The 195,192-nt window shown below is 70.7% G+C and carries 165 protein-coding genes, 1 tRNA gene, 7 pseudogenes and 1 riboswitch (1 of these 174 only partly in view); of the genes and pseudogenes, 81 read left to right on the forward strand and 92 right to left on the reverse strand.

Annotated features, from left to right (window positions below):
- Together ACFY1E_RS26420 and ACFY1E_RS26425 are read right to left on the reverse strand one after the other, a co-directional pair.
- Nucleotides 1-143: the 5' end (the start) of a fic family toxin-antitoxin system, toxin component gene (locus tag ACFY1E_RS26420; protein WP_389079970.1), read on the reverse strand. The gene continues 235 nt to the left of window position 1, outside the view; 143 of the gene's 378 nt are visible here — the first part of the coding sequence; the start codon lies at nucleotides 141-143; its stop codon lies off the left edge, out of view.
- Nucleotides 143-382 carry a hypothetical protein gene (locus ACFY1E_RS26425; protein WP_389079971.1) on the reverse strand — a complete coding sequence of 80 codons (240 nt, stop codon included), beginning with the start codon at nucleotides 380-382 and terminating at the stop codon, nucleotides 143-145. Before ACFY1E_RS26425 ends, ACFY1E_RS26420 begins: the two co-directional genes overlap by 1 nt.
- Before the next feature lie 151 nt (nucleotides 383-533).
- On the opposite strand from ACFY1E_RS26425, the gene ligA reads away from it, so the two are divergent.
- Together ligA and ACFY1E_RS26435 are read left to right on the forward strand one after the other, a co-directional pair.
- Nucleotides 534-2,618, forward strand: coding sequence for an NAD-dependent DNA ligase LigA (gene ligA, locus ACFY1E_RS26430; protein WP_389079972.1), 2,085 nt, complete (start codon nucleotides 534-536; stop codon nucleotides 2,616-2,618).
- Between the two features lie 508 nt (nucleotides 2,619-3,126).
- Nucleotides 3,127-3,693, forward strand: a complete 567-nt coding sequence (locus ACFY1E_RS26435; RefSeq protein ID WP_389080189.1) for a dihydrofolate reductase family protein — start codon at nucleotides 3,127-3,129, stop codon at nucleotides 3,691-3,693.
- 39 nt (nucleotides 3,694-3,732) lie between these two features.
- Here the strand turns inward: ACFY1E_RS26435 and ACFY1E_RS26440 are convergent, their stop codons facing one another.
- The 3 genes from ACFY1E_RS26440 to ACFY1E_RS26450 form a co-directional block, all read right to left on the reverse strand.
- The gene (locus ACFY1E_RS26440; RefSeq protein ID WP_389079974.1) at nucleotides 3,733-4,266 is read right to left on the reverse strand and encodes a hypothetical protein; all 534 of its coding nucleotides are present in this window, start codon (nucleotides 4,264-4,266) and stop codon (nucleotides 3,733-3,735) included.
- Between the two features lie 199 nt (nucleotides 4,267-4,465).
- Nucleotides 4,466-4,831, reverse strand: a complete 366-nt coding sequence (locus tag ACFY1E_RS26445; protein ID WP_389079975.1) for a hypothetical protein — start codon at nucleotides 4,829-4,831, stop codon at nucleotides 4,466-4,468.
- A 96-nt stretch (nucleotides 4,832-4,927) separates the two neighbouring features.
- Nucleotides 4,928-6,679 (reverse strand): sialidase family protein, encoded by a 1,752-nt coding sequence (locus ACFY1E_RS26450; RefSeq protein ID WP_389079976.1) that lies wholly within the window; start codon nucleotides 6,677-6,679, stop codon nucleotides 4,928-4,930.
- Between the two features lie 398 nt (nucleotides 6,680-7,077).
- Between ACFY1E_RS26450 and ACFY1E_RS26455 the strand changes: the two genes are divergently transcribed.
- Nucleotides 7,078-7,866 (forward strand): DeoR/GlpR family DNA-binding transcription regulator, encoded by a 789-nt coding sequence (locus tag ACFY1E_RS26455; RefSeq protein ID WP_389079978.1) that lies wholly within the window; start codon nucleotides 7,078-7,080, stop codon nucleotides 7,864-7,866.
- A gap of 149 nt (nucleotides 7,867-8,015) precedes the next feature.
- Here the strand turns inward: ACFY1E_RS26455 and ACFY1E_RS26460 are convergent, their stop codons facing one another.
- Nucleotides 8,016-8,249, reverse strand: a complete 234-nt coding sequence (locus tag ACFY1E_RS26460; protein WP_389079979.1) for an ABC transporter permease subunit — start codon at nucleotides 8,247-8,249, stop codon at nucleotides 8,016-8,018.
- A gap of 950 nt (nucleotides 8,250-9,199) precedes the next feature.
- Here ACFY1E_RS26460 and ACFY1E_RS26465 point away from each other — a divergent pair.
- Entirely contained in the window at nucleotides 9,200-9,700 is a 501-nt protein-coding gene (locus ACFY1E_RS26465) for a GNAT family N-acetyltransferase (protein WP_389079980.1), read from the forward strand.
- A 438-nt stretch (nucleotides 9,701-10,138) separates the two neighbouring features.
- Here the strand turns inward: ACFY1E_RS26465 and ACFY1E_RS26470 are convergent, their stop codons facing one another.
- The 6 genes and pseudogenes from ACFY1E_RS26470 to ACFY1E_RS26495 all read right to left on the reverse strand — a co-directional run bounded on the left by ACFY1E_RS26470 (nucleotide 10,139) and on the right by ACFY1E_RS26495 (nucleotide 16,713).
- Nucleotides 10,139-10,699, reverse strand: a complete 561-nt coding sequence (locus tag ACFY1E_RS26470; protein WP_389079981.1) for a CGNR zinc finger domain-containing protein — start codon at nucleotides 10,697-10,699, stop codon at nucleotides 10,139-10,141.
- Nucleotides 10,700-10,734: 35 nt separating this feature from the next.
- Nucleotides 10,735-11,928 (reverse strand): MalY/PatB family protein, encoded by a 1,194-nt coding sequence (locus ACFY1E_RS26475; RefSeq protein WP_389079982.1) that lies wholly within the window; start codon nucleotides 11,926-11,928, stop codon nucleotides 10,735-10,737.
- The gene (locus ACFY1E_RS26480) at nucleotides 11,925-12,392 is read right to left on the reverse strand and encodes a DinB family protein (protein ID WP_389079983.1); all 468 of its coding nucleotides are present in this window, start codon (nucleotides 12,390-12,392) and stop codon (nucleotides 11,925-11,927) included. Before ACFY1E_RS26480 ends, ACFY1E_RS26475 begins: the two co-directional genes overlap by 4 nt.
- 661 nt (nucleotides 12,393-13,053) lie before the next feature.
- Nucleotides 13,054-13,876 (reverse strand): annotated as a pseudogene (trpC, locus tag ACFY1E_RS26485) (indole-3-glycerol phosphate synthase TrpC).
- A 150-nt stretch (nucleotides 13,877-14,026) separates the two neighbouring features.
- A pseudogene (locus ACFY1E_RS26490) lies at nucleotides 14,027-15,229 on the reverse strand (RNA-guided endonuclease InsQ/TnpB family protein).
- A 191-nt stretch (nucleotides 15,230-15,420) separates the two neighbouring features.
- The gene (locus ACFY1E_RS26495; protein ID WP_389079985.1) at nucleotides 15,421-16,713 is read right to left on the reverse strand and encodes a ferric reductase-like transmembrane domain-containing protein; all 1,293 of its coding nucleotides are present in this window, start codon (nucleotides 16,711-16,713) and stop codon (nucleotides 15,421-15,423) included.
- Nucleotides 16,714-16,955: 242 nt separating this feature from the next.
- On the opposite strand from ACFY1E_RS26495, the gene ACFY1E_RS26500 reads away from it, so the two are divergent.
- Entirely contained in the window at nucleotides 16,956-17,948 is a 993-nt protein-coding gene (locus tag ACFY1E_RS26500) for a LacI family DNA-binding transcriptional regulator (protein ID WP_389079986.1), read from the forward strand.
- 144 nt (nucleotides 17,949-18,092) lie between these two features.
- A complete protein-coding gene (locus tag ACFY1E_RS26505; protein ID WP_389079988.1) occupies nucleotides 18,093-19,199 on the forward strand; it encodes a ricin-type beta-trefoil lectin domain protein in 1,107 nt (368 codons plus the stop codon).
- Nucleotides 19,200-19,446: 247 nt separating this feature from the next.
- Here the strand turns inward: ACFY1E_RS26505 and ACFY1E_RS26510 are convergent, their stop codons facing one another.
- The 7 genes from ACFY1E_RS26510 to ACFY1E_RS26540 form a co-directional block, all read right to left on the reverse strand.
- On the reverse strand, nucleotides 19,447-19,641 hold the full coding sequence (locus ACFY1E_RS26510; protein ID WP_389079989.1) for a hypothetical protein: 195 nt from the start codon (nucleotides 19,639-19,641) through the stop codon (nucleotides 19,447-19,449).
- Between the two features lie 213 nt (nucleotides 19,642-19,854).
- On the reverse strand, nucleotides 19,855-21,114 hold the full coding sequence (locus ACFY1E_RS26515; protein WP_389079991.1) for an MFS transporter: 1,260 nt from the start codon (nucleotides 21,112-21,114) through the stop codon (nucleotides 19,855-19,857).
- Nucleotides 21,105-21,605 carry a MarR family winged helix-turn-helix transcriptional regulator gene (locus tag ACFY1E_RS26520; protein WP_389079992.1) on the reverse strand — a complete coding sequence of 167 codons (501 nt, stop codon included), beginning with the start codon at nucleotides 21,603-21,605 and terminating at the stop codon, nucleotides 21,105-21,107. The genes ACFY1E_RS26515 and ACFY1E_RS26520 overlap by 10 nt, the downstream gene beginning before the upstream one ends.
- 261 nt (nucleotides 21,606-21,866) lie before the next feature.
- Nucleotides 21,867-22,925, reverse strand: a complete 1,059-nt coding sequence (locus ACFY1E_RS26525) for an alpha/beta hydrolase (RefSeq protein WP_389079994.1) — start codon at nucleotides 22,923-22,925, stop codon at nucleotides 21,867-21,869.
- A gap of 739 nt (nucleotides 22,926-23,664) precedes the next feature.
- A complete protein-coding gene (locus tag ACFY1E_RS26530) occupies nucleotides 23,665-24,105 on the reverse strand; it encodes a VOC family protein (RefSeq protein ID WP_389079995.1) in 441 nt (146 codons plus the stop codon).
- A gap of 267 nt (nucleotides 24,106-24,372) precedes the next feature.
- Entirely contained in the window at nucleotides 24,373-25,527 is a 1,155-nt protein-coding gene (locus ACFY1E_RS26535) for an AI-2E family transporter (RefSeq protein WP_389080190.1), read from the reverse strand.
- Nucleotides 25,528-25,904: 377 nt separating this feature from the next.
- Complete coding sequence (locus ACFY1E_RS26540) at nucleotides 25,905-26,732, reverse strand: methyltransferase domain-containing protein (RefSeq protein ID WP_389079997.1); 828 nt, start codon at nucleotides 26,730-26,732, stop codon at nucleotides 25,905-25,907.
- Between the two features lie 384 nt (nucleotides 26,733-27,116).
- Between ACFY1E_RS26540 and ACFY1E_RS26545 the strand changes: the two genes are divergently transcribed.
- Nucleotides 27,117-28,094 carry an L-threonylcarbamoyladenylate synthase gene (locus ACFY1E_RS26545; RefSeq protein ID WP_389079998.1) on the forward strand — a complete coding sequence of 326 codons (978 nt, stop codon included), beginning with the start codon at nucleotides 27,117-27,119 and terminating at the stop codon, nucleotides 28,092-28,094.
- 91 nt (nucleotides 28,095-28,185) lie between these two features.
- Here ACFY1E_RS26545 and ACFY1E_RS26550 read toward each other — a convergent pair whose 3' ends face one another.
- Nucleotides 28,186-28,830 (reverse strand): carbonic anhydrase, encoded by a 645-nt coding sequence (locus ACFY1E_RS26550; protein WP_389080000.1) that lies wholly within the window; start codon nucleotides 28,828-28,830, stop codon nucleotides 28,186-28,188.
- 439 nt (nucleotides 28,831-29,269) lie between these two features.
- On the opposite strand from ACFY1E_RS26550, the gene ACFY1E_RS26555 reads away from it, so the two are divergent.
- Both ACFY1E_RS26555 and ACFY1E_RS26560 read left to right on the forward strand, forming a co-directional pair.
- Complete coding sequence (locus ACFY1E_RS26555; RefSeq protein ID WP_389080001.1) at nucleotides 29,270-30,787, forward strand: lysyl oxidase family protein; 1,518 nt, start codon at nucleotides 29,270-29,272, stop codon at nucleotides 30,785-30,787.
- Nucleotides 30,788-30,979: 192 nt separating this feature from the next.
- The gene (locus ACFY1E_RS26560) at nucleotides 30,980-31,957 is read left to right on the forward strand and encodes a hypothetical protein (RefSeq protein ID WP_389080002.1); all 978 of its coding nucleotides are present in this window, start codon (nucleotides 30,980-30,982) and stop codon (nucleotides 31,955-31,957) included.
- Between the two features lie 95 nt (nucleotides 31,958-32,052).
- Here the strand turns inward: ACFY1E_RS26560 and ACFY1E_RS26565 are convergent, their stop codons facing one another.
- From ACFY1E_RS26565 to ACFY1E_RS26575, 3 genes are all read right to left on the reverse strand, one after another.
- Entirely contained in the window at nucleotides 32,053-33,021 is a 969-nt protein-coding gene (locus ACFY1E_RS26565) for an alpha/beta fold hydrolase (RefSeq protein ID WP_389080003.1), read from the reverse strand.
- A gap of 610 nt (nucleotides 33,022-33,631) precedes the next feature.
- Complete coding sequence (gene dctA, locus ACFY1E_RS26570; protein WP_389080005.1) at nucleotides 33,632-35,029, reverse strand: C4-dicarboxylate transporter DctA; 1,398 nt, start codon at nucleotides 35,027-35,029, stop codon at nucleotides 33,632-33,634.
- Nucleotides 35,026-36,144, reverse strand: a complete 1,119-nt coding sequence (locus tag ACFY1E_RS26575) for a PrpF domain-containing protein (RefSeq protein ID WP_389080006.1) — start codon at nucleotides 36,142-36,144, stop codon at nucleotides 35,026-35,028. Before ACFY1E_RS26575 ends, dctA begins: the two co-directional genes overlap by 4 nt.
- A 146-nt stretch (nucleotides 36,145-36,290) precedes the next feature.
- Here ACFY1E_RS26575 and ACFY1E_RS26580 point away from each other — a divergent pair, with 146 nt between their 5' ends.
- Both ACFY1E_RS26580 and ACFY1E_RS26585 read left to right on the forward strand, forming a co-directional pair.
- Nucleotides 36,291-37,196, forward strand: coding sequence for a LysR family transcriptional regulator (locus ACFY1E_RS26580; protein ID WP_389080008.1), 906 nt, complete (start codon nucleotides 36,291-36,293; stop codon nucleotides 37,194-37,196).
- The gene (locus ACFY1E_RS26585; protein WP_389080009.1) at nucleotides 37,193-37,603 is read left to right on the forward strand and encodes a substrate-binding domain-containing protein; all 411 of its coding nucleotides are present in this window, start codon (nucleotides 37,193-37,195) and stop codon (nucleotides 37,601-37,603) included. Before ACFY1E_RS26580 ends, ACFY1E_RS26585 begins: the two co-directional genes overlap by 4 nt.
- Before the next feature lie 15 nt (nucleotides 37,604-37,618).
- Here ACFY1E_RS26585 and ACFY1E_RS26590 read toward each other — a convergent pair whose 3' ends face one another.
- Entirely contained in the window at nucleotides 37,619-37,942 is a 324-nt protein-coding gene (locus ACFY1E_RS26590; RefSeq protein ID WP_389080011.1) for a hypothetical protein, read from the reverse strand.
- A gap of 154 nt (nucleotides 37,943-38,096) precedes the next feature.
- Nucleotides 38,097-38,855: a helix-turn-helix domain-containing protein gene (locus ACFY1E_RS26595; RefSeq protein WP_389080012.1), complete on the reverse strand. Its 759-nt coding sequence runs from the start codon at nucleotides 38,853-38,855 to the stop codon at nucleotides 38,097-38,099.
- An 87-nt stretch (nucleotides 38,856-38,942) separates the two neighbouring features.
- On the opposite strand from ACFY1E_RS26595, the gene ACFY1E_RS26600 reads away from it, so the two are divergent.
- Together ACFY1E_RS26600 and ACFY1E_RS26605 are read left to right on the forward strand one after the other, a co-directional pair.
- The gene (locus tag ACFY1E_RS26600) at nucleotides 38,943-39,917 is read left to right on the forward strand and encodes an LLM class flavin-dependent oxidoreductase (RefSeq protein WP_389080014.1); all 975 of its coding nucleotides are present in this window, start codon (nucleotides 38,943-38,945) and stop codon (nucleotides 39,915-39,917) included.
- 371 nt (nucleotides 39,918-40,288) lie between these two features.
- Nucleotides 40,289-41,074: a class I SAM-dependent methyltransferase gene (locus tag ACFY1E_RS26605; protein ID WP_389080015.1), complete on the forward strand. Its 786-nt coding sequence runs from the start codon at nucleotides 40,289-40,291 to the stop codon at nucleotides 41,072-41,074.
- A 67-nt stretch (nucleotides 41,075-41,141) separates the two neighbouring features.
- On the opposite strand, the gene ACFY1E_RS26610 is transcribed toward ACFY1E_RS26605, so the two are convergent.
- A complete protein-coding gene (locus ACFY1E_RS26610) occupies nucleotides 41,142-42,200 on the reverse strand; it encodes a VWA domain-containing protein (RefSeq protein ID WP_389080017.1) in 1,059 nt (352 codons plus the stop codon).
- Between the two features lie 574 nt (nucleotides 42,201-42,774).
- Between ACFY1E_RS26610 and ACFY1E_RS26615 the strand changes: the two genes are divergently transcribed.
- On the forward strand, nucleotides 42,775-46,848 hold the full coding sequence (locus ACFY1E_RS26615) for a beta-galactosidase (RefSeq protein WP_389080018.1): 4,074 nt from the start codon (nucleotides 42,775-42,777) through the stop codon (nucleotides 46,846-46,848).
- A 66-nt stretch (nucleotides 46,849-46,914) separates the two neighbouring features.
- On the opposite strand, the gene ACFY1E_RS26620 is transcribed toward ACFY1E_RS26615, so the two are convergent.
- Complete coding sequence (locus ACFY1E_RS26620) at nucleotides 46,915-50,322, reverse strand: lectin (protein ID WP_389080020.1); 3,408 nt, start codon at nucleotides 50,320-50,322, stop codon at nucleotides 46,915-46,917.
- Nucleotides 50,323-50,587: 265 nt separating this feature from the next.
- Nucleotides 50,588-50,664 (reverse strand) — tRNA-Trp (locus tag ACFY1E_RS26625).
- A gap of 115 nt (nucleotides 50,665-50,779) precedes the next feature.
- On the opposite strand from ACFY1E_RS26625, the gene ACFY1E_RS26630 reads away from it, so the two are divergent.
- A complete protein-coding gene (locus tag ACFY1E_RS26630; RefSeq protein WP_389080021.1) occupies nucleotides 50,780-52,246 on the forward strand; it encodes an amidase in 1,467 nt (488 codons plus the stop codon).
- Nucleotides 52,247-52,282: 36 nt separating this feature from the next.
- Here the strand turns inward: ACFY1E_RS26630 and ACFY1E_RS26635 are convergent, their stop codons facing one another.
- Nucleotides 52,283-53,569 (reverse strand): NRAMP family divalent metal transporter, encoded by a 1,287-nt coding sequence (locus ACFY1E_RS26635; RefSeq protein WP_389080023.1) that lies wholly within the window; start codon nucleotides 53,567-53,569, stop codon nucleotides 52,283-52,285.
- Nucleotides 53,566-54,912 carry a magnesium transporter MgtE N-terminal domain-containing protein gene (locus ACFY1E_RS26640; protein WP_389080024.1) on the reverse strand — a complete coding sequence of 449 codons (1,347 nt, stop codon included), beginning with the start codon at nucleotides 54,910-54,912 and terminating at the stop codon, nucleotides 53,566-53,568. The genes ACFY1E_RS26635 and ACFY1E_RS26640 overlap by 4 nt, the downstream gene beginning before the upstream one ends.
- A gap of 320 nt (nucleotides 54,913-55,232) precedes the next feature.
- A riboswitch (M-box (ykoK) riboswitch) is annotated at nucleotides 55,233-55,413 on the reverse strand.
- Nucleotides 55,414-55,622: 209 nt separating this feature from the next.
- Here ACFY1E_RS26640 and ACFY1E_RS26645 point away from each other — a divergent pair.
- The gene (locus ACFY1E_RS26645; protein WP_389080026.1) at nucleotides 55,623-56,285 is read left to right on the forward strand and encodes a hypothetical protein; all 663 of its coding nucleotides are present in this window, start codon (nucleotides 55,623-55,625) and stop codon (nucleotides 56,283-56,285) included.
- Between the two features lie 254 nt (nucleotides 56,286-56,539).
- Here the strand turns inward: ACFY1E_RS26645 and ACFY1E_RS26650 are convergent.
- Together ACFY1E_RS26650 and ACFY1E_RS26655 are read right to left on the reverse strand one after the other, a co-directional pair.
- Nucleotides 56,540-56,665 (reverse strand): annotated as a pseudogene (locus ACFY1E_RS26650) (winged helix-turn-helix domain-containing protein); the annotation flags it as partial.
- A gap of 8 nt (nucleotides 56,666-56,673) precedes the next feature.
- Nucleotides 56,674-58,110, reverse strand: coding sequence for a PQQ-binding-like beta-propeller repeat protein (locus ACFY1E_RS26655; protein WP_389080027.1), 1,437 nt, complete (start codon nucleotides 58,108-58,110; stop codon nucleotides 56,674-56,676).
- A 275-nt stretch (nucleotides 58,111-58,385) separates the two neighbouring features.
- On the opposite strand from ACFY1E_RS26655, the gene ACFY1E_RS26660 reads away from it, so the two are divergent.
- From ACFY1E_RS26660 to pepN, 3 genes are all read left to right on the forward strand, one after another.
- Entirely contained in the window at nucleotides 58,386-58,676 is a 291-nt protein-coding gene (locus ACFY1E_RS26660) for a hypothetical protein (RefSeq protein ID WP_389080028.1), read from the forward strand.
- An 8-nt stretch (nucleotides 58,677-58,684) separates the two neighbouring features.
- Nucleotides 58,685-60,556, forward strand: a complete 1,872-nt coding sequence (locus ACFY1E_RS26665; protein ID WP_389080030.1) for a phosphatidylglycerol lysyltransferase domain-containing protein — start codon at nucleotides 58,685-58,687, stop codon at nucleotides 60,554-60,556.
- 163 nt (nucleotides 60,557-60,719) lie between these two features.
- Entirely contained in the window at nucleotides 60,720-63,155 is a 2,436-nt protein-coding gene (gene pepN, locus ACFY1E_RS26670; RefSeq protein ID WP_389080031.1) for an aminopeptidase N, read from the forward strand.
- Nucleotides 63,156-63,251: 96 nt separating this feature from the next.
- On the opposite strand, the gene ACFY1E_RS26675 is transcribed toward pepN, so the two are convergent.
- The gene (locus ACFY1E_RS26675) at nucleotides 63,252-64,130 is read right to left on the reverse strand and encodes a lysozyme (RefSeq protein ID WP_389080033.1); all 879 of its coding nucleotides are present in this window, start codon (nucleotides 64,128-64,130) and stop codon (nucleotides 63,252-63,254) included.
- Between the two features lie 115 nt (nucleotides 64,131-64,245).
- On the opposite strand from ACFY1E_RS26675, the gene ACFY1E_RS26680 reads away from it, so the two are divergent.
- The 3 genes from ACFY1E_RS26680 (at nucleotide 64,246) to ACFY1E_RS26690 (ending at nucleotide 67,141) form a co-directional block, all read left to right on the forward strand.
- Nucleotides 64,246-65,139 carry a PfkB family carbohydrate kinase gene (locus tag ACFY1E_RS26680; RefSeq protein WP_389080034.1) on the forward strand — a complete coding sequence of 298 codons (894 nt, stop codon included), beginning with the start codon at nucleotides 64,246-64,248 and terminating at the stop codon, nucleotides 65,137-65,139.
- Nucleotides 65,140-65,405: 266 nt separating this feature from the next.
- The gene (locus ACFY1E_RS26685) at nucleotides 65,406-66,674 is read left to right on the forward strand and encodes an MFS transporter (RefSeq protein ID WP_389080036.1); all 1,269 of its coding nucleotides are present in this window, start codon (nucleotides 65,406-65,408) and stop codon (nucleotides 66,672-66,674) included.
- Between the two features lie 146 nt (nucleotides 66,675-66,820).
- Nucleotides 66,821-67,141, forward strand: coding sequence for a GNAT family N-acetyltransferase (locus ACFY1E_RS26690; protein ID WP_389080192.1), 321 nt, complete (start codon nucleotides 66,821-66,823; stop codon nucleotides 67,139-67,141).
- A 366-nt stretch (nucleotides 67,142-67,507) separates the two neighbouring features.
- On the opposite strand, the gene ACFY1E_RS26695 is transcribed toward ACFY1E_RS26690, so the two are convergent.
- The 4 genes from ACFY1E_RS26695 to ACFY1E_RS26710 form a co-directional block, all read right to left on the reverse strand.
- Entirely contained in the window at nucleotides 67,508-67,948 is a 441-nt protein-coding gene (locus tag ACFY1E_RS26695) for an OsmC family protein (protein ID WP_389080037.1), read from the reverse strand.
- A 117-nt stretch (nucleotides 67,949-68,065) separates the two neighbouring features.
- Nucleotides 68,066-68,362 (reverse strand): hypothetical protein, encoded by a 297-nt coding sequence (locus ACFY1E_RS26700; protein ID WP_389080039.1) that lies wholly within the window; start codon nucleotides 68,360-68,362, stop codon nucleotides 68,066-68,068.
- Nucleotides 68,363-68,525: 163 nt separating this feature from the next.
- Nucleotides 68,526-69,026 carry a cysteine dioxygenase gene (locus ACFY1E_RS26705; protein WP_389080041.1) on the reverse strand — a complete coding sequence of 167 codons (501 nt, stop codon included), beginning with the start codon at nucleotides 69,024-69,026 and terminating at the stop codon, nucleotides 68,526-68,528.
- 44 nt (nucleotides 69,027-69,070) lie between these two features.
- Entirely contained in the window at nucleotides 69,071-69,961 is an 891-nt protein-coding gene (locus tag ACFY1E_RS26710) for an amidohydrolase (protein ID WP_389080042.1), read from the reverse strand.
- A gap of 148 nt (nucleotides 69,962-70,109) precedes the next feature.
- On the opposite strand from ACFY1E_RS26710, the gene ACFY1E_RS26715 reads away from it, so the two are divergent.
- Together ACFY1E_RS26715 and ACFY1E_RS26720 are read left to right on the forward strand one after the other, a co-directional pair.
- On the forward strand, nucleotides 70,110-71,114 hold the full coding sequence (locus ACFY1E_RS26715; protein ID WP_389080044.1) for a LacI family DNA-binding transcriptional regulator: 1,005 nt from the start codon (nucleotides 70,110-70,112) through the stop codon (nucleotides 71,112-71,114).
- 33 nt (nucleotides 71,115-71,147) lie between these two features.
- Nucleotides 71,148-71,936 carry an SGNH/GDSL hydrolase family protein gene (locus ACFY1E_RS26720; RefSeq protein ID WP_389080045.1) on the forward strand — a complete coding sequence of 263 codons (789 nt, stop codon included), beginning with the start codon at nucleotides 71,148-71,150 and terminating at the stop codon, nucleotides 71,934-71,936.
- A gap of 16 nt (nucleotides 71,937-71,952) precedes the next feature.
- Here the strand turns inward: ACFY1E_RS26720 and ACFY1E_RS26725 are convergent, their stop codons facing one another.
- Nucleotides 71,953-73,611: a hypothetical protein gene (locus tag ACFY1E_RS26725; RefSeq protein ID WP_389080047.1), complete on the reverse strand. Its 1,659-nt coding sequence runs from the start codon at nucleotides 73,609-73,611 to the stop codon at nucleotides 71,953-71,955.
- Between the two features lie 180 nt (nucleotides 73,612-73,791).
- On the opposite strand from ACFY1E_RS26725, the gene ACFY1E_RS26730 reads away from it, so the two are divergent.
- Nucleotides 73,792-75,012, forward strand: coding sequence for a chitinase (locus ACFY1E_RS26730; RefSeq protein WP_389080048.1), 1,221 nt, complete (start codon nucleotides 73,792-73,794; stop codon nucleotides 75,010-75,012).
- 39 nt (nucleotides 75,013-75,051) lie between these two features.
- Here ACFY1E_RS26730 and ACFY1E_RS26735 read toward each other — a convergent pair whose 3' ends face one another.
- Nucleotides 75,052-75,732, reverse strand: a complete 681-nt coding sequence (locus ACFY1E_RS26735) for a dienelactone hydrolase family protein (protein ID WP_389080049.1) — start codon at nucleotides 75,730-75,732, stop codon at nucleotides 75,052-75,054.
- A 219-nt stretch (nucleotides 75,733-75,951) separates the two neighbouring features.
- Between ACFY1E_RS26735 and ACFY1E_RS26740 the strand changes: the two genes are divergently transcribed.
- Nucleotides 75,952-76,674, forward strand: a complete 723-nt coding sequence (locus ACFY1E_RS26740) for an FAD binding domain-containing protein (RefSeq protein WP_389080051.1) — start codon at nucleotides 75,952-75,954, stop codon at nucleotides 76,672-76,674.
- Between the two features lie 2 nt (nucleotides 76,675-76,676).
- Here ACFY1E_RS26740 and ACFY1E_RS26745 read toward each other — a convergent pair whose 3' ends face one another.
- Together ACFY1E_RS26745 and ACFY1E_RS26750 are read right to left on the reverse strand one after the other, a co-directional pair.
- Nucleotides 76,677-77,360, reverse strand: coding sequence for a hypothetical protein (locus ACFY1E_RS26745; protein WP_389080052.1), 684 nt, complete (start codon nucleotides 77,358-77,360; stop codon nucleotides 76,677-76,679).
- Between the two features lie 123 nt (nucleotides 77,361-77,483).
- Nucleotides 77,484-78,224: a GntR family transcriptional regulator gene (locus tag ACFY1E_RS26750; RefSeq protein ID WP_389080054.1), complete on the reverse strand. Its 741-nt coding sequence runs from the start codon at nucleotides 78,222-78,224 to the stop codon at nucleotides 77,484-77,486.
- 214 nt (nucleotides 78,225-78,438) lie between these two features.
- Between ACFY1E_RS26750 and ACFY1E_RS26755 the strand changes: the two genes are divergently transcribed.
- The 6 genes from ACFY1E_RS26755 (at nucleotide 78,439) to ACFY1E_RS26780 (ending at nucleotide 84,481) form a co-directional block, all read left to right on the forward strand.
- Nucleotides 78,439-79,590, forward strand: a complete 1,152-nt coding sequence (locus ACFY1E_RS26755; protein WP_389080055.1) for an ABC transporter substrate-binding protein — start codon at nucleotides 78,439-78,441, stop codon at nucleotides 79,588-79,590.
- Nucleotides 79,587-80,489, forward strand: coding sequence for an ABC transporter permease (locus ACFY1E_RS26760; protein WP_389080056.1), 903 nt, complete (start codon nucleotides 79,587-79,589; stop codon nucleotides 80,487-80,489). The genes ACFY1E_RS26755 and ACFY1E_RS26760 overlap by 4 nt, the downstream gene beginning before the upstream one ends.
- Nucleotides 80,474-81,292, forward strand: a complete 819-nt coding sequence (locus ACFY1E_RS26765; protein ID WP_389080057.1) for an ABC transporter permease — start codon at nucleotides 80,474-80,476, stop codon at nucleotides 81,290-81,292. The genes ACFY1E_RS26760 and ACFY1E_RS26765 overlap by 16 nt, the downstream gene beginning before the upstream one ends.
- A gap of 3 nt (nucleotides 81,293-81,295) precedes the next feature.
- Nucleotides 81,296-82,372, forward strand: a complete 1,077-nt coding sequence (locus tag ACFY1E_RS26770) for an ABC transporter ATP-binding protein (protein WP_389080059.1) — start codon at nucleotides 81,296-81,298, stop codon at nucleotides 82,370-82,372.
- Nucleotides 82,373-82,425: 53 nt separating this feature from the next.
- Nucleotides 82,426-83,892: an HAD-IA family hydrolase gene (locus ACFY1E_RS26775; protein ID WP_389080060.1), complete on the forward strand. Its 1,467-nt coding sequence runs from the start codon at nucleotides 82,426-82,428 to the stop codon at nucleotides 83,890-83,892.
- A gap of 121 nt (nucleotides 83,893-84,013) precedes the next feature.
- On the forward strand, nucleotides 84,014-84,481 hold the full coding sequence (locus ACFY1E_RS26780; protein ID WP_389080062.1) for a hypothetical protein: 468 nt from the start codon (nucleotides 84,014-84,016) through the stop codon (nucleotides 84,479-84,481).
- A 2-nt stretch (nucleotides 84,482-84,483) separates the two neighbouring features.
- On the opposite strand, the gene ACFY1E_RS26785 is transcribed toward ACFY1E_RS26780, so the two are convergent.
- The 7 genes from ACFY1E_RS26785 to ACFY1E_RS26815 all read right to left on the reverse strand — a co-directional run bounded on the left by ACFY1E_RS26785 (nucleotide 84,484) and on the right by ACFY1E_RS26815 (nucleotide 92,239).
- Nucleotides 84,484-85,479, reverse strand: a complete 996-nt coding sequence (locus ACFY1E_RS26785) for an MASE1 domain-containing protein (protein WP_389080063.1) — start codon at nucleotides 85,477-85,479, stop codon at nucleotides 84,484-84,486.
- A gap of 50 nt (nucleotides 85,480-85,529) precedes the next feature.
- Nucleotides 85,530-86,360: a PP2C family protein-serine/threonine phosphatase gene (locus tag ACFY1E_RS26790; RefSeq protein WP_389080065.1), complete on the reverse strand. Its 831-nt coding sequence runs from the start codon at nucleotides 86,358-86,360 to the stop codon at nucleotides 85,530-85,532.
- 159 nt (nucleotides 86,361-86,519) lie between these two features.
- Nucleotides 86,520-88,160, reverse strand: coding sequence for a phosphoglucomutase (alpha-D-glucose-1,6-bisphosphate-dependent) (pgm, locus tag ACFY1E_RS26795; RefSeq protein WP_389080066.1), 1,641 nt, complete (start codon nucleotides 88,158-88,160; stop codon nucleotides 86,520-86,522).
- 81 nt (nucleotides 88,161-88,241) lie between these two features.
- Nucleotides 88,242-89,432, reverse strand: a complete 1,191-nt coding sequence (locus ACFY1E_RS26800; RefSeq protein ID WP_389080068.1) for a serine hydrolase domain-containing protein — start codon at nucleotides 89,430-89,432, stop codon at nucleotides 88,242-88,244.
- A gap of 91 nt (nucleotides 89,433-89,523) precedes the next feature.
- Nucleotides 89,524-91,110, reverse strand: a complete 1,587-nt coding sequence (locus ACFY1E_RS26805) for a protein kinase (RefSeq protein ID WP_389080069.1) — start codon at nucleotides 91,108-91,110, stop codon at nucleotides 89,524-89,526.
- Between the two features lie 115 nt (nucleotides 91,111-91,225).
- Nucleotides 91,226-91,699, reverse strand: coding sequence for a carboxymuconolactone decarboxylase family protein (locus tag ACFY1E_RS26810; RefSeq protein ID WP_389080071.1), 474 nt, complete (start codon nucleotides 91,697-91,699; stop codon nucleotides 91,226-91,228).
- Between the two features lie 87 nt (nucleotides 91,700-91,786).
- A complete protein-coding gene (locus ACFY1E_RS26815) occupies nucleotides 91,787-92,239 on the reverse strand; it encodes a flavodoxin family protein (protein ID WP_389080072.1) in 453 nt (150 codons plus the stop codon).
- A gap of 51 nt (nucleotides 92,240-92,290) precedes the next feature.
- Between ACFY1E_RS26815 and ACFY1E_RS26820 the strand changes: the two are divergent.
- Nucleotides 92,291-92,643, forward strand: a pseudogene (locus ACFY1E_RS26820) (antibiotic biosynthesis monooxygenase family protein).
- A 15-nt stretch (nucleotides 92,644-92,658) separates the two neighbouring features.
- Here the strand turns inward: ACFY1E_RS26820 and ACFY1E_RS26825 are convergent.
- Together ACFY1E_RS26825 and ACFY1E_RS26830 are read right to left on the reverse strand one after the other, a co-directional pair.
- Nucleotides 92,659-93,540 (reverse strand): YegS/Rv2252/BmrU family lipid kinase, encoded by an 882-nt coding sequence (locus tag ACFY1E_RS26825; protein WP_389080074.1) that lies wholly within the window; start codon nucleotides 93,538-93,540, stop codon nucleotides 92,659-92,661.
- 51 nt (nucleotides 93,541-93,591) lie between these two features.
- On the reverse strand, nucleotides 93,592-95,190 hold the full coding sequence (locus tag ACFY1E_RS26830) for an FAD-binding oxidoreductase (protein WP_389080075.1): 1,599 nt from the start codon (nucleotides 95,188-95,190) through the stop codon (nucleotides 93,592-93,594).
- Between the two features lie 95 nt (nucleotides 95,191-95,285).
- Between ACFY1E_RS26830 and ACFY1E_RS26835 the strand changes: the two genes are divergently transcribed.
- The 4 genes from ACFY1E_RS26835 (at nucleotide 95,286) to ACFY1E_RS26850 (ending at nucleotide 99,358) form a co-directional block, all read left to right on the forward strand.
- Nucleotides 95,286-95,885 carry a TetR/AcrR family transcriptional regulator gene (locus tag ACFY1E_RS26835; RefSeq protein ID WP_389080077.1) on the forward strand — a complete coding sequence of 200 codons (600 nt, stop codon included), beginning with the start codon at nucleotides 95,286-95,288 and terminating at the stop codon, nucleotides 95,883-95,885.
- Nucleotides 95,882-97,459 (forward strand): glycerol-3-phosphate dehydrogenase/oxidase, encoded by a 1,578-nt coding sequence (locus ACFY1E_RS26840; protein WP_389080078.1) that lies wholly within the window; start codon nucleotides 95,882-95,884, stop codon nucleotides 97,457-97,459. Before ACFY1E_RS26835 ends, ACFY1E_RS26840 begins: the two co-directional genes overlap by 4 nt.
- Before the next feature lie 101 nt (nucleotides 97,460-97,560).
- Nucleotides 97,561-97,842 (forward strand): hypothetical protein, encoded by a 282-nt coding sequence (locus tag ACFY1E_RS26845; protein ID WP_389080080.1) that lies wholly within the window; start codon nucleotides 97,561-97,563, stop codon nucleotides 97,840-97,842.
- A 226-nt stretch (nucleotides 97,843-98,068) separates the two neighbouring features.
- Nucleotides 98,069-99,358 carry an MFS transporter gene (locus ACFY1E_RS26850; protein ID WP_389080081.1) on the forward strand — a complete coding sequence of 430 codons (1,290 nt, stop codon included), beginning with the start codon at nucleotides 98,069-98,071 and terminating at the stop codon, nucleotides 99,356-99,358.
- Between the two features lie 45 nt (nucleotides 99,359-99,403).
- On the opposite strand, the gene ACFY1E_RS26855 is transcribed toward ACFY1E_RS26850, so the two are convergent.
- Nucleotides 99,404-101,521 (reverse strand): DUF1996 domain-containing protein, encoded by a 2,118-nt coding sequence (locus ACFY1E_RS26855; protein ID WP_389080083.1) that lies wholly within the window; start codon nucleotides 101,519-101,521, stop codon nucleotides 99,404-99,406.
- 171 nt (nucleotides 101,522-101,692) lie between these two features.
- Here ACFY1E_RS26855 and ACFY1E_RS26860 point away from each other — a divergent pair, with 171 nt between their 5' ends.
- Entirely contained in the window at nucleotides 101,693-102,508 is an 816-nt protein-coding gene (locus ACFY1E_RS26860) for a class I SAM-dependent methyltransferase (RefSeq protein WP_389080084.1), read from the forward strand.
- Nucleotides 102,509-102,702: 194 nt separating this feature from the next.
- Here the strand turns inward: ACFY1E_RS26860 and ACFY1E_RS26865 are convergent, their stop codons facing one another.
- Nucleotides 102,703-103,482 (reverse strand): maleylpyruvate isomerase family mycothiol-dependent enzyme, encoded by a 780-nt coding sequence (locus ACFY1E_RS26865; protein WP_389080086.1) that lies wholly within the window; start codon nucleotides 103,480-103,482, stop codon nucleotides 102,703-102,705.
- A 347-nt stretch (nucleotides 103,483-103,829) separates the two neighbouring features.
- Between ACFY1E_RS26865 and ACFY1E_RS26870 the strand changes: the two are divergent.
- From ACFY1E_RS26870 to ACFY1E_RS26880, 3 genes and pseudogenes are all read left to right on the forward strand, one after another.
- Nucleotides 103,830-104,708 (forward strand): annotated as a pseudogene (locus ACFY1E_RS26870) (chitinase); the annotation flags it as partial.
- Nucleotides 104,709-104,780: 72 nt separating this feature from the next.
- A pseudogene (locus ACFY1E_RS26875) lies at nucleotides 104,781-105,287 on the forward strand (1,4-beta-xylanase); the annotation flags it as partial.
- Between the two features lie 147 nt (nucleotides 105,288-105,434).
- Complete coding sequence (locus tag ACFY1E_RS26880; RefSeq protein WP_389080087.1) at nucleotides 105,435-107,165, forward strand: dolichyl-phosphate-mannose--protein mannosyltransferase; 1,731 nt, start codon at nucleotides 105,435-105,437, stop codon at nucleotides 107,163-107,165.
- A gap of 24 nt (nucleotides 107,166-107,189) precedes the next feature.
- On the opposite strand, the gene ACFY1E_RS26885 is transcribed toward ACFY1E_RS26880, so the two are convergent.
- Together ACFY1E_RS26885 and ACFY1E_RS26890 are read right to left on the reverse strand one after the other, a co-directional pair.
- Nucleotides 107,190-107,822 (reverse strand): GNAT family N-acetyltransferase, encoded by a 633-nt coding sequence (locus ACFY1E_RS26885; RefSeq protein WP_389080088.1) that lies wholly within the window; start codon nucleotides 107,820-107,822, stop codon nucleotides 107,190-107,192.
- Nucleotides 107,819-108,112 carry a hypothetical protein gene (locus ACFY1E_RS26890; protein WP_389080089.1) on the reverse strand — a complete coding sequence of 98 codons (294 nt, stop codon included), beginning with the start codon at nucleotides 108,110-108,112 and terminating at the stop codon, nucleotides 107,819-107,821. Before ACFY1E_RS26890 ends, ACFY1E_RS26885 begins: the two co-directional genes overlap by 4 nt.
- A gap of 234 nt (nucleotides 108,113-108,346) precedes the next feature.
- On the opposite strand from ACFY1E_RS26890, the gene ACFY1E_RS26895 reads away from it, so the two are divergent.
- From ACFY1E_RS26895 to ACFY1E_RS26920, 6 genes are all read left to right on the forward strand, one after another.
- Complete coding sequence (locus ACFY1E_RS26895) at nucleotides 108,347-110,881, forward strand: SpoIIE family protein phosphatase (RefSeq protein ID WP_389080091.1); 2,535 nt, start codon at nucleotides 108,347-108,349, stop codon at nucleotides 110,879-110,881.
- Nucleotides 110,882-110,984: 103 nt separating this feature from the next.
- A complete protein-coding gene (locus ACFY1E_RS26900; RefSeq protein WP_389080092.1) occupies nucleotides 110,985-113,789 on the forward strand; it encodes a SpoIIE family protein phosphatase in 2,805 nt (934 codons plus the stop codon).
- Between the two features lie 150 nt (nucleotides 113,790-113,939).
- The gene (locus tag ACFY1E_RS26905) at nucleotides 113,940-114,788 is read left to right on the forward strand and encodes a chitosanase (RefSeq protein ID WP_389080094.1); all 849 of its coding nucleotides are present in this window, start codon (nucleotides 113,940-113,942) and stop codon (nucleotides 114,786-114,788) included.
- A 473-nt stretch (nucleotides 114,789-115,261) separates the two neighbouring features.
- Complete coding sequence (locus tag ACFY1E_RS26910) at nucleotides 115,262-116,626, forward strand: FAD-dependent oxidoreductase (protein ID WP_389080095.1); 1,365 nt, start codon at nucleotides 115,262-115,264, stop codon at nucleotides 116,624-116,626.
- Nucleotides 116,627-116,771: 145 nt separating this feature from the next.
- Nucleotides 116,772-117,950: an FAD-dependent oxidoreductase gene (locus tag ACFY1E_RS26915; protein WP_389080096.1), complete on the forward strand. Its 1,179-nt coding sequence runs from the start codon at nucleotides 116,772-116,774 to the stop codon at nucleotides 117,948-117,950.
- A gap of 72 nt (nucleotides 117,951-118,022) precedes the next feature.
- Nucleotides 118,023-118,988: a DUF1152 domain-containing protein gene (locus ACFY1E_RS26920; RefSeq protein ID WP_389080097.1), complete on the forward strand. Its 966-nt coding sequence runs from the start codon at nucleotides 118,023-118,025 to the stop codon at nucleotides 118,986-118,988.
- A gap of 26 nt (nucleotides 118,989-119,014) precedes the next feature.
- Here the strand turns inward: ACFY1E_RS26920 and ACFY1E_RS26925 are convergent, their stop codons facing one another.
- Nucleotides 119,015-120,028 (reverse strand): hypothetical protein, encoded by a 1,014-nt coding sequence (locus ACFY1E_RS26925; RefSeq protein WP_389080098.1) that lies wholly within the window; start codon nucleotides 120,026-120,028, stop codon nucleotides 119,015-119,017.
- Nucleotides 120,025-120,393, reverse strand: a complete 369-nt coding sequence (locus ACFY1E_RS26930) for a PadR family transcriptional regulator (protein WP_389080193.1) — start codon at nucleotides 120,391-120,393, stop codon at nucleotides 120,025-120,027. The genes ACFY1E_RS26925 and ACFY1E_RS26930 overlap by 4 nt, the downstream gene beginning before the upstream one ends.
- 304 nt (nucleotides 120,394-120,697) lie before the next feature.
- Here ACFY1E_RS26930 and ACFY1E_RS26935 point away from each other — a divergent pair, with 304 nt between their 5' ends.
- A complete protein-coding gene (locus ACFY1E_RS26935) occupies nucleotides 120,698-121,849 on the forward strand; it encodes a hypothetical protein (protein ID WP_389080100.1) in 1,152 nt (383 codons plus the stop codon).
- 118 nt (nucleotides 121,850-121,967) lie between these two features.
- On the opposite strand, the gene ACFY1E_RS26940 is transcribed toward ACFY1E_RS26935, so the two are convergent.
- Nucleotides 121,968-123,005 carry a hypothetical protein gene (locus tag ACFY1E_RS26940; protein ID WP_389080101.1) on the reverse strand — a complete coding sequence of 346 codons (1,038 nt, stop codon included), beginning with the start codon at nucleotides 123,003-123,005 and terminating at the stop codon, nucleotides 121,968-121,970.
- A gap of 239 nt (nucleotides 123,006-123,244) precedes the next feature.
- On the opposite strand from ACFY1E_RS26940, the gene ACFY1E_RS26945 reads away from it, so the two are divergent.
- The 3 genes from ACFY1E_RS26945 to tgmB all read left to right on the forward strand — a co-directional run bounded on the left by ACFY1E_RS26945 (nucleotide 123,245) and on the right by tgmB (nucleotide 124,869).
- The gene (locus ACFY1E_RS26945) at nucleotides 123,245-123,535 is read left to right on the forward strand and encodes a YkvA family protein (protein ID WP_389080102.1); all 291 of its coding nucleotides are present in this window, start codon (nucleotides 123,245-123,247) and stop codon (nucleotides 123,533-123,535) included.
- 132 nt (nucleotides 123,536-123,667) lie between these two features.
- Complete coding sequence (tgmA, locus tag ACFY1E_RS26950; protein ID WP_099933570.1) at nucleotides 123,668-123,859, forward strand: putative ATP-grasp-modified RiPP; 192 nt, start codon at nucleotides 123,668-123,670, stop codon at nucleotides 123,857-123,859.
- A gap of 17 nt (nucleotides 123,860-123,876) precedes the next feature.
- On the forward strand, nucleotides 123,877-124,869 hold the full coding sequence (tgmB, locus tag ACFY1E_RS26955; RefSeq protein WP_389080104.1) for an ATP-grasp ribosomal peptide maturase: 993 nt from the start codon (nucleotides 123,877-123,879) through the stop codon (nucleotides 124,867-124,869).
- A gap of 9 nt (nucleotides 124,870-124,878) precedes the next feature.
- Here tgmB and ACFY1E_RS26960 read toward each other — a convergent pair whose 3' ends face one another.
- Together ACFY1E_RS26960 and ACFY1E_RS26965 are read right to left on the reverse strand one after the other, a co-directional pair.
- Nucleotides 124,879-125,097, reverse strand: coding sequence for a hypothetical protein (locus ACFY1E_RS26960; protein ID WP_115911561.1), 219 nt, complete (start codon nucleotides 125,095-125,097; stop codon nucleotides 124,879-124,881).
- A 153-nt stretch (nucleotides 125,098-125,250) separates the two neighbouring features.
- The gene (locus ACFY1E_RS26965) at nucleotides 125,251-125,490 is read right to left on the reverse strand and encodes a DUF5133 domain-containing protein (RefSeq protein ID WP_389080105.1); all 240 of its coding nucleotides are present in this window, start codon (nucleotides 125,488-125,490) and stop codon (nucleotides 125,251-125,253) included.
- Nucleotides 125,491-125,659: 169 nt separating this feature from the next.
- On the opposite strand from ACFY1E_RS26965, the gene ACFY1E_RS26970 reads away from it, so the two are divergent.
- Nucleotides 125,660-125,995, forward strand: coding sequence for a hypothetical protein (locus ACFY1E_RS26970; RefSeq protein WP_351482556.1), 336 nt, complete (start codon nucleotides 125,660-125,662; stop codon nucleotides 125,993-125,995).
- Between the two features lie 29 nt (nucleotides 125,996-126,024).
- Here ACFY1E_RS26970 and ACFY1E_RS26975 read toward each other — a convergent pair.
- Nucleotides 126,025-126,237 (reverse strand): annotated as a pseudogene (locus ACFY1E_RS26975) (ABC transporter ATP-binding protein); the annotation flags it as partial.
- A 76-nt stretch (nucleotides 126,238-126,313) separates the two neighbouring features.
- Nucleotides 126,314-127,171, reverse strand: a complete 858-nt coding sequence (locus ACFY1E_RS26980; protein ID WP_389080107.1) for an aldo/keto reductase — start codon at nucleotides 127,169-127,171, stop codon at nucleotides 126,314-126,316.
- Between the two features lie 259 nt (nucleotides 127,172-127,430).
- Between ACFY1E_RS26980 and ACFY1E_RS26985 the strand changes: the two genes are divergently transcribed.
- Nucleotides 127,431-128,324 carry a Gfo/Idh/MocA family protein gene (locus ACFY1E_RS26985; RefSeq protein WP_389080108.1) on the forward strand — a complete coding sequence of 298 codons (894 nt, stop codon included), beginning with the start codon at nucleotides 127,431-127,433 and terminating at the stop codon, nucleotides 128,322-128,324.
- Between the two features lie 130 nt (nucleotides 128,325-128,454).
- Here the strand turns inward: ACFY1E_RS26985 and ACFY1E_RS26990 are convergent, their stop codons facing one another.
- Both ACFY1E_RS26990 and ACFY1E_RS26995 read right to left on the reverse strand, forming a co-directional pair.
- On the reverse strand, nucleotides 128,455-129,099 hold the full coding sequence (locus tag ACFY1E_RS26990) for an AAA family ATPase (protein ID WP_389080110.1): 645 nt from the start codon (nucleotides 129,097-129,099) through the stop codon (nucleotides 128,455-128,457).
- Nucleotides 129,092-129,421, reverse strand: coding sequence for a hypothetical protein (locus tag ACFY1E_RS26995; protein WP_389080195.1), 330 nt, complete (start codon nucleotides 129,419-129,421; stop codon nucleotides 129,092-129,094). The genes ACFY1E_RS26990 and ACFY1E_RS26995 overlap by 8 nt, the downstream gene beginning before the upstream one ends.
- A 198-nt stretch (nucleotides 129,422-129,619) precedes the next feature.
- On the opposite strand from ACFY1E_RS26995, the gene ACFY1E_RS27000 reads away from it, so the two are divergent.
- Nucleotides 129,620-130,642: a PP2C family protein-serine/threonine phosphatase gene (locus ACFY1E_RS27000; RefSeq protein WP_389080196.1), complete on the forward strand. Its 1,023-nt coding sequence runs from the start codon at nucleotides 129,620-129,622 to the stop codon at nucleotides 130,640-130,642.
- On the opposite strand, the gene ACFY1E_RS27005 is transcribed toward ACFY1E_RS27000, so the two are convergent.
- Complete coding sequence (locus ACFY1E_RS27005) at nucleotides 130,614-132,875, reverse strand: MMPL family transporter (RefSeq protein WP_389080111.1); 2,262 nt, start codon at nucleotides 132,873-132,875, stop codon at nucleotides 130,614-130,616. The two genes, ACFY1E_RS27000 and ACFY1E_RS27005, sit on opposite strands and share 29 nt — an antisense overlap.
- Nucleotides 132,876-133,004: 129 nt before the next feature.
- Here ACFY1E_RS27005 and ACFY1E_RS27010 point away from each other — a divergent pair, with 129 nt between their 5' ends.
- Nucleotides 133,005-133,211, forward strand: coding sequence for a hypothetical protein (locus ACFY1E_RS27010; RefSeq protein WP_389080113.1), 207 nt, complete (start codon nucleotides 133,005-133,007; stop codon nucleotides 133,209-133,211).
- Between the two features lie 10 nt (nucleotides 133,212-133,221).
- Here ACFY1E_RS27010 and ACFY1E_RS27015 read toward each other — a convergent pair whose 3' ends face one another.
- Nucleotides 133,222-134,352: a sulfite oxidase gene (locus ACFY1E_RS27015; RefSeq protein WP_389080114.1), complete on the reverse strand. Its 1,131-nt coding sequence runs from the start codon at nucleotides 134,350-134,352 to the stop codon at nucleotides 133,222-133,224.
- 218 nt (nucleotides 134,353-134,570) lie between these two features.
- Between ACFY1E_RS27015 and sthA the strand changes: the two genes are divergently transcribed.
- Nucleotides 134,571-135,974, forward strand: coding sequence for a Si-specific NAD(P)(+) transhydrogenase (sthA, locus tag ACFY1E_RS27020; protein WP_389080116.1), 1,404 nt, complete (start codon nucleotides 134,571-134,573; stop codon nucleotides 135,972-135,974).
- 10 nt (nucleotides 135,975-135,984) lie between these two features.
- Here sthA and ACFY1E_RS27025 read toward each other — a convergent pair whose 3' ends face one another.
- Complete coding sequence (locus tag ACFY1E_RS27025) at nucleotides 135,985-136,488, reverse strand: DUF5709 domain-containing protein (RefSeq protein WP_389080117.1); 504 nt, start codon at nucleotides 136,486-136,488, stop codon at nucleotides 135,985-135,987.
- A gap of 349 nt (nucleotides 136,489-136,837) precedes the next feature.
- On the opposite strand from ACFY1E_RS27025, the gene ACFY1E_RS27030 reads away from it, so the two are divergent.
- Nucleotides 136,838-138,310: an APC family permease gene (locus ACFY1E_RS27030; RefSeq protein ID WP_389080119.1), complete on the forward strand. Its 1,473-nt coding sequence runs from the start codon at nucleotides 136,838-136,840 to the stop codon at nucleotides 138,308-138,310.
- An 11-nt stretch (nucleotides 138,311-138,321) separates the two neighbouring features.
- Complete coding sequence (locus ACFY1E_RS27035; RefSeq protein WP_389080120.1) at nucleotides 138,322-139,281, forward strand: hypothetical protein; 960 nt, start codon at nucleotides 138,322-138,324, stop codon at nucleotides 139,279-139,281.
- A 21-nt stretch (nucleotides 139,282-139,302) separates the two neighbouring features.
- On the opposite strand, the gene ACFY1E_RS27040 is transcribed toward ACFY1E_RS27035, so the two are convergent.
- From ACFY1E_RS27040 to ACFY1E_RS27060, 5 genes are all read right to left on the reverse strand, one after another.
- Nucleotides 139,303-140,460, reverse strand: a complete 1,158-nt coding sequence (locus ACFY1E_RS27040) for a HoxN/HupN/NixA family nickel/cobalt transporter (protein WP_389080122.1) — start codon at nucleotides 140,458-140,460, stop codon at nucleotides 139,303-139,305.
- A gap of 87 nt (nucleotides 140,461-140,547) precedes the next feature.
- Nucleotides 140,548-141,402 (reverse strand): proteasome subunit beta, encoded by an 855-nt coding sequence (gene prcB, locus ACFY1E_RS27045; RefSeq protein ID WP_389080123.1) that lies wholly within the window; start codon nucleotides 141,400-141,402, stop codon nucleotides 140,548-140,550.
- A 376-nt stretch (nucleotides 141,403-141,778) separates the two neighbouring features.
- Complete coding sequence (locus ACFY1E_RS27050; RefSeq protein WP_389080125.1) at nucleotides 141,779-144,115, reverse strand: glycoside hydrolase family 65 protein; 2,337 nt, start codon at nucleotides 144,113-144,115, stop codon at nucleotides 141,779-141,781.
- A complete protein-coding gene (locus ACFY1E_RS27055; protein WP_389080126.1) occupies nucleotides 144,112-144,852 on the reverse strand; it encodes an HAD family hydrolase in 741 nt (246 codons plus the stop codon). Before ACFY1E_RS27055 ends, ACFY1E_RS27050 begins: the two co-directional genes overlap by 4 nt.
- A 54-nt stretch (nucleotides 144,853-144,906) precedes the next feature.
- Entirely contained in the window at nucleotides 144,907-145,302 is a 396-nt protein-coding gene (locus ACFY1E_RS27060) for a YybH family protein (RefSeq protein WP_389080128.1), read from the reverse strand.
- A gap of 101 nt (nucleotides 145,303-145,403) precedes the next feature.
- Between ACFY1E_RS27060 and ACFY1E_RS27065 the strand changes: the two genes are divergently transcribed.
- Nucleotides 145,404-146,057, forward strand: a complete 654-nt coding sequence (locus ACFY1E_RS27065; protein ID WP_389080129.1) for a nucleoside/nucleotide kinase family protein — start codon at nucleotides 145,404-145,406, stop codon at nucleotides 146,055-146,057.
- Here the strand turns inward: ACFY1E_RS27065 and ACFY1E_RS27070 are convergent.
- From ACFY1E_RS27070 to ACFY1E_RS27095, 6 genes are all read right to left on the reverse strand, one after another.
- A complete protein-coding gene (locus ACFY1E_RS27070; protein WP_389080131.1) occupies nucleotides 146,047-147,879 on the reverse strand; it encodes a hypothetical protein in 1,833 nt (610 codons plus the stop codon). The genes ACFY1E_RS27065 and ACFY1E_RS27070 overlap by 11 nt on opposite strands.
- Before the next feature lie 13 nt (nucleotides 147,880-147,892).
- A complete protein-coding gene (locus tag ACFY1E_RS27075; protein ID WP_389080132.1) occupies nucleotides 147,893-149,599 on the reverse strand; it encodes a hypothetical protein in 1,707 nt (568 codons plus the stop codon).
- A gap of 2 nt (nucleotides 149,600-149,601) precedes the next feature.
- Nucleotides 149,602-150,504, reverse strand: a complete 903-nt coding sequence (locus ACFY1E_RS27080; RefSeq protein WP_030937935.1) for a carbohydrate ABC transporter permease — start codon at nucleotides 150,502-150,504, stop codon at nucleotides 149,602-149,604.
- A complete protein-coding gene (locus ACFY1E_RS27085; RefSeq protein ID WP_389080134.1) occupies nucleotides 150,501-151,412 on the reverse strand; it encodes a carbohydrate ABC transporter permease in 912 nt (303 codons plus the stop codon). Before ACFY1E_RS27085 ends, ACFY1E_RS27080 begins: the two co-directional genes overlap by 4 nt.
- Nucleotides 151,413-151,527: 115 nt before the next feature.
- Nucleotides 151,528-152,859: an ABC transporter substrate-binding protein gene (locus ACFY1E_RS27090; protein ID WP_389080135.1), complete on the reverse strand. Its 1,332-nt coding sequence runs from the start codon at nucleotides 152,857-152,859 to the stop codon at nucleotides 151,528-151,530.
- A gap of 281 nt (nucleotides 152,860-153,140) precedes the next feature.
- Nucleotides 153,141-154,274: an ROK family transcriptional regulator gene (locus tag ACFY1E_RS27095; RefSeq protein ID WP_389080136.1), complete on the reverse strand. Its 1,134-nt coding sequence runs from the start codon at nucleotides 154,272-154,274 to the stop codon at nucleotides 153,141-153,143.
- Nucleotides 154,275-154,602: 328 nt separating this feature from the next.
- Here ACFY1E_RS27095 and ACFY1E_RS27100 point away from each other — a divergent pair, with 328 nt between their 5' ends.
- The 7 genes from ACFY1E_RS27100 (at nucleotide 154,603) to ACFY1E_RS27130 (ending at nucleotide 164,329) form a co-directional block, all read left to right on the forward strand.
- On the forward strand, nucleotides 154,603-155,502 hold the full coding sequence (locus ACFY1E_RS27100; protein ID WP_389080138.1) for an N-acetylglucosamine kinase: 900 nt from the start codon (nucleotides 154,603-154,605) through the stop codon (nucleotides 155,500-155,502).
- 200 nt (nucleotides 155,503-155,702) lie between these two features.
- Complete coding sequence (locus ACFY1E_RS27105; RefSeq protein WP_389080139.1) at nucleotides 155,703-157,628, forward strand: phosphatase PAP2 family protein; 1,926 nt, start codon at nucleotides 155,703-155,705, stop codon at nucleotides 157,626-157,628.
- A gap of 42 nt (nucleotides 157,629-157,670) precedes the next feature.
- Entirely contained in the window at nucleotides 157,671-159,404 is a 1,734-nt protein-coding gene (locus tag ACFY1E_RS27110; protein WP_389080141.1) for an ArnT family glycosyltransferase, read from the forward strand.
- 89 nt (nucleotides 159,405-159,493) lie between these two features.
- The gene (locus tag ACFY1E_RS27115) at nucleotides 159,494-160,417 is read left to right on the forward strand and encodes a MurR/RpiR family transcriptional regulator (RefSeq protein ID WP_389080142.1); all 924 of its coding nucleotides are present in this window, start codon (nucleotides 159,494-159,496) and stop codon (nucleotides 160,415-160,417) included.
- 412 nt (nucleotides 160,418-160,829) lie between these two features.
- A complete protein-coding gene (locus ACFY1E_RS27120) occupies nucleotides 160,830-161,204 on the forward strand; it encodes a hypothetical protein (RefSeq protein ID WP_389080143.1) in 375 nt (124 codons plus the stop codon).
- Between the two features lie 58 nt (nucleotides 161,205-161,262).
- On the forward strand, nucleotides 161,263-161,829 hold the full coding sequence (locus ACFY1E_RS27125) for an antibiotic biosynthesis monooxygenase (protein ID WP_389080145.1): 567 nt from the start codon (nucleotides 161,263-161,265) through the stop codon (nucleotides 161,827-161,829).
- A 202-nt stretch (nucleotides 161,830-162,031) separates the two neighbouring features.
- Entirely contained in the window at nucleotides 162,032-164,329 is a 2,298-nt protein-coding gene (locus tag ACFY1E_RS27130) for a SpoIIE family protein phosphatase (RefSeq protein WP_389080198.1), read from the forward strand.
- A 20-nt stretch (nucleotides 164,330-164,349) separates the two neighbouring features.
- On the opposite strand, the gene ACFY1E_RS27135 is transcribed toward ACFY1E_RS27130, so the two are convergent.
- Nucleotides 164,350-165,036, reverse strand: coding sequence for a peptidoglycan-binding protein (locus tag ACFY1E_RS27135; protein ID WP_389080146.1), 687 nt, complete (start codon nucleotides 165,034-165,036; stop codon nucleotides 164,350-164,352).
- A gap of 194 nt (nucleotides 165,037-165,230) precedes the next feature.
- Here ACFY1E_RS27135 and ACFY1E_RS27140 point away from each other — a divergent pair, with 194 nt between their 5' ends.
- Together ACFY1E_RS27140 and ACFY1E_RS27145 are read left to right on the forward strand one after the other, a co-directional pair.
- Nucleotides 165,231-165,896, forward strand: a complete 666-nt coding sequence (locus ACFY1E_RS27140) for a TetR family transcriptional regulator (protein ID WP_389080199.1) — start codon at nucleotides 165,231-165,233, stop codon at nucleotides 165,894-165,896.
- A 154-nt stretch (nucleotides 165,897-166,050) separates the two neighbouring features.
- Nucleotides 166,051-166,464 (forward strand): zinc ribbon domain-containing protein, encoded by a 414-nt coding sequence (locus ACFY1E_RS27145; protein WP_344401428.1) that lies wholly within the window; start codon nucleotides 166,051-166,053, stop codon nucleotides 166,462-166,464.
- A gap of 7 nt (nucleotides 166,465-166,471) precedes the next feature.
- Here ACFY1E_RS27145 and ACFY1E_RS27150 read toward each other — a convergent pair whose 3' ends face one another.
- Entirely contained in the window at nucleotides 166,472-167,815 is a 1,344-nt protein-coding gene (locus ACFY1E_RS27150) for a Gfo/Idh/MocA family protein (protein WP_389080148.1), read from the reverse strand.
- A gap of 188 nt (nucleotides 167,816-168,003) precedes the next feature.
- Here ACFY1E_RS27150 and ACFY1E_RS27155 point away from each other — a divergent pair, with 188 nt between their 5' ends.
- Nucleotides 168,004-170,781, forward strand: a complete 2,778-nt coding sequence (locus ACFY1E_RS27155; RefSeq protein WP_389080149.1) for a hypothetical protein — start codon at nucleotides 168,004-168,006, stop codon at nucleotides 170,779-170,781.
- Nucleotides 170,782-170,845: 64 nt separating this feature from the next.
- Here ACFY1E_RS27155 and ACFY1E_RS27160 read toward each other — a convergent pair whose 3' ends face one another.
- From ACFY1E_RS27160 to ACFY1E_RS27170, 3 genes are read right to left on the reverse strand one after another with little or no spacing between them, the layout of a single operon-like run.
- Entirely contained in the window at nucleotides 170,846-171,232 is a 387-nt protein-coding gene (locus tag ACFY1E_RS27160; protein WP_389080151.1) for a PPOX class F420-dependent oxidoreductase, read from the reverse strand.
- Between the two features lie 23 nt (nucleotides 171,233-171,255).
- Nucleotides 171,256-171,999 carry a type 1 glutamine amidotransferase domain-containing protein gene (locus tag ACFY1E_RS27165; protein WP_389080152.1) on the reverse strand — a complete coding sequence of 248 codons (744 nt, stop codon included), beginning with the start codon at nucleotides 171,997-171,999 and terminating at the stop codon, nucleotides 171,256-171,258.
- Between the two features lie 42 nt (nucleotides 172,000-172,041).
- Nucleotides 172,042-173,241: a MalY/PatB family protein gene (locus ACFY1E_RS27170; protein ID WP_389080154.1), complete on the reverse strand. Its 1,200-nt coding sequence runs from the start codon at nucleotides 173,239-173,241 to the stop codon at nucleotides 172,042-172,044.
- A gap of 159 nt (nucleotides 173,242-173,400) precedes the next feature.
- On the opposite strand from ACFY1E_RS27170, the gene ACFY1E_RS27175 reads away from it, so the two are divergent.
- Nucleotides 173,401-174,231 carry an SAM-dependent methyltransferase gene (locus ACFY1E_RS27175; protein WP_389080155.1) on the forward strand — a complete coding sequence of 277 codons (831 nt, stop codon included), beginning with the start codon at nucleotides 173,401-173,403 and terminating at the stop codon, nucleotides 174,229-174,231.
- A 115-nt stretch (nucleotides 174,232-174,346) separates the two neighbouring features.
- Nucleotides 174,347-175,729: a S1 family peptidase gene (locus ACFY1E_RS27180; protein ID WP_389080157.1), complete on the forward strand. Its 1,383-nt coding sequence runs from the start codon at nucleotides 174,347-174,349 to the stop codon at nucleotides 175,727-175,729.
- A gap of 4 nt (nucleotides 175,730-175,733) precedes the next feature.
- Here ACFY1E_RS27180 and ACFY1E_RS27185 read toward each other — a convergent pair whose 3' ends face one another.
- The 3 genes from ACFY1E_RS27185 to ACFY1E_RS27195 form a co-directional block, all read right to left on the reverse strand.
- Entirely contained in the window at nucleotides 175,734-176,567 is an 834-nt protein-coding gene (locus tag ACFY1E_RS27185; RefSeq protein WP_389080158.1) for an EamA family transporter, read from the reverse strand.
- A 62-nt stretch (nucleotides 176,568-176,629) separates the two neighbouring features.
- Complete coding sequence (locus ACFY1E_RS27190; protein ID WP_389080204.1) at nucleotides 176,630-176,794, reverse strand: hypothetical protein; 165 nt, start codon at nucleotides 176,792-176,794, stop codon at nucleotides 176,630-176,632.
- A 111-nt stretch (nucleotides 176,795-176,905) separates the two neighbouring features.
- Nucleotides 176,906-178,066 carry an ROK family protein gene (locus tag ACFY1E_RS27195; protein ID WP_389080160.1) on the reverse strand — a complete coding sequence of 387 codons (1,161 nt, stop codon included), beginning with the start codon at nucleotides 178,064-178,066 and terminating at the stop codon, nucleotides 176,906-176,908.
- A 166-nt stretch (nucleotides 178,067-178,232) separates the two neighbouring features.
- Between ACFY1E_RS27195 and ACFY1E_RS27200 the strand changes: the two genes are divergently transcribed.
- The 4 genes from ACFY1E_RS27200 to ACFY1E_RS27215 are packed head-to-tail and all read left to right on the forward strand — an operon-like array spanning nucleotide 178,233 to nucleotide 182,724.
- The gene (locus ACFY1E_RS27200) at nucleotides 178,233-179,198 is read left to right on the forward strand and encodes a carbohydrate ABC transporter permease (protein WP_389080161.1); all 966 of its coding nucleotides are present in this window, start codon (nucleotides 178,233-178,235) and stop codon (nucleotides 179,196-179,198) included.
- A gap of 19 nt (nucleotides 179,199-179,217) precedes the next feature.
- The gene (locus ACFY1E_RS27205) at nucleotides 179,218-180,135 is read left to right on the forward strand and encodes a carbohydrate ABC transporter permease (RefSeq protein WP_389080163.1); all 918 of its coding nucleotides are present in this window, start codon (nucleotides 179,218-179,220) and stop codon (nucleotides 180,133-180,135) included.
- Nucleotides 180,136-180,145: 10 nt separating this feature from the next.
- On the forward strand, nucleotides 180,146-181,495 hold the full coding sequence (locus ACFY1E_RS27210) for an ABC transporter substrate-binding protein (RefSeq protein WP_389080164.1): 1,350 nt from the start codon (nucleotides 180,146-180,148) through the stop codon (nucleotides 181,493-181,495).
- A gap of 29 nt (nucleotides 181,496-181,524) precedes the next feature.
- Nucleotides 181,525-182,724, forward strand: coding sequence for a Gfo/Idh/MocA family protein (locus ACFY1E_RS27215; RefSeq protein ID WP_389080166.1), 1,200 nt, complete (start codon nucleotides 181,525-181,527; stop codon nucleotides 182,722-182,724).
- A 26-nt stretch (nucleotides 182,725-182,750) separates the two neighbouring features.
- Here the strand turns inward: ACFY1E_RS27215 and ACFY1E_RS27220 are convergent, their stop codons facing one another.
- Both ACFY1E_RS27220 and ACFY1E_RS27225 read right to left on the reverse strand, forming a co-directional pair.
- Entirely contained in the window at nucleotides 182,751-183,449 is a 699-nt protein-coding gene (locus tag ACFY1E_RS27220; RefSeq protein WP_389080167.1) for a L,D-transpeptidase family protein, read from the reverse strand.
- Between the two features lie 200 nt (nucleotides 183,450-183,649).
- The gene (locus ACFY1E_RS27225) at nucleotides 183,650-184,447 is read right to left on the reverse strand and encodes an SDR family NAD(P)-dependent oxidoreductase (protein WP_389080169.1); all 798 of its coding nucleotides are present in this window, start codon (nucleotides 184,445-184,447) and stop codon (nucleotides 183,650-183,652) included.
- A 49-nt stretch (nucleotides 184,448-184,496) separates the two neighbouring features.
- On the opposite strand from ACFY1E_RS27225, the gene ACFY1E_RS27230 reads away from it, so the two are divergent.
- Nucleotides 184,497-185,033, forward strand: coding sequence for a hypothetical protein (locus tag ACFY1E_RS27230; protein WP_389080170.1), 537 nt, complete (start codon nucleotides 184,497-184,499; stop codon nucleotides 185,031-185,033).
- 2 nt (nucleotides 185,034-185,035) lie between these two features.
- Here ACFY1E_RS27230 and ACFY1E_RS27235 read toward each other — a convergent pair whose 3' ends face one another.
- The 4 genes from ACFY1E_RS27235 to ACFY1E_RS27250 form a co-directional block, all read right to left on the reverse strand.
- On the reverse strand, nucleotides 185,036-185,950 hold the full coding sequence (locus ACFY1E_RS27235; protein WP_389080172.1) for an SDR family oxidoreductase: 915 nt from the start codon (nucleotides 185,948-185,950) through the stop codon (nucleotides 185,036-185,038).
- A gap of 75 nt (nucleotides 185,951-186,025) precedes the next feature.
- Complete coding sequence (locus ACFY1E_RS27240) at nucleotides 186,026-186,400, reverse strand: DUF4180 domain-containing protein (protein ID WP_389080173.1); 375 nt, start codon at nucleotides 186,398-186,400, stop codon at nucleotides 186,026-186,028.
- Between the two features lie 20 nt (nucleotides 186,401-186,420).
- Nucleotides 186,421-187,050 carry an MBL fold metallo-hydrolase gene (locus tag ACFY1E_RS27245; RefSeq protein WP_389080175.1) on the reverse strand — a complete coding sequence of 210 codons (630 nt, stop codon included), beginning with the start codon at nucleotides 187,048-187,050 and terminating at the stop codon, nucleotides 186,421-186,423.
- Nucleotides 187,050-188,135, reverse strand: a complete 1,086-nt coding sequence (locus ACFY1E_RS27250) for an S-(hydroxymethyl)mycothiol dehydrogenase (RefSeq protein ID WP_389080176.1) — start codon at nucleotides 188,133-188,135, stop codon at nucleotides 187,050-187,052. Before ACFY1E_RS27250 ends, ACFY1E_RS27245 begins: the two co-directional genes overlap by 1 nt.
- A gap of 142 nt (nucleotides 188,136-188,277) precedes the next feature.
- Between ACFY1E_RS27250 and ACFY1E_RS27255 the strand changes: the two genes are divergently transcribed.
- Nucleotides 188,278-190,032 carry an ABC transporter ATP-binding protein gene (locus ACFY1E_RS27255; RefSeq protein ID WP_389080178.1) on the forward strand — a complete coding sequence of 585 codons (1,755 nt, stop codon included), beginning with the start codon at nucleotides 188,278-188,280 and terminating at the stop codon, nucleotides 190,030-190,032.
- Nucleotides 190,033-190,118: 86 nt separating this feature from the next.
- Here the strand turns inward: ACFY1E_RS27255 and ACFY1E_RS27260 are convergent, their stop codons facing one another.
- Complete coding sequence (locus ACFY1E_RS27260) at nucleotides 190,119-190,961, reverse strand: (2Fe-2S)-binding protein (protein ID WP_389080179.1); 843 nt, start codon at nucleotides 190,959-190,961, stop codon at nucleotides 190,119-190,121.
- Nucleotides 190,962-191,135: 174 nt separating this feature from the next.
- On the opposite strand from ACFY1E_RS27260, the gene ACFY1E_RS27265 reads away from it, so the two are divergent.
- Genes ACFY1E_RS27265 through ACFY1E_RS27280 form a run of 4 tightly spaced genes read left to right on the forward strand, consistent with a single transcriptional unit; the run spans nucleotide 191,136 to nucleotide 195,033 of the window.
- Entirely contained in the window at nucleotides 191,136-192,128 is a 993-nt protein-coding gene (locus tag ACFY1E_RS27265) for a FecCD family ABC transporter permease (protein WP_389080181.1), read from the forward strand.
- The gene (locus ACFY1E_RS27270) at nucleotides 192,125-193,174 is read left to right on the forward strand and encodes a FecCD family ABC transporter permease (protein WP_389080183.1); all 1,050 of its coding nucleotides are present in this window, start codon (nucleotides 192,125-192,127) and stop codon (nucleotides 193,172-193,174) included. The genes ACFY1E_RS27265 and ACFY1E_RS27270 overlap by 4 nt, the downstream gene beginning before the upstream one ends.
- Complete coding sequence (locus tag ACFY1E_RS27275; protein ID WP_389080184.1) at nucleotides 193,171-193,980, forward strand: ABC transporter ATP-binding protein; 810 nt, start codon at nucleotides 193,171-193,173, stop codon at nucleotides 193,978-193,980. The genes ACFY1E_RS27270 and ACFY1E_RS27275 overlap by 4 nt, the downstream gene beginning before the upstream one ends.
- 33 nt (nucleotides 193,981-194,013) lie before the next feature.
- Nucleotides 194,014-195,033 carry an ABC transporter substrate-binding protein gene (locus tag ACFY1E_RS27280; RefSeq protein WP_389080186.1) on the forward strand — a complete coding sequence of 340 codons (1,020 nt, stop codon included), beginning with the start codon at nucleotides 194,014-194,016 and terminating at the stop codon, nucleotides 195,031-195,033.
- Nucleotides 195,034-195,192 lie beyond the last annotated feature (159 nt).

Below are 195,192 nucleotides of genomic sequence, written 5' to 3' on the forward strand. Positions count from 1 at the left end.
TCGTAGACGGGAGTTTCCAGCAGTTCGGCTCGGTGGCAGGCGACGGCGGCCACGGGTACCCCGTAGTCGTCGGGGGCGGGATCCGCCGCGCCTGCGACCTCCGCGACCTGCAGGATCCAGGGGACGTCGATATACAGGTCCATTACGCGGCGTGTGCCCCCGAGGAGCGCCGGTCGGCGTCCTCGGCCTCGTCGAAGACCGCCTGGTGCTCGTCGAGGAAGCGCCTGGCCGCATCCAGGCCTCGCTGTCGCATTCCGCCGACGTCCTCCCGCACGAGAGCAGCGATGTAATCGCCGACGCTCATGCCGCGGTCCTTGGCCCGGGCTGTGGCGAGCTCCGCAATCTCGTCGTCGACCCGCCAGCCCCTCTGTGTCTTCGCCATCCGCCGATGGTAACAGGTGGTACCAGGGCGTGACGGCCTTCCTGGCGTAGGGGGCGAGGGTGGCCTGCAGGCGCGATGCGCGATCGGACATCCGTCGGGGACCGTCCCGCCGCATCGGGCGATGTCAGTGGTGGCAGGCAGGATGAAAGGCATGACAACACCTGCAGCTGTGATCACGGATCGAGCCGCCTACGCGCAGGCGGTCGAGGACGCGGTGAAGGCGTCGGCCGCCTACTACGGGGGCGGCTCCTCTCCCCTGGACGACGACGCCTACGACAGGCTGGTGCGTGGCATCGCCGCATGGGAGGCCGAACATCCTGACGGGGTGCTGCCGGATTCGCCGACGGGGAAGGTCGCCGGCGGTGCCGTGGAGGGCGATGTGCCGCACACGGTGGCGATGTTGAGCCTGGACAACGTGTTCTCGCCGGAGGAATTCACCTCCTGGGCCGCCTCTCTGGCCCGGCGCATAGGCCACGAGGTCGAGCGGTTCAGTGTCGAGCCGAAGCTGGACGGGCTCGCGGTCGCCGCCCGCTACACCGGCGGCCGCCTGAGACAGCTGATCACCCGCGGGGACGGGACGGCCGGGGAGGACGTCTCGCACGCGATCGGCACCATCGAGGGCCTGCCGACCGAACTCGCCGAGCCGGTCACCGTGGAAGTCCGGGGCGAGGTCCTGATGACGACCGCCCAGTTCGAGCACGCCAACGAGGTGCGTACCGCGCACGGCGGGCAGCCGTTCGCCAACCCACGCGGCGCCTCTGCGGGTACGCTGCGCGCCAAGGAGCGCGCCTACAGCGTGCCGATGACGTTCTTCGGCTACGGCCTGCTGCCCATGGCCGACACCGAGACCGAACTCGCCGCGCGGCTGGCCGCGAGCGCGCACAGCGACCTGATGGCGCAGGCCGTCGTGTTCGGGATCAACACCACCGCTGCCACGGCGGTGCCCGGCGTCACCGCCGAGACCGTGGAGCAGGTGCTGGCCCGGGTGCAGGAGATCGCCGCGCTGCGGGCGGAGTTGCCGTTCGGGATCGACGGGATCGTCATCAAGGCCGACCTGGCCGCAGATCAGCAGACCGCAGGGTCGGGTTCGCGCGCTCCGCGGTGGGCGATCGCCTACAAGCTGCCGGCCGTCGAGAAGATCACACGGCTCCTCGAGGTGGAGTGGAACGTCGGCCGCACCGGCATCATCGCCCCGCGCGCCGTCCTGGAGCCGGTGGAGATCGACGGCGCCACCATCACCTACGCCACTCTCCACAACCCGGCCGACATCACCCGCCGCGACCTGCGGCTGGGCGACCACGTCATGGTCCACCGGGCCGGCGACGTCATCCCCCGCATCGAAGCCCCGGTCGCCCACCTGCGCACCGGCGACGAACAGCCCATCGTCTTCCCCGAGGTGTGCCCGCGCTGCGGATCCGCCATCGACACGAGCCAGGAACGCTGGCGGTGCGAACAGGGCCGCAACTGCCACCTCGTCGCGTCTCTCTCCTATGCGGCCGGCCGGGACCAGCTCGACATCGAAGGCCTGGGCGCCACCCGCGTGGTCCAACTCGTCGAGGCGGGCCTGGTCACCGATCTCGCCGACCTGTTCACCCTCACCCGCGACCAGCTCCTCGCGCTGGAGCGGATGGGCGAGACCAGCACCGACAACCTCCTCGCCGCGATCGACACGGCCAAGGGGCAACCGCTGTCGCGAGTGCTGTGCGCGCTCGGGGTGCGCGGCACCGGCCGTTCCATGTCCCGCCGCATCGCCCGGTACTTCGCCACCATGGACCACATCCGCGCCGCAGACGCGGAAACGATGCAGCAGGTCGAGGGCATCGGCACCGAGAAGGCCCCCTCGATCGTCGCCGAACTGGCCGAACTCGCCTCGCTCATCGACAAGCTCGCCGCCGCCGGGGTGAACATGAGCGAGCCCGGTGCCACCCCGCCCGCGTCGACCACCGGGGACACCGGCGCCGACGGGAGCGGGGATGCGGCAGGCGGGCCGCTGACCGGCATGACCGTCGTGGTCACCGGCGCGATGACCGGCGTGCTGGAGAAGCTCAGCCGCAACCAGATGAACGAGCTCATCGAGCGCGCGGGCGGCCGCTCTTCCTCCAGTGTCTCCAAGAAGACCACCCTGGTGGTCGCCGGCGACGGCGCCGGATCCAAGCGCACCAAGGCCGAAACCCTCGGCGTCCGCCTGGCGACCCCGGATGAGTTCGCCGACCTCGTCGCCGACTTCGTCGACTGAGGTCTCCGGCAGGTGTGCCCCAGCTCACCATCACAGAGGCAACAGGCCGGGAACACTTCAAGGTGATTGACCGTTAATCCAGACGTGACTGCGGAGGGGACAGTGTCCCCGGGCCTCACCCATAGCCCATGGGGACGATCGTCCGGCTGAAGCCCCATGGAGCCCTCCGCCGAGAGGCGACCGCCCTCCGCACGTCACCACTTACGGCCCCGGCTGGCCTCCCCCGTCCAGCCGGGGCTTTCCCGTGCCTGTGGTTGTCCCCCGCGAGGACGCGCGACCCGTGACCTCGGGCTGCACCGCGGCCTGCGGAAACTCCGCCACGTCTTGAGTCACCCGAAGGGGGGTCGGCACCCAGGGGACCGGCTTACGTGCGCTTGCCCGTGTCGGCGGAGTACACCACGCTGAGCCCCGAGCACGAGGACTGCCGGCGAGCTCAGATCGCGCACCGATGAGTTTCCCGCGCCGCACCGGTCTGTACGCCGGACACCCATGGACGGAAGGCTGGGCCATGCGCAAACTGTTCTACGGCATGAACCTGACTCTGGACGGCTACATCGCCGCGCCCGGCGACGACATCGGCTGGAGCGGACCGCCGAGCGACGAGCTGTTCCAGTGGTGGCTCGACCACGAGCAGGCGAGTGGCCTGTCGCTGTACGGGCGCAAGCTGTGGGAGACGATGAGCTCCTACTGGCCGACCGGCGACCAGCAGCCGGGCGCCACCCCGGCGCAGATCGAATTCGCGCGGAACTGGCGGGACACGCCGAAAGTGGTGTTCTCCTCGACGATCGACAAGGTCGACTGGAACAGCCGCCTGGTCACCGGCGACGCGATCGCCGAGATCACCCGGCTCAAGGCCGAGGACGGCGGCCCGATGAGCATCGGCGGCGCAACGCTCGCCGGGGCGGCCATGCGCGCCGGGTTGATCGACGAGTATGCGATCGCCACGCATCCGGTCCTGGTGGGCGGCGGCACGCCGTTCTTCACCTCCCTGGACGGCTGGGTGAACCTGAACCTGGTGGAGACGCGGACGTTTCCCGGCGGCGTGGTCCTGACCAGGTACGAGACGAGGCGCTGAGCAGCAGCACCCAACACGCTTCAGCCGATCCACGGATCGTCATTGGTCTGCCGTGGACCGGCAGTCGTTCCACAGGGTGGCGAGGCGGGCCGGGATCTGGGGGATGCCGGCACACCCCCGGGAATTGGCGGGGAAACTGTCGCTGGCCACGTAGCGCCAGCCGACGCCCGGGCGATCGGTGAAGTACTTCATCGCAGCTCCGTCATCCTGCAGGGCGACCTGCTCCGCCTCCGTGCTGCCGGGAGTCAGCTGGAAGCGGGTTCCGGCGTAGAACGTCCCGTTGCAACTGCCGTAGTAGAACGTGCCCTTGACCGGGGCGATGTGGGTGAGAGGCGGTTGAGCCTGTCTGCGGTAGGTCGCCGTGACGCTGAGCTTGAGGGCAGGCGACGCCAGCAGGGATCGGCAGCCGTGAGCCCGGGCCGGAGAGCCGGCGGCTGTGTGCCCGGCCGACCGACTCGCCGCCGGGGACGCCACGGCCGAGGAAGCAGGCATGTGCGCCGCGCTCGGAATGCTGCTGGTCGCGGTGCCGTGCTGCGTGCAACTCGTGAGCAGGGCCGCCGCGGCAGCGGCCATCCCCAGAGTCGCACCGCGATACAGAGAACAGTTCCGGCGTGTCATTTCGAACCCACCCCTCTCAAGACGTTCGCACAGGTCCGGGATGACGCAACTCGGATACGGTCTTCCGGTCTTGGGCACAAGGACGCTGCGCCGTGCACCGCGGTTTCATCAGGTCCACGTGGGCTCACGGACCGGACCTCGATCCCGCCGCAGCTCAGGTGGCCGGAGCCGTCAGGTACGTCAGGTACACACCTCCCCCGCAGTCGGGCATCTTCCGTAGGGTCCAGCGGCCGTCGAACGTCGCGGAGGAGAAGTTCGACTCGGCGTCGTCCTCCTCCACCTCGCCGCCCTGCGGCGTGTATCCGGCCTCGGGAAGCTGCTTCTGCAGGAAGGCCAGCGTGCGGTCGAAGCCACTCCTGACGACCATGGCGACGACGAGCCGCTCGCCGGAGCGACGCTCCGTCGAGGTCACGAGCGCGCCATCGGGCACCGGAAGGTTCGCCGGGAAGTCCTTGGGCATCGGCAGTGAGGCGGCAGTGGGGCACCCGCCCGGCGTGGTGACGATCGGCGTCGCGGCCAAGGGCCCTGCATTCCTTGTCGGCGCCGAGCACCCGGTGACGGCCGCCAGACCGAGGACGGCGCCGGTCAGTGCGCCAGCCAGAGGCCAGGACTTCACCTACTTACCTCCTGTGGGCTTCTGGCGCTTGCCGACGACCGTGGCGTCGTACGCGCCGTACAGGGTGTTGCCGGAGGTCTGGCGGGCGATGGAGGCCAGTGCGTCGTAGTTCTGCGCGCCGCCGCCGGCGCAGGCGCCGGTGCAGCCGTCGGCGTAGGCGGCGAGCACACGGCCCCGGGCGTCGATGGTGATGTCGTCGAAGTCCAGGAGATTGCGGTCCTTGCCACAGGTGGTGCCACCTGTGCAGATCGATCCCTTCTGGACCGGGTCGATGGGGGTGGCGTCCACGGTGACCCAGGACTGTCCGCCGTCGTAGGTCGTGGCCACGTACAGGTGCCAGACGCCCTTGAAGGTGCCCGCATCCTGGTAGTCGCCGCCGGTGGTGGTGCCCAGGAAGGCGAAGGCGGCGCGGTTGTCGTCGCCTGCGGTCACGGCCGGGAAGACGATGTTCTTTATGCCGAGGGACGCCCCGACGTTCTGGTCGTACAGCCACGTCCTGCCCTTGTCGTGGCTGACGGCGATGCGTGCGGTGCCGTCGCTGTTCTGGTAGCCCATGTAGACGGTCCCGCCGGCGCCGATCCCCACGCTCGGGTCGGAGTCAACGGGGGAGCTGGAGGGGTTCTTGCGGACGGTCCAGGTAAGCCCGTTGTCCTCGGAGACGGCCACGGCCTGGTTGCCGCCGCAACCCTTGTTCGGCACGTACACCGTGCCGTCCGGTGCGACCTTCACATGCCCGTGCAGGCCGCCGCAGTCCAGCAGCGAGTACATCGGAACGGCCGGCCCATACGTCAGACCGCCGTCCCGGCTGACCGCGCAGGAGGCGTCGGCGATGTCCTGGGAGCAGTAGTAGACGGCGTTCGGATACGACGTGAGAGGGCCAGGCCCGCCTGGGGCGAAGGAGCCGCCGCCGATGCTCTGGTGGTCGACACCGGAGTTGATGCCGGAGCCGCCCGTCGGCGTCCACGTTTCGCCGTCGTCGTCGGTGTAGCAGGTCAGGGCGGTCTTTCCGGCCAGCTGCGACTCGAAGGTGCGGTGGGTGGCCGGATCGGTGAACAAGATCGGGTCGAGGCTGGTCGTGCTGCCCTGGGGACATCCATTGGCCGCATTCGCGCTCTTGTCCTGCCAGGTGGCGACGCCGGCGCTGTCATAGGTGACCTTGAGCGTCGAGGTGTACGCCTGGAACATCGCGGCCCCGGTGGCGCGGTCGACGCCGATCGAGGGTTCACCGGCCTCGTGGGCGTGCGCGAGGCTGTCGGGTGCCGAGGAGTTCGCATAGGTGGGGGGTACTGCTGTACTCGGTGGCGGGTCGACCGGGTTGGCGACCAGGCTCGCGGTGCCGGTGAAGCTGTCACCGAGTGGCGCGTACGGCACCACGCGGACCATGTACGACGCCGCCACCGCGGGCAACAGCAGGCGCTCGGGGTCGCTGGTGGAGGCCGCCGCGGCCACTGCGTGGCCGTTTGCGTCGAGGACGTACAGGTCGAAGTCGGCGGCAGTGTTGGGCCACTTGACATCGATGCGCAGGCTGTGACCGGTGTCGTAGCCGGGGGGCACCGACACCTTCAGGGCGTAGTCGTCGCAGAGTTGCGGGCTACCGCAGCTCACCGTCCCGGTGGTGCCGGAGACATTGGGGACGGCGAAGGGACCGGCGCTCCACGAAATCGTGGGTGCTGTGTCGCTGACCGTTCCGGAGGGCGGGGTGGCGGCCTCGGCCGACACGCTCGGCAGAGTGCCGACGACGAGCGCCAGCACCCCGAGGACGACACGCCCCCGCGACCGCGAGTGACGCTGAGGACAGAGTGCGGAGCGGAGAGCCACAAGCACCTCAAGGGTTCCGAGTCGGACGAAGGGCGATCGTGTGCGGTGGTACGGGAGGGGCCTTTGTCTGCTCTACGGGGAGGCGTGCGACGTCCGTCGCGAGAATTCGAACTGTTTCCCACGGCCTCGGCGTACTCAAGGGTGATCGCGCTGAAGACGCCGATGGCCCGCCCGGTCTCCGATTGCGGTCGGCGGGTGGCGAAGGAGCAGGAAGTGCTGGAAAAGGTGCAGCCTTTTGCTCGTTTGGCGTCCGTAAAACACCGATTCATGCGCTGTGATTTCATGGAGGTGCGCACATCGTGGCGTACACCGCTGAAAGAGAGTTGTGAGACATGGCGGCACCGCAGGCCCGGTGGAGCGCGCTGCTCGAGATGCTGACGCGCGACGGGCGGATCGAAGTCGAGCCGGCTGCGGAGGAGTTGGGAGTCTCCGCTGCGACCATCAGGCGCGACCTCGACGAGTTGGCCCGCCAGCAGATGGTCACCCGCACCCACGGCGGAGCGGTGATCAACGCCATCGCCTATGACCTGCCGCTGCGCTACAAGGCCGCGCGCAACGCTCCGGAGAAGGAGCGGATCGCGCACGCGGCCGCCTCGCTGGTGAAGGCCGGCGCGGTGGTGGGGTTGAACGGCGGCACCACGACCACCGAGGTGGCGCGGGCGCTGGCCACCCGCGCCGACCTGAGTTCCGGCGGCGCGGAGACAGCGGTCACGGTGGTGACCAACGCTCTGAACATCGCGAACGAGTTGGTCGTACGGCGCCATGTGAAGCTCGTGGTGACCGGCGGAGTGGCCCGGCCGGCGTCCTATGAGCTGATCGGGCCGCTGGCCACCGAACTGCTCGCCGAGATCGCGCTGGACCAGGTCTTCCTCGGGGTGGATGCCATCGACGTTGCCCACGGGGCGACCGCGCACCACGAGGGCGAGGCCAGCATCAACCGGGCGCTGGCCCGCCGCGCACAGCAGGTCATCGCGGTCGCCGACGCCTCCAAGCTGGACCGCCGGGCCTTCGCCCGCATCTGCCCGGTGGAGGACATCGACGTCCTGGTGACCGACAAGACCGCCTCGGACCGGTTGACCGAGTCGTTCACGGCGGCCGGGGTCGAGGTCATCCGCGCCTGACTCCGCACGCCGCTCCCGTGATGGTCAAGGTGCAGATCCCGACGTTATCCCCGGACCCAGCCCGCCGTCAGTCCGGCCACGAGGTGGCGCTCCACGAAGACGAACCACACGACCACCGGCACGATCGCGATGATCGAATTGGCGGACAGCTACTGCCACTGCTCCTGGTACGAGGTGACGAAGCCAGGAATCGCCCTGGTCAGGGTCGTTCGGTTGCTGGACGAGGTGACGGCGAGGGCCACCACGTACTCGTTCCACGCGCCGATGAAGGTGTACACGAGCGCCGTCACCAGACCGGGCATCGCGATCGGCAGGACGACACGGGCCGCTGCCCGTCGATCGGTGGCGGCCTTTGCCGACTCTGGTACGCGGCGGCCGCTCATCGTTGAGCCGCGGCCAGGGGACGCGAGGTTCTGGGAACTGCAGTTCGGCTGTGTAGTCCACTCCGCATCGGAGGTCCTCTTCCCGTGGCCCGTCGGCCTCCACCGGGTCTGCATGGCTCGCCTGGTGGGCTGGACTCAGCCCGACGGTGCGCTGGTCGAACCGCACCTTGCGCTTTGGGTGCATCTCCAGATGATCACGCCTCATCGATGTCGTTCGGCCAGGCGGACCCGACGTCTACATAACCGAGCTCCTGTTGTGGAGCCGTGCCCTGCCGGATGTGTGCGCCACGGCGAGGGTGTCCGCCGAGGGCACCGCCCGGTCGACCCACGGCACGGTGTGGGCCTCCGCCGAGTTGCAGGAGACCCTGCACGACGGCGCCGAGCGCGGCGGATCGTCCTGTGCCGTGAGCCGGGCGCGACCGGGCACCGGCTTCCCCGTCCAGCCCGACGGCTTCCTGATCGCCGGGCTGCCCGGGGTCGAGCGTGAGTTCGCCAGGACCAAGCACGTCGACCTGCCGGGGACGGCCCGGGCACGGTCGTCTGCGACTCCTTCACCGGTGAGCGTGCCGGCGACCTGGGGATGGACCTTGCCGGGCTGCTCAGCGCCCACGGCTGAGTGCGCCCCTGTGCCAGGTCCGGCCGACCGTAGGCCGGCACCCCATGGCACAGGGGGCGAGAGCCCGCTACGCCGGTAAGGAACTCCGCCGTGTGGGGGTTCGAGACCTCGACCTCCCCCACCGCTCGACCTGCGTCGGTCCAGGCGGCGCATCCCAACTGACTCCCTGGGGAGGGCTCTTGTAGGCGTACGAGGGCGAAGACTGTTTCATGCTCGTCGGGACAGACGGCCGGGCCGAGCGGCGCTTGCAGGCCCCACGCCCTCCGGCGCCGGTCTGAGAAGCCACCGCCGGGCATCGGGGATCGGACCGGGGCGCCCATGCGATGCTCACGTCATGACTGATCAACCCGAGGTTGCCATCGCCCGCTGGCCAGGTCAGGCCCCTTCAGCCCAGGATGGTCCGGCAGATCTGCTGGCGGCCTACCATCTGCAGACGCAGGCCGAGAAGGGTGAGGCCGTCACCGGTGTCGACGGGTTGCCGGATCGCTACCGGGCAGAGATCACGGATCCGCAGACCGTGTTCGTAGACGATGTCGTGCTGCTGGCGTTGAGCGGGCGCACCGCGGTGGGCTGCCTGGTGGTGACCGACTCCGGTGACGGACGGTCCGAGGTCAAGAGGCTCTGGACGGACCCGGCGTTCCGGGGGCAGGGCATCGCGTCCAGACTGGTCGGCGCCGCGCTCGTTCATGCCGCGGAAAGCGGCGTCAGCGCGGTGCGGCTCTCGGTGTGGAAGTGGCGGACGGGCGCGATCTCCCTGTACGAGCGGCTCGGATTCACCGTCACCGAGTCGTGGGACGAGCGGGACCAACTGGTTTGCATGGAACGAGCCGTGTGAGTGTCACAGCCATTCATTGATGGCTGCCTCGTGGTCCACCGGGGGACAGTGCTGGGCGGAGCGCGCGGCGTGGGCTGCTCCGCCTACGGCGGCGGTGTGTGGCCGGGGTATCGGCTGGACGGGGCTGTGCAGGCGGACTCGGCCTTTGAGGAGAGTGTGATGTGACGGAGGCGCCAGGTGGTGATGTCGTTCCTCCAGCGCTCGTGGTGGCGACGACGCACCAGGTGGTCGGCAGGGTTCGGTGCGGTGGTCGTTGAGCGTGGCCGGCTGGCGGTAGGTCCCGCCAGAAGGCACCGGCCATGGCGCTGGCAGTCGATGACCACGCTCATGAGCAGGCGCCTGGCCGGACGGCGTTGACGCACCGCACGGCCTTGTCGTTCACACTCCCGGTACGGCAGGGGCTCCTACCTACCGGGCGACAGGCGATGCTCGGGGCGGTCAGCGTGCTGTCCCCTGCCGCCGCTTGCGGTAGTTGGCCACCTTGTGCCGGTTCCCGCACTCGGTCATGCCGCACCAGCGGCGGTTGGCGGACCGCGACAGGTCCACGAACAGCCGGGTGCAGTCCTCGTTGAGGCATTCCCGCACGCGAGTGAAGTCGGTGCCGCCCAGAAGTTCCACCGCGTCCCGTGCCACCGCGCCGAGCGCCTCGTCGATGCCTCCGGTACGTCTCAGGCGACCGTCCTCGTCGAGTTGGAGCCTCGGCAGCGGCAGCCGGGCCGCCTCGTTCACCTCGGCGAGGGCTTCCCGCACCTCGCTGTCCGCGGGCGGTGTCAGGGGCCATGCGCCAACCAGTTCGTACACCGCTTCCCTGAGACGGCACATTCTCGACAGGGCGCGTGCGTCCAGAAGGTCGGGCGCGTCGAGCAGTCCGGCCTGGAGGATCCAGCGTCGCAGGTCGTCGGGGGAACGCAGCAGTTCGGTGCGTCGGCTTCGTCGCCAGAGCAGTGTGCCCGCGAGGTCCAGGCAGAGCCTTCCGCTGACGAAGACGAAATCATCCACGCGGCCATGGTGCCAGGTGGCGTCCGACACCGACGTCACCCCTCCCGCCCGCCCAGTGCGTCGACGACCCGGCCCAGGATCTCGTCCAGCACCTGCTGCGAGGTGGCGAAGTTCAGCCGCACGAACCCCTCGGCGTCCGGACCGAAGGGCACGCCGCCGTCGAGCAGGACCCGGCCGTCCCTGAGGACCTTCTCCACCGGCGGTTCGTCCAGGCCGAGCGGCCGTGTGTCCAGCCATGCCAGGTACGTGGCCTCGGGCAGGTGGTGGCGGATCAGCGGGAGCCGGTCGCGTACCACGTCGCGGACGCGCCGACGATTGCGGTCCAGCACGGTCAGGAGATCGCGCTGCCAGTCGTCGCCGTGCTCCCATGCGGCCAGGGTGGCGACGACACCGAGGGGTGAGACGGTGCCGTACAGGTCGGGCGGTTGTGCGTCCCGCAGCGCGAGGAGGCGGTCCGGGCCGTAGTGCGTGACGGCGCAGCGGATGGCCGCCAGGTTGAACGCCTTGGTCGCGGAGGTCAGGGTCACGGTGCGGCGCGCGGCGTCGTCGGACAGGCTCGCGAAGGGGATGTGCCGGTGGGGGGCGTAGGTCAGCTCGGCGTGGATCTCGTCGCTGATGACGAGCAGATCGTGTCGTCGCGCGATGGCCGCGATCTCGCCGAGTTCGTCGGGCGTCAGCACCCGGCCGGTGGGGTTGTGGGGGTTGACCAGGACGAGTGCCTTGCAGTTGGACCGCTTCACCGCGGTGTCCAGGGCGGCGAAGTCCATCCGCCAGCCGTCGTCGGTGTCGTTCATCGGGATGGGCACGATCCGGCGGTTCATCGTCCGCAACGTCGCCAGGAACGGTGGGTAGTTGGGAATGTGCACCGCCACCGCGTCCCCGTCCGAGGTCGCGAGGTGAAGGACGAGTTGCAGGCACTGGATGAGGTCGGTCTGCTCGCGCACGCGGTGGGCCGACGCGGCCCATCCGTGGCGCTCGGCCATCCGCTTGGCGAAGGCAGAGCGCAGCGGGCTGCCGTCCGGCCAGTCCGGGTAACCGAGGTCATGGCGGTCGACGGCCTCGTGCAGCGCGGCCACCACCGGCGGCGGGGTGGGGAAGTCCATGTCGGCCACCCATGCCGGCAGGACGTCTCGCTCCGGGCGGTGCCATTTCACGCTGCCGCGAAGGCGCAGCCGGTCGAGCTCGAGGTCGTCGAAGCCGGGGATCCCCGGAGTGGTTGCGGGCCTCATGCCGGGGCCCCCGCTCGCAGCAGGTCGCGGGTGATCTGCACCTGCCCGTGATGCTGGGCCAGTTCCTCCAGTACGTGAAGCTGGACGCCCTGCACGCTCAGGGGACGGTCCGGTCCCTCGGAGTCGTCAGAGGGTGTGTTGCGCGGCGGTTGCGACGGCAGCACCTCGCGGAGGTCTGCTTGCAGGCGGTCGAAGAGCGCGTCGACCTGCGTCCGCAGATGCTGCACGTCCCCCTTCGCCGTGAACTCGGACGCACGGTCGCGGTCGATGCGGCGCCCCGCGATCACGTGGCCCAGCCAGTAGTCGGCCACGGCAACGCAGTGGTACGCGATGGCGTACGGGGAGTTGGCGCCGGGCAGGTGCGGCGCCGTGTTGCCCAGGTCATCACCCAGTTCTTCCAGCGCGCCGAGCATGCCGTCGAAGGCTCGGCGAAGAAAGTACAGGTACTCGTCGTGCTCGTGCACAGCGCCTCCTATCGCTCAGGAATCCAGCATCTGCAGAGAAATGACACCTGTCAAGATGGTGTCTCCCCGACAGATCAATGTGCCTTATGCGCCGTAAATTGAGGGTTCTAGGGTGAAAGTCGAGCTGACGAGGCACCTATGTAACCATGTTGAGCGGTGTCTCCGAGTCGCGGACTTCTCCATCGGCGGCGACCCCGTTCCCGTCTCGCTGCCGCGTCCGTGCGCGCTGCCACGTGCGCGAGCCGCTCGCCGGGGTGCCACCGCGACCAGTCGGCGGTGGGCAGGCCTTCGAGCACGAGCCCTGGTCGCGCTCATTCCGATCGTCTTCGCGGCCGACGCGGAACTCGCTGTGCGGATCCGCCGCTACCGATCCGACGTCCACGCCAGGTTCGCCACCACCGACGTCGACTCCGTGTGAGCCTGGGCACGTGGCCCCGTCGCGTGGTGTGAAGGCGGACAAGGCGCCCGAGCAAGGCGCGACAGTCGGCCGTCAGACGCCTCGGGCGAGTGTCCCGGGCGGGGTGACGCAGCGGCCGAACTCTCCCGACCGACCTCGCCCCGCGATACCGGCTGACGACAGCCACCCGCTCCCGCTGCGGACACAGAACCGCAGCCCGCGCAGGAGCAGGAGCCCGAGCCGGAATCAGTTCAGCGGCTCGGTTCAGCAGTTGCGGGCGTGCCGACCGTGCCGTACGCCGTTACGCCCCGGCCGCCTCGATGAACTGGCGCACGGCGGTGCGCGGGTCGCCCGAGCGGACCAGCGCCTCGCCGACCAGGACCACGTCGGCTCCCCAAGCGCGGTACTCCGCGACGTCCTCGGGGCCGGCCACTCCCGATTCCGCGACCCTGACCGTGCCTTCCGGAATGGTCGTCACCAGGTCGGCGAACACTTTGCGATCCACGTCCAGCGTGGTCAGGTCCCGCGCGTTGATGCCGAGGAGTTCGGCTCCTGCTGCAGCGGCACGCCGAACCTCCTCGGCGGTGTGTGCCTCCACGAGCGGTGTGAGACCCAGCTCCTTGCACAACCCCATCATGTCGGCGAGTTGGCCGTCGTCGAGTGACACAACCATGAGGAGTGCGAGGTCGGCGCCGTGTGCGCGGGCTTCCCACAGCTGGTAGGGGTCGACGATGAAGTCCTTGCGCAGAACGGGAACGTCGACCCGGGCACGCACGGCGTCCAGATCGGCAAGCGAGCCGCCGAAACGCCTGCGCTCGGTCAGCACGCTGATCGCGGCGGCACCGCCGGCTGCGTACTGGGCCGCGAGGGAGGCAGGGTCGGGGATGTCTGCCAGCGCACCCTTGCTGGGGCTCTTTCGCTTCACCTCGGCGATGATGGACACCCCGGGCGCCCGGAAAGCAGGCAGCGGGTCGAGCGCGGGTTCCGCGTCCGCCACCCGCGACCGCAGCTCAGCCAGCGGCGTCGCGCGCTTGCGCTCCTCCAGATCTTCGCGAACTCCCGCGAGGATGCCGTCAAGAACGCTCATCGTTTCTCCCTGTGTCGATTGATCTTCTCCAAGTCGTGCTCAGAGAACAGTCTCACTCGGATCGATCATGGTGTCCGCACGGGCCGGCCGTGGGGCGCAGAAGTTGAACTTCTCGCGGTTGACGCTCGCCCTCCTGAAGGAGGGAGGTTCTTACGGCTCGCGCCGTGAGACTTCCTGCTTCGTCGCCGACTGCCCGCCCGGAGTTCTCCGTTGAGGTCTTACACCAGCTCCACAGGCCGACACCGCCCGTCCGGCGGCCAGCAGGTTCCGTGCGGCGTTCACGTCCCGGTCGTGAGTCGTGCCGCACTCGCACGTCCAGGTGCGCACGTGCAGCGGCATCTTGTCGGCCAAGGTGCCACAGACGGAGCACTACTTGGAGGAGGGGAACAACCGGTCCACCGCGATCACTTCCCTCCCGTACCAGGCCGCCTTGTACTCCAGAAGGCTGCGGAACTGCGCCCATGCCGCGTCACTGATGGCGCGGGCGAGTTTCCGGTTCTTGACCATGTTGCGCACGGTCAGGTCCTCGATCACGATCGTTTGGTTCTCACGAACGAGTCGGGTGGTCAGCTTGTGCAGGCCGTCACGCCTGCGGTCGGCGATCCGGGCGTGGATCTTCGCGACCCTGGCGCGGGCCTTGCGCCGATTGGCCCCCTCCCCCTTGGCCTTGCGGGCAAGGTCCCGCTGGGACCTGGCCAAACGGGTACGGTCACGGCGCTCGTGCCGGGGGTTGGCGACTTTCTCTCCGGTGGAAAGGGTCAGCAGGTGGTCCAGTCCGACATCGACACCGACCGCCGCGTCCGTGGCCGCCAGCGGCCTGACCGTCGCATCCTCGCACAGCATCGAGACGAACCAGCGCCCGGCGCCGTCCTGCGACACGGTCACGGTGGACGGCTTCGCCCCCTCGGGCAGCGGACGCGACCACACGATGTCGAGGGGGCCGGACATCTTCGCCAAGGTCAGCCTGCCGTCCCTGAACCGGAAGCCGGAGGTGGTGTATTCGGCGAACTTCCGGGACTTCTTGCGCGACTTGAAGCGCGGGTACTTGGCGCGCTTCCCGAAGAAGTGCGTGAACGCGGTCTGCAAGTGCCGTAAGCACTGCTGCAGCGGCACCGACGACACATCATTGAGGAACGCCAGTTCCTCGGTCTTCTTCCACGCCGTCAGCATCGCCGAGGTGGCGTTGTAGTTGACCTGTTCCTGACGCGCCCACGCCTGCGTCCGGGCCGCGAGCGCCATGTTGTAGACCTTCCGCACGCACCCGAACGTGCGCGACAGCTCGGCCGCCTGCGCGTCGGTCGGGTAGAAGCGGTACTTGAAAGCCCGCTTCACGCACGTTGTGGTCACGCTCACAAACTAGTGAGGCCATACGTAGAGACCAAACCTGCCGGACAGAGCACTGCGATCCGCCCTGCCGGCGAATCGCAGCCCCCTGCCCTGCTCCGCAGGAGTCCGTTTCCTCTCCGCCCTGAAGGACGGAGTATCCACGGAGGAAACCCGATGAAGCGCCCAACGTGTTCAGCCGATACCGCCGTGCGGGCGGCTCAGGCCAGACCGAACCGCTCGGCGTGGACTTGCCGCTGGGGAACCTGCAGCGTGCGCAGGGAGCTGAGCACGGCCGCGGTCATCGCAGGCGGGCCGCAGACGTACACGTCGCGTTCGGTCATGTCGGGAACCAGGGCATGGAGACTGTCCGGCTCGAACGGAGAACTCCCCTCTGCCGTGCGCCCGGTGAGCAGGTGCAGCTTGCCACCGCGGGCGGCGATCAGGTCTCGTACCTCATCGGCCAGCACGGCTTCGTTCTCGCTGCGCACACGGTAGAGCACGACGACATCACCGGACGGCTCCTCCTCCAGCAGGGCTCGAACCGGTGTGATTCCCACTCCTCCGGCGATCAGCAGCACGCCGGGCCGCGTTCGGTGCAACGAGGTGAAAGCCCCGTACGGCCCCTCGACGAACGCCCGGCTCCCGACCTGGAGGTGCCGCAGACCTGCACTGGCACTGCCGACCGCCTTGGCGGTCAGACGCAACGTACGGCCGTCGGGTGCCGCCGACAGCGAGAACGGGTTCGCGAGCCACCAGCGGTTGTGCCCGGGGAACCGCCAGATGCAGAACTGACCGGCCCGCGCGGGCAGCCTGTCGAGGTGGCGGCCGGTCACATGCACCGACACCACGTCGTCCGACTCCGGCACCACCGCCGCGACCTCGAACCGGTGATAGGCGTTGCGCCACAGGGGCATGATGATCCGCCCCGTGACCAGGGCACCGAACGCGAACAGCCACAGGGTCCACCAGTAGATCTTCGCGAACGCGGAAGAGCTGAAGGTCGTGGTCTCCTGCAGTTGATGGACGAACGCCAGCCCCAACGCCACGTACAGCAGCAGGTGCAGGCCGTGCCAGATCTCGTATCTCAGCCGCTGCCTCACATACCGGGCGGAGACCGCGGCGACCACGACGACGATCGCCGCGGCGCACATTCCGAGCAGGGAGGCGGGCACTCCGGCCAGCGAGAAGAACGTCTTCGTCATCGACGTGTCACCGAGCCTCGCGAAGCCCAGCACGATGAGCACGGCGTGGGTGAGGATGGCCCAGAGCAAGGTGAAGCCGACCCACCGGTGCCACACGGTCATCCGGTCCATGCCGATACGCCGGTCGAGCCACGGCAGTCGGGCCACCAGCAGCAGCTGGAACAGCATCTGCACGGCGGCGTGCAGGCCGAAGAACTTGGCGACGGTGAGCACCCCGTTCTGGCCGGTCCCGGCGGTGAGGAACAAGACCTCGACGATCACCAAGTTGAGGATGACAAACGTCCACAGCGCCCGCCGCGCCGCAACCACCGGAGGTATGGTGCTCCGCCGCACCTGCGAAATCGTTGCCTCCACCGCTTCCCCTCTTGTCCCTGTGACGCACTTGCGCCATGCACGCAGGTATGGAGGACCCGGGGTCCTCACCCGGCGGCCGTCCCGGCCGCCGTCGCTGGGTACGCTGAGCGATTAACGGCTTAACCACAAGCCATCACAGGGCTGTTGAGGTACACATGACGAGCTCGCGTGTGTGGCGGCGTCCCACACTCGGCGCCGTGGCCGCACGAGCCGGGGTTTCCACCGCCACGGTGTCGAACGCGCTCAACGGCACCGGCCGGCTCTCCGAGCAGACCAGGCAACGCGTGCTCGCCGCGGCCCGCGAACTCGGATACGCCCCGGCCAGTACGGCCCGCGCCCTGGCCCGCGGCAGCACCGGGATCCTCGGTCTGACCATGACGACGTTCGGCGACCTGCCCGTCCCGTACACAGAGATCCCGTACTACGCGCAGCTGGCGCTGGGCGCCATGGCGGCGGCCCACGAACGCGGCTACCTGCTCACGGTGATGCCGAGTTCGATGTCCCCGTGGATGTGGCTCAACACGCCGATGGACGGCGTCATCCACGTCGGACCGCGTGCCGAGGACCCGGTGCGTGCCATTCTGCGCGAACGTGGCATACCGATGATCAGTGAAGGCCGCCCGCCCGAGGTCAGTTGGCGCGACGCCTGGGTGGAGGCCGACCACGGAGCGGGTCTTCGTCTGCTGCTCGACCACCTTGTGCAGTCCGGCGCCAGGCGGGTCGCGCTCTCCCTGCCCGTTCATGACGACGCGTACCCGCATCTGATCGCGGACGCCTACCGGTCCTGGTGCGACGAACACGCAGCGCCCGTCCTCGTGGAGGAATTCGCCTCACTGCCCGACTACTTCACGACCGAACAGAACGCGGTCAGCCGGCTGCTCCGTCACGATCCACGGCCCGACGCCGTCATCGGCGTCTACTCCGACTCCGGCCACAACATCCTCGCCGCCGCCCGGCAGTTCGGTCTGCGGGTGCCGCGAGACCTGCTGGTCGCGTGTGTCAGCGAGGATCCCGACTACGCGACGACCACTCCGCCCCTCACCACCGTCAGCCTCTGTCCGGACCAAGTGGGCGCCGAGGCAGTCGATTTGCTGATCGCTGTCATCAACGCCCGTAGCGGCGTGGCCCGGTGCAGACTCGTCGAACCGATGTTGAACCCGCGCCGCTCCACACGGTATCCGGCGCGGTAATACATGGGATGTCAACAGAGAGAATGAGCCGACACGCAGCTCTTCCATGCCACATATCCCAGATTTCTGAGCATTCATGGGATGTCCCGGTCGGGATCGTGGTAGCCATACGGGTGCGCTTTTCACTCGCAGAAGGGACGCTGCATGAAAAGATCCTGGTTACTCCCGCTGATCGCACTTGTCGCTGTCGCACTCGGGTTGACGGCGGCAGGCGTGGCCCCCGCCTCCGCCGCCTCCAACACGCCCTTGCGGCTCATGCCGTTGGGCGACTCGATCACCTGGGGCGTGGGCAGCAGTACGGGCAACGGCTATCGCGGGCCGTTGTGGAACGAGCTCGCCGCTGACGGCCACCCACTCGACTTCGTGGGCACGGGGCGGAACGGTTCGATGTCCGACCCCGACAACGAAGGCCACTCCGGATACCGCATCGACCAGATCGCCGCACTCGCCGATGCCTCGCTGACCCGCTACCGGCCCAACGTCGTGACGCTGCACATCGGTACCAACGACCTCCAAGGGGCCTCCGAGGTCAACACCGCCATCTCACGGCTGAGGTCGCTGGTCAACCAGATCACCGCCGACGTGCCCGACGCAACCGTCCTCGTCGCCTCCCTGGTCGTGTCGACCAGCAGCTCGGAGGAACAGTTCCGGGGCACGTACAACCAGGCCACCCGGCAGATCGTCAGCGACGCCCAGGCCGCGGGCAAACACGTCGCATTCGTCGACATGAGCAGCCTCACCACGGCCGACCTGGCCGACCCGCTGCACCCCAACGACTCGGGCTACCAGAAGATGGCCGACGCCTTCCACCGCGGCATCCAGTCCGCGGACGGCGCCGGCTGGCTGAGGAACCCCGCACCTGCCCCTGCGCGCGTGCAGTCCGGCATCGCGGGCAAGTGCCTGGACGTCAACGGCGCCAACACCGCTGACGGGACCGCCGTACAGATCTGGAGCTGCGGCGACAGCGCCAACCAGCTCTGGTCCGCCTACACCGACGGCACCCTGCGCTCCTTGGGCAAGTGCCTCGACGCCGCCGGCGGGGCCACCGCCAACGGCACCAAGGTGCAGCTCTGGACCTGCCACGGCGGTGCCAACCAGATCTGGCAGCCCTACAACGGCGGCTACCGCAACCCCGCCTCCGGCCGCTGCCTGGACGTTCCGGGCTTCTCCAGCACCGACGGCACACAGCTCCAGCTGTGGGACTGCAACGGCGGCTCCAACCAGAAGTGGACCACTCTGACCGCCGGATGACCCCCGCTCCCGGGATCCGGGCCGTGTCAGGGCTCAGATCCCGGGAGAACATCGGTGGCGGGCACCGCCCGGTGTGCGGACCGACATGGTCGAGGTCAGCACTCGGGTCGCCCCCGCTGAGGTTGTTCATCCACCGAGCGGGTCATGCCGTCAAACGCCGGAGGGACGTGGTCTGGCGCTTCGTGCTGTGTGGAGTGCGTCAGCGGTGTCCATGGAGCGTGGGTGGCGGAGCCCGGTGTCGATCTTGTCACGGCGCGGAGCCGTGCTGAGCGGGATGCTCGAGAGCATCCGCCAGCCCCTCCAGATACGACCGGGCGGGAACGTACGTCTCGCGCGTCCACCACCACAGCAGTCCCGTCAGGGCGTCTCGATACGTGACGTACAGCGTGTCGTGCGCACTGGACGAGAACACCGGGATCCACTCCCGCTGCCACATGGTCACGTCGCCCTACCAGGCGCCCCACCGCGTACCTCCGTGTCGACCTCCGCTTGCACCGCCATCTGCGAGGTAATGGCCCACCACCCGGCTCAGCCCTCATCCGAACCGCCCTCCAGACAGCCTTCGCCAACGTCGCGCGAGTACTACCTCAATCCGGTGACGGCGGTTCAGGACTGCCGCCCGCCAAACGTGCCACGCCAGCCCTGTGGAGCAGGCTCACGAGTTGGCCGGGGCCGGCTCGGCAGGAGAGGGGGGTGCGGAGAAGCGGCGCAGGTCTGCCGTCGTGGCGCCCACCACGGCCACTGCCCCGAGGCAGAGCAGGCCACCGCTGACGAGTGCTGCTGCTCCGGACGTGACATCCGCGACGATGCCGCCGCGCATATTGCCCATGTCCGGCCCGGCCTGCCCGACGATCTGTTCGGCTGCGCTGACGCGGCCGAGTAGTTCGTGGGGGGTGTGCGTCTGGACGACGGTGCTCCGGGAGACGACGGAGACGGTGTCGGCGGCGCCGGCGATGACGAGGAAGGCCAAACCGACCCATGGATCGGGTGACATGCCGAACAGCGTCAACGCTCCGCCCCAGGTGGCGGATCCGCCGAGCATGACCAGGCCGGGGCGCGGGAGACGGATGAAGGTTCCCGAGAAGAGTGACGCTGCAACGCCGCCGACGGCTATGGCCGTGAGGAACAGGCCGAGGGTGCGTGGGTTGCCGCCGAACCGTTCTGCGTTGATCAAGGGGAACAGGCTGACGGGCATCGACAGCACGGTGGCGGCCAGGTCTGTGAGCAGGGCTGCGCGAATGACAGGGGTGCGTCCCAAGAAGGCCAGGCCGTCCAGTACTCCCCGCAGACCGGGCCGTGCCGGCTCGTCTCCGGGGTCTATCTGCGGCAAGCCGAAGGCGCCGTAGAACGCGGCGACGAACGTCAAGGTGTCGATCAGGTAGCAGACGCTGACTCCCAGTCCGCCGACGATCAATCCGGCGAGCGTGGGGCCGAGCAGCATGGCGCTCTGGAAGGCGATGCGTCTCAACGCCAGCCCTGCTGCCAGTTGGTGCTTGGGCAGCAGATGCGGAATGAGGGTGCGCGAGGCCGGGCCGCCGCCTGCGCCGAAGCAGGACTGGAGCGCGACCAGCCCCAGGACGCCGGAGGCAGAAGCGTGCCCGAGGAAGCCCTGAAGCGCGAGGAGAAGCGAACACACGGCTTGTCCGCTGCTCGTGAGCAGATAGAACTTCCGGCGGTCCACTCGGTCGACGAGCGAGCCGGCGAACAGTCCGAGCGCGACGATCGGAATTGCCTGCGCCAGCCCGACGGCGCCGGTCCAGGCGGGGCTCTTCGTCAGCTGCCAGACCTGGAACATGACGGCGACGAGCGTCATCTGACCGCCGAAACCGGACAGGGTCTGGCCGAGCCACAACCGCCGGAACGGTGGTGACGACCGTAACGGACTCACGTCGATCAGCGTGCGTTTCAGCCCCATGCGGGATCCTCGGCCAGTTTCTCGGCGATCCGGTCGTGGAAGCTCTTACTCTGCAGAGCCCGCTCGATATCGGTGACCACCTGGGAGAGCGGGTAGGGAATCTCGGCTTCCAGGTCAGCGACGGCAGCCTCGGTGGCCCGCCATTCCGCTGCCAGGCGGTCCACAACGCGCCGGGCCTTGTCGGTGAGCGTCACCTGCCTGGTGCGTGCATCGTCGCCCACGACGGTCTGGACCCAGCCTGCCGTACGCATCGCTGCGACCTTCTGGCTGAGTGCCGAGTGCGTGCGCTGCACCGACTCGGCCAGTTCCGCGATGGTCATGGGTCCGCAAGCGTGCAGCCGGAGCAACTCCATGACGAAGCTGGGCTTAAGCCCCTCGATCTGCTGCTCGGAGTAGATCCGGGCGATGTCGGCGTCCATGGACGCCTGGAGCAACCGTACGGGCCGCCAGACGCTTTGCTGCGTCGGGTCGAGCGCATGGGTGTCGGCCATGCGGCACACCATAGCCGCATTTATATAAGTGCTGTTACGTCTTTGTACTGTCTGCGCAACGCAAGCTCGTCGACGTCTCCTCTCGCCCGCTGGTGCCACAGGCACCGGCTCGCCGCCGTCCTGGCCTGGGTGGGCCTGCTGATCGCGAGGCCGCAGCCGGCCATCGAGCCCGGGACGGCTTGGCAGCGGCCGCGCAAGATGCTGCCGCCTCGGCCCGCGCGCCTGCCGTTCCGACAGCTATGGCCAGCAGTTGTGGGGTGTTCAGTGCGGTGCGGACAGCCATTGGTTGAGCCACCCGAATGCCGCGGGGTACTCCGCCGACCAGGTGTTGTAGTTGTGCCCGCCGCTGGGCAGCACCAGGGTGCGGACCTCCACCGGGGTGGCCCTGGCGGTCGCCTGGAACGACTCGATGTACGACAGCGGACTGAGCCGGTCCTGCCGCGAGGTCGCCAGGAAGAGCCTGACGTGGGCCTTGGTGTGCCGCACCAGGTACATCGGGCTGTTGAGCCTGCGCACGGCCGGGTCCGGCAGGACAGACGCGTCGCCGGTCAGCGGATCGGGGTCAAGAGCGGCGCCCGCCCCGAAGACCTTCGGGAACTGCAGGGGCAGTTTGGCGGCGCAGAACCCGCCGGTCGAGAAACCCATCAGGCCCCAGGCCCGCGGGCCCGGCAGCGTGCGGAATTTGTGGCTGACGAGGTCCGGAACGTCGGCCGCCATCCAGGTCGCCACCTTGCGGTTGCGCAGGTCGCTGCAGTCGGTGTCCACGCTGCCCGGGTTGACCACCGGCATCACGAGGATGAAGGGGTGCACCTTGTTCTGCTTGAGCAGATCCTCGAAGGCGCCCGGCATACCGCCGTGCTCCAGCCAGGACTCGGGCGATCCCGGGACACCGTGGAGCAGCATGATGACCGGGAACCGCTTTTTCGCGTAGGCGGCCTCGTCGTACTGCGGCGGCGTCCACACGAGCACCTCACCGGACAGCGCGGATCGTCGGCCGTGGAAATACGTGTCCAGTACGCCGCCCTTGGTGCTCTTGCTGAACTTCGCCCGGTGGACCGGAGGCCCGGGCATCGCGACCGCGTTGGTGTTCGTGTTGCCGAGCAGGTCGTCCCAGGACGCGTACAGGCCGTAGCTGTTGTTGATCCAGGTGGCCACGACGCTGATGGCCGTGAGCTGACACAGGCCGATCATGACGGCGTGCACAAGCCAGCGCAGCGCTCTGGGCCCGCGCACCTTCGGCCACAGCGCAATCGCGCCGACCATCATCACGACCGTCGCGACGATGAGGACAGCGAAGAATGACGTGCTGGTCAGAGACACAACCACCTCCCGTTACCACCTTGCCCACAACCCATTGAGCAAGAGGGATCTTCACGATCAACGGTTCCTTCCCATCACGCGGCGATCGGTGACCGCAGTCGCCGTCAGTCCGGCGGCCTGGCCAGCTCCTTGGACGCGTCGCGGGGATGGCAGGCCCCAGGCGGGAGTTGTGCCCGCGGCGAGCGTCATCGGCAGGGACCAGGTGACGGTGGTCCGGCTGCGGGTCTGGAGGTTCCTCGGCAGTCGGCGCAGCGGGCTCGTGACGGCCGCCACTGTCCGTGCGGTCGGCACGGCTGCCCGGTTCTCAGGCCGGGACCGCCCCCACCGCGCGGGACAACGGCATCGGCAGAGCGACGCTCTCCAGCAGCCCCAGGTACCGACGTCGTCCGGCCCCGCGAGCCTGCCGATCGCGACCGTGACGGTCGGCAATCCGCCGGCGACGAGCGCGGCCTACCTGTGTGGCGGAGCCTCGGAGTAGTGGCGAGTCCCGGCGGATTCGGCCAAAGGGCCGGTGTCCGGCCGGCACAACCGGCCGTGCGGCCGAGACAGCCGGTCGCCGCGCCCCGATGGTGGACGGCAAGTACACGTCGAACACCGCATCCCTCGGGGAGACCGCCCGATGAGCACCTGCTCCTCAGTCCTGACCGGCACCGGTCAGCTCTCACAGCAGAAGGCAGACGACTACCGGTGTCTCGCGTTCCTGACGTGCGCGGGGTTCCGTCCTGATCGGGCGGCCATCTCAGCGCAGTTGCTCGGCCAGTCCGACGATGATGCCCTCCGGACCGCGGACGTAGCAGAGCAGATAGCTGTCCTCGAAACGGGCGATCTCGCCGACGAGTTCGGCGCCATGAGGGCGCAGGCGGGCCACGGTGTCCTCGATGTCGTCGACGGCGAACATGACGCGGTGCGTGCCCACGATGTTGTGCGGTCGATTGCGCGGCCCGGCGCTGATCGCTGCGGGGCTGTGGTATTTCGCCAGCTCGAGCCGGCTGTGACCGTCCGGGGTGCGGAGCATCGCGATGTCGCAGCGGACGCCGTCGAGTCCTGTGCACTGGTCGGCGACGGGCCCCTTGATCTCCGCCCTGCCCTCCAACTCCATACCGAGCTCCACGAAGAACGCGATGGCGGCATCCATGTCCTCGACGACGATGCCGACGTTGTCCATCCGCTGAATCGCCATGCTGTTTTCTCCTTCTTCCTCGGGCGCCCGGTGGTGGCCGCTGATATCCCTGGGACGAAGCCGATGACACGTTCTCGACATCCGCAGACTGCCGAACTCATAGCCGCTGGAGAAGGTCAACGAGGCAGTGAAGAACCACCTTCTCCACCACGGCGGCTGCCTCTGGGTCTTCTCGGCGATCAGCGCCTCACCGGGCGCCAAGGCCCCGCGCCAAGGCCCTCTATCCGTGGCACCACGGGAAACAACACGCTGCTTCTCTACGAGCCCTCAGGCGCCCGCCCCTCTCCGCTCCGCCCACGGGCCGCGCAGTTCAATGCAGACCGCCCACGCCACCGACACCATCGGCACCGCCACGACCGCGCCGACCACTCCGGCCAGGACGCCGCCGGCAATCACCGAGAGGGCCACCACCACCGGATGCAGCCGCACCGCCCAGCTCATCACCAACGGATGCAGCACATGGCCCTCGATCTGGCCCACGACGACGATCAGCGCCAGCACCACGATCGCGATGACCGGGCCGCGCGACGCCAGGGCCACCACCGTGGCCACCCCCAACGCAATCGGTGACCCCACCAGCGGGACGAACGCGGCAAAGAACTCCAGCAACGTCAGGGGCAGCGCCAACGGCACCCGCAGGACGAACAGGGCGATACCGACCAGCACCGCATTGGTGGCCGCCACAATCACGATGCCCCGCGTGTACCCGGCAAAGGTCCGCCACGCCGCACCACCCGCACGGCCGAACGCATCCCGAGCCCGCCGCGGCAGTCCGCCCTGAAACCAGGACCACAAGCGGTCACCGGAATGAATGAAGAACACCGAACAAAAGAGCGCAAGCGCCCCAACCGTCAGCACCTCGACCAGCCGCCCGGCTCCGCTCACCGCACCGCTGACCAGAGCCGAACGATGCTCGGACACAAAAGAACCCACCTTGCCCTGAAGATCCGACATCACGGTGGGATTCACATGGAAAGGAGCCCCCTGCAGCCACCGCTCGATGCGCCCCACTCCCCCGCCGAACTCCCGCCCCAGCCGGTCCCACTCACTCGCCACCAGTTCACCCACGAGCGCCAGCAGCCCAAGGACCGCCATCAGGCTGCCCACGACACCCACCACCACCGCCGGCACCCTCGGCAGCCACCGCGCCAGCAGATCCACGAGCGGGCGCAGGACTGACGTCACCACCAGAGCAAGAAACAGCGCCACAGCCACCAGCTGCAAACGCCCCAACATCACAAAGCCCGCATACGCGACCACCCCCACCACCAACAGCCGCCACCCATACGCAGCCGCCACCCTCAGCCCCCGGCCCACCACCACACCCTCGCCGGCCCCCTGGCCTGCCGTCCGCGCCCTGCGGGCACGCGCCACCGACCCCACCCCCCGCGCCGGCCGACTCCCGAGCACCACAAACCGCAACCGGCCCCGGCCGCGACGGCCGCCACCACCGCCATCCGGATACCGACGCGACCAGCGCACGGCACCACCCACCCGCACATCACCACCTCACCTCGCCAAAAGCACGCAGCCATGTGTCCCCCCGGCGGCCACCTTCTCAATCGCCGGTGCTCTCACGGACCAGCCCGGACGGGGTGGGAGCCGCCGCCGCTGCGAGGCGATGCGGCAAAGCGGGAGGCGGTGCCGTGGCGCGGCACCGCAGCAGAACGTTCGGCAAATGTGCCTCGGCGAGCATGTCGTCGTGACTCGGACCGGACACGGCAAGGTCATGACACCGCGGTCAGTCGGTACGGGGCACCCATGGCAGCAGCCGGCGGTTCAGAGATCGGTCCCTGACCTCACCCGGCGCGCCGTCCGACACGCAGGACGCTCAGATAGCGGCGTGGTGCCCGGTCCCCCATCCGCGTGCGGATGCGCTCGGCGACAGCGTCCAGCAGGGGCTCACGGACCTCCCGGTCGAGCTTGCGGTACAGCGACAGCGAGCGAAGGAGGTCGGCGAAGCCGTCCCCGGTCAACCACTGAACCGTCGGATACCAGCGCACCATGGTCGGGCCGAACAGTTCTCCGGGATCCTCGACCAGGCCCCACCCCTCGTCGGTGGCTCGCACGTCGTTCTCCAGCGGCGGATGTCCCCAGTCGGGGTTCCCCGGAGAGAACCGGTCGTGCAGATCGGCGGTCTCGGCATACACCTCCGGCTCTCCCGGCCGTCGGACCACGACGTGGCCCAGCAGCGCCATCCAGCCTCCGGGCGAGACCACCTCGTGCGCCCGCCGCCAGCCGACCGACGGATCGACCCAGTGCCACGACGACGCAGCGACCAGGGCGTCGAAGCGTCGGCCACGGTCGTCCCACTCCTCGAACCGCGAGGTCTCCACCTCGACATCGGGAAACGAGGCGACCCGGCGGCGAGCGAGTGCGGCCAGTTCTGCGCCCGGCTCGACGGCGGTCACCGAGCAGCCCAGCGCTGCCAGCGATCGCGTGGCCTGACCGCTGCCGCAGCCCACCTCCAGCACCGACGACCTCTCATCCATGCCGGTGATGGCGACCAGGTCCGCGAACAACTCGTCCGGGTATCCCGGCCGGACCCGGTCGTAGAGCTCCGCCACCTCGTTGAACACCCGGCCGAGGCCGTAGGGATCCGGACGCGTCTTCGGGTCATCAGTCACGAGCGCACAACGTAGGAGGTCCGCCCTGCAAGACGCCACCGGTTTACCTCCAGCCGCAGAGACGCAGCCGCCGGTCGCTGAGTAAGGATCGGTGCACAGGCGGTCGGGGGTGCGGCTGCTCGGAACGTTGGCGCTGCCGAGTCGTTGAGCACCAGGCACGGTTGCCAGTCTGCTCCTGTCTCGCGTACGCCTGGCGTAACCCGGCCGACCGGGTGGGGTCCCGTCGGTTCTACGCTGAAGCCGGTCCGTCTTGGCGGTGCCCCCGGTGCCACCGTGACGGCCCTGGTAGGCCCGCGCCCACGCGATGCCGTCAGCCGAGGACATCGCCGTGGGCCGACTCGACCGTGGAATGTGTGAGATCCGAACAGTGAAAGGATTGCCGTGGTGACGGCGAGAACCCGTGACATCGAGAAGGCAGCCGGTGTGCTGCGCGCCGGAGGGCTCGTGGCCTTCCCGACCGAGACGGTCTACGGTCTGGGCGCCAACGCCGAGGACTCCGCCGCCGTCGCGCGCATCTTCCAGGTCAAGGGGCGCCCGCCCTCTCACCCGCTGATCGTCCACCTCGCCGACGCTCAGCACCTGGACGACTGGGTCCAGGCCGTGCCCGCGACCGCCCGCCTGCTGGCCGAACACTTCTGGCCGGGGCCTCTCACGCTGGTTCTGCGTCGTGGTCCCAGGGTGCCCCTCGAAGCGACCGGTGGCCTCGAGACGGTGGCCGTGCGCGTGCCCGACCACCCCGTCGCACTCGCGCTGCTGTCAGCCTTCGGCGGCGGTGTCACGGCCCCGTCCGCCAATCGCTTCGGCCAGGTCAGCCCCACCGCGGCGCCCCACGTTCGGGCGGAGCTCGGGGATGCTGTCGACTTCGTGCTGGACGGCGGCCCCTGCGAGGTCGGCGTCGAGTCGACCATCGTGGACGCCACCGGCGAGATCCCGAGCATCCTGCGGCCCGGCGGGGTGACCCGCGAGGACCTCGAATCGGTGCTGGGGCACCCGCTGGCGGTTCACTCGTCGAGCAGCGTCCGGGTGCCGGGCCAGCACCCGTCCCACTATGCGCCGCGTGCGCGGGTCGTCCTCGTCGAGCCCGAGAAGGTCGTCGCCGAGGCGGAGATGGCGCAGGAGCTGGGGCACCAGGTCGGGGTCTTCCTTCCTCCCTCCATCGCCGACACTCCGGTCAAGGCGCACGCCGTCGTAGCCCTCCCGGCCTCGACGGCCGCCTACGCCCGCGGCTTGTACGGGTTCCTGCGCGACCTCGACCAGCGGGGATGCGACCTCATCGTCGCCTCCTTGCCGGTGGAGGAGGGGATGGGACTGGCGATCGCCAACCGTCTGCGCCGCGCGGCGGGGCCCCGCACCACCGCGTGAACAGGACAGACGCCCGTTGGCCATGGCCGTGCCCGCCCTGAGCGAAGGGTCCCGACCAGGCTCGCCAATGATCATTGGCGCCTGCCGGGGTTCAGGATGCGGTGGGGACGGCCGCCGTCTCCAATCCGCGGGCCGCGACGAGCTGCGCGCTGCCGTCAGCCAGGCGGTAGCACAGGCCCACGACGGCGGCCTGGCCGGCGGCGACCTTCTCGGCCAGCACCCGGGAGCGGTCCAGCAGCAGGTCGACGGTGTGCCTTATGTGCTCCGCGAGGATCTCCTCCGGCTCCACCCGTCCGGCGGCCCGCGCCGCCAGGACGCTGGGGGTCACCCGCTCCACGACATCACGGACGTACCCGGCCGGTGTCATACCGTCCTCCAGCGCGGCGCACGCCGCACCCACCGCACCGCAGGAGTCGTGACCGAGCACCACCACCAGCGGGCAGCCCAGTACGTCCACGCCGTATTCGATGCTGCCCAGCACCTCCGCACCCGCGACGTGACCTGCGGTGCGCACCACGAACAGGTCGCCCAGGCCACGGTCGAAGATGATCTCGGCGGCCAGCCGGGAGTCGGAACACCCGAACAGCACGGCGAAGGGCTGCTGGGACGGGGCGATCTCGGCTCGGCGGGTGGCGTCCTGGTTCGGGTGCTCGGGTGCACCGGCGACGAAGCGCTGGTTACCGGCCAGCAGCAGCTCGAAGGCGTCGCGGGGTGTCGGCGTCTTGGTCTCGGTCATGACCGCAGCCTACGATCCGGCACCACTGATCGCGCCACGCGGTCCCACCCCGGTTGACAGGGCGGGCCAAGTGGCCGCCTGCTCCCAGCGGCCGCTGCCGCGTGCGGCGAGTCGGTCGCGCCGGTCCTGGTCGGCCATGTCGGTCAGGCATACCGCGATCCGGTTCAGCGAGGGGCCGAGGGCGCGTGGCGGCCAGGACTTCACCCAGCGGTGAGTTGCCGGTCAGCAGCAGGTCCAAGCCACGGTCCTGCTACTCCAGTGCGCGGCGCACCCCAGCGACCGAGCTGACAGCAGCAACCTGCCTGGATTCAGAGCGATTTTCGACCGCCAGGCAACCCGGGTCAGCTTTTCAACCTTTTCACAGATGGCACACAAGCACCTCCTTCCGTGCCTGCCAGACGTGCACGACTCGTCCCGACCAGACGCAGAAAGAGCACTCATGACCAGACACCACCCCATCGCCTTACGGCGTTCGGCGATCATCGCCGCCGCCGCCCTCACCGTCGGCGCCGCCGGAGCCCTCGCCGCGCCCGGAGCGGGAGCAGCGACACCGACGGGTACGCCGAAGCTCCAACTGATCGCCGCCTCCCCCTCGGTGACCGTCAATCGCTACGAGGGCGAGCCTGGGATCTACCTGGACCTCGGCACCTACATCACAGTCGACGGGGGCCCGCTCGAGATGCGGGTGACACGCAAGTCCTACAACGACCCCGTCGTCGCAACACAGGTGATCCACTCCGGCGGCCGAACGGTGACCAAGACCCTGCCGGCAGGCCTGGTGAAGGACTTCTCGGGCCTCCCCGACTTCCTGAAGGTCAGCATCAGCGACGCTTCGGGCGCGAAGGTGGCCGACACCGCTCAGTCGTTCTGCCCGAACAACCGGGCGGGCCGGGTACGGCCGGACGCCCCGGCCACCTCGAAGTACCCCACCGGATGCTCCGACAACCCGTTCGCGCTCGGCGGGGTGTGGGGTGTCGAGAAGGGCTGGGCGGCGGCCACGTCTCCGGGCTTCCGCGGGAACAACCCCATCGACCTGCCTGCCGGCGTGTACACCGCGAAGGTGTCGGTGGCGAAGAAGTACCGCGACCTGTTCGGAATGGCGGACAAGACCGTGACCGTCAAGATGACGGTCCGCCAGAACTCCGGCGGGGGCCAGGGCCTGGCCGGCGTGAAGCACGGGCAGAAGAACGCGTCGAAGAACCTGAAGCCGGCCGCGAAACGTCCGGTCGGCACGGCGAGCGTTCCCGCCGATGTACCCAAGCCCGACCTGCGTGCCCTCCCCGCGTACGGCATCGCCATCACCGACGGCGGCGACGGCGGAGTCGGTGCCGCCCCCGGCAAGGACTACCTCGCCTTCAGTGCCACCGTATGGAACGGTGGTCCCTCGCCGCTGGTCGTGGACGGCTTCCGCAAGCCCGGCGCGGAGAAGATGGACGCGTACCAGTACTTCTACGACGCCAAGGGCAAGCAGGTCGGGTACACGCCCACCGGCACCATGGAGTGGGACCCGCGGGAGGGCCACCAGCACTGGCACTTCAGCGACTTCGCCAGCTACCGGCTGCTCGGCGCGGACAAGAGAGAGATCGTCCGCAGCGGCAAGGAGGCGTTCTGCCTGGCCAACACCGACGCCATCGACTACACGGTCAAGAACGCCAACTGGCACCCGTACAACACCGACCTCGCCACCGCCTGCGGTGAGGAGACTGCCGTCTCGGTGCGCGAGGTGCTGGACGTCGGCAACGGCGACACCTACAGCCAGTACCGGCCCGGTCAGTCCTTCGACGTCTCGGACCTGCCGAACGGCACGTACTACATCCAGGTCATCGCCAACCCCGACAACCGGCTCAAGGAGCAGAGCACGGCCAACAACGTCACGTACCGCAAGGTCATCCTCGGCGGCACGCCGGGTGCCCGCACGGTGACGGTGCCGAAGTACGGCCTCATCGACGCTCCCTGACCACCGGCGGGCGGAGGCACGCGCCTCCGCCCGCTCGGCAGCGACCCCGAGCGGGCAGGCAGCCGGGCGCCATCGTGTGCTCGACGCTGAGAGGCAATACGTCGGACGGCGATTCCCGGCGGGCTGCCACATGAACGGGTCACCTGAAAAGCGTTCGCCGCCCGTCGTACGGCGGGGCTAGCCTCGCTGATCATGGGAGCACGAGCGCAGTACGTGGTGGTCGAGAACGGCGCCTGGCAGCGGTACTACTCGCACTGGGCCGCCGGCCGGGTGGTCGAGGACCTGCTGCCCGGTCCGGCCGCGGCGACACGCTGCTTCCGCGCCAACCGGGAGATCGACGAGTGGCTCGACGACGTGTGGTGCGAGGGCGCCGCACTCGTCGACCACGACCGCCGGATCCTGTGGTGGTTCGCCTTCGCCGACAGCTGGGCCGACCACATCGCCGCCCGGGCCGTACTGGCCCGGACATGGCCCGGCTGGGACGTCCGCTTCGCGCACGACGGCATGGGTGATCTGACCCACCACCTGGGCCTCGGCAGAGACCTGACCCGTGAACCGGGCTGGTTCGAGACCTTCGAGCCGACCGGGTTCGCGGCCACCGAATACACCGAGCCCTGCTCCGTCGTCTCTCTGCGCCTGCCCGACGGAAGCGTGCGCGCCTGGGGCAGCGACTGGGAGCCCGTCGAGCACCTCGCCGGCGGACCCGGCCTCATCGACCTGGCCGCCGCGTGCCCGCCCACCCCCACACTCACCGACATGCCCTACGGCGGCGTCCACTTCGACCCGCGGACCCGCACCGTCTCGCTGTGGGCCGTGCAGAACGTGGCCGGTATCCACAACTGGCCGTTGCCGGGCTGGGAGAACTGGGCCCTGGACTTCCGCGGCGACGACCACACCCGGCAAGCCGCGCTGCTCCCCGCGGACTTCCCCTTCCCTCAGCCCCCGCTCGCGGCCGCGCTGCGCAGACTCGGCGCCGGCCTCAGCACCCCACCGCCCGACAACGGCGCGCTCCTTGCCCGCGCCGCGGGTGCGCCTGGTCCGGAGGGCACCGTCCCCGTGGTGAACCCGGCCGCGCTGGTACCGCACGAACCGGCCGATCCCACCGCGGCCGAACTGGCCGCGGTGCACACGGCGCTCGATGCACTGGTCGCAGGAGCGGAGGCTGACTGACCTCAGTCCTCATGGGCTGCCCCTGGGCCCCACCGGACGGCACCGCAACCATCTCTGGCCGACCAGACGGGGCGGTGATTCCCAAGCACCGTATTTCACGGGGGACTTCCCTCTTGCCCTGTAGCAGGGTGCGGGCGGGCCAGGGCTTCCACGGCTGCCGCGACCGCACGGGGGCTGGAGATCATGGTCAGGTGGCGGGCTCGGGGGATGAGGGTGGGCGGCGGGGCACCGATACGCCGCGCAGTCTGCTGCGGGGTCTGCCTGCTGAATACATCGTCCTCGGCGCCGAACACCACCGACTTGGGGATGCCGACGGCCGCGAGCCGCGCCACCTGGCTCGCGGGGAGGCCGGGCACACCCTCGCCGAGCATGCTCCACAGTGCGGCCTCAGCGCCCTGCACCCGCAGCGGCCGACGCCACTGATCCAGTCCGGCGGCGTCGAGAGGTGGGCAGGCCGGCCCGCACTGGGCGTCGTAGAAGGAGCGGATCAGCCAGTCGGCGCCGAGTCCAAGGCGCAACAGGCTGGTGCGATAGGGGTCGATCAGCAGGTATTTGAGGGCCGGTGGCGGGCCGGCGCCGGTGTCCAGGGCATCCCCGTCGAGCAGCATCACGCTCCCGATCCGCCCAGGAGCGCGCAGTGCTGCCTCCGCCACGACTGCGGCTCCGCTGGAATGGCCCACCAGCAGGGGGCGCTGCCCCGGCCCACCGAGGTGCATGGCGCTGAGGAAGCCGAGCAGCTGCTCTGTGAAGTGGCTGACGGTATACGGTCCGCGGCGTTCGCTGTAGCCGTCTCCGGTCAGGTCCAGCGCGTAGACCCGATGATCGCGCGCGAGCAGCGGTGCCAGTCGTGACCAGGTGTCCACCTGCTCGAAGGCGCCGTGGACGAGGACAACCGGCGAACCAGTCGTGCCCCAGGTCTGGTAACGGGTACGGACATCGGCCGCCTGAACGTATCGCAGCCCTCCCGGAGGCGCGGCACGTCGTGCGGTGAAGGCGTTGTAGGCGAACGAGGCCGTGGTGACGACTGCGAGCAGTACGGCGCAGCCGAGCGCCAAGCGTCTCAACCACCTCCTGAGCCGCGGCCGGCGCGCCGCGGGCGTGCGCTGCACGGCGTCGGAATCCGGCGGCGCGGGCTCGGTCCGCCCGGCCAGAGAGTCGGCATCCACGCGAGTTCCCATTCTGTCTTCAGGCCGGCAATCCCGACGGCCGGCACGGTCATGGACGACGCGGACGCCGTTCAGGCAGACGGCCGTCGCCCTGCCCACAGCATCGCCCTGTCCAGAAACGGGATCATCCACCGAGGGTCGTCATCACACATACTCCCGTCGGGGTAGGAACCAGCCCGGGCGAAGCCGAGTGCCCCAGGCCGTGGGGCGTCTCCGGGGGTGAGTGGCATGGTCGCCGTACGGCACCGAGCGGCCCTCGGCGGCGGCCCAGTCGTTCGCTCGCCAGTACCTGTCTCGTCGGTGTCGCGCGCCGACGGCACCTGCAGCACCGCCCGGCCCGCGACCCGGCCGGCACCGCCCATCCTGGAGTTGCTGACTCAACTTCTGCACTCCCATGCCCAGTTCGGCCCTGCACCATGCTCAGCCCGCCAGAGTCCCGGTTGCAGAGGTCGAGACGTGGGAGGGCGGGCCCGGAACCTCTGCTCCGGGCCCGCCCTCCCACGCGGCGTCAGCTTGCGGCGGGGACCGGGTCGCGGGTGGGTGCGGGCGTCTCCTTCATGTCGGGCTCGGCGGTCACCGCAGGAGGAGCAGGGACGGGGGCGTACGGGATTTCGCCGCGCAGGACGGCTTTGGCACGCGCCTCGTCGAGCTCGCCCTCCCAGTGCGCGACGGCCAGGGTGGCGACGCCGTTGCCGACCAGGCTGGTCAGGGCGCGGGCTTCGGACATGAACCGGTCGATGCCGAAGATCAGCGCCAGGGCGGCCACCGGCACGTGCGGGACGGCGCTGAGGGTGGCGGCCAGGGCGATGAAGCCGGATCCGGTGACGCCTGCGGCGCCCTTGGAGGTGAGCAGCATGACGGCGAGCATGGTCAGCTGCTGGGTGAGGCTGAGATCGATGCCGAGGGCCTGGGCGAGGAAGACCGAGCCCATGGTCAGATAGATGGCGGTGCCGTCGAGGTTGAAGGAGTACCCGGCGGGCAGCGTGATGCCGACGACCGGTTTCGAGGCGCCCGCGTGCTGGAGCTTGGCCATCATGCGCGGCAGGACGGGCTCGGTGGAGGACGTGCCCAGGACGATCAGCAGCTCCTCCTTGATGTACCGCAGGAAGGGCAGCAGCCGCAGTCCGTTCAGACGCATCACGGTCCCGAGGACCACCAGGACGAAGAAGAGCGCAGTCAGCCAGAACGAGCCGACGAGCAGGGCCAGATGGCGCAGGGTGCCCAGGCCGTAGTTGCCGATGGTGAAGGCCATGGAGCCGAACGCGCCGATGGGGGCGAGCCGCATGATCCAGCGGATGAGCGTGAACAGGACCGTGGAGAACTTCTCGATGCCCCGGGCGATGCCCAGGCCGGCCTCTCCACTTGCGTGCAGCCCGAAGCCGAACAGCACCGACACCAGGAGTACCGGCAGGATCTCGTTGCCGGTCAGGGCGCCGACCAGGGTGGCCGGGATGATGGCGAGGACGAACTCGGCGAAGCCCTCGTGGGCTGTGGTCGCCTCGGGGGGCAGACCCTTCGCGGACAGGGTCGAGAGGTCGATGTGCAGACCGCTGCCGGGCTTGACGATGTTGACGACGACCAGGCCGGTCACCATGGCGACCGTGGTCAGCACCTCGAAGTAGACCAGAGCCTTCAGGCTCACGCGGCCGACCGCGCGGGCGTTGCCCATGGAGGCGATGCCGTGGACGACGGTACAGAAGATGATGGGTGCGATGAGCATCTTCACCAGTGCGATGAAGCCGTCGCCGAGGGGCTTGAGTTCAGCGCCCACGGAGGGCCACAGCCCGCCCACGGCGGCGCCGAGGAGGACGCCGATCAGGCACTGGATGTAGAGGTGGGACAGCATGCGGCGGATGCGGCCAGGTGGTGCGGTGACGGAACCCGGGGCGGCGTCGTTGCGGCTCATGCGGGGCGTCCTTCCAGGACGGGAACGAGGAGTTCGGCTCGGGCGATGCGCCGGGCGGCGCGGTGCAGCAGCACCGTGGGGGACGCGCCGTCCGGTGCGGGGACGGCTCGGGTGGTGATCACGCCGGCGGGGGTGCCCAGGCGGAGTGTGCCGTCGGCGGTCTGCCGGGCGACGCGGTGGGCGAGGGTGCCGGGGGTGGCGGCGGCCGTGGCGAGGGCCACGGCGGAGGTCAGGCCGATCGCCGGGTGCGGCGCGTGCATGGAGACCATGCGCACGGCCAGGTCGTACTCGTCCTGGTTGACGAGTGTGCCCTGTGTGGTGCGGTAGGGGGCAGGTCGGGCGACGATGCCCACCTTCGGCACCGCGTGGCTGATGGGATCGCCCTCGCGGGCCAGGCCCATGGCCAGCGCTGCCTGGCGGCGCAGCAGGGTCAGCGCGGGCACTGCGGTGGCGAATGTGGTGAGGGATTCCGTGCCGAAGAGGCCGAACGCCTTGGCCTCGAACAGCGCGGCCGGCGCGCCGGCGTCCACCAGTGATGCCTCGACGGGGCCGTCCGGGCCGGTCAGTTCGTCCAGTGGCCGGCCGGTCGGCAGAGCGCGGCCGGTCGTCGAGCCCGCCGGGTCCTGGAACCCGAGCAGGACCGGCACCCCCGGCGCCGAGGTGCCCGGCACCACGGCCGCCCCCTGCTCCGGCGCCACGCCCGCGGGGGTCGGGATTGTGCCGGTGAGGCGGGCCCCGGTGTTGACGTTGAGCATGCGGACGGTGGTGGTGTCCGACGCGATCGGCACGAGATCGTGGTGGACGGCGTACAGGGCCACGGCGGTGGCGCAGTTGCCGCAGTTGCTGGCCCACTCCACGCGCTCGTCGCCGATCCCGACCTGTGCGAAGGCGTACTCGACGTCCACACCGGGTCGGCTCGACGGCTGTACGACCGCGGCCTTGGAGGTGGTGGAGGAGGCGCCGCCCACTCCGTCGATCTGACGGGGGTCGGCCGCGTTGAACGCGGCGAGCAGCACGGCATCGACGTCCACGCCCGTGGCGACCACGTCGCGGTGGTCGAAGATCCAGCACTTGCTGGTTCCTCCGCGGATCATCTCGCCCTGCAGACGCAGCACAACCGACTCCTCACAGACGTGGAAAGGGAAGTCCACCGACGGCCTCGCCGTGCGTGGTGTCCTCCACGGTGGGTTACGACAGCGTGAAGTACAATCTCGGAAATCTGCATGGCTATTAAGCTGAAGTGAACGCTGGTGGTGGTGGCATGCTCGACGTCCGGCGCATCCTGCTGTTCACGGAGGTCGCCCGGCGCGGCTCGGTGACCGCGACGGCCCGCGCCCTCAACTACACCCCGTCAGCGGTGTCGCAGCAGATCAGCCGCCTTGAAACGGAGGCGGGACAGCCCCTGCTGGAACGGCACGCGCGGGGCGTCACCCTCACCGACGCCGGGCGGGCGCTGGCCGAACGGGGGCACCGGATCGAACGGGAGCTGCGGGCCGCGGAGAACGAACTCGCCGACTACGCAGGACTGCGCGCGGGCACGCTGCGCATCGGCACCTTCCCCACCGTCGGCGCCTCGCTCCTCCCGCAGGCCGTGATCGCCTTCCGGGACGCGCATCCCGACGTACGGCTGACCGTCCGCAGCGCCCGTATCGCCGGACTCTGGACCATGCTGGAGAACCGGGAGATCGAGATGTCGCTGATGTGGGACTACGACTGGAGCCGAATCGACCGGGAGGACATCGTCGTCACCCCGCTCCTCGATGACCCGCCGGCCCTTCTCGTCAGCGACCACCATCCCCTCGCCGGCCGTGCCGCCGCCTCACTCGCCGACTTCGCGGACGACCCCTGGATCACCCGCGCCGACCATCACCCGGTGGCCGAGGCCCTCGTCCGCGGCTGCCGCGCCGTCGGCTTCGAGCCCCACATCGCCTACGAGGCCCACGACTACCAGGAAGCCCAGGCCATGGTCGCCGCCGGCATCGGCGTCGCCCTCGCCCCCACCCTGGCCCTGGAGGGCACCCGCCCCGGCGTCAACGTCCTGCCCCTCCAGCCACCGGCCCCCATCCGCCGCATCCTCCTGGTCCGCATGGCCGACCACTCCCCCACCCCCGCCGCCCTGACCTTCGCCGAACTCCTCCGCGACGCCGCTGCGGCGCGGGGCCTATGACCCCCGCGAGGCCGTTGGGGTGGGTGCGCGGTTGGCGGCAGGAAAAGCCCCGCAACAGCTGCACGACCGGTCGACGTCGCCGCCGCAGATGCGCTGCGTCAGCGCCGTGCAGAGCGGCGACCTCAGGCCGACAGCATCCGCCCCCTCCCTGGAGGACTCACCGCGCAGGACGGTGCCACGGCAGCCGGCGCCCTCAACACCTTTTTCGCGCCGGGGTTTCGGCTCCCGATGCGATCTCCGTGGTCGGTTTCGACGACAGCCGACTGGCCCGCCTGCCCCACGTCGACCTCACCACGATCACCCAGGGCATTTCCTGCATGACCGAACTCGCCGTCACCCACATCCCCGAACGCCTGGAACCATATGGCAACACCTTGCGCAGGCACCGCATCCGCCAGAATCAGTGACGCCGAAAGTTCCTCTCAGACGCCCCAACCATAGGCGTCGTTTGTCGAGAGCTCCCGCCAGAACGTCGGCTCGATTTGAGCTGACACCCCCGCGGCTTCGAACATCGGCCTGATCTCGGGTCCCTGCTCCTGGAAAAACGACTCGAAGCTCTGCCGGTCGGGCCACTCGTCGAGCACCATCACGCTGCCGCCGTCCTCAGAGCCGTAGAAGCGGTGCGCAATGAGGCCATGCCGCTTCGCGGCTTCGAGGACGGCCTCCATCTTCTCCGTGTTGGCTGAGGCGTACTGCTCCAGCCCCTTCGGATCCCCGGCGACCACCAAAGTCAGGATCACAGACATGACTTCTCCTACTCTTCACTCGCACACTCGGCACCGGGATTTTTACAGCAAATAATCGCCAATTCCGTCAAACACACCGCACCCCGGGACATCCGGCACTGGTACCGCCACCCCGCCCACTCCGAACAGACAACGCGCCCACGACCCGGGGGACCTAATCCGAAGCAGCAGCGGCGCCCGCGGCGGCCACCGAAAGCGCCTCGGCCGTCGCTGCGTCGGCGGGCAGGAAAGCCTCGAGCTTCAGCTCGGCGAGTGTGACGTCAACGGCGGTCGCAAAGGTGGTCACGGTCGTGATCAAGTGCAGCTCGCCGTAGGAAGTCTGCAGATGGAGCGGAACTGCAAAACCGAGTAGCCCGGCGGACGGATCGAGTTGAGGAACGTATCCGGTGAGTTCGGCGCGCAGCTCCTCGAGATGGCCGAGGCGGGCCAGGATGTGACGCGCCCATTCGGCGAGATTACGGATGCGGGGAGCAAGGCCGTCGGGATGCAGCGCGAGGCGGTAAATGTTCGTGCCCGGGCCGAACAGCTCGGGGCTCACCCCCTCGGTGATCCGATCGAATGCGGAATTCGCGGCGATCAGGTCACCATTGCGGTCCACCACCAGCGCCGGATACGGCAGATGCCCGCGCAGGATGTGATCGATCGCCGTGCGCACGGGAGCCAGCACGGGGTCGTCGAGTGCGCTTTCGGGGTAGGCGGGCGCATACCCGGCGGCCAGCAACAGCTCATTGCGCTCCCGCAGAGGCAGTTCCAGTGACTCGGCCAGACGTACGACCATTTTCCGGCCGGGGACCGACCTGCCCGATTCGATGAAGCTGAGATGGCGCTGGGTGGTGCCCGCCCGAAGCGCCAGGTCGAGTTGGCTGAGATGCCGGCGGGTACGACGTTCGCGAAGCGCACGGGGGAAGTCCACGGCCCTGTTCTAACGGTGGCGGCGGCTCCCTGGCCATTCCCCGCAGGGAATTGTGGCCTCTCGCACCGGTCGCCGACGATCGCCGGCATGGACATCGGCGTACTGCTTCCGACCGGAACCGCCCAGTGGGCCCCGGCCGACGACCCTCGCGAGCTCGTCGCTTTCGGCCGCCAGGCCGAACGCCTGGGCTTCTCCTCGCTCTTCGTCAACGACTCCCTGATCAGCCCGCGCATCGAGGCGCTCACGATGTTGGCCGCGCTCGCCCCGACGACCGAGACCGTGACGCTGGGTACGGCTGCACTGATGCCGTTCCTGCGGCGGCCGATCCAGGCCGCGCAGTCGCTTGGCTCGATCGACGTGTTGTCCGGTGGTCGGCTCACCGTGACCGTCGGTGCCGGCTTTCCCGGCCGCTTCGGACGGCCCCTCTACACGCTGTCCGAGCTGCCGTGGGAAAGGCGCTTCGCCCGCCTGGACGAGACCGTCGCGCTGTGGCGGGCCCTGTGGAACGGCGCCGGCTCCTTCCACGGCGAGATCCTCCGGTTCGATGACATCCCGCCCACGACCAGGCCGTATCAGGCCGGCGGCCCGCCGATCTGGCTCGGCGGGGCGACACCCGCGGCACTGTCTCGCACCGGACGGATGTACGACGGCTGGCTGCCCTACCCGCCCGATCCCGCCGACTACGCATCCCGTCTTCGCCACGTCCACCAGGCGGCGGCCGACGCCGGGCGGGCCGCCGAGGACATCACCCCCGCACTGTTCGTCTCCATATGGTTGGACGACGACACCGAGAGGGGCCGTCGAGCACTGGGCGCCTATGCACGAGCCACCTACGGCATGCCGTTGACTGAGTTGGAGAGGTTCCAGGCCGTTGTCACCGGCTCCGCCCACCACGTGGTCCAGAGCCTGGGGCTGTACGCCGCCGGCGGCGTCCGGCACATCGTCGTACGACTCGGCGCCCTGGACCTGCACTCCCAGCGTGACCAACTCGAACGGCTCGCAGACCTGATCCCCGCCGTCCAGAAGACAGCGGATCACGCCGCCGCCCCGGAGGCCTCCTGAGCCTGGCAGGGGGCCGTTCTCAGGCCCGGCAGTCCAGAGGCTCGCCATCCAGGCCACCATGGTCCGGCCGGTTCACGGCACGTGCGGCCACAGCGACCACCTGCTCGCCGCCAGCACAGAAGCTCCCCCCGCTTCGCTCCGTGGCACCGCTGGAAAACTCGCCGAAATAGTCTCCCCGCCGCAGCCGTGCATGGCCTCTTTCCGGCCGTTCACGGGGGGCTGAGCGGACGCAGAGCAAGGGCCCGGAGTGGGTGCTTGCCGGCGTCCCTCGGGGCCCCCGGCAGCCCATTCCCCGTCGTCGACACATATCGCCTGACCTGGTCACTTCTGATCCTCGCTCCTACGATCGACGTCGGTCGAAAGGGGGCCGGATGGACTGGACCGTACGCACCGTCGAGGACCTTCTCGCGCTCTTGGACGGGTTCTTCGCATCTGATTCCGAGGCCGGCCGCCTGGCGACGGGCGACGGCAAGGGCTTTTGGGACCGCTTCTATGCCGACCGGTCAAGGCCGGTCCCGTTCTTCGTGTCCAAACCGGACGAGAACCTGGCCACCTACCTCGACCAGGGCCTGATCGCTCCCGGCCGGGTCCTGGACCTGGGATGCGGGCCGGGCCGCAATGCCGTGTACCTCGCCTCGCACGGCTTCGAGGTGGACGCCGTCGACCTCTCCCCGGTGGCCGTCGCATGGGGCGAGGACCGGGCCCACGAGGCCGGAGTCGATGTCCGCTTCCTGTGCGGCGACGCCTTCGCGCTCCCCACCACCGAGTTGAGCGGCCCATACGACCTGGTCGTCGACTCAGGGTGCTTCCACCACCTACCGCCGCACCGCCGCGTCAGCTACCTGGCCCTCCTCGACCGCGTCCTCGCACCTGGCGGCCACCTCGCACTCACCAGCTTCGCCGCCGGCGAGGGGGGAATGGGCTCGGAACTCACCGACGCGGATCTCTACCGTGAACGCGAGCTGCAGGGCGGCCTCGCCTACACACCCGAGTCGCTGCGCTGGATCTTCTCTGACCTGGTGGAGGTGGAACTGCGCCGCATGCGGGAGGAACCGCCCGAGTCCGCGCTGTTCGGCGTCACCTTCCTGTGGACCGCGTTGTTCCGTCGGGATGCGGCCGCGTCAGGCCACGTTCGCACTGTTGACGACCGCGAGTAGGCGCCCGTCCACCCTGGGGTCCGAAGGCGAACTCGTCCTCGGACCCCGGGTTCTTGCCCGTGTGGTTTCAGAGCATGATGAGGAGACGTGTCTTCGGCTTGAGCTTCCTGTTCACCGAACGGCTCTGCACGTATACCTCCAGCTTGGGATTGTTCCCCGCCTTCACGGAGACGGTCCCCTGGATACCCGTGCCGAACAGCAGGGTGCGCGCCGCGTCGCCCGTGTAGGCGCGGTCGGTGTCCTTTTCGACCACGATGACTTCCTTGTTCAGCTGAACTTGAGCCCGGGCGCCCAGCTGGTAGTAACAAGAACCCCGTTCGTACGTCACGCCTGGGTGGGAGTTGACGAAGGGGCGGATCTCGACCTCCTGGTCGACCTTCAGGAGCCGGTATTTGTTCGCCGGAATCGGTTCGAGGTTCGCCCGGACCTCGTCCACTGATATGTCCTGACCCACGGCGAAAAGGTTCTTCGTGCCGCGCACGCCTTGCTCTCGTCCTCGGAGGAAGCTGGTGGCGGCAGCACGCACGGTGCCGATCGCCTCCTCGACGCCCTTCTGGGAATCCGCATCCCAGATGGCGATGTTCCCGGCCGGGAAACCGTAGTTCTGGGCGGTCCGCTTGGCCAGGGAGTTCGGAACGAGGATCGCGGACGTCCAGTGGCCCGGGAGCCCGCCCATCTTCGCCGTGATTTTGTCGAGCCAGGGGCCGAGGATGGTCATGTCGCCGTCGTGCCGCCGGTCGCCCCCGGATGCGTTCTCCTCGCCGTCCGTCACCACGATCTGGAGGAAGCTGTGTTCGCCGTATTCCTCCCAGATATGTCCGAGGTCGTCCAAGGACTTGAGCGAAGCCTCGATGAGGGCCGTGGCGCCATTGTTGACCCGGTACAGACCCCGCATGGACGGCAGATGCTTCACGTCCATGTCCCAGACCAAATTCTCCACCTTGTGGTCGAAGGAGTAGAGGCTGATCCTGGTTTCGTGGCCGAGGCTGTCCGATTCGGCTTTCAGTCCCGCCACGAACTCGTCCACGACGCGGATGAGTTGACTTTCGTGCGGACGCATGGAACCCGAACAGTCCACCACCAGCGCGACGTGGTTCACCTTGTGCTGGATCTTGTTTGCGGACATGCTTCTGCTCCCCCTCCGAGCTGCCCCGAATGATGCTTTCACTCTATGGGGAGGCACTGACAACGGCCTTTCCCGCAGGACGGGGCCCGGACAGGCTGCCGCCGCAACGCCCATCAGCCTCCCCGTCTTCTACGCCTCGGTCCTGGACGCCGATGCCGAAGGGGGCGACCCCTTCGCCCGCGTGACGGTCCCGGCGTTCCGGGTACCGACGTGGACGCACGCCACGAACGGCTACTGGCTCAGGCTGCCCGGCCTTCACCACAGGAGACGCGGCCTTCGCACCCGTCCCTGCCGTTGCACGACAGCCCCCATGACGAGCCGTCAACACCGAACCGTGCGTACGGATTTCATGCCACCACAGCCATCGCAACCGTGTGCTCCCGCCCCATTGTGTCGCGTCTTGCGTGGCTCTACTGTTCGACTTTGCCTGAGTCTGTTTGATGCTGATTGCTCAGGCGGTATGGAGGCCGCAGTGCGAAGTGATCGGTTCGGTTCAGAGGCTGCGAGACCAGGCCGCGGCCGGTGGTGGAGGGCGGTCCTCGCGACAGCCGCGACCATCACCCTGGCGGCGGGCATGACCGCACCCGCGGCGGCGCAGGACAGGGGCGGGCAGGCCCCCGCCGCCGCGTCTGCCGCAAGTCCACCGACGCACACGGTGAAGCTCGACGGCTATTCGTTCCTCGTCGACGGCAAGCGCACCTATCTGTGGTCCGGCGAGTTCCACTACTTCCGGCTCCCGAGTCCTGATCTGTGGCGCGACATCTTCCAGAAGATGAAGGCCGCCGGGTTCAACTCCACCTCGCTGTACTTCGACTGGGGCTACCACTCGCCGAAGCCGGGCGTGTACGACTTCAGTGGGGTGCGTGACGTCGACAAGCTGCTCGACATGGCGCAGGACGCAGGGCTCTATGTGATCGCCCGCCCGGCCCCGTACATCAACGCGGAGGTCGACAGCGGCGGTCTGCCCGGCTGGATGACGACCAAGGCCGGTCACAACCGCAGTGACGACCCGCAGTTCCTGAAGTACGCGGACGAGTGGCTGACGCAGATCGACCGGATCATCGCCCGGCACCAACTGACCAACGGGACCGGGTCGGTGATCGCCTACCAGGTCGAGAACGAGTACTACAACGGCTCGGCGACCGGCCGCTCCTATATGCAGCACCTGGAGGACAAGGCCCGCGCCGACGGCATCACCGTGCCGCTCACCGGCAACAACAACGGCACCTTCAACTCTGGTGCGGGCGCCCTGGACGTCGACGGCCCGGACTCGTACCCGCAGGGATTCAACTGCTCGAATCCCTCGAAGTGGAACGGCGTCCCCGACATCAGTTACGACCACCCGGACGGCAAGCCGCTGTACTCGCCCGAGTTCCAGGGCGGCGCCTTCGACCCCTGGGGCGGGCCTGGCTACGACAAGTGCGCGCAGCTGATCAACGACCAGTTCGCCAACGTGTTCTACAAGCAGAACATAGCCGTCGGTGCGACCGCCCAGAGCTTCTACATGACCTACGGCGGCACCAACTGGGGCTGGCTGGGCATGCCGGAGAACTACACGTCCTACGACTACGGCGCCGCGATCCGCGAGAACCGTCAGCTCGATCCGAAGTACTACGAGGACAAGCTCATCGGGTACTTCACGCAGTCGGTCGCCCCGCTGAGCAAGACCGAGGCGATCAGGGCCACACCTCCGGACGACTCCGCGGTCGTCGACACGGCCCGGATGAACCCGGACACCAAGACGCAGTTCCACGTCCTGCGGCACGGCAACTCCACGTCCACGGCGGTCGACAAGACCCATGTCTCGCTGGACTTCAACGCCCAGCCCTCCGGGGACACCACGTACACCTGGGACGACCCCGACTCCGCGTTGCAGTACACCGGTTCGTGGTCGCACGTGGCCGACACGAGTTACACCGGGGGCGACTACAAGCACACCGAGTCGTTCTCCAACAAGGCCGGCGACTCGCTCACCGTCCCCTTCGACGGCACCGCGATCCGCTGGATCGGTTCGAAGACCGACAACCACGGCAACGCCGACGTCTACCTCGACGGCACCAAGGTGGCCACGGTCGACGACTCCGGCGGCGAGAACCAGGCGGTGATCTTCCAGAAGACCGGTCTGACGGCCGGGTCGCACACGCTGAAGATCGTCGTCGCCGGGAACCACGGCTCGGGATCCACGGACAACTACGTGGCCATCGACGCCATCGACGTGCCGACGGGTGCCGCCGCCGCGGAGCCGACGTACCCGGTCGTGCCCCAGCAGCCGGGCACCGCGATCACCCTCGACGGACGCGACTCCCACGTGATCACCGCCAACTACCGGCTCGGCGAAGCCCAGTTGCAGTACTCGACCTCGGAGATCATGACCAGCGCGGCCATCGGGAACCGGGAAGTCGCCGTGCTCTACGGCGACCCGGGCAGCGACGGCGAGACCGTGCTGCGCTACTCCTCCGAGCCCACCGTGACCACCAGCGGCGGCACGGCCACCACCACCTGGGACAAGGACACCGGTGACCTGCGGCTGAACTACACGCACAAGGGCCTGCTCCGCATCAGCATCAGCGGCGGCGGAAAGCCCCCGCTCCTGCTGCTCGTGGGCGACAAGGCCACCGCCAACACCTTCTGGCGTCAGGACACTGCCAGCGGCCCGGTCCTCGTCCGCGGCACCCACCTGCTGCGGACGGCAACCAGCCTGGACGGCGGGCGCACCCTGGCGCTCACCGGCGACAACGCCGACGACAAGAACATCGAGGTGTTCACCTCTGCCGACCATGTGACCTGGAACGGCAGGACGCTGAAGACCAAGGCCACCGACACGAACAGCCTCACCGGGACGATCCCCGTGGCCGCCCCGGTAGACCTGCCGTCCCTGACGAGCTGGAAGCACGCCGAGGAGTCCCCCGAAGCGGCCCCCGCCTTCGACGACACCAGCTGGCAGGTCGCCGACAAGACCACCACCAACAGCGTCTCCGGCGTCAACTCGCTGCCGGTGCTCTACGCCGACGACTACGGCTTCCACACCGGAAATACCTGGTACCGCGGCCGCTTCCACGCCACCGGCAAGGAGACCGGCATCCACCTGGTCTCGGACTCCGGAGGAGACGCGCAGGCCTTCTCCGCCTGGCTCAATGGCACCTTCCTGGGCAGCTCCACCACAGGCAGCGCCGACTTCACCTTCCCCGCCGGGGCGGTGAAGGCGAAGGGCGACAACATCCTCTCCGTGCTCACCGTGAACATGGGACACGAGGAGGACTACAACTCGACCAACGGCAACAAGACCGCACGCGGCCTGACCAGCGCCTCCCTCGTCGGGGCGCCGCTGACCTCCGTCACCTGGCGGCTGCAGGGCGTACGAGGCGGCGAGGACCTGCAGGACACCGTGCGCGGCCCGCTCTCGACGGGTGGCCTGTACGGGGAGCGCGCCGGCTGGTCCCTGCCCGGCTACCCGGACGGCAAGTGGAGCCGGGTATCGCTGCCGACGACCGACACCCGTCCCGGAGTCTCCTGGTACCGGACCGACGCGACACTGGACCTGCCGCGCGGCCAGGACACCTCACTGGGGCTGACGTTCACCGACGACCCGTCCCGCCAGTACCGCGCGACGATCTTCGTGAACGGCTGGCAGGTCGGCAACTACGTCAACTACCTCGGCCCCCAGCACACCTTCCCGGTCCCCAACGGAATCCTCAACCCGAACGGCCGCAACAGCATCGCCATCGCCGTGTGGAACCTGGACGGCAGCACCGGCGGGCTGGGCAAGGTCTCACTCACCGATTACGGCAGCTACGCCTCGTCCCGGCGTGTCGCGCAGAACGACAGCCCGCGCTACGACCGCAAGAAGTACGCCATGCCCGAGCGTCCGGGAGCAGTTGTCGCCCTGGACGTGCCGGACACCGCTCAGCCGGGCCAGGCCTTCACGGCCGTGGCCACGGTGCGGGTGCCGGAGGACCGGCCTTCCGCCTCCCAGCTGACGGCCTCGCTCTCCGCGCCCGACGGCTGGAACGTCAGCGCCCCGAGCCCCGCTTCGGTCAAGCGCGTACAGCCCGGCGGGTCGGCCGCCTTCACCTGGAAGGTCCAGCCGCCGACCGGGACGCTTCCGTCCGCCTCGGCGCTCACGGCGACGGTGCACTACCGGCAGAGCGGACGGCAGGCCGCAGGCGGTGACGAGCGCATCGTCGGCGGAATCCCGCCCGCCCCGTCGGCCGGCAAGAGCGCGGTGAGCGACCTGCCGTTCCTGTCGTCCACCAACGGCTGGGGTCCGGTGGAGCGCGACAGCAGCGTCGGCGAACAGGCCGCAGGGGACGGCCGTCCGATCACCATCAACGGGGTTCGCTACACCAAGGGCCTGGGCACCAACTCGGTCAGCGACGTCCAGCTCTATCTCGCCGGAAACTGCTCGCGGTTGACGGCGGACGTCGGCGTCGACGACGAAACGGGAGGTGCGGGAACGGTCACGTTCTCCGTGATCGCCGACGGCAAGACCTTGGTGACCACGCCGACGATCCACGGCAAGGAGGCCGCGGTGCCGATCGACGTCGACGTCAGCGGCGCCCAAGTGGTCGACCTCAAGGTCGGCGACGCCGGCGACGGAAACGGCAACGACCACGGCGACTGGGCGACGCCGACACTGACGTGCGGTTAGCGTAGGGGCCGCTTCCCGGGCGGATGCCCGGGAAGCGGCCCCTGCATGATCAGTGCCGCCAGGCCCTTATTGTCCGAAGCCGTAGGCGAACAGGTGATCCGCGCCCGTCGCACCCGTCACCGGCAGCGTGATCGATGCCACCTGCTTGGACGCATCAAGCGGGACCTTCGTGGCGAAGGCGTAGGTCTTGACGCTGTCCCGGCCTCCGCTCGCGGTGTTGCGGTACGACGTCGTGACGACCGTAGTGTCGCCCTCGATCGGTGTGCCGGACCCGCCGTTCAGTGTCCAGTCCGAGAAGCCGACCGTCGCCTTCGAGGTGGTGCCGTCGGTGTAGGTGACGGTCAGCGTGCCCGAGATGCCGTCGCTGGGCGCGTTGGTCGCCGCGCCGAGCAGGCCCAGCGACGCGCCCGAGGTGCCGGCCGGCATCGGGATGGTCTGGCCGGCCATCTCCAGGTTGTCCAGCTGACCGGATGTCACGGTCGGCCAGGTGTAGGAGATGCCGTCGACGGTGACGGTCGAGCCGCTCGTGACACCCGCCGCTGACAGGGCGTTCTGCGAGTACGCCCAGCCGTCGTTGTCGAAGCCGCCCGAGAAGGTGGCGCCGTCGGGATAGATGCCCTCGTTGGTGTTGTACGGCCACAGCGCACCGGCCTTGGCCACGGCCACGCGGAGGCTTGCCCCGCTCAGCGTCGCGCCGGTGCTGTGGTCGGTCAGCGCGAAGGTGACCGGGTAGGTTCCCTCGCTCGTGCCGGCCGTCACATGGATCTTCGCCTCGCCACTGCCCGAGGCGGGCACGGTCAGCGATCCGGACGACGTGTCCAGCGTGACGGCGGAGGGCGCCGTGGCCTTCCAGTCGACCGTGACGGCCTTGCTGCCGAGGTTCGTCAGGTCGAGGGTGCCGTCACCGGACGCGCCCGGCTGAAGCACCAGACCGTCGCTGGAGGGGCCGGTCGCGGCCAGCACCCGGCTGCCACCCGTGGTGTCGGACGGCGGTGCCGCCGACGGGTCGGACGCCCAGGAGGTGTTGGGCTGGGTGCCGAGGGTGAAGTCGATGCTCCCCGCACCCTTGAACTGCCCGTACGTCAGCCAGGAGGTCTTCCATTCCTTGCCCTTGACGTTGAGGGACTGCACGTACGGCGCGTCGGGCGCGGCCTGCGGTGCGTTGATCCGCACCGTCCTGCCGCCGGAGAGGGCCGCCTGGGCCACCGGGAAGGCCGGGCTGCCGAGCGCCAGGGTGTCCGTACCCGGGGTCTCGGGGTACATGCCCAGCTCCGACCAGACGTACCAGGAGCTCATGGCGCCGAGGTCGTCGTTGCCGAAGGAGCCGACCGGGGCGTTGAAGTACAGCTTCTGCTGGGCTTCGCGTACGGCTGCCTGGGTCTTCCACGGCTGGCCCGTGTAGTCGTACTCCCAGGGGATCTCCACGCTGGGCTCGTTGCTCAGGTCGGCGTCGGTGTTGCCGGGGTTGGTGATGTTGTCGAGGAGGCTGTCCAGGAAGGACGAGTACGCCTTGGGGCCGCCGCGTGCCTGGATGAGCTGCTGCAGGTTGAACGGGACCATGGGGGTGTACTGGGCGGAGGTGCCCTCCACGAAGCCGTTGGAGGTGCCGGGGGTGAATCCGCCCGCGAACTGGCCGTCCTTGTTCTTGGCCTGCAGATAGCCGGTCTGCGGGTTGAAGACGTTCATCCAGTCCTGGGCCCGGCTGGCGAACTTCTCGTAGACGTCCGTCCTGCCCAGGGACTTCGCGAACGCGGCCAGCGCGTAGTCGGCGGAGTCGTACTCCAGTTGAGTGGAGACCGGGCCGTAGAAGTTGCAGCAGCCGTAGTCGTTCTCGTCCAGCGGGAGATAGCCCTTCGCGTCCCGTACGGCCTCGCCCGGGCGGTCGTTGTTGGGGGCGGTGGCCTCGTGCTGGAGAGCGGCCAGCGCCTTGTCCGTGTCGAAGCTCGTCGCGCCGAAGGCGTACGCGCCGGCGATGATGCCGGCGGCCGGGTCGCCGACCATCACGTAGCTCTCGCCGTTGTTCGAGGCCCACTTGGGCAGCAGGCCGGTCTGGTCGTAGCCGTTGAGCATCGAGGTGACGACGTCACTCGCGACCTTGGGCTCCACCATCGCCATCAGCTGGGTCTGGGAGCGGTAGGTGTCCCAGCCCGAGTAGTTGGCGTACTGGGCCCTCTGGCCCTTGGCCAGTCTGTGGACCTGGTTGTCCATGCCCATGTACTGGCCGTTGGCGTCGGAGAAGACGTTCGGGTGCAGCAGCGCGTGGTAGAGGGCGGTGTAGAACTGCGTCTGCTGGTCGGAGGTTCCGCCGCCGATCTGGAGTTTGTCGAGCACCGCGTTCCAGGCCTGGTGGTTGGCCTGCTGGACGGCGTCGAGGTTCCAGGTGTCGATCTCGGTGGCGAGGTTGTCCGCCGCGTTGGCGTCGCTCGTGTACGAGATGCCGACCTTCGCGCTCACCGTGGGGTCGGCGGAGGTGTCGAAGGTCAGGTACATGCCGTTCGCGCCCGTCGTGGGGGGCTGGGCCGCCCGGGTCGTGGCCGACGACCGGCGTGCGGTACTGGCGCTCGGTGCCGGGGACGGTGTGCCGGAGGCCTTGCCGCTGCTCCCGTGGATCGTGGGAGCCGGCTTCGCCGGGACGGTGAAGTGCCTCTCCTTCAGAGGGGCCGTCCGGGAGGTCTGCGGGGTCTGCCGGACCTTGCCCGCCTTCAGCGACCTCGCGTCGGGGTTGATGGTGGTGCCGACCCAGGTGCCGCTCTCGGTGAACGGCTGGTCGAACTTGATGTCGAAGTGCAGCGTGTACCGGTTCTTCGCGCCACAGAAGTGACCGCTGTCGATCGCGCCGCTGATCTCCCGGTCGTTCACCACCTGGACCCGGGTGCCGTCCACCTGCGTGGCACCGCCGCTGAGCTTGAACAGCAGGTTCGCCTGCCGGCCGGCGGGGAAGGTGAAGCGGCCGAGACCTGCGCGGGTGGTGTCGGTCAGCTCCGTCTTGACACCGTTCGCGTCGGTGACCTTGTAGGAGCCGATGCCCGCCTGCTCGTCGCTGTGGCTGAAGCCGACGGACGTGTCCCCGAGGCTGCCGGACAGCGCGCCGGTCACCGGCAGGATGGGCAGGTCACCCGCGACCGGGCAGCCGGGGCCCGAAACATGGGTGAGGCTGAAGCCCGAGATCTTGCTGTCGTTGTACTCGTAGCCGCCGCCGTCGGGGCGGTGGGGCGTCGTGTCGGGGCCCCACTGCACCATCCCCGCCGGCATGTCGGGGCCGGGGAAGGTGTCCACGGCACCGGAGGTGCCGATGAGGGGGTTGACGAGGGACGCCGGATCCTTCACGAAGGCCGGCGTCGCGGTGCTCGCGGCATCGGCGCTGCCCACTGCCGAAAGCGGCAGGGCGACCATGCCCAGCACGCAGACTGCCGCCAGGCGCTGACGGCGTCTCTTTCGATCACGTGGCGCAGCTGAACGTGGGGGTCTCACCATCGGTTGCCTCCGCAGCAGTTCGTGCTTCGCACATCAGGTGTCGGCGCTCCGGGAAGGACGCAGCGTCGACGGCAGACAACGTTGTCGGGCACTTTTCTCCATGCGACCTGACAACGTTGCCATCCACGAGTGTCGAGTGAAACGCCTGAGCTGATGGGATGTCAACGAGGCCAACCGGACTTTCTGAGGGAGGAGTTGGCTGATGATCCGACCCGCCGTGGCCGGGGTCGCGTCGCGGCCGAGCTGGACGCGCCGACATGATCAGTGGCAGGGGAGGCAGGATTTGAACCTGCGGCATCCGGTTTTGGAGACCGGCGCTCTGGCCAGCTGAGCTACACCCCTTCGGTGGACGACAGCTTGGCAGGACCAGCAGGTCCATCACCAATGGTTTTCCGCTGACTGCCTTGCGCAGAACGGCATTTCATGGCCTCTCCCAGACACCGATACGGTCCGATTCATGGAGTGGAATTTACTGACGGCCGAAGAACTCACGGCTGCCCTGCGTGCCGGTGAAGTGACCTCGGTGGAACTGACCGACGAGGCGATCGCCCGTATTGAGCGGGACGACAAGGCGGTCAACGCGATCTGTGTGCCGGACTTCGAACGTGCGCAGGCCGCAGCGCGCGACGCGGACCAGGCCCGCGCCCGAGGTGAGGACCGGCCGCTGCTCGGCATTCCGGTGACGGTCAAGGAGTCCTACAACGTCGCCGGACTGCCCACGACCTGGGGCATGCCGCACCACCGGGACTACATACCGGTCGAGGACGCGGTGCAGGTGTCGCGGCTCAGAGCCGCGGGCGCGGTGGTGCTCGGCAAGACCAATGTGCCCCTGGGACTCCAGGACATACAGAGCTTCAACGAGGTCTACGGCACCACCAACAACCCGTGGGACCACGGCCGTACGGCGGGTGGGTCCTCCGGCGGATCGTCGGCGGCCCTGGCGGCCGGGTTCGGCGCACTGTCCATCGGCTCCGACATCGGCGGCTCGTTGCGCACCCCCGCCCACTTCTGCGGTGTCTACGCGCACAAGCCGACACTGGGGCTGGCGGCGAACCGGGGCATGGTCCCGCCGCCCGGGCCGGCGCTGCCGGTCGACCAGGACCTCGCCGTCGTCGGTCCGATGGCGCGCAGCGCCCGCGACCTCACGCTTCTGCTCGACGTGATGGCCGGCCCGGACCCGCTGACGCAGGGTGTGGCGTACGGCCTGAGGCTGCCGCCCGCACGCCACGAGCGGCTCCGCGACTTCCGGGTCCTGGTCCTGGAGGAGCATCCGTTCATTCCGTCGGGGTCCGCCGTGCGGGCGGGCGTCAACCGGGTGGCCGACGCGCTCGCCGACGGCGGTGCCCGCGTCGAACGGCACAGTCCGCTGCTGCCCGATCTGGCCGAAGCAGCGGTGGTCTACATGCAGTTGTGGTTCTCGGGTGCCGTCGCACGTTTTCCCGACGAGGTGTACGAGCAGCTGCGGGCCGTGGTCGCCGGGCTGAGCGCGGACGACCGGAGTCTCCATGCGGAGCGGCTGCGCGGCATGGTCTTCAGCCACCGTGACTGGGTGAAGGCGGACAGCCGTCGCGAACTCCACCGGCACGGCTGGCGGCAGCTCTTCGCCGAGTTCGACGCAGTGGTGTGTCCCATCACGCCCACCCCCGCGTTCCCGCACGACCACCACCCCGATCTGATGGGTCGCCGGCTCGACATCGACGGCGTCGAGTACCCGTACCTGGACCAACTCGTCTGGGCCGGTCTGGCCACCATGCCCGGACTGCCCGCCACCGCCGTACCCGCGGGCCGGTCCCCCGAGGGTCTGCCGGTGGGCGTGCAGCTCATCGGCCCGATGTTCGAGGACCGCACCCCGCTGCGGCTGGCCGAACTGCTCGAGCCGAAGCTCGGCGGCTTCCAGGCACCGAATCAGTCCGAAAGCTCGTAGTCCCGGAGCGCGACGCCTGATGCCCCAGGAGGGGCGTCAGGCGAGGCCGAACCAGCCGAGCACTGTCTGCACCAGAAGGATGGTGGACATGGCGGCGACGCCGACGACCACGGCGGTGGCCGCGATGCGGTAGCGAGGGCCGTTGGCGGCAGGGCCGAGGACGGAGCGGCGGTTGGTCAGCACCAGGAGGTACACCAGGACGATGGGGCTGATCAGGCCCTGGAGGACCTGGGTGCCGATGAGGAGTTGGATGACGTCGACGGGTGTCATGGCGACCGTGGCGCCGAGCACGATCTGGGCGGTGAACAGGCCCAGGAAGAGCGGGGCGTCGCGGAAGCTGCGGGAGACGGAGCGTTCCACACCGGCGGCCTCGCCGATGGCGTAGCTGGCGGAGAGCGGGACCACGGCCCCGGCCAGGGCGGAGGCGCCGATCAGGCCGAGGGCGAAGAGGAGTTCCGCGTTCTGGCCGGCGACCGGTTTGAGGGCCTCGGCGGCCTGGGCGGCGGAGTTCAGCGGACCGGTTCCGCCGATGGCCGAGGCGGTGGCGATGATGATGGTCAGGCTGATGATGCAGGCGAAGACCGCGCCGAGGACGGCGTCGGCGCGGATGAGGGGGTAGTCGGCGGGCTTGGCACCCCGGTCGACGACGCCTGCGGCGGCGTAGAACTGCATGTACGGGCTGACCGTCGTACCGATCAACGCGACCGCCAGCAGGATGAAGTCCTTGCTCGGCTCGACGTGCGGGACCACCAGGTGGTGGCCCACGGCGCCCCAGTCGGGGTGGCCGAGGATCATCGCGATCGGGTAGGCGAAGAACGCCAGCGACATGATCAGGAAGATGCGTTCGGCCCAGTGGTAGGAGCCGAACAGCACCAGGGCCCAGAGGAGGATCGCGGCGGGTGGGATGACCGCCCATTTGGGGACGCCGAGCAGTTCGAAGGCGGCGCCGATCCCCGCGAACTCGCTCACCACCAGGCCGGTGTTGGCCAGCAGCAGGCAGAACACGGCCAGCGCGCTCAGACGGAGGCTGAACTGCTCGCGGATCAGGGCGCCGAGGCCCTTGCCGGTGTGGGCGCCGAGGCGTACGGCCATCTCCTGCACCATGACCAGGGCGATGGTGACCAGCACCATGAAGAACAGGGTGCCGTAGGTGAACTGGGCGCCCGCCGAGGCGTAGGTGGCGATGCCGGCGGCGTCGTTGCCGGCGTTCGCGGCGACCAGGCCGGGGCCGGCGATCGCCGCGACCAGGGTGATGCGCCGCCAGCCGGTGCGGCGCGTGGGGGTTTCCGGGGTGGCGAGGGTGGTGTCGAGGTCGCGGGTCACTGCAGGAACCTCCGGAAGTGCAGGCGCCCGCGTTCGGGCAGCAGGGCGTCGAGCAGGTCGTCGGCCAGGATCCGGCCGATCGGGCGGTCGCCGTCGTCGACCACCAGGAGGGAGGAGGCACGTGCCGCGACCAGCTGGTCGGCGGCGTCGGACAGCGGGGTGTCCGCCTGCACGGTGACGGGCGGGCCGAACTGGGCCCGCCAGGTCACCAGGTCGGCGACCGGGGAGGTGTCCTCGGCCACCGCAAGGTCGAAGAGGGGGATGTCGCACAGGACCCGGCCCTCGTCGTCGACGACGGCGACGGCGTCGATCTCGGTGCGGTGCTCGACCTGTTCGGCCAGCAGTGCCCGCATGTCGGCGACGGTCGCATCGCGGTGGGCGGTGACCAGCAGGGTGGTCATGGCGCCGCCCGCCGTGCCCTCGCGGTGGGTCAGCAACCTCCGCAGCTCGGCCGCCTCCCCCTTCGGCATACGGGTCAGCAGCGCCTCGCGCTCCTCGCCGGTGAGGTCGCGCAGGGCGTCGGTGGCCTCGTCCGGCTCCATCTCGTCGACCAGCCTGGCGGCGTGCTCCGGCTTGGCCTCGCGCAGCAGGTTCTCCAGTTCGGCCGGTTCCATCTCCTCCAGTGCGTCGGCGGCCTGCTCCGGATCCAGCCAGCCGAGCAGTTGCTGGCGTTCGGCACGGCCGAGGTCTTCGAGGATGTCGGCCAGATCGGCCGGACGCAGCCGGTGCAGTGCGGTCCTGGAGGCGCGCAGCCGCACCTCGGGCGGCCCTTCGGTGGCCTGTTCGGCGAAGGGAGCCACCGCCTGCCAGTCCAGCACCCGCTCCGGCGTCGGCCTCGCCTGCCAGCGGCGAGGGCCGAGCCGGCGCAGCAGGGTGGGCAGGGAGACGTCCACCCCGACCAGGACGACCTGGTCGACCAGGGGCGCCAGATACAGGTCCGCGGCGCGGGTGACCTGGACCCCGTCCACGTCGACCAGCTGGTGGTCGAGGACGTCCTTGGCCAGCAGCACCTCGCCCGGACGGCGGGCGAAGTCACGCAGATCGACCCGCGCGGTGCGCAACTGTACGTGCCCGGCCTGGAACTTGCCGACCGCGTCGGCGGGCAGGAAGGTCCGCCGTCGGCCGATGCGCAGGATCAGCCCGGTGACGGGCGGGTAGGGCTCGGGCCCGTACAGCCGGGCGACGACGTCGACGACGCGCCCGACCTCCTCGCCGGACTGGTTGGTGACCGGGCCTCCGACGAGCCCGGCGAGCGACACCAGTGACGTACGGACCGCCTTGGACGCGGTGGCACGGCGTTCCAGAGTGACCCGCCGGTCGCGCAGGCGGGCCGAGGTGGACATGAGCAGAGTGTGGGCAGCCAAGAGGAACACCCCCTTGCCCCACCATGGCGGGGCACCGGGCAGCCCTGGGCAGCACGGTCCCTCCTGAACCGTCGGCGCACAGCACGACGACGGCACGGCTGCGCTCGGCCCGGCAGGGCCGATGTGCGGCGGCAGTCAGGGAAGGACGGGCTGTCCGAGGCCACGGAAGGACAGCGCGGACAACACGGAGAAGGGCCGACTATGGCCCGGACTACTGTCCATCTCGCCTCCTCCCGGTTCCGGCCGCGCAACGGGCGTCGCAGCCGTACGGCAAGGGGCAACCGGGAGCACTCGGCTCCGCCGCACCCCAACTCGTCAGAGCTTTGGCACTCCACGGCGTGATCCCCCGCGAATCGGGCGGGGGAAGCCACTTGGGGTCACCCCTTGGGCCGGGGAGACCTGTCCTGATCCGGAGCGTCTCTCGACGGGTGGGATCAGTGGCCTGTGTCCGTGAAGACGCCTCACCGAACGAGGTGTCTGGTCAAACCGCTCCCAGAATACGCCTGTCGCTACGCGACTTGCCCGCCTATGACCGGCCCTTGACCATGCCTGTGACCTGTCGCGAGCAGATCGAATGAGACGGATCACGTACGTCACACCCCGCCTCCCCGGCGAAACCCTACACACTGTAGGGTGCAGGCTGCCCGTCGATTCGGCCCGGCGGCAGTGAGTCGAGGACGGGGGAATCCGTGAAAGAGCCCGACACTCCGTCGGCGGTGGGTGAAGCCGCCTTCGAGGAGATCCTGGACCAGGCCCTGGACTCGCCCGAGCTCTCGGAGGCGATCGGCTGTGCCGTCACAGGGGCGACCCGCGGGCGACTTCGCGCCGAGGCCCTGCAGGCGCGAGCGCCCATAGCCGGCGCTGCCGCCGTCGAGTACGACCGCTATCTGCGGCTGTGGACCTCCGCCGTCGAGGGCGACCACGAGCAAAGGCTCGATGATGACTCGCCCCGTGCTGCACACGAGGAAGGCGGCGGACTGCTGGCGACGCTGGCGGTCCTGGTGCCGAGCCTCGGAGCCGTTGCCGCGGGTGTGTTCCTGCTGACCGGGTTCAGTCTGCATGCCCTGGACGCCCGCCCGCACTTGGGCGACGGGCTCATCGCGGTGGGCGTGGTCGCCGCCGCCGTCGCGGCAGGGGCGACTCTGGGCGATCTGGCGTGGCTGCTGACGACGGCGGCCCGCAACCGCGCACCCGCCGAGGGCGCGGAGCCGCCCGATCGGGACGCCGCGGTGCGCCAGGCGCAGGAAGCCTGGCAACTGGCCCTGCTGGAGCGGGGACTGCTCCCCTTCCTGCTCGGCCGACTGGACACGGCGGGCCCGCCCGAAGCCGGGAACCCCGACCAGCAGGGGTGACCCATGCCGGGGGTGTCTCGGCCGGGCGGCACGATCTGCGCGGCGGTGGCGTGGCTGCCTGGAGTAGATCTCCAGCGATCAGCGGGCCCTCGCCGTTGGCCGCATCGGGCGCTTCGGTCCGTGCCCCGGCCGGGCCCGTCCGCCGGTCACGGGCCGCAGCCGGACGCGGACGTCCAAACCACCGCCGGGAGCGGCGTGGAGGGGTGATCTCACCACCGGAGGCGTGGACGAGGTGGCGGACGATGGGCAGACCGATGGGCGAAGTCCCACACGTGGGCGAGAATGTCCGCCTTCGACACGACCTGGCCCGCGTGCAGCGCGAGATGCTCCAGGACCGCGAACTCCTTTGCGGTGAGCACCACTTCGGTTCCGGCCCGCGGTCGTCGGTCTACGCTCCGGAGAGCGCGCTGACGCCGGTCCGGGTGCCGAGGTAGACATGGTCGCCGGAGAGCACGGGCGAGGCGAAGTTCGGCAGGTCGCCCACCGCGAAGTGCTGCCGGACCCGGCCGGTGTCCGGATCGAGGGCGTACAGCGTGCCCGTCTCGAAGTCGGTGACCCAGACCGCGCCGCCGCCGATCACGGGCGAGCCCGCCCGCTGCAGGGCCGTCCGCCACCCGGTGGTCATCGTGCCGTCCGCCCGGACCGTCAGCTGCAGCAGCCCGTCGGAGCACGGCACGTAGACGGTGCTGCCGGTGAAGGCCGCCCCTCCGTACGCCGGGCAGGCTCGGGTCTGCGCGAGCTGCCCGCCGATGCCGCCGAGGTGGTCGGCGGCCAGCAGATAGGCGGTGCCGCTCTTGCCGACCGTCAGGACGAAGCGGCCGATCCGCACCGGGGTGAGGGAACCCAGGTCGGCATCGGCCGCGTTGTCACGGCCCCAGTCGGAGGGGGCGAAGTAGTCGGTACGGTGCAGACCGGCAGAAAGTGCCAGGACGGAGTCCGTTCCGTCGTAGCTCCCGCCGGTGGACTCGCCGTTGCCGACGGACACCAGGAGCCGTCCGCCGTCGACAACTGGTCCGCCCGGCGCCCAGATGCCGCCCATGCGCTGCGTGGGCACGGTGTACGAGGCGACGGGACCTGCGCCGGTGACCGAGACCGAGACCACGGAGCCCCGGTAGGACCCGCAGTCGCCGTACAGCCCGCCGTACGCGATGTACACCCGGCCCGCCAGCAGGGCGAGCGCGGCACGCTGCTGATGCGCCGAGCGGTCGCCGGCCGGGGGCTCCACCTCGCGGTCCACCTTCTCCTGGCCCGTCCCCAGGTCCAGCCCCACCAGGCGGTGCCGCCCACCTGCGGTCTCGGCGACGGCGAAGACGAGCCCCGTGGAGGCGTCGTAGACGGGCGTGCCGGTGATGCCCAGCGGGTCGATGTTTCCGCACCCCAGACCCGATTGCGGCTGCGGTGTGCCCAGGTGGCGGTGCCACAGGACGCGGCCGGTGTCCTGAGCGAGGGCGTAGACGGTGTCGTTCTCGGTGGCGGCGACCACCTTGCCGCGCACCACGAGCGGCTGGCCGTACACCGCGCCGTCGAGCCGGGCCGTCCAGGCCGACCGGAGCGTACCGAGCGCCGGTGTGCTCGGGGCGTACCCGCTGCGCAGTCCGTCGCGGTGGTACGTCGTCCAGTCGGACTGCCCGGCGGGCGCCGCCGACCGGCTCTGCGAGGGCAGCGAACGCGGGGCCGGTACGGGGCTGTCGTCCCCCGTCGAACACCCGGCGGCCAGCAGACCGCCGCACAGCACCACCGCCGCGAGCCGCCGCACCATCACCGTCGCCCCTTCCGCCGCAGAGGAGACCGGGACGTGTCCCCTCTCCTCCACTGTGCCCGGCACACGCGCGAGGTCGTCACAGGAACCCGCGTCCCGCGGGACAGCGCGTTTCGCCAAGAGAGCACCAAGGGGCGGTCAAGGTGTCCGGCACACCTGTCCGCACAGACAACCCCCGGCCGCCGCCTGCCATCCTCAACTACGCGAAGGTGAACAGGTCGGCCACCGGGGCCGGCCATCTTTCGCCGTCCCGACCGCAGCTCGGCAGTCCTACAAGATGTAGGGTGCTCTCGCCCTACAAGGCGTAGGGCGGGGTGGACGGCATGCACGCGGGAAGAGAGATGAACAAAGTACCGCGCACCGATCATGGTGGCCGGCCAGGGGGATGCGTACGGCACCCTCAGGAGCTGCGCTCCGACCGTGAGACGGCCGAGGCCCGGGCCGAGATCGGCGACCCGCCCTGCGAGACCGCACCCGGCGCGCTCGGCCGTACGCCGGTGAGGGACCTCGCCGAGGCCGCCTCCGGCTGGCGTTCGTTCGGACTACGCGGTACAAGGGGTCGGGCACGCGACGGCCCTGCCCCGTACCCCGTCCCCACCCGTACCGCTCCCACCGCCCACTCCCCAAGGTGACCCCAGTCATGACCGCCCAGCAGCAGTCGGCCCTGATCCCCCGCCGGCGCTCCGCCCCCGAACCACCGCCCGCCCCCTCCCGGCTGCGGGCGCGGGCAGCCGCATTCACCGTCTGGTATCTGCGGCTGATCGCCCTCCTCAACATCGCGGCGGTCGTCTCCGTGCCGTTCCGGCGCGAGGTGGACGAGCACAACACCGGCCGGATCTACGCCTCCCATACGGCTCACCGGTTCCACGCGCACCATGCGGGTGAGTACTTCACGCCGTACCTGGCCACCGCCGGCCTGGTCTCGGCCGCGCTCGCGATCTTCCTGTCGCTGGTGATGCGGCGCAGGAAGCGGGCCGCCTGGACGGTCAACATGGCCCTTGCCGGGCCGCTCTTCGCACTGTACGTCGTCGCACTCACCCAGGACCCGTTCCGGAGGCACGTCTTCAACTGGGGGTCGGCCCTGCTCACCGGCCTGTTCGTGGCCGCGCTGCTGATCGGACGCCGGGAGTTCGAGGCGGTCGGGGACCCGTCCAACCCGAAGCTGGCGCTCGCCTTCGGAGCGGGTGGCATCCTGGTCAGCGGCACCATCGGCACGCTGCTGGTCGGCGCGACCAACAAACTCCACGGTGCCACGCTGTTCGACAAGGTCGCGTACACGCTGCTGCGTGGCATCAGCGTCGGCCCGCTCGCCGACCGCGTGCATGCCGTGCAGGCGCCCCGCTGGGTGGACGTCATCGTCAACATCATGGTCGCGGCGACCTTCTGCCTCGTCCTGTACGTCTTCTTCCGCTCGCCCCGCGGCCGGGACCTGCTCGGGGCGGAGGACGAGGAGCGGCTGCGCGCGCTGCTCGACCGGCACGGCGACCGCGACTCCCTCGGCTACTTCGTGCTCCGCCGGGACAAGGCGGTCATCTGGTCGCCGACCGGCAAGGCCGCCGTCGCCTACCGCGTGGTCGGGGGCGTCACCCTCGCCTCCGGCGACCCGATCGGCGACCCGGAGGCATGGCCCGGCGCCATCGACGCCTGGCTCGCAGAGGCCCGCCGGCACGCCTGGACGCCCGCGGTGATGGGTGCGAGCGAGGAGGCCGGCACGATCTACGCCCGGCACGGCCTGGACGCCCTCGAACTCGGCGACGAGGCCATCGTGGACGTCGCCGACTTCACCCTCGAGGGCCGCGCCATGCGCGTCGTGCGTCAGGCGCACAACCGGGTGCGGCGAGCCGGGTACACCGTGCGCATGCGCCGCCACGCGGACATTCCCGACGACGAGATGGCCACGCTGGTCGAACGCGCCGACCAATGGCGCGACGGCGCCACCGAGCGCGGCTTCTCCATGGCGCTCGGCCGGCTCGGCGACCCCGGCGACGGAAACTGCGTGATGCTGGAGTGCCACGACGCCGAGGGCGAGTTGCGGGCGCTGCTGAGCTTCGTGCCCTGGGGCGAGCACGGGCTGTCCCTCGACCTCATGCGCCGCGACCGGGACGGCGAGAACGGCCTCATGGAGTTCATGGTCGTCGAGCTGCTGCTGCGCGCAAAGGAGTTGGATGTACGACGGGTGTCGCTGAACTTCGCCATGTTCCGCGCCGTCTTCGAGCGCGGCGCACGTCTCGGCGCCGGGCCGGTGCTACGGCTGTGGCGCTCGATCCTCACCTTCTTCTCCCGCTGGTGGCAGATCGAGTCCCTCTACCGCGCCAACGCCAAGTACCGGCCGGTCTGGGAGCCCCGCTTCCTGCTGTTCGAGAAGACGGCGGACCTGCCGCGCATCGGCATCGCCAGCGCCTGCGCGGAGGGCTTCCTCACCCCGCCACGCCTGCCCCAGTTCCGCAGGAGCCAGCCCGCTGCAGCAGTGCGTCAGCACGCTGACTCGGCAGGAGGAGCAGGCGCTGCCTGACCTCCTCGGCGAGCAGCAGTGAGGGCGCGGGCGACCGGCACCGGCCGCCCGCGCCCTCCGCCAATTGCCCGGCACCCGGCGCCCGTTCGGCGCGCCGGAAAACCCTGCGCGCGCAGCCGCCGTCCGGCATACGCTGACGCCCGCTGTCTGCCGAGGAGGATGCATGGGGATCCGAAGCCTGACCCGTGGCGAAGCCGAGCACCGGGCCGCGCTGTTGACCGTCGAGCGGTACGACGTGGACGTCGACCTCACGGCGCTGCCCGACGGACCCGAGGTGCGGTGCGTGTCCACCGTGACCTTCACCTGCCACCAGCCGGGCGCCGAGAGCTTCGTGGACTGCGCGGCACAGGTCGTCGGCGCCACCCTCAACGGCACCGCTCTCACCCCCGGCGATGACGGCCGTATCCCCCTGCCCGATCTGGCCGGGCACAACGTGCTGCGCGTGGAGAGCGTCCAGGCCGACACGGCCGCGGGCGAGGGCGTGCACAAGGCGACCGACCCCGCCGACGGCGAGGTCTATGTGTGGATGAGCTTCGAACCGGACGAGGCCCGGTTCGTCTGGGCATGCTTCGACCAGCCCGATCTCAAGGCCCCGCACGCCTTCACCGTCACGGCCCCCGCCGCCTGGACCGTCACCAGCAACTCCGGCGAGGCACGCGTCAAGGAGCTGGGGACGGCCCGCCGCTGGACCTTCCCGGACACGCCGCCGCTGTCCACGTACAACACCGTGGTCAACGCGGGCCCCTTCCACGAGATCCGCCGCGAGGCCGACGGCCACGACCTCGGTCTGTACGCGCGCCGCTCGCTCGCCGAGATCCTCGACCGTGACGCCGACGAGATCTTCACCCTCACCCGACAGGGTCTCGCCTTCTACGGCGAGGCCTTCGCGATGCCGTTCCCGCAGCGCAGGTACGACCAGGTGTTCGTGCCCGAGTTCGGCGGGGCGATGGAGAACTACGGCTGCGTGACCTGGTCGGACGTGTTCCTGCGGAGGGCTGTGCCGACGCCGGCCGAGCGGGAGCTGCTCGCCAAGGTGCTGCTGCACGAGATGGCACACATGTGGTTCGGCAACATCGTCACCATGCGCTGGTGGGACGACCTCTGGCTGAACGAGGCATTCGCGGAGTTCGCCTGCCACTGGGCCGCCGAGGGCGCCACCCGCTACACCGACGCCTGGGCGGGGCACCTGGTGAGCGACAAACTCAAGGCCTATCTGGCCGACCAGGGCCCGGTCTCCCACCCGATCCACCAGCCCATCCACGATGTCGCACAGGCCGCGTCGATCTTCGACAACATCACCTATCCCAAGGGTGCCTCGGTCCTGCAGCAGCTCATGACGTATGTGGGCGAAGAGAGCTTCCGGGCCGGTATGGCCGCCTACTTCGCCCGCCATGCGTGGGGCAACACCACGCTCCAGGACCTGATCGACTCCCTCGGCAAGGCAAGCGGACGAGACCTGGACGGCTGGCGCACCGCCTGGCTGGCGACGGCCGGCACCGACCGATTCTGGCTGGAGCGCGACGGCGGGAACGTCACCCTGGTGACCGCCGGCACCCCACGCCCCCAGGTTCTGGCGGTGGGCGCGTACGCCCGGAACGGACAGGCGCTGGAGCGCACGGCGCTGGAACGCATCGAGGTGACACAACCCCGTACCCCTGTCGCCGGCCTGCCTCCCGCGCCGGACGTCCTGCTGATCAACGACGACGACCTGACCTTCGCCACGGCCCGCCCCGACCCCACGACCCGGGACGCCCTCTTCCGTTCGGCCGCGGAGCTGCCCACGGCCATCTCCCGGGGTGTGGCCGCCGCCACCGTGTGGGACATGCTGACCACGGGCGAGGCCACAGCCATGGAAGCCGGGCAGTGCATCACCGCGGTCCTTGCGGCCGAGACCTCGGACGCCGTGATCGAGCCGTATCTGACCCTCGCCGCGAACATCGCCGAACTGTGGGCGCCGCCCGGCGAACGGGCGGAGCTGACGGCGGCGGTGGCCAGAACCTGTCGGGACCTGGCCGCGGACCCCGGCCGCCGCCAGGTCGCCCTGCGCGGGCTGGCCCGTACCGCCACGACCGACGAAGACCTCGCCTGGCTGCGCGAACAGGCGGGCGACGACGTCGACCTGCACTGGCGCGCGCTCGTCCGCGCGGCCGAACTGGGCGGGGACGTCTCGTCCGAGGCCGCCCTCCTGCTGGAACGCGACCCGGACCCCGACGCCTGGACCCGCGCCCTCACCGTGCGGGCCGCGGTGCCCGACGCCGCCGCCAAGGCCGAGGTCTGGCAGAAGCTCGTCGTCGACCGCACCGTCCCCGTCTCCGCGGTCGGCCAGGTGGCGGCGGCCTTCTGGCGTCCCGCCCAGGACGACCTCCTCAGCCCCTACACGCAGCGCTATCTGGAGGTGATCCCCCATCTGCACCAGGGTGGGATGATCCCGGCGATGGGGTTCACGAGCCACCTGTTCCCGCCCCACGCCATCGACTCGGGCTACATCGAGACCGCCCAGCAGATCTCCGCCGAGGCGGCCCCGGTGGTCCGCAACACACTCCTGGAACGCTCGGACACGGTACGCCGCATGCTGCGTTCGCGTTCCCGCAGGCCCTGACCGTTCCTGCGGGACGCCCCGACCGTACAGGCCCGGCCGCATCTCCCTGCGGCCGCGCCTGAGCGGACGGTCAACCCCTGCCGGTACGGGGAACGGTCAGTCGTCGGCCCGGTGAGCTGCCGCGAACTCCCGCAGTTTGTCCGCGGGGGCGTTGAACCTGTCGTGGTCGCCGACGGTCGGCCCGGACGACGTGTACTGCCACATCATGTACGTCGACCAGCCCGCCGGAAGTTCGCCCACCGTCGAGCCGTACCGGGCGACCCACAGGGGGTTGGTGGAGCCGAAGCCCTTGTAGCCGCCCGTGCAGTTGTTCCACCAGTTCGTGGCCGTGTAGATCACCGCGGTGCGGCCGGTGCGGGCCTTGTAGCGGTTCAGGAAGGCACGGATCCAGGCCACCATGCCGCTCCTGGTCTTGCCGTAACAGGCGTCGCCGTAGGGGTTCCACTCGATGTCGAGGGCACCGGGCAGGGTCCGGCCGTCGGCGGACCAGCGCCCGCCGTGGTCGACGAAGTAGTCGGCCTGGGCGGTACCGCTGCTGGAGTCCGGGGTGGCGAAGTGGTACGCCCCGCGGACCATGCCGACGCGATAGGCGCCGTCGTACTGCTGGGCGAAGTAGGGGTTCTGGTAGGACGTCCCCTCGGTGGCCTTCGTGTAGGACCAGCGGGTGCCGCTGCTCCACAAGGCGGACCAGGCGACGTCGCCCTGGTAGCTGGAGACGTCGACGCCTTCGGTCTGGCCGGCCTGCAGGGGCGGGGGGTCAGGATCGGGGTCGTGGTGGGCGCCCATTCCTTCGTACTTTCCGACGCCCATTCCCATGTAGGCGCCGCCGCGCACGGGCGGATCGGGCCAGGGTCCGGCCGCCGAGTACGCGGGCGGCATGGCGGGCAGGGTGAGGAGGAGGCCGGTCAGGGCAGCGATGAGACGCCAGCGCGAGCGGCCGTGCTGAGGACGGAAGCAGCTTGGCACGCAACCCATCTGACCCCGGGGGGCGCCGCACCGCACGCCATGTACCGCCCAATGAAGGCATTCCAGGCGTCGGAGTACTCCAATGGGTGTGACCGCATGCCCCTGCAGGAGGAGGTACTGGGTGGTGTCCGCGACCAGGGGACGTCCTCAAGGGCTGTTCGTCGGTTTGTGCACGCTGGACGTCATTCAGCTGGTGGACCATGCGCCGGCTTCGAACGAGAAACTGACGGCTCGTGAGCAGGTCGTCGCGGCAGGCGGTCCGGCGGCGAACGCGGCCGCGGCCTTCAGCCACCTGGGTGGCACGGCCCGGCTGCTCACCGCGATCGGCTCCCATCCGCTGGGGCTCGGGATCAAGGAAGACCTCGGCGGCCTGGGCGTGGCCGTGTCGGACCTGGCGGCGGAGTCGGCCGAGCCGCCGGCCGTGTCGTCCGTTCTGGTGACTGCGTCCAGCGGGGACCGCGCCGTCGCCTCGACCAACGCCAAGGGCCACCGGCTCACCCCACCCGACGATCTCGACGTGCTGGTGGCCGCCTGCGACATCGCAGAGTTCGACGGCCACCACATGGACCTGGCCTTGACCGCCGCCCGGCTCGCGCGTACCGCCGGCCGTCCGACCGTCTTCGACGGGGGCAGCTGGAAGGACGGCACGCAGAACCTGCTGCCTTTCATCGACGTGGCCGTCTGCTCGGCCGACTTCCGGCCGCCCGGCGCGAGCACGCCGACGGACACGCTGCGGTTCCTTCGGGAGCACGGGGTCGTCTGGTCGGCGGTCAGCCGTGGAGGGCGGTCGATCATGTGGGCGGGCCCCCACAGCGGTGGGACGGTGGACGTGCCCGCGGTCCGTGTGGCGGACACACTGGGGGCAGGTGACGTGCTGCACGGGGCGCTCGCTCATCACCTCGCCGTTCAGGGACCTCTGACGTCGGAGGGCTTCGTGCAGGCACTGCGGGGTGCGGCCGCGGTGGCCTCGCGGGCGTGTGCGTCGTTCGGCACGCGCGCCTGGATGCAGGGCGGTTGAGGCCACAGCCATTCGCCGGGCACCCTGCCCCACTTGTGGTTGAAATTTCAAACCCAGATCGGCTCATCCATCGCATGGATGCTCCGGATACGGAATTCGGATCGCGTCAAGGATGGCGGCCAGGCTCCGGAGGGGCCCATAGTCGTCCCAATCCGCCACCCGGCTGTCCGGACCAGCCGTCGTCGTGCGGCCGTCCCCTGCATGCCGAGCGCAGATGGCGCCCCTGACGAGCATGCCCGCTTCCGTACACCCTGCCTGGAGTCGCCATGCCCGGTTCCGTCCCGCCGCCCGCTGCCGCCGCGGCCGAAGACGCCGCTCCGTCACCCGTGGCCGTATCGGGTCCGGCCCATCGGCTGCGGGTGACCCTGCTGATGGCGGGCAGTTGTCTGCCGATCCTGGGTGCGGTGCTCATCGCGCCGGTGCTGCCGAAGATGCAGGACCACTTCGGATCCGTTCCGGGCGCCAAGGCGCTGGTGCCCCTCGCGCTGACCGTCCCGGCGCTGGCGCTGGCGCTGCTGGCCCCGTTCGCCGGGGTGATCGTGGACCGGCTGGGCCGCAAGCGTCTGCTGATCGTGGCGACCGTCCTGTACGCGCTGTTCGGCACGGCGCCGCTGTGGCTGGACTCGCTGGGCGGCATCATCGCCAGCCGTGCCCTGGTCGGAGTCGCCGAGGCCGCGATCATGACCTGCTGCACGACTCTGATCGGCGACTACTACAGCGGTCACCGGCGGGTGAAGTACCTCGCGCTGCAGACCATGTGCGCCTCCGCGTCGGCCACCGTCTTCTTCGTGCTGGGCGGCGCCGCCGGATCGGCGGGCTGGCGCGTGCCCTTCTGGGTGTACGCCGTCAGCCTGGCGCTCGCCCCGCTGATGGCGACCGCCCTGCCCGACCCGGCTGCACGTCCGGCTACCGTCGAGGCACCGGCCGCGCCGGAGGTCCGGCGGCCTTTCCCCTGGCGGCAGTTGCGGGGCAGCTGTGTCCTGACCTTCTTCGGTGCGATGATCTTCTACACCGTGCCGGTGGAGATGTCGTACCTGCTGGACGACCTCGGGACGAAGAACTCCGGTGTGATCGGCCTCGCCACGGCGCTCGCCAGTGCCGCGACCGTGGGTGGGGCGATCACCTTCGCCCGCCTCGGGCGGTCCCCGGACGGGATGCTGCCGGCCGTTCTCGCCGTCTGCGGGGTCGGCTTCGGGGTGATGTTCATGGCGGGCAACGCGCCGCTGCTGGTCGCCGGCGCGGTGATCAACTGTGTGGGCACGGGCATGCTGCTGCCCGCCCTTCTCACCGGCGCCATGTCCCGGCTGGCCTTCGAGGACCGCGGTCGCGGCACGGGACTGTGGACGGCGGCCTTCTTCGCCGGTGAGTTCGTCTGCCCGCTGGTGCTGCTCGCCGTGGAGTCGGCGGTCGGCAGCCTCGCCGGCGCGGTGGGCGTACTGGGGCTGGCCGCCGCTCTCGTCGCGGCGGGACTGCTGGCGGCCCGCCGCCGCGCGCCCGCCGCCGAGTCCGGGGCGCTGCCGGAGTCACTGGCCTGAGAAGCTGTGTCTGATCCGTCATGCCATATTCGTGCTTGAAAGTGGCTCTGACCGGATAAGTAATGGTCTGAGGTCGTTGGACTCTCGATGCCAGGCAATCGAGTCGACAGGCAAGTACGCGTGGGCCAGGGTTCACCTCATGTCTGATCTCTCCTCACCGTGGTTGCCGACCGGCTACCGGAGCCGGCGACGAGATGGTCGGCGCGGTGCTGTCGCTGGACGTCCCGGGTACCGGCGAGGGATACGTCGAGCGGGTCGCGGTACGACGCGACTACCGCAACCGGGGGATCGCCCGCATGCTCTTGCGGGAAGCGTTCCGCACCTTCTACCGCCAGGGGAAGCGGACCTGCACGCTCTCGACACACTCGGGCACCGGTGCGCTGTCGCTGTATGAGCGGATAGGCATGACGGTCCGGCGCAGTTCCACGGTCTACAGCAAGGCGCTCGTCTCAGGTCAGTCGAAGTAGGCCGGTCTTATGGTGACGTCATGGAAGGGGACAGGGAGCCCCGGCTGCGGCTGGTCGTCGTCGCGGGCGATGACTCGGGGCCGCGATTGTGCCGGGGGTGCGGCGGTCCGCTCATGCCCTGGGCGAAGGTGACGGCTGTGTTCTGCTCGTCGGCTTGTCGTTCACGGCACTGTGAGGATTCAAGAGTCTGTGGAACACCTCCACCGGCAGAGTCAGCGTCCACCGCCCGCTGCAACGGCAAGCAGGCCGGCGTCCCGTTCGGACCGAACGAGTACAGCAACGTCGCCTCGCACCGAGCCTGGATCAGGAGAGGTCACCGGGGTGTGAGCCATGCCGGTCACATCGCCCCAGACCCCTGAGGTGTGGTCAGGCCTCCTCGAGCGACACGGTGACGGGCGTGCCGGTCTCGACCGTGCGGCTGACCGTGCAGAGCCGGTCGTGAGAGGTCTTGACGGCCCGGGGAAGAATCGCGCGGGCCCGATCCGCGCCCTCGCCGTCCGGGAAAGCGACGGAGAAGGTGACCCGGAGATCGGTCATCCGGTTGCCGAGCTCGTCATTGATCTTGTTGCCGGTCACCGCGACGGAGAACCTGGTCGGCTCGGCGTGGCGGCTGGTGGCGATGTCGACGTCGACCGCCGTGCAGCCGCCGAGCGCGGCGAGCAGCAACTCGACCGGGGTGAATTCGTCTTCCCCGTGCGGTTCGGAACCGGTCCCGAAGCTGATCGTGCCACCGCGGGCGTTCGTCGCCAGGAAGTGTCCGGTGCTGGTTCGCTCGACGGTGACGGAGCGCAGGGAGTCTTCGGTCATGACGACGACACTAAGTGCTCCGCCGATTGATTGCAGGGGCATTGAGGGGGCGGTCGGGAAGAGGAACTGCCCTCTTCCCGACCGCCCTGTGGGTGGTGGCGGCCCTGCCGCCGATGGTCAGACGCAGAGAAGGACGATCAGGCCATTGCACTCGTTGTCGCCGTCGTCACCACCACCATGGCCACGGTGACCTCTTCCTTCACCGTGGCCGTGTGCCGAGGTCCGCTCGGCAGCGGTCGTCTTTGCGGTGAGCTGCGCGGTGGGCGTCGCGTCAGCGGCGGAAGCGGCGGTCGCCGCTCCGGCCACGCAGGCAATGCCCAGCACGGCACTCACCGCGAATATTCGCGGAAGTCGGAAAGCGATCTTGTTGGCGCGGCCGAGGCGAGTGGGGCTGTTCCCCTGTGTTGTGTTCATGCAGTCACCTTGCACACCCCTGCGGCCAATTTCGCTCCGAGCGCGGCCAATTGGGTGAGCCAGGCGGAATCGGACACCTCCGCGGGTCCCGCGGCGCTTCCAGGGCGCTCCTGCGGAAGTACGAACTCGCCGTCCGGGGGCGGGACTTGCGCGACGACCCCTCTCAGGCGACGGGAGCGTCCAGGGGGCGCAGCTCGTCCGCGTACGAGACGGAGATGCGGCGCATCAGGCCGTCCTCGGAGATGTCGTACTGGCCCAGCCGCCACAGCGGCGGAGAGTAGGCGTGGATCGAGACGGCGTCGTCGGTGGCGCCGGTGAGCCGGTGGATGTGCTCGGGGCCGAAGCAGAAGGCGGTGCCGGCCTCGACGGTGACGCGCAGATGGCTGCCGCCGATGCGCGGGGTGGACTCCTCGAGTGCGCCCTGTACGACGCTGACGGCGCCGGCGGAGAGGTCGTGGTCGTGCCAGCCGGTGTCGTTCTGCCGGGTCCAGCACAGCAGCCAGACGTCGACGTAGGCGTCGCGGTACAGGGAGGCGTAGTGCCGCTCGTGGTCGGAAAAGGCCACGTGGGCGCGCCAGAGGTCCGGGCGGGCGGCGAGGTCCGTCACGAGTGCCCTCAGTTCGTGCTTGTCGAGGGTCCGCTCCGGCAGGGACTCGTACGTCATGGGTGGCTCCTTTCGGGGCTGCTCGGGGCTCGGGGCACGGTGGTTCAGGTGCGGCCGTGCAGCAGGCGGGCCGGGTTGACGGTGCGCAGGGCGTGGACGGCGGCGTCCGCGCCGAGGTCGGGGACGACGGGCGGTGCGTAGGGGCGGTCGCTGCCGTTGACGACCACGTCGATGCCGACGGCGCGGACGAGGGCGTCAACGGCGCGGGTGCCGTAGGAGGAGGTCTCGTAGAACACGTCGAAGTCGATCTCGCCGCGTCCGCCGCCGCGCGCGGCGAGCCGTTCGCCGTGCAGGGGTGCGAGGCCCGCGAGGGCGGCGAAGCAGACCCGCAGGGCCGGGTGGCGGGCGCGGCCGAAGGCGCGGAAGGCGAACCAGGAGGCGTGCAACTGCTGCACGTACGGGACCAGGGCCGGCCACCACGGCGGGGTGCCGTCGGCGGGCGGGGCCGCGCCGGGGTGGACGAAGAGGGGCTTGTCGTGGCGGGTGAGGACGTCGAGGAGGGGTGCGCAGTGCACCCAGCCCGCCGCGTCGAGGAGGGCGGTGGCGGGGAGTTGGAGGCCGACACAGCCGCGCCCCAGTTCGTGTTCCACCGCTTCCGGGTCCGGTGCCGTCAGGCAGGGGGAGGCCCAGACGGCGAAGGGGGCCGGGAGGGCGAGGGCGCCGTCGTGGAAAGCGGCCAGCAGGGGTACGGCCTCGGCGGGCGGCAGATGTTCGATGCCGAGGGGGCTGGAGAGCGACACCAGGGCCAGGTCGAGACCGTCGGTGGCGGCGAGGCGGGCGCGGGCCTCGGGGTCGTGGTCGGCGGGGTTCACTGCGTAGGGCGGTTCGCCGGCCAGGTGCAGGGTCCAGTCGTCGAGATACGGGGGCGTCGTACGGGAACGCAGCAGCTCGATGAGGGCGGGCGGCCAGATGTGCTGGTGGACGTCGGTGGGCACGCGGCGATCCTCGCTGGGGAGAGCGATGTTAAGCGATTCACTGATGCGGTTAACTTAACCGCTTAACAAGAAGCCGTGTCAACGGTGCCGAGGCGTCGAGCGGAGCGATGCGACCACAAGGCGCAGCCGCCCCGGTAGGCTTCCCGGCATGGCCAGGCCCAACAAGCGCACCACCCTCCGGGAGGTGGCCGAGGCCACGGGCCTCTCCACCGCAGCCGTCTCCTATGCCCTGCGCGGCACACACGTCTCCAAGGAGACCGAGGAACGGGTGCGCAGGGCCGCGGCCGAGCTCGGCTACGAGGCCGACCCGATCGCCCGCGCCCTGGCCAGCGGCCGTACCAGCATGGTCGGCGTCCTCGCGGGCGACCTCCAGGACCTGTGGCAGCAGCAGCTGATGGCGGCCATCGGCCGGGAACTCCTGGCCGGCGACCGCTATGCGCTGATCCTGGACGCGGGCGGCGACCCCGACCGCGAGCTGGTCCTCGCCAAGCAGCTGCGCGACCAGCGGGTCGACGCGCTGCTGGTGTCTCCGGTGGATCCTTCGGCGCAGGGCTGGGCCGCGATCGCGGACGCGCTGCCGGTGGTGGCCGTCGGCGACTCGCTGAGCCGGGCCCGCACGGCCGGGCAGGTCATCTTCGACAACCGGGCCGGCATCGACACCGTACTGGAGTATCTGCACGGGCTGGGCCACCGCCGGGTGACCGTCCTGACGCCGACCCGGCCGAGCACACCGGACCGGCCTGCCGACGTGTACGTGGGCGAGGCGGCCGACCGGCTCGGGCTGCGGGCCGAACTGGTGCCCTGTCCGCAGGAGTTGGGCGAGGCGACGGCGGTGGCGCGGCGCGTGCTGCAGGGTGCGCACTCGCCGACGGCGGTGTTCTGCTTCTCGGACTCGCTGGCGTACGGGGTGTACGCGGCCGCGGCGGAGGACTCGCTGGAGGTGGGCCGGGACGTCTCCGTGGTCGGCTTCGACGACCATCCGGTGTCGCGGGTGCTCACGCCGCCGCTGACCACGGTGGACTGGGGGCTGAGCGAGATCGCGGCTCAGGCTGCACGGCTGACGGTCGCGGCGATCGAGGGCAGGCGGGTGCGCAGGAAGCGGGTGCTGTGTGCCCCGCGGATGCGGGAGCGCGGGTCGACCGTGCGGGTCTGAACCCCGGATGAACCGAAGATAGACTCACGCGGCATGACCGTTTCCCACCCGTATCTGCGCTACGTCGCGATCGGCGACAGCCTGACCGAGGGCATCGGCGATCCGGGTCCGGCGGGCGGGCACCGCGGCTGGGCCGACCGGTTCGCCGAGATCCTCGCGCAGCAGCAACCGGGACTCACGTACGCCAATCTCGCCGTCCGCGGCAAGACCAGCGCGCAGATCAGGGCCGATCAGCTCGGTCCGGCGCTCGCGCTGCAGCCGGATGTGGTGACGGTGACGGCGGGCATGAACGATGTCGTACGGCCGCGCTACGACCCGGAGGCGGTCGCCGCGAACATCGAGGACACGTTCGCCCGGCTGACCGCCTCGGGCGCGCGCGTCGCCACCATGACCTTCCCGGACCTGGGCAAGGTGTCACCGGTCGCGCGCCGGGTACGGCCTCGCATTCTCGACCTCAACGGGCGGCTGCGGGCGCTGGCGGCACGGCACGGGGTTGCCGTCCTGGACGTCTTCCCGCATGCGTTCACGGCCGACCCGCGGCTGTGGAGCGACGACCGGCTGCATGCGAGTCCGATCGGACACGCCCGGATCGCCGCCGGCATGGCCCACACGTTCGGTCTGCCGGACCACGAGGACTGGGCCGACCCGCTGCCTCCGCTCTCCCCGGTCCCGGTGCTGCGTGCCGTGGGGGCCGATGTGCGCTGGGCTGTGGACCATGTCGGGCCGTGGCTGTGGCGGCGGCTGCGCGGCCATGTGCCGGGGGACGGCTTCACGGCGAAGAGACCCGAGCCGACCCCGGTGACGCCGCAGCGAGTCGCCTGAACCCGGCCGTAGGGCACTAATGCGAGCGGGTCTCCAGCCGGCAGCAGCAGGAGGCCTCGATGGGTACGTCCGCCGTTGCCGTGGCGATCTTCAGCTGCTGGGCCACGATCTGTGCCTCGCCGTCCTTGCCGAGCCGTACGAGGCACTCGTGGAAGCCGTGCAGTGCCCAGACGTTGGCGGGGTGCTGCTGGGCGCGCGGCAGGGTGTCGTCGAGGCCCAGGTCGGCCCGGTAGACGGCTTCGGCCTCCGCCACCAGGCCCTGTTCGAGGAGGAGTGCTCCGTAGGCGTGCCGGGTGGGCTGCATCCAGCCCCAGGGTTCGTCGTAGGGAAGGCTGTCGTCCAGCTCGATCGACCGGCGCAGGGCCGCGAACGCGGCGTCGTGGTTGCCCTTGCGGTACTCCAGCTCTCCGTCCAGCATCGCCGCGGCGATCGCGAGGATGTCCGCGCAGGTGTTGTTGAACAGCATGCGGGTCTCGGGGACCCGGGCGACCGCGTCATGGAAGAGCCGCCGCTCGGCCTCGGCCTCCTTGATCCGGCCCGTGGCGGAGAACGCCACACCGCGCGCGTAGTGCAGCATCGCCGTGCTCACGCAGTAGAGGCGCCTGTCGGCGGGCATCGGAAGGGCGAGGATGTCGTCCCAGCGGCCGAAGCGGATGAGCACGTGCACCCGCATCGCGAGGAAGCTCTCCACCCAGTCGGCCATGGGCGGGCTCTCGATCCGCAGCAGTTCCTCGGGCACGGCCGCCTCGAGCCGGTGCACCGTGTCGATGGCGTCCCGGTAGCGGCCGAGGAACATCGCTCCGTAGATCTTGAAGTGGAGGTTGTGGCACCGGTACAGGGTGTAGAAGTTCAGCGCCCCCGCCCGGGCGTGGAACTTCTCGTCGGCTTCGATCGCCGTGGTGTTGTCGGAGACGACCCGGCGGTAGTCGCCGCAGAGCACTTCCAGATGCGACGGCATGTGCTGCAGATGTCCGGCGTCCGGCATCAGACCGCGCAGCCGGTCACCGGCCGGCAGGGCGGTCTCGGGGGTCGGGGACATCTCCATCAGGTGGATGTACATGTGCAGCAGGCCCGGGTGGTGCGCGCCCGCCTCGGTGGCGAGCGCCTGCTCCAGCACCGCCCTGGCCTCGGTGGTGCGCGCACCGAGGGCCGGTGTGCCGGTGCGGATGTCCCACAGCTGCCAGGGCGTGAGGTTCATCAGGGCGTCGGCGTACAGGGTGGCCACGTCGAGGTCGCCGGGGGCCAGTCGGTGGACGGCCCGCATGCTGTCGGCGTAGGCGGTGTTCCACACCGAACACTCCTCGACGGCCGGGGCCCGCTCCTGCGGATAGCGGGAGCGCAGGGCGTCGATGAGCGCCTGCTCGACCGGGGCGGCCCCGGCGGCCTTGGCGTGTGCGCGCTGCACCGCGGCGTGGGTGCGCTCCACCGTCCGGGCCAGGTCCTTCTCGTCGAAGAACTCCCAGGGCTTGTTGTAGTTGGGGCCGAGCGCATAGGCCACGCCCCAGTCGGCCATGGCGCAGTCGGGATCCGCCGCGGCGGCGGCCTCGAAACAGCGCACGGCTTCCTCGTGGTTGAAGGCGAACGTCCAGTTCAGTCCACGGTCGAACCACATCTGCGCCTCTGACGACGAGGTCGTCACGCGTCGGCCGTGGCTCCCGAGGTCGTAGTAGTTCACAGATGACGAATTACCGCACACCGGCCATACCGCACAAGACCCACCCACTCGCCTGACAGGTACAACGCAAAGAAATCGCATGGTCTAGACCAAGAAGCTGTTTGGTCTAGTCCAAAGCATGGACGCGGTCACGGTCCGGCAGGAAGCTGGGGCACTCCCCCACCCCATCGGAGGCACACCGTGAGACGTCTTCGTGCATGCCTGGGCGCAGCCGCCGCCGTCGGACTCACCGCCGCAGGAACCACAGCCCTGGTAGCGGGCCACGCGTCGGGCGCGACCGCCGCACTCGGCAACCGCTGGTACGCGGCGGCCCCGTACCTGATGCCCCTGGACAACGATCCGCCGGATCCGGCCGCCATCATGGACGCCACGGGCCTCAAGGCCTTCCAGCTCGCCTTCGTCCTCGCCCCCAACGGCGGCGGCTGTTCCCCGACATGGGGCGGCACCGCCCCCGTCTCCTCGGACACGGCCGTCCAGTCCGTCATCAACACGATCCGCGGCAAGGGCGGCGACGTGTCCGTCTCCATCGGCGGGTACGGCGGCACGAAGCTGGGCCAGGTGTGCTCGGACGCGGCGGCGACGGCGGCCGCGTACCAGCAGGTCATCACCAAGTACGGCCTCCACGCGATCGACTTCGACCTGGAGGAGCCGGAGTACGAGAACACCGCGGCGATCAAGAACGAGATCGGCGCCGCGAAGATACTCCAGCAGAACAACCCCGGCCTGTACGTCTCCGTCACCACGGCCGGCACGGCCGACGGCACCGGCTGGTTCGGCAAGCAGATGCTGCTGGAGGCGAAGTCGCAGGGCTTCACCCCGAACAACTTCTCCATCATGCCCTTCGACGGCGGCTTCAACGGCGCGGCTTCGCAGACCAGCGCGCTCACCAACTTCAACGCCATCCTCCGGTCGACGTTCGGCTGGGACCAGGCGACCGCCTACGCCCACGAGGGCTTCTCCGGGATGAACGGGCGCAGCGACACCGGCGAGATCTTCACCCAGGCCGACTTCCAGACCGTGCTGGACTACGCCACCAGCCACAACATGGACCGCTTCACCTTCTGGTCCCTCAACCGCGACCGGCAGTGCAGCCCGCCCGACAACGGCGGGCGCACCTCCGGCACTTGCTCCAGCGTGGCGCAGAACTCCTGGGACTTCGCCAAGTACTCGGTGAAGTTCGCGGGCGCCACCCCGCCGGACTCCACTCCCACTCCCACGCCGACCCCGACGCCCACGCCGACACCCACCGCGTGCAAGACCGCCTGGAGTTCGAGCGCCGTCTACACCGCCGGCGACGAGGTCTCCTACAACAAGCACAACTGGAAGGCCAAGTGGTGGACCCAGAACGAGACGCCGGCCGCCACCGACTGGGGACCCTGGCAGGACGAGGGGGCCTGCTGAGCATCGTCCCCGGCTGAACCGGCCTGCGGCGCCGTCCTCCTACAGGTCGACGGCGCCGTCCGCCGCGCAAGCCCTCGCGGCCAGCCCCTCGGCCTCCGGGTCCGGCCGCAGCATCCCGGCGACGATCTCGGCCGTGGCCCGGTGCCAGTCTCCACTGCGGCGGAGCATCGCATGGTCGCCGCCCCGGACCAGTACCAGACCGGCCCGGGCCCCGGCCTCCCTCGCCCGGCGCACGTAGTCCGCCGACTCGGCGGGCGATGTCACACGGTCGCGGTCACCGTGCAGGACCAGCAGGCGCACACCGCCGAGGTGGCGGGCGGAGTCCACGGGCGGACACCAGGGCGCCAGCGCCAGCACGCCGCGCACCAGCGGATGCGACGCGGCCCGCAGAGCCGCCCTGGCCCCCATCGAGTGCCCTACGAGGACGGTGGGCACCGTTCCCGCCAGCCGCTGGAGTTCGTCCAGCGCCCGCAGTGCGTCGTGGGCGGGATCGGCGTCGTTCCAGCCCTGGTGCCGGTAGCGGACCTGCCCGAGCAGGACGTTTGGGGGCGAGGCCGCTCCGGCCGCCCGCAGGACCGGAAGCATACGGAGCGCGGCCGGCTGCCAGGGGTGCGCCGCCCGGCGGCTCAGCTCGTGGCCGCCGTGCAGCGTCACGATCGCCGCGGCCACATCTTCGGGCGGCGCGTGCCGCACGATCAGCGCGGACTCGTTGCGCTGCACTGCCCCACGGTTCCTCACCAGTACCGCACCTCTCCGCTCCGGACGCCTCATCCTCTCCCGAAGCTCCGGGGCGGCGCCGCGCAGGGGGCGCACGCACTAGATCAGTGAGCCCTGTACGCGCCTCCACGCAGGTGGGGAAAATGCGGCAGGTCGGTGCTCTCGTCGCCGGGAACGCCGTGCAACTGAGCTCCAAGTCGTAGAGAAAGCAGGTCGGCTCCCGTGCTGCTACGTCTTCCCGAGTCCGTGTCCGAAGCGCAGGAGTGCCTCGCCGAGGGAGCCGTACCCGTCGGCGGGGCGACACTGATCTGGGCCGACTGGCAACGCGACGGGTTTCCCGAGCAGGCCGTGTCGCTGCGCAGGCTGCCGGAGGCCAATGTGATCGGGCGCGGGGCGCTGGGCGGCGCCGTCGTGCTGAACACCGTCGACGAGCGCGTTCCCGAGGTGCTGCACCGTGCAGCTGCCGCGGTGGGGACGGGAGCCGTGCGCCGGACGGCCACCGTCGGCGGCAACCTCGTCGGCAGCACGCTGCGCTGTCTGCTGCCGGCCGCGCTGGTGCTGGGGTCCTGGGCGACGGTGCTCGACGGCGACGGGATCTACGAGACCGACCTCGCCGAAGTCCTCGCCAAGCACCACCTCCTGCTCAGCCTGCACTGGCGTGAACCACGCGTCAGCAGTTACCGGAAACTGCCCGGCGAGGCGGGTGGGCAACCGCCGCTCGTGGTCGCCGCCGCGGTGCACACGGATGACGGCGGGCTCAACCGCCTCCACGTCGCCGTCCGCGACGGCTACGACGTGCTCACGGCCGACGTCCCCTGCCACGAGGGGATCGAAGAGGCGATCCGCGCGCTGGGGGACACACCGGTCGGCACGCTCCACACGGCCGCGTGGCGAACCGCGCGTCAACACGTCGCCGATCTGCTGGCGCGCCCTGCCGGCTGCTGACGTCAAGCCGTCACGGGCATGGACTCAGTGGCACGCCGTGCCTTGATGACGAGCACCAGCGCGGCAACGGCCGATCCGGCGCCGACCGGTGCGATCGGCCACCATGGCGGTGAGGCCTCCCGTATCGCCGAGAAGAACACGAGGAACAGACAGACGACCAGGCCGACAACGACACCGGAGGCGCTTGCCTCAATACGCTTCCCCAGGTCGAGGCGGGCTCGTCGGCCCCGGTTCATCAGGCGTGCCAGAAGCGCGGTGACCACAACCACCACGTACCCCATGGCCAGGGGATACAGCATCAGCGGCACAACGAAGAAGAAGCCGTCTCCTTTCCAGGCGCTGTGGACCAGGTATCCGTTGATCTCCACGACCTTGTTGTGCCACAGGCCCAGCCGCACCTTCTGGCCCTCGGTGAAGGAGGGGCCGTCGCCGTCCAGGGACACCGTCCTGGTGTCACCGTCCACCCGCAGACCCACCTCACGACTGGACCAGGTGACCTGCTCGGTGCAGTTCGTGTCCTGGCCGGCGCCGGAGCAGCCTTCGTGCGAGCGCCACCCGGCCTCCACCACAACCGCGTCCACGGTGTCCAGCCCTCCGGTCCCGCGCGCGACGGCGATCGCGGTCTCCTCACAGGTCCGCACCGCGAAGAAGACGACGAGCAGGACCATCACGCAGCGAAACAGCATGAGCCCGACGCGCCCGCGGGTTGATGTGTTCCCTCGCGCCTCCGTCGTCTCTGCCATGGCCCCCCCCGCTTCAGGTTCTCGCATCATGCCCCTGGGCGCGGCAGGCAACACCCTGCCGGGGTCTCACTCCGCCGTCTTGCGGGCCAGTGCGTTGTTGTCTATCGAGTTGTGCACGCTGAAGCTCACGGCGTCCGAGCGGTAGCGGTCGTCGGACCACTCAACCGGGCGTCCCTCGCGGGTGGTCGTGACGCGGCGGACGCGCAGCAGGGGGCTGGTGCGGCGGATGCCGAGGAGCTCGGCGTCCTGTGCGCTCGCCGCGACCGCGTCGATGACGTGCTCACCGTAGGCGAAGACCAGGCCCGTGCTGTCGTACAGGAGTTGGGTGACGGACGGGGCGTACGGGTCGAGCGCCTCGACGGCGGGTGAGATCCAGTCGGCGTACACGGTGCGCTCGACGAGGACCGGTTCGCCGTCCAGGCCGCGGACCCGCAGGACGTGCAACACCCGTGCTCCCTCGCGGAGTTGGAGACGGGCGGCGTCCTGCGCGGTGGCCGGCAGGTACTCCTGGGCCACGACCCGGCCGGTGGCCTCGCGGCCCATGGCGCGGGCCCACTGGGCGAAGCTGCGCAGTTCGGCGAAGCTCTGGCTGCGGCGGGAGGCCAGGACGACCCGGCGGGCGCCCTGGCGGGAGCCGATCAGGCCCTCGGCGGTCAGCGCGGCGACGGCCTGGCGGACGGTGCCGCGCGAGACGCCGTAGTGCGCGGCGAGCTCCGTCTCGGCGGGCAGCCGGCTGCCGACCGTGTACTCCTCACGGTCGATCGCCCGCCGAAGCTCGTCGGCGATCTCCTCGTGTCGTGTCGCCACCGTATCCCTCCGAGTCAGCTGCTGTGCACAGCGTGACCAGCCTAATCGAGACAGGCGGGTGATCGCGCTTGCCCCGAACTGTGCAGGGAATGGGAGGTCACAATTTCGCCACTGTTTACGAAGTGGTCACCACAGGCGGCCTTACTGAGGCCAACTTGTTCAGACAAGTTCTCTGCCTTGTGCGTCCTCCCCTGCGCCCCCTTCTGGAGTCACCGTGTCCCAGCCGAGAACAGCCGCCCTGGCCGGCTCCCTCGCCGTCGTAGCCGCACTCGCCCTGAGCGCCTGCGGCGCCGCTCCCGACAACGCGTCGACCACCGCGGACGGCAAGAACGCCGCCACCGCCACCTCCGCCGCCGACTTCGGCGGCATGGACGCCCTGGTGAAGGCCGCCAAGAAGGAGGGCACGCTGCACGCCATCGCGCTGCCCCGCGACTGGGCCAACTACGGCGCCCTGATCGACGGCTTCACGAAGAAGTACGGCATCAAGATCACGGTGGAGAACCCGGACGGCACCAGCCAGGAAGAGATCACCGCCGTCACCTCCCGCAAGGGCCAGGACCGCGCCCCGGACGTCCTCGACCTCGGCAGCTCCTTCGCCCTCAGCGCCGCCCAGCAGGGCCTGCTCGCGCCGTACAAGGTGGCCTCGTACGCCGACCTCCCCGCCGGGCAGAAGGACCCCCAGGCTCGCTGGTACAACGACTACGGCGGCTACATCTCCATCGGCTGCGACGCCAAGCGGGTCAAGACCTGTCCGACCACCTTCAAGGACCTGCTGAAGCCTCAGTACAAGGGGCAGGTCGCGCTCAACGGCAACCCCACCAAGTCGGGTTCGGCCTTCGGCGGCGTGTACGCGGCCGCGGTCGCGAACGGCGGCTCATTCGACAACATCCAGCCCGGCCTGGACTTCTTCGCCAAGCTGAAGAAGAACGGCAACTACACGCCCGTCGAGTCCACTCCGGCGACCGTCGAGAAGGGCGAGACGCCGATCAGCATCGACTGGGACTACCTCAACGCCGGTTACGCCGACGAGTTCAAGTCCAAGGGCGTCGACTGGAAGGTGGCGGTCCCGTCCGACGGTCAGTTCTCCCAGTACTACTCGCAGGCCATCAACAAGGACGCCCCGCACCCGGCGGCCGCCCGCCTGTGGCAGGAGTACCTGTACAGCGCCGAGGGCCAGAACCTGTGGCTCAAGGGCTACGCGCGCCCGGCGCTGATGCCGGCCATGGAGAAGGCCGGCACCCTCGACAAGGAGGCCGCGGCCAGGCTGCCGAAGGTCTCCGGTACGCCCTCCTTCCCGTCCGAGGCCCAGCAGGGCAAGGCCAAGACGGTCATCGCGCAGGGCTGGGCGAAGGCCGTCTCCGGATGACGGCCACCCTCACAGGCGTGGACGTGGCGCCGCCGCTCACCTCGGTGAAGCGGCGGCGCCGGGTCCCCGGCTGGCTCGCCGTCGTCCCGCTGCTCGTGTTCGTCGCGGTCGCCTTCGGGGTGCCCGCGATCGCCATGCTGAACGGCGCGTTCAGCGTCAAGGACCAGGCCACCGGGGCCAGTTCGTACAGCACCGAGAACCTCACGGCCTCTCTGCAGGGCGCCTATCTGACGGCCCTGCTCGGCAGCGTCAAGCTGTCCGCCGTCTCGGCCGCCATCGGAACCGTCCTCGGGCTGCCGCTCGCGCAGGTCGTGGTGACCTCGCGGTTCCGTGCGCTGCGGGAGGCAGTGCTCACCGCGTCGGGGGTGCTCGCCAACTTCGGCGGTGTCCCGCTGGCCTTCGCGTTCGTCGCCACCCTGGGCAACGCTGGTGTGCTGACCAAGCACCTGCACCTCGCGGACAAGGGCTGGGACCTCTACAGCTTCCGGGGCCTGGTCATCGTCTACCTGTACTTCCTGATCCCGCTCATGGTCCTCACCATCACCCCCGCCCTGGAGGGTCTGCGCTCCCAGTGGCGTGAGGCCGCCCAGAACAACGGCGCCACTGCCCTTCAGTACTGGCGACACGTCGCCCTGCCCGTGCTGCTGCCGTCGCTGCTCGGCGGGTTCGTGCTGCTCTTCGGCAGTGCGTTCGCCGCGTACGCCACCGCCGCGGCCATGGTGGGCAGTTCGGTCCCGTTGGTCACCCTGCAGATCGCCGACGCCATCTCCGGCAACGTGCTGGTCGGCCAGGAGAACGTGGCCCTCGCCCTCAGCCTCGACATGGTCCTGGTCGCAGGGCTCGTCATGGCCGTGTACCTGCCCCTGCAACGACGGAGCGCGCGATGGCTCGACGCCTGAACCCGTGGCGGTGGGTCGTCCTCGGCCTCGCCGCCCTGTACTTCCTCGTCCCGCTCGCCGCGTCCGTGATCTTCACGGTCGATGTGCCGGGACAGGGCGTCACCTTCGACGCCTACAGCCAGATCGTCTCCACCGACGGTTTCGGCTCCAGCCTGCTGCTCTCGCTGGAGCTGGCGGCCGCCACCATCGCGATCGTGCTGCTGCTCATGGTCCCGGCCATGGTCGCGCTCAGGCTCGCCGCGCCCCGGCTGCGGCCGGTCGTCGAGGTGGTGTGCTCGCTGCCGCTGGTCGTGCCGCCGATCGCGTTCGTCGCCGGAATCGCCACGGTGCTGAAGTGGGGCCCCGAATACCTCTCGCGCACCCCGCTGTTCGAGACGTTCGTGGCCGTGCAGAACCCGAGCTTCCCGTTCGTGCTCGTCCTCGCGTACGTCGTGATGGCGTTGCCGTTCGTGTACCGGGCGCTGGATTCCGGGCTGCGCGCCATCGATGTGCGCACCCTCGTCGAGGCCGCCCGCAGCTGCGGGGCCCCTTGGCCGCAGGCGCTGGTCCGAGCGGTTCTGCCCAATCTGCGCGGGGCGCTGCTGAACGCCTCGTTCCTCACACTCGCGCTGGTGCTCGGCGAGTTCACCGTGGCCCAGCTGCTCGGCTTCCAGCCCTTCGCCGTGTGGATCTACAGCGTCGGCGGCTCGCAGGCCCAGCTGTCCGTCGCCGTCTCCGTGCTCAGCCTGCTCGTCACCTGGGCCCTGCTGCTCGCGCTCGCCGGTGTCGGCGGGCGGACCCGTACCTCTTCCTCCAGGGGTTGAACCATGACCGCCACCACGCTTGAGAAGACAGCCGTCGAAAAGGCCGCCACGGTCGAATTCCGGGGACTGCGCCGCGAGTTCGGGGCGACCGTCGCCCTGGACGGGCTCGACCTGACCGTGCAGCCGGGAGAGTTCCTGGCGCTGCTGGGCCCGTCCGGCTGCGGCAAGACCACCGCGCTGCGCATGCTCGCCGGGTTCGAACACCCCGACTCCGGCGAGGTGCTGGTCGACGGCGAGGACGTCACCCATGTGCCGGCCCACCGCCGGGACGCCGGGATGGTCTTCCAGTCGTACAGCCTCTTCCCCCATCTCAGCGCGCTCGACAACGTCGCCTTCGGGCTGCGGATGCGCAAGGTGCGTACGGCCGAACGCCGCTCCCGCGCCGCCGAGTTGCTGGAGCTGGTCGGGCTCGCCGACAAGGGCGACCGGTTCCCGCACCAGCTCTCCGGCGGCCAGCAGCAGCGCATCGCGCTCGCCCGCGCCCTTGCGCTGCGCCCCCGGGTGCTGCTGCTCGACGAGCCGCTGTCCGCGCTGGACGCCAAGGTGCGGCTGACGCTGCGCGAGGAGATCCGGCGGCTGCAACAGGAGCTCGGCATCACCACCCTGTTCGTGACGCACGATCAGGAGGAGGCCCTGTCCGTGGCCGACCGGGTCGCCGTGATGCGGGCCGGCCGGCTCGAACAGTGCGCGGAACCAGCCGAGTTGTACGGCCGTCCGGCCACCGCCTTCGTCGCCGAGTTCGTCGGCACGATGAGCCGGATCCCCGGGCGGCTGTCCGGTTCGACGGTGGACGTCCTGGGCCTGCGGCTGCCCGCGGAGGGAACCCTTCCCGCGGCGGCGGAGGTGGATGTGCTGGTGCGGCCCGAGGCCGTGCACGTCACCGCGGACGCCACCGGTGACGCCCGGGTGATCGCCACCGCGTTCCTCGGCGCCGCCACCCGCATCACCGTACGCCTGGCCGACGGCACCGAGGTCAAGGCCGATCTGCCCACCCACGAGGCCGCCGCGCTGGGAGCCGGAGCCACCGTACGGGTCTCGCTGCCCGAGCGCCCGGTGCTGGTCGCCGAGCGGGCGGCGTGAGACACCGGACACTCCCCCCGCAGCACATCCCCCCACATGAAAGAAGAGACCCCGTGACCCGACCCCCGCTCCAGGCCGTCCTGTTCGACATGGACGGCACGCTCGTCGACACCGAGCGGCTGTGGTGGGAGGCGGTGCAGTACGTGGCCACGGGCCTCGGCCGGCCGCTGACCGAGGCCGACCAGCCGGAGGTGCTCGGCAGGCCGGTCGAGCACACCGCCGCCTGGCTGGGCGGGCTCACGGGCACAGCGGATCTCGCCGACCGGCTGCACTCCGAGTTCGCCGACCGCGTGCGCACCGGCATCGTGCCGCGTCCTGGCGCGATAGGCCTCCTCGACGCCCTGGCACGGGAGGGCGTGCCGACGGCCCTGGTCACAGCCTCGCCCCGCACGGTGGCCGACAGTGTCCTGGCCGTGCTCGGCACCGACCGCTTCCATGTCTCCGTCACCGCGGACGACACCGAGCACACCAAGCCCGCCCCCGACCCCTACCTGGCGGCCTGCCGCGCCCTGAGTGTCGACCCGGCGCGCTGTGTGGCCGTCGAGGACACCCCGACGGGGGTCAGCTCCGCGGAGGCCGCCGGGTGCACGGTGCTGGCGGTGCCGTCGCTGGCGCCGATCGACGCGGCTCCCGGGCGGACGGTCGTGACCAGCCTGGAGGAGGTGACCCCGGACCGGCTGCGGGCCCTGGTGGTCCCCCGGCTGCGGGTGCTGAGCTGGAACCTCTGGCTCGGCGGTGCCGAGGTCGACGACCACCGCGCCAAACAGCTCAAGGTCATCCTGGACACGGAGGCCGACGTCGTGGGCCTGCAGGAGACGGCCGGTACGGCGGCCCGGGAACTCGCCGACGCGCTGGGCTGGCACCATCACCAGGCCGGCGAGAACCTCGGCATCATCAGCCGCCACCCGATCACGGCCCGCCTCGGCGACCCCGACGTCGGCTTCTACGGGGCGGCCGGCGCCCGCATCCGCATCGGCCGCGCCCAGGAGGTGGACGTATGGACGGCGCATCTGCACTACACGCCGTACGGCCCGTACGAAGCGGCCTTCGACGGGCTGGGAGCGGCCGAGCTGATCGCCCATGAAGACGTACGGCTGGCCCAGATGCGGGAGGCCCTGCGCCGGATCGCGGAGTCGGCGGACGAGACGACCCCCGTGATCCTGACCGGTGATTTCAACTGCCCCTCCCATCTGGACTGGCCCGATGTGGCCTGGCCGGTGACGAGGGCGGCCGAGGAGGCGGGGCTGCGCGACTCCTACCGCGAGGCCCATCCCGATCCGGTCCGCGCACCGGGCCACACCTGGTCGCCGGTCCACACCCGCAACGAGGACGACGTCACCCGCCCGGAACCGCAGGACCGCATCGACTACGTCCTCCACAACGGCCACGGCCTCGAAGTCGTCGACTCCCGCACCGTCGTCAGCGGCGTCCCGCGCGCATGGCCGGACGTCGCGGGCAACGACTGGCCCTCGGACCATGCGGCGGTCCTCACCACGTTCGCCCTCAACCACCGGGAGTGACGCATCGAGAGCCCTGTCGTTGCTCCATCCGAGTGGTGTATTCCTGCCCGCAGTCGTAGCGTCGGAACGAGTCCTGGCGTCACAGCGTCATAGCGGTAGGAGACGGCAGCGGGGAGCGGACATGCGCAGGCACACACTGAGTACGGCGGTGACGCTCTGTTTCGCGGCCTCGCTCGCGGCGGCCGCGAGCGCGCCCTCCGAGGCCCGGCCGGCGTCCCCGCCGGCCTCGCAGACCGCACGGCAGCAGGCCAGGGTCCCCGTGCTCGTCGACTGTCTCTTCCACCCGGAAGTACGCCCCACCGACTTCATCCTCGCCTGCGGTGACGGCAACAGCCGCCTGGCCGCGCTGCACTGGTCCAAGTGGGGCGCGGGTTCGGCGAAGGCCGAGGGCGTCAACATCGTCAACGACTGCAAGCCGTACTGCGCGGCGGGCAGGTTCCACTCCTATCCCGTGGTCGTGCGGCTCGACCGGGCGCAGCCCTGGAAGAAGCACCCGCACCTGCGGCACTACAGCCGGATGACCCTCGAATACCCCGCCGGCAGGCCGGACACGTTCGCGCCGACGGTGACGTATCCCCTGTGGAACTGAGGTCAGTGCCGGTCGTCCAGCTCCATGGGCGGACGGCTCTGCGGGTTCTCCCCCGCGGTGAGGTGTTCCAGGACCTCGACCAGTTCCTGGCAGGCCTGCTCCACCGACCGCCTGGTGTTCAGCTGCTCGGTGATCACGGCTGACAGGAGCAGCGCGGTCAGCGCCATCGCGCCGTTGAAGGCCTGGAGTTTGATCATCACTTCGACGCCGGTCAGCCGGGCGAAGGGCCCGACCTGGTCCGTCGCCGCGATGGTGGCCATCACGGAGGCGAAGAGGGCGCACAGCATGCTGCCCGCGAGCTGGAAGCGCAGTGCCGCCCAGATCAGGAGCGGGTAGACCAGGAAGAGCAGGCCCACGGAGCTGTGCATCGCGAAGGGGACGAGGACGCAGGTGATGAGGGCCAGGGCCACGGCCTCCTTCCAGCGCCGCGCGCAGCGGTGGCGGCGCACGTCGTACAGCACCAGCAGGACCGGGGTGACGATCAGGACGCCCATGGCATCGCCGGCCCACCACGCCGACCAGACCAGCCAGAAGCCGTCCGTGGCGAGTTTGCCGGTCAGGACGAGCAGGCCGGCGCCGGCGGTCGCGCTGATCAGCGTGGCGGTGAGCGCGGCCAGGAACACCAGCGCGAAGCCGTCCCGCAGCCGGGCGAGGTCGGTGCGGAAGCCGACCTTGCACAGCAGGTAGTACGCGCAGACTGGGGCGGCGGTGTTGCCCACGAGGGTGCCGGTCACGGCGGGCTGGACCGAGCTGATGGACAGGACGACGAGGAGCGCGCCGAGCGCGATGCCGGGCCAGATGCGCAGGCCGAAGAGGAGCAGACAGGCCACCGCGACGCCCGTGGGCGGCCAGATGGGTGTGACGACGGCACCCTCCACGACCAGCTGCCGCAGAAGTCCCAGCCGCCCGGCGGCGAAGTAGCAGGCAGCGACCGCCAGCGTCTGGAGGGCGCGGACGGCCGGTCGGCGCAGATCGGGGATACCCACCACAGCTGACATCAGACACCGGTGCCACCCGCTCGGCGAGGCGGGAGGCGCCGGGTCCGGCCCTATGGCTGAATGCCGGGACCGTCGTGGGTGACGACGAGTACGGCCGCGTCGTCCTCGTGGCCGACCCGCTCGGCGATCTTCATCACGCCGGCGGCGAGGACGTCGGCCTCCATTCCGGCCACCGCGGCACTGCCCGCGAGCTGCACCACCCGGGCGAGGCCCTCGTCGACGCTCAGCGAGGGTCCTTCCACCACGCCGTCCGTCAGCAGGACCAGCACCCCGCCGGTGGTGAGCCGGTGGCGGGTCACGGGGTACTGCATGCCTGCCGCGATGCCGAGGGGTGGTCCGCCCTCGTCCTCGGCGATGCCGCACTGTCCGTCGGCCGTGGCCCAGATGTGCGGGATGTGTCCGGCGCGGGCGCTCTCCAGGACGCCGGTGGTGGGGTCGAGCCGTATGAAGGTGCAGGTGGCGAAGAGGTCGGTGCCCAGGGACAGGAGCAGGTCGTTGGTGCGGGTGAGGAGTTCGCCGGGCTCGCCGGTGACGGAGGCGAGTGCGCGCAGGCCGACCCGGACCTGTCCCATGAAGGCGGCCGCCTCGGTGTTGTGGCCCTGGACGTCGCCGATGGACAGTCCGATGCGGCCGTCGGGCATCGTGAAGGCGTCGTACCAGTCGCCGCCCACGTTGAGGCCCTGGCAGGCCGGTGCGTAGCGGACGGCCAGGCGGTAGCGGCAGGCGGCGGGCAGGTCGCGGGGCAGCATGCCGCGTTGCAGGGCGAGGGCAAGCTCCACCCGGGAGCGCTGCAGCTCCGCGAGTTCGCGTGCCTGGGCGGTCAGCGACCCGAGTCGGGCAAGCAATTCGTCGCCGTCCTCTGTCGGACGCTCGAGGGACATTGATCACTCCGGCGGGACCGTGGGCCATGGCCCCTTCGGGGCAAATCCCCAGATTATGCGTATGACGGGATGTTCGCGACATGGCGGTCGGCGAAGTCCGCCGTGCGGCTTCGCCGACCGCCCTGCCACCCTCAGGTACCCCGCGCTGCGGCGTCCGGCTCAGCCGCCGAGGGCCGCCATGACGACGTCCTTGGCCTCCTCCTGCACCTGGCGCAGATGGTCGGGGCCGCGGAACGACTCGGCGTAGATCTTGTACACGTCCTCGGTGCCCGAGGGACGGGCCGCGAACCAGGCGTTCTCGGTGGACACCTTGATGCCGCCGATGGCGGCGCCGTTGCCCGGGGCCTCGGTGAGCACCCCGGTGACCGCCTCCCCCGCCAGGGTGTCCGCGGTGACCTGCGCGGGGGACAGCTTGGCGAGCAGTGCCTTCTCCTCGCGGGTCGCGGGCGCGTCGATCCGCGCGTAGGCGGGCTCGCCGAAGCGGGCGGTCAGGGCGGCGTAGTGCTCCGACGGGGTCTTCCCGGTGACCGCGATGATCTCGGAGGCGAGCAGCGCCAGGACGATGCCGTCCTTGTCGGTGGTCCACACCGAGCCGTCCCGACGCAGGAAGGACGCCCCGGCCGACTCCTCCCCGCCGAAGCCGATCGACCCGCCGACCAGCCCGTCCACGAACCACTTGAACCCGACCGGCACCTCGACCAGGCGGCGTCCCAGGTCGGCGGCGACCCGGTCGATCATGCCGGAGGACACCAGGGTCTTGCCGATGCCCGCGTCGGCCGGCCACTGCTTGCGGTGGGCGTACAGGTAGGAGATGGCCGTGGCCAGGTAGTGGTTGGGGTTCATCAGGCCGGCGTCGGGGGTGACGATGCCGTGCCGGTCGGCGTCCGCGTCGTTGCCCGTGGCGACCTGGAAGCGGTCGCGCTGTTCGATGAGCGAGGCCATCGCGTACGGCGAGGAGCAGTCCATACGGATCTTGCCGTCCCAGTCCAGCGTCATGAAGCGCCAGGTGGGGTCGGCGAGGGGGTTGACCACGGTCAGGTCGAGGCGGTGCTGTTCGGCGATCCGGCCCCAGTAGGCGACCGAGGCGCCGCCGAGCGGGTCGGCGCCGATGCGCACGCCCGCGGCACGGACGGCGTCCAGGTCGAGCACGTGCGGCAGGTCGGCGACGTAGGCGCCGAGGAAGTCGTGGCGGCGGGTGGTCTCGGCGGCGAGCGCCCGGGTGTACGGGATGCGCCGTACGTCCTTCAGCCCGGCCGCGATGATCTCGTTGGCCCGGTCCTGGATCCAGGAGGTCGCCTCGGAGCCCGCGGGCCCGCCGCTGGGCGGGTTGTACTTGAAGCCGCCGTCGGCGGGCGGGTTGTGCGAGGGGGTGACGACCACGCCGTCGGCGAGGCCGGAGGTGCGGCCGCGGTTGTGGGTGAGGATGGCGTGCGAGACCGCGGGGGTGGGCGTGTAGCCGTCCGCGCTGTCGATGAGCACGGTCACCTCGTTGGCCGCGAACACCTCCAGCGCGGTGACCCGGGCCGGCTCGGACAGGGCGTGGGTGTCGGCGCCGAGGAAGAGCGGGCCGTCGGTGCCCTGCTCGGCGCGGTACTCGCAGATCGCCTGGCTGGTCGCGGCGATGTGGTCGTCGTTGAACGCGGTCGCCAGGGACGACCCGCGGTGTCCTGACGTGCCGAACGCCACCCGCTGCCCCGGGTCGGCCGGGTCCGGGTGCAGCGCGTAGTACGCCGTGACCAGCCGGGCGACGTCGACGAGGTCCTCGGGGCGTGCCGGGCTGCCCGCTCGCTCGTGCTGCATGTGCCCGCTCCTCCACATCGGTTGACCAAAACGCTTGCCGTCCCATCTTCCCTCGTGACGGCGGCGGCCAGCGAGAGCGGGTCAGCGCTTGGAACGTGCCAGCAGCGCGCAGACGAAGTTCTCCTGGACGGCGCGCAGCCGGCTGAGCAGCGCCGGGGTCTGGGACTTGTTGATCTGCGTGGTGACGGAGAAGGTCAGGGAGCGGCGGCCGTCGGGGGTGGCGGCGATGAGCTGGGTGTAGCCGGGGAAGTTGCCGGTGTGCCCGAGGACCACTCCGCAGCGGGTCGCGTACCGGAAGATGGCGAGGCCCGCCGTGTTCCGGCCGGGGCCCGCGGGTTCGGACGCGCCGGCGATCCAGCGTCGCTGCTCGCGCACGACGTCCTTGCCGTAGAGGGCGCCGCCCGCGTAGCCGCGGATGAAGCGGGTCATGTCGGCGGGGGTGGAGACGATGCCGCCCGACGCCCAGGAGCCGGAGGCGCCGAGAAGCTCGCTGACGTCCTGCGGGGGCGGTGGGGTCACGTCGTAGCCGTGCAGATAGGGCTCGAACATCATGTAGCCCTGGGGAAGGGTCGTGTCGTGCAGTCCCAGCGGCCGGTAGACCAGTTTCCGCAGCAACAGCTCGTAGCGGGTGCCGGTCGCCGCCTCCGCCATCAGGGCGACGGCGATGTTGTCGGAGTTGGAGTAGCTGTACTGGCTGCCCGGGCGGAAGTTGAGGGGCTGGTCGGCGACGAAGTCGAGCAGGCGCCGGGAGTCGAAGTGGTGGTGCGGGTCGGCGGCGAGGATGCTGCGGAACTCGGGGGCCGCGCTGAAGTCCGGCAGTCCGCTGGTGTGGTTGAGCAGTTGCCGCAGCGTGACGCGGTGCCAGGCCTTGGGCAGTCGGGGGAGCCGTTCGCCGATGGTCTCGTTCAGGCGCAGGGCGTGCCGGTCGACCAGGGACAGGGCCACGGCTCCGCTGAAGGCCTTCGCCGTGCTGGCGATGCGCATGTGGTCGTACTGGCTCGGGCGACGGCCGGTGGCGAGGTCTGCGACACCCGCCCGTACGACCTGGGTGTGTCCGTCCCTGCGCAGCACGGCGATGGCGCCGGGGGGTCCGCCGGGTGCGCGGACGAGCTGCTCGAGCTGGTTCTGCAGGTCGCTGCCGCGTGCCGCGGGAGCGGCGGCGGTGCTCGCGGGGGTCTGGCAGAGCGCTGCCAGGCAGACCGCGGCGACACCGGTCGCCCGCAGTCGGGTCCGGAGCGGGAAGGGACGGGCCGGAGTGGAGCGAAGGGGCATCAGGTCTCCCGGGGCGGGCCGTAGTTGCAGGCCAAGCCTGTCCCCGTGCCCGTGGGGAAGCTCTTCCGGCTGCTGCATACGGCCGCACGGTTCACCCGTCGGCCGGTACCACCTTGAGCACCTTTCCCTGGGGGCTGGCCAGCACATAGCCGGTGGCGTACTTGTCGGCGAGGCAGACCTCGAAGGCCTCGGGGTCGTCGTTGAACTCGTTCGGCGGCTGCAGGAGCAGATAGGGGCTCGCCGGTCTGTCGACGCCCAGTTTCTGCTCGGCGAAGGTGAGGAGGGCCGGCAGCTTGTCCCAGCGGTAGTTCTTCAGGCTGACCGGCAGCTTGCCCATCAGGGTGCCGGGGTTGACGCCCTTCTCCACCCCCTTGCCGGGCCGGTAGGTGTAGCTGTCGTAGCGGGTCCGGCTGCCGGGGACCATGGCCTTGACCGACACGTACTCGGGGTAGACGGCGAGATCACCGAAGGTGTCCCTGCCGGTCTCGTCCTCGATGGCCTTCAGCGCCTTGCGGATACCGTCGGGCGTGAGCATGCCGGTGGCGAGTTTCGTGGTGGGACTGGGCAGTGGCGTGTCTGCCGGTGTCGTGGCGGGGGTGCTGTGCGACCCGCCGGTTTTCGAGGAAGCCGACGCCTTGTTGCCGCCGTCCGGCCACGCCGTCCAGGTGATGCCGCCCACCAGGACGGCACCGGCTGCGACGGAGGCGAGCGCGGCCCGGCGTATCCGGCCCTGGCTGTCGGGGCGGGGCACGACGGTCTCGGAAGGCGTCGGTACCCGCGCCGGCACGGCGTTCTGCGGGGGCGCCAGGGGGTACGAGGTGGCGGTGGGTTCGTCACCGGCCACCTCCGCTTCGGCCAGCAGGCGGTCGACCGTCGCCGCGTCCGGCCGCGCCCCGGGATCGCGGACCAGCACCGCGGCGAGCACGGGAGCCAGCGCCCCGGCCTGCTTCGGCGGTGGAACGTCCTCGTGCAGTACGGCGGCCAGCGTGGCCAGGGTCGTTCCGCGCCGCAGCGGATGGTGGCCCTCGACGGCCACGTACAGCATCATCGCGAGCGACCACAGGTCCGCCGCGGGCCCGCCGTCGCCGCCCGCCACACGCTCCGGGGCCATGTAGTCGGCCGTGCCGATGATCGATCCGGTGGCGGTCAGCGCGGTGGAGTCACGGATCGCGGCGATCCCGAAGTCGGTGAGGACGGGCCTGCCGTCGGTGCGCAGCAGCACGTTGGCGGGCTTCACGTCACGGTGCTGGACGCCCGCGGCATGCGCGGCATGCAGGGCGTCGAGCACGCCGCGGCCCAGACGGGCGGCTTCGGCGGGCGTCATCGGTGCGCGGGCCAGCCGGTCGGCGAGGGAACCGCCCTCGACCAGTTCCATGACGATCCACGGGTAGGTGCCCTCGCCGCCGTCGACGATGTGATGGATCGTCACGACGTTCGGATGCTGCACCCGGGCCAGGGCACGGCCCTCACGCAGGACCCGTTCGCGCAGCATCCGTGCGGAGTCCGGGTCGTACTCGGCGAGGCCGGGGTCGGCGGGCCGGACCTCCTTGACGGCCACACTGCGGTGCAGCAGCAGGTCGCGGGCGCGCCACACCGTGCCCATGCCGCCGCCACCGAGCCGGGACTCCAACTCGAAGCGGCCGTCGACGACCCGTCTGTCGGTGTCCCCGTCGTTCATGGCGAGGAGCATAAGGTACGCGAAATCCGCCTCCGCACAATGCAGTCCACAGATGCGGCCCGGGCGGGAGCGCCCGGGCCGTCCGTCGTTGCCGGAGGGGATCAGGTGCTCGGCGTCATCCGAACATGCCCGGCTGGTAGTCGCCCGCGGGCTGCTGGACGATGACGTTGAAGCGGTTGTACATGTTGATCACAGCGATGGTGGCGACCAGGGCGGCGAGCTGGTCCTCGTCGAAGTGCTTGGCCGCGTTCGCCCAGGCCTCGTCCGTGACCCCGCCGGCCGCATCCGCAATGCGGGTGCCCTGCTCGGCCAGCTCCAGGGCGGCGCGCTCGGCCTCGGTGAACACCTTGGCCTCCCGCCAGGCCGCGACCAGATGGAGACGCTGCGGGTCCTCCCCCGCGGCCAGGGCGTCCTTGATGTGCATGTCGGTGCACATGCCGCAGCCGTTGATCTGGCTGGCGCGGAGCTTCACCAGCTCCTGCGTCGCGAGCGGCAGCGCCGAGTCCGAGACGACCTTGCCCGCCGCATTGAGGTGCCGGAAGAGCTTGGCCGCGACCGGGTTCTCGAAGAGGTTGAGACGAGCTTCCATGGTGTGCTCCTGTGCCGTTGTCGGTGGTTACACCTCTTTGACGGCACGGCCCGGCAGGTTGTGACACACCCGAATGTGACCTGCGTCTCAGTCGAGCAGTCCCGCGGCGAGCGTCGCACCCAACTCCCAACAGGCCTCTACGTCCGCTTTGGCGGGCTCCCCCGTGACGGTCACGGGTTTCGCGGTGCGGCGCCAGCCCAGGCCGGTCGTGATCGCCTCGATCCCCCGCACCGCACCGGTGACGTCGCTCCCGCCGTGCACGTAATAGCCGAAGGGCCTGCCCTGCGTCGCATCCAGGCACGGGTAGTAGATCTGGTCGAAGAAATGCTTGAGCGCCCCGGACATGTAGCCGATGTTGGCCGGGGTGCCGAGCAGGTAGGCGTCGGCCGCCAGCACGTCGGACGCCGTTGCCGCCAGCGCCGGCCGCCGCACGACCTCGACGCCCTCGATCTCGGGCGCGGTGGCGCCTGAGAGGACGGCCTCCAGCAGTGTCTGGCAGTTGGGCGAGGGCGTGTGATGCACGATCAGCAGGGTGGGCACACCCGCACCATAGTGCCGCATCACTCAACGCTCACCCCTTACGGTGACGCCATGAGCGACCACTCTGAAGCACCTGTCGCGCCCGTCGAGGCGTACGCCCCCCCTACTACATGGCCGTCTTCACCACGGTGCGAACCCCGGACCAGAGCGGCTACAGCGAGACCAACGCACGCATGGAAGAACTGGTGAAGAACGTCCCCGGCTTCCTGGGGATGGACCACGCGCAGACACCCGGCGGCCTGGGCATCACTGTCGGGTACTTCCGGGACGCCGACGCACTCGCTCAGTGGCGGAGCAACGCCGAGCACCGCGCTGCGCAAAAGCGTGGGCAAGCCGAGTGGTACCAGACCTACACGCTGCATGTGGCGAAAGTGGAGCGGAGCCACGGGTTCACGCGGGCGTAGGTCCCGCAGGGGCGTTCAGCACAGCACCCGCAGCGCTCCCGGCAGCACTCTGATCGTGACGGGCAGAACGGCCTCGACCTCGCCGTCGGCGCCGTAGGGCACATCGCGGTCGGCGGACATGGTGATCTCCCTGCCGCGCAGGATGCGCACCTGGGGCCGGTGGACATGGCTGCCCGTCTTCAGTTCGTTCATCATCGCGAAGAACAGCCGCCGCGGCGCCTCGCTGATCATCACCACGTCCAGGAGGCCGTCGTCCACGCGGGCGTCGGGGGCGATGAGGCGGCCGGAGCCGTAGTAGCCGGAGTTGGCGGCCACCACTGTGTATCCGGTGTGCTGGTGTTCCTTGCCGTCGACCGTGACCCGGTAGTGGGCCGGCCGCCAGGTGGTGACCGCGCGGAGGCCGCCGGCGTAGTAGGAGGCCGCGCCCCGCAGGAGTTTCGCGTGGTTGGCATGGCGGTTGGCGAGGGCGTCGACGCCCGCGTACACACTGCCGAGGACGACGGTGCGGTCGTGGGCGGCGGACTCGACCTCGATGGTGTCCACGGCGCGTGGTTCGTGGTGGAGCAGGACCTCGGCCAACTTCCCGTGGTCCGTGGGAAGTTCGAGTGCCCGGGCGAAGTCGTTGCCGCGGCCGGCCGGGACGAGGCCGAGTACGGCTCCGGTGCCGCTGAGGGCGCCGCCGATGCCGCCGGCCATGCCGTCCCCGCCGACGGCGAGCACCACCCGGCCCTTGCTTCCCGCCTGCCGGGCGAGTTCCTGGGCGTGGGCCAGGCTGCGGCTGTACTCGGTCTGCAGCTCGGCGCCCGCCTCCCGCAGCAGCCTGGCCACGGCGAGCAGCGCGGCGGCCGAGGTGGATCCGCCCGCGGTGGGGTTGACGACGGCGGTGAACTGTCGCATCGGTGTGCCTCCGAGGGCGGACGGTCGGTACTGGCGAGCTGGGGGTGACAGTCAGTCGTCGAGGGGCAGAAGGACCCCGGGGTTGAGGAGTCCGGCCGGGTCCAGTCGCCGCTTCACGGCGCGCAGGGCCTCGACGGCCAGCGGGCCGGCCTCGCGGACGTACCAGTCCCGGTGGTCGGTGCCCACGCCGTGGTGGTGGGTGATGGTGCCGCCGGCGGCGAGGATCGCCTCGTTGGCTGCGTGCTTGGCCCGGGTCCAGTGCGCGACGGGGTCCTCGCCCTGGGCGGAGACGACGGTGAAGTACAGCGAGGCGCCGTTCTCGTAGACGTGCGAGATGTGGCACATGACCAGGGGCGGCGTGCCGGCCTCGGTGAGGGTGGTGGTGAGCGCGTCGCGTACGGCCGAGTACAGCTCCGGGATGCGGGACCAGAAGGTCGCCGTCTCGAGCGTCTCGGCGAAGGCACCCGCGTCGAGCAGGGCGTCGCGCAGGTAGGGGGCGGAGTAGCGGCCGTGCGCCCAGCGCTCGCCGGGCTCCTGGCCGAGCGGTGTGCCGCCGCACTCGCGCAGCACGGCGGCGGCGCGCTCGCGGCGGTACGCGACGTCGTCCTCCGTGCCTTCGTAGCCGGCGATCGCCGTGCATCCGGCGGCCGCCTGACCGTCGGCGGATCCGATCGCGTCCGGCTGGGCGAGGCCGATCAGGGTCTCGGTCTCGTCGGACAGGCGCAGCACGGTCGGGCGCGGCCCGTCCTGGGCGAGGCGGCGCAGTGCGGCGGCGCCTTCCTCGAAGGAGGCGAAGCGCCAGCCTTCGTACACACGGGTCTGCGGTACGGGGCGGATGCGCACCGTCACGGATGTGATCACGCCGAACGCTCCCTCCGAGCCGAGGACGAGTTGGCGCAGGTCGGGTCCGGCCGCGGAGCGCGGGGCGCGGCCCGTGTCGATGGTGCCTTCGGGGGTGGCCAGGGTGAGGCCGAGGACCATCTCGTCGAAGCGGCCGTAGCCTGCCGAGGCCTGGCCGCTGGAGCGGGTGGCGGCGAACCCGCCGATGGTGGCCCACTCGTAGGACTGCGGGAAGTGGCCGAGGGTGAAGCCGTGTTCGGCGAGCAGCGCCTCGGCCTGCGGGGCGCGCAGGCCCGGTTGCAGGGTGGCGGTGCGGGAGACGGGGTCGAGGGCGAGCAGGCCGTCCATGCGCCGCAGGTCCAGGGCCACGAAGGTGCTTCGCTGCCCGGGGGCGAGTCCGCCGACGACGGAGGTGCCGCCGCCGAACGGGACGAGGGCCAGGCCGTGTTCGGCGCATGCGCGCAGCACTGCGAGGACCTCGTCGTGGCCGGCCGGGAGCAGCACCGCCGCCGGGGTGTCCTCGACGTCGCCCTCCCGGATGCGCAGCAGATCGGGGGTGGACTTGCCGCGGGTGTGCCGGATGCGGGTCTCCGCGTCGGTGCGCACATACTCCTCACCGCCCACGGCCGCCACCAGGGCGCGATGCACCGCAGGCTCCAACTGCCCCTCCGGCACGGCGATGTCCGTCAGGCCGACCGGTTCGGCGCTGCGGGGCTTGACGCCGAGCAGATCGCGCAACAGCCCGATCACCGTGTCGGGCAGCGGCGTCGCCCTGGCCGGGTCGCCCCAGCCGCTCCACAGCATGTCCATGACTGTTGTCCTCACCGGTCGATTCGAGCGATTGCGTTCGAGCTGTTCCGTCCTCCGACGCCCCTGCAGGGCGGCGGGGCGTTACACTGTGACACATGACGCCTATTCGTCACAACAGCTCGGACAGTGATGCGGTTCTCGACGCGGTGCGGGACTGCGTGCTGGCCGTCGGGGTCCGCCGTACGACACTCACCGACGTGGCCCGCCGCGCGGGCGTCTCCCGGATGACGCTGTACCGGCGCTGGCCCGATGTGCGCACGCTGGTCGGAGACCTGATGACCCGGGAGTGGGTCGACGTGGCCACGCGGGCGATACCCGAGCGCAGACCGGACGTGGACGCGCGCAGCCTGCTGGTGGAGGGCCTGGTGGCGGGAGTGGAGTCCTTCCGCTCCCACCCCCTCTTCCGGAAGATCGTCGACGTCGATCCCGAGCTGCTCCTGCCCTATGTCCTGGACCGCCGCGGCGCCAGCCAGATCGCCCTCCTGGAACTGCTGGCCGACGGCCTCAAGGAAGGGCACGCCGACGGGTCGGTCCGCGTCGGCCATCCCGAGCGCCAGGCTCGCTCCCTGCTGCTGATCGTCCAGTCCTTCACCCTGTCCCTGCGGACCATGACCGACGAGGACGACGCCGAGCTGTCCTCCGCGGCCTTCCTCGCGGAGCTGCGCTCCATCCTGGAGAGGACCCTCATGCCATGAGCCCCAGCCCTGCCCCCGGATCGTCCCTGTCCGCCGCCCGGCGCTCGCGCGAACTGGCCGAGACCGTCGGCGGCCCCGCCGTGGACGTCCTCGTCGTCGGTCTCGGTGCAACCGGCGCCGGAGCCGCCCTGGACGCAGCGGCACGCGGCCTGAGCGTCGCCGCGGTCGACGCCCACGACCTGGCCTTCGGCACCTCCCGCTGGAGCAGCAAGCTCATCCACGGCGGGTTGCGCTATCTCGCCTCCGGCCAGCTCGACGTCGCCCATGAGAGCGCGGTCGAGCGGGGTGTGCTGATGGAGCGCACGGCACCCCACCTGGTCCGCGCGCAGCCGTTCGTCCTGCCCCTGACCCCGCTGGTCTCCCGCGGTCAGGCGGCGCTCGCGTGGGCCGGCTTCCGGGCCGGCGACACCCTGCGCCTGACGGCTCGCACCGCCCGGGCCACCCTGCCCGCGCCCCGCCGGCTCTCCGCCCTGGAGACCCGCCATCTGGCCCCCGTGCTGCGCGCCGACGGGCTGCGCGGCGGCCTGCTGTCCTGGGATGGCCGCCTCGTCGACGACGCCCGCCTGGTGACCGCCGTCGCCCGCACCGCGGCCGCCCACGGGGCACGGATCCTGACCCGGGTCAGGGCGCTGGAACTGACCGCCTCCGGTGCCCGCGTCCGCGACGAACTCACCGGCGAGGAGGGCGAGATCAGGGCCCGCGCGGTGATCAACGCCTCTGGTGTCTGGGCGGGCGGCCTGGTGGACGGCATCCGCATCCGCCCCTCCCGCGGCACCCATCTGATCCTGCGCTCGGAGCACCTCGGCCCGCTCCCGGCCGGCCTGCACATCCCCGTCCCCGGGGAGACGAACCGCTTCGTCCTCGTCCTGCCCCAGGGCGACGGCCGCGTCTACGTCGGCCTCACCGACGAACCCGTCGAGGGCGAAATCCCGGACGTGCCCGAGGCGCCCGAGACGGACATCGGCTTCCTCCTCGACGTCCTGGGCTCGGTCCTCCACGTCCCGGTCCGGCGCGAGGACGTCGTCGGGGCCTTCGCGGGACTGCGTCCCCTGCTGGACACCGCACCGCAGGCCGGCTCCGGCGCCGTGGCCAGGACCGCGGACATCTCCCGCCGGCACGCGGTGCTCACCTCGTCCGAGGGCGTGATCACCGTGGTCGGCGGCAAGCTCACCACCTACCGGCGCATGGCCGAGGACGCCGTGGACGCCGCCGTCGCCGCCCGCCGCCTCCCCGCCGGCTCCTCCCCCACGGCCTCTCTCCCGCTCGTCGGCGCCGCGTCCCCCCGGACGCTCGACGCGGTGCAGGCACCTCGCCATCTGGTACGGCGCTACGGCACCGAGGCACCGGCCGTCCTCGCACTCGGCGCAGACGAGCCCCGGCTGGGCGAGAGGGTGCTGCCGGGCCATCCGGTGACCGCCGCCGAACTTGTATGGGCGGTGCGCCACGAGGGCGCCCTCGACGAGTCCGACGTCCTCGACCGCCGCACCCGGATCGGCATGGTGCCGGCGGACCGGGCCGCGGCGCTGGACACCGCGCGGGAACTGCTCGGCGAGGCCTTGACCCGGAAGGGGTGAGAGCCCTCGGCCTGCCCGCCGGTCCGCTCGGCTCGGCGGGCAGGCCCGGCACCCAGGGCTCGGCGCGCGACATGGCAAATGTGCGCCTATGCTCCATTTGCGTGACACATACCTTCGACGAGCTGGTCGAGAAACAGCGCGCAGCCGACGAGGCGCACCTCCGGGTCGAGGAGCTGCAGCACTCGTACGGCCCGGTGACCCAGCCCGGTGGCTGGAGCGGACAGCAGGCCGACACCTATGAGACCGCCCGCCGCGCCTGGCGCGACCTGGCCCGCGAGGCGCGGACGTCGGTCACCGAGTATGCGAAGGAGGCCGGCAGGTCCCGTAACGAGGTCGAGGCGCAGGTCGAGCAGGCGGTGCGGCAGTCCGAACAGAGGAGCTGACCGGCCGCCGCCTGCTATGATCTTGCGGGTTTCCGGAACCCCCTCGCTCACGCTCCGCCTCCGCGGACGTCGCGGGCCGCCATCGGAGCGGCCGGTTCCGTCTCGAAACACACCGCACTCCATCTGACACCCCATCAGCACCCTGCTGATGGGGTGTCACGCGTTTTACGCCGGTTCCTGCCGAAAGCGCCGGACGACACCTCACCGAAAGGGCGCACCGACCGCGATGACCTCCCTGCCCCGCAAGAACTCAAAGAACATAAAGGACACAGGCGACCCAACACCCGAAGCACCGGACATCCCGCTGCGCCGGGTCCCCGACTTCCGCTGGTTCTGGCTCTCCCGCGTGGTCTCCGGGCTGGGATCCGCCGTCACCACGGTGGCCCTGCCCGTGCTGACCTTCCAGGAGACCGGCTCGCCGCTGATGCTCTCCCTGGTGGCGGCCTCGGCGACCCTGCCCTACGTGGTCTTCGGACTGATCGCGGGCACCGTCGCGGACCGGACCGACCGTCGCCGCCTGATGATCCTCACCGACTGGCTCAACGCCGTCTGCATCGCCTCCGTACCGGCCGCCTCCGCCCTGGGCATCCTGACCGGCGGCCAGGTTCTCGTCGTGGCCTTCGCCTCGGCCGCTCTCGGCCTCTTCTTCGACGCGGGCGTGTACGGCTTCGTCCCCGACATCGTCGGCAAGGACAAGCTCACCGAGGCCAACAGCGCCGTCTACGGAGCGCAGACCGTCGTACGCATCGCAGGCAACGCGGTGGCGGGCGGTCTGATCGTCCTGTTCCGCCCGGCCGGAACACTAGCTTTGGACGCCCTGTCCTTCGCCGCCTCCGCGCTGCTCCTCAAGGCGGTCACACACACCTCCCCGTCCGACCAGCCGGCCGGGCAGCGGCCGGGGTTCAAGGAGTCCGTCCGGGAAGGACTCCGTTTCCTCCACCACCACTCGACGCTGCGCCTGATGACGGTGGTCGGCACCCTGCAGTCCTTCTCCGGCGGGGCCGTCATCGGCCAGCTCGTCGTCTTCGCCGACCGCGTGCTGGGCATCCACGGCTCCGACGGGCGGATCGGCCTGCTGTACATGGCGTGGAGTGCCGGAGGCATCGGCGGGTCCTTCCTGCTGCCCCGGCTGCGGCGCCGCTTCGAGGCGTTCCCTCTTCTCCTGGGGGTGCTTCCCGCCGGAGCCCTGCTCGGCCTGGCGGTCGTCCTCAGTTCGGACTGGCGGGTCACGCTGGTCGCGCTGACCGTATGGGGGTCGGCCTACCTCGTCGTCCTGGTGAACACGATGACCTACTCCCAGGAGGTGACACCGCCGGAGCTGCAGGGCCGGGTCAACACCACGCGCCGGATGCTCTCCTCGGGCCTGGGTGTTCCGCTCGGCGCCCTGGTGGCCGGCACCCTGACCGTGCGGGTCGGCGTCCGGGCCGGGATGTCGACGGCCGTGGTGTCGATCGCCCTGGCGGCCCTGCTGGTCTGGGGTGTCCAGGTGCACAGGCGGGTGCGGGCAGCGGCGTAGCAACCGTGCCGGGGCCCCTGGAGCGGCAGCAGGGGCCCTCAGGCGTCAGCGCAGGTAACTGCGCCGTGTACGGGTGAGCAGGAACAGTCCTGCGAGCAGCAGCACGGTGCCGACCGTGGCGGGCCACAGAGTCGTGCCGGTCGCGGCCAGCGCGCCGCTCTGGGCCGCCTGCGGTTCGGCCTGGTTGCCGGCGGCGGGGATGTTCCCGCCCGTGGCCTGGGGCTGGGCGGAGTTGTCGCCCGCGTCGGTGCCGCCGTTCGCCGGTGCGGCCGCGGCACTTCGGGAGGCCTTGGCCGTTGCGTAGACCCTCGGTTCCGAGGTGCTGGAGATGGTCGGCTTGCCGTCGTCGGCGGGCTGTCCGGTCTCCGGAGCGGTGGTCGTGGGCTGCGCGTTCTGGTCACCGGATCCGCTGCCGGAGCTCCCCTTGCCGGACCCGTCACCCGAATTCCCCTTGCCGGACCCGTCCCCCGAGTTGCCGTTGTGGTCGCCGGCGGACGGCATGGTCGGGTCGTCGGTGGGCTGAGCGGTCGGCTTCTGGGTGGGCCGGTCCGTGGCCGTCGGCTGGTCCGTGGCCGTGGGCTGGTCGGTGGGCTGCTCGCTGGGCTGGTCCGTCGGCTGCTCGGTCGGCTGCTGGGTCGCTCCCCCGCCGGATCCCGGGTCCTCGCCGGTGCCCGCGCCGCACTCACGGCCGCCGTTGATGCAGGACACGACCTCCTTCATGAGGCCCTCGTCGAAGACGTTGATGAAGTCGCCGTGGTCGGTGACCGGTTTGTGCAGCTGCTCGGGGAAGGAGTCCACCGCGAACAGCGGGGTCGTACGGCCGCCGTCCTGCAGGCTCGGCGCCTTCACGTCGTACACGATGCGCTGCACCAGCTGCGGGATGGCCTTGAAGCCGTTCGCGCAGTTGCCGGAGGCGTCGGCGAACGCCACGTGGGTGCGGTGGTTGGCGCTGTCGATGTTGCGCCCGTCCCAGCAGCTCTGGAACCGGAAGGTGCGCACCACGTCGCTGCCCTGCGGGCACAGCGGGTACTTGTCTTTCAGCTGCCGGTCCTCGAAGCCGGTGCAGCTCCAGGAGGCGTTGGCGTTGGCCGTGCCGTTCACGAACGCCTTGGCGTCGCCGGTGATGATGCGCAGCAGGCGGGGCATCTCCGTGACCTGGCTGCGCGGGCTGCCGATGAACGTCATCGTGACCTGCTTGGGCGTCACGATCTGGCCCGCGTTGCCCTCGATGCCGCCGCCGGGCGAGTTCGCGTCCTTGTCCTGGCTGCCGTTCTGCAGCCGCAGCACCGGCCAGTAGTACGTGGACTTGTCGCCCGGGTTCTCGCAGCTGGTCTGGGCGTTCGCGAGGTCGTCGTCGCTGGCGAAGGCGTTGTTGGACTGGTTGCCCACGTAGTCGTGGAAGTGGTGGGCGCCGTTGGTGACGCCCGGGGCGACGATCACGTTGTCGGAGTTGCGCAGGCCGTTCTCGTTCACACCGCAGCTGGTGGTGAAGGTGCCCTTGGAGACGAAGGACTTGAGGTCCGGCGCCGGGGCATTGGGCTGAACCGAGTTGATGTCCTGGTAGTCCGCGGCGACCGGCCCGTTGCCGGCCTGGCCTCCGTTGCCGGTCTGCTGACCGCCGCCGTTCTGCTGGCCGCCGTTCTGCTGGTCGCCCTGCCCCTGCTGCTGGCCGCCTTCCGAACCCTGGCCGCCGTTCTGGTCGTTCCAGGTGCGCATCGAGCAGTCCGCCATGGAGCCGATCCCGTCGGGACGCTCGCCGGCCTGGTCCATGGCGTTGCCGATGCGGTCGAGGGACTCGCTCCGCTGCTCCTTGAGCGGCTTCATGACCTGGTCGTCGGTGTAGCCGCTGTCCTGGCGCTGTTCCGGCGTCGCCGCCTGCAGCCGCTGGTAGGCCTCCGCTATCTGCTGGTCCATCGAGGCGAGTTCCTTGTCGACCTCGCCCCGTGCCTGGTCCGGCACCTGCGTCAACTTGCTGCCGACGTCCGGGCAGTCGATCGTTCCTGCGGCGGCACTGCGCGTCTGCGCGTCCGTGCCCGAACCGTCTTCCGTCGCGGAGGCGTAGACATTGACCGCCACCAGCCCGCCTCCGCCCAGCATCAGCGCGAATGCCGCAAAGGTTGCGCGGCGCGGGCCTGTCGGGCGTCTGCGCGTGTTGCGTCCCACGAGAGTTCTCCTACGGATCACGGCGGTCAGGCATGGAAATCCCTCGCCACATACGGACGGCGGAACCGGCGTGTTCAAGCACCCCACAGATTCATACGAACCTCTCAGAAAGCGCGTGCCCCCAGATCCCCACACGTGGCGCAAACCGGGACACCACGGCACAGTGGAAGCGTGGCCGGGCAGGACTTCGACGTATGGACCGCCGGGGACGCGTACGAGCGGCACATGGGGCGGTGGAGCCGTCTGGTGGCCGCCGAGTTCGTGGCCTGGCTGGCGTGTGCCCCCGGCGCCCGGTGGCTGGACGTCGGCTGCGGTTCGGGGGCGTTGACGTCGACCGTGGCGCGCCGGTGCCGGCCCCGGACGCTGCTGGGGGTGGAGCGGTCCGCCGGGTTCGTGGCCGCGGCCCGGGCGCACGGATCCCCTCCCGCGCTCTTCGCCAGGGCCGACGCACAGGCACTTCCCGTGGGTGACGAAGCGGTGGACGTGGCCGTCAGCGGCCTTGTGCTCAACTTTCTCGCCGAGCCCGGTGCCGCGGTCGCCGAAGCCGCGCGGGTGGTGACGCCGGGAGGCCTGGTCGCCGCGTATGTGTGGGACTACGCCGAAGGCATGGGGTTTCTACGGCACTTCTGGGACGCCGTGACCGCGGTCGATCCCAGCTCGGCGGCGGAGTGGGACGAGGGCCGCCGGTTCCCGCTGTGCGCACCGACTCCACTGCGGCGGCTGTGGAGCGAGGCCGCGCTGGTCGAGGTGGAGGTCACTCCCCTCGAAGTCCCCACCCCTTTCGCCGACTTCGCCGATCTGTGGGATCCGTTCCTGTCCGGTCAGGGCCCCGCCCCCGGTTATGTCACCTCGCTCGCACCGGCGGCCAGGGAACGACTTCGAAAGGCGCTCCGGGAGCGGGTGCCCATTCGGGCGGACGGCTCGATCCCGCTCCGGGCACGCGCCTGGGGGGTGCGGGGCCGTAGAGCAGGGGGCCGCGACAAGTGACGGTCGCCCGTGAGACCGCTCTGGGCCGCACGGCTCAGTGACCCGCACGCGGAGGTCCTGCGGGAACCCGAAGAAGCCATGCCACGGCGGCGGATCGGCAAGGCGCGTTCAGGCAGGGGCGGGGGTGGACGGCCTGTCGGCAGTTGTCCCGCCCCCGTCGGCCGCGAACCGCCCCGCGCTCCCGCACCGACCTCTTACGCCTCCAGCCAGAACCCCGTACGGGTCAGCCAGAGTTCGAGCAGTGCCGTGTCGCCTCGGGTCTCGACTGCGGGAGCGGGGCGCCGGTAGAGGAACAGCAGCAGGCCGGTGACCGGTCCGCGTACGGTCGTGGCGGCCGCCGCGCGACCGCTGTGCCACACGGGCCGGTCGCCGCCGAGGTCGACGTGCCACTGGCCGGCGCCGGTCGCCTCGAACTGCAGCGTACGACCGGGGCCGAGGAGGCCGGGTACTCCCGGCCGGGGCTCGTACGCCTCGGGGACCGTCGCGAAGTCCATCCACTCCTGCACCGCGTCCACGGCCAGATCCTCGTCGAGCGTGAATGCGGCGCCCGTCGCCAGGGCGGCATCGGCGCGGTGCACGACGGTCTCGTGCGTCATCCTCCTGGCCCAGAAGAAGGATGTGTTCCGATCGTGGGCCGGCGTCCAGAGCCGCGCATCGGGGCCGGCATCGCGCAGGGCGGCGCCGAGTTGTGCGGCTCCTTCGGCGAGCCAGTCGTCCAGTGCGCCGTCGTCCAGTCGGGCGTATACGGCCGGGTCGTCGACGGGGTCACCGGGAACGGCTTCGACGGCTCGCGTCCGGACCACCTCCTCCGCCCAGCGGTGGTCCCCACCCACGTGCCGCAGCAGTCGGCCGAGATCCCAGCCGGGGCAAGTGGGGACCGGGGTGCTGGTGTTCGCTCCTTTCACCAGCGCTCTGAGCAGGTCGGTCTGGGTGACGATTTCGCGACAGCAGCGGTCGAAGGTCAGCGAAGTCATCCGCTCATGATGGGCGAACCGGCCCCCCGGCCGCACTCGGGTTCCATGTGCACCCATTTCTTGAAGAGACACAGCGGACTCGTGTCACCCCGACTTCACCTCTTGACGCGTTTGGTCCAGACCTTTAGGTTCCCGGTCACACAGCTTCACCAGTACGCCCAGAGTTCACCCATGTGAACCACCTTGCGCTGTCTCCACTCCCACCGTCCCTTGCCGGCGAAAGGCTGTGCCCCCCACCCATGAACCCCCAACCCCCCACCCACGGCGCCGCGTTGCGCGCCTGTCTCGCCATAGCCCTGTCCGCCCTCTCCACCGGAGCCCTCACCGCCGCGCCCGCCGACGCCGCCCCGGCCGCAGCCCCCATGGCCGTAGCGCCGTACCTCTACAACGGCTGGGGCAGCCCGCCCGACCCGGCCACCATCACCCACGCCACCGGCGTCAAGTGGTTCACCCTCGCCTTCGTCCTCAGCAACGGGCACTGCAATCCACAGTGGGACGGCAGCCGCCCGCTCACCGGTGGCGTCGACCAACGGACCGTCAACACCGTGCGCGCGGGCGGCGGTGACGTCATCCCCTCCTTCGGCGGGTACAGCGGCAACAAGCTGGAGAGCTCCTGCTCCAACGCCGGGGAGCTGGCAGCCGCGTACCAGAAGGTCATAGGCGCCTTTCGGCTCAAGGCGATCGACATCGACATCGAGGCCGACGCCTACGGCAACCCGGCCGTGCAGCAGCGCACGGTGGACGCGCTGAAGACCGTGAAGGCGAACAACCCGGGCCTGAAGGTGTACGTCACCATCGGCACCGACCAGAGCGGGCCCGACACCAGCCTGATCAAACGGGCGGCCGCGTCCGGGCTGTCGGTGGACGCCTGGGCCATCATGCCGTTCGACTTCGGCGGCGCCGGCAAGAACATGGGGACGCTGACCCTGAAGGCCGCCGAGGGCCTCAAGTCCGCGCTGAAGAGCGCCTACGGCTACGGGGACGACCAGGCCTACCGGACCATGGGCATCTCCTCCATGAACGGGATCACGGACCAGAACGAGAAGGTCACCGTCGCCGACTTCCGCACCATCCTCGGCTACGCCCGGCAACACCACCTCGCCCGGCTCACCTTCTGGTCCGCCAACCGCGACCGCCCCTGCACCGGCTGCGGCGCGGACAGCTGCTCCGGCGTCTCCCAACAGGCCTGGGACTACACGCGCGTCTTCGCCCAGTACACGGGCTGAACTCCTGCACCCGCACAGAAGAACCACCCATGCGGCCGATCTCGTCAACCGCCCCTGGCCAGAAAGGAGTTCATCCGATGCACGCCCTCCGAACCGGCTGCCGTACGCGTCCTCGCACTCCTGGCGATCCTGCTGACAGCCCTGTCCGCGCCACGCGCCCACGCCGCGACACAGCCGTTCACGGTGCTCGCCCTCTGCAACGGCACCTGGGACGCGGCCCACATCAGCTTCGTCCACGAGGCAAACGACTGGGGCCTGCTTGCCGACGGCGGAGTCAGCGGCCACCAGGTCGTGCTGTTCCTCGACGACCTGCCGCAGTCCGCCGCCCATCACACCGGATTCGAAGGCCATATGCGGGGAGGCGGCGCCTGGATGGGCAGCTTGCCGCTCGGCACCGACCCCGGCCAGAGCTGGTACAGCGGCGACTGCCCGATCGTGTGGACGAACACGAAGTACCGGATGCTGTACGCCAACTTCGGCCACAACGCGATGGACCACGCCACCGACACCGCCCTGTCGTCGACGTTCGCGAGCCAGAGGCAGAACCGCTTTCTGCTCGACGGACTGAAGTGGCCGGGCCGTACGGCTGGTTCGCACCTGCACGCGCGCTCCTGAGCCGGTGCGCGAAGGGCCCCGACCGCCGCGCGGGTGCGGTCGGGGCCCTGCCCCACGCCGCGCCCACGGGCACCGAACCCGAACCGCACTGGCGTTCCCTACGATGACCCGGTGACGAGTGACACCCCCACACGGGCCGACGTCGACGAAGACGCCCGCGCGACCGCCGCGCCCGAGGCGACCCCCTGGGCGCAGCGGCTGCGGCGGTTCGGGTACGTGGCAGCCCCCCGGACCGACGTCCGTGCCCGGCTGGTGCCGCCCTTTCCCGAACCGGCCACGGGAGTCTGGGAGTTGGCGGGTCTCGGGCCTCGGGCCGCTCGCCGCCTCGCGCGCTCCATGGCCTGGCTGGGACCGGTCCTCGTCGCCATGCTGGCCGGCGCGCTCCGGTTCTGGCGGCTGGGGCAACCACGGGCCGTCGTCTTCGACGAGACGTACTACGCCAAGGACGCCTGGGCGATGCTGCGGCTGGGCTACGAGGGCAGCTGGCCGGACCGCAAGATGGCCGACCCGCAGATCCTGGCGCACCCCCAGGTGATCCCGCTCTCCGACACCGGCAGCTTCGTCGCGCACCCGCCGATGGGCAAGTGGGTGATCGCCCTCGGGGAGGGGGTGTTCGGACTCGACCCGTTCGGCTGGCGGTTCATGACGGCGGCGCTGGGCACCCTGTCGGTGCTCATGCTGTGCCGAACAGGGCGCCGGCTGTTCCGTTCGACGCTGCTCGGCTGTCTCGCCGGAGCGCTGCTGGCGGTGGACGGCCTGCACTTCGTGATGAGCCGGACCGCCCTGCTCGACCTCATCGTGATGTTCTTCGCGCTGGCGGCGTTCGGCTGCCTGCTGGTCGACCGGGACAGGGCGCGGGCCCGGCTGGCGGCGGCCCTGCCCATCGGCGACGACGGCTTGGCGCGTCCCGATGCGCACACCGCAGAACAGGTCGGCACGGGCCTGCGTCCGTGGCGGCTCGCGGCCGGTGTCCTCCTGGGACTGGCCGCCGCGAGCAAGTGGAACGGCCTCTACTTCCTGGTCTTCTTCACGGCCCTGACTCTCCTGTGGGACGTCGGCGCCCGCCGCGTGGCCGGGGCGGGCCGGCCGTACCGGGCGGTGCTGCGCAAGGACCTCGGCTGGTCGGCGCTCTCCCTGGTGCCGGTCGCCGTAGTGACGTATCTGGCGACCTGGACCGGCTGGTTCCTGTCCGACAACGGCTACGACCGGCACTGGGCGGACGGCCGCGGCGGCACCTGGTCCTGGATCCCGGCTCCGCTGCGCAGCCTGTGGCACTACGAACACGCCGTCTACCAGTTCAACATCGGCCTCCACGCCCCGCACCGCTACCAGTCCAACCCGTGGAGCTGGCTGGTCCAGGGGCGCCCCGTGGCGTTCTACTACCAGTCGCCGAAGGCCGGGCAGCAGGGCTGTCACACCGCCACCGGCTGCTCGCAGGAGATCCTGGGCCTGGGCACCCCGCTGCTGTGGTGGGCGGCCTGCGGCGCGCTGCTCTACCTGCTGTTCCGGTGGGCGCTGCGCCGCGACTGGCGCGCGGGCGCGGTCCTGTGCGCGGTCGGCGCCGGGTACCTCCCGTGGTTCAACTACCAGGACCGTACGGTCTTCTCCTTCTACGCCGTCGTGTTCGTGCCATACCTGTGTCTGGCCGTCGCCATGATGGTCGGCGCCCTGCTGGGGCCGTCAGGGGCCGGCGAGCGGCGGCGACTGGTCGGCGCGATGGGCGCGGGCGTGCTGGTGCTGTTCATCGCCTGGAACTTCATCTACTTCTATCCGCTCTACACGGGCACGACGATCCCGTACAGCGACTGGCGGGCCCGGATGTGGCTGTACACCTGGATATGAGGCCGGAGTTGACGTTCCCGGACGTCACAGGGTGTTCAACTCCCCTGTCGAGCGACCGAGATACGTGACAGGCCCCGGGTCCGGAACGTCGATGCGGTGGAAGCCCAGCCGGTCGTAGAAGGCTCGGGCAGGAGTGTTGGCCGTGACCATGGAGAGGTGTACGGCGGCGACGCCCCGGTCGTGCAGGGCCCGTAGGAAGGCACGCATCAACTCGCGCCCGTGCCCCTGGCCCTGCCAGGCGGGGAGCAGGTCGATGTGCAGATGGGCGGGGTAGGCGGCGACCTCGGGGACGAGCATCCGTTCCGGGTGGTGCAGGAGCGGGATCATCTGCTCGTCCGGGGTCGTCGGCGGCCCTGCGGGCTCCGGGTGGCGGTCGGCGACCCGGGGCAGCCACTTGGTGCGGAACTCTTCGACGAAGCGGGGCGTGTCCGCGGTGCCGAGGATGTAGCCGACCGCCCGGCCGTGCCCGTCGTCCAGGACGAAGGCCAGCTCCGGCTCCAGCACGACGTAGGGCGCCGCGAAGATCGTCGGGAAGACGGTGGGGTCCGCATAGACGGGACGGCTGTCCTGGCCGTTGTGGGCGGTGCGGATGCAGATGTCGTCGAGGGCTTCGCGGTCCTCGGGACGGTAGGCGCGGATGGCGGGCGTCGCGGTCACCACAGCATCCTGCACGAATGGGAGCGCTCCCACAAGCGGGCCGCCGGGCCTTCGTCCGGCAGACCGCCGCTCTCGTCGTGGTCGAGAACGGCACTGACCGTCGTCCGCACCTGGCCGATCATGGCGCTGCCGCGCCCGGCGATGTGCGCCTTGTTGAACATGGGCTGCATCAGGCGGCGGTTGCGCAGATGAGTGTCACCGTCGGCGACGGTCGCGATTACGTCACCGAGGAAGACCCGCAGCGCGTCGTTGTGGTTCCCGCCCTTGGTGAAGTGGGCGGCCTCGGTCACCTGGACACATCAGGTCAGTGCGGGGTCCGTGACCACGTAGGCCGATGTGGGGCCGATGCGTATGCGCACCACACTGCCGTGTTCGCGCAGCGATGCCCGATGCACCGGATCGGAGATCTTCACGTCACATCCCGGTATGTACGGGGTTTCTTTCCGCCCAGGTGCGCCATACGCCTGTAGTGGCGCATTCTTGCTGTGTCGCCCGCTGGACGGCGTACGGACGAGGTAGGGCCGATGACTCGCGCGGAGTACGCACACCGGACGCCCGGGCAGCTGGCCGCGCTGCTGATCGACGCCTCGACAGAGGCGATCGGCGCGGCCGGCGGGCACTCGGGCGGGGTCTACCTGCGTTCCGGCACGCCCGGGCTGCTGCGGCTGGCGGTGCTCACGGGGCTGCCCGGCCCGCTGTTCCGGCCCTGGTGGCGGCTGCATGTGGACCGTCCGTTCCCGGTGGCCGACGCCTACCGGCTGGGTGTGCAGGTGGTCCTGCCGAACGCCGCGGAGACGATGCGCCGCTATCCGCAGTTCGCGGCCGGGCTGCCGTTCCAGTTCGGGTCGATGCACGTACCGATCGGCTGCGGGTCGACGACCTTCGGTGTGCTGACCGTGCTGCGGCCCTCCACCACGGACGCCACCGAGCTGCTCCACCACCGCGACCGCATGGTGCGGCTGGCCGAGGACCTGGGCACGGCCCTGCGGCGACTGGAGGACGGAGGCAGGTCGTCGGTGGCCTGGGACGGGGAGCCCGTGTGCGTACGAACCCCCGGCGCGCGCCCCCCTGCGGGGCGTGCCGGGGGTTTCGCCTGGGATCCGGTGACGGACGTCGTGACCGTGGACGAGCGCCTGCCCGCCCTGCTAGGGGTGCCGATCGACGCCTTCGCGACGTCCGTGGAGGCGCTCGCGGACGCCGTGGCCCCGGCCGAGACACAGCGGGTCCTGGCCGCTCTGCGGGAGACGGCCGCGGGCAGACCTCCGCCGCTGCCGCTGTATGTGCGGGCCGAGGACGGCGCACTGCGCCTGGTGGAGCTGTGGAGCCCGTACGCCGCCCCAGCCCCGCCCGGCACTCCGTCCGGCGCGCATCCGGTCCGTGGTTTCATCGTCGATCCCGGTCCCGGTGCGGCGGCCGACGCCGCCGCCGATCTGCTGCCCGACGGGGTGCTGTGCCTGGACCGGCTGGGGCTGGTCCTCTACGCCAATCCGCGCGCCGGCCAGCTGCTGCACTGCTCCAGGACGCAGCTGCTCAGCCGTCCCCTGTGGGAGGGCGTGCCGTGGCTGAACCAGCCCGCCGTCGAGGACCATCTGCGCAGCGCGCTGCTGTCCCCGGAACCGGTGCGCTTCCATGTCGCGCGGCCCGCCACGGACGGCGCGCAGGAGGAGGACCCGTCGTACGAGGGTGCCTGGCTCGAAGTCTGTGTCTATCCCGGCCCGTCCGTGCTGACCTGCACGTTCCGCCCGGCGCACCGGGTGGCGGACGCGGCCGCCGACCTCACGCGTGACCCGGCCGCCACCACCTCGCCCGGGGTCCCGTCGATGGCTCCGCTGTATCGCCCCATCGTGCTGGCCATCGCGCTGACGGAGGCCGTCACCGCACGGCAGGTGGCAGCCGTGGTCATGCGGGAACTGCTGCCCGCGTTCGGCGGCCGACGCCTCGCCATCTATCTGCTGCAGGACCGGCACCTGTATCTGGCCTGGGAGAACGGCTTCCCCAAAGGGTTCCTCAGCCCCTTCGAAGGCGTGGGCCTGGACGCCCATCTGCCCGGGGTCGAGACGCTGACCAGCGGGCGGCCGATCTTCTTCGACTCGATGGAGCAGCTGGCCGCCGCCTATCCGGGCATCCCGCTGGACGCGGACGAGGGGGCCCGCGCCTTCCTGCCGCTGATCGCCTCCGGGCGGCCGGTGGGCTCCTGCATCCTGGGCTTCGACGGTTCGCGCAGCTTCAGCACCGAGGAGCGCACCGCACTCACCGCGCTGGCCGGGCTGATCGCCCACGCCATGGAGAAGGCCAAGCGCTACGAGAGCGAGGCGGCGCTCGCCCGCGGACTGCAGCAGGCCCTGCTCCCCCGCCGGCTCTCGGCCCATCCGCAGGTGGAGACCACCGGCCGCTATCTCCCCGGCACGCAGGGCATGGAGGTGGGCGGCGACTGGTACGACGTCGTGGAGGCGGGGGACGGTCTGGCGCTGGTCATCGGCGATGTGCAGGGGCACGGCGTGCAGGCGGCGGCCACCATGGGCCAACTGCGCAGTGCGGTACGGGCGTTCGCGCTCGGTGACCGGCCGCCCGACGAGGTGATGAGCGGCACGAATCATCTGCTGATCGACCTCGACCCCGGACAGTTCGCGAGCTGCTGCTACATCCGGCTGGACCCGGCCTCGGGCCTGGCGCGGGCGGCCCGTGCGGGGCATCCGCCACCGCTGCTGCGTCACCCGGACGGCCACACCGAGGTGCTGGACCTGCCCGGCGGGGTCGTGCTCGGCGTGGATCCGCACGCCCAGTACCCCGTCGCCGAGCTGCGCATCGAGCCCGGCGCCGTCCTCGCGCTGTACACGGACGGGCTGGTGGAGCGTCCCGGTGTCGACATCGACGAGGGCATCACCGCTCTGCGGGTGGCCCTGGCGAAGGTCGGCGCGCCTGCCGTCCGCCCCGGCCGCCGTCCGCTGGCCGGGATCGCCGACCGCCTCACCGCGACGGCCCGGCACTCCGCGGACCGTCCCGACGACATCGCGCTGCTTCTGGCCACGCGCCGTACGGTGCACGGGAACCAGCAGTGAAACATCCACCGCCCGTGACATCGGCACGCAGACAGAGGGCGATCTCCGTCACCCACTGTGACGCCTCTCGCCTCACGCGGCCCGGCAGTGTAGACATAAGCACATGGTCCGACTTCCGGACCGCTCCGGGACCCGGTCGCACCGCCGTCCCGGCGGTCCCCGTGCCCGCCGCGCGACCGATCGCGCCCACGCGGTGTACGGGCGGCACTCGACGCGGACGACGGGCAGTGCGCCCGGCCGTAGTACAGGGCACCCGGGCGAGTCGGAACCGGGCCGCATCACGGCGCTGCGCTCCGCGCTGACCAAGCGCAGCATCGCCCGGCAGGTGTTCGTCCTGCAGGTGGTGATCGTGCTGCTGCTGGTGGTCGCCGCGGTGGTGGCGCTGTATCTGCAGGTGCGGCACGACAGCACCCAGGAGGCCCGCAACCGGTCGGTCGCCGTCGCCCAGGCGTTCGCCAATGCGCCGGGCACCCGTGAGGCGCTCGACAGCCCGCACCCCACGGCGATCCTGCAGCCGCGGGCGGAGGCCGCCCGCAAGGCGACCGGCGTCGACTTCATCGTCGTCATGAACACCGACGGCATTCGCTACACGCACCCCAAACCGAACCGCATCGGCAAGAAGTTCGTGGGGACGATCGAGCCCGCACTGGCCGGCGGGACGGTGGTCGAGGAGATCAACGGGACGATCGGGCGGCTGGTGCAGGCGGTCGTGCCGATCAAGGATCCCGACGGCAAGGTGGTGGGCCTGGTGTCGGCGGGCATCACGACCGCGACCGTCGGCGGCACCGCCGACCGGCAGCTGCCCCTCGTCCTGTTCGCCGCGGCCGGGGGACTCGCCCTGGCCACCGGGGGCACCGCGCTGGTGAGCAGACGGCTGCTGCGCCAGACGCACGGCCTGGGCCCGCACGAGATGACCCGCATGTACGAGCACCACGACGCGGTGCTGCACGCCGTGCGCGAGGGCGTGCTCATCGTCAGCGGCGAGGGCCGGCTGCTGCTCGCCAACGACGAGGCGCACCGACTGCTCGACCTGCCCGCGGACGCCGAGGGCCGGCACGCCCTCGACCTCGGCCTCGCCCCGGAAACGGCCGAGCTGCTGGCCTCCGGGCGCGTCGCCACCGATGAGGTGCACCTGGTCAAGGACCGGCTCCTCGCGGTCAACCAGCGACCCACGGACGTCCAGGGCGGGCCGCCGGGCAGTGTCGCCACACTGCGCGACTCGACCGAACTGCGCGCCCTGTCCGGCCGCGCGGAGACGGCACGGGAACGCCTCAACATGCTGTACGACGCGGGGGTGGGCATCGGCACCAGCCTGGACGTCGCCCGTACCGCGGAGGAGCTGGCGGAGCTCGCCGTGCCGCGGTTCGCCGATTTCGCCACGGTCGACCTGTTCGACGCGGTGCTGGGCGGGGGCCAGCCGGAGGCGGTGGCCTCCTTGCGCCGTACCGCGTCGAGCGGGATCCGTGAGGACGCCCCGCTGTACAAGGTGGGCCGGCAGATCAAGTTCGTCGACTCCTCCCCGCACGCCCGCAGCCTGCACTCCGGGCAGGCCGTGCTGGAGCCGGACCTCGGTGCGGCGCCGGGCTGGCACGCGCAGGATCTGGAGCGCACCGCGCAGGTCGTCGAGTACGGGATCCACTCGCTGATCACCGTGCCGCTGCGCGCGGGCTCGCTGGTGCTCGGGGTGGTCAGCTTCTGGCGCTCGGAGAAGCCCGAGCCCTTCGACGCGGACGAACTGGCCCTCGCGGAGGAGCTGGTGGCCCGCGCCGCGGTCTCCATCGACAACGCCCGCCGCTACACGCGTGAGCACAGCATGGCCGTGACGCTGCAGCGCAGCCTGCTGCCCCGCCGCCTGCCCGAGCAGAGTGCCCTGGACATCGCCTACCGATATCTGCCGGCGCAGGCCGGAGTCGGCGGGGACTGGTTCGACGTACTGCCGCTGTCGGGTGCCCGGGTCGCCCTCGTGGTCGGCGACGTCGTCGGGCACGGGCTGCATGCCGCGGCGACCATGGGGCGGCTGCGCACGGCGGTCCACAACTTCTCCGCCCTGGACCTGCCACCCGACGAACTCCTCGCGCTGCTCGACGAGTTGGTCGGCCGCATCGACCAGGACGAGACGGCGGACGGCGGCAACGCCCCGGTCACCGGCGCCACCTGTCTGTACGCGATCTACGACCCGGTGTCGCGCACATGCACCATCGCCCGGGCGGGCCATCCGCCGCCGGCCCTCATCCGGCCCGACGGCGAAGTGGAGTTCCCCGACGTGCCCGCCGGTCCCCCGCTCGGCCTCGGCGGGCTGCCGTTCGAGACGGCCGATCTCGTGCTGGAGGAGGGCAGCCGTCTCGTGCTCTACACGGACGGGCTGGTCGAGGACCGGGAGCGGGACATCGACGAGGGGCTCGCGCTCCTGCGGGGCGCACTGCAGCGCGCGGGAGAGTCGCCGGAGGACACCTGCCGGGTGGTGCTCGAATCACAGCTGCCGGCCCGGCCCAGCGACGACGTCGCCCTGATCGTGGCCCGTACCCGCGGACTCGACGCCGACCGGATCGCCGAGTGGCAGGTGCGCAACGACCCGGCGGCCGTCGGGGAGGTGCGGGCCTCCGTCAGCCGCAGGCTCACCGAGTGGGGGCTCGACGAGCTGACGTTCACCACCGAGCTGATCCTGAGCGAGCTGGGCACCAACGCGATCCGTTACGGCGCCGACCCCATCCATGTGCGCGTGCTGTTCGACCGCACCCTGATCTGCGAGGTCTTCGACAGCAGCAACACATCGCCGCACCTTCGGTATGCGGCGATGACGGACGAGGGGGGCCGCGGGCTGTTCCTGGTGGCCCAGCTCGCCGATCGCTGGGGCACCCGGTACACACCCGAGGGCAAGGTCATCTGGGCGGAACAGCCACTGCCCTGACTCACCCCCTTTTGGTCCGTACCTGGTTCGTACGTCCCTACGAACTTCTCCCGCGACGGGTGTGCGTCACGCCGCTGCTCTGATAGGAAACCTTCCTATCAGTGTCGGATACGGCCAACTCCCCACCCCCCACCACCCTTTGGAGCCCCCGTGACGCACCCCTCCAGCGACCCTGCACGTCCAGCCCGCATCGCACGCCGCAGCGTCCTCGTGGCGGCCGGCGCGTCCCTGGCAGCAGCGCCCTTCCTGCGGCCCTCCCACGCCTCGGCCACCCCGTCCGCGGCGGGCTGCGTGGGCCTCGACGACCCGGCGAAGAAGGAGATCGCCATGAAGCTGGTGTCGAGCGCGGAGAACTCCTCGCTCGACTGGAAGGCGCAGTACAAGTACATCGAGGACATCGGCGACGGCCGCGGCTACACCGCCGGGATCATCGGCTTCTGCTCCGGCACCGGCGACATGCTCGACCTCGTCCAGCTCTACACCGACCGCAAGCCCGGCAACGTCCTTGCCAAATACCTCCCGGCGCTGCGCGCGGTCAACGGCTCCGACTCGCACGAGGGCCTGGACCCGAACTTCCCCCGCGACTGGCGCAGGGCGGCCCAGGACACCGCGTTCCAGCAGGCGCAGAACGATGAGCGTGACCGCGTGTACTTCAACCCGGCCGTCCGGCAGGGCAAGGCGGACCGGATCGGGACGCTGGGGCAGTTCGCGTACTACGACGCCATCGTCATGCACGGCGACGGCGACGACCCCACCAGCTTCCGCAACATACGCAAGCGCGCCCTGAACAAGGCCAAGCCGCCCGCGCAGGGCGGCGACGAGGTGGCCTACCTGAACGCCTTCCTCGACGCCCGGGTCTGGGCCATGAAGCAGGAGGAGGCCCACAGCGACACCAGCCGGGTGGACACCGAGCAGCGGGTCTTCCTGCGCAACGGCAACCTGTGTCTCGACACCCCGCTCAACTGGAAGGTGTACGGGGACAGTTACCACATCGGCTGACCGGTGCGCCTCGCTGCCGTACCGCCCCCGGCGCGGTACGGCAGCCCGGCGGCGCCAGGACACCGGCCGATGCGGTCCACGACTGCCACCGCCGGTGAAGGACGTCTTCGGGTACGAGACCGCACTGCCGCAGCGGCCTCCAGGAGCCTCGAAGAGCCTGTCCGGGTCCGTCGTTCTGGATCTTGCCGTACTCCTGCCGTCCTTCACGTAGATCCGGGTGATGTAGGTCATCCCGGAGATCTCGGCGCGGGACCGGTCCGCGGCCCGATACAGGAGTCGGTGGTCTCGGTGCCGAGGCGTCTGGCCGCGTACCGGTGGATGTCGTCGGCGTAGCAGTTGAAGAGCACCGCGAACGCACCGGCTCATAAAATTGATTTATGAGCTCATAGAGCGGACCCGCGTACCGACTTAGGCTTGCCTTAGCTTAGGCTTCCCGTTCGAGTCGCCTGTCATCGCTCGAAGGGAACCTGATCATGCCGCGCCCCCTGCGGGTAGCCATCGTCGGAGCCGGCCCCGCCGGGATCTACGCCGCCGACGCCCTGCTCAAGTCCGAGGCGGCCGCCGACCCCGGCGTCTCCATCGACCTCTTCGAGCGGATGCCCGCCCCGTTCGGCCTGATCCGCTACGGCGTCGCCCCCGACCACCCCCGCATCAAGGGCATCATCACGGCCCTGCACCAGGTGCTCGACAAGCCCCAGATACGCCTCTTCGGCAACGTCGACTACCCGACCGACATCAGCCTGGACGACCTGCGCGCCTTCTACGACGCCGTGATCTTCTCCACGGGTGCGACGGCCGACCGGGCCCTGCCGATCCCCGGCGTCGACCTCGACGGCTCGTACGGCGCCGCCGACTTCGTGTCCTGGTACGACGGCCACCCGGACGTGCCGCGCACCTGGCCGCTGGAGGCGGAGAAGGTCGCCGTGCTCGGCGTCGGGAACGTCGCGCTCGACGTGGCCCGCATCCTCGCCAAGACGGCGGACGAGCTACTGCCGACGGAGATACCGCCGAACGTCTACGACGGCCTGAAGGCCAACAAGGCGCTGGAGGTCCACGTCTTCGGCCGGCGCGGCCCGGCGCAGGCGAAGTTCTCCCCCATGGAGCTGCGGGAGCTGGACCACTCCCCCAACATCGAGGTCATCGTCGACCCCGAGGACATCGACTACGACGCGGGCTCGATCGAGACCCGGCGCGGGAACAAGCAGGCCGACATGGTCGCCAAGACCCTGGAGAACTGGGCGATCCGCGATGTCGGCGACCGTCCGCACAAGCTGTTCCTGCACTTCTTCGAGTCGCCCACCGAGATCCTCGGCGAGGACGGCAAGGTCGTGGGCCTGCGCACCGAGCGCACCGCCCTGGACGGCACCGGCAACGTCAAGGGCACCGGCGAGTTCAAGGACTGGGACGTCACCGCCGTCTACCGTGCGGTCGGCTACCTGTCGGACAAGCTGCCCAAGCTGCCCTGGGACCTGGACTCCGGCACCGTCCCGGACGAGGGCGGACGGGTCGTCCAGGAGTCCGGCGAGCACCTGCAGTCGACGTATGTGACCGGCTGGATCCGGCGCGGTCCGGTGGGCCTGATCGGGCACACCAAGGGCGACGCCAACGAGACGGTGGCCAACCTGCTGGACGACCACGCGAACGGCCATCTGCAGACGCCGGGTTCACCCGAGCCCGAGGCCGTGGACGCGTTCCTCGCCGAGCGTCGCGTCCGCTTCACCACCTGGGAGGGCTGGTACAAGCTGGACGCCGCGGAGAAGGCGCTGGGCGAGCCGCAGGGCCGTGAGCGCGTGAAGATCGTCGAGCGTGAGGACATGCTCGGAGCGAGCGGCGCCTGACGCTGACGTTCGCCGGTCGTGCCGCGCCCCGCAGGAGCGTGGCACGACCGGCGTCGGCTTCGCACGGAACCCCTGACGTCGCCCATGCGTTCCCCCCTGTGTGCGTACGACCGCGGGGGCCGTGCGGAGACGAGCGGGGTGGGGCGTGGCACGCGTACTGATCATCGGCGGCGGAACAGCCGGCACGGCGGCGGCTCTGGCCCTGCGCAAGGCGGGCTTCGAGGTCACCGTGTACGAGGCGCATCCCGGCTCGGCCGAGGGCCTGGGTGCGTTCCTCACCCTCGCGAGCAACGGAATGCGCGCCCTCGCACAGCTCGACGCCTCTGCCGTGGTCACAGCGCTCGGCTTTCCGCTGACCTCGATGCAGGTACTGGACGACTCGGGCGCCGAGCTGGCACAAGCACCCCTCGGTGAAGCCGCCGACCCTCTCCTGCAGTACCGCTGTCTGCGCCGCGGCGACCTCACTGCGGCCCTGCAGGCGGAGGCGGCACGCCGCGGCATCGTCATCCGGCACGGCGCCCGCCTCGCCTCCGTCCACAACGGCGCCGACGGCGTCACCGCACACTTCACCGACGGCAGCACCGCGACCGGCGACCTGCTGATCGGCGCCGACGGCCTGAACTCCACGGTCCGCCGGCAGGTCACCCCGGAAACCCAGCCGTGCTACGCCGGCCAGCGGGTCTTCTACGGCTACACCGGCGCCGCGGACCGGTCGGGGCCGCAGGCGCGCATCACCATGGTGCGCGGCAGCACGGCCGCCTTCGGCTACGCCGTCTCGCCCGACGGGGAGACCTACTGGTTCGCGCGCGTGAGCGGCGAGCCGCTGGACGCCGACGAGATCGCGGAGGGTTCGCCCGCCGACTGGCGTGCACAGCTCGTTCCGCTGCTGCGCAAGGACGCCACTCCCGCCGCGGACATCGTCGCAGCCGCCGGTGACGAGGTCATGGTCACCAACGCCACCGAGATACCCGCCGGCACACCCTGGCGCTCCGGCCGGCTCGTGCTCATCGGCGACGCGGCCCACGCGGCCTCCCCGGCGACCGGTCAGGGCGCGTCCATGGCGCTGGAGGACGCGGTGATCCTCGCGAAGTGCCTGCGCGACGCACCGGACACCGACACGGCGCTCAGCCTGTACGAGGACCTGCGCCGTCCGCGCGTCGAACACAACATCACCGTGAGCGGGAACATCTCCCGGGGCACGCACTCCCCGTCTCCGGCCGGGCCCCGGAGTTCGCCTCCTGCACGGCCCGGGGAGGACGGACTGATACGCCTGCTGGAGTGGGAGTCCGACATCCTGGAAGAACAGTCGGCCGGGAACCCTTGAGCGTGCCGGGAACCGACCCGCAGCCGGAAAAGGCATCGCCCTGACACCCCCTCAGCCTGTTACCGTCCCCCGGTGTTCTCCCTCACCGAGCCCCCTTTCTTCACCCGTCTGCGCGACGCCCGGCGGGTCCTCGTCGCCGGGGCGGGCGGCGGCTTCGACGTGTACGCCGGCCTGCCACTGGCCCTCGCGCTGCGCTCGGCGGGCAACGAGGTCCATCTGGCCAACCTGTCCTTCGCGGACCTGTACGGGCTGGACATGGACGTGTGGCTGGAGGCGGACGTCGCGGCGATCGGGCCCGGCACCGCGGCGCGTGGTGACTACTTCCCGGAGCGCACGCTCGCCGGGTGGCTGGAAGAGCAGGGCCTGCCGGCCACGGTGTACGCGTTCCCGCAGACCGGTGTGCAACCGTTGCGCGCCGCGTACCGCGCACTCGTCGACCGTCTCGGCGGTGTGGACGCCCTGGTGCTGGTGGACGGCGGGACCGACATCCTCATGCGGGGTGACGAGCACGGCCTGGGCACACCGGAGGAGGACATGGCGAGCCTGGCCGCCGTGAACGGGCTGGACGAGATACCCCAGCGGCTCGTCGCCTGCCTGGGGTTCGGGGTGGACGCCCATCACGGCGTCAACCACTCCCTGGTGCTGGAGAACCTGGCCGCGCTGGACCGGGACGGCGCCTACCTGGGCACGTTCTCGCTGCCGCGCGAGAGCAGGGAGGGCGCCCTCTACCTCGACGCGGTCGCCCATGCCCAGCGCAGCACGCCCGAGTACCCGAGCATCGTCAACGGCTCCGTGGCGGCAGCCGTACGCGGTGACTTCGGCGACGTCCCCTTCACTCGGCGCACGAAGGACAGCGAACTGTTCATCAACCCGCTGATGTCCCTGTACTTCTGCGTGGACGCCCCCGGCCTCGCCCGCCGGAACCTCTACCTGGACCGGCTGGAGAACACCGCGCTGATGCGCCAGATCAGCTCCGTCATCGAGGACTTCCGCGCCGGGCCGGCGCGCCAGCGGCCCCCGCGCGCCTACCCGCACTGAGCGCGGACGGCCGCAAGCGCTGAAGGTCAAGGGCGTTCAGTGCGCCCGGCGAGGTCCCGCCCGGCCACCACCGTCAGCGCCAGGGTCAGCAGCGTGAGCGCGGCCGTCTGGCCCAGTGCGGCGCCCACGAAGGCGGCGGGGACGGGAAGGCCCAGCCATGGATACAGCGTGGCGATCCGCACCGCCAGGAGCAGCAGGCCCAGCGCGGCCAGGGCCAGGGCGCCGCAGGCAGGGCGCGTGTCCGTGCGGCGACGGCGCAGCAGCAGCCAGCCGAGCGCCCCGAGGACGAAGCAGGTGGCCGGCGCCCAGACGGCGTCGGGCAGGGCGGGCAGCAGGACCTCGGACGCACCCGTCACCACACTGCAGGCCGCGAGGACGAGGCCGGGTGTGCCGACGGGCAGCACGGCCGCGGGGGCGTCCCGGTGATGGGCCGCGCACAGGGCGAGCGCCGGCAGCCAGGCGAAGAGCGCGCCGGCGGTGGCGAACCAGGGGTCCCACGGCTCCAGTTCGCTCACCAGCGGACCGGCGAACGGCCACAGCGTGGGCAGCGCGGCGAGCAGCACCGACGTCCGGGCGAGGCGCCGGCGGTCGTGCAGGAGCGCGAAGCATCCGACGGTCCACAGCAGCGGCAGCGTCCACCGGGCGGCCTCGACGACAGTGATGAGCGGACCGCGCCCGGTGAACCCCGTCAGGAACATGTCCCACTCGCGTGCACCGTGCGTGGTCGCCCAGGTCAGCTCAAGGGCCCGGTCGACGACCGCGGCGGCGGCCTGCAGCAGCACGGCGAACAGGGCGAAGTTGCGGACGGCCGACCCGAGCAGGGCGTACGGCCGGGGCGCCCCGGTGGCGGCGAGCCTGCTGCGCACGGCGAGGGCGGCGATGCTCGCCACCTCACCCGGGGTGGGCCTGCTCTGGTCCTGCAGCTCCTGGTCGACGTCCCACAGGAAGACCTCGACCATCTCCTCCTCCCGGTCCCGCCGGTAGTAGGCGGGCAGCAGGCGCAGCACCGTGCGGTAGCGCGTCTCGAGCAGCGTCGTCATGCCACACCACCTGCGAGTCCGGGGCCTGCGGACGGTTTCGCGACCGCGCCCGGGGTCCTGCGACCCTCGGCGATGCGTGACTTGGCGGCCCTGGCGTCGGCCGCCATGCGCTCCGCCTCCGCGTCGAGCGCCTGCAATCCCTCGTCGGTCAGGCGGTAGTAGCGCCGCAGCCGGCCCTCGTGCACCTCCTCGCGGTCCAGGACGATCAGCCCGTCCGCGGTGAGCCGGTCCAGGACGCCGTACAGGGTGCCGACGCGCAACTGCACGGCACCGTCGGAGACTTCCTCGACCTCCCGCAGAATCCCGTAGCCGTGCCGGGGTTGGTCGGCCAGGGCGGTGAGGACGAAGAACGCCGCCTGAGTCATGCTCCTCGATGCCATGCCGCCATGATATCTCGGCTTCCGATATATAACGCAAGGCCGAGGCATACGGCGTGGCGGTACACGAACAGGACCCGCCCCTAAGCGGATGGTGGGCGGGCCCTGTTCGCGGGCGCCATTGTGGCGGGCCCGGTGCGCCGGGGATACGGGTGAACCGGGTGTCCTGGAGTGCGCTCCTCGCACCCCGAGTGCACCGCGCGCCTCCCGTGCGGGCACCCCCCGGGGGCACCCCGCCGAGGCGCGGCGACGATACTGGTCGATACACGTGCCCCCGCCCTCAGATGGACTCATGCGTACTTCGCCCTCCGTCCGACCGACCCCGTCCCCCACCCTGTGGCTGGCCCGCGGCAGCCATACCGGGCCCGATGCCGAAGACGTCGTACGCCGGACGCTGCACCGGCTCAAGGACGAGGGGACCATCGACGACCATCTGGAGGTGGCCGTCACCGAGACCTCCGCGAGCACGTCCGACTGCGTCTTCGAGGCGCGGTGGACGGTGGCCGAGTCGGTGACCGTACGGGCCCGGCTGACCCTGACGCGCGATGACGAACCCGGCGTGACATGGGTGCTGGCGGCGGAGGCGGAACGCCCCTGGGAGCAGGGGTGGCCCTCCCCCGCCACCATGTTCTGGCCCGCGGAACCGGATGCACCCTGGGACCACCAGCCCGGCACGGGACTGCGCCTGCGGGAGGCCAACCGCCTGCCCGCGGACGACAAGGACATCCGGCGCCTGCTCCGCAACTCCGTGCGCGGAGGCTGGCACATCAACCTCGTCGTGCACGAGGCGATGACACCCGACGAGCGCGGCCGGCTGCCGCTCGGCCCGCTGCTGCCGCCGAGCCTGCGCCATCGAGTGCTGGAGCACCGTGCCGCACCGGACCAGCTGCGCATCGTCAACCGGGTCCTGCGCGAGTTCGGGGTGCAGGTCCCGCGCGGCGGTGCCGTCCTGCTGCCCACCACGCCGGCCCCGGAAGGCTTCGACGCGGACGACTTCTCCGTACGCACCGTCTTCCTCGACGGCTCACGGCCCGCGCAACTCGTCGACGCCCTGACCCGTTTCGCCGCGCTGCCGCTTCCGCTGCCGGACGGCGCCGAGGAGGCCGTCACCGCCCTGCGGGACGACTGGCAGCTGAGGACGCTCGAGGAGGAACTCGCCCACGCACGGGGGCTCGTGGCCATGTACGCCGAGGCGCTCGAGGCCATGACCAAGTCCCGGGACCTGTACCGCGAGGCCGCCGAGCGCGCGCACGAGGCACTGGCCGTCTACCGCGAGAACGGCGACGGGCTGCCGGCCCGGCCGCAGCCGACCGCTCCGCCCCAGGGCTCGCCCTTCCAGCAGCTGACCCGGCGGCTGGAGCGGCTCAAGGACACCGCCAAGGCGCTGCGTCCCACGTCCGCCCCGGACAGTGCAGTCGAGCGTTCGGACTCCTCCGGCCGCTGAGCACCTGGGCACAGGGCCCGCCCGCGCGGGGCCTGTCCAACGACATCGAAGCGCCCGCGGTCCGGAGAACCGCGGGCGCGGGGCCACGACGCCGTGCAGGCGTCGGCGACGCGGCGCATCAGTCGAGACGCCGTGCCGTGGCCAGAGGACGGGCAGGAGCACCCCCCAGAGCGGGAGGGCGCGCTGCTGCGCGCAGGACCAGGGCCGTCACTGCCGTCAGCGCCGCGATCACGGCGACCAGGCCGGCGAGCCAGCCCGGGGCGAGCGTGAGGTCGAGCGCCCGGAAAAGCGACCGCGAGCGGAACCCGCGGTACAGCTCGGCGCCGGCGAGCAGCGCCGGCAGCACGGCCGCGACCACGAGCACGGCCCGGACGGGACGCAGGGTCACCAGTACGGCCAGCAGGGCGTACAGGATCGACACTGCGATGCCGGAGGCGTACACGTCGACGGACGTGCCCGACTTGTACATCGGGAACCAGAGCAGCGCGCACAGGAAGAGTGCGGCTGCGACGAGCAGGCCCGCCCACGGCGGGCGCTCGGCGGCGCGGCGCGGCGCGCCTACGGGCTGCCTCGGCATGGTCTCGCCACCGTAGGAAGGCAGGACCGTCGGGAACGGCGGAAGACCGCTGCCGGTGCCTTCCGGGCGCCAGTCCGCCTCGCCGGCCTGCGGAAGCGACGGTTCCGCCTTCGGCGGGGCGGGGTGGGCACCGCGTTCCGTGCTCAGCCGGCCGATGAGTTCCACGAGGTCCTCCACGGACCTCGCCGCGGCGACCGCCTTTGCAGCCTCCTGTCCGAAGCGGCGCTCCGTCGACGGCAGGTGCAGCAGCGCCATCAGCCGGGTCACCTCCTCCACCGGACGGTTCTCGGCCGCCGCACGGATCACCTCGTCCGCACTGGAAGGGTCGCGGGGTGGTTGGGTCAGCAGGGTGACCAGACGGGTGACGTCCTCCACGGAGCGGTCCGTGCCGACCGCGCGCAGTGCGTCGACGGTGGCTTTCGCATACTCCGGGGACTGCTCCAGCATGGTGATCAGGTTGGCGACTTCCTCCAGTGGCCGGTCCGCGATGGCGGCATGCACCAGGGCGCTGGCCGGGTCGTCGTGCGCGCCGACTATGGAGGGGTCGTAGGGACGGGGTGATGAAGAGCGGATGCTCATGACTCTCCTCCATGGAATAGACGGAACGGTTCACCTGCTCTCGCATCTCCCGGCGCGTTTTCACGACGTTGCGATGCAGTGCCATTACTAAGCGCCGCTTCCGGCCCGTGCCAGTCGGGATGGGCCACAGGTGTGAGGCCCCGCCGCGCTTCTGACGGGGTGACGGAGGACGTACGAACGCCGGAAAGGGGAATCCGAGACAAGGGCGCGCCGTTCGGCACGCCGAATGGAGGAGGACCGTGAAATGGACCACAACGGTGATCGTGGTCGCCGTTGCCCTCGCGGCGCTCGCCCTCGCCGTGGCCGTCGCCCTGCTGGTGCGGCTGGTGCGGACACGGCGCGACCTGATGCGTGCCGGGCTTCCGACCGGCCGGCGCTGGGTCTTCTGGGGTGCTGTCCTGTACTTCCTGCTGCCGACCGACCTGCTGCCCGACCCTGTCTACCTGGACGACATCGGCGTCCTTCTCCTCGCTCTGCGCAGCCTGCGCGGCCCCCTGGACGGGCCGAATCGTCACGAATCCTCCCTGTGACTACGCAGAGTAAGGAAACCAATCACTCGTTCGATTCGTATAAGTGACTGGAAGGGCAATGCAGTCGGCGGACCGGGTGGCGCCGCGGGGAGCGGACCGCCGGGTCGGTGCTGCACTGACGAGGGAGACACGATGCAACCGTTCGCGCTCAACTACGCACGTCCGGCGGTGGAGTTGGAAGCCACGACTCCGTACGTCTACGACTCCGGGCTGCAGTTGAACGTGCTCATGGACGGCCGGGTCGCCGCCGGTGACCTCGCGCTGCTCAGGGAGTTGGGGACCACCACGTCCACCGCGGGTTCCAAGACGCACTTCGACGACTGAACGCGGAACCGCCCACTATGACCGTGCTGATCCTGACCTGTGAAGAGGACGTGACCGCCGACATGGTGGTCGTGCACCTGAACGCGTCCGGGGTCCCGGTGGTCCGCCTGGACCCCGCCGACCTGCCCGGCGGTGTCGCCTTGTCCGGTGAGTACGTGCACGGCCGCTTCCGCGGCCACCTCCAGTCCGCGGGCCGCCTGGTGAGCATCGCCGGGCTGCGGTCGGTCTGGGTGCGCAGGCCCGGGGAGGCGGCCGCGCGGGCGGCCCAGCCCTCCGCCTGGCTGACCGAGGAGTCCGCCCAGGCGCTGTACGGCATGCTGCGGGGCTCGGACGCCCGCTGGATGAACCATCCCGACGCGGCTCGCAGGGCGCGGCACAAGCCGTGGCAGCTGCGGCTCGCCCAACACTGCGGACTGCCTGTGCCGGCCACGTTGATCACGACGTTTCCGCAGGCGGCCCGGGAGTTCGCCGACCGGTATCCGGACCTGGTGGTCAAGCCGGTCTCCGGGGCGCATCCGCAGGATCCGCCCCGGGCGGTGCCGACCAGCAGGGTGGCGCCGGACACGGACTTCTCCGCCGTGGCGTTCGGGCCGACGCTGCTGCAGCGGCGGGTGGGCAAGCGGGCCGACATCCGGCTGACCGTGGTGGGCGAGCGGCTGCTGGCGGCCCGCAAGGCCACTGCCGACGGTACGGATCCGGACGATCCCGGTGCGGTGGACGTACGCTTCGCCTCGGCCGACATCCCGTGGCGTGCGACCGACGTCCCGCCGCGCATCGCCGACGCCGTCCGCTCTTATCTGCATGAGGCCGAACTGGCCTACGGAGCCTTCGACTTCGCCGAGGACGCCGACGGGACCTGGTGGTTCCTGGAGTGCAATCAGTCGGGACAGTTCGGCTTCGTCGAGGTGGAGACGGGTCTGCCGATCGCCCGGACCATAGCGGAGTGGCTGGCCCATCCCGGGCCGGAGCCGCAGACACGCGTCAACGGCTCAAGCACCACGGTGTGTTGAGGGCGGCGGTCAGTGGGGCAGCGAGCCGGGCAGCAGCGCGGTCCGCTGCCAACCGGCCCCCGGGGAGGAGTGACGCTCGGGGGCGGCGGGTACGGAGCCGAAGGACTGCAGCGGCCGCATGGCGTACTCCAGTTCCCGGCTCACGCGCTCGGCCTCCCGGCGAGCCTGAGTGGGGACGTCGCCGCGCTCGGCGACGAGTCGGTCGTAGATCGGGGAATCCTGGAACACCGACGCGCCTTTCGTGTGGTGGCCCATGCGCATGGGCACGGCTGTCGAGTGTATGCGCCCCGGGATACCGGGGTGTGAATTCTCCAGGAGCACTTGACGCCGACACGGCGGTTGTGGCTGTCCGGATGTACGTCATCCGAAGCTGTCGTCGCGTCAGACGGCCAGCGACAGGCCGCCGTCCCCGCCTGCGGCCCCTCGCGAGGCGATGAGCAGGGCGTCCGCCTTCGCGATCGCGTCCTCGACGCTCGCGGCTCCCATGGTGGCGCACAGGGCGCGGCTGACGTCGGCCAACTCCTGTGCGACCTGCGGCTTCTCACGCTCCGCCTGCGCGATGCGCAGCGACGCGTATCTGGTGAGCAACGTTCTGACGACCTTCGGGTCCGCAACGAGCACGAAGTGCCCCTCTCTTTGGTTGCGCCTCGTCTTCCCGGTCAGGCCCGGACCAATCGCATCTTCCGCGCCCCGGGCCTCAATTGACGCAAAACCGCTGTGCGACCCGATTCCCAGCGCGCTGCGAGGCGTTGAACAGAGGGTAACCCCCTCAGCACGAACGGTGAAGCTCATGAACCGCTCCGGCCGCCTCCTCTGCACCCTCTACCTCACCACCAGCGCCGAACTCGCCTGGACCACGGTCCTCGAATTCCTCCACGGTCCCCGGTGGGCCGCATGTCTGTTCGCCGCGGCGAGCCTGGTCCCGGTCATCGCCGTCGTCCGCGAGACCCTGATCCGCGACCTGCGCAGGGCCGCGGTCGTGGCACGCCACCCCGCGCGCACGGCCACCGACGAGATCGTGCGCGGTGAGCTGGACGCCGCGTGCTGCGAACGGTGGTGGACGAGCCTCGGCATCCACCACGACTCGACCTGCCCGCACGGCATGCGCCGCAGCAGCGCCGCCTGAGGAGACGGCCGCGGGGCGCGCACGGCGGCTCAGGCGACCTGTCCGCCGTGGAGCTGCGTGTGGGCGCCGCTGCCGCGCAGGAGTTCCTCGTACGTCCCCGTCTGCAGGAGGCGGCCGTCGCCCATCAGCACGATCCGGTCGGCGCCCAGCACCTGGTCGCGGTACAGGGCGATCGCGAGGCGCTGTCGCCGACCACCTGACAGCCGGGCGCCGCGCTCGCCGATCCCGATGTCCAAACCCCGGGCAGCAGAACACGCCGACCGCCGCAATCAGGTGGCGGCGGTCGGCGCGGAACAGGTACCCGAGGTGCGGACCGGGTCAGACGGCGTCGAGCTGCGCGAGTTCCTCGGCGTCGAGGGTGAGTTCGGTCGCGGCGACGGAGTCGAGGATGGTCTCCGGGCGGCTGGAGCCGGGGATGGGCACCACCACCGGCGACTTGGCGAGCATCCAGGCCAGGCACACGCGCTGCGGGCTGACCCCGCGGGCCTCGGCGATCCGCGCGAACGGCGCGTAGGCGGAGCCCAGTTCACGGGCCCGGGAGATGCCGCCGAGCGGGCTCCAGGGCAGGAAGGCGATGCCGAGTTCGTCGCACAGTTCGAGTTCCGGCTCGCTGGAGCGGAAGGCCGGGGAGAACTGGTTCTGCACGGAGACCAGCCGGCCGCCGAGGATGTCGTTCGCCTGCCTGATCTGGTCGGGGTCGGCGTTGGAGATGCCCGCCAGCCGGATCTTGCCCTCGTCCAGCAGGTCGCGGATCGCACCGACGGACTCGGCGTACGGCACCCTCGGGTCGGGGCGGTGGAACTGGTAGAGCCCGATGGCCTCCACGCCGAGCCGGCGCAGGGACGCCTCGCAGGCCTCCTTGAGGTGGCGGGGGCTGCCGTCGAGGGTCCAGCTGCCGTCACCGGGGCGCAGATGGCCGCCCTTGGTGGCGACCAGGACGTCCCGGCCGCGGTCGTGGGAGGAGAGGGCCTTGGCGATCAGGGTCTCGTTGTGGCCGACCTCGTGGGCGTCCCGGTGGTAGGCGTCCGCGGTGTCGATCAGGGTCACGCCGGCGTCGAGGGCGGCGTGGATCGTGGCGAGGGAGCGGGCCTCGTCCGGCCGTCCCTCGATCGACATGGGCATCCCGCCCAGGCCGATCGCACTGACTTCGACGTCACCGATGCGGCGGGTCTGCATGTGCTCGTGCCCTCTTCCGGTTGTCGCGCTGTACCGAATGACGTTCGGCCCACCGCACATGGGGTGCGGGAAGCCGCAACGCATTCCAGCCTGACCCGCCCACGGGCCACAGGTCCAATAGAGGAAAGAGAACGCATTCAGCAGCCGCACCACTGAATCGCCGCCTCCGCACCATCTGCTTGCGCAGTCGGCCGGTCGGTGTGCGACGCTCGCTGGCGACCAGTCGCCGCAACGGGCGACCCAGCGGAGAGGCGGCGCCATGCGGATAGGACTTCTCGGTACCGGCCCCTGGGCGGAGATGGCGCACGCCCCCGCCCTGCACGAGCACGCGGAACTGGAGTTCGTCGGGGTGTGGGGCCGCCGTACGGAGGCCGCCAAGCAGCTCGCCGACCGGTTCGGCACGCGCGCCTACGACGACGTCGACGCTCTGTTCGCCGACGTGGACGCGGTCGCGGTCGCCCTGCCGCCGTCCGTGCAGGCGGAGCTCGCGGTGCGGGCGGCTCGTGCGGGGTGCCATCTGCTGCTGGACAAGCCGCTCGCCACCACGGTCGCGCAGGGGCAGGCCGTGGTCGACGCCGTCCAGGAGGCCGGCGTCGCCTCGGTCGTCTTCTTCACCAGCCGCTTCCTGCCCGAGACCGAGGCGTGGATCACCGAACAGACAGGGGTGGGGGGCTGGTTCACGGCACACGCTCTGTGGCTGGGGGCACTGTTCGGCGGTGACAGCGACAGCCCGTTCGCCAACTCGCCGTGGCGGCGGGAGAAGGGCGCGCTGTGGGACGTGGGCCCGCATGCCCTGTCCGTGCTGCTGCCGATCCTCGGTGACGCCCGGCGTGTGGTGGCCGCGGCACCCGGTCCCGGCGACACGGTCCATCTGGTCCTCGACCATGCCGGCGGCGCCTCGAGCACCCTCACGCTCAGCCTGTCGGCCCCGTCCGCGGCGGCGGGCGCCACCGCCGAACTCCGGGGCACGGCAGGGGTGTCGGTGCTCCCGCAGAGCGCCGAGGGGGCCGTCGCCGCGCTCGGACACGCCGCAGACGCACTCCTCGCCGCCGCCCGCACCGGGCGCCCGCACGCATGCGACGCCGAGTTCGGCCGGCGGGTCACCGAGGTCCTGGTCGAGGCCCAGGCCCTGCTGGACGCCGCCACTGGCTGACGCGGCTTCACGGCCCTCCGCCGCGGCCTGTGCGGCCACGGCGAGGACCGAGTCGATCAGCGCCGGGACGGTCCGCCCGGCTCCGGCATCGACGCGAGGCCGAGGCCTGTCGGAAAGTGCCGAGGTGGCGTCACGGTCTGCCCGGTGCGGTCTGCTTCGCCACGGTGGCGAGGACCGAGTCGACCAGCGTAGGAACGGTCCGACCGGATCCGGCGTCGATGCGGTCGAGGCTCAGTTCGTCGAGGGCCTCCACCATGAGGTTCTGATAGCGCTCCGTGCGGGCGAGGAAGCGGTCCATCAGTGCCCGCTCCTCGTCCGTCGCCGTCTCGTAACGGCCGCCCGCGTGCACCCGGGCGCGCAGCACCGCTTCGTCGGCCGTCAGCCACACCGCGCCCGTGTGCGGTACGTCCAGTCCGGCGACGCGGACGGGCCACAGCGCCGAGCCCTCCAGGACAAGGCCCGCGCCGGCCCCGTTCTGGGCCGCATGGGTCGCGATCAGTGTGCGGATGCGGGGCCACAGCCGCTCGTAGTGGGCGAGGACGGACGTGATCAGTTCGTCCACCGTCAGCGAGGCATAGTGCTCGGCGACATGCGCGGGCACCTCCCGCTCCGGGGTTCTCCAGGGCCGCCCGGGGTGACGGGCCAGCAGGTCCGTCGACCGGTACTCGAACCCGAGACGCTCCGCCACCGCCCGTGCGACCGTCGACTTGCCCACGTTCGACGTGCCCCCGATCAGCACCACCCGCACGCCGGGCGCCTCCGCGCCGCTACGCATGCTCGAACGGTTCGTCGTTCCAGCGGAACCAGGCCCGGTCGCCCTCGATGTGCAGCAGGAACTCGGGAACGGGTCCGTCCGGCGACGACAGGGACACCCGTCTGGTGATCTCGTCGTAGGCCGCTTCCCACTCCTGCCAGTGCTCCTCGTCGTCCTGGTCCATCAGAGCGAGTTCCCGGGCGAACAGATCCCGGACCGATTCGAAGGCCGGCCCGGCGGTGAAACGGCCGGACAGCCATGGAAAGTCGGCGTCGTCGATCAGGATCTCGCCGACCGGTGCCTCGCCGCTGCGCACCCGCCAGACCTCGCCCAGGAACCCCATGCCGCCTCCCCCTTGCCAGCCGCCGATCACGCCATTGATCAGCATGCCACCCGGCACTGACAACGGGCCCGGCGTGCGGGCCGCGTCCCGCCGTAGGAGCGTGGAGCTGTGGGAAAGGTGCACCTCCTGTCAGCGCGCCGGCAGGACCACGACCGGCGGGGCTGGCTGCGGGGCGCGCCACCGCCCCGGCTGGTGCGGATGCTCCCGCTCGCCCTGATCGCGGGCGTCTGCGCGGCCACCCTGGCCAGCCACGAACCCCTCGACATCGGTTTCCTGCTGGGCGCCATCCCACCGCTCGCCGTGCTCTCGTACGGGCCGCTGGCGACCGCGCTCCTCGGCGGTGCCGTCGTCGCCGTGCTCAACATCCCGGCCTTCCGGCTCAACCACCCGGGCAACACGGACCTGTTGACCATCTCCTTCGTCGCCGTGCTGAGCGTGTTCGTGTCCTATGTGCGCAGCCGCCGCGACGCCCAGCTGGATCTGGAGCGCACCATCGCGGAGGCCGCGCAGCGCGCCGTCGTCCCCCCGCTGCCCGAGCGGGTCGGCCCGGTCCGCTGCGTGGGCCTGTACCGGGCCGCTCAGCGCGGCACGCTGGTGGGCGGGGACTTCTTCGACGTACGCGAGGGACCGCACGGGGTGCGGGCGGTGATGGGCGACGTCCAGGGGCACGGGCTGGCGGCGGTCTCCACGGTCGCCTCCCTGCTGGGGGCCTTCCGGGAGGCGGTGCTGGACCAGCCGGACCTGGAGTCGGTCGCCGCCCGGCTCGACCGCAGGCTGGAGCTGGACTCGGCGTCGTCCCGGTACGCCGAGCTGTTCGCGACCGCCGTACTGCTGGAGTTCTCGCCCGACGGCCGGTCGGTGCGGATGGTGTCCTGCGGGCATCCGGCGCCCCTGCTGCTGCGCGGCCGGCAGGCCACCGAGATCGAGCTCGCCGCGTGGACGCCGCTCGGTCTCGGGCTGTCCGACGACGGTCCGCACGCCGGTCTCACGTTGCGGCTGGAGCCCGGCCACAGCCTGTTCCTGGCCTCGGACGGCGTGAGCGAGGCCCGCGACCCCTCCGGCACCTTCTACCCGCTGACCGACCGGCTGTCCGCGCTGGCCGACGACGATCCGGCCGTACTCGCGGACCGGGTGTGGGCGGATCTCGTGCGGTACTGCCCGGGCGTCGACGACGACGTGACGATGCTCGTCCTCACGCCCGCGTCACCGGACGGCGGCTGACGTCGGACGCGGAGCCTGCCGTCTGGTCGCCCTCGGCGTCGATGTGCGGCATGATCCGGTCCAGCCAGCGGGGCGTCCACCAGGCGTGCGGCCCCAGCAGCGTCATCACGGCCGGAACCATCAGCAGCCGTACGACGGTCGCGTCGATCAGCACGCTCACCGCGAGCCCCAGACCGAGCATCTTGACCACGATGTTGTCGCTGACGATGAAGGCCGCGAAGACGCTCACCATGATCAGGGCGGCGCAGGTGATGACCCGGGCGGTGATCTCCAGCGCGTGGGCGACCGAGGCCTTGGCGTCGCCGGTGCGCAGCCAGGCCTCGTGGACGCGGGAGAGCAGGAAGATCTCGTAGTCCATGCTCAGACCGAAGATGATCGCGAACATCATCATCGGCACATAGCTCTCGATGGGCACCTTGCCGTGCACGCCGAGCGCGGGCCCGCCCCAGCCCCACTGGAAGACGGCCACCACCACGCCGTACGAGGCACCGATCGACAGCACGTTGAGGACGGCCGCCTTGACCGCGACGAGCAGGCCACGGAAGACCGCCAGGATGATCAGGAACGCGAGGCCGACCACGACGCCGATGATCAGGGGCAGCCGGCCGGCGACGATGTCACGGAAGTCGACCTGGGCCGCCGTCGTTCCGGTGACGTACCCCTTGGCGGAGGTGCCGGAGACCGCGTCCGGGAGGGTGGTGTGGACCAGCCGGTTGGTCAGGTCCGTGGTGGTGGCGCTCTGCGGGGACTGCTTCGAGTAGACCGTGCCGACCAGGACGTCCCCGTCCTTGGTGGGGGTCAGGGGGGTGACGGTGGAGGCGCCCGCCACCGCGTTCAGGGTCTTCTGTGCCTGGGAGGACAGGGCCGAACGCTGCGAGGACGGAACGGACGTCTGGTCGATGACGACGGTGAGCGGGCCGTTGGAGCCGGGGCCGAACGCGTTCGTCATCAGGTCGTAGGCGCGGCGGTCGGTGAAGGAGGTGGGGTCGGCGCCGTCTCCGATGTGGCCGAGCTGGATGGAGAACAGCGGGATGGCGAGGACGACGACGGTCGTGATGCCCGCCGCCAGGAACTGCCAGGGTCTGCGCTCCACACGTTGGGCGTAGCGGTGCCATGTGCCGGTCGGCTCGGCTCCGGGCTCGGCGTCGGTCTCGGCGACGGGTCGCCGTACGTGGTAGCGGTCGATGCGTCTGCCGATCAGGCCGAGCATGGCCGGGAGCAGCGTCAGCGCCCCGATGACCGCCGAAACGACCGTGGTGGCGGCGGCCAGACCCAGTTTCCCGATGAAGCTCACCCCGGACGCGTACAGGCCCGCGAGCGCGATGATCACCGTGCAACCGGAGACGAGCACGGCCCGCCCGCTGGTGGCGGTGGCGTGCCCCGCGGCATGGACCGGCTGGGCTCCGTTCATGAGGTTCTGGCGGTGCCGGGTGATCTGGAACAGGGCGTAGTCGATGCCGACACCGAGGCCGATCATGGTCGCAAGGGTGGGCGAGACGGTCGCGAACGTGAACGCCGCCGCGAGCAGCCCGAGGATCGCGAGTCCGCCGACGGCGCTGACCAGTGCCGTGAACAGCGGGAGACCGGCGGCGATCACGCTGCCGAAGCCGATCAGCAGGACGACGATCGCGACGGCGAAGCCGATCAGTTCGCTCACTCGGTCGTCGGGGGCCGGCCGGCCCAGTTCGCCGAGCGGTCCGCCGTACTCGACCTGGGCGCCTGCCGAGCGCAGCGGCTGCACCGCCTTGTCCACGCCGCTCAGGTAGTTGTCGCCCAGGGTGGAGGGCTGGACGTCGAAGCGGACGGTGATGTAGGCGGTCTTTCCGTCGGAGGCGAGGGGGCCGACCTTGGAGGCCGGGGCGGACAGCGGGTTCTGGGCCGACAGGACGTGCGGCAGTTTCTGCACGTCGCCGATCGTGGTGGACATCTGCGAGCTCAGCGCGGTGAGGGACTTCTGTCCGTCGTGCAGGACGATCTGGCTGCTGTAGCCGCCCGCCGCGGGGTCGTGCTTCTTCAGGACGTCCAGGCCCTGCTGGGACTGCACGCCCGGCAGGGAGAAGTTGTCGGAGTACTCCCCGCCGAAGGAACGGTTGAGGGTCTGCAGCGCCACGAGCGCCACCAGCCAGGCCAGGATGACGATCACGAAGTGCCTGGCGCACCACTCCCCCAGCCGTCGCAGAGCCCCTCCGCTGACGGCCCCCGCGCCCCCCTTGTCGGTACGGGCAGGTGACACGCCTCTCATTAGACGCCCGTGCTGTCACTCCGGCATCTCGTGGCACTTGTGTGCGCTTCCGGATGCACGCAGCGCTCCCGCGATGAATGGTGTTAGCAGTAGCGATCCTGACCCGAGGGAGCAGAGATCATGCCGACGTTGCAGCCCGACGCGTCCAGGCCGTCCGAGGACCGCGTCACCCCGGACGACCTGCTCCACACCCGTACCGGAACCGAGGTGTCCCCGGAGGACCTCGTCCTCGCAACGGGCAGGGACATCACCCCCCACAACCTCGAATGGGCCCGGCGCAAGCTGGAGACGGAAGGGTCCGCCGCCATGGAAAAGCTCCTGCCGTAACCGGCGCGGTTCAGTCCGCCTCGCCGGGCTCCAGGCACAGCACCGGCACCCGCTGCACGAGGTTGTTGGTGAAGCCGCCGCGGTTCCAGTGCTGCTCCAACGGCTGGGTATGTCCATCGGCGTCGGTGGCCCGCGCGCTCAGCACATGCTCGCCGGGGGTCGCCGTCCAGTCGAGGTGCCAGCGGCGCCACGCCCACCGGCGGCCGCCGTCGGGTTCCAGTTCGGCCTCGTGCCAGGTGCGCCCGTCGTCGGTGCTCACCTCGGCCCGTACGAGCGGTGCCCGCCCCGACCAGGCGCGGCCCTCCAGGGTCACCGGCCCGGGCCGCACCACGCGGGAGCGGGACATGAAGTCCGGGAAGCCGGGCGGGATCAGCAGGGCGCGCGGCTCGATGCGGGTGACCGGCCGGCCCTCGTCGGTGGGGTCCTGCCGGAGCCGGTAGGCCACGGCCTGCTGGAAACCGGTGAACGGGGCGTCGGTGACGGTGATCTCGCGCAGCCACTTCACCTGGGCCATGCCGTACCAGCCGGGCACGATCAGGCGCAGCGGGCGGCCGTGCTGGGGCAGCAGCGGGGCGCCGTTCATCGCGTACGCCACAAGTACCTCGGGCTCGGTTCCCGTGGCCACGTCCACCGGCAGGGAGCGCTGGTAGTCCTGTTCGACGCCGCGTTCCACGCCGTGGTCGGCGCCGGTGAAGACCACGTCGACGGCGTCCGGTGCCAGGCCGGCCTCGGCGAGCAGCAGCCGCAGCGGTACGCCCGTCCACTCGGCGGTGCCGACCGCCTCGACGAGCCAGGGCTGGCTGACCGGACGGGGCGTCAGCAGGGCCCGGCCGTTGCCCGCGCACTCCATGGTCACGCGCGTGGTGACCTGAGGGAGGGCGCGCAGTTCGGCCAGGTCCAGCTGCAGCGGACGGCGGACCCGGCCTCCGACGTTCAACGGCCAGGGCGTGTCGTCGGGGACGTAGGGGATGTCGTAGTGCGTGAGCAGGTAGTGCAGGCCCGGCGGGGTGACGTCGTAGCGCAGTGCCTCGAGCGGGAGGCCGTGGTTGCGGGTGGCGAGCGCCAGTTCGTCCCGGCCGATGCCCTCGTCGGGGGCGGCCAGCCGGGCGGGGGTGCTCGCGTCGGCGAGTCGGTGGCCCATGCCTCGCATTATCGCTCCGCCGGGTCGGGCCGCGACGGGGGTGCTGCGACATGCCGTCGGCCGGCTGCGGCTTCATCGTGGCGGGCGCGCCCACGCGGCGGAGCCGCATATCGATGCAGCCCCGTGCCGCGTGCGGGGCTTGCGCCCCGTCATTTCCTGGGCGGTTGTTGTCCGTTCAGTCTTTCGAAGCGGGGCCCGGGGCTGACAGACTCCGGAAGGTGCCCGACTTCGACATGCTTGTCATCGGATCCGGTCCGGGTGGCCAGAAGGCCGCCATCGCCGCGGCCAAGCTCGGCCGCCGGGTCGCCGTCGTCGACCGCCCCGACATGGTCGGCGGGGTCTCCATCCATACCGGCACCATCCCCTCCAAGACCCTGCGCGAGGCGGTGCTGTATCTGACCGGTCTCACCCAGCGGGATCTGTACGGGCAGAGCTACCGGCTGAAGGAGGACATCACCGTCTCCGACCTGACCTCGCGCACCCAGCACGTGGTCGGCCGGGAGGTCGACGTCATCCGCAGTCAGCTCTCCCGCAACCACGTCTCCCTCTTCGCCGGCACCGGCAGTTTCGTCGACCCGCACACCATCGCGCTGCGCGAGGTGACCGGTCATGAACGGCTGCTCAGCGCGGAGCACATCGTCATCGCCACCGGTACCCGGCCGGCCCGGCCGGACAGTGTCGAGTTCGACGGCCGTACGATCATGGACTCCGACAACGTGCTGGCGCTGGAACGTGTGCCGCGCTCCATGGTCATCGTCGGCGCGGGGGTCATCGGCATGGAGTACGCCTCCATGTTCGCCGCGCTCGGCAGCAAGGTGACGGTCGTCGAGAAGCGTGCCGGGATGCTCGACATGTGCGACGTCGAGGTCATCGAGTCGCTCAAGTACCACCTGCGGGACCTCGCCGTGACGTTCCGCTTCGGCGAGACCGTCGCCGCCGTGGAGCGGCATCCGCGGGGCACGCTGACCATTCTGGAGAGCGGCAAGAAGATACCGGCCGACGCCGTGATGTACTCGGCGGGCCGGCAGGGCCTGACCGACGAACTCGCCCTGGACAAGGCCGGACTGTCCGCGGACAAGCGCGGGCGGATCACCGTCGACGAGCACTACCGCACCGAGGTGCCGCACATCTACGCCGTCGGCGACGTCATCGGCTTCCCCGCGCTGGCCGCGACGTCGATGGAGCAGGGGCGGGCGGCCGCCTACCACGCCTGCGGCGAGCCGGTCGGCCAGATGCACAACCTGCAGCCCATCGGCATCTACACCATCCCGGAGATCAGCTTCGTCGGCCGGACCGAGGACCAGCTCACCGAGGACTGCGTGCCGTTCGAGGTCGGCATCTCCCGCTACCGTGAACTGGCCCGCGGCCAGATCATCGGCGACTCGCACGGCATGCTGAAGCTGCTGGTCTCGCCCGAGGACCGCACGCTGCTCGGGGTGCACTGCTTCGGCACCGGTGCCACCGAGCTCATCCACATCGGCCAGTCGGTGATGGGCTGCGGTGGCACCGTCGACTATCTGGTCGACGCCGTCTTCAACTACCCGACGCTGGCGGAGTCCTACAAGGTCGCCGCCCTCGACGCCACCAACAAGCTGCGGCAGATCGACCGGATCGGCGGCTGAGGGGCCGGCGTCAGCGGCCCTGCTCGGCGTCGGGAAGCTGCGTCTCGTCCTCGACGACGTGGACGGCGGCCTCCTCGGCGCCGGCGGCTCCGCCGTCGATGCCCACGTCGTCGGCGATCGTCTCCTTGGTCGTGTCGGGGTGGGCGCCCTCGTCCGGAGCGACCAGGCGGCCCGCACGCACCGTGCCGGCCTCGGGGTCGACGGGTTCGCCCTCGCCCCCGGGGAGGTCGCCGACCTCGTCACCGGCGGGCACGGCCGCGTCGGGGACCTCCTCGGCGAGCCGTTCGTCGAGGCTCTCGCCGCTGTGCTGCTCGGCGGCCGTCGTGCCGTGTTTGGTGACGCCGAGCGGCTTCTCCGGTGGCGAGTAGCCCTCGTCGAGGGTGTCGTCGTAGGTGCGTTCGTCGACGGCGTCCTGCAGATCGAGCGGCGCCGCGTCCTCCTGCTCCTCGTTCGTCCCGGTGGGCTGGTAGGCGTCGTCGGCCATCGGTTCGGGGCTCGTGCGTTCGCTGCCCATGAGTGCCTCCCTCGCGCGCTGCGGCGGGTCGTTCTCTGTACGGTGTCCCGATCCGCGTTTCCCGTTGTGCGCCGTCCAACCACGGCAGTCCCCGGCGGCGCAGGAGGTTACTTCTTGGTCAATCTTGAAAGGTCAAGGAGTAGGGCTATCATCACTCGCACACACGGTGTGACCGAACGACAACGCAGGCAGCCGTGCGCTCTCCACCACCCCTTTGTCCATTCGCTGCCCTTGATCTGCTCCGAGGCCAACCCTCGGGGATCCGGGGCGGGTTCACCACCCCCCACCTCCCCCTACGCCGTCGGGGCGGGTCGCCCTCGCGTCGTGCAAGACGGAAAGCAGCGCAACCATGAGCAACAGCAGGGGCAGAGGGCTGCAGGCCAACGCCCTCGGTACGTTCGACACCGTGGTGATGGCCGTCGCGGGCAGCGCCCCGGCGTACTCGATCGCCGCGACCACCGCAGTCCTCGTCGGCGCGGTGGGCCTGGCCAGCCCGGCCGCGCTGCTGTACTGCGCGATACCCATGCTGGGCATCGCGCTGGCGTTCAGCTATCTCGGCCGTATCGACGTGAACGCGGGCGCCAGCTACTCCTGGGTGGGGCGCACCCTGCATCCCTTTCTCGGGTTCATCAGCGGCTGGGCGCTGGTCATCTCGGCGACCATCTTCATGGTGGCCGGCTCGCTGCCCGCAGGTTCGATGACGCTGGCCCTGTTCGACGAGGGCCTCGCCGACAACACCGCGCTGTCGACGGTGGTCGGCGCGGCCTGGTTCATCATCATGCTGCTCGTGGTGCTCGGCGGCGCCCGGCTCACGGTCCGGGCCCAGCTCGTCATGTCCGGCGTCGAGCTGGCGATACTGGCCCTGTTCGCGGTGCTCGCCCTCTTCCACACCGGCAACGCCCGCGCCTTCGACTGGTCCTGGCTCGGCTTCTCCCACTTCGACGGGGTGTCGGGCTTCGCCTCGGGCGCACTCGTCGCCGCCTTCTACTACTGGGGCTGGGACGTCACCAGCAACCTGAGTGAGGAGACCCGCAACAGCCGCCGTACGACGGGACTCGCCGGGCTGATCGGGGTGGGCATCGTCTTCCTGCTCTTCGAGGTGTTCACCATCGCGGTGAACGTCATCCTGACCTCGAAGCAGATCGAGGCGAACGACGCGAACGTGCTGGGGGCGCTCGGTGCGGAGATCTGGCCGGGCTGGGGCGGCAAGCTGCTGATCGTGGCGGTGATGCTGTCCACCATCGCCACTCTGGAGACCACCCTCATCCAGGTCACGCGCTCGCTGTTCGCGATGGGCCGTGACCGTACGATGCCCTCCGCGCTCGGCCGGGTGCACCGCACCTGGAACACCCCGTGGGTGGCGATCACGGTGGTCGGCGCGGTGGCGCTGGCGATGTTCATCGCCTCCAACGCGCTCGGCTCGGTGGGCGAGATCCTCTCCGACGCGATCTCGGCGATCGGGCTGCAGATCGCCGTGTACTACGGCCTCGCGGGCCTCGCGGTGGTCGTGGCGTACCGCAGGATGCTGCTGAAGTCGCCCGCCAACTTCCTGCTCGGCGGGCTGTGGCCGCTGTTCGGCGCCCTGTTCATGTTCTGGATCTTCGCCGAGTCGCTGAGCTCGCTCGACACCGCGGCGATCGCGATCGGCATCGGCGGGCTCGCCGTCGGGCTGGTGCCCATGTTCTGGTACTGGCGGCAGGGCAGCGACTACTACCGGCCCGCCCGCCTGGACGCCAGCCGCACCGTCGAGGCGGAGTACGTCCCCGACGAACTGTCCACCACAAACTCCCGTGTCCACGAAGGTCTCTCCACCGACTTCTGAGGCAGACCCCGATGGCGAGAGACCGATTCACTCCCGACTACGACCCCGACTGCGGGGACGCACCCCTGACCAACGCACGCCACGACATCGTCATCGGCCGCTGGCAGGGCCTCAGGGACCTGCTGCGGGACACCGGCCCGGACTGGCTCGCGCGCGGTCACCGCGTCCGGATGCTCGCGCAGGCCTGCGCGGGCAGTTCGACCGTGGAGTCGTGGCTGGCGGCCGAGCCCCACAGCGGTGACGCGCTGGTGCTGCGGGCGGCGACGGAGACGGCCCGTGCGTTCAACCTGGCGATCGCGGCGGGCCGGGGCGTGCCGATCGACCATCAGCGCATCGACACCGCGGTGACGGCGTGTCTGCAGGCTGCGGAGGCGTACCTGGACGATCCGACCCCGTGGATCTCCCTGATCTCGGTGGCCCGGTTGTACTCCTCGGGGGTGCGCCGGCAGGAACTGTCGCGCTGGTGGGACGAGTTGCACCAGCGCGACCCGTACAGCGTGGAGGGCCACCTGCAGGTCCTGCACTACTACTCGGCACGCTGGCACGGCAGCCACGGCCTCATGTACGACTTCGCCCGTGACGCGGCCGGAGTGGCACCCACGGGCTGCGCACTGCCGGTTCTGGTGCAGTACGCGCGTGTGGAGGAGTACCGCTATGCCCTGGACGCGGCGCAGGGCAGCCAGTCCGCGGTGGGACTCGGGCAGCACTGGAACCACGACGGCGCGGTCAGCGACGTACGCCGCACCTGGCAGCGCTGGATCATGGACCGCACGGACAACGGCATCGCCCCCGGTGAACTGCGCGACCTCAACTACCTGGCACACGCCGCCTGCAACGCACGCGTCCCGGACGTCGCCGCCACCCTGATGCGGATGCTGGGCCGCCGGGCCACACGAACCCCCTGGTCCTACACGGGAGATCCGGACCAGCAGTTCGTGAGGTGGCGCAAGGAGCTGAAACTGCGGGGCTGAGGGTCTGACGGGACGGTGGGTCTAGTCGGCGGGCTGCTTTGCGGGCCGGGACAGGCCCGCCGTCCACTTCTCCTCGATGCGGCCCAGCTTCCACACCAGCAGCGCCACGATCCAGGTGGCGAGGAACAGGCCGACGATGGCGAAGCCCACGGTGTTGAGGTCGAGGCCGGCGATCCAGTCCCAGAACGCGCCGTGCAGATGGAGCTTCTCGGCGAGCAGGCCGAGGAGTTCGACCGTGCCGATGAGCAGGGCGACGGCGACCGAGAGGCCGGTGATGGTGAGGTTGTAGTAGACCTTGCGGACCGGTTTGGAGAACGCCCAGTCGTAGGCGAAGTTCATGAACGAGCCGTCGATGGTGTCCAGGAGCGACATGCCCGCGGCGAACAGCACGGGCAGGCACAGGATCGCGTACCAGGGAAGTCCCGAGGCGGCGCCGGAGCCGGCCAGCACGAGCAGGGCGATCTCGGTGGCGGTGTCGAAGCCGAGGCCGAAGAGCAGGCCGAGCGGGTACATGTGCCAGGGCTTGGTGACCGACTTCATCACGCGGCCCAGCAGGCGGTTCATGAAGCCGCGGTTGTCCAGCTGCTCCTCCAGGGCCGCCTCGTCGAAGTCGCCGGAGCGCATCCGGCGGAACACCTTCCAGATCCCCGCCATGATCACCAGGTTGATGATCGCGATGAGGTAGAGGAAGGTCCCGGAGACGGTCGTGCCGATGAGGCCGGTGATGTCGTGGAGCCGGGAGTCGTCGTCGCGGACCGGTCCGGCCACGGCCTTGACGCCGAAGGAGAGCAGCAGCGCCAGGCCGAAGACGACGCTGGAGTGCCCGAGCGAGAACCAGAAGCCGACCGACAGGGGCCGCTGCCCCTCGCCCATCAGCTTCCGGGTGGTGTTGTCGATCGCGGCGATGTGGTCCGCGTCGAAGGCGTGCCGCATGCCGAGCGTGTAGGCGGTGACGCCGATGCCGACACCGAAGGACTGCTTGCCGACGCTGTAGTGCTCGGGTGCGACGATCCCGACGAGCGTGAACCAGCCGATGAGGTGCAGGGCGAGGACGAAGGCGGCCATCCCGCCGATCCTGGTCCACTCCTCCCGTGTCATCGAGGTACGGACACGGTGCCGGGCGGAGGCCTTGGCGGCGTCCGGGGCGAGAGGTGGTGCGGTGTCTGGAGCGGCGGTCACATGCGCCATCATCACGTACTTGCAACTCATGTGCAGTAAAGGGCGGGGCAGCTCTTCGCCATGGAGGAGAAAAGGCGGGACCGCCGCTCAGGGAGTGGCAGTCGGCCCGTCCGGCCGGCTGCGGCGCTGCTCGACCATCTCTCGGCTCAACGCCTCCGTCTCGGGCTCCGACAGCCGCTCGAAGCCCTCCTCGGTGATCACCGAAACGATGGGGAAGATACGGCGGTTGATGTCCGGGCCGCCGGTCGCGGAGTCGTCGTCGGCCGCGTCGTAGAGCGCCTGCAGGGCGGCCAGGGCCGCCTCCCGCCGGTCCATGCCCTTGCGGAACAGCTTCTTGAGCGCGCCCCGGGCGTACGGCGATCCGGAGCCCTCGGCGTGGAAGTCCGTCTTCTCGTACAGGCCGCCGGCGACGTCGAAGCTGAAGATGCGGCCCTTCTCGCCGTCCGGGGCCGCCTCGTCGTAGCCGGTCAGGAGCGGTACGACGGCGAGGCCCTGCATGGCCTGGCCGAGGTTCTGCCGGATCATGCCGGCCAGGCGCCTCGCCTTGGCGTTGAGGGTCATCGGGATGCCCTCGATCTTCTCGAAGTGCGTCAGCTCGACCTGGTACAGCTTCACCATGTCCAGGGCGAGTCCGACGGAGCCGGCGAAGGCCACGGCCGTGTAGTCGTCCGCGGGGTGCACCTTCTCCAGGTCGCGCTGTGCGATGAGGTTGCCCATCGTGGCGCGGCGGTCGCCGGCGATCAGCACACCGTCGCGGTAGGCGAGGGCCAGCACGGTGGTGCCGTGCGGGAACCGGCCGGGCTCGGCGCGGACGCCGTCGGGGAAGGGCGGCCGGGTGGGCAGCAGTTCGGGGCGGTGGGCGGCCAGGAACTCGGTGAAGGACGCGCTTCCCGGAGTGAAGAACTCCTCCCCCAACTGGCCGCCGGTGTCGCTCGCTGTCATGCCACTCCCCCTTCTCGTCGGCCGGACATCGGACTCCTACCTGAACCGGAGGCCCGGGAAACGCCCGTCCCGGTTCCGCGGAGACCGCCGGGGCCACGGGCACGTGCATCGTGCCTGGCGTACGCGGGCGGGGGCGCCGCCCGTTTCTGCGAAGGCGGCGACGCGGACGCGCCGGCGGTCCGCCGGCCGGCCTCCGCCGTGGAGTTGGCGTCGTTGCCGCCGGTGTCGGTCGGTGGCGGTCCAGGCGCGACGGGTGGCGGCGGCCCTGTCGACGGGGTGCCAGGAGCGCGTACCGGACGACGGCGTGTCCGGCCGGTCCGAGCGCCATCGCCGCGGCGACCACCTGCCGCCCGGCGTGCGGCCGGACGCCGACGTCCTAGCGCGGGCTGCGGTGCGGTGGCTGTTGCGGGGCCGGGCGGGACGGGAGTTGGGGGGTTGCTCGGACGACGGGGCCGTCGTCGTGCAGGGCCACGGGGGTTTCGTGGTGGCGGATGGTCAGGGGCGGCCCGGACAGCAGGGTGTACGTGGCCTTGTCGGGGCCGACCTCCACGCGCAGGCGGCGGCCGAGGAGCTGGAGGGAGAAGGCCAGGCGGCTGAACCTCTCGGGCAGCCGCGGGGCGAAGCGCAGCGTGTCGCCGTCGCGGCGCAGTCCCCCGAAACCGGCCACCAGGGCCGTCCAGGTGCCGGCGAGGGACGCGATGTGCAACCCGTCGCGCGTGTTGTGCTGCAGGTCCGCCAGATCCATCAGCGCCGACTCGGCCGTATAGGCGTAGGCGAGGTCCAGATGGCCGGCCTGGGCGGCGATCACGGCCTGGACGCTCGCCGACAGCGAGGAGTCCCGGACGGTGAGGGGCTCGTAGTAGGCGAAGTTGCGGGCTATGTGCTCGTCGTCGAAGTGGCTGCCGCAGGTGTACATCGCGAGCACCAGGTCGGCCTGTTTGACGACCTGTTTGCGGTAGAGGTCGAAATAGGGGAAGTGCAGCATCAGCGGGTACTGGTCCGGCCGGGTGCGGTCGAAGTCCCAGCGCTGGTAGCGGGTGAAGCCGGCGTGCTGCTCGTGCACGCCGAGTTCGTGGTTGTACGGGATGTGCATGGCCTCGGCGGCGTCCCGCCAGGCCGCGCTCTCCTCGTCGTCGACACCCAGCCGCGCGGCCCGCTCCGGGTACCGCTTGCAGGCGTCCGCGGCCGCCAGCAGGTTCGCGCGCGCCATGAGGTTGGTGTACGTGTTGTCGTCGGCGACCGCGCTGTACTCGTCGGGGCCGGTGACGCCGTCGATGTGGAAGGCGCCCTCGTGGTCGTGATGCCCCAGCGAGCGCCACAGCCTGGCCGTCTCCACCAGCAGCTCGATCCCGGCGTCCCGCTCGAACTGCTCGTCCCCGCTCGCCGCCGTGTACCGCACGACGGCGTCGGCGACGGCGGCGTTCACGTGGAAGGCGGCGGTTCCCGCCGGCCAGTACGCCGAGCCTTCCGAGCCCTCGATGGTGCGCCAGGGGAACGCGGCGCCGTTCAGGCCGAGCTGGGCCGCGCGTTCCCGGGCGGCGGGCAGGGTGCTGTACCGCCAGCGCAGCGCCTCCGCCACGGCCTCGGGCGCGGTGTAGGTGAGCAGGGGCAGCACGAAGGCCTCGGTGTCCCAGAAGGCGTGGCCGTCGTAGCCGGAGCCGGTCAGGCCCTTGGCGGGGATCGCGCGCTGTTCGGCGCGGGCGCCGGCCTGGAGGACATGGAAGAGGGCGAAGCGGACGGCCTGCTGGATCTCCTCGTCGCCGTCGACCTCGACGTCGGCGCGCGCCCAGAAGTCGTCGAGATACGCGCGCTGTTCCTCCACGAGGCCCGCCCAGCCGCCGACCGCGGCGGCCGCGAGGGCAGCATCGACCTGGTCGCTCATCGCCGGTTTGGAGCGGGTGGCGGACCAGCCGTGGGCGACGAGCTTCTCCACGCGCAGCCGCTCGCGCGGTTCGAGGACGGAGGTGACGGTGAGGCGGGCGACGTCCTCGTTGCTCTCGCTGCCGGTGGTGGTCGCGTCCGGGCCGGTCACGACGTGGTCGGCCCCCACGGCGACGCGCTGGCCGGTGCGCCGGGTGCGGTGCACGAGACGCAGCCGGGATCCCTCGGCGAAGGCCTCCTCCGCCTCCAGGGGCGACTGCAGGGCCATGGCCGCCCGCGGGTCGCCCTTGCGCTCGGGCAGTTGCTCGTTGGCGACGAGTTCCGACTGGACGACCACACGCGTGCGCGAGCCGACGGCCTCCACCTCGTAGGCCACGGCGGCGATCGCCCGCTGGGAGAGCGAGACGAGCCGGGTCGAGCGCACGCGGATCGTCGTACCGGCCGGCGAGACCCACTCGCAGACCCGCTCCAGCACTCCCCTGCGCAGGTCGAGGGTGCGCTCGTGGGAGACGACGCGGCCGTAGCGCAGGTCGAAGGGCTCGTCGTCGACCAGCAGGCGCAGGATCTTGCCGTTGGTGACGTTGATGACGGTCTGGCCGGACTCCGGGTAGCCGTAGCCGGCCTCCGCGTAGGGCAGCGGGTGCAGTTCGTGGACGCCTCCGAGGTAGGAGCCGGGCAGGCCGTGCGGTTCACCCTCGTCGAGGTTGCCGCGCCAGCCGACGTGACCGTTGGACAGCGCGAAGACCGACTCGCTCTGCGCCAGGACGTCGAGGCCCAGCTCCGTCTCGCGCACGGCCCAGGGTTCGACGGTGTACGACCGGTGGGTGATCACGCCCGGCCTCCCAGCTCGGCGAGGTCCTTCACGACCACGTCCGCGCCGTGTGCGTACAACGCGTCGGTCTGTCCCACGCGGTCGACGCCGACGACGTATCCGAAGTGGCCGGACCTGCCGGCGTCCATGCCGGCGAGGGCGTCCTCGAAGACGGCCGCTCGCGACGGCTCGATCCCGAGGTCCCGGGCGGCCTCGAGGAAGGTGTCGGGGTGCGGCTTGCCGGGCAGTTTGCGCTCGGCCGCCACGACACCGTCGATGCGGACCTCGAAGAGGTCCTCGGCGTGGATCGAGCGCAGCACGTCACGGGTGTTGGCACTGGAGGAGACGATCGCGGTGCGCAGACCCTGGGCTCGTACGGCCTCGATGTAGCGCAGGGTGCCCTCGTAGGCCTCGACGCCCTGGGTGCGGATCCGCTCCAGGAGCAGGACGTTCTTGCGGTTGCCGAGCCCGTGGACGGTCGCCTTGTCGGGCGGGTCGTCGGGGGATCCCTCGGGCAGTTCGATGCCCCGGGAGGCGAGGAAGGTGCGCACGCCGTCGGCGCGGGGGCGCCCGTCGACGTACTCGTCGTAGTCGGTCGTGGCGTCGAAGGGCCGGAACTGCCCTCCGTCCCGCGCGCGCAGGAACGCGTCGAAGGTCTCCTTCCAGGCGGCGGCGTGCACGACGGCCGTCCGGGTCACGACCCCGTCGAGGTCGAAGAGGCAGGCCTGGATGTCTTCGGGGAGACCGAGCTGCGTCATACGGGTCCGGTTCCCCGTTGGGGGACATCCAGCTTGTGGCGCACGCCACACCCGTCAGTCGTACGGGAACGAGTGGTGCTCGTGTGCCACCAGCCAGCGGCCGCCCTCCTTGCGCAGGCCGAGCGTCAACCGCAGCCGGAGGGTGGGGCGTTCGGCCAGCTCCTCGGGTGTGCCGCAGCGCAGCAGCGCGTGCGCGTAGGCGACGCCGGTGCCAGCCGTTACGTCCAGGGACTCGATGTCGAAGCAGGCGCCCTGCGCCTGCCACTCGAAGAACGGCGGCCAGGTCGCGCGGTAGGCGGCGAGGCCGTGCAGGCCCTCGTGCGGCGGCGGGACGTCGTACATCACGATGTCCTCGGTGTGGTCCGCGAGGACGCCGTCGAGGTCGCCCCGGTGAACGGCCTCGGCCCACTTCGTGATCAGTGCGCGGATCTGCGCCTCGTCGTCGGGCACGGCACGCTCCCTTCCCGTACGGGCCTGTGTCGGCCTGTGGGGATACGACTCCCCGTCCGGCCGGAAATCATCGCCACCGGCCGGGTGACACACTCTGCTGTGTGCCGCTGACTTTCGACGACCTCCTCACCCGTGCCCGAACCCTCGTCCGCCCCGGGCGGCGTGCGCTCCTGGGCATCACCGGCAGCCCCGGCGCGGGCAAGACGACGCTCGCCGAGAACCTCGTACGGGAGCTGAACGGCACCGGGGAGCCCTGGGTCTCCCACGTCCCCATGGACGGTTTCCACCTCGCCGACGTCGAGCTGGAACGGCTGGGCCGCCGGGACCGCAAGGGAGCACCCGACACCTTCGACGCGGCCGGGTACGCGGCACTGCTGGGGCGCCTGCGCGAGAGCGACGAGGCCGACGTGGTGTACGCGCCCGGCTTCGAGCGGGTGCTGGAGCAGCCCATCGCGGGCGCCGTCGCCGTGCCGTCCACGGCCCGGCTGGTGGTGACCGAGGGCAACTACCTGCTGCTGGAGACGGGGGCCTGGCCGCGCGTGCGCAGCCGGCTCGACGAGGTGTGGTTCTGCGAACTGGACGAGGAAGAGCGGCTCCGCAGGCTGATCGCCCGGCACGAGGAGTTCGGCAAGAGGCACGAGGAAGCGGTGAAGTGGGTGCTGCGCAGCGACCAGCGCAATGCGGAGCTGGTCGCCGCGACCCGCGACCGGGCGGACCTGGTGGTGCCGGTGGGTGAACTCGCCCTCAAGAGCTGACCGCGCTCAGCGTCAGCTGCGGCTCCCCCCGTTCGTCGTCGGCGCCGATGACCGCGGTGAAGGCGGACGTCCCGATGTGCAGCCCGTCCCCGTCCCGCTCGACGGACACCGTGAGCGGAGCCGCGGATCCGTACCGTACGGCGAACACATGCAGGTCGTCCGGTGCGTCCGGGACCGGGCCCGCCTCCAGGGCGGTGGAGCTCACCAGGTGGCGCCAGCCGTCGTCGGGGTTGCCGTAGCCGCGCGGGTCGGCGGCGAGCGCGAACGCCGCCTGTTCCTGGGTGAGTTCCGCGCGGGCGTCGAAGTGCTCCGCGCCCTGCGCCTCTGGATGGGTCAGACGGAGCGTGCCCGCCGACGCCACCGCACCCTCGGCCGTGCGGCGCACCCGGTCGCCGTCGTCGGCCGCGTAGGGCAGGCCCGCGAGCAGATACGGCTTTCCGGGCAGGCGTTCCACGGCGACCATGGTCCACAGGCTCGTGCCGTCGGTGACGTACAGGGACCGCACGTGCCGCAGGACGTGGTCGCGGCCGACCACCGGCTTGGTGACCAGCTTCGCCGCCAGACCGCCGGTGCGCACGTCCCTGACCCGGACCTCGCCCATGGGACGGCAGAAGACGAATCCGTCCAGCACCGGGCCGAAGCCGTGCTGGCGGTTCACGGCCGCCGGCAGGTAGTAGGTGCCGCCCGCCTCGACGACCGACGGGGTCATACGGTCGTCGAAGGCCACCGAGACGGTGCCCGCCCGCAGTTGGTGGCGTACGGGCTCGGTCGAGGGCGTGCGGTGCCAGCGGGTGGGGTCCTGGATCTGCCAGACGAGCATCCAGGCGAAGTGCCCGTCGACGCCGCCGTCGGGCCCCGCCGCGTGCCGCGCCCAGCGGGTGTCGCCCCGGTAGCGGCCCAGGTCGGAACCGATACGGCGGCCGAAGTAGCGCAGGCCCAGGACCGATTCGAATGCGGAGTGCTGCTCGCTGTAGCGGGGGCCGCCGCTGTCGAAGCCGCCGTTCGTCAGCCGGGCGTCGATGTAGCGGGCGAGCGCGTCGCCGTCCTCCGCGAACATCTCCTCCCCGCTGACACGATGGGCCTGGGCGAGGAAGGACAGGGAGATCGGGCCGTAGTTGTTGTCGTACGCCCCGCCGTGCTCCGGCGGCAGCAGCGCGCCGCGGTCCGCCACCCGGTGGGTGCGGATCTTCTCGACGTACAGCTCGAGCGCACGGGAGCGGACCGACTGCCCGTCCTCCGGGGGCAGATGGCGGGCGAGCATCAGGCCGCCGACGACACAGCCGATCGCCTGGTTGCCGGCCTCCTGCGGGTTGAAGAACGTCGCCTCGGTGAGCCAGCGCCAGTATCCGCGGGCCAGGTCGAGGAGTTCGGCGCGCTGCGCGTCCTCGACCAGACCGTCCGCGGCGTCCAGCAGGTTGACCGTCTGGAGCAGCGCCCACACCGTGCTCGGCCAGTCGCCGATGGGGTGGGCGCCCGCCGCGAGGGTGTACCGGGCGTACGGCAGGCCGGAGTTGCGCACCGTCAGGTTCGGGTAGCCGGGGTTGTCGTCGGTGTACACCCGCTCGCGCAGGTGGAAGGCGAGGCTGCGGCGGACCGCCTCGGGCAGCCGGTCGTCCTTGGTGCGCTGCCAGGCGAAGGCGAGCAGGGAGGTGATGCCGAGGGAGGTGTCGCCGATGTCGTCGACGCAGTCGGGGTGTTCGAGGTTGCCCTCGGGGGTGAGGCGCGCGAGGGCCTGCTCGGTGACGTCGGCGAGGACGGCGTCGTATGCCTCCGGGGTGTCCGGCAGGTCGTGCAGCGGCCCGAGCTGGCGTGGGAGGTGCAAGGAGATCAGCCCTTCATGCCTGAGATGTGGCGCGCAGAGTGAGGGTCAGTGTCTGCGGCCCGTGTCCGCCGAGGTAGACGCGGTTCCCGGTCGTCGCGTCGGTGCCGCCGACCACGGTGTAGTCCTGCCCCGGGTCGTAGCGCAGTACGTCGCTCCGGTCCGGTCCGGCGAGCGGTTCGCCCGTCTCGACGGCAGCCTCGACCCGGATCTCGTCGTCGCCGACCCGGTACGTCATCGGCCCGGTCGTCAGGCACCAGCGTCCGTCGCCGAGCGGTACGGCGCCCAGCGGCTCGCCGCCCGGCCGGAAGGTCAGTTCGAGCGCCCAGGGCACCGATGGGCCGCTGATGTCGATACGCAGGTCGGCCCCGTCGTCCCGCAGGTCGACCTCGACGCGGGTCGTGTGGGAGACCTCGTCCTGAGGGCGGTCGGGGAAGGCCATCGCCGCGGAGAAGCGGCCCTCGTCCACGAGACGGTAGGCGCCGTCGTCGCGCCTGTGCTCCTTCGGGAGCGGCTGGTAGTAGGCGGTGGTGAGGGTCTGGGTGAGCCGGTACCGGTTGTCGGCGAGCTGTTCCATGTCGGCGGCGCGGAACGGGCCCAGGTCGAAGAACGCCCGCGAGAGGCGGACCGCGTCGAGGACGGCGGCACCGGCGAACAGGCGCAGGAAGGTGGGGTTGCAGGCGAGGCCCGAGCGGATGCGCCGGTGTTCGGGCACGTCGGAGCCGCCGTACACCGCGGTGTGTGCGGTGGCCGAGACGTGGGCGGCGAGGCGTGCGGTGGGGAGGTACCGGTCGCGCGGGAGCTTCTCCGCGTCCGGGGCCGGCAGGGCGCGGCACAGATCCGGAGTGAGCAGGGTCTGGGCGAGCAGGTCGGGGTCGTTGATGCCGTCGGCGGCCGCCAGGCGGGCCGCGCGCGCGAAGTCGCCCCGACCGGTGCGGATCGCGAGCAGCCGGTAGTGCGGCAGGTAGGGCCACAGCGCGAACGATTGCTTCTGGTCCTGGCGGCGCGAGTGGACGGTCTCCACCGTGCCGTCCGGCCTGATCAGGTCCAGGGTCGCGGTGAGGTTGCGTTCGACGGCGTCCAGCAGGTCGCTGCGCCCGAGCACCTCGGCCAGCAACAGCAGCGACGGGTTGGTGACGATGGACGCGTAGACGGCGCTGCGTTCCGAGTACAGGCCGTCCGCGTCGATGTCGACGCCCTCGGCGAGCCACTCCTCGACACGGGCGAGCAGCCGGTCGTCCGGGAACGACCGGTGCAGCCGGGCCAGCGCCGCGGACAGCTCCCAGCGGTGGTTCGGGGTGTGCACCCCGCCGGTCAGGAGAGGGCCGGTGGCGGCGCCGGCGATCTCGGCGAGCGCCGCCGTGACCTCGGCCAGTTCCGGCCCCGCGCCCGCGGCGAGGACGTGCGCGTCGCACACGTCGTTGACGGTGAACGCGGAGTCCGGCGGCGACTGCACGTTGTCGCCGCCCGCGAAGAGGCCGGAGGCCGTCTGCAGGGACCGCAGGGCACGGAGGTGGGTCAGCGCGGCGGCAACGGCCCGCTCGCTGCCGTGCAGGGCCGACTCCGGCGAGCGGTACGCCGCGACCAGGGTCTTCACCCGCCGGGCCAGGGCGCGGTGCGGCCCGATGAATTCCGCGGACGGGTCGGCCTCCAGCAGGGCGGCCGACCCGTCCGCGGCGAGCGCCACCGCGCGGACGAACTCGTGGTCGAGCGGGCTGGGCAAGGTCAGTCCTTCAGTCCGGCGTTGATGTCGGCGCCCATGACGTAGCGCTGGAAGACCAGGAAGATCACGATCAGCGGGATCATGGAGATGACCGACGCACCGAGCAGGACCGACCAGTTGATGTTCTGCGCGCCGACGATGCTCTGGATGCCGATCTGCACGGTGAACTTGTTGGGGTCGTTGAGCATCAGCAGCGGCCAGATGTAGTCGTTCCACCGCCACTGGAAGGACAGGATGGCGAGCGTCAGCATGATGGGCCGGGAGAGCGGCACCATGATCCGCAGGAAGATGGACAGTTCGCGGGCGCCGTCGATGCGCGCGGCTTCCACGAGTTCGTCGGGGACCGTCAGGAAGAACTGGCGGAACATGAAGCAGCCGGTCGCGGTGAGCACGGCCGGGAAGATGATGCCGGCGAACGAGTTGTAGAGGCCGAGGTTGCGGACCACCAGGAACTCCGGCGCCAGCATGACCTCGCCCGGCAGCATCGTGGTGGCCAGGATGCAGAGGAAGAACGCCTTCAGCCATCGGTTGTCGTACTTGGCCAGCGCGTACCCGGTGCAGCAGCTCACTCCCACCGTGAGGATCGTCGTGATCACACACACGATGGTCGTGTTGATGAAGAACTGGGAGAAGTTGGCACTGCGCCACGCCGTCAGGTAGCCCGACAGGGTGGGGTGGTGCGGTACCAGCGTCAGCGGATAGGAGAACAGGTCGCTGGCCGGCTTGAGGGAGCTGAGGATGAACCACAGCACCGGCAGCCCGTAGAGGCACGCGAGGATCCACAGCAGGGTCGTCGCGGACACCGCCTGCCGGATCCCACCGCTCGCCGCGCCGCGGGTCCGCTTCTTGGAAACAGTCCGTCCGGGACCGGCGTCGACCTTGCGAGGCATGTCTGTGGTTGTCATCGGTTCTCCACCCGCCGGTTGACGATCAGCTGGATGATCGCGACGGCCATCAGGATGAGCATGAGCACGAATGACGCGGCGCTCGCGTAGCCGATCTGGCCCCGTTGGAAGCCGGTCTGGTAGATGTACTGGACGAGCAGGTTGTTCGACGTTCCGGGTCCGCCGTTGTTGAGGGCGACGAACACCGGGTATTCCTTCATCGCGTTGATCGTGTTGAGCAGGATGACGATGAACGAGGTGGGCGCGATGCTCGGCAGCGTGATGCTGAAGAACTGGCGCCATGGTCCGGCGCCGTCCAGCGAGGCCGCCTCGTAGTACGACACCGGTACGTTCTTGATCGCCGCGATGAACAGCAGCATCGTGAAACCCGTCCACATCCAGGACGCCGCCATCACCACCACCAGCAGCGACAGGTCCGCGTCCGACTGCCACGGAACGGCACTTCCGCCGAGCTTCTCGATGACGTAGTTGACCAGGCCGAAGTTCTCACCGAACAGCCACCGCCACAGGACACCCACGACGATCGGCGACAGCAGCCACGGGATGAAGAAGATGACGCGCGCGACCGACGCACCCTTGGCGTGCTTGTTCACCACCAGGTTGGCGGCGAGCAGTGAGAGCGCGAAGTTCAGCGGCACGAAGAGCACGGTGTACAGGAGCGTCCGGGTCAGCGCGTCGTAGAACGTGGAGTCCCCGAACAGGTTGTGGTAGTTGTCCAGTCCGATGAACTGGAACGCCCCCACACCGGTGTAGTTCGTGAAGGAGTAGACGAGCCCGATCACCGCGGGCCAGACGAAGAACAGCGAGAAGAGCACGACGTTGGCCGCGATGAGCACGAGCGGCGCAAGGGTGTACTTGCTGCGTCTCCTGGGCGGGCTCGCGGACACGTCCGACGCGCGTTTTGTCATCTTCCTGACTCCGTGCTGGTGGAATGGGTTGCGGTGGGTTCACGCCGTGAGCCCGGCATCGTGTGGGCGTTCAGGGCCGGGGCGGCGTCTGCGACACCGTCCCCGGCCCTGTGGACTACGATCCGCCGCCGACCTGCTGGTTGTAGCCGGCCACGATGTTCTCCAGGGCCTTGTCGGACGACTGCTGGCCGTTGACCGCCTTGCCGAGCTCCGTCTTGGTCGGGTCGGTGGTGATGCTCTTGCCCTTCAGAGCCCATTCCGTCTGCGCGCCGTTGAAGTAGCCGGAGATCGGGGCGTAGAGCGGGATCTCCTCGTTGTACAGCTTGAACGCCGCCTGCGCCGCGTCGGACTTGAAGGGGTAGTTCGGGGTCAGACCGCTCTCGACCGGGAGGAACCCGGAGCTCTCGACCAGTTCGGTGTACTGCTTGGGGTCGTACACCCACGTCATGAACTTCTTCGCGGCGGTGGCCGCGGCGCCGTTGTTGTTGAAGCCCACCATCAGGCCGCCGGCGTTGACGTCGCTGGCCTGCACGGGCTCGGCGGGGGTCGGGACGCTCGCCCAGTCGAACTTCTTGATGCTGTCCGAGAAGGCGGCGACCTGCCACACGCCGGACCAGTAGGCGACCACCTCACCGCTCTGGAACATTGCGGACGGGTCGGCGCCGCTGGTCCACACCGACTTCGGCATGGTCTTGTCGTCGTTCCATCCGACGAAGGTCTTCACGGCCTTCTTGGTCGCGGCGTCCACCGAGAACTTGCCGGAGGAGTCGGCGTGGACGTACTTCCCGCCCATCTCATAGACCATGGCGCGCAGTCGCGAGGGCGACTGGTCGAAGGCCAGGGAGTACTTGGCGCCGGTCTTCTCCCGGACCTTGTTCGCCGCCGCGATGAAGTCGGTCCAGGTCCAGGTCTTCGAGGGCGAGGTCGGGAAGGAGACGCCGGCCTTCTTGAACAGCGTCTTGTTGATGAACAGGCCGGACGCGGTGACGTCCGAGGGGATGGCCAGCACCTTGCCGGACGAGTCCTTCGCCAGGTAGTTGGCGTTGATGTTGTAGCTCTTGTTGCCGGCGATGGAGCTCAGGTCGATCAGCTTGTTCGACCAGATCGGGTCCAGCGCCGGCACGGCCGCCACGTCGGGCAGGGCATTCGCCTGCGCCGAGTTGTGCAGCTTCGTCGTGTAGCCGTCGTAGGGGATGTTGACGAGCTTGACGTCGACGCCGGCTTCCTTCTTGTACTGCGCCACCAGCTTCTTCCAGCCCGCGTCCTGCCCCGGAACCGTGGAGATCCAGAACGTCAGGGACTTGGAGTTCCCGCCGGAACCGGACCCCGACCCGCCGCAGGCGGTGAGCAGAAGGGCACCTGCCGTGGCCACGGCAGCGAGGGGAACCACACGGCGTATGCCGCCGCGGCCGAGTCGGCGGGAGCGCCGCACACCCACACTGGTCATTTTCATCCCTTTTCGTCGTACTGGACGGAGCACGGCGCCAGCCGAGGCGGCACGGGTGCATTTTGCAGGAAATTTCGAATTTCGCTTTCCGGGGCACGGCCTCGCCCGGCCGCGTCGCCTGGAGCGGGTGGCGTCCCCGGCCGTGAGGGCCGTCGTCGCACAAGCACGCCCTCGTGCGACTGCCGTACTTCGCGTACGGGCGGGAGGCTCACCCGGAGTCGGCGTTCCCGGCCGACTTAGAAAGCGCTTGTCCGGACATTGGCAGATCGAGTCGGAGGCCGTCAATCCTTAGCCCCCGCGGCCTCGGTCACGGTTTGGACTCCTCGCGAAACCGCGAGCCGGGCGGCGCCCACGACCGTGCCGAGATCGCCGACCGTGCTGCTGACCACTTCGGTGGGCCAGCTCAGCCGGGCCAGCTCGGCCCGCACACCGGGCAGTACCTGCGGGTCCGCGCCGGTGCTGCCGCCCAGGACGATCAGCCCCGGGTCCAGTACGGCGGTCACGGCGGCGGCGAGACGGCCGACGTCGGTGGCATGGCGGGCGATCACGGCGCGGGCCGCAGCCCTGCCCTCCCCGGCCAGCGCGAAGAGCTGCTCGGCGGTGCGCGGGCAGGGCCCGTCGTCGTCCCGCCAGGCCTCGGCCGCCCGCCGCAGCAGCGAGCGGGCGCCGATGTACTCCTCCAGGGCCTCGTGGCGCGGCTCGCGGCCGTCGTCCCAGGGGTAGGGCAGCCGGGCCAGCTCACCGGCGGCGCCGTTGGCCCCGCGCAGCACCTGACCGCCGACCACGATGCCGAGGCCGATACCGACACCGATCCGCAGATAGCCGAAGGTGTGCCGGCCGCGCGCGGCGCCCTCGTGCAGTTCGGCGAGCGCGGCGCAGTTGACGTTGTTCTCCAGGTGGACGGGAACGCCCGGCGGCAGGGCGACGGCCATGGCGTCGAAGACGGGGCCCGCCTTGGCCGTTGCGGGGCGCATGCGGACGCCCTCCTTCTCACGTGCGGTGACGTCGCCGACGGCGACGACGACGGTGCGCAGCGGGGCGCCGACCGGCAGCGCGACGAGTGCCTCGCGCACCACGTCGGCGGCCTCCTCCCGGGTGCCGGTGGCCTGGGCGAGAAGGGTGCCGTCCAGGGCGCAGCCGCGCACCCGGGTCAGGGCCGGACCGAGGTCGACGGCGAGTACGGCCCCGGCGGCGGGTCCGAGGCCGTAGACGGCGGCGGAACGGCCCGTGCCGCCGGAGGCGGTCCCGGAGTGGGCGGCGAGCCGCGCGCTCTCCAGCTCCGCGACGGCGGAGGACACGGTGGGTTTGGACAGGCCCGCAAGGCTGGCAAGCTGCGGCCGGGTCGCGCTGCCCGCCTCGGCGAGCACGGCGAATACGGCGCTTGCGCTCTCGGTCAGACGGGGGGCTTCCGCCACGTCGTGTATCACAGTTCTCCCACGGGTCACGGGCCGCTCAGTGGTCGAGTGCGCGATGCCTCTTGACGCACTGTACTTCGTTAGTTAACTTCCTAACGAACTTCACGGTACTCGCCTGCCGTGTCCGCCAGAAGCCCGTCCCGGGGCTTCCCTAGTTCACCAACTCCCGTAATCTCAGGCACGGTTCGCCCACCGAGCGCTCCGCTGGGTGTGTCGCAGAAGACCGGTCGGTCCTCTGCGGCACCGTCGTGGCTGGTCGCGCAGTCCCCCGCGCCCCTTCAGGGCGCTCCCGGACCGCGTGGGCCGGCGCAATGACGAAAGAGGTTCCGTGCAGGACTCCACGCCCCTCGTGGTCGGCATCGACGTGGGCGGCACCAAGACACAGCTGCGTGCCTACGCCGGTACAGAGCTCGTCGCCGACCATGTCCGGACGAGCAGCGGCTGGCGGCCGCACGACCCCGTGGCCGCCGCCGGCTGGCTGGCCGCGCTGGCCGCCGAGGCGCTGCCGACGGGCGCACGCCCGGCGGCCGTCGCCGTGGGCGGCCACGCCTGTGAGACCCCGCGCCAGTGCGCCGGGATACGCACCGCCCTGCAACCGCACTTCGACGCGCCCGCGCTGGTCGTGGGCGACGCCGAGCTGCTCGTGCCCGCCGCGGGACTGGCCAAGGGGGTCGGCCTGGTCGCCGGCACCGGTTCCGTCGCGGTGGGCCGGCTCGCCGACGGGACCTGCGTCCAGGTCGGCGGCTGGGGTGCGGTGCTCGGCGACGAGGGCGGCGCGGCCGGTATCGTCCGCGAGGCCGCACGGGCCGCATGGGCGGCCCACGACCGCGGGGAGGAACCCGACGAACTCGCCCGGGGCCTGCTCGCATCCTTCGATGTCTCCGAAGTGCCGGCGCTCGGCGCCGCGCTGGAGGGCGCGACGGACGTCTCCGCCGAGTGGGGCCGGCACGCACCGGTCGTGTTCGCGGCCGCCCAGGCGGGCTCGCCGATCGCACGCGCGGTGATCACCGAGGCCGGCCGTTCGCTGGCCGCGCTCGTGGGACGGCTCACCGCACGCGGGGTCGTGGTGGACGACGTGGTGGTCGCGGGCAGCACCGTCCTCGCCCAGGCCTCCCTCTACGGCGCGTTCGCGACAGCGCTCGCGAGGTCCGTGCCGGGAGCACGCCCGCAGCCGCTGCGGGCACCGCCGGTGGAGGGTGCGGTGGCACTGGCCCGTTCGATCCTGTGAACCGGTCGGCCCGCGTTCACGCACACGACACGTCACGGCCGCCGGGCCCTCGCCGACGGGACAGGACCCGGCCGTAGATCTTCGCTCAAAGCTTCACGGGACGCACCGGATTCGCACATCTCTTGCGTCCCGTGGGACATCTCTGATCGCACGATCTCCTCCCCGGCCGCAGGGCCGCAGAACTGAAAAGAGGCACACGCATGCCGTCACCCGCCGGGCACCGCTCCTCGAACGCCGGTCGACCCACCGTCAACAGGCGAGGGTTCCTCAAGACCTCCCTGGGCGCCTCGGCCGGTGTGCTGGCCGCGCCCACCTTCGTGACCTGGCTCGGCGCCGCCGACGCCAAGGCCGCCACGGCGCCCGCGGCGTTCGTCGACGACTACAGGACCAACCTCCCGACGAACCTCACGCCCGAGACCAACGCGGTCGTCCGCGTGCTCGGCGGGTTCGCGCAGATATGGAAGACCGGCGGCGCCTGGAACACCGGCACTCCCCTGCGCCCCGAGATCCTGCGCGCCAACATGAGCTACTGCGCCCGCATCACCGCTGCGCGCACCGACGCGCAGGCGAAGGAGGCGTTCCTCTACGACCGCCAGCACCAGAGCTACGCGATGATCGCGGGCCTGGGGCCGCTGGCCGACCTGTACAAGGCGGGCGCCAAGGCCGTCACGTCGATCACCAGCGCCCCCGACGGCACACCGCCCACCAAGATCGACGACGCGGTGCCCGCGGACGCCCCGGCCGGCTCCGCGCTCGGCGCCGGCTCGCACGACTCCGCGCTCGGCAGGGTCGCCGAGCTGGTCGACACGCTGCGGGGGAACTGGGCCTCGGGCAACCCGTCCAAGTACGCCTACCAGTACCCGCGGCCGTGGCGCATGAACGAGGACAGCGAGGTCGTCGACACCGGCGCGAAGGACGCACTGGGCTACCCCGTGTACGACTCGAAGGTGGTCGTCGCGCCCCAGCTGCTGCGTCAGCGCAACATGTCCCCGACGGACGACGGCGGCTTCCCCAGCGGCCACACCAACGCCTTCCATCTGGCGGGCCTGGCCTACGCGTACGCCGTACCGGAGCGCTTCCAGGAGCTGGTTACCCGGGCCCTCGAGCTCGGCCACACCCGGATCATGGCGGGCATGCACTCGCCGGTCGACGTCATGGGCGGCCGCATCATGGCCACCGCCCTGGCGGCCGCCACCCTGGCCGACCCGGCGAACGCCGCCCTCAAGGCCGCGGCCCGCGCCCAGGCCCTCGCCTACTTCGAGGCGCAGACCGGGACCACGGCCGACACCCTGTACGCCTACGCGCACTCGGACGCAACCGACCCGTACGCGGACCGGGACGCCAACGCCCGTGCGGTCAGGCGCCGGCTGACGTACGTACTGACCCGGCACGGCCGCAGTGAGCCGCTGACCGTGCCGAAGGGCGCGGAGGTGCTGCTGGAGACGCGGCTGCCGTACCTGGACGCCGACCAGCGGCGGGAGGTGCTGCGCACGACGGCGCTGCCCTCCGGGTATGTGCTGCTGGACGGATTCGAGCAGTGGGGACGGCTCAACCTGTTCGCCGCGGCGGACGGTTACGGCGCCTTCGACTCCGACGTGACCGTCACCCTGGATGCGGCGGCGGGCGGCTTCGGCGCGGCCGACAGCTGGCGCAACGACATCTGCGGCGACGGCGGCCTGACCAAGCAGGGCAGCGGCACGCTCACCTTGACCGGCCACAACAAGTACAGGGGCGGCACCGCCGTGAGGGACGGTGTACTGGTCGCCGCCTCGTCCCACGCGCTGGGCCACGGCGAGGTCCGGGTCTCGGGCGGCACGCTGCGGCTGCAGCGGCCCGTGCAGGTGCACGGCGTCTATGCGCAGGAGTCGGGTGCGCTGGAGCTGGCGCTGCGCTCGGGCCACGAGCCCGCCCTCGAGATCACGCGCCGGGCGGTACTGGGCACGGGGAGCGTGCTGACGCTGCACCTCGACGCCGACAAGCCGCCCGTTGCGGGCAGCAAGGTGCGCGTCCTGTCCGCGGCGGGGCTGCGCGGCCAGTTCGACCGCATCGAGCTGAACTCCGACCGGCTGCGGGCCGTACCCGTCTACACGACGGAAGGTCTGTCGGTACGACTCCTGAAGCGGTAACGCCCGGGAGGCGGGAGCTGATGCGACAGTAGGGGCCATGGGATGGGCCCGGATCGCTCCCGCCCCCTCGCGGTCCGTATCACCGCGGGGCGGATGATGGCACACGAACAGCACTCGGTCCTCGAGCCGGGCACACACGACGACGAGGCACACCCGCCGCCCGCGACGGCCCCCGAGCGGTCGCCCCGCCCGCGCAGGCGGTGGCTGCTGCCGCTCCTGGTCGTCGTGCTGCTGGCCCAGATGGCCGCGGCGATGGTGACCACCGCCGTGCAGCAGACGCCGACGATCGACGAGCCCGTCTACGTCGCCACGGCCGCCGACTATCTGCACGAGCACCGGGTGCGTCTCAACCCCGAGCATCCGCCGCTCGGCAAGCTGGTCATCGCGGTCGGGGTGGCGATCGCCGGTCCGCACGTCGACACCTCGTACAAAGGTGATCAGGGGCAGTTCGGGCGGCATCTGCTGTACGAGTCCGGCAACGATCCGTGGCGGTTGATGTTCTGGGCGCGCCTCCCGGTGATCGTGCTGACGCTGCTGTTCGGGCTGGTCGTGTTCACCTTCGCCCGTGAACTCGCGGGCGCCGCCGCCGGGTTGGCGGCCCTCGCTCTGTACGCGTTCTCCCCCGATGTGATCGCACACGGCTCGCTGGCCACGCTCGACGTCCCCGCGGCCGGGTTCGTGCTGACCTCGGCCTGGCTGCTGTGGCGGGCGCGCCGGCGGCCCCGGCTGTATGTGCCGTCGGCCGGAGTGGCGCTCGGGGCGGGACTGGCGACCAAGATGAGCGTGCTCCCGGCGGTTCCGGTGCTGCTGGCGCTCGCCGCCTGGTCGGTGTGGCGGGCGGGGGCCGAGAACCGCCGCAGGAGGGCGGCTCTCGGTGCCGGCGTGGCGGCGGTGGCCGCGGTCGCCGTCGTATGGGCGTCGTATCTGGTGGTCGACCCGAGGCTGCGGTGGACGCCGGAGCAGCCCGTGCCCGCGGTGCACGGGGTGAAGGGGCTGCTCGTGCGGCTGCTGCCGTTGCCGGCGTCCTACCGGGACGGGATGCGCATCCAGTTCGGTCTGGAGAACTACCCGTGGCAGGGCTTCCTGTTCGGGCATCTGTACACCGGCTCCCGCTGGTACTACCTGCCGGCCGCGCTGCTGGTGAAGACGCCGCTCGGCATGCTCGCCCTGTGGGTGGCCGGGGCCGTGGTGCTGGTGGCGGTGCGGCGGCTGCGGCCCGCGGCGCCGTACGTGCTGGTGCCCGCCGGTGTGCTGCTGGCCGCGGCCATGACCGGGTCGCGGGACTTCGGGACGCGGTACGCGATTTTCGTGCCGATGTTCCTGGCGGTGGCCGCGGGCTGTGTGCTCGCCGTGCGGTGGCGGTGGGCGCCCCTCGTGACGGGAGCGCTGGTGCTGTTCGTCGCGGTCAGCTCGCTGCTGACGTATCCGTACTATCTGCCGTACTCCAACGAGGCGTTCGGCGGTCCCGCCGAGACCCGTCTGCGGCTGCACGACTCGAACGTGGACTGGGGCCAGGACCTGGGCAGGCTCGCCGACCGGCTGCGCCAGCGGTACCGCGGCGAGCGGATCTGGCTGGTGTACAAGGGCAGCGGAGTGCCGTCGTACTACGGCATCGACGCGTCCGATCCGCGCCGGGTGCCCCCGCGTCAGGTGCACGGGCTGCTGGTCGTGTCGGACTCGGCGGTCGCCAAGGCGCGCGGCCGGCTGGCCGCGTTGATCCGCAGCAGTCGTCCGGTCGACGACGTCGGGCATTCGATCACGATCTACCGCCGGTGACGTCGGCGCCGGATGCCGCCGTACAAGCCCTGGTCACGACGGTGTGTGGGCTATGTTGAAGCACTGTGGGAGACAAAGGAGGCGCACCGGTGTCATCGCCGCAGCAGGCACGCGCACAGGCGTCCGCGATCACCTCAGGCAAGACGGCTCCGGAAGCCGAGGCCGCCCCGGCCTCCCAGCTCAGGACACTCTTCGACCGGCCCCGGCTCTCCCCCGGCCAGCGGCGCATCGCCCAGTACCTCATCGAGCACATCACCGAGGCGGCCTTCCTGTCGATCACCGACCTCGCCGAACGCGTCGGGGTGAGCCAGCCCTCGGTGACGCGGTTCGCCGCGGCGGTCGGCTTCAGCGGCTACCCCGCACTGCGCGAGAAGCTCCAGTCGATCGCCCTCGGCACCCTGGCCGGCGGGCCCGCAGCGACCGAGGAGAACGGCAGCAACGAGCTGCAGGCGGCGGTCGACGCCGAGATCGAGAACCTGGAGAACCTGCGGCGCGACTTCGCCGACCCCGACCAGCTGATCGACCTCGGCCGCAAGCTGTCGGAGTCCACGCCCCTGACCGTCCTGGGGCTGCGCATCTCCGTCTCGCTGGCCGAGTACTTCGCCTACGCCGCGCGCCGTATCCACCCTGACGTGCGGCTGGTGACACGGGGCGGCAGCGTCGCCTACGACGCGCTGTTGCAGTCGCGTGAGGCGGGCGGCACCTGGGTGCTGGCGTTCTCGATGCCCCGGCACGCCCAGGAGACGCTCACGGCCCTCCGGGTCGCGCGCAGCGCCGGTCTGAAGGTCGCCCTGGTCACGGACCTGGCGCTGGGGCTCGTGGCCGACGAGGCGGACGTCGTCCTCGCCACCGGCACCGGCTCCCGCCTGGTCTTCGACTCCTACGCGGCGCCCGGCGTGATCGCCGCCGCGCTGCTGCAGGCCATGACGGACGCCGATCCCGAGCGCACACAGGCGCGGCTCGAGGAGTACGAGCAGATCTCCGACCAGCACCAGTTCTTCCTGCGCGACTGATCCGGCGCCCCACACCGGTGTTACAGGGGAATTACAAAGGGACCTTTCGCAACATACTGCGCATGAATGTTTTCATGCTTCTTGCAAACCGGACGGCATATATAAATACTGCTCACGGATCGCGCACCGGCTCACTCCGGACACGTTCCGCACCCCTGTCCCCACCCGCATCAGCCCGGAGAAAGCCGACGGTCCGCCCATGCGCCTGCACCATCCGCCGCGCCGGCGCCGTCTGCTCTCCCGGGCTCCTGCACGGACACCCGAAGCCGCCGTCTCCTACCCGCGTCGGCGCCCAGGGTGTTCGGTCGGGCCTCGCCTCTGCGAGCGCCCTTGGCGGCCCCGGTCATCCCCTAGACCGGGGCCGCCCGCCCACGTCGGACCACCCCCACACGACGCCGCACACCCGGAAGCGATGATCATGCAACTGACGACCACGCGCATCAGCCCGGACTGGCCGTGCCAGGTCAAGACGCCCGGCTCCTACGACTGGGAGCGCTCGGCGGCCAAGTGGCTGCGCGAACTGGTGCCGGCCCGCTACGGCAGCTACCCGGCCCTGCTGCGCCACCCCGTGCTGCTGGCCCGCCATGCGCAGATCCAGGTGCAGCACGAGATCCGCGTCGCGCGCACCGCGCTGCAGACCGCACGCGCCGATCTCCCCGCGCTCGGCCTGCCCGAGTCGGTCATCGAGCACACGATCAAGCTCTACGCGGCGGAGGTGCTGCAGCTCCAGCACATCGCGCGCAGCGTCCGGGCAGTTACCCAGGCCCTGGTCGACTCGGGGCGCTGACCTCGGCAGCCGGGGTTGCACGGCATGAATCGCGCCACGCGTGGCACACGTGGTGAGCATGAGCACCACCCAGTTGCGCGGGCGCGATCCGGTCACCACGGTACTGACCTGGCAGGTGCGTCCCGGCCGGGAAGCGGAGTTCGAGCAGTGGACCCGTGGGATCACCCGCTGCGCCAGTCGGTTCCCCGGCAACGAAGGCGTCTCCTGGCTGCGTCCCGAGGACGGCCCGCGGTATCACGCGGTGCTGCGCTGGTCCGATCCGCAGCGTCTGGCGCGGTGGCTGGAGTCCACCGAACGGGCCGAGTGGCATGCGCGGATCGAGGGGATCGCCACGGAGGTGGGCGACGAGCGGCAGTCGACCACCGGGATGGAGACCTGGTTCAGCCTGCCGGGCACCACGGCACAGTCCCCGCCCCGCTGGAAGATGGTGCTGACCACGTTCCTCGGCGCCTATCCGTTCACCCTGCTCATCCAGTGGCTGGTGACGCCCCGCACCACGGCCTGGCCCCTGCCGCTCAGGGCGGCCGTGTTCCCGTGCGTGCTGCTGCCGGTGCTGACCTATCTGATCATGCCGCTGCTCAGCCGGTTGTTCCGGTTGTGGCTGTACCCGCCGCCGGACGACTGACGGGACGGGCGGACCCCGCGTCCACTTGGACACGCCGGCTCTTCTCCTTTCGAGTGAAGCCCGAGCAGGCTGGACCACGATCGAACCCGCCTGATTGTGCGATGCTCGACGCGTGACGAGTAAGCCCGCCACACCGGCGGAATCCCGCACCGCTGCCGACACCGTCGCGCTGGCCCAGGTCGTCGCCAGGCAGCGCGCCGAGATGGACCGGCTGCGCCACCTGGCGGCCATGTCGGCTGTCCTGGAGCAGGCCAAAGGTGTGGTCATGGCACTGACCGGCTGCTCCTCCGGCGCCGCGGAGGAGGAGCTGCAGCGGCGGGCCGAGAACGCCGGCCGCACCATGCTGGAGGAGTGCTGGATCACCCTCGGCAGCCTGCCGCCGCCGGGCGGTGCCGCCCCCGCCCCGGAGCCCGCCGTCCTGACCGAGTCCGCCGTGCCGCCCTCGCGGGACGCGGCCGCGGACTGGGGTTCCGCGGCGCTCGGCGCCCTGGGCAGGGAGCTCGTGCGTGTCACCACGCCGCAGGACCTCGCCTCCTGCCTGCTGGAGCAACTCGCTCCCGAGGTGGGCGCCGACGCGGTCGTGATCTACGCTCGATCGCCCGCCGGAGGGCTCGAACTGGTCGGCCACGCCGGCATCGAGGCCACCCTCGCCGCCCAGTGGCAGCAGATCCCGCCACTGAACCGGATGCCCGCCTTCGAGGCCCTGCGGGCGGGCGAGCCGCTCTGGCTGGAGGACGCCGCCGCGGACCGGAAGCATTACGTGCTGATCGGAAACCCGTCCGAACGCTGGGCGTCGCGCGCCTGGCTGCCGGTGCCGACCGGTGCCTCGCCGAGCGTCTGCATCGGGATCCTGCGCACCCGCAGCGGACCGTTCAGCGCCGGCGAGCGGGCTCATCTGCAGGCCGCCGCCCGGCTGTGCGCCGGACGTCTGCGGGACTTCTCGACCGGTCCGCAGGCCGCCGTCGACGCCGCCGAGACCGTGCAGGCCCTGCAGGCCGTCTTCGAAGCGCTGCCCGGCGCCGCCATGCTGCTCACTCCACTGGCCACCGCCTCGGGCGCGATCGACGACTACCGCATCGACGCCGCCACCGCGCAAGCCGCCGACGTGGTCGGCGGCGCCGGGCCCGAGCTGGTCGGCCGGCGGTTCCAGGAGGCCTGCCCGGCCCTGGCGGGCGAGCCACTGTGGCAGGGCCTGCGCAGCGCGCTGGCCGCCGGAAAGCCGTACGAGAGTGCGCCGTTCGCACACCAGGAGGTCGTGGACGGTGTCGCGGAGCTGTCCACCTACACGGTGCGGGCGGCCCGACTGGGCGACGGGCTGTTCGTGACATGGGTGCGGCACGGCTCCTCGGACCGGCAGGAACAGCGGCTCGCGGACGTGCAGCGGCTGGGAAGTCTCGGCTGGGCGAGCTGGAGCCTGGTCACGCACGAGGCCACCTGGTCCTCGCAGGTCTTCGAGCTCCTCGGCCGCGACCCCGGCGAAGGCCCGGTCGCCCTCACCGGCCTGCCCGGCCTGGCCCTGCCCGAGGACGCACCCGCGCTGGCCCGTGCCATCGGCGAACTCCTGGGCACCGGGCGCCCCTTCGACGTCCCGTTCCGCATCAGGACGGCGGAAGGGCTACGGCATCTGCGAGCCGTCGCCGAGGCCGTGCCGGACGCCGCCGGCAGGCCCGTCGAGGTGCACGGCGTCGTACAGGACCTCACCGCGCAGCGCAGCGCGGAGCTCGCCCTCGTCGAGAGCGAGCGGGCCGTGCTCACCCAGCACGACGTGCTGCGTGCCGAGCGGACACTGGCCGGCCGGCTGCAGCACGCGCTGCTGCCCCTGCCCACCCGGCCCGTGCGCCTGGCGGGGCTGCGCGTCGAAGTCGCCTATCTGCCCGCGCAGTCGGGCACCCACGTCGGCGGTGACTGGTTCAGCGCCATCGAACTGCCCGACGGGGACGCCCTCTTCGTGGTCGGCGACGTGGCCGGCCACGGCATAGACGCCGTCGCCACGATGGCCCAGCTCCGCTTCACCGCCAAGGGCATGGTCATCACGGGGTCCTCGCTGACGGGAGCGCTCGCCAGGCTCAACACGCTGCTGCTGCACTCCCGCGGACCCCACGGCACCGCGACCATGGTCCTCGCCCGCTACGACCCCGCCGAGCGCCGGCTGATCTGGGCGCAGGCCGGCCATCCGCCGCCCCTGCTGCTGCGCGACGGCCAGGCGCACTATCTCGACCGCCCCAGCGGCATCCTGCTCGGCGCGAGCACGGCGCCGGACTTCGCGGAGGCGGAGTTGTCCCTCGCACCCGGTGACCGCGTCCTCCTGTACACGGACGGCCTGGTCGAGCGGCCCACGGAGGACCTCGACCGGGGCCTGAAACGGCTCTCCGAGGCCGTTCTCGGCCACCACAGCGACGAGCCGGGCTCCCTGGCGCCCATGCTCGCCGCCATGCTGGAGGGTGAGCGGCGGGACGACGTCTGTGTGCTCGACATCCGGGTGCCCGCGGATCCGCGGTAGGCGGCGGTGCCTCCGCGGTGTCAGCCGGTGCCGGAGGCCGTCCGGGACTCCAGTGCCGCCCGGGTGTCGTTGCCGTAGACGCCGGTCTCGTCGCCCCGGATGCCGTACCAGAGCTGGAAGCGGGCCACCGCTGCCTCGAGGGTGGCGTCGTAGGTGCCGGCGGTGGAGCCGCCCGCGTAGACGTCCGGGATGCGCAGCAGGCGTTCCTGCAGATCGGTCACGGCGGGGCCGCTGTCACCCTCGCGGAGGGTGCCCGGGCCGTCGGGGTCCGACGCCGCGGAGGCGCTCGCGGTCGGCTCGGCGGACGCGGTGGGGCGGGGTTCCTGTGCGGACGCGGTGGGGCGGGGTTCCCGTGCGGCGGCGGCGTCGTTCCTGTCGTGCAGCAGCAGGGCGCCGCCGAAGCCGACGAGGGCGGCCGCGGCGACGGCGATCGTGACGGCGGCGCGGCGCAGTCCCGGCCCGAACCCGAAACGGCCGTCCTCGCTCGGTGGGCTGCCGTGGCCGGTGCGGACGGGCGGGAGTTCCTGTGTCTCGCCCTCGTCCCAGGACCGCGGGTCCGGCACGGCGACGGGCTCCAGGTCGCCGGCGCCCTGCTCCATCTCCTTGAACAGCTCCGCCAGGGCGTCGGTGCGGCGCGGGCGCAGGACCCGGATGGGCTCCAGCGGTAAACGGTCCTGCGGTGACCCGGATGCGGGCGGTATGGGCACAGTGCTCTCCTTCCGTCCCCGTTGCGGGGCCTCCGCCGTTCCCCGGGGAGTGATACGCGTCCTGCACCGCCACAGTTCAGCAGCTCTACAGGAGGACACTCAGTTCCCTTCGACAGCGCACTGAGTGCCATCCATGCCGCCCGGATGCTACTTTCCCGTTCATGAAGACGGAGCCGACTGCCGCGCGGCCACCCATGCGGGACGCCCTGGTCGCGGCGGCCTTCCAGCTGTTTCTCGAACGGGGCTACGAGCAGACCACGGTGGACGACATCGTGGCGCTCGCCGGCGTCGGGCGGCGGTCGTTCTTCCGCTACTTCCCCTCCAAGGAGGACGTGGTCTTCCCCGACCACGAGCGGTGCCTGGCCGAGATGACGGCGTTCCTCGCCGACAGCGGCGACGAGGACGAACCGGTGCAGCGGGTCTGTGACGCGGTGCGGATCGTGCTGCGCATGTACACCGAGAACCCGACCTTCTCCGTGCAGCGTTACCGCCTGACCAAGAAGGTTCCCGGGCTGCGGGCGTACGAACTCTCGGTGGTGTGGCGCTACGAGCGTGCCTTCGCCGACCATCTGCGTGGCCGCCTTGCGGGCCGTCCGGACGGGACGCTGCAGGCCGATGTGATCGCGGCGGCGGTGGCGGCCGCGCACAACAACGCACTGCGTTCCTGGCTGCGCTCGGACGGGCAGGGGGACGCGAGCGCGGCTCTCGACCACGCGCTGGGGTACGTGCAGCAGGCCTTCACCACGCCCCCGGCGCCCGAGGACGAGGAACCCGAGGACGTGGTGGTGGTCGTCTCCCGGCGTCGCGCACCGTTGTGGCGGGTGGTCCAGGAGATCGAGAGCGCTCTGCAGCAGGACTGACCGGAGTCGCATATTGAGGGTACGCAGTGTCTTTACGTATGACACTCAGTGCCATACATTGATGCCGTGCACGGTGGCACGGCGACCGCGCACGTGCGTGCACGGTTGACCCGCGCACGCGGGATTCCGGGCCGAGCGCAGGGAGTTGACCAGCGTGTACCACCACTCAGGAAACGTTGCCCGTCAGACAGCCGGCTCCGCGGCAGGCGTGCTCGATCCCCAGGCACCCGATGCGGACACCATCCTCTTCCAGCGTTGCACCTGGTGCGGCACCGCCATGTACCACCGGCTGCTGTGTCCGGTCTGCCAGGGCGGCGACCTGCGGACGGAGCGCAGCGAGGGCGTGGGCACGGTCCGCCACGCCACGATCGTGCACCGCAACACCCCCGCCGCCCGCAATGTGTCGCTTGTGGAGATGGCCGAGGGATTCGTCGTGCGCGGCAGGGTCATGGGCCCGCTGATCGGCATTCACAGCGGTGACCGGGTCCGGCTGTCGACGGCCAAGGACCCGGTCCGCGGCGAGCCGGTCTTCCAGCTGGTCGACGAGCCCTACCGCGCCTGGTCCTGACGCCCCCTCAGCTCCGCCACACCCCTGGGACCAGGTCCCGCACGGCCACGGGCCGTCCCGTCTCGAAGCACCGGTTGGCGGCGAGCCCCACGGCGAGAGCGAGGGCGCCGTCGCGCTGGGTGGCGGTGGGATGCCCTGCCGCGCCCTGATCCGGCGTACCGGGGTCCAGGGGTCCGAAGAGCGCGTCGAGCATACGGGGGTCTCCCCCGCCGTGGGCCTCGTGGGCGGCGTCGAGCGGCACCTCGACGGGCGGCCGCCACAGCGGGCGCAAGGTGAGCCGTGCACCGCCCGCGTGCTCGGCAGCCGTGTCTCCGTGCAGCGCACCACTGTCCGAGGCGGCCGGGGTCCGCGGCTGCGCCCAGCGGCTCTCCTCGACCTCCAACTCCAGGCGGCCGGCGCTGCCGTTGAACATGACGCGGTAGCCCTCCCACGGCGAGTAGGCGGTGAGGTGGTAGGTCATCGTCGCCCCGCGCGCGTAACGGACGAGGACCGCCATGTCGTCCTCGATGGTGACCGGGCCGCCGAAGACATTGCGGTCGCGGAGGTAACCGTCGTCCCCTTCCGCGTCCAGATACAGGGCGCGCAGGGTGTCGTTGCCGGCCAGGTCCAGCGCGAAGGGGTCGTCGGCGGCCGCGGCGGCCCCGTGGGCGCGGTCGTAGTCCCGGCGCAGTCCGTGGCGTTCGCCCGCTTCCGTGCCGTAGAAGCCGAGCCGCCCGTAGCCGAAGACCTCGTGCGGCTCGTCGGCGAGCCACCAGTTGACCAGGTCGAAGTGGTGGCTCGACTTGTGCACCATCAGACCGCCGCTGTTGTGTTTCTCGCGGTGCCAGCGGCGGAAGTAGTCGGCGCCGTGCCGTACGTCGAGGACCCACTCGAAGTGCAGGGACAGGATCTCGCCGATCGCGCCGTCGGCGAGCAGCGCCCGCACCTTCTCGTGCACAGGGTTGAAGCGGTAGTTGAAGGCGACGGTGAGGGGATTGCCGGTCGCCCGCACCGCGTCGAGGATGCGTGCGCAGCGTTCCGCGTCGACGGTCATCGGCTTCTCGGTGACGACGCGGCAGCCCGCCTGCAGCGCCGGAACGATGTAGCGGTCGTGTGCGGCGTCGACGGTGGTGACGACGACCTCGTCGATGGCCTCCTCGGCGAGCATGTCGGTGAAGCGGTCCGGTTCCCACTCGGTGGCTGCCGGTTCCCCGGCGACGGTCAGCGCCCGGTTGTGGAAGGCCATCCGCGTCGGGCTCGGGTCGCACAGGGCTGCCACGCGATGGTCGGGGCGGGCGGCGAGTCCCCGTACGAAGGTCTGGGCGCGGTGGCCGGTGCCGACGACGGCGGCGCGCAACGGTGTTCGGCTCATTGGGGGGTCCTGTCCCGCGGTCCCGGCGTCCATGCCTGGTCGTCTGGGTCGGCCTGATCGCATCACCGGGCACCTGCCGAATCGTCGGTCACAGGCAACCCACAGGTCCCTCCTGCCGTCCTCTGAAACGCGTGACGCCCCCGGCTGACCAACGGGGGTGCTTTTGCTCGGTACTTGAGGAGGGGACCTTGTTCCGTGCCCGGCGAATATGGGTGACCGCTGCGGCGGTGCTCGCGGTGGCGGGGGGATCGCCAGGACTGGCCCAGGCGGCACCGCAGCCCGACGCAAGACCGTCAAGCACAGTTGGCGACCAGAACGACGGCCTGCCACCCGGCTGGCGGATCGCCGGCAAGGGTGAGGCCCGGCAGCTCGTCTGGCGCTCGACCGCCCCCGTGCCGATGGGAGACGTCCGCGTCGAGTTCTACTCCGGGGACCGGATGCTGGGCGTCCCGCAGCCGGACAGGGACGGCCGCACGTTCCGTCTCGGCCTCGGGCGAGGCGCGGCGGCAACCGGGCTGGCGGGCCTTCACGTGCGCGCCGCGGGGCGGGAGTTGGACGCCGCGGGCCGTAGCGAGACCCCGGGCGGACGGCGCTCCGCGGCGGCTGCGCCGCCCGCCCGGCTTCCCGCGAACTCCGTGGACCCCGGCAAACCGGGCCAGTACGCCACGACCACCGGTGAGTACGACCTCGACCCCGTGAAGCTGCCCGGCTTCCCCCAGCCGGTCGAGATGCGTGCCGTGGTGGTCGCCCCGAAGGGCGCCACCGGCCACCGGCCGCTCGCCCTGTTCCTGCACGGCCGCCACTCCACCTGCTACACGCGTACGAACGTGACCGGCGACTGGCCCTGCCCGCAGGGCACGAAACCGATCCCGAGCTACCGGGGCTATCTCCGCGACCAGCGGCTGCTGGCCTCGCAGGGCTATGTGACGGTGTCGATCTCGGCCAACGGCATCAACGCCCAGGACGACGCGGCCGAGGACGGCGGCGCACAGGCCCGCTCCTCACTGGTCCGCGAGCACCTGGCCCGCTGGGCCGGCTGGGCCGCCGACCCGGGCTCGGCCCCCGCGGCCGTACGCAACGCACCGCCGGCCGATCTTTCGCGCGTGCTGCTCGTCGGCCACTCCCGCGGCGGCGAGGGCGTCAACCGTGCGGCGATGGACAGCCTCGACCCGCCGCCCGCCGCGCAGGACGGCTACCACGGCCCGGTGCGCTGGCACATCCGCGGCACCGTCCTCATCGGACCGACGATCTTCGGCCAGAACCCGGTCGCGGACGTACCCTCGGCGACGATCCTGCCGGGCTGCGACGGCGACGTCTCCGACCTGCAGGGTGAGGTCTACGTCGACGGCACCCGAGCGGTCAGCCGGGGTGCAGCGCTGCACAGCGCGGTGTACGTGGTGGGCGCCGACCACAACTTCTTCAACACCGAGTGGACCCCGGGTCAGGCGCAGGCGCCCGCCGAGGACGACTTCTACGACGACCCGGACCACCGCGACCCGGTGTGCTCGCCGGGCACCGCGACCCGGCTTTCCGCGAACCAGCAGCACAAGGCGGGCAGCACCTACATCGCGGCAGCGGCCCGGCTCTTCGTGGCCGGGGACGACCGGGTCCGGCCCCTGCTCGACGGCTCGGGCCGACGGGCGCCGTCGGCCGATCCCGCGCGGGTGCTCACGCACGCGGTCGGGGCGAACCGCGAAGGCGGGTTCCTGCCGGACGGCAAGGTCACGGTGACGGGCGGGCGGCTGTGCTCGGCCGCCGATCCGGACGACCACGTGGCCTGTCTGGGATCCCGTGTGAAGGGCGCCTCGCCGCACTTCGCACGGTGGGAGACGGACCGTGAGGTCGGCCGGCGCGCGGTCGCGCTGCACTGGTCGGCGGCCGGGTCGGCGGTCCGGGTGCGCCCGGATGCGCCGGTGTCGCTGGGCGGCGCCAAGGACCTCGCGCTGCGTGTGATCGTGCCGCCCAACTCGACCGGCACCAGGCTCGACGTCTCCCTCACCGACACCCACGGCAGGCGGGCCACCCTCGGCCGCACGACTGTCGACGGCCTGCCGGGCACGGAACGGACGGCTTCCCACTGGGCGCGCGAGGTCCGCATCCCGCTGTCGGCGGCATCCCGGGCCGGTCTCGACCTCAAGCACATCAAGTCCCTTGACCTGACCCCGCGTTCGCGCTCCGGGCAGGCCTGGCTGATGGACGCCTGGGGCTGGCGCCCGGGCACTCCCGCGGTTCACGAGGCCCCGCTGGCACGTGTCGACATCGGCCGCACGACCGTCAAGGAGGGCGACTCGGGCGTCCGCACGTACCGGGTACCGGTGGAGGTGTCCGGGCAGGGCAGCGGGCAGGTGCGGGTGTACGTCGTCGACCCGGTCACCGGCAGGGCCACGGCACGCCTGGTCACGGTGCATCCGGGCGGGCACGACATCGACGTACCGGTGGAGGTGAAGGGCAACACGCGCTACGCCTACGACGTGGACCACACGGTGATCGTCAAGGCCGTGCGGGGCGCTGTCATCGGCTCCTACCGCGGCGGTGTGACGGTGCAGAACGACGATCCGATGCCCACGATCACCGTGGCGCCGGTGGCGGACCGGGTGGTCGAGGGGAACCCGCTGAAGTGGAAGGTGTCCCTGTCCCAGGCCGCGGACGTGGACCTGAGCCCGATGTTCCTCGTCGCCCCGGTCACGGGCGGCCCGGAGCTGTCCACCAAGGACGTCGACCCGGCGTGGCTGGCCGGCGCCTCGGGCGAGTCGCCGGATCCGGAACGTCCCCTGTCGCAGATCCATTACCTCTACCTGGGGGCGAACGTGCCCAAGGGGAAGCTGAGTGCGCAGGTGTCCCTGCCGACGGTCAAGGACCGGGTGACGGAGCCGGCCGAGTCCGTGCGCTTCCAGCTGACGAACGACAACGGTGATCCGCTGCCCGGCGGGCCGGTGCTGACCGGCACGGTGCTCGACGGCTCGTAGAGCACGGCTCGCCGTCGTGACGGCCGCGTGGTCCTCCCGGGAGGACCACGCGGCCGTACGCGTCTCAGGCCTTCAGCGTCACGCGGATGCCGACGGTGCCCTTCAGACCGCGGCGCAGCCGGCTGCCGAGCAGGGTGAGGCGGCCGACGATGCCGTACTTGCGGGCGATGAGCTCGCGGTAGCGGGCGACGGTCGCCTCGTCGACGATCTCCGCGGTGGCCGGGAGTTGCGCGCCGGTGGGGTTGCCGCGCAGGTCGCAGGGCCCGACGAGGATGTCGCCGCGAGCGCGGATCCGCTTCACCTTCCAGGAGTCGGCCGCCGTCCACACCCCGAGCGTGTCACCGTCCCGCACCGCCCACACCGGCGTGGCAACCGGCGTACCGTTCTTGCGGTAACTGGTGACCAGCACGTACTTCCCCGCCCCGAGCCGCTCCAGCGCCGTGTTGTCCATACCCGAAATTCTAGGCAGACAGCTCACACGAGGAGCTGGATGAACCGGCGGGCGAAAAGATACGCATCCCCCGGCCACCGCGCCGACAGAAAATTGCGGTCCTGCACGACAAAGGCGTAGGTGTCGTCGTCTGCGGTACCCCTCTGGGTCAAAACCCGGGGACCCCGCTCGAACTGCTCGGCCGGCTCGGCCAGAGCAGACCGCACCTCGTCCTCCACATACGCCGGGTACGTCCGGTAGTACCGTCCGAGCCGCCACGCAGTGGTCAGGTAGGCGGTGCGCTCCATGTACTTGGGCAGGCAGGTCGTGCGGCGGTCGGCGAGGACACTGCGTCCCGTAACGGAATCCCGGGTACGGGCCGGCACGAGCACCCCGTGGCAGATCGCACCGACCGGCCGCTCCAGCGCCCAGAACCGGGCGACCTGTTGTTGCAGCTCCGTCGAGCCGAGGTACTGCCGCATGCCGGGCGCGTGTCCGCCCGGCAGCAGGAGTCCGTCGTACTCGGTGACGTCCACGTCGGCCCAGGCGACCGTGGCGGTGAACTCCGGTGCTGCGGTGAGCTGTTCGTAGAACCGCTTGGGTTCGTCCTCGGCGCCGAGCTGTCCGAAGAGGACACCTGTCAGCAGCCGTGGATCGGCCGCGGGCCGGGTCCCGGCGCGCTCGGTGGCGAAGACGATCTCGTGCCCGGCGTCGGTCAGCAGTCGCCAGGGCACGGCGACCTCGGTGACGTCGAAGTCGTGGTCGGGGAGGGGGATCAGCACGCGCATGGGGCCATCATGCAGGGGTGTCACGTGTCCATGACACCCCTGTCAGGCCATCTGGGGGCCGGTTCGGGCGAGTGCGGCCGCCATCCGCCGGACACCCTCCGTGATCAGCTCGGGCGAGGTCGCCAGGTTCAGGCGTACGTGCCCTGCCCCTCCGGTGCCGAAGGGAATCCCGGAGTTCAGGGCCACCCTCCCCCGCTCCAGGAACACCCGCGCCGGATCCTCACCGAGGCCGAGTCCGCGGCAGTCGAGCCAGGCCAGGTAGGTGGCCTGGGCCGGAAGGCAGGAGATGGCGGGGAGGTGTTCGGCGAGCAGGTCGGCGAGCAGGCGCCGGTTGTCGTCGAGACCGGTGAGCAGCGCGTCCAGCCATGCGGTGCCTTCGGTCAGGGCGGCCGTGTGGGCGATGACGCCGACGTGGCTGGGGCCGTGGCCGACCTCCTCGGGCAGCCGGGCGAGGTCGGCGGCGGCCGCGGGTCCGGCGATCGCCAGGGCGGCCTTCAGCCCGGCCAGGTTCCACGCCTTCGACGCGGACATGAGGGACAGGCCGCTCTCCCCGCCGGGGACGCTCAGATACGGCACGAAGTCGGCGCCCGGGAAGGTCAGCGGCGCGTGGATCTCGTCGGCGACCACACGGACGCCGTACCGGTCGGCGAGGGCGGCCACCGTGCCCAGTTCCCCGGCGGTGTGCACGGTGCCGGTCGGGTTGTGCGGGCTGCACAGCAGATAGGCGGCCCGGCGACCGCCGGCGACCGCCTGCCGGAAGGACTCTTCCAGCGCGTCGAAGTCGATCCGCAGGTCCGCCCCGAGGGGAGCCTCCCGCACCTGCCGGTCCATGTGCTCGATGAACTGGTAGAAGGGCGGATACACGGGCGAGTTGACGATCACCGGGTCCCCGTGCCCGGTGACCAGCTTGAGCATCTCGACGACGCCGAGCATGACGTCGGGCACGATCGCGGTGCGCTCCACGGCGAGACCGTCCCATCCCCAGCGCTTCTCCGCGAACCCGGCGAGCGCCTCGGCGTAGGCGGTGCCCGCCGGGTAGCCGGTGTCCCCGAGCGCGAGCGCCTCGGTGACCGCGCGGACGACGGGTTCGGCGAGGGGCACGTCCATCTCGGCCACCCACAGCGGCAGCACGTCGGCCGGGTAGGTGCGCCATTTCATGCTCGTACGACATCGCAGGCTCTCGAGGGAGAGTGCGCGCAGGGGGTTCGGTTCACCGGACGGCGCATGCGGGGTGCTGGTCATGGGGCAAAAGATAGGGGCTGCGGTGTGACCTGGCACGACCTGGAAACGCCTGCCGGGAAAAGATCCGTACCGCCCTCTCGGCAGACGCCAACACGGCCGTCTAGATTGCCGTTCGACGTCGTACACAGCGCACCATCAGGCACTCCAGGAGCAGAGCCCGTGACGGAGAACCCGGCAGCCACCGAAGATCCCGCCGCGGCGCTGCGCAGCCGCATCGACACGCTGCGCCCGCACACGGCCCGGATCTGGAACTACTGGCTGGGCGGCGGCGACTACTACGAGGTCGACCGCATAGCCGGCGACCGGATCCGTGAACTCCATCCGGCCATCGGTGAGTACGCCCGCGCGGACCGCCTCTTCCTGGGCCGTGCCGTGCGTCATCTGGTGGCGGAGGCAGGGATCCGGCAGTTCCTCGACATAGGCACCGGCCTGCCCACCGCCGACAACACGCACGAGGTCGCCCAGCGTCTCGCCCCCGATGCGCGGATCGTCTACGTCGACAACGACCCGCTCGTCCTGGCACACGCCCGCGCCCTGCTCACCAGCTCCCCCGAGGGCCGCACGGACCACCTGGACGAGGACCTGCGCAATGTCGACTCGATCCTGGAGCGCGCCGCCGACACGCTGGACTTCACGCAGCCGGTCGCGCTGATGCTGCTCGGTGTGGTCATCTTCATCGGCGACGACGAGGACCCGTACGGCATGGTGCGACGGCTCATGGACGCGCTGCCCTCCGGCAGCCATCTGGTCCTGTCCCACACCATCACGAGCCCCGAGCTGTCGGAGGTGGACGAGGCGGTCCGGTTCTGGAACGAGCACGGCGTCCCGGCGCTGACCCAGCGCACCCCCGAGGCCGTGGCCCGTTTCTTCGACGGTCTGGAGCTTCTGGAGCCCGGTGTGGTCTCCTGCTCACGCTGGCGGCCGGAGCCCTCGGAGGCGGGTGAACCGCAGGAAGTGGCCCTGTACGGCGGGGTGGGCCGCAAGCGGTGAGAAGATCGCCCACGCGCTGAACGCGACCGGCCCCGGCCACGTATGGAGGGAGGGTGCTCAACGACCGGAGGGCCCCGCGGTGTTCGCGCCGCGCGTTCGGGTTCGGGAGCCATGCATGAGGCACGCACGACGACGGATCGTCCGGCGAGTGACGCGACTGGCGGCCGTCGGCGGACTCCTCCTGGGAGGAGCGATGGTGACGCAGGCCGCCATGGCGAGCGATACTCCCGGTACCTCCGCCCTCCCGCTGAAGGCCTCGGGGACCTCGCCCAACCCCGGTGCCGCACTGGTCTCCAAGCTCGGCACCTCCCGTACGGCGGGCACCTGGATCGGCGCGGACGGACGTCCGGTCGTCGCGGTGACCGACGACGCGGCGGCGGCCGAGGTCAAGCGTGCGGGCGCCGAGGCGAAGATGGTGTCGCACAGCATGAACGAGCTCAAGGCCGCGACGTCGACGCTGCGTGCGGCGCCCCGGGTCGCGGGCACGGCCTGGGTCATGGACTACCGCACGAACCAGGTGGTGGTGCAGGCCGACAGCACCGTCTCGTCGACGGACTGGTCGAAGATGACCAAGGTCGCGGGCGGCATCGGCAGCTTCGTCCGCATGGAACGCACCCAGGGCACCTTCACCACCCGTCTCAACGGGGCGTCGCCCATCCTGTCCACCGGCGGGCGCTGCTCGGCGGGCTTCAACGTGACCAACGGGCAGAGCGACTTCATTCTCACCGCCGGGCACTGCGGGCCGACCGGGTCCGTCTGGTTCGCGGACAACCAGGGCAACCAGCAGCTGGGCAAGACCGTGCAGCAGAACTTCCCCGGCAGCGACTTCTCGCTGGTCCAGTACGCGAACGGCGCGGCGGGAGCCGGGGCCGACATCGTGGCCATCGGCAACGGCAACGGGGTGCGCATCACGGGAGTGGGCGATCCGGCCGTCGGGGAGCGGGTGTTCCGCAGCGGCAGCACCAGCGGTCTGCACGACGGCGAGGTCAAGGGGCTCGACGCCACGGTCAACTATCCGGAGGGCACCGTCACCGGCCTCATCGAGACGAACGTGTGCGCCGAACCGGGTGACAGCGGCGGCCCGTTGTTCTCCGAGGGCATCGCGCTGGGCGTGACCTCGGGCGGCAGCGGCGACTGCGCGTCGGGCGGTACGACGTTCTTCCAGCCGGTGACGAAGGCGATGCAGGCGCTCGGGGTGCAGTTGATCGTGTCGAAGCAGGCCGCCGCCGGGCAGGGTGCCGCGCCCTCCTCCGCGCCGTCCCCCTCGGCCACGCACAGCGCGATCGCACCGAACGCGGCCTCACCCGGCTCCTCGACTCCCGTGACGGGGATCTCGGACGGTTCGACGCTGCTGACCCGGCTCACGGACCCCCAGAACATCGGTCCCGGGATGCTGGTGATCGGAGGCAGTCTGCTCGCCCTGGTGGCCACCCGCTGGATCCGCGCCGAACAGGACCGCAAGGCGTACCGGCGCTACTACTCGGCCACCTGGGGGTGAGGGATCAGCCGAGGGTCAGCAGAGCCGTGGCGGCCGCGGCGCCCAGCAGGCCGGCCGTCTGACGTGGGGTGACGCGTTCGTGCAGCAGGGCCAGGCCGAGGACGACGGGAAGTGCCGGGTAGAGGGAGGCGAGGACCACGGCGACGGCGAGCAGCTGCCGCTGGGCGGCGAGCAGATAGAGGATCAGCCCGAGGGCGGCGCCGGCGCCGACGAGGAGGGCCTGGGCGGTGAGGCGTCCCGGCAGCCGCAGATGGTGTCGGTGCCGGGTCGCGGTGGGCAGCAGCAGGAGCACGGCGGCGACCCGGCCCGCCGCCACCGGCCACAGTCCGGCGGAGGTTCCCGCCAGTCCGAGTGCGACGTACTGCACGGCGACCCCGGCACTCGCCAGCAGACCGTCCGCCACCTGCCCGCACGCGCCCCGACCGCCGGCTCCCCCGCCGGCGACGAGCCAGAGCGCGGGGACGGTCACCACGATGCCGGTCCAGGCCAGGGCGCCGGGGCGGTCGCCGAGGACGAGCACCCCGCACAGCACGGACAGGGCGACGCCGGTGACTGCGCTGACGGGCACGACGACGCTCATCGCGCCGCGGCTCAGTCCGCGGTTGAGGAAGTGCATGGCGGTTCCGCTGCCGACGCCGGACAGGGCTCCCCAGAGCAGGTCGACGGGGCGGACGGCGTCGGCGGGCACCAAAAGGGCGGCCGTGCTCGCAAGGAGCAGGCCGCCCAGCTGACCGAGGAAGGTGATCGAGGTGAAGGGCGCACGGCGGGACAGCAGCCCGCCGGAGAAGTCGACGAGGCCGTAGCAGACCGCCGAGGCCAGTGCGAGGAGAGGGCCCATCCGGTGTGGGGTGCCCCGGTCGGGGGCTCCGATGCGCGGCGGCGGGCCTCAGCGGGTGGTGCTCAGGCCGGCTGCGGGGCCGCGGCGGCCCACTCCAGGACGAGGCGCTGGTACTCCTCGCGCTGCTCGCCGCTCAGTGTCCCGCCCGACCGGCGCCACAGGGCCCGGATCTCCTCGTTGACCTCGGCTGCCGAGCGATCGGAGACGGGTTCAACAGTGGTGGACATGCTGTGAAGCATACGGCTCCGGAGGTGAAGGCGCTGTGAGTAAGGCGACATCAAGCAGGCATATCGGACGTGTTGCTGATCACGTCCATCTGGTCGCCCGAGCCCCCGAGTTCAGGCTTCCGCCGCCCCCAGCACCAGCACCTGGATCGCCAGGACGGCCGCGCCGCGGGCCCAGTCGTGGAAGTCGGACACCTTGGTCTCCAGCGGGACCGGGCCGGCCAGCGGATGCCGGTGGGCGGCGATCGTCTGCCGCACCGTGTCTCCGGCCACATCCATCAGGCCGACGCCCTCGCCCGCAAGAAGGATCTTCTGCGGCATGACGAAGTTGGCGATCTGGGCGACCAGGATGCCGAGGGCTCGCGCCGCCTCGTCGATGACGCGGGCGGGCATGGGTTCACCGGCTGCGGCGAGGGCGAGGATCTCCTCGTAGCTCCGGTCGCGGCCGCAGGCGGCCCGGACCTGGTATCGGATGCTGGAGATGGTCAGCAGGGAGACGGCGCTGCCGCGTTCGCCGTCCGGGGTGAGCGGCCCATTGGGGTTGATGATCCAGTGGCGGCCGAAGCCGCGGTCCTCCTCCGCGCAGGAGACCCGTTTGCCGCCCAGCACCAGCCCGTAGCCGATGCCGGCACCGATGGTGAGGACGACGAAGCGCTCCAGGCCGCGCCCGGCTCCGAACCAGGTCTCGGCCTCGACGAGGGCGGCGACGTCGTTCTCGACGACGACAGGGAGCCCGGTGCGCTCCTCCACCAGCCCGGCCAGCGGCACGTCCCGCCAGTGCAGGAACGGCGACTCCCCCACCACGGCCCGCTCCTCGACCAGACCGCCCACGCCGATTCCGATGCCGGCCAGTCGCGGATGGACACGGGCGAGTTCGTCCGTCATCTCGGCGAGCACATCGGCGACTTCGGCCGGCTCGTGGGTGGTGAGCGGGCGGTCGTAGCGGGCGACGATGTCGCTGCGGAGGGTGGTCACGACGCCGTAGACCATGTCCTCAGTGATCTTGAAGCCGATGAAGGAGCGGGACTCGGCGACGACGGCCAGTGGCTGCGAGGGGCGCCCCTGACGTACCTCAGCCGGGGCTCCGGCCTCGGCGACCTCGATCAGCAGGCCGGACTCGATCAGCGGTTTGGTGAGCCGGGTGAGGCTGCCGGCGGAGAGGTCGAGCCGCCGGGCGAGTTCGGTACGCGACAGCGGGCCGTTCACGAGCACCTCGATCGCCACCGAGCGCTCACCCGGGCTCAGCGGAAGCCAGCTGTCGGCAACTGTGGTCATGAAGGCCAGACTCCCACATGATTTTTTTGCCATGAAAGCAACCAGGCCAGAATAGCGCCCTCGATCCGCGAGAGAAAGAATCGAGCAGGACTCTTGACGCATTGATTCTTTCACAACAAAAGTAAGTGACCTGAGGACGAGCCGCCGCAGACGAGGGAGTCTCCCGATGACCGTCGCCTCCAGCAGCCCTCCGTCGCGCCTGTCACTGCGCGGCCAGGAGAGGGCAGGGACCGAACAGAGGACACGACGGGCCAGGGCCCGTGAGAACGGGGGCGACGGACGGCTGGCCGCGGTGTTCATCGCGCCGGCGCTGCTGGGCTTCACGGTCTTCCTGCTCTGGCCGACGCTGCGCGGCATCTATCTGAGCTTCACCCGCTTCAACCTGCTCACCCCGGCCGAGTGGGTGGGCCCGGACAACTACATACGGATGGTCCACGACCCGATCTTCTGGGAGTCGCTCAAGGTCACCGTCGAGTACGTGGTCATCAACATCGGTGTCCAGACGGTGGCGGCGCTCGCCGTCGCGGTGCTGCTGCAGCGGCTGACACAGTCGGCCGTGCTGCGCGGGATCGTGCTCACGCCGTATCTGATGTCGAACGTCGTGGCGGGCGTCGTCTGGCTGTGGATCCTGGACACCCAGCTCGGCATCGGCAACCAGATCATCGGGGCGCTCGGCTTCGACCACATCCCGTTCCTCGCCGACGAGCACTGGGCGATTCCCACGATCGCGCTGATCAATGTGTGGCGGCACGTCGGATACACGGCGCTGCTGCTGTTCGCCGGGCTCATGGCCATCCCGAACGACATGTACGAGGCCGCCCGGGTGGACGGCGCGAGCGAGTGGCGGATGTTCTGGCGGATCACGCTGCCGCTGCTGCGGCCGGTGCTGGCGGTCGTGCTGATCATGACGGTGATCGGCTCGTTCCAGGTGTTCGACACCGTCGCCGTGACCACCATGGGCGGCCCGGCGAACGCCACCAACGTGCTCCAGTACTACATCTACGGCGCCGCCTTCGGCCGCTTCCAGTTCGGCTACGCCTCGGCCATGTCCGTGGCCCTGCTCCTCGTGCTGAGCGCGATCACGTTCCTGCAGTACCGGCTCACCCGGGCCGGACAGAGCGACCTCGGCTGACGGAAGGGAGAGAGACCACATGGCTGCCGTGGCAACCACCACGACCGTACGGCCCACCAGGCGCCGCACCTCCATCGGCCGGATCGTCGCCTGGGCGGTGATGGCCGCGATCCTGCTGATCACGCTGCTGCCGTTCTACTGGATCCTGCGCACCGCGCTGTCCACCAACACCGCGCTCGCCGCCCATCCCGGCAATCCCCTGCCGGTGGACCTCACGACGGGCGGCTTCGAGCGGGCGCTGGGCCTGCAGTCGGCGAAGGAGGCGATCGCGCAGGGCGGCGCGGGGGGCGGGCTGAAGTTCTGGCGCTATCTGCTCAACTCGGTGATCGTCTCGACGGTGATCACCGTCTGCCAGATCTTCTTCTCCGCCATGGCCGCCTACGCCTTCGCGCGCCTGAGGTGGCGCGGCCGTGACAAGGTGTTCGGGCTGTTCCTCGCCGGGCTGATGGTCCCCGCGATCTTCACGCTGCTGCCGAACTTCGTGCTCATCAAGCAGCTCCACCTGGTGGACACGCTGTTGGGCATCGCCCTGCCGACGATGTTCATGACGCCGTTCGCGGTGTTCTTCCTGCGCCAGTTCTTCATGAACGTCCCGCGCGAGGTCGAGGAGGCGGCCCTGCTGGACGGCGCCGGCAAGGTGCGGATCTTCTTCCGGGTGCTGCTGCCGATGGCGTCCACGCCCATCCTCACCCTGGGCGTGCTGACGTACATCACCTCCTGGAACGACTACTTCTGGCCGCTGATGGTGTCCTACAGCGACAGCTCCCGGGTGCTGACGGTGGCGCTCGCCATCTTCCGGGCGCAGACCCCGCAGACCGGCTACGACTGGTCCGGTCTGATGGCCGCGACGCTCATCGCCGCGCTTCCGATGCTCGTGCTCTTCGGGTTCTTCGCGCGCCGCATCGTCAGCACCATCAGCTTCACCGGGATCAAGTAAGGGGACTGGCATGCGAGTTCGGATGCGAAGCGCCGTGGCGCTGACCGGCGCGCTGGCGCTGTCGCTGGTCGCCGGGTGTGCGAAGGGCGGCGGGGCGGGAGCGGGCGCGAACACGGTGACGTACTGGTTGTGGGACTCCAACCAGCTGCCCGCCTACCAGGCCTGCGCCAAGGGGTTCGAGAAGGAGAACCCGGGCCTGGACGTGAAGATCAGCCAGATGGGCTGGGACGACTACTGGACCAAGCTCACCGCGAGCTTCATCGCGGGCACACAGCCCGACGTCTTCACCGACCACATCCAGAAGTTCGGCCAGTTCGCCGACCTGAAGGTCCTCGAACCGCTGGACGACCTCGGCATCGACCCCGCCGACTACCAGTCGGGGCTGGCCGACAACTGGATCGGACAGGACGGCCATCGCTACGGCGCCCCCAAGGACTGGGACACGGTCGCCCTCTTCTACAACACGAAGATGACGAAGGCAGCGGGCCTCACCCCGCGGCAGCTCAACTCCCTGTCCTGGAACCCGAAGGACGGCGGCAGCTTCGAGAAGGCCATCGCGCACCTGACGATCGACATCCACGGCAAGCGCGGCGACCAACCCGGCTTCGACAAGAAGCACGTCAAGGTGTACGGCCTCGCGACCGGCGGTGGCGGCGACGGCGACGGGCAGACGCAGTGGAGCAACTTCGCCGCGTCCGCGGGCTGGAACTACACCGACAAGAAGCGGTGGGGCACCAGGTACGACTACGACAGCAGGACCTTCCAGTCCGTGATCAAGTGGTACTTCGGGCTGGCGAAGAAGGGCTATCTGGCACCCCTGACGGACTACAGTGCGGGCGCCAACCCGGCCAACGCCCAGGTGGCCGCGGGCAAGGCGGCGACCGCTTTCGACGGCGCATGGATGATCTCCACGTACTACGCGATGAAGGGCATCAAGGTCGCCACCGCCTCCACCCCCGTCGGCCCGACCGGCAAGCGGGCCACCATGATGAACGGCCTCGCCGACTCCATCTCCAAGAACGCCCACAACAAGCAGGGCGCCAAGAAGTGGGTGCGGTACCTGTCCTCGGACGCCTGCCAGAAGATCGTCGGGCGTTACGGCATCGTCTTCCCGGCGACCCTCGCGGGGACGAAGGCGGCGGTGGCCGCCTACGGGAAGAAGGGCATCGACGTCACGGCGTTCACCAAGCCGGTCGCCGACAAGAAGGACTTCAGGACCTTCACCTTCCCGATCACCGACAACGCGGCGGACGTGTACGCGCTCATGCACCCGGCCATGCAGGGAATCTTCAGCGGCGACAAGTCCGTCACCAGCCTCGACCAGACCAACGACCAGATCAATCTGATCCTCTCGCAGTGATCTCCCGACCAGTGAAGGACACGCCTTTCATGACGTTCTCGCTCGGCATCGTCGGTGCCGGCCAGTTCTCCGGCCAGTTCGCCACCCTCTTCCAAGCCCATCCCGGCGTCAGCGACGTCTACGTCACCGACCTCCTTCCCGAACGGGCCGAACAGCTCGCCGCCGCACAGCAGTTGGCGGGCACCTTCCCCTCGTACCAGGCGATGCTGGAGTCGGAGGCCGTCGACGCGGTCGCCATCTTCACCCAGCGCTGGACCCACGGACCCCTGGTCCTGCAGGGCCTGGGCGCCGGCAAGCACGTGTACTCCGCGGTGCCGATGGCGATAACCACCGAGGAGATCGCCGCCATCATCGACGCGGTCAAGGCGACCGGTCTGACGTACATGATGGGCGAGACCAGCCAGTACAACCCGGCGACCGTGCACGCCCGCAACCAGATCGCCGAGGGCGCCTTCGGACGGATCTTCTACGCCGAGGGCGACTACGTCCACGACATGGACCTCGGGTTCTACGAGGCCTACCAGTACAGCGGCGGCGAGAACTGGAAGCAGACCGCCAGCTATCCCCCGCTGCTCTATCCCACGCACTCGGTGGGCGGTGTGCTCGGCGCCTGGCAGACGCACGCGGTGAGCGTGTCGGCGATCGGAGTGGTCGACGAGCGCGGCGACGGCGTCTTCGACAGGGACATCAGCCAGTTCGGCAACGACTTCTCCAACGCCACCGCGCTGTTCGAGGTGGCGGGCGGCGGGTCCTTCCGCACGAACGAGTTCCGGCGGGTGGGCTATCCGTCGCACATCCGGGAGTCGCGTTTCCGATTCTTCGGGACCGAGGCGAGCATGGAGCAGCTCGCCACGGTGGCCCTGTGGCAGGACAAGAAGGGGGTGAAGGACATCAGCGAACTGCTGGAGCCCAAGCCCACCCTGTCTCCTGACGACCCGTCACTCCAGCACATCGCGCCGGATCTGCGGGCCGCCTTCACCTCGGGTTCGGCGCCGGTGCACGACCGGGCGCGGCTGCCGCGGGAGTTCGACAACCTGCACAACGGGCACGAAGGCAGCCACCACTTCCTCGTCGACGACTTCGTGACCGCCGTGAACACGCGGTCGCTGCCGTCGGTGAACGCTTGGGTGGCCGCCCGCTACACCCTGCCGGGCATCGTCGCGCACGAGTCGGCGCGGCAGGGCGGGGTCAGGCTGGAGATCCCGGACTTCGGGGACGCCCCGCAGTAGGCGGCGTGCCGGGGCCGGGTACCTGCTCAGGTGCCCGGCTTACGGCCGTAGACGAAGACGTCGTCGCCGGTCTTCAGCAGGTCCCAGTACTTCTTGGCCGTGGTGGGGGTCATGTTGACGCAGCCGTGCGAGCCGGGCGGGTTCCACATGCTGAGGTTGACCGAGTGGAAGGCCTGGCCGCCGTCGAAGAACTGGCTGTAGGGCATGGGCACGTTGTAGATGTTCGAGACGTGGTTCTTGTCCCGCCAGTAGATCTTCTTCAGGCCGGTGCGGGTCTCGTAGCCGTCGCGGCCGGTGCGGACCGGGACGGGACCGTAGACGAGCCTGCTGCCGTCCTGGATCCAGCTGAGCTGCAGGGTGAGGTTCACGCAGGCGATGCGGCCCTTGTTGGTCGGGCACGCGCCGTCCCTGTTGGGGTTGTTCCCGACGGCCCTCTGCTTGGTCATGAGGTCCATCACACCCCAGGTGACGGAACCCGCGTACCCGATGTTCGGGGTGATGCCGTGCTTGGTCTGGAAGGCCTTGATCGCCTTGCAGTCCGTCGCGGACTGCTTGCCGTCGACGGTCAGGCCGAGGAACTTCTCGACCTGCTTCTGGTAGGGCCCGGTCTGTGTGGTGCAGCCGGTGGCCGCCTGCGCGGGCGCCGTCCCCAGCGCGAGTGCGAGCGGCGCCACCAGTCCGGTCAGCCCGAGTGCGACGGCACCCCGTCTGCGTATGTCCCCCATGGCAAGCCTTGCCTTTCGTACGGTCGGATTCGGTCGGATCTGCGATCTCTGCCAGCTAGACCGGCGTCCGGCGCGATCGGTTGCAAGGCCTCCTCACGATGCGACGAAACGGTGACATTCGCAGTGCCGCAGGTCACAGCGTGATGCACGCCCCACCTCGGGCCGCCTGCGCCCCTTGTTTCTCGCCTGCCCCGCGAGCCTCAGAGGTCCCGGCTCTGTCGTGTCGTCCTGAGGAATCCCGTGTTCACCGCGGTGAGGCCGCCGTCGACCGTGAGCGAGGTGCCGGTGATCCAGGACGCCTCGCGCGAGGCGAGGAAGGCGACGGCGGCGGCGATGTCGTCCGGCTCCCCGACCCTGCCGAGCGGATAGAGCGGACACAGGGCCTCGAGCTCGTCCTCGCGGCCCTCCCACGCCGAGGTGCGCACCGTGCCGGGCATCACGAGGTTGACGCGGACGCCCCGTGCGGCGACGTGCGCGGCCATGGTGCGGGTGAGGGAGACCAGAGCGGCTTTGGCTGCGCTGTAGGCGTGGTTGCCGAAGTCCTGAAGGGCGTTGACGGAACCGATGTTGACGACGGCACCGCGGCCGGAGCCGGTCAGGTGCGGGAGGGCTGCGCGGCAGCAGCGGTACGTGCCGGTCAGGGTGATGTCGAGGTCGCGCTCCCAGGCCTCGTCCGGGCCGTCCTCGAACAGCGGGGTGTCGGGGGTGCAGCTCGCCGCGCTGTTGACCAGGACGTCGAGCGAACCGAAGGCGTCCACGGCATGCGCGACGGCCGCCTCCACCGAGGACCGGTCGGCCACGTCGCACCCCGACGCCTCTGCGGCCAGGCCCTGTTCACGCAAGGCTGCCGCGGTCCTGGTCGCCGCGCGGGCGTCCACGTCGGTCAGCAGCACCCGCGCCCCTTCCTCGGCGAGCCGCCGGGCGACGGCGGCTCCGATGCCGCGGGCGGCGCCGGTGACGAGAACTCCGTGTCCTGCGAAGCGCGTTGCGTCCGTCATGGATCGCACCGTAGTGCCACGCCGATCAACTGGGCCGATACTGTGCGGCATGTCCGCGTTCATACAGCAACTGCCTGCGCTCATCGGCGTCGTCATCGGAGCGCTCGGTTCGTATCTGGCCGTCGTGCGCAGCGACCGCGCCCGCTTCCACCGAGAGCAGACGGTCCGCTGGGAGGAGCGGCGGCTCGCGGTGTACGCCGACTACGCGAGCGCGCTGAAGAAGTCCGTCACACTGGCGTGCCGAGCCGCGTCCCACCTCGGCAACGACCCTCACCCGCATCCCTTGTCCCCCGAGGAGGTCGCACCGCTGCTGGCCGAGGCCACTCTGGGCCGGGATCCGGTGGGAGAGGCGCTGCTTCTGCTGGGGAGTCCGGAGGTGGTGGAGAAGGCTCGGGGCTGGGTCACGGTGGTGCTGGAGATGGAGCAGTTCCTGCGCGAAGGGACTCGCGATCCGGCGGGATGGCAGGCGCTGGTGGAGCGGCATCGCACCGGACGTGACGGCTACTACGTCGCCGTACGCGACGACTTGGCCCTGCCACCGGGCCTCTCGGTGCGGTGGCAGCTGCCGCCGGTGTCCCCCTCCTGATCTCATCGGTACCCGGTGGTGTCCGCCGGCTTCCCCGCGTCCTGGACCTCGACGAGGTACCGCCAGGCGTCCGGGCGGCTGCCGTCGAGGTCCGCGAAGCCGTACTCCCGGGCGAGCGAGCCGCTGGAGAGGGACGCGCCGTTCCACCGGGCCACGCCGGGGTCGGCGGCGAGGGCGGCGACGGCGCGGCCCACGTAGTGCGGGGTCTCGGAGATGGCGAAGTGGGGGACGCGTTCGAGGGCGTCACGCCAGTTGTCCTCGCGTACGCCGAACTGGTCGAGCATGATCTCCGAGCGCAGCCAGCCGGGTGTCAGCGCGACGGCCGTCGCCCCGCGCGGTCCGAGTTCATGGGCCAGGGCGAAGGCCATGCGCAGGCCGGACGCCTTGGCGAGGTCGTAGAAGAAGGAGACGCGGTAGGTGTCGCGGTTGTACTCGGCGGTTCCGTCGGTGACCTCCACGACCAGGCCGCCGGGGTGGCGCAGCAGGAGCGGGAGGGCGTGGTGGCTGGTGATCGCGTGGGTCTCGACGGCGAGCCGGAGCAGCCGCAGCCCCTTGTCGAGGTCGTGCTCCCAGACCGGCCTGTCCCAGGCGAAGAGGTGCTCGCCGCCCCAGATGTCGTTGACGAGGACGTCGAGGCGGCCCTGTTCGTCCGCGATGCGGTCCACGAGGGTGCGGACCTGTGCGGGGTCGAGGTGGTCGGTGGGTACGGCGATGCCCTGGCCGCCCGCCGCCGTGACGAGGTCGGCGGTGTCCTCGATGGTCTCGGGGCGGTCGTACTCCGAGCGCTGCGCACGGGTGGTGCGTCCGGTGACGTAGACCGTGGCACCGGACGCGCCGAGTTCCACGGCGATCCCGCGCCCGGCGCCCCGCGTCGCCCCGGCGACCAGCGCCACCTTGCCCTTCAGTGGTGCGGACATGTCCGGCCTCCCCTTTTCCTGCGGCTGCTGTCCCTGCCGAGCGTGCCGGGGAAGCCGGACATCTTCTGTCGCCTTTTACGGTTGCAGTCTCGCGGCGAGGGCGTCGTCGTCCGCCAGGAACCAGATGTGGCTGCCCTGGTTGGTCTCATGGACGAAGTCGCGCAGTGCCGAGCTCCCGGCAAGGTTCCGGGACAGGTCGCCGACGACGGCGAGCCGCACCCGGTAGTTCACGAACTTCTGCATCACCGCGCCCGCGACCCCCGACCGCAGCCGGAAGAATTCGTCCGCCACCCGCTCGACGGGCAGCGCGACCAGCTCCGCGTCGTACCCCATCGCATCGCCGATCAGATCGAGCGCGGCCTGCTCACCGTCGAGCAGCGGGCCGTCGGGCGTACAGCGCAGGACGCGTACGCCGTGCAGGTCTTCGAGCGTTCCGGAGGTCGTGGTCATGGGACGGGATCCTAGGAGTTTCAGTGGCCGCGGGCGATCCATTCCTCCAGGTGGGGCGCTTCGGCTCCGATGGTGGTCGGATCGCCGTGGCCGGTGAGGACCTTGGTCTCCGGAGGGAGGGTGAGCAGGCGGTCGCGGATGGAGTCGATGATCGTCGGGAAGTGGGAGTAGGAGCGGCCCGTCGCACCGGGGCCGCCCTGGAAGAGGGTGTCGCCGGTGAAGACCGCGGCCAGGGCGGGGTCGTACAGGCAGACGGCGCCCGGCGCATGGCCAGGGGTGTGGAGGACCGTCAGGTCGACCCCTGCCGCCTCGATGACCTGGCCGTCGGCGAGATGGGCGTCGGGGTCACGGTCGGGGTGGGTGAACTTCCACAGCGGCAGGTCGTCGGGGTGCAGCCAGATGGTCGCGCCGGTGCGCTCGGCGAGCGCGGGCGCGGCGTCGATGTGGTCGTTGTGGGCATGGGTGCACACGATGGCCGCCAGGCGGCGGTCCCCGACGGCCTCGGCGATGGCGTCGGCGTCGTGAGCGGCGTCGATGACGATGACCTCGTGGTCGTCGCCGACGAGCCACACGTTGTTGTCGACCTCCCAGGTGCCGCCGTCGAGGCTGAAGGTGCCGGAGGTGACGAGGCGTTCGATGCGCGCGGCCATCACAGCACCACCACCGAGCGCAGCACGTCGCCGTGGTGCATCCGCTCGAACGCCTTCTCCACGTCGGTGAGTTGGATGGTTTCGGTGACGAACTTGTCCAGCGGCAGCCGGCCCTGCAGATGCAGGTCGATGAGCATCGGGAAGTCGCGGGAGGGCAGGCAGTCGCCGTACCAGGACGACTTCAGCGATCCGCCGCGCCCGAAGACGTCCAGCAGCGGCAGCTCCAGTGTCATCTCCGGGGTCGGCACTCCGACCAGGACGACCGTGCCGGCGAGGTCGCGGGCGTAGAAGGCCTGCTTGTACGTCTCCGGGCGGCCGACCGCCTCGATGACGACGTCGGCGCCGTTGCCGCCGGTCAGCTCGCGGATCGCCTCCACGGGGTCGGACTCCTTGGAGTTGACGGTGTGCGTGGCACCCATCTCGCGTGCCTTGGCCAGCTTCCGGTCGTCGATGTCCACCGCGATGATCTTCGCGGCGCCCGCCAGGTTCGCTCCCGCGATCGCCGCGTCACCGACGCCGCCGCAGCCGATGACGGCGACCGTGTCACCGCGGCCGACGTTGCCGGTGTTGATCGCCGCGCCGATGCCCGCCATCACACCGCAGCCCAGCAGCCCGGCCACCTGCGGCGCGACGCTCGCGTCCACCTTCGTGCACTGCCCGGCCGCGACCAGAGTCTTCTCCGCGAAGGCGCCGATGCCCAGCGCCGGGGACAGCTCGGTGCCGTCGGTGAGGGTCATCTTCTGCTTGGCGTTGTGGGTGTTGAAGCAGTACCAGGGGCGCCCGCGCAGACAGGCCCGGCACTGCCCGCACACGGCACGCCAGTTGAGGATCACGAAGTCACCGGGTGCGACGTCCGTGACGCCCGCGCCGACCGACTCCACCACACCAGCTGCCTCATGTCCGAGCAGGAAGGGGAAGTCGTCGCTGATTCCGCCCTGCTTGTAGTGCAGATCGGTATGACACACCCCGCACGCCTGGACCTGTACGACCGCCTCGCCCGGACCGGGGCCCGGCACGACGATCGTCTCCACCCGCACCGGCTCGCCCTTGCCCGGTGCGATCACGCCGCGTACTTCCTGCGCCATGGCGTCGAAACCTTTCGTCTGCGGATGTCCGTACTTCCGACCCTAGGGGTGACTGATCAGTAACGGTGCCGGAGCAGGCTGCCTCGGGGCGGCTGCCGACCGACGTAGCCTGAATGCTCCGCCCGACTCCCCGAGGAGCGCCGTGAGCATCGCCGAGCCCGAGCCCCGACCGCCCGCCTGGCGGCTGCTCCTCGCCTATGTACGGCCACACCGCTGGGCCCTGCTGACGGGCGCACTGTTGTCGCTGGTCACGGGGGCCACCGGGCTGCTGCTGCCGCTGGTGGCCAAGGGGCTGATCGACGATCTGTCGCACGACCGGGCCATCACCGGCGCGCTGCTCGCCATGTCGGGGCTGGTCGTCACCAACGCCGCGCTGGGCGCGCTCGGTTCGTATGTGCTGCGCCGGACCGCGGAGTCGGTGGTGCTCGGCGCGCGGCGTGCCCTGTCCTCGTATCTGCTGCGGCTGCGCATCCCCGCGGTGGACCGCAGCGAGCCGGGCGATCTGATGGCCCGCATCACCTCGGACACCACGCTGCTGCGCGAGGTCACCACCGATTCGCTGGTCGGCCTGGGCACGGGCGGCCTCACCCTCGCCGCGACGGTGGTGATGATGGGGCTGGTGGATCCGGTGCTGCTCGGCGTCACCCTGTGCGTGATCCTCGGGGCGGGCACGGTGCTCGGGGTGATCGTGCCGCGCATCAACCGGGCCAGCCGGCAGGCGCAGGACGCCGTCGGTGTGATGGGGGCCTCGCTGGAGCGGATTCTCGGCGCGCTGCGCACGGTGAAGGCGTCGGGCGCCGAGGACCGCGAGGAGCGGACCCTGCACGAGGCCGCCGAGGAGTCGTGGCGGCAGAGCGTGCGCGCCGCCAAGTGGTCGGCGGCGGCGGGCAACACGGCCGGACTCGCGATGCAGATCGCCTTCATCACGGTGCTCGCGGTGGGCGGAGCACGGGTGGCGACCGGGGCCGTCCAGATCGGCACCCTGGTCGCGTTCCTGTTGTACGTCTTCTATCTGATGTCGCCGATCCAGCAGGTGGTCGGCGCGATCACGCAGTACCAGACGGGTGCCGCCGCCCTCGCCCGCATCCAGGAGGCGCTGAGTCTGCCCTCCGAACCGGCGGCCCGGCCCGCGCCGTTGCCCACCCCGGGCGCCGAGCCGGCCGCTGTCGTCTTCGACGAGGTCCGCTTCCGGTACGCCGATGATCTGCCGTTCGTCCATCACGGGGTGACGTTCTCCGTGCCGGCCCGTGGCATGACGGCGTTCGTCGGCCCGTCCGGCGCGGGCAAGACGACGGTGTTCTCGCTCATCGAGCGCTTCTACGATCCCGAGTCCGGGACCATCACGCTGGACGGAATCGCCCTGCAGGACTGGGAGTTGCCGAGGCTCCGGTCGGCGATCGGCTATGTGGAGCAGGACGCTCCCGTGCTGTCGGGTTCACTGCGGGACAATCTGCTGCTGGGCAATCCGGATGCGGACGAGGACGCCGTGGCGCGCGTGCTGAAGACGACCCGGCTCGACGGACTCGTGGCCCGGCTGCCGGGTGGCCTCGACACGCTGGTGGGGCACCGCGGCACCAAGCTGTCGGGCGGTGAGCGGCAGCGGGTCGCCATCGCCCGTGCGCTGCTGCGCAGGCCTCGGCTGCTGTTGCTCGACGAGGCGACCTCGCAGTTGGATGCGGTGAACGAGGCGGCGCTGCGGGACACGGTCGACGATGTCGCCCGGACCACCACCGTTCTTGTGGTTGCGCACCGGCTGTCCACCGTGACGATGGCGGAGCGGATCGTGGTGATGGATGCGGGGCGGGTGCGGGCGGTGGGGACCCATCGGGAGTTGGTTGCCGCGGATCCGTTGTATGCCGAGTTGGCGGCCACGCAGTTTCTTGCCACTGGGGATTGAGGCTTCTTCGTTTGGCTGCGGGCTCGTTGTGGCTGGTCGCGCAGTTCCCCGCGCCCCTTTGGGGCGCTCCCCCGGCCGTCTCCTTTTCAGCTGCCCAACCTGCGCAGGCGATCCGTGTCAGTGGTGCGGGGGCACGTCACGCAGGCCTCAGCGGGCTTGATCGCATAAAACATGCAGCATCCGGTGCGCGTGCGGGTCGGGTGCCGTCGGCCGTCGTCGCCCGTCAGGTGGCGGAAGGCGGCTCCGCCCGGGTACGGGGGCACGCCGATCGGGAGTACGTCGGTGGCGGCTCGTACGGCGTCAGCCTCCTGGCCGAGCATGCGGCCGAGGTACCAGATGCCGGAGACGAGGTCGTCGGCGACCAGGCCCCAGAGGGAACGCGCGCCGCGTCGTGCGACGGGGGCGATCGCGGTCAGCAGCGGGCGCATGTGGTCTGCCATCGACGTGCGCAACGCGGCCCGCAGGGACTCTTCCTGAGGGGCCATCAGTGCGCCGGGAAGTGAGGCGAGGGGGTCGCCGGGCAGACAGGCGAGCTGGGTTCCGGGGGTGATCTCGTACGTACCCGTGGTGACATCGAGGCGCAGGTCCTCGGGCCGGATGCGGGGCACTCGCCGTTCGAGGTACCAGGTCCCGCCCAGCAGCACGCCGAGGGTCCAGGCGTAGCCGTGAAGGGCGCGCGAGGCGGCGACGTCACGGCGCGCGGCGACCCCGTACCGGGCGTGGATGCGGGCCGCCTCGGCGTCGACGAAGGCGTCGAGCGCGCTCCTGTCGGTCGCCAAATCGGCCGCTGCGAGGTCCGCTAGAGGCTCTTCGCCCGGCTCCATGACCCGTACGTCCAGCGCTTCGCAGGTGGCAGCGAGCCTCCGGTGGACATGGCTGAGGGCATGCGTGACGGCACCGTCGGGCGGGGTCCTCAGAGCCACGGGCATGGGCGCTCCAGCACAGGAAGTAGAGAGAAGATTGCCAAGGCAAGGCTTACCTTACTTCATACGGATCATGGAACACCCACGTCAGCGTCCATCTCGCAGCCGATTGAAAAGTAAAGGAAGGCTAGCCTAAGCTCACGGCTTGTGACTGCGACCCAACGGGGCGCACCTGTCGGTGTGCCCTCCCCTGCCCTCAGACACCTCCCCCTGTTCCTCGCCGGACTGGGCGCCCTGGTGCTCTGCACCGCGCTGAGCCTTGCGCTCGGTGCCCGGTCGGTGCCCCTGTCCACGGTGGCCGACGCACTGTTCGGCCACGCCCAGGGCCGGGAGGCGCTCGTGGTCACCGGGCTGCGGCTGCCGCGCACCGTCATCGGTCTCGCGGTGGGGGCCGCGCTCGGGGTCGCCGGGGCCGTCGCACAAGGCATCACCCGCAATCCGCTCGCCTCGCCGACCACCCTCGGCATCAACGCGGGCGCCGGTTTCGCAGTCGTCGTCGCGATCTTTGCGCTGAATCTCAACGACCCCGCGCAGTATGTGTGGTTCGCGTTCGCCGGGGCCGCGGGTGCCGCCCTGTTCGCCCAGGCGCTGGCCCGCCGCGCGGGGGACATCGATCCCGTACGGCTCGCCCTCGGCGGCACCGTGCTCCAACTGGTGCTGCTGTCCTGGACGTCGGCGGTGATGCTGCTGAACCAGCGCACCCTCGACGAGGCCCGCTTCTGGCTGGCCGGATCCCTGTCCGGCAGGCCTCTCGACGTGCTGTGGCCGGTGCTGCCGACCCTGCTGCTCGGCCTGGCCATCGCCCTCGCCGTGTCCCCCGGCCTCAACGCCCTTGCCCTGGGCGACGATTCGGCCCAGTCGCTCGGCGTGCCGGTGGCCCGGATCCGGCTGGCCGGCGGCATCGCGGTGGTCCTGCTCGCCGGATCGGCGGTCGCCATGGCCGGGCCGGTCACCTTCATCGGCCTCGCCGCGCCCCATCTCGTACGTCCCCTGCTGGGTGCCGACCACCGGCTGCTGGTGCCCGGCTGTCTGATCGCAGGACCGCTGCTGCTGCTCGCGGCCGATGTCCTCGGCCGGATGGTGATCCGCCCCTCGGAGCTGGAGGTCGGCATCGTGACGGCGTTCCTGGGCGCGCCCCTGCTGGCACTGCTGGCCCGGAAGGTGGCCCGATGACCGCCGGCCTTGTCACCGTCCCTGCCCAGTCCGTGTCCCGCATCCGGATGCGCCGCCGTGTCCTGGTGTTCGCCGCCGGCGGTCTCCTCGTACTGGTCGTGCTGCTCACCGTCTCCCTGACGACCGGTGAGATGCGCATGCCCGCAGGCACGGCGCTGCGGGCGCTGGTCGGGCTCGGGGACTCCGGGGACGTGCTGGTGGTGCAGCAGTTCCGGGCGCCCAGGGCGGTGGCGGCGATCGTCGCCGGCGCCGGTCTGGGAGCGGCGGGCTGCGTGCTGCAGCGGCTGTTCCGCAACCCCCTGGCGTCTCCCGATGTCATGGGCGTGACAGGCGGGGCCTCGCTGGGTGCGGTCGCGCTGATCGCCGCCGGGGCCTCGCAGACCCTGATCCCGGTCGGCGCGCTCGGCGGCGGCCTGCTCTCGGCGCTGCTGCTGGGCGTGTTCGCCTGGCGGTCGGGGCTCGCCGTCACCCGGCTGGTGCTCACCGGGCTCGCCGTGCAGGCGGGGCTGGCCGCCGCCGTGAACCTGATGATCGTGCGCTTCCCGGCCGAGCTCGCCGGCTCGGCGCTGCAGTGGACCACCGGCTCGGTGTACGGGCGGACGTGGCCGGAGGTGCGGGGGGCGGCCGGAGCCATGGTGCTCGCGTTCGCCGCGGCGCTGGTACTGCACCGGCGGCTGGCCGTGCTCGACCTCGGGGACGAATCGGCGGGTGCACTGGGCCTGCGGACTTCCGCCGCCCGTCTCCAACTTCTCTTCGCCGCCGTGGCGTTGGCATCGCTCGCGGCCGCGCTCGCCGGTCCGGTGACCTTCGTCGCGCTCGCCGTGCCGCACCTCGTGCGCCTGGTCACCGGTCCGCCGACGGCCGCGTCCCTGGGGCTGGCCGGTCTCACCGGAGCGGTGCTGCTGCTCGCCTCCGACCTGGTGGTGCAGCACCTGTTGCCGATCGAGGGGCTGCCGGTCGGGGCGGTCACCGCCACGCTGGGTGCGCCCTGGCTGCTGGTGCTGATGTTCCGGCAGAGCTCACCCGTCCCAAGGAGCCACGCATGACCAACCAGTTGCAGACCCAGGGCCTCGATCTGCGCTACGGCGACCGGCTCGTCGTCGGCGGGCTCGATCTGACGCTGCCGGGCGGCGCCGTCACCGCGATCGTCGGTCCCAACGCCTGTGGGAAGTCGACCCTGTTGCGGGGGCTGAGCCGGCTGCTCACCCCCTCCGCGGGCACCGTCACGCTGGACGGCGCGGACATCCACCGTATGCCGGCGCGGACGCTGGCCCGACGGATGGGACTGCTGCCCCAGCAGCCGGTCACACCTGAAGCGATCACCGTCGAGGCGCTCGTACGGCTGGGCCGGTATCCGCATCAGCGGCTGCTGAGCCCCTGGTCGGCAGCGGACCAGCGGGCGGTGGAGGAGGCGCTGGAGCGCACCGGCACCGCGTCCCTGCGCGACCAGCCCGTCGACCGGCTCTCCGGCGGTCAGCGTCAACGCGCCTGGATCGCACTCGCGTTGGCGCAGGACACCGAGCTGCTCCTGCTCGACGAACCCACCACCTTCCTCGACCTGCGGCACCAGCTCGACGTCCTCGACCTGGTGGCCGCCCTGCACGCCGAGGCGGGCCGCACCGTGGTGATGGTGCTGCACGACCTCGGACAGGCCGCCCGCTACGCGGACCACATGGTGGTCCTCAAGGAGGGCCGCCTCGCCGCCGCCGGCACCCCGGCCGACGTCCTCGACGCGGACCTGGTCAGGTCCGTGTTCGACGTGGACTGCCGGGTGATCCCCGACCCGGAGACCGGCACCCCGCTGGTCGTCCCGAAGAGCAGCGCGGTCCGGCAACCGGCCGCATCCGCCTGACCCACCACTCCCCTACCAGAAAGACCACCCCCCATGTTCGAGTGCTCTCCCCTGCGCGGAATCGGCCGGCTGATCGCCGTGCTGCTCTCCGTCGTCCTCGGTACGGCCGTACTGGCCGCCTGCGGCAGCGAGAAGACCGACGCGACCGACACGGCGAAGGCCGCCGGTGCGGCATCGGCCGGCTTCCCGCGCACCCTGAAGACGGTGATGGGCGACGTCAAGATCCCCTCGCAGCCGAAGCGGGTCGTGGTGCTCGACACCGGCGAGCTGGACGACGTCACCCTGCTCGGCATCGACCCGGTCGGCGCGGTCGCCCCGCACTTCAAGACCGAGGGCGGCTTCCCGACGTATCTGAAGGGCGAGCTGAGCGGCACCGCCGACGTCGGCCCGCTCCTCGAGCCCAACCTGGAGAAGATCGCGTCCCTGAAGCCGGATCTGATCCTGTCGTCGAAGGTCCGGCACGAGAAGGTCTACGACAAGCTCAGCGCCATCGCCCCGACCGTCTTCACGGAGACCACCGGCGGTGTCTGGAAGCAGAACCTCAAGGTGCACGCCGAGGCGCTCGGCCTGGAGAAGCAGGCCGCCGCGAAGCTCAAGGAGTACGAGACGCAGGCCAAGGCTCTGGGCGAGGCCATCAGGAAGAAGGACGGCGGCACCATGCCGACGGCGTCCGTGGTCCGCTTCATCGCCGGTCCGACCCGCCTCTACCAGACCAACTCCTACAGCGGTGTCGTCCTGAACGACATCGGCTTCAAGCGGCCCAAGTCCCAGGTGTCCAACGACCCCGCCGTCACCATGAAGGACGTCAGCCCCGAGGAGATCGACCAGGCCGACGCCGACCTGGTCTTCGTGACCACCGCCGACACCCCGGACAAGACCCAGCAGAAGCAGGTCACCTCCAACCCGGTCTGGAAGTCCCTCAAGGCCGTCAAGAGCGGCAAGGTCTTCACCGTCCCGGACGAGACGTGGATGTCCGGCATCGGCGTCCAGGCCGCGGAGCAGATGCTCAAGGACGTGGCGAAGGCCACCGGCGTGGAGCTCCCGAAGAAGTAACTCCCGCTCTTTCGGGGCGGGCCGCAGCACCGCCGCGGCCCGCCCCCGCCCCCCCCCCCGCCGGGGGTCGGTGTTCCTCCGCCTTGGGCCTGTATCGGCTTGCCCTCCATGCGACCGACGGCGTCAGCGAGGGCGTCCGGCCGGCCGCCCCCCGGCGGG

The sequence above is a fragment of the Streptomyces sp. NPDC001604 genome (assembly GCF_042893475.1).
Classification (GTDB): domain Bacteria; phylum Actinomycetota; class Actinomycetes; order Streptomycetales; family Streptomycetaceae; genus Streptomyces.

What these genes read in the sequence shown, in the direction of transcription:
- ligA (WP_389079972.1), top strand. Translation starts at nt 534, where the DNA reads ATGACAACACCTGCAGCTGTGATCACGGATCGAGCCGCCTACGCGCAG.
- ACFY1E_RS27160 (WP_389080151.1), bottom strand. Translation starts at nt 171,232, where the DNA reads ATGGACAACACGGCGCTGGAGCGGCTCGGGGCGGGGAAGTACGTGCTG.
- ACFY1E_RS27150 (WP_389080148.1), bottom strand. Translation starts at nt 167,815, where the DNA reads ATGAGCCGAACACCGTTGCGCGCCGCCGTCGTCGGCACCGGCCACCGC.
- ACFY1E_RS26700 (WP_389080039.1), bottom strand. Translation starts at nt 68,362, where the DNA reads ATGAACACAACACAGGGGAACAGCCCCACTCGCCTCGGCCGCGCCAAC.
- ACFY1E_RS26935 (WP_389080100.1), top strand. Translation starts at nt 120,698, where the DNA reads ATGCGTACTTCGCCCTCCGTCCGACCGACCCCGTCCCCCACCCTGTGG.
- ACFY1E_RS27105 (WP_389080139.1), top strand. Translation starts at nt 155,703, where the DNA reads ATGCCGTCACCCGCCGGGCACCGCTCCTCGAACGCCGGTCGACCCACC.
- ACFY1E_RS27240 (WP_389080173.1), bottom strand. Translation starts at nt 186,400, where the DNA reads ATGACCACGACCTCCGGAACGCTCGAAGACCTGCACGGCGTACGCGTC.
- ACFY1E_RS26620 (WP_389080020.1), bottom strand. Translation starts at nt 50,322, where the DNA reads ATGGTGAGACCCCCACGTTCAGCTGCGCCACGTGATCGAAAGAGACGC.
- ACFY1E_RS27125 (WP_389080145.1), top strand. Translation starts at nt 161,263, where the DNA reads ATGAGCACCACCCAGTTGCGCGGGCGCGATCCGGTCACCACGGTACTG.
- ACFY1E_RS27280 (WP_389080186.1), top strand. Translation starts at nt 194,014, where the DNA reads ATGTTCGAGTGCTCTCCCCTGCGCGGAATCGGCCGGCTGATCGCCGTG.
- ACFY1E_RS27120 (WP_389080143.1), top strand. Translation starts at nt 160,830, where the DNA reads ATGATCATGCAACTGACGACCACGCGCATCAGCCCGGACTGGCCGTGC.
- ACFY1E_RS27015 (WP_389080114.1), bottom strand. Translation starts at nt 134,352, where the DNA reads ATGGGCCACCGACTCGCCGACGCGAGCACCCCCGCCCGGCTGGCCGCC.
- ACFY1E_RS26550 (WP_389080000.1), bottom strand. Translation starts at nt 28,830, where the DNA reads ATGACCGAGACCAAGACGCCGACACCCCGCGACGCCTTCGAGCTGCTG.
- ACFY1E_RS26505 (WP_389079988.1), top strand. Translation starts at nt 18,093, where the DNA reads ATGAAAAGATCCTGGTTACTCCCGCTGATCGCACTTGTCGCTGTCGCA.
- ACFY1E_RS26990 (WP_389080110.1), bottom strand. Translation starts at nt 129,099, where the DNA reads ATGCGTAGCGGCGCGGAGGCGCCCGGCGTGCGGGTGGTGCTGATCGGG.
- ACFY1E_RS26900 (WP_389080092.1), top strand. Translation starts at nt 110,985, where the DNA reads ATGGTCCGACTTCCGGACCGCTCCGGGACCCGGTCGCACCGCCGTCCC.
- ACFY1E_RS26835 (WP_389080077.1), top strand. Translation starts at nt 95,286, where the DNA reads ATGACGCCTATTCGTCACAACAGCTCGGACAGTGATGCGGTTCTCGAC.
- ACFY1E_RS27140 (WP_389080199.1), top strand. Translation starts at nt 165,231, where the DNA reads ATGCGGGACGCCCTGGTCGCGGCGGCCTTCCAGCTGTTTCTCGAACGG.
- ACFY1E_RS26720 (WP_389080045.1), top strand. Translation starts at nt 71,148, where the DNA reads ATGACCGTTTCCCACCCGTATCTGCGCTACGTCGCGATCGGCGACAGC.
- ACFY1E_RS26760 (WP_389080056.1), top strand. Translation starts at nt 79,587, where the DNA reads ATGACGGCCACCCTCACAGGCGTGGACGTGGCGCCGCCGCTCACCTCG.
- ACFY1E_RS26665 (WP_389080030.1), top strand. Translation starts at nt 58,685, where the DNA reads ATGACCGCCCAGCAGCAGTCGGCCCTGATCCCCCGCCGGCGCTCCGCC.
- ACFY1E_RS26440 (WP_389079974.1), bottom strand. Translation starts at nt 4,266, where the DNA reads ATGGCCGCTGCCGCGGCGGCCCTGCTCACGAGTTGCACGCAGCACGGC.
- ACFY1E_RS27210 (WP_389080164.1), top strand. Translation starts at nt 180,146, where the DNA reads ATGCGAGTTCGGATGCGAAGCGCCGTGGCGCTGACCGGCGCGCTGGCG.
- ACFY1E_RS27185 (WP_389080158.1), bottom strand. Translation starts at nt 176,567, where the DNA reads ATGGGCCCTCTCCTCGCACTGGCCTCGGCGGTCTGCTACGGCCTCGTC.
- ACFY1E_RS27085 (WP_389080134.1), bottom strand. Translation starts at nt 151,412, where the DNA reads ATGACAAAACGCGCGTCGGACGTGTCCGCGAGCCCGCCCAGGAGACGC.
- dctA (WP_389080005.1), bottom strand. Translation starts at nt 35,029, where the DNA reads ATGAGCCGCAACGACGCCGCCCCGGGTTCCGTCACCGCACCACCTGGC.
- ACFY1E_RS27090 (WP_389080135.1), bottom strand. Translation starts at nt 152,859, where the DNA reads ATGACCAGTGTGGGTGTGCGGCGCTCCCGCCGACTCGGCCGCGGCGGC.
- ACFY1E_RS26825 (WP_389080074.1), bottom strand. Translation starts at nt 93,540, where the DNA reads ATGCGACAGTTCACCGCCGTCGTCAACCCCACCGCGGGCGGATCCACC.
- ACFY1E_RS26925 (WP_389080098.1), bottom strand. Translation starts at nt 120,028, where the DNA reads ATGACGACGCTGCTCGAGACGCGCTACCGCACGGTGCTGCGCCTGCTG.
- ACFY1E_RS26985 (WP_389080108.1), top strand. Translation starts at nt 127,431, where the DNA reads ATGCGGATAGGACTTCTCGGTACCGGCCCCTGGGCGGAGATGGCGCAC.
- ACFY1E_RS26460 (WP_389079979.1), bottom strand. Translation starts at nt 8,249, where the DNA reads ATGAGCGGCCGCCGCGTACCAGAGTCGGCAAAGGCCGCCACCGATCGA.
- ACFY1E_RS26970 (WP_351482556.1), top strand. Translation starts at nt 125,660, where the DNA reads ATGAACCGCTCCGGCCGCCTCCTCTGCACCCTCTACCTCACCACCAGC.
- ACFY1E_RS27180 (WP_389080157.1), top strand. Translation starts at nt 174,347, where the DNA reads ATGAGGCACGCACGACGACGGATCGTCCGGCGAGTGACGCGACTGGCG.
- ACFY1E_RS26770 (WP_389080059.1), top strand. Translation starts at nt 81,296, where the DNA reads ATGACCGCCACCACGCTTGAGAAGACAGCCGTCGAAAAGGCCGCCACG.
- ACFY1E_RS26580 (WP_389080008.1), top strand. Translation starts at nt 36,291, where the DNA reads ATGCTCGACGTCCGGCGCATCCTGCTGTTCACGGAGGTCGCCCGGCGC.
- ACFY1E_RS26840 (WP_389080078.1), top strand. Translation starts at nt 95,882, where the DNA reads ATGAGCCCCAGCCCTGCCCCCGGATCGTCCCTGTCCGCCGCCCGGCGC.
- ACFY1E_RS26830 (WP_389080075.1), bottom strand. Translation starts at nt 95,190, where the DNA reads ATGGACATGCTGTGGAGCGGCTGGGGCGACCCGGCCAGGGCGACGCCG.
- ACFY1E_RS26600 (WP_389080014.1), top strand. Translation starts at nt 38,943, where the DNA reads ATGGACATCGGCGTACTGCTTCCGACCGGAACCGCCCAGTGGGCCCCG.
- ACFY1E_RS27275 (WP_389080184.1), top strand. Translation starts at nt 193,171, where the DNA reads ATGACCAACCAGTTGCAGACCCAGGGCCTCGATCTGCGCTACGGCGAC.
- ACFY1E_RS26555 (WP_389080001.1), top strand. Translation starts at nt 29,270, where the DNA reads ATGACCAGACACCACCCCATCGCCTTACGGCGTTCGGCGATCATCGCC.
- ACFY1E_RS27225 (WP_389080169.1), bottom strand. Translation starts at nt 184,447, where the DNA reads ATGACGGACGCAACGCGCTTCGCAGGACACGGAGTTCTCGTCACCGGC.
- ACFY1E_RS26630 (WP_389080021.1), top strand. Translation starts at nt 50,780, where the DNA reads ATGGAGTGGAATTTACTGACGGCCGAAGAACTCACGGCTGCCCTGCGT.
- ACFY1E_RS26615 (WP_389080018.1), top strand. Translation starts at nt 42,775, where the DNA reads ATGACCGCACCCGCGGCGGCGCAGGACAGGGGCGGGCAGGCCCCCGCC.
- ACFY1E_RS27230 (WP_389080170.1), top strand. Translation starts at nt 184,497, where the DNA reads ATGTCCGCGTTCATACAGCAACTGCCTGCGCTCATCGGCGTCGTCATC.
- ACFY1E_RS27260 (WP_389080179.1), bottom strand. Translation starts at nt 190,961, where the DNA reads ATGCCCGTGGCTCTGAGGACCCCGCCCGACGGTGCCGTCACGCATGCC.
- ACFY1E_RS26590 (WP_389080011.1), bottom strand. Translation starts at nt 37,942, where the DNA reads ATGTCTGTGATCCTGACTTTGGTGGTCGCCGGGGATCCGAAGGGGCTG.
- ACFY1E_RS27215 (WP_389080166.1), top strand. Translation starts at nt 181,525, where the DNA reads ATGACGTTCTCGCTCGGCATCGTCGGTGCCGGCCAGTTCTCCGGCCAG.
- ACFY1E_RS26940 (WP_389080101.1), bottom strand. Translation starts at nt 123,005, where the DNA reads ATGAGCATCCGCTCTTCATCACCCCGTCCCTACGACCCCTCCATAGTC.
- ACFY1E_RS26560 (WP_389080002.1), top strand. Translation starts at nt 30,980, where the DNA reads ATGGGAGCACGAGCGCAGTACGTGGTGGTCGAGAACGGCGCCTGGCAG.
- ACFY1E_RS26910 (WP_389080095.1), top strand. Translation starts at nt 115,262, where the DNA reads ATGCCGCGCCCCCTGCGGGTAGCCATCGTCGGAGCCGGCCCCGCCGGG.
- ACFY1E_RS26660 (WP_389080028.1), top strand. Translation starts at nt 58,386, where the DNA reads ATGAACAAAGTACCGCGCACCGATCATGGTGGCCGGCCAGGGGGATGC.
- ACFY1E_RS26675 (WP_389080033.1), bottom strand. Translation starts at nt 64,130, where the DNA reads ATGGGTTGCGTGCCAAGCTGCTTCCGTCCTCAGCACGGCCGCTCGCGC.
- ACFY1E_RS26695 (WP_389080037.1), bottom strand. Translation starts at nt 67,948, where the DNA reads ATGACCGAAGACTCCCTGCGCTCCGTCACCGTCGAGCGAACCAGCACC.
- ACFY1E_RS26515 (WP_389079991.1), bottom strand. Translation starts at nt 21,114, where the DNA reads ATGGGGCTGAAACGCACGCTGATCGACGTGAGTCCGTTACGGTCGTCA.
- ACFY1E_RS26435 (WP_389080189.1), top strand. Translation starts at nt 3,127, where the DNA reads ATGCGCAAACTGTTCTACGGCATGAACCTGACTCTGGACGGCTACATC.
- ACFY1E_RS26685 (WP_389080036.1), top strand. Translation starts at nt 65,406, where the DNA reads ATGCCCGGTTCCGTCCCGCCGCCCGCTGCCGCCGCGGCCGAAGACGCC.
- ACFY1E_RS27110 (WP_389080141.1), top strand. Translation starts at nt 157,671, where the DNA reads ATGGGCCCGGATCGCTCCCGCCCCCTCGCGGTCCGTATCACCGCGGGG.
- ACFY1E_RS26785 (WP_389080063.1), bottom strand. Translation starts at nt 85,479, where the DNA reads ATGTCAGCTGTGGTGGGTATCCCCGATCTGCGCCGACCGGCCGTCCGC.
- ACFY1E_RS27235 (WP_389080172.1), bottom strand. Translation starts at nt 185,950, where the DNA reads ATGTCCGCACCACTGAAGGGCAAGGTGGCGCTGGTCGCCGGGGCGACG.
- tgmB (WP_389080104.1), top strand. Translation starts at nt 123,877, where the DNA reads ATGACCGTGCTGATCCTGACCTGTGAAGAGGACGTGACCGCCGACATG.
- ACFY1E_RS27245 (WP_389080175.1), bottom strand. Translation starts at nt 187,050, where the DNA reads ATGGCCGCGCGCATCGAACGCCTCGTCACCTCCGGCACCTTCAGCCTC.
- ACFY1E_RS27000 (WP_389080196.1), top strand. Translation starts at nt 129,620, where the DNA reads ATGCTCCCGCTCGCCCTGATCGCGGGCGTCTGCGCGGCCACCCTGGCC.
- ACFY1E_RS26765 (WP_389080057.1), top strand. Translation starts at nt 80,474, where the DNA reads ATGGCTCGACGCCTGAACCCGTGGCGGTGGGTCGTCCTCGGCCTCGCC.
- pepN (WP_389080031.1), top strand. Translation starts at nt 60,720, where the DNA reads ATGGGGATCCGAAGCCTGACCCGTGGCGAAGCCGAGCACCGGGCCGCG.
- ACFY1E_RS27055 (WP_389080126.1), bottom strand. Translation starts at nt 144,852, where the DNA reads ATGACGCAGCTCGGTCTCCCCGAAGACATCCAGGCCTGCCTCTTCGAC.
- ACFY1E_RS27030 (WP_389080119.1), top strand. Translation starts at nt 136,838, where the DNA reads ATGAGCAACAGCAGGGGCAGAGGGCTGCAGGCCAACGCCCTCGGTACG.
- tgmA (WP_099933570.1), top strand. Translation starts at nt 123,668, where the DNA reads ATGCAACCGTTCGCGCTCAACTACGCACGTCCGGCGGTGGAGTTGGAA.
- ACFY1E_RS27270 (WP_389080183.1), top strand. Translation starts at nt 192,125, where the DNA reads ATGACCGCCGGCCTTGTCACCGTCCCTGCCCAGTCCGTGTCCCGCATC.
- ACFY1E_RS26715 (WP_389080044.1), top strand. Translation starts at nt 70,110, where the DNA reads ATGGCCAGGCCCAACAAGCGCACCACCCTCCGGGAGGTGGCCGAGGCC.
- ACFY1E_RS26865 (WP_389080086.1), bottom strand. Translation starts at nt 103,482, where the DNA reads ATGACTTCGCTGACCTTCGACCGCTGCTGTCGCGAAATCGTCACCCAG.
- ACFY1E_RS27130 (WP_389080198.1), top strand. Translation starts at nt 162,032, where the DNA reads ATGGACCGGCTGCGCCACCTGGCGGCCATGTCGGCTGTCCTGGAGCAG.
- ACFY1E_RS26705 (WP_389080041.1), bottom strand. Translation starts at nt 69,026, where the DNA reads ATGACGTACGAGTCCCTGCCGGAGCGGACCCTCGACAAGCACGAACTG.
- ACFY1E_RS27025 (WP_389080117.1), bottom strand. Translation starts at nt 136,488, where the DNA reads ATGGGCAGCGAACGCACGAGCCCCGAACCGATGGCCGACGACGCCTAC.
- ACFY1E_RS26640 (WP_389080024.1), bottom strand. Translation starts at nt 54,912, where the DNA reads ATGTCCACCTCGGCCCGCCTGCGCGACCGGCGGGTCACTCTGGAACGC.
- ACFY1E_RS26800 (WP_389080068.1), bottom strand. Translation starts at nt 89,432, where the DNA reads ATGCCCCTTCGCTCCACTCCGGCCCGTCCCTTCCCGCTCCGGACCCGA.
- ACFY1E_RS26475 (WP_389079982.1), bottom strand. Translation starts at nt 11,928, where the DNA reads ATGAGGCCCGCAACCACTCCGGGGATCCCCGGCTTCGACGACCTCGAG.
- prcB (WP_389080123.1), bottom strand. Translation starts at nt 141,402, where the DNA reads ATGACAGCGAGCGACACCGGCGGCCAGTTGGGGGAGGAGTTCTTCACT.
- ACFY1E_RS26425 (WP_389079971.1), bottom strand. Translation starts at nt 382, where the DNA reads ATGGCGAAGACACAGAGGGGCTGGCGGGTCGACGACGAGATTGCGGAG.
- ACFY1E_RS26610 (WP_389080017.1), bottom strand. Translation starts at nt 42,200, where the DNA reads ATGTCCGCAAACAAGATCCAGCACAAGGTGAACCACGTCGCGCTGGTG.
- ACFY1E_RS26605 (WP_389080015.1), top strand. Translation starts at nt 40,289, where the DNA reads ATGGACTGGACCGTACGCACCGTCGAGGACCTTCTCGCGCTCTTGGAC.
- ACFY1E_RS26790 (WP_389080065.1), bottom strand. Translation starts at nt 86,360, where the DNA reads ATGTCCCTCGAGCGTCCGACAGAGGACGGCGACGAATTGCTTGCCCGA.
- ACFY1E_RS26850 (WP_389080081.1), top strand. Translation starts at nt 98,069, where the DNA reads ATGACCTCCCTGCCCCGCAAGAACTCAAAGAACATAAAGGACACAGGC.
- ACFY1E_RS27200 (WP_389080161.1), top strand. Translation starts at nt 178,233, where the DNA reads ATGACCGTCGCCTCCAGCAGCCCTCCGTCGCGCCTGTCACTGCGCGGC.
- ACFY1E_RS27170 (WP_389080154.1), bottom strand. Translation starts at nt 173,241, where the DNA reads ATGACCAGCACCCCGCATGCGCCGTCCGGTGAACCGAACCCCCTGCGC.
- ACFY1E_RS26895 (WP_389080091.1), top strand. Translation starts at nt 108,347, where the DNA reads ATGACTCGCGCGGAGTACGCACACCGGACGCCCGGGCAGCTGGCCGCG.
- ACFY1E_RS27010 (WP_389080113.1), top strand. Translation starts at nt 133,005, where the DNA reads ATGCCGACGTTGCAGCCCGACGCGTCCAGGCCGTCCGAGGACCGCGTC.
- pgm (WP_389080066.1), bottom strand. Translation starts at nt 88,160, where the DNA reads ATGCAGCACGAGCGAGCGGGCAGCCCGGCACGCCCCGAGGACCTCGTC.
- ACFY1E_RS26805 (WP_389080069.1), bottom strand. Translation starts at nt 91,110, where the DNA reads ATGAACGACGGGGACACCGACAGACGGGTCGTCGACGGCCGCTTCGAG.
- ACFY1E_RS26930 (WP_389080193.1), bottom strand. Translation starts at nt 120,393, where the DNA reads ATGACTCAGGCGGCGTTCTTCGTCCTCACCGCCCTGGCCGACCAACCC.
- ACFY1E_RS27195 (WP_389080160.1), bottom strand. Translation starts at nt 178,066, where the DNA reads ATGACCACAGTTGCCGACAGCTGGCTTCCGCTGAGCCCGGGTGAGCGC.
- ACFY1E_RS26810 (WP_389080071.1), bottom strand. Translation starts at nt 91,699, where the DNA reads ATGGAAGCTCGTCTCAACCTCTTCGAGAACCCGGTCGCGGCCAAGCTC.
- ACFY1E_RS26530 (WP_389079995.1), bottom strand. Translation starts at nt 24,105, where the DNA reads ATGGCGATTCAGCGGATGGACAACGTCGGCATCGTCGTCGAGGACATG.
- ACFY1E_RS27250 (WP_389080176.1), bottom strand. Translation starts at nt 188,135, where the DNA reads ATGGCGCAGGAAGTACGCGGCGTGATCGCACCGGGCAAGGGCGAGCCG.
- ACFY1E_RS27165 (WP_389080152.1), bottom strand. Translation starts at nt 171,999, where the DNA reads ATGCGCGTGCTGATCCCCCTCCCCGACCACGACTTCGACGTCACCGAG.
- ACFY1E_RS26455 (WP_389079978.1), top strand. Translation starts at nt 7,078, where the DNA reads ATGGCGGCACCGCAGGCCCGGTGGAGCGCGCTGCTCGAGATGCTGACG.
- ACFY1E_RS26520 (WP_389079992.1), bottom strand. Translation starts at nt 21,605, where the DNA reads ATGGCCGACACCCATGCGCTCGACCCGACGCAGCAAAGCGTCTGGCGG.
- ACFY1E_RS27080 (WP_030937935.1), bottom strand. Translation starts at nt 150,504, where the DNA reads ATGACAACCACAGACATGCCTCGCAAGGTCGACGCCGGTCCCGGACGG.
- ACFY1E_RS27190 (WP_389080204.1), bottom strand. Translation starts at nt 176,794, where the DNA reads ATGTCCACCACTGTTGAACCCGTCTCCGATCGCTCGGCAGCCGAGGTC.
- ACFY1E_RS27220 (WP_389080167.1), bottom strand. Translation starts at nt 183,449, where the DNA reads ATGGGGGACATACGCAGACGGGGTGCCGTCGCACTCGGGCTGACCGGA.
- ACFY1E_RS26465 (WP_389079980.1), top strand. Translation starts at nt 9,200, where the DNA reads ATGACTGATCAACCCGAGGTTGCCATCGCCCGCTGGCCAGGTCAGGCC.
- ACFY1E_RS26980 (WP_389080107.1), bottom strand. Translation starts at nt 127,171, where the DNA reads ATGCAGACCCGCCGCATCGGTGACGTCGAAGTCAGTGCGATCGGCCTG.
- ACFY1E_RS27035 (WP_389080120.1), top strand. Translation starts at nt 138,322, where the DNA reads ATGGCGAGAGACCGATTCACTCCCGACTACGACCCCGACTGCGGGGAC.
- ACFY1E_RS27205 (WP_389080163.1), top strand. Translation starts at nt 179,218, where the DNA reads ATGGCTGCCGTGGCAACCACCACGACCGTACGGCCCACCAGGCGCCGC.
- ACFY1E_RS26995 (WP_389080195.1), bottom strand. Translation starts at nt 129,421, where the DNA reads ATGGGGTTCCTGGGCGAGGTCTGGCGGGTGCGCAGCGGCGAGGCACCG.
- ACFY1E_RS26780 (WP_389080062.1), top strand. Translation starts at nt 84,014, where the DNA reads ATGCGCAGGCACACACTGAGTACGGCGGTGACGCTCTGTTTCGCGGCC.
- ACFY1E_RS26745 (WP_389080052.1), bottom strand. Translation starts at nt 77,360, where the DNA reads ATGCTGTTTCGCTGCGTGATGGTCCTGCTCGTCGTCTTCTTCGCGGTG.
- ACFY1E_RS26585 (WP_389080009.1), top strand. Translation starts at nt 37,193, where the DNA reads ATGACCCCCGCGAGGCCGTTGGGGTGGGTGCGCGGTTGGCGGCAGGAA.